The sequence below is a fragment of the Paenibacillus amylolyticus genome (genome assembly GCF_001570725.1).
Lineage (GTDB): Bacteria > Bacillota > Bacilli > Paenibacillales > Paenibacillaceae > Paenibacillus > Paenibacillus amylolyticus_A.
This window is the reverse complement of record NZ_BCNV01000001.1, coordinates 3574067-3804752: the sequence shown is the minus strand read 5'-3', so window position 1 is coordinate 3804752 and position 230686 is coordinate 3574067. Positions and strand designations below refer to the sequence as shown.

Here is a 230686-nt window from a genome sequence, read left to right as displayed (position 1 = left end):
GTGAAAATTGCGGTATATGATCGGTTCGGGTATGGATACAGCGATTATACGGATGAACCTCGTGATATCGACACCATCTCGGAAGAGATCCACCAATTGCTGCGAACATCCGGTCAACGTCCGCCTTACATTATGGTAGGTCACTCTATGGGTGCGCTGGAGACACTACGGTTCGCACAAAGGTATCCTGATGAGGTTGCTGGCATGGTCATGATCGATGGTGGAAGCCCAGAGTACTATAGCCGTGCGGAGATGGATATACCGGAATGGATGATGGATTGGTCCCGTTTTCTCGTGAAAACAGGCATCGCACGAACGTTGCTGCAATCGGATCGTATGATGGCATCTCTGGTCATTGACCCGAAACTGGTAACGGAACCGATGAAAAAGGCCGTCATGATATCCACGTTAAGACATGCGTACAATGACAATGTCATGGAAGAGGTTCGGAATTCCAGAACGAATGCAGCGTGTGTGCTTGAGAATAAAACGAAGTTCGATTTCCCCCTGACGATCCTGACAGCCGGTTCGGAGGATTCGGATGAGGACAGTGAGGCATGGCAGACCGATCAAGCGGATTTTGCTTCATGGTCAAGACATGGAACACAACTGACAGTTCCACATGCGAAACACAGTATTCACAAAAGTCAGCCGGATATTGTCGCTGCCGAGATCATGAAATTAGTGACACCGTCCAGTGACCTATGAGTTACATAATTCCACAAACACATGATGAACAGGATGAGGAGGAGGGAAGCGTGAAAAAGTTTAGAGTAATCACCCGATTCCTATCCATACTTGTAGCCAGTTGTCTATTATCTTTAAGTGTATTATCTGTATCCGTGATATGGGTCAAGAATAACGTTCATGCGGTGCCTGTGATCCAGTCGTTTGAACGTGATTAGCACATAAACGAAGAAGAAGGAGTGATAACGGATGGTGAAGAGAAGGAATTATGTAATAGTCTGTGCGGCACTGGCGATGATGGTGGCCTTGAGTGCTTGCAGCAGTGCGGCAGACGAACCGACAGGTGATACGGAGAAGGTGGACACTGAAGTTTCCTCCGGAACTGTTGAACAAGCGACTAATGAAGGTACAAGCGAAGCAGCAACAAGTGGAGTGACCGAAACGGAAGGTACGACTGCGCCAGCCGACTCGGATTCAGATCGTGGTGAGGAAGCCATTGCTGGAACCAATGAGTTGCCAGAGAACTTGCCAAGTGACTTCCCACTACCGGAAGATGCAACGATTCGTTTAGCCAATTCCGGTGAGAATGAAGGAAAGCAATCAGCCATGGTGATTTTCTCGACTGAACAAGATATGAAAACCGTATCCCAGCTGTATAAAGATTACTTCAACGCCAAAAAGTTAACGGATGCGGGTCAGACGATCGATGACAAAAATATTATCATTCAGGGAACCGATCCGGAGACGCAGGATGTCTGGTCCTTAATTGGAGGAACATTGGCGGGACAGGAAGGCGTCATTGAACTGACGTTGACCTGGACAGAATCATAAGCAGAAGATAAGGGCTATTGTTCTTTCCTGGTTTTTTCTTCCTAAAATAACGAGTGAACGCCATAATACCTTGCATACGGAGCCGCATTATTGCTGCACCGCTGCAAGGTATTTTTATTTCGAACTGGAAACCTGACAGGTTACATGGTATGTTATATCATTAGAATAGAGTAATAGACAACTATAGAAGAAGACAGGAGAGGATTGAACATGATTAGAGTGGGTATTGTTGGTTACGGTAACTTGGGTAAAGGTGTAGAGAAAGCCATTTCCCAGAACGAGGATCTGGAACTGATTGCTGTGTTTACACGTCGTAATCCGGAGCAGATGGTCGCTGAAAGCACAGAAGTACGTTTTGAGCATATCTCTGCAGCGGAGCAATACATAGGCAAGATTGATGTTATGATCCTCTGTGGTGGTTCTGCAACCGACCTTCCAGAGCAGACACCAGCCATCGCCAAGTTGTTCAATACGGTAGACAGCTTCGATACACATGCGAAGATTCCTGAATTCTACAAAGAAGTGAATGCTGCGGCAGAGCAAGGCGGTCACGTAAGTGTCATTTCCACAGGTTGGGACCCAGGCTTGTTCTCCATGAACCGTCTTCTTGCACAGTCCATCCTGCCAGAAGGAAAAGAGTACACGTTCTGGGGCAAAGGTGTGAGCCAAGGCCACTCGGATGCGATTCGTCGTGTTCCAGGCGTTAAGGCAGGTGTACAATATACTGTACCTGTTGAAGAGGTGATCAACCGCATTCGTACAGGGGAGACACCAGAGCTGTCTACACGCGAGAAACATCTGCGTCAATGTTATGTGGTAGCAGAAGATGGTGCTAATCAGGATGAGATCCGTGAGACGATTGTGTCGATGCCTAACTACTTTGCAGATTACGATACAACGGTAACGTTCATTACCGAAGAAGAATTGAAATCCGAGCATGAAGGTATGCCTCATGGTGGATTTGTAATTCGCAGTGGGGTTACAGGTAACGGTCAAAAGCAAATTATTGAATTTGGTCTGAAACTCGACAGCAATCCTGAATTTACAGCGAGCGTACTTGTGGCGTATGCCAGAGCCGCACAACGCTTGAGCGTGGAAGGACATAAGGGAGCGAAGACGGTATTTGATATTCCGCTCGGTCACTTGTCTCCGAAATCGGCTGAAGATCTTCGCCGCGACTTGTTATAATTCCGCTTCATTCCTGTAGTTTCAATAACAAACAGCTCGTCCTTGGATGTTTAGGACGAGCTGTTTTTTTGCTGTTGCTGTATTCGATTCATATATCTTATGAATGAATTAGCAAGGTACATTCCGGTTTGTATTCCTGCTCTTGCTCTTGCCGAGACGGCACCCTACATCCAGTGTGAGGGGATGTTTAAATGATCTGGCAACTTGGTATTCAGATTACCTTTGGCTGCATTAATCTGCGATTGCGTCAGGAAGATGCCACCTCTCAGGTCTGCATCGCCCAGATCCGTATCCCGCAAGTCTGCGCCAATCCAATCCGCATTTCGTGTATCTGCATTTCGGAGGTCGGCCGCGATCATTAATGCTCCCCGGAAGCTTGCGCCCCGCAGGTCAGCTCCCTTTAAGTTGGCACCAAAAAAGTCACTTCCCGTACGTTTTTTAGATTTCTTCGACTTCCCTTGTCCATGAGCGCTGGGTGGCACATTGGCACGTACCATTTCACTTGCCTGAACCAGGAGTTGATTCACAGTGGACCGATAGTCGGCGATGTCCAGACGGAGAAGGGACGCAGGCTCCAGATTGCTCAAGCGCTCGATCTCCTCGTATAGCTCACCGAATGCCGAGTGAAGTGATGACGTTTCCGGTCTCATCATCATTTCCTTCATATAACTGAGCAACTCGTGAAGTTGTCGCAAGGCAGGCAGACAATCGAACATCTCGTTTGCAGACTCCGGATGATCCCGCCAATCTTTGCCCGCGTAGGTCACTTGGGACAGCTTCTGTCCAGCTCCGAAACAGTCGTATACCGTACAGCCTTTGAACCCTTTCTGCCGAAGCTGGGTATGGATACCACAGCGATTGTCCGTGCGCAGATTGGGGCAGGGTGTGCCGCTGGCTTTTTCAAAAGCAAAGTCGGATGACTTGCCATAGGGCAAGGCAACACAGCACAGGCCAAAACATTGCTCGCAGTCTGCGCTCAGATGAGGACTCACAGTGCTGGCAAATGGTTGGTTAGACAATGTAAACACTTCCTTATAATAGTACAAAATAATAGTACAAATAGATGAAATTACGTCAGTACCACTTTACCATTGCCCTGGGATTAGATCAATTGATAACAAGGAAAAAAGGGCGTTCCCCAAGTTAATAGGAACGCCCTTTGATCGTGGAGAAACCTACCGTTATTCAGGTATCTCTCCATATTATTCTGTATTTAACTTAAACTACACCTTGAGCGATCATGGAATCCGCTACCTTGAGGAAACCGGCGATATTCGCTCCCGCTACGAGGTTGCCTTCACAGCCATACTCTTCAGCAGCTTCTACACAGCTGGTGTAGATGTTCTTCATGATGTCATGCAGCTTCGCGTCTACTTCTTCAAATGACCAGGACAACCGCATGCTGTTCTGTGACATTTCAAGAGCAGACACGGCTACACCGCCGGCATTAGCCGCTTTGGCTGGACCGAACAGCACGCCTGCGCCGTGGAAGACGTCAATGGCAGCCAGAGTGGAAGGCATATTAGCGCCTTCGCCAATGGCCTTCACGCCACCTTTGACCAGAAGGGCCGCAGCTTCTTCATCGATCTCGTTTTGCGTCGCACATGGAAGAGCGATATCACAAGGAATAGACCAGATACCTTCACAGCCTTCAGTATATGTAGCATGCGGGTGTTCTTTGATGTATTCGCTGATGCGCAGACGATCAACCTCTTTCAGACGTTTCACGGTATCCAGGTTGATGCCTTGTGGATCGTATATGTAGCCACCTGAGTCACTACACGCCACGACTGTAGCTCCAAGCTCCTGTGCCTTCTGAATGGCATAGATGGATACATTACCAGAGCCAGAGACAACGACTGTGCTGTCCTTGAAGCTGAGCCCTTTGGATTGCAGCATCTCCTTCACGAAGTACACACAGCCGAAGCCAGTCGCTTCCTTACGTGCCAAGCTTCCTCCGTACAGCAGCCCTTTACCTGTCAATACGCCTGCCTCATGCCCGCCATGGATACGTTTGTATTGGCCGAACATGTAACCGATTTCCCTTGCGCCTACACCAATGTCACCTGCCGGTACATCCGTATCGGAGCCGATATATTTGTACAGTTCTGTCATGAAGCTTTGCGTGAAACGCATCACTTCCAGATCTGATTTTCCTTTGGGATCGAAGTCAGAACCACCTTTACCACCGCCAATAGGCAGTCCGGTCAAAGCATTTTTGAAGATCTGTTCGAAGCCGAGGAACTTGATAATGCCCGAGTATACGGAAGGGTGGAAGCGAAGTCCGCCTTTGTAAGGACCAATGGCACTGTTGAACTGTACCCGGAATCCACGGTTAACCTGAACTTTGCCCTGATCATCTACCCATGGAACACGGAATGTGATTACACGTTCAGGTTCGACAAGCTGTTCCAGCAAACTATGGTTCTTGTATTTGGGATGTGCTTCAATGACAGGAATAAGGGAATCCAGGATTTCTTTGACAGCCTGATGGAACTCATCTTCGTGCGGATTTCTGGCGACAACCGACTCGTAAACGGAATGAACATATTCTGCGGCAGTAACTTGAGCTGACTCTGTAGTTTCTTTTGTTATCGTGGACACTTTTTCAATGCACTCCTTTATTGTGTTAAAGTCTGTAGATGCTCATTTGTATAAATTGCATAAAAGTTTGTAGTTAAATATACAGGAAAGCAAATAAAAATACGAGATAGAAATCCATAAAATGTTTTTTATACAGTAATTAAAATGTTCTATGGATCTACCATCTGATGTAAAGAATTCAATTATAAAATGGAAGATATGACCACTAATAATAATAAAACAGCAAGTTAGCCGAATATACTGGATTAATATATTAGTTTTGGTAAGATGGTAAGAAGGTCTCGTATTCAGGGGGCTTTTAACAATAAAAAGGAGGAAAACAAGATGATGAAGAGAAACATGCCAATCAACATGGAGAACAAGGCTTGTATAGGGGGTGAAATCTATTATGAACCATAGGACTTCCCGCCAAAATTGCAGAGAGAAGCTGGTGAGCCAGCTATTTACATTGGGTGAAGAGAAAAGAACATTTCTCGACGCCTATTTTGACGTGCGTGATCCGGAGCGAATACAGTTGGAAAAACAGTTGCTGGCGTATACGCAGTATGTGGAAAAACTGCTCCTCGGTCCTGATGAAGATCTGGACTCGGCTGTATTGATCGGCAGTCATATTGATTTTGAATATATCGATTTTCATACGTCAGATTCGTTCATGATTGTCATGCCAGATGATACGGATCCGGATGAGGGACGTATTTCCTTCCTCTCCCCTGTAGGGAGTCAATTACTGCTTGGCAGTAAAGGGGAAGTGCGGTCTGTTCATACGCCATCAGGCTCGATGCGGATACGCATCACGGGAATTGAGCTGAAGAGCGAAACCATGAACGGGTTGGCCTTAGGGGGTGCAGATCATGCACTTTAAAGAGACGGACTTACCAGGGATTGGACGTAAATACTGGCTGCATACCCGTAGTGGTGAGCACTTGGTTATTGTGATTCATAACGACGAGCGACGTGACCTGTTCCATATGGAATCAGGGGATACGCCTGAGGAACTGGGTGATATGGTATCTCTTGTGACCTTGGACGATGATGAAGCCCGTGCGGTAGCCGCTATCGTCGGTGGTATGACCTACAAACCTCAATTTCAGAATGAACGTGAAGTGATGCTTGAAGGGTTGTTGATTGAATGGCTTCGAATCGAGCCTCACGCGGCAAGCATAGGCATGACAATTGGTGAACTGGATATTCGGCAGTCTACAGGGGCCGTTATTCTGGCTGTTGTAACCAAGGACAGGGAAAAGCAATTTAATCCCGGTCCGGATTACGTTTTTACCTCTGGAGCTACAATTGTGGTTGCCGGTGAACGGGATCAGATCAAACAGCTCAAACAATTGTTGACTGATGGACGGACTTAGCCTATGGATATGCTCATATTCGAAGTGGGAATTGCCGTTGCGCTGATTACACTTACGGGGCTGATATCTTCACGATTACGTTTTTCGGTCATTCCTTTCTATATCCTGATTGGTATGGCTGTAGGACCACATGCACCACAGATCGGTATTGTGGATTTACGTTTTATCGAAAGTTCGACCTTTATTGAATTTATGGGCAGGCTTGGCATTTTGTTTTTGTTATTTTATCTGGGTCTGGAATTCTCGGTCTCCCGTTTATTAAAGTCTGGCAAAGCCATTCTGACCGGGGGTATGTTCTATGTAGGCCTTAATTTTGTCTCAGGACTGCTACTGGGCTGGTTCATGAATCTGCCTCTCCAGGAGACACTCGTTGTCTGTGGCATCATGACCAGTTCTTCTACAGCCATCGTGGCTAAAGTGCTCGTTGATCTGAAACGCACGGCGAACCCGGAGACAGAGATCATCATGGGCATGATCATGTTTGATGATTTGTTCATCGCGATTCATATCTCGATTCTGACCGGACTTGTGCTCAGCGGGGCAACTTCATTCTTAAGTGTCCTGCTGGTGTCCCTATCTGCGTTGCTGTTCATTGTGCTGTTCCTGATCATCGGCAGAAAGTGCATCAAATATATTGATAAGGCATTGAACATTAAGTCTTCGGAGTTGTTTCTGTTAACTGTTATGACACTGCTCTTCCTGGTGGCAGGTTTCTCGGAAACACTTCATGTAGCCGAAGCAATCGGGGCTTTGATGATGGGACTGGTGCTGGGCGAATCAAGACATGTCAGCCGGATTGAGCATCAGATCATGCCTTTCAAAGATTTTTTTGGTGCGATTTTCTTCTTCAGCTTTGGCCTGACCATTGAGCCGTCATCACTTGGCGGAGCTGTGGGCATGACGATTATTGCCGTTATTCTGACGATCGCGAGTAACTATGGTGCAGGCATGATCGCTGGCAGATTGGCTGGAATGAGTCCAAAGGCCTCGTTGAACGTGGGCTTTACCTTGGTCTCCCGAGGCGAATTCTCCATTATCATGGCGAACATCGGCAAGGCCGGAGGACTGATGGCGTCCATCCAATCGTTTGCCGTATTATATGTGTTAATTCTGGCTGTGCTGGGGCCGATCCTGACGAAAGAATCTCCGCGGATCTATGCTCAGTATGAGCGTCTAAGGAAGCGGATGAAACGAAGGGAAACGGGTTAGTCGAACGCTGGCTGTCCTTAGACAGATCGGGAATTCTGACCGTAGTGTTTAATAGGACGTCACACCTTTTGGAGAGAGAAATCACTCCAGGGTGTGGCGTTTTTTTTATTACTGGGAACCCATCCAATACAGCCTTGTTATTATACCTATTTCACCAAATTATGGTATGTATCCATATCTTGTGCGTGGTCGTGAATGTTTAAGTCCACGGGCAGGACTATAGATGTAATTTAGTAGAGAGGGATTGAAAATAAGAAGTTATTATGTAAAATAATGTTATATTTAAATCTAGTAGTTGAACAGAGATTTTACACGAGAACGTAGAGGACAGAAGAGACCTGAAGAAGCGGAGCTAAAAGCTTTCTGGAAGAAAGCTACTTCGTAAGCATGTACTTCGCCTTTATCAACAGATTTTCACCTTTGCAAAATTGATCAAAAAATCTGGGGATAACAGTGATCGGAAGGTTATTCTGTCATCGGAGTGGCAAGTGTAAATATTCTTTTGTTCAACTTATGTTTCAGTGTAACAGAAGGTAGAATGACGAGGAGGAATAGTTGATGAACAAGAAAAGTAGATTTCAACGGTTAAAATGGGCCGGTACAGGGTTGTTGCTCAGTCTCGTATTATTTGCTCTACCTGCATCTGCTGCATGGAATGATACATATCAGGGTTACGCGACGTATACGGGCTCAGGCTACTCGGGAGGTGCGGTGTTGCTTGATCCCATCCCGGCAGACATGAAGATTACTGCACTTAATCCATTCCAGCTCAATTATAACGGTGTCAAAGCCGCTTTGGCGGGAGCCTATCTCGAAGTCCAGGGCCCTAAAGGCAAAACAACCGTCTATGTAACAGACCTCTATCCAGAGGGCGCCAGTGGAGCGCTGGATCTTTCGCCGAATGCCTTTAACCTGATCGGTGACCCCAAGGCAGGCAAAATCAATATCAGCTGGAAAGTGGTCAAAGCGCCAATCCAAGGTAATGTCTCCTATCGGATCAAGGAAGGCAGCAGTCAGTGGTGGGCAGCTATTCAGGTTCGTAATCACAAATATCCGGTGCTGAAGTTCGAAGTGAAACAGAAGGATGGTACGTGGCTCAATCTTGAAAAGCAAGACTATAATCATTTCCTAGGAACCGGACTGGGCAAAGAAAAACTGAACATTCGTATTACCGATATTCGCGGTCAGGTGTTGAATGATACGATCCCGGCTCTGCCTAATGATGGATCGGGTGGTGCATATATCGTACCGGGCAATGTACAATTTCCCGATTGACAGATATATGAAGGTGTTATACAAAGAAGTATGATCATAGACGGTTTATAACGAAAAGTCGTACATTGTACGGCTTTTTTTTGTATACGAAAAGAGGAGAATGTACCGCATGACAAAAAGTTTGCCCTCCTATCAGACAACACATCCCTATTGGAAGCAGTATCAGGTCTTTTTCCCGGAAGAAGTCAGGCTGGACGATATTACAGCGCCTGAAGAAGAATGGTGGGAATCGAATGGGGTTCATCTACATATTGATCGATTACCTGCACCGGAGTCTTCAATCAAAATTCTGTTCATTCATGGTGCGGGAGGCAATGGCAGGTTGCTCGCTCCGTATGCCCGCATGTTACAGCGAAATGGATACGAGGTGGTATCGCCAGATCTTCCACCTTATGGGCTAAGTTACGCACAGCCTGGCACACGTATTAACTATGAACTATGGATTGACCTACTTGTTTCACTCATTGATCGGGAATATAAGAGAGACGGCAAGCCAATCGTCGTATTGGGAAGTAGCATCGGAGGGATGCTTGCCTATCACACCAGTGCTCGCAGCAAGCACGTTAGGGGTTTGATCGCAACTACATTTGTAGACACCAGTAATCCGAAAATGCGCGATCAGCTAGCACCGAATCGTATGGTGAGCCGTGTGGGAAAACGGATGATGGATCTGTTTCCTGGTCTGCTGGATCATGTACATATTTCGGTCAAGCAGGTATCCCGCATGCAACTGATTACGAATAACCAGGACTTAACCCGGCTTATTATGAATGATCCACAAGCGGCAGCCACACGAATTCCGTTGGAACTGTTAAGAACATTCCTTAATAAGGAGCCTGAGGTAAGCCCGGAACAGTTCGGCCGGTGTCCGGTCCTGTTGGTTCACCCTGAACTGGACCCCATGACACCGATCCGGTTCAGCCAATCTTTTTTTGATCGACTGGTGGTGGAAAAGGAATGTGTGATCTTGGAGGGTGCAGGCCATTTCCCTATAGAGCAACCAGGACTTAAGCAGCTGGAGGCGGCGGTGCTACGATTTTTACAGCAGATTCAATGAAGACCAACAGCCTTGAAATTCCTTCGTATAGATCGTTATCATAGCCTGCGTACTTTACGTACCCTCCGTATCCTAAGTACGTAAAACACCTCCCACTAAGGGAGGTGTATTTGAATGTTTTCGATATGAACGGCGCTACCCCCGACCTGAATCTGTGTGATGTCATTAGAGCTGCCCAGCGTTAATCTGGCTCGGATCTCGGAGGGACGGTTCATGGTATACCCTTGTCTGATCGTATACGTATGTTGATGAGGATCTGCGAGTTGGTTGTATTGATATAAATAACAGAGCATTGCACCATTGGATGTGCCCGTTGCACTCTCTTCCGGTATATCATAAAGCGGTGCAAAATTGCGGCATTCTGCCAGAACGTCTGTAGCATCTGATTCGAGTGTGAACACATGATAACCTACGGCATGATGAGCCTTGCATATTTCAGTGATACGCTGGAAGTCAGGGTCGATTTTGGTCAGAACATCAACATCTCTAACGGCTATCAAGATATCGGGTAGACCGGTAGATACGATCTGTACAGGTAGTTCGGAATGCAAATCCTCCATAGAAATACGTAACGAATCGGCAATCTGCTGTCGATCCACGATCTTCCCAAACTCCGGCAACGTCTGAGACAGATAGACTTCTCCATTGACTTCGATAACGACTTTAAGAATTCCCGCCAGTGTCTCCAACGTGTATGTACCAACATCAACGAGCTGCTGTGTCTTCATTAGATAAAATAAAGCAATTGTTGCATGTCCACATAGATCCACTTCATCACTTGGTGTGAAGTAACGCACTTTGAAATCAGCCTGATCCGATGGCATAACAAATGCTGTCTCTGAAAAACCGACTTGTCTGGCAATCTCCTGCATCTGGGATTCAGATAAATGAGTTTCTTGTAGAACAACGCCTGCGGGGTTTCCGCCAAGAACCTTGTCCGAAAATGAATGTAACGTACTTACCTCTACTTCCATCGTGTTACCTCGCTTGTCCAGTTATTGGGTAAAGGTTAAACCTAATCGATAATCGACATTATATCACGGTTCCTGGTCTAAATTGCGTTCTCAACCTGTAGTGATTTCTTGAATGGATAGGTCAAGTGATCGCCGGGAAAGGGTAATGAAGGGAGAGCATAACGATAATCCAATGGAAAGGCTGGGATCTCTAATGAAAGCAATTGTGATTGAGGAATTTGGTGGAGCTGAACAATTGAAAGAACAGGAAGTAGCCAAGCCAGCATGTGGAGTGAATCAGGTGCTAATTCGAACGCATGCCACGTCAGTGAATCCGGTGGACTTCAAAATCAGACAAGGCGATATGAAAGAAGCAGCGGAGAACTTTCCGTTGATTCTGGGCGGTGATGTTGCGGGGACGGTGGCTGAAGCTGGCTCGAATGTCACGCGTTTCAGAGAAGGTGATCGGGTGTTTGCGCGTCCTCGTCAATTCGGAACCTATGCAGAATATGTTGCTGTCGATGCGGACATTATTGCCCGTATACCGGAGAAACTGAGTTTCGAGGAAGCGGCAGCGATCCCGCTGGCGGCGATGACGGCCTGGCAGGCCCTTGTAGATCATGGACGGTTAGCCAAAGGACAGAAGGTACTCATTCATGCTGGCGCAGGTGGAGTGGGAACATATGCCATTCAGATTGCCAAGTCCCTCGGTGCTGAAGTGGCGTCCACGGCGAGTGAATCGAATGAAGCATTGCTTCGCTCGTTGGGCGTGGATCATTTTATCAATTATAAAAAAGAAGATTTCTCGGAGATTCTCTCCGGTTATGATGTTGTACTCGATACGATGGGCGGCGATATTCAGCGCGACAGCTTCAAGGTGCTGAAGTCTGGTGGCCATCTGGTATCCCTGGTGGAACAACCGGATGAGAAGCTTGCCAAGGAGGCCGGAGTAACGGCCAACGTCTTCATGATGGAGCCCAAAGGGGATCAACTGGATCAGCTGGCTGAACTGGCTGCGGAAGGCAAGCTCAAATCGATTATTGATGGAACATACCCGCTAACTCAACAGGGAGTAAGGGAAGCACATGAGAAGAGTGAAACCCATCATACCCGCGGGAAACTCGTTATTCAGGTGCAATAGAATTCATTAGCTCGTAGAAGTATTTTGGCTCAAGGGTCTGATACAGATGGTACCAGGCCTGTAATGTTTCTGGTGCAAAGACATTCAGCCTCTTCAATACATGCATCGTAAATTCTAACGGAGCTATGCCTGATGCAGTAACTACATTTCCATCGGTTACTGCTGGCTCCGTTTTATAATATGTTTCTCCAGTATAATCTGGGCATATCATCTTCAGGTATTCTAAATCATTGCTTGTATGCTGTCTGAAGTCCAGTAAGCCTATTTTTGCAAGTCCAACAGTGGCACCGCAAATCGCCGCAATAACCGTACCTTCTTCTATAGAGACAGCAACTTTTTTTAATAGAGGATCATGGATGGTGTCCATCCAGGTATTCCCTCCTGGAAGAATGATGACATCGTTACTTTTCAATGTACATTCATCAATAGAAATATGAGGAAGGATGTTCAATCCGCCCATGGTAGTTACCGGATGTTTATCTACGCCTACGGTTATGATCTGTAAAGGCTCGACCTCTTTCCTGAAATACCTTCCCGAGTTCAATTCAGCAGTTAAATAACCTACCTCCCAGTCTGACATCGTATCGAATACATATAAATATACGTTCCTCGTTTGCATCATACACTCTCCTTTTGTTATTCATGATTGATTGGATTACTCTCGTATTATAAAAAAACTTCACTGACAACTACGGTCAGTAAAGTTTATAAATTTGATTTTTAACAGATAGGGACTGCTCCCCAATTGTGGTGGAATAAGATATAATAGGAGAAATTTATTCCATTCTGTGCATGAGGTGATTAGGATGTCCAACGAACTCATTCAATTCAATTGTTAAAAGAAAAGAAGTGGGTGGATCTGACCCATACATTTGGACCGGAATCTCCACATTTTTCAGCATTTGATGCTGCACAATTCGATACCCTGTTTGATCACGATCAAGGTTTCTTTGCCCAGAGCTTCAAGTTCCCGGGTCAATACGGGACACATCTTGATGCGCCGATCCATTTTGTTCGGGATACCCGGTATCTGGATGAACTAGGTTTAAAGGAGCTTGTGCTACCGCTTGTGGTCATTGACCAGTCCGCTGAGGTGCAGAATAATCCGGATTTCACACTGGATGTGGAGCATATTATTGAATTCGAAAGAGAGCATGGCGTCATTGAAGCTGGGAGCTTCGTAGCCTTACGTACAGATTGGAGCAAACGCTGGCCTAACCATGAAGCATTTGATAATAAGGATGATGAGGGCAACAGTCATGCACCTGGATGGTCCGTTAGTGCGCTGATGTTTTTATTTGAGGAGAGAAAAGTACAAGCTATTGGGCATGAAACCTTTGACACGGATTCAGCCGTGGATTATCAGAAGAATGGGGCACTTCTCGCAGAATATTATGTACTTGCTCAGGATACATATCAGGTTGAGTTGTTAACAAACCTGGATCAGGTGCCAGCTAAAGGCGCGGTAATCTTCAACATTGTACCGAAGGCGGAGAAAGCATCTGGCTTTCCAGTCCGATCGTTTGCCATTTTGCCGTAAAACGGAGTGGATCAAAAGCTATAAGATAAATCAGGCACAGAACTCAGAATGATACTCAAGTAGACAGCCGGCTAAATAGTCGGCTGTCTTTCAGTTAAACTAACGGGCAGTTTAGTTTAACCAGGTACTTAGATTGAACTGGGCGGTTTTATACAGTGTGAAGAAGTGATTAGCTAATGGAGTTGGCAATGAGCTCAAGCTCGGTTACAACTTCATCAAGCGGCTTCCTGGTATCGATCTCAACAGTAGCTCCAGCACGTAAGAGAGGCTCAACACTAGCGACGTATTGTATAATTTCTTCACGTTGTTCAACCGTTTTTCCATATTCATTCGTCTTACGGGAAGTTATACGTTCAAGGATTACTTCGAGGGGGGCGCTTAACAACACTACTGCATCAAACCTCGGGTAAAACTTCCCCTGATTTGATACACAACCCGAAATGAATAAAGCACCTTCGCTATGTTCAGTGAGCAGCTCATCAATTCGATTCTCGTGCCATAACCACCCAGAACCATCCACATTCTCACTCCAACCATCATAATCGGTGTCGATAATTCTATGCCCCCTATGAGCAAGTTCGCCTAGAACTGTTGATTTGCCTGTACCTGACATTCCTGTCACCAGAATTATCGTCTTCTTTTTTGATATTGAGCCCGAAGTATTTGTCATATTTTCACTCCCTTTATAAGAAAGTCCCTTGGACTACATTAACACAAAAAGGCAATAAACTGGCAACAGGTAAGTTAGCTTATCAGGAACCAAGTCCAGCTAGGATTAGACCTATGGGAAGCATAAATGTGTGCTTTGGTAAACTTATGGGTTAAGTCACAAAACTAACAAATTCTAAATAATTCAAATATGTAAATAGCAAGGGAGGCGTATTCCGCCTCCTTTTTATGATGTTACTTTTGATCCGAGTAGGGATCTTGATTAAATCTTTGGGAGATTTTTTTCTCTGTTTTCTTACGCCGTATCCAGCGCTTGAGTATGCCTTCTTCTTTGCGTTCTTGCAGTGTTTCCTTCAAACCTTGAATCATGAATTCCGATCTTCGTCTGTCATCCCGACTAATCTCGCGTAATTCCTTAATAAATTTGTCGTCCATATCTGCCTCTCGCTTGTTCAGGATAATCCCATTATACCGAACGTACGTTCTTTTATCAAGTTTTACCAGACGATTGATTTTTGAGACCAAAATAGTGAAAAGAAGCACAGGAACAATGCACGGCATGTGTGAGAATGGTACTAGAGGGTTTGATAATAATTCGCCTATGAATGACTGTATGAGGTTGAGAAACGAGAGAAAGGAAGGAGCAATTCATGATGAAGCAGCGTATAGGCAGATCGTGGTTACTCATTTTGATGCATGGAATTCTAGGGCTTGGGGCGATTGTTGGAGGCGTCATTTTAATCATGGACCCATCCGGAAGTATGGTGAATTTGCCCGAATCCTTGTTGGAACGTTCTCCGTTTGCCAATTTTTTGTTCCCTGGGATCATCCTATTGCTGATTCTTGGCGTGATGCCTATAGTGATTGCTATCTCGCTCTTCCGCTACGTTCATTGTGGGCTGGGTGAGAGACTGAATCTTTATTCTGACCGCTACTGGGCTTGGACGTTTTCCTTGTACACGGGTTTTGCTCTCATCATCTGGATTATGGTGCAGGTGTACTGGATTCAGGATGTCTCCCTCATTCACTTGGTCTATTTTGCATGGGGAGTGGGTATTCAGGTTGCGACCTTATTACCTGACATACAGGGGAAATACTCGAAATAAATAGCGCTCTAATGATATAAAAGTAGCTGTCTTCAGGATCAAATACATGATCTTGGAGGCAGCTATTTACTATTGGCACTGAGATAATGCGTTTTTTAATAATACTGCCCACTTTTTTCTTGCAGTTAAAAGGACTCGGACAAATCATATTGACAAAAAAGGTTCATCCTCGCATACTTATGATATAAACTTTATAAAGTATATTTATTAACTACCGTAGAAGCGGCCAACTGCAAAATCATGATTCGCAGGAAACAGGGAGGTGAGCATGGATGGTCTACGTTATTATGGCAGTTATAATTTGGGTGGGTACCTATGCATGTATGGCCTTGTCAAAGCAGCCGATAGAAGTGAAACCTGTGAAGTCGATGGATGATTTGTTTGAGTAAACCAGAGTAGCTCTGACAATTTCGATTCTTGGCCCGCACGAAGGAACTCATAGGTTCGAGTAAGGTATTATGTTGTGCTATGATATGGTGTGAAATGACATGCATACCATTGCTTTGGCTCGATTGAACCAGAGTAGAAACGAGAGGGTTATGAAAAAAGCCAATGCTACAATGATGAAATACATCAATATGAATAATGTGCGTGAAGTTATGCAGCAGATCGAGACGGCGACCAAACCGCAATTAGCTTCACTAACCAATCTTAGTGTTGTTACCATTAATGCACTGATCCAGGAATTATGTGATGGCGGAGAGTTGTTCCAGGATAAAGTGGTTCCCTCTAACGGCGGTCGTCCTGCTCAGGCATATCGATATAATTATAATTTCAAGCTTGCTTTGGTTCTTTACATCAAAGAGATGAAAGGTCAGGAATTGATTTCGGCAACGGTCATGAATTTGGAGAATAAGGTTGTGTTGAAGGAAGAGAGCGTCTTGCCTGCTTTCGATAAACAACATGTGCTGCAACTTATATCGCGTTTCATTGCGGAGTATCCCTCCATTAATATGATCGGCATCGGTATTCCGGGGCAAGCCGTGGATGGGGACATCACGGTGAGCAGTCATGAAGAGCTTATTCATTCACATCTGATACGGGAGATCGAGAGTGAGTTCCAACTGAACGTTCTTGTGGAAAATGATGTTAATGCAGCGATTAGCGGATACTGTGCACAGCATGCTGATATGAAGGAACAGAGTGTAGCCGGCATTTATTTTCCGAACCGATATCCACCGGGTATGGGCATGATGTTGAATGGACAGATGATCCGCGGGAATAAAGGGATGTTTGGTGAGATTAAGTATCTTCCGTATTCACCTGATTGGAAAAGTGACATGAGCAACGATGATTTTGTAGTGCAGGTATGTCATATTCTGCAAACGATTAATGCTGTCGTTGCTCCGCACCAGATTGTCATTTATCAGGAGCGTGTGGAGAGAGAAGAGTTGGATTTGGCGTGGAAACAGTACGGGAAGCATCATCCCATGCCATCATTGCCGGAGATTGTACATCAGGACTCGTTTCAACATGATTTTGATGCTGGGTTACGAGGAATGGTGCTTCAGGCGTTGAAGTCAGGCATTCTATCAGAAGCCTTATAACCCACAGGCCATGTCTGTGGCTTTTATTTTATAAGCTAACTCTTGTAGAGGAGGATTTATGATGCGTGAAGAAGAGAGAATCATGCAGGGCAGGTTGTTTAGTCCAAGTGATCCGGAATTAAAGATCATCAAAAGGCGGGCCCATAATCTCAGTCAGCGTTACAGTCAGACTTTTGAAGAACAGACTGAGGAAAGAAATGAGATATTGCAACAGCTACTGGGGCAAATCGGTGAAGGTGGATTTATGCAAGGTCCCATCTTCTTTCATTATGGTGTGCATACCCGAATAGGCGATCACTTCTTTGGTAATTACAATCTGACGATACAAGACGACGCGCAAGTGACAATTGGGGACTATACCAGTTTTGGACCCAACGTTACGATTGTTACCCCCGTTCACCCCATGATTGCCAGCGAGCGGAGACAGATGGTGGACCAGAACGGTGATGTGAAGTCGCTATGTTATGCCAAACCGGTCACGATTGGTAACGATGTATGGATCTCGGCAAACGTCACAGTGTGCGGGGGCGTAACGATTGGAGACGGATGTGTCATCGGAGCAGGTAGTGTGGTAACGCGTGATATTCCACCGCATTCTTTTGCGGCAGGCGTACCGTGCCGCGTTATTCGCAAAATTACGGAAGCGGACAGCATGCGGAATTTCCCCGATGTTTTGGCAGATTGCCGTGTGCTTGAAGAATAAAAAAGGCTGTCATCAGGATCAAATACATGATCTTGATGGCAGCCTTTTGTTGTTATACGTTTACTTGGACGCGTTATAGTTGCTCAAGAATTCTTTTACTTTTGCAGGATCAGCTTTCAATTCATTCCCAGTCTGAACGAGCGGGCTTACTGTAGAGTATGCTTTGAGTTTGTTGTTCTTGTAGAAACTCAAAATCTCATCTTGATTAATGGAGTACAACACGGCTTTTCTCAGGTCACTGCTCTTGGCAACTTCACGATTGGCCGTGTTGAACAACAGATAAGAGACAGCGTTACTTGGAAGACTTTGCAATTTCAGCTTGCTGTCATTTTCGATGATATCATACTTGGTTTCAGGTACACCGTAGTATAAGTGAATTTCACTGCTGCGAAGAGCAGAGAGGGCGCTGTCTGCATCCGCGATGAACCGGACATTGACCTGAGCAATTTTTGGTGCATATTCAGTGCCTTTGCGATATCCCGGATTTTGCAAGAATACTGCTTCATAGTCATTTTTGTAAGACAAAATGTAAGGTCCGCTAGTATAAAGGGTGTTATTGTATGCTGCGCCTTCAGTCACCGTGTTCTGGTCACCGTAAGGAATATCTTTGTTCACGTCAAAGGAAGCTACATCATATGTGTTGATGCTCTCCACCTGTTTTTTGGACACGATACCCGCAGATTGGTGAGCCAGGTAGTTCAATACTTGTGGGAAAGGTTCAGTTGTTGTCAGTTTAACGACCTGATATTTACCTGCACTATTATCTGCTTTGGTTTTGTCAGTCACGAGTTCCGTAATTTTGCTGCCCAATCCTTGTTCCAATGCTTCGAGGATTGTGCCGTTGCCACTGGATTGTTTAATGGATTGCAATGCACTCAGATCCGTGACAACCTCAGCTTCTTTGATGTGTTCATGCAAACTGTACGTCCGGTGATCCGGAACGGAATCTTTGTTTTTAGCACGATCCAGGGAGAAGATCACATCATCTGCACCAACACGTTCTCCTGTATCTACAGCTTTTTTGTTATCAATCTTCGCAAAGTTGATATCGTCTCTGAGAATGAAGTAGTAGTCTGAATTTCCTTCAGCAATACTGAAATTATGGGACAGTGATCCTTCAGCTGTCAGCTGATCGTCATCTGTCAGGTTAACGAGACGTACATACATATTGGTGTTCAGCTGGTTAATGGAACCGTCGTTTCCTTTGATCGGATCAAGGGAAGTCAGTACGGATGCACTTTGCGTCAGAATCAATGGATCTTTGGCATTTTTGGAGCTGTCGTTGAACTCAATCGGTTCCCAAGCCATGGCGCGGGATTTGGAGAGACGAACGGTGTCGACATTCAGAATGTCTTTGTTCACTGCCTGACTTTTCAGGGAAATGTACAAAGGCGCGATGTACGCCTGATCCGTTACCAAACGATCTTCCAATTGTTTGTACGTGTCTTTGTATTCGTCAGGTGTTTGGGTAGCGGCCTGATCGATAAGTTTATCAATCTCCCCATCGGCGAGGATACTGTAATCGCCACCTGTTTTGAAAAGGGAACGCACCGCATAATCGGGATTTCCCGTTACTGTTGTCCAGCTGGACAAGGCAAGATCATAATTCCCTGCATCCTGCTGGGATTTGAAGCTGCCATAATCCGGTTGCAGGTTCAGCTTCACATTGAAGCCATTTTTAGTCAGCTGGTCGCGGACAATGTTTACATCATTTTCGGAAGAACTCATGGCGAGCAGTTCAATGTCTGCCGGTTTTTGCGCAGTTTCTGTTGTGTCCGCTGGTGCGGTCTCCGCCTGGGATTCGGTTTTCGTTTTTACACTGCAGCCGGAAATCACAATGACGAGAATTAATAGCAATGAGATGAGTGTACGTTTTTTCATGGGATTACCCTCCATATCTTGAATGTGTGATGTGTGAATTCTTTTTTCTTTATCATTCATTTCAACGAATCATTTAGGCCTTTTCCAGCTTGGGATCAAGCGCATCACGCAGACCGTCACCGAGAAAGTTAAACGAAAGAACCAGCAGAATAATAGCCAAGCCTGGATAAATCGCCAGATAAGAGTGGGTCTCCAGGTATGTACTGCCGAGCTTCAGAATGTTACCCCATTCCGGAATATGCGGCTCCACGCCGAGTCCTAGATAACTCAAACTGCTGGTAGCAATAACGGCTCCACCAATCGTGAGTGTGGACTTGATAATCATGGGCGCAAGGGAGTTGGGAATAATGTGTTTGAAAATAATCGTACGATTGTTGTACCCCAGTGCACGTGCAGCTTCCACGAATTCAAAAGTAGATACATAGAGTACACTGGCTCTCATGGTACGGGCATACGTTGGAATTGAACCCAGACTCAGCGCCAGAATGAGATTGACCGTATTGGCTCCGAACGCTGCAATAATTGCAATGGCGAGCAGAATACCTGGAATCGCATAGAGAATATCGAGCAGCCGCATGATGATGTTATCCGTATGTCTTCCGTAGAAGCCGGAGAATGCTCCGAGGACTCCACCGATCAACACAGGAATGATGGTCGACATGCAACCTACAATCAAGGAGATCCGGGCACCGAATACAATCCGGGAAAATAAACATCGTCCGAAGTCATCCGTTCCCAAGGGATACGCAAGGGAAGGCGGTTGAAGCAGAGCCGAGTAGTTATTTTCCACAGCCATGCTGTAGTCAAAGGTGAAGAAACTGCAGATCGATATCGAGAACAGAAAAATGATAAAAAACAAACCGGACATGGCAGTCATATTCGGAGCAAGGCGCTCCCACAGATCGTTCCAGAAGTTTGATTTTTGTTTCCCCTGTCTGCGAATGCGTCCAATAATGGAAATGCCGAGTAATAGTGCAAATACATTACCTGTGATCGAGGTCAGAATCAGTACTACACTGACACCGATCATCCAGCGAGGGAGGATAGAGGTCGCGTGATATCGGGATACGATAAGCAGTACGACCAGGTCGATCACCAGAATAAATATCAGCACCGCCATGGCTGGCAGAAAGTTGTCCGCCACATAAGGTTTGAAGATATTTAACGCCGATACACCGATCACGAACAGCTGGGTTAACAGCATGTACACCGCAAAGGTATACTCCACGTTCCTGGATTTTCGAATCAGATGAAAGGCTGCCGTTACGATAAATATATTGCCTGAAATGATAGCAAGTAGCTGAACCCAGGCTAACCTGCGAGTCAGAGCAGAGACCGTACCGTTACGGATCAAGTCTTTTCGAATCCGAAAGGTGATAACACTTTGGACCAGTGTGAAGAATAAGTAGATCCCAAGTATCGTTAGCAGAAATGGTTTGAACGTCTGCCCGCTCCAGTCGTAACTGTTGAACAGCAACAATGCAGTCAAGAGAAGGGACGTGACCCAGGCGAAGCTGGCCTGACTGTATTCGCGAGAAGACTTAAGCCGGAAACGCATTTCTTGTGTAAAGGAACCTGATTTTGTCATAGTACACCTGCTTTAATATTGTTTCATCTTGGAACGCACTCTTGGATCAATAAAAGCGTACAGCAGATCAACCGCTACATTAATAATGGAGATCGTAATCGCTGTGTAGATTACTCCGCCCATGATACTCGGAATATCGGGGATAAATTGCTTATCTACAATGTAACTACCGAGACCGCTGATATTAAACACTTTCTCCGTTACCGCTGCCCCACCCAGCATGGCTCCGAATTGAAGTCCAACCACAGTTACGATGGGAATCAATGCATTGCGTACAGCGTGTTTCAGCATGACCTGACGTTCGCTTAACCCCTTGGCACGGGCGGTCATGACATAATCCTCATGAATGACTTCCAGTGTAGAAGACCGAGTCATCCGAGCCACCGCAGCTGTGAGTCCCGTACCCAGAACAATGGTTGGCATAATAATCGACAGCCAGTTCTGCGGGTTGAATGTGGCGGGAAGCCACTGCATTTTGATCGAAAAGTTCAGAATGAAAATAAGTCCTTGCCAGAAATTCGGAATCGATAATCCAATCAGAGCAATAAACATGAAGGTGTAGTCGAACCACGAATTAGGCTTAATTGCAGAGATGATACCAATGGGTAATGCAATGACGAGTGCCAGTAGCAAGGAGATGACCGCCAGCGTCAATGTAATTGGAAACTTCCTTGCGATCGTTGCCGTGACATCTTCATTTCCTGCAAAAGACTTGCCAAGATCGAAGAAGGCAACTCCCTTGATATTGTTCCAAAGCTGTGTAAGATAAGGCTGATCCAAGCCATACACCTGATTGAATGCTGCAATCTGTTCCTGCGTCGCTGTCTCTCCGAGAATGTTAGCTGCCGGGTTAAACGGAGACAGATACAAAATCGTAAATACGAGTGTTGCTACGCCCAGAATGACGAATACCGTCATCAGTATTCTTTCAAATATGTACTTTAGATAAGGATTGCCATACAAAAACAGAATGCTATACATCAGACAGCCTGGAATAATGGATATCGCGAAAAACCATGGTTTGTCGATAAGGGTGTGGAACGTATCGGCCATTGTAAGTCGTTGATGTCCTTGTTCCTGAAGTATGCGGGACGTCCGCTCCTTCAACTCTGTCTGAACACTTTCTTCCAACCATTCCTCGGTCTGACGTGTGAATTCTCCCTCACTGACCTGCTGCTGGAAAAAACGATGTTTGCGACGCAGCTGTTCTTCGACTTCCAACTTAAGCTTGTTCCTGTAGGAAGAAGCGAGCAGTTCTTGCTCAGCCGCCTGCCTGGCAGCTACCCAGCCGTCATTTTTTCGATTCGAACGCCATATTAGAAACACGACCAAATTGATCGGTAATCCAAGAATGAACAGAACATATCGGTAGGAAGGATGAAGCAGCATTTTGCCATAAATAAAACTTATATTGTGTACCAACCGCGAGAGTCTGCTGCTTTCTGCAAGATTCAAACCAAGCATACCTCCTTTCATTCAGGTTTAAATTGCATTATTCCGATTGATATAGTATATATTATTTAGGGTCTAAACAATTGTCAAGGTAATAATTGTATACATATGTGTATGTGAAAAATGGATGAGAGCTGGTGATGGCATGGAACCTTTACTGAAAGTTAATGATCTATCTGTCTCGTTTCACTCTGGAGAGAGTGAGTTTCAGGCAGTGCGAGAAGTGAGTTTTGAAATACGAAAAGGCGAGACGTTGGGCATTGTAGGAGAATCGGGCAGCGGAAAAAGTGTAACAGCACGTTCTATAATGAGGCTGCTTGCATCGCCGCCCTCACAGATGAAAAAAGGAGAGATTCTATTTAAAGGAGTCGACCTGGCCAATAAAACGCAGAAAGAGATGGAGAGCATTCGTGGACGTGATATTGGCATGATCTTTCAGGATCCGATGAGTTCTCTTAATCCGACCATTAAAGTGGGTAAACAGATCTCCGAGAGTCTGATCAAACACCAGAAGGTGTCCAAAAGGGAAGCCAAGAAGCAGGCGATTGCCATGATGGAGCGGGTGGGGATAACTCGCAGCGAAATACGCTACAACCAATATCCGCACGAATTCTCCGGAGGCATGCGTCAGCGGGTCATGATCGGTATTGCACTCGCTTGTCGTCCTGAATTGCTCATTGCTGATGAGCCGACAACCGCACTTGACGTTACGATTCAGGCCCAGATTCTTAATTTGATGAAAGATATGCAGGACCAACTGGGCACATCGATTATCCTGATCACGCATGATTTGGGCGTAGTGGCAGGCATGTGCGATCGGGTTGTGGTTATGAAAGAAGGACAGATTGTGGAAACCGGGACAACAACAGAGATTTTTGCTAACCCCAAACACCCATATACGATCAGACTTCTGAATGCATTACCACGTCTGGACCAGAAGAAAAAGCCCAAACCGGTATCATTAGTCCCGAGAGATCTGGAAGACGATCAGCCGTTGCTTGAGGTGAAATCGCTCAGACAACATTTTAATCTGGGTAAAGGTAACACCTTAAAGGCCGTTAATGATATCAGTTTCCATATTCGTCAAGGAGAGACACTCGGCGTTGTAGGGGAATCCGGCAGCGGAAAATCAACCACGGGGCGTGCCATTCTGCGATTGCATGAGCCAACAGGTGGAGATGTGCTGTTTAAGGGAGTCCCGCTCAATCGCTTGTCCGCTTCGGAGATGAAGACAATGCGCAGACATATGCAGATTATTTTCCAGGACCCCTATGCATCTCTGAATCCCAAAATGAGAATTATGGATATCATTGGAGAAGCCCTTGATATTCATCAGCTTGCAGGTACTGCCGCTCAGCGGGAGAAGCGGGTGGAGGAATTGCTGGAGATGGTGGGTCTCGATCCCACCCATGCACAGCGTTATCCACATGAATTCTCAGGTGGACAGAGACAGCGGATCGGTATTGCGCGAGCTCTGGCTGTGGAACCTGAATTCATCGTATGTGATGAGCCGTTGTCTGCACTGGATGTGTCGATACAGGCACAGATCGTACAATTGCTTGAAGAGTTGCAGCAGCGACTCGGCTTGACGTATCTCTTCATTGCGCATGACTTGTCCATGGTGAAACATATCAGTGATCGCGTGGCTGTCATGTATAATGGGAAAATTGTGGAGCTTGCAGAGAGCGAAGAACTGTATTCCAACCCGCAACATGCCTACACCAAGGCATTGCTGTCTGCTATTCCTGTGCCTGATCCGGAGGTAGAAGCGAAGAAAAAGAGACATGTTGTCAAAGAAACCGCTAGAGAAAATGTTGAAGTAGAGGACCGTTATAATCTGGAACATTCCAGATGGGTAGAAGTCAAGGATGGACATTGGGTCGCAATATCTAGTTAGTAAATGCAACATATAGTCTTTTTCAAATACAAAAGAACCCCGACGATGATCTCCACAGATCGTTATCGGGGTTGAATTTTAAAGTGATTATTTGAATTGAACCGATTTTTTGATGTTATCAATCTCGGATTTGGTCTCATCATCCATGTAAGTGAAGATGAAATTGAAAGCATACCCTTCAATAATCGTGCTGTAGTAGTCCTGAGTAATCGTTGAACCGTCACCTGCATCCATCGTGATTTGCATCAGATCCATCTCTTTACCACCGATGGTTTCAGTCGTCATTTCTTTGTAATCGTAAGGGAACTGGCTATCTACCATGAATTTTTTGGTTGCTTCCAGGTAGTCTTTACCTGTACGAATACCCTGCAACAAGCTTACTTTCTCAGCAATAGCCATAGCGGAAGGGCCAACTTGACCTCCATCCAATGGGTACTGTGAAGCCATAAGCAGATTCAATGTTTTGGTCTGAGACAGTTCAATTTGTTTTTTCTTCGTTTCATCATCACCAGCAATCGCTTCGGATGAGGCACTTGTCAGTTCATTCATGCCTGCAGCATCCTGGAACTCCCAAGCTTCCGGGAACTTCAGAGATACGCCAAAGTAGTCATTGGTGTAAGAGCCTTTTTCCGTAGTCCCCAGCTCAACGTCTTGGGAATTATCGGTTTCCTTGGACTCTTCGCTTGCTGGTTCTGTGTTCTCTGTTTCTTCTGTATTCGCTGTATCAGAATCAGTTCCCGTCGTTGTTTCTGTCGGGGTAGGCTCTTCTGTTGCGGCTGTGTTATCTGCTTTGTCACCGCAAGCGGATGCAACCAGCATAATCATAATGAGCATGGCGAATAAAGAAGCTTTTTTTGGAATTGTCATATTACCCTCCTGAAATGTGTGTGTTTTCTCTCTCTACATCTTGCTTGTTCTCTAAATTGTAGCACAAACGTTCTCATTTAATACCTATAGGAATCTATAGGGGTCCTCTATAAATAAGACAATCGGCTGGCAATTGAAACAGCTTCTGTGCTGGATTGCACACCTAATTTGTTGAAAATCACTTTTTTGTGATGATTCACGGTACATTCCTTGATCTTCAATTTCAAAGCAATGGCTTTTACGGTCAGGCCTTCCGCAATCATCTCCAGAATGGTTAACTGACGCTCCGTGAACTCAACCGCTGATTTCTCAGAAAGTTCAGCAGCTTGTTGACTCTGGTAACTGTTCTGCATATAAGCAGGAATCAGCTTGGCAATGGCAATCAGTTCGCCCTGCATATCCGCGTTAATGGTGGACACATCCAAATAACCGAAATGCTGCGACCCCATGGTCAGAGGTGAGGCGTAGCAATGCCAACTTTGAAAATATGGACTTTCATGCTGCTCGGGTAGCAGACATACAGGTTCGTTGCTGTTCATCGTTACAGATATGGCGTTTACTCCACAGCTCTGTGCGGTGAAGATCATGCCTGGACGAATGGGAGAATGTTCGACTACAGCTTCAAGATCTGAACTGTAATCCATGGAAAGTAACACACCGTCCGTATCTGTGAGTAGAAAAAGATAGGTGCCTGTTAAATTTTCTTTGATATCCGATATGCTGTTCTGGAATGCATGAATCAGAAAATGATTGATTTTGCGTAGCCTGTCCAGACTGGATTTTGGTAAATAGTCGAACGGAGCCGTTCCTGCTGCATGCGAGCGAGTTGCGGACTCCTTGTGCCGTGAGGCAAATGTAATGGCAGGCATGTTGTTCCTCCTTGCTGCACAGTCGTTAAGCGAAAACGTAGTTCTTTTATTGCATCTGAGAGTGGTCTTAGCCAATCGTTTTAATGACGTGTCCTTCCTGGTCCTTAATCTCTGTTTTAACAATCTGAACGAGGAGACGATCCAAAGAAATAATCTCGAATGTCCCTTCAACCGGATGGAGATTCTGTGCCAACTCTTCAACAATCTGCTTGTTCACGGTTAGTGTAATTTGTCTATCTGATTCCAATAGAGCAGGCTGTTCTCCGGCTTTGAACAGAATATTTACATCCGGTCCGATCAACGACAGAGATTCACCTTTTGACATTCGGCTGCGAAGAATGTTACCAATTAAAACGGCTTGTTTGGCTCCAAGCTGGAGTTTGGCCGGAACCGTTTTTTGCAGCATTTTTTTGCGCGGGGACTCCCAGCTCAGTTGTTGTATGAATAAAAACGCAGTGCTTGACCCGTCCTGTTCGATTCCAAGTTGGACTGCCTGTATAACAGAAGGGATATCTGCATACGAATTTCTCATCAGATCCGTCACATATTTGGGCATGAAACTGGAGCAGGCAGACAGGAAGCCGCGAGCGTTCCAGGTTTGAATCATATCGAGTTCACGACCTGTAATGCCCACCATCTGAACAAATTGCACTGAACCATTAGGTGTTGATATCTCGGGCAGGTCAGGGTCCTCAATAAAAGCGAGCGCTGTCAGCAGGGTATCAGACGCCAAGCAGATGGGGCCATTGGCATCCATGTAATCGCCTGCGCGGAAGACATTTCCACTATTGAAGACGTATCGTCCCATATTTTGTAATAAATTTAGTGCCCAGGCTGGCGGTTCAGTCTCATTTTCGCTGCGGGTAAGTCGAAATGTGAGTTCAAAACCATACCCGCTTTTGGATGCATCCTGCATCTCTTTTTCATATAATTCAGAGAAACCATAGGTGACAAAATGCCAATGAGGCATGGGTGTGTTCGCCTTATACACGCTGATGCCGTCGAGCGGGTCCGGACCTCCAAGCATATAAGGAATGGATGTGCCATAATGATGTGGCTCCTGTTCTCCGTACAGTTCTCCGATCGCTTGATCAATCGCGTCCCAACCGGATGTGTTTTCTTCATGTGTCATTTCTAAATCCTCCTAGAATAGTCTTTCCCCCGAAAAAACATTTAAAATTAAGTCTACCTGTTCCAAGGGTGGTTTCAAGCGGCTTTAGGATGAATTGTAAGAGATAGGACTTTCGGGGTCACCAACTGCAAGGCGAGGAGTGAATTTACATGAGTATGAAAGGTATTTATCTGGCGGAGTTTGATTAGGAAAGGATAAAATCCCGGATTTGGAGGACCAAAGTCCTGCCAATGAACTCGACTAATCGTGAAGTTGATTTTGCAAAATAGATATGTTACGCTTACATTACAAGAGCAAACACAACAGAATATGCAATAACATCTTTTGATGGATTGTAACTGTGAAGACAGGCAAAACCTAAACTGATGGTGAAATGAAGGCCCCTTTTTTTGGTGCTATTTTACCTTGAGTTTAGGTTTTTCTTGTTTTCTGCTCTGAATTACAGTTTTTTACCTGGAAAAACCAAAATAAATTTCGAAAAGAGGTTGTTGTTCATGACCACGGCAAAAAAAGGATTCCCCGAAAACTTCCTATGGGGCGGCGCTACAGCTGCCAATCAATTGGAGGGTGCATTCGATAAGGACGGTAAAGGCCTCTCCACAGCGGATATGATCGCTCATGTTCCTAAAGAGAAGCGTACAGGCGGACATGCCATGGAAATTTCCTCTTCCCGAATTGAAGAGATCCTCTCCGGCAAAATCGAAGAACGTTTCCCGAAACGTTTTGGTATCGATTTCTACCATCACTTTAGAGAAGATATTGCATTGTTTGCTGAAATGGGCTTCAAAGTATTCCGTTTGTCCATTCACTGGGCACGTATTTTCCCGAACGGTTATGATCAAGAGCCGAATGAAGCAGGCTTGAAATTCTATGATGAAGTATTCGACGAATTGTTAAAATATGGCATCGAGCCGCTCGTTACATTGTCTCACTATGAGACACCGCTTGGCTTGACGCAAAAATACAACGGCTGGGCTGGCCGTGAAGTAATCCAGCACTATGTTCGATATGCAGAAACGGTGTTCAACCGTTATAAAAATAAAGTAAAATACTGGCTGACGTTTAATGAAATTAACGTCATGCTGTTCAGCCCGTACACTGGCGGCGGCATTCTGATCGATAAAGTGGACAACAAGCTGCAAACCACTTATCAAGCGCTGCATCACCAATTTGTAGCAAGTGCATTGGTAACGAAGCTTGCACACGAGATTATGCCTGGTTCCCAAGTAGGTTGTATGCTTGCTCGTATGGAAACTTATGCAGCAACTTGTAATCCGGTAGATGTTCGTCTGGCTCAACACGAGAATCAGATTAACCTCTTCTTCACGGACATGCATGCTCGTGGTAAATACCCGAACTACATGGCTCGTTATTTTGAAGAAAATAACATCGTGATCCAAAAAGAAGCAGGCGATGATGAGATCTTGCTGAACAATACCGTTGATTTCATCTCCTTCAGCTACTACATGTCCGTAACCAAATCTGCATCCGCAGACAAGGAAGAAACAGCAGGTAACCTGACTGGCGGCGTGAAAAACCCTTATCTGGAAGCGTCCGACTGGGGCTGGGAGATCGATCCGATCGGTCTGCGCGTAACCCTGAACAACTTCTGGGATCGTTACCAGAAACCATTGTTCATCGTAGAAAATGGTCTGGGTGCATATGACCGTGTTGAAGAAGACGGTTCGATCCATGACTCCTATCGTGTGGATTACCTGAAAAAACACATTGAACAAATGAAAGAAGCGATCAAAGACGGTGTGGATCTGATTGGATTCACAGCATGGGGCCCGATTGACCTAGTGAGCATGTCCACTTCCGAAATGTCCAAACGTTATGGTTTCATCTACGTGGATCTGGATGACGAAGGTAACGGAACACTCAAACGTTCCAAAAAAGATTCATTCGACTGGTACAAAAACGTAATCTCCAGCAATGGTGAGCAACTGTAGTTCTCTCGTTTCCAGGATTGTAACCGCATGTAAAGCGGGCAAAACCTAACGCGAAAGTTGGCATGGAAGGAATCTAATTTTCCTGATGGCCCTTTTAGTTGGAGATTGTCCGCTTTTTCCTGTCGACAAAGGATAGAGTAATGCATTTAGACAAAGAATGAAAATACCGTTATTAGAGAGGAATGATTGACATGACAACACCATTTCCGAAGGATTTCCTATGGGGCGGCGCTGTAGCAGCCAACCAACTTGAAGGAGCTTATAATACAGATGGCAAAGGCCTGTCTGTTCAGGACGTAATGCCACACGGGATTACAACGCCTAGAACGGAAGCACCTACTGAAGATAACCTAAAACTGATCGGTATCGATTTCTACAACCGTTACAAAGAGGATGTTAAATTGTTTGCCGAAATGGGCTTCAAAGTATTCCGTACATCCATCGCTTGGTCCCGTATCTTCCCTAAAGGCGATGAACTGGAGCCAAACGAGAAAGGTCTGCAATTCTATGATGACCTGTTCGATGAGTGCCACAAATACGGTATTGAACCACTCGTAACGATCTCGCACTATGAGACACCGCTGCATCTGTCCAAAACGTATGATGGCTGGGTTAACCGTAAAATGATCGAATTTTACGAGCGCTATGTAACAGTGCTGTTTAACCGTTTCAAAGGCAAAGTAAAATACTGGCTGACGTTCAACGAAATCAACTCCATTCTGGAAGAGCCATTCATGAGCGGCGGAATCTACACGCCAAAAGCAGAATTGTCCAAGCAGGATCTGTACCAAGCGATCCATCATGAATTGGTAGCCAGTGCCTTGGCTGTTAAATTGGGTCATGAAATTATGCCTGAAGCCAAAATCGGCTGTATGGTACTGAGCATGCCTACGTATCCGTTGACTCCGAATCCGGATGATGTGGTTGCAGCAATGCATGCGGAACAGCGAAATGATATCTTTGCTGATATCCATGCACGTGGTTACTATCCGAAATACATTAATCGTTATTTCAAAGCAAATAATATCAATATTAAGTTTGAAGACGGCGATGCTGAAATTCTGAAGCATACCGTAGACTTTATCTCCTTCAGTTATTATGTAAGTATCTGTGAGACAGGTGATCCCGAGAAACGTATCGAAGGTAAAGGAAACCTGTTCGCAGGTGTACAAAACCCTTACCTCAAAGCGAGTGAGTGGGGTTGGCAGATCGATCCGCAAGGACTACGCGTAACCTTGAACAAATACTGGGATCGTTATCAAAAACCATTGTTTATTGTCGAAAATGGTCTGGGTGCAGTCGATGAGCTGATTACCGACGAAAATGGCAATAAAACGGTGAACGATGATTACCGTATTCAATATTTGAATGACCACCTGGTACAAGTGGGAGAAGCTCTTGAGGATGGCGTAGAAGTGATGGGGTATACGTCATGGGGCTGTATTGACCTGGTAAGTGCTTCAACAGCAGAGATGAAGAAACGTTATGGCTTCATCTATGTAGACCGCAATAATGATGGTTCAGGAACACTGGATCGTTACAAGAAAAAATCATTCCACTGGTACAAAGAAGTTATAGGTACGAATGGCGCAAGTCTTAAGAACAACAATGAGTAAATACTAGTTCTTCAAGCATAGTTGTAAAGCATCTTCTTATGTCACATTAACGCACATTAACCGCTTTCACAAAAACATTGTCATATGGATAATTATATGGTAAGATGGGCCTAAGGCTAATGAATACTGGATTGTTACTGTTCAATCAGGCAAAACCAGAAGCAGGGCATATTTCGTGACCTGCTTTGGTTTTGCCTTTTACTACTTTGACGGTGCAAGGTGATGTGAAGAAATGAAAATTGAGAAGGTGCTTAACAACAACGTAGTTACCGTAATTGATCCGGGAGGAAACGAACTGGTCGTTATGGGACGTGGAATTGCCTTCAAAAAGCATACTGGTGAATTGATAGACGAGAGTCTCGTCGAAAAAATATTCTCGCTTGAAAGTAAGGAAGTATCACAGAAACTCAAAACGCTTCTGTCTGATATCCCGGTTGAATATGTCGAGTGCTCGGATGAGATTATCCGTTATGCCGAGACGGTGTTAGGTGAGAAGCTGCATGAAAGCATCTACATTTCACTGACGGATCATATTCATTTTGCCATTGATCGACATCGTCAAGGATTGCAGATCCGTAACGCACTGTTTTGGGAGATCAAGCGCATGTACCGGAAGGAATATGCCATTGGACTCAAGGCGCTACAGATTATTGAGGAAACATTAGGTGTCCTGCTTCCCGAAGACGAATGCGCATTCATTGCGATGCATCTGGTTAATGCCCAGATGAACGGTGAGATGAGGGAAACGATCAGCATTACGAATATCGTTAAGGACATACTTAACATCGTAAGACGTAGCTTTGTAATTGAGCTTGATGAAGATTCATTGAGTTATTATCGATTTTTAACTCATCTGAAGTTCTTTGCCCAACGTGTGTTGCAAGGAATGGCGATTGAAGATAAAGAAGAAGATAATCCGCTTCATGACTTGGTGAGTAAGCAGTATCCGGAAGCACATGCATGTGCAGTAAGGATTAGTGATTATACTCGTAAGATCTATAATCGCGTGTTGTCCAAGGAAGAAATACTGTATCTGACCATTCATATTGAACGAGTTGTCAGAAATGAACAAACAATCGAATAAAATTGGGATTGTTACTGCTAAAAAGGCAAAACCTAAACGTTGAATAATGATAAGCTGATCTGCTTTGTCATTATTCAGTGTTTAGGTTTTTTTTTAACCTTCATTACACATAAAAGGAGCAAAACACAATGGATAAACAACAATTGTCCAAGGATATTTTGAAGCTTGTTGGTGGCGAAGAGAATATCGATCAAGTCACACACTGTATGACAAGACTCAGATTTAACCTGAATGACAACCAAAAAGCGGACAAAGCGACGCTGAAAAATACACCAGGCGTTATGGGCGTGATGGAGAACGGTGGACAGTTCCAGGTTATCATCGGTAACGATGTACCTGTAGTGTATAACGCACTTGTTGGCAACATGTCCAAATCACCAACCGCAGATAATGCATCATCAGGTGCTTCAACTGGGGAGAAGAAAAAGAGAAATCCAATAAGTGCGCTGTTCGACTTCATCTCAGGTATGTTTACACCAATTCTGCCTGCGATTACGGGTGCAGGTATGATCAAAGGGATCGTGGCCATCCTTGTCGCAGTTGGATGGTTGTCCGATACCAGCTCGACCTACATCATTTTGTCTGCAATCGGTGACGGTGCATTTTACTTCCTGCCAATCATTCTGGCAATTAGTGCTGCACGTAAGCTGGGTAGTAATATGTATATTGCTGCGGCGCTTGCTGCGGGTATTATGCACCCGACCATTACAGCATTGCTGGCCGATGGTCAGAACTCATCCTTTATGGGGATTACAGTCATAGCGGCAACGTATTCTTCTACCGTTATTCCGATTGTTCTGGCCGTTTGGATTGCTTCATATGTAGAGAAAGCTGTTGATCGTGTTATACATGCTTCACTTAAGTTACTCATTGTTCCAACAGTTACCCTGTTAATTATGGTTCCACTGACGTTGATGACCGTTGGACCACTCGGTACTGTTCTTGGTAATGGTTTGTCTGGTGGTATCTCATGGTTGTTCGACAACATGTCCATCTTCGCAAGCATTCTGATTGGTGGTACGATGTCACTGCTGATCATTACAGGTATGCACTATGCGTTGTTGCCAATCGTTGTAGGTTCAATGACAACACTGGGTTACGACTTTATTATTCCACTGATGTTTGCAGCTAACTTGGCACAAGGTGGTGCAGCATTTGGTGTGGGTCTCAGATCGAAAAATGCTAAAACCAAATCGCTTGCGTACTCCACAGGTCTTACTGCTATAATGGGGATCACGGAACCAGCGATGTATGGTATCAACATGAAGTTCAAAAAACCATTTATCGCAGCTCTCAGCGGGGGTGCAATTGCTGGTGCATTTATGGGGATCTTCAATGTTAAATCGTATGTTATTACAGGACTTGCGGGTCTGCCGAGTATTGCGGCATTTGTCAGTCCAGCAATTAGCACATTGATTTATGCTCTGGTTGGTGGTTTGATTGCCATCGTAGCAGCAGCGATCATTACGTATTTCTTGGGCTTCCAAGAAGAAAATGCATCGGAGCCAGTAGCTGCACCAGTAGCTGAGCCTGCAACACCAGCTGCAACAACTTCTGCTCCTGCTGTAACTGAAGAAGCAAAAGCACAAGATGAGCAAGTATTCAGCCCGATTACTGGTGAAGTTAAACCGCTGAGCGAAGTGCCAGACCCTGCATTCTCCGAAGAGATTATGGGTAAAGGATTCGCGATTCAACCATCTGAAGGCCGCGTGGTTTCTCCGATTAACGGAACGGTGTTCTCGTTATCGAAGAGTGGACATGCCATTGGTCTGGTAAGTGATACAGGCGCAGAAATGTTGATTCATATCGGTATTGATACCGTGAAGCTGAAAGGTCAATTCTTCTCACCTAAAGTTCAAGCAGGTGCGAAGGTTGCCGTGGGTGATGTACTCATGGAGTTCGACCGGGAACAGATCGAAAAAGCCGGTTATACAACGATTACACCAGTCATAATTACGAACATGCATCAATATGAGTCCATTGAGTCTGCTGGTCGCACGACGATCAAAGAAAAAGACTTGTTGTTCACAGCTAAAGCTTAACCATAAGTATAAAAAAGCAGCTTCACCGGAATGTGATCCGGTAAAGCTGCTTTTTTTGTTTATAGCTTTTTAGACCACGGGAAGCATCCCCTGTACCAATTGTACAAAGTGTTGTGCAGGCTTGGAGAGATAGCGGTTCTGCAGCCAGACCAGCGCCGAGCCAACCGTGGAATGCTGATCCTGAATGCGATATACGTGGAAAGGATGCTCTTGGTATAGCTGCAGTACCGTATGTGGTACGATGGAACTGGCGAAGCCGAGTCGGACCAGCTCCAGCAACATATTAATGTCCGAGCATTCGCCCATGATGGAGGGGGTAACCTGGTGTTCCCGGAACTTGTCCAAAATCAGCTCGAACATACCGAGTCCTTCTGTACTTGGAAGCAGGAGAGGGATACCTGTAAGCTGCTCAAAATAAGTTCCCATCTCTGCTCCTACGCCCATCTCTGTCGGGCTATCCAGCGGTGTTGAAGAAATATAGAAAAGGGGCTCCTGTGGCAGGTGCAGCACCTCATAGCGTTCGGTCTGGACAGGCATGCGTACACAGGCAAGTTCAACTTTGCCATCTTCCAGTAATCGGCATAATTGCGCAGATTCATTTTGCTGAATTTTATAGGTAACCTGTGGGTGGGTGGTGCGGAACTGCTGCAGTGCTTGCGGGATCAGGCGATCCGATATGGTATTGATGCCGATGGCGAGTTTGCCCCGTATGCCGTGACGGAAACTTTGCATCTCCATTACAGCTTCCTCCATATATTTGGTCAAGGTAACCGCATAATCATAAAAGCTGCGACCCGCCTGCGTTAGCTCCATCATGCGCCCTTTGCGTTCAAATAGAATCACACCAAGCTCTTCCTCCATTAACTTAAGCTGCTGACTTAAAGGTGGCTGAGCCATATGCAGTCTTCGGGCTGCTGCTGTAATCTGTTTCTCCTCGGCAATGGCAATGAAATAGCGACATTGTTTGATATCCAAGTGGTTGTCTCCTTTGCCTGCAATGTATATGTAATTCGTATAGAAAGCCAACAAAACATGTATTTTTAATATACTACGATCTTATGTTACTATACATTAGATTTGCATACCTGACTAACAGGGCTTGGTTTCTATATGAATGTTACTGCATGAGAAAGACCTTGAATTGGAGGATGAAGCAACTTGGTTAGAACAATACATGATGCTGCTTACGCAGGGCATACCGATGAGGTCATTCGATTTATCGCACAGGGTAGCCGGTTGAATGAACAGGATGCATTGGGGAGAACAGCTCTGATGGCTGCGGTACACGGTAACAAGATAGATACGGCAAGGATGCTGGTTGACGCCGGTGCGGACATTAACCTACAGGATGCACGATTGGATAACACGCTGTTATACGCGAGTGCCGAGGGTATGTATGACATGGTGGAATTAGCGATTACAGCAGGTGCAGATACAAGCTTAACCAATCGTTTCGGCGGTACAGCCCTTATTCCTGCAGCGGATCGTGGCCATGTGAACATTGTGGAGCTGCTGTTGACACGCAGCGATGTGGATGTGAACCATATCAACAACCTGGGGTGGACAGCCTTGCTGGAAGCGGTCATTTTGGGAGATGGTGGAGTACGTCATCAGGAAATTGTCACTTTGCTTTTGCGATATGGTGCAGATCCAAAGATCGCGGATCGGGACGGGATTACACCACTTGCACATGCGCGCAAGCATCAATACACCGAAATGGAACGACTATTAACACAAGTCTGAAGCGACTTATACATTTATGATACAGAACAGTGAAAGGATATTCCTAACGAATGAACAGACATCTAGAGCAGTTTTCACAAAAGAATATGAAGGACGTATCTTCACTGATTTTGGCGGGCATACAGTGGTTTTTCTTCCTGTTTACCAATACCGTTGTTGTTCCGTTATCGATTGGACATAATTTTCAGCTGTCCCCGGATGCGATCGCTGCCTCCATGCAGCACGCATTTATACTTACCGGAGCGGTGTGTATTCTTCAAGCTGTATTCGGTCATCGATATGCGGTCATGGATGGTCCATCAGGATTGTGGTGGGGTCTGACGTTAAGCTTGACGGTATCTGCTTCATCAGCGGGTATGAGTCTGGAGCGTATTGGTGGTGGGCTGGCTGCAGGTTTTTTGTTAGCGGGACTAACGATGATGATTCTGGGCTGGCTGGGGGCAGCGCAAGTGCTGCAAAAGCTGTTCACACCTATGGTGAAGAGTGCCATGCTATTTCTGATGACGATTCAACTGACCATGAACTTTTTCAAAGGCATGATTGGATATACAGAGTTTGGCCGTTTCGATCTGCCTGTTGCGGCATTGTCCGTCGTCATTGCATTTCTGGTGGCATGGATTCAATTGAAGGGCAGGGGAAAACTGGGGAACTATGCGATCTTGATTGGGATTGTGGCAGGCTGGATCGCGTATAGTCTATTGTTCCCTGGACAGCATAGTGGACAGCCCAATCAGACAACAACAGGCCTCACGCTGTTTCCATGGGGAGCACCCAGATGGGAACCGGGCATTGTCATTACTGCTTTCTTCGTAGGGCTGGTGAATATGACGAATTCAATCACCACCTTAAGCACAGTCGAGAAGCTGTATCGGGCAGAGACAACAAGCCGTCAATATCAACGCTCCTATGCACTAACGGGTCTGTTCACGATGTTGTCATCCTGTGTGGGTGTGCTGCCCTTTGGTTTATTTGCATCTTCAATCGGGTTCCTAGAGAGTACTCGCATTCTGCGCCGGGCTGCCTTTATTATTGGAGCGGGCTTGTTATGTATGATGGGTCTTACACCTTCGGTTACGGCCTTTTTTGCACAAATACCACCAAGCGTCGGCAGTGCTGTTCTGTTCGTGGCCTATCTGCAGATGTTCGGCACGGCATTAAGAACGCTTGAAGGTACGACGTTTAATTCGAAAACGATCTATCGTGTAGCGTTGCCGGTACTTACTGGCGTTGCTGTAATGAACATTCCTGCAGAAGCCTTTCAAACGTTGCCCATGTATCTCATTCCCATTATAAGCAATGGTCTCGTGATGGGAGTGTTGGTATCATTACTACTTGAAAAAACAGTGAACTGGTCCAAAATGGAGCAACCAGCGACAGTCAGTAAAGCGGCATGAAGAGTCCAAATAATGCAACAGTCCAATTCGCTTGGGCTGTTTTTTTGTTTTTTTATCAGGCTATATGGCTATTTCACTATTTCACTATAATTTTTCCTTGCCCTGCAAGCATTCGCATCTCTCGGGAGAGACGATCCTGGTTCCCATCCTGCATTTCGAGTTGAACACCATAGTGCCATGAGGTGTTTTTTTCTTGACCCCAGCGGAGAGTACCTTCCATATATAGAGGGTCTTCAAAGAGCAACATATTCATTCCAATTCGAATATCGTTGTTCTCTACAGGAAGGGACAGCGGAAATGACAGCTGACAGCCGGATCGACTGATATCACACAGCTCGGCCTGAATGGGCTTGGGTGGTGCATTGACTCCGTTGATACTGAGAATATAGATCTCAAAGCTGATCGGTTCCTTCAATGTGTAGCGAAAGGGTTCTTTTCTATTGTTAATTGACATGGCTTGGCTTCCTCCATCAGGTTCAAAAAAGTCAGTTATGCTTATATCGACCGTTTGGAGCGATAAATGAAGAGTTGTGAAAGCAGAGATGGTTCAGGGGTTCCTTTTACACGTGTACCAGGCTTGATATAATGATGGAATATATTTCTGATCTCAGACCTGAATCAGACAGAAGGGACGGTTGGATATGCGAGGGAAATTTCAAATGGTTACAGATACGGCAACAATGTGCCTGTATGATCTGGCTGCGTTAAAGCATCGTGCCCAGGATACTTCGGACTGGTGGTCCATTCCGGCGGACGAGCTGGCTGAAGTGAATGCAGGCCATTGTCTATTCCTGAATCTGGGTGCGGATGGAGTGTATGAGGTGGAATGGAGCCTGGAGGATGTAGAGGTAGATCCAGAACGTGTAGCAGAACGTGGAAAAGTGTATCATTTGCAAGTTCCGTCGGGCAATGTCTATCTAGGAGCAGCAGATGATGTCAGTGGCGGTGATTTGGAGCCGGATGAATCGTGTGAAGGGGTCCTGTTTCAGTTAAAGCCCGGAAACTATGCGTGTATCATATCCAGAGAAGCCAGCCGGATAGCGATTGTCATGACACCAAGTATTCAGGGAAATAACACGCTGGATGAATTAATCCGGATGTAGTGTACATATGTGAACAGGAGGAATTTGATATGCAGGATTGGAACGACACAACCATGATGAATGCAGTTACCCTGCGTAAACGGATGAGAATACTTGCCGTACTGGATATCATCTTTTCGGAGGAAGAATGGTTACGTGTTCATCATTATGAAGCTGAGCTTCAGCCAGGTGTAGCGTGGGGAAGTATTAATAACGGTGCAGGTGATCATCTGCATGTATTGTTTACGGATTCGGGCACGTTGATCAAAGGATTCGATCATGAGTCACCTTTGAGCCCGCATGCTCGTGAGGATGGTGAGATATACCCAGGCATGTACGATGAAGTGCCAGAAGCATTAATGGCTGTTTTGCGAGATCAGGAGGAAACATTAGATCTGGAGGATGTGACCTTTTGCCTATGGCAGGAAGGGGACGACTTGCAGTGGAAGGTTGGTAACTGGATTCAGCTGGCGATGACCGAGGAAGACGAAGCGGACGCCAGAGGTGGTGCAGAATTTTTACTTGGATATATAGAGAAGAACTCGGAAGATTACGTTGATTGGGCAGAAGGGTACTATGACTTGCAGGACCTGCCGTTGGAAGCCGTAGCTGAAGTATATGAAGAAAAACCGGTGACTGCCAGTCTGATTAAGCAGTTGTGCCCTGAGCGAGATGTGGCAGCCGCTCTGGATGAGTTGCAGCAACGCGGTTACGCCGTGGAACAAACGTAATGGAGTAGCAAAGGAGGAAAGAAGGCCATGTACAATGTACAACTGGAACGGATGCGTGAAAAGTTGATCACTCTCCGAAGTATGGACCCGAATCTGGACCTGTTCGGTGCAGAAAACCATGAATATGAAATGGAGCCTGTGTGGACGCAGGAGGATATCACGCAATTTGAACAGAACTGGCGAATTAAGTTGCCGGAGGAATATAAGGTATGGCTTCTTCATATGGGAACGGGTGGTGTAGGACCTTATTATGGTCTGGAAAACCCGAATGACGGTGTATACGCTGTACTTGGTTATGATGATGAGCTGAATGCGATCTCAGACCCTTTTCAATTCGCGGAAGCATGGAACTGGAACTATGATTGGTTTGATGACAGCAAGAAAGAAGAGGAATGGGATGTGCTGGAACATGAATATCTTGATCCAAAATGGTCAGCAGGCATGCTGCGTATTAGTGATTTTGGTTGTGCTATTTCCCTGAATCTGATCGTTAAGGGAGCCTCCTACGGAGAAATATGGGTTGATGACCGAGCCAACCGCAATGGAATTTATCCTGATCAGTATTGGGGCAATACGAATCGACTACATTTTCTGGACTGGTATGAGTTGTGGTTGGATCGTTCAATCCATCAAATGCATGAACAGAAGCAACAATCTGGAGCGAACGAAGTCTGAAGGAGGTTGTGCATATGGGCTGGGAATATGGGATTAGAGCAACGGAGCCTGCGATTTTACCAGAAGTCGTGAAGCGTTTGGCAAGTGTATTAACGTTTACCAACATGTACAGCTTAGAACACCATGCCAACGGCTTTGTATTGAACCGTGAGGATCCTTCCTGGCCTAGAGCCCTTGAAGTGTGGATCGAAGAGGCTTCAGGCGTGGAAGAGATTGCGGACGGAGCGTTGTATATCTACTGTTTGTTTCATATCTGGGGTGAAGAGGCGCGGGGCTGGATGCAGCAGATGGAGCAGGAAACCAGGCAGGTCGAAGGTGGTTTAATCTGGTTTGAACTCTGATCAGTAAGAGATTTGCCTGAAATAGGAGGATTCTATATGGCTAAAAAATCAAAAAGGACTATTCCTACGCTGATATATCAGTATCAAGGTCCGCAGCGGAATGTGGGTTTTGTGTTATCCCCTTTATACATAGAAGAATCGGTTGAAGTAGAGATGGAAGACATGCTGTTCATATATAATGAAGACTTTGACTACATTCGTTCTGCATTAGATCGCGCATTTCCCTTAACCGACCCGCGAACTGGAGAAGAGATGAAGGTACTTGATCCCTGCTGGGAGAATCCGATTACGAAGGAAGTGTGGGTGAGGATTTTATCAGAGTTGGATCAAAAGGTGGTTGCAGAGCCTGAATTACGGATGTTTTTGAATCAGTTTACCACTTGGGTGAGAAACCATTTGCAATTGGCTGACGGGATCGAAGTCACCGGCAACCTGTAAGTCAGTTGATCTTGGATTCTTCATGCGTGTGCGTAATTCAGTATATCGGCGGCCGAAGCTTATGTAATCAAGCTCCCTCATGATGATGGCGGAGCTTTTTTTGATGAACAAATATTAAAAACCGTTTGCTTCACTCACCCGTCTTATACCACAGAAAGAGAGAGAAGGAGGGATGCGGGGTGGAAACAAAAGCAGAGATGAACCAGAGGATATATGTACAGACCGAAGATGAGACGGAATTTGTGCAATCCATTATGGAACATCAAGATACGCTCATGTCCATTGCCTATAGCTACCTGCGTAACCAGCAAGATGCGCTGGAAGCGGTACAGGAGATGACGTGCCGGGCTTGGATCAAGCGTCGGACGCTGAACAATGAGAAGGCGTTCAAGTCGTGGATCATTCGGATTCTGATCTATATCTGCATCGATGAACAGAGGCGCCGCAAGCGGGCGACACCTCTGGCGAAGGAAGATCTGGAGGACAGCATTCCGGCATCTTGGATGATTAGCGTTGATGATAATCGAATCGCTATGGAATCTCTTTTGCAAAAGGTGAAACCGAAATATCGCCATGTATTATTGCTGAAATATTATAACGACATGACACTGACGGATATTGCTTCGATCCTTGGCAAACCGGAAGGTACGATCAAGACTTGGCAGCACAAGGGACTCCAGCAGTTGCGCAAGTTGATGAAGAACAGGAGGGATTGGCATGACCACTAACCCGGAGGAAAAAGCACTTCTTGCAGATGCATATCAGGTGAAAAGAGAGAAACAGCACTGGAATCCGGCAGACACGACTGTGGCAATTCAACGTGGTCTCGCGAAGGCCAGAACAAGACGATCAGGTAGGATCGTTCGTGTCAAATGGATCACGGCAGTGCTGGTCACAGCTCTGGCTACGGGTTGGTTTCTTATGGGCCCGTTTGGAAACTATGGGCAACAACCGGCAACATATACTGAGCCTTTAGCCCATTGGGGGGGACTTGAGCCCTTCCGTGGTCTGATAACTTCGGATATGGAACGTGCCACGATTACTTCAACGCTCAATCATGGTTATGTGCAACTTGTGGATCGGACGGTTACATCGGGCATATATCAGTTTACCGTGAATGCGGTTATGGCAGATGAGAATAGGATAACCGTATTGTACACTGCCAGTACGGATGCTTCGCAGGAGATATATTCGATCGTCAATACCAAGATGACGGATGCAAGAACAGGTTATGTCCTTGATAATGGAAATATAGGAGGTATGCATTTCTCGAATGATAAATACACTATTTATGGTCGAAGTACACTTGAACGAAATCGAAACAAACCGTTGCCTGAGCAAGTGAATCTTCAATTCCAGCTTTCTTCCGTTGTTCCAGATGTGGTGGAATATTCAGAAAATGGAGAGAAGGAACGGAAATATCAATTTTCCAAAAAAATGAATCTTTCTTTTGCGCTGGATCCCAAATTCTCTATCCCCAAAACGGAAATCTTGAACGTTAATCGTACTTTTACCGTTGGGGGTTATGAAGTTATGTTGTCAGAAGTGGAATTATCACCGCTTGTTACTCGGGTTAGATTTGTTTTTGAGCCGGAGCAAGAGATCGATTACAAAACGAAGTTGTTGATCAGTGAAGTCGTTCAGCCTCTTGAGATTGTAACTACCACTAAAAACGGGAAACAGACCAAGTTATCCATGGTAGGCGGGAGCGGAACGGAAGACGGAATGATGTATTCTTTCAGTAGCAATCTGTTGGACCATCCGAAGTCCATGGTATTAAAACTTCGTGGCAAACCAGATAAGGTCTATGATGATTTGCAGGAAGCCAAGAATGATGAACTGGGGATCAAAATCAAATAAGATGAACTAACTGGAATAACTCTTATTCGAATTGGGTGGTTTATAAGCCGAGGTTTTTAGTCAGGTTTCCATGCCAAAACGATCAAAGTACTTTCGGTACCTTGATCGTTTTTTTGCTGTTTAGTAACTAGGGAAATAAATATGAAGATAAAAAATATCTTCGTCGGTGTGAAACGTTAAAGTTCCGTTGTATTGTTCCGTAATATGACGCATGCTCTTAATACCAAAGCCATGACGATCTGTGTTTTTCTTATTCGTTTGTATCACATCATCTCTAATAATCAGGTCACTATTAAAGTAGTTGGTGATATGAATAGATATGATACCGCTTTCATTTCCGATTGCAATAGAGATCGTTCGCTTCTTATCATGGGTTACGGATTGGACAGCCTCCAGTGCATTTTCTATTCCATTGCTTAAGAGAGAGTATAGATGAGTGGGTGAAATAAAAGATAAACATCGGCCATCAGCCATGCAACTCATTCGAATCTGATTTTTTTCACAGTAAAGCTGCTTTTTATAGAGAATTACGTCAAGAATATCACTACCCGTTTTCAACGATGTATCATAGACTTCAATAGCAGCATTCAATGACTCGAGTTCTTGATGTGTCAGTTTATAACTGATATTTGACAATTGTTGACGGAGATCGTGACATTTCATATTAATCAGTTCTATTTCACTTCGCATATTATCAAACTGTTTTTTCTCCACATAGAGTAGTTCATCCATGATTAATAAATCCTGTTTTAGTTTGCTGGTTTCTAATATTCTTGTGCGAAATAATAACGTAAGTAAAGCATACAGAATTGAAAAAATTCGAATGATGAAATCCAAGATACTATTTTCACCCTCGAAGGAACGACTTAACGAGTTGATGATTACAGTGACGAAAATAAAGATCAATGAAAAAATAACAATTAAAACCTTGTTACTTCTATCGTGTTCATAGACTTTGTTTCGACGAAAAAGTAAAGCGAGTGAAATACTAAAAATACAATGTATCAAGGAGTACACTAACCAATCCCGTAACGGAACCATTTCTTTAAAGGGGGAGAGTGTTTCATACGGATTTTGTTTGAATACAATAATGAATATTTCATACAACCGACCTACAATCATCTGGATCGCAATTCCACCACAGAGACAAAACAATAGTTCTGAAAAATTTTCCTTGTACAGCAAGCATAAAGCACTCAAAACGAAAAGATAGACAATAGTACTTATGACTCCAGGAAATAGATAGGGATAATGATAATTCATATAAGATACCAACAATAGAAGTGGAATCGCCAAGTTAGCCATGATACATAGTTTTAACCAAAACCCTTTTGATTTTTGATAAGGCAGAGTCAAAATGAAAATACAAAACACAAATTCAATCAAACTAGCTGATCGAATGATAATCTGTTTGGAGTAGACAACCAAAAAATCAGAAATCATGCTATTCATCTTTTTCTCTCACATATTCCATTAGTTTATTAACAAAGGCTTTTTTTCTGGGCTGACTGATCCGCAGCTCAACGCCTCCATCTAATGTAACAGTGTATCCATGTACTCTTTGCACATACGCCAGATTGACCAAGTAACAATTATTGCATCTGAAGAAATCATACCCGTGCATTTTTTTTTCGATAGATGAGATAGTTGCATACTGCCGGAAGCTATTTTCTACCGAGTGATAAATGACATGATGCCCTTCCGTTTCAACATAGCGGATGCTTTTGGGAGAAACTTTGAGCATTCCTTTGTCCGAAGGGATAAGTATTTCATCTTTGGGATTATCGTTAAGCCTTTGCATGGCCCGTGACATTTTCAAGGCAAAATCAAAGTACTCCACCGGCTTTAACATATAATCAAGCGCTTCCACTTCATATCCTTGAATAGCATACTGGGTAAGATTGGTGATGAAAATAAGAATTGCTTTTTTATCAAGTAATCTGATACTACGCGCAGCATCCATTCCGTTCATATACGGTAATTGAATATCCATAAAGATGATATCAAAATTGGACTCGTAATTCTCTAATAGTGCAACAGCTTGAGAGAAATGCACAATATTGAAGGAAAGTCCTTTTTCAGCACTATAGTTCGTCAGATGACTTTCTAACAAACGCGCTTGATTGATATCATCCTCTACAATAGCGATTTTGATAATCATCATTCACCCCTCAGTTTTATCTCTAATGTATGTTCACTATAGAAAGCAAGCATCTCTTTGTCAATAATACAACCCAAAACTCAGCGCAAACTAAAAAAAAACCTCATAAACTAAAAAACCAATCGTAAATTTCCGTTAATTCTTTGAGTTTATGCCAAATACCACAAACAACCGGCGTTACCCCATACAATAAATATGCGCTTGAGAAAGCGTATACAAATACTTGATTAAAAGGGGATAGCAACATGGGGAAAAGAACAGCAAAAACAGCCTTCACAGCAATTTTTATGGTTATGATGTTGGTCGCATTAACAGCTTGTGGAAGTGGAACAGATGGAGAGAAGTCGGGTGCATCCAATAACCCTACAGGGTATTATGCGTCTACGACTAATGTTGCATTCACAAGTGCTTACCCGGAACATACGTTCAAAAGAGCCACTTTCGGCGTTCAATCCATTGAGACATTTGCAGATAATACGTACATCTTAACATCCACAGGTACTTCTTTTTCGGGAGCTTTGTTATTTGAAGATAGCGGTGAATACGATGTTGTACCTAGAGGAGCGGACATCACTAAATATTATGGGACAGTAACTGTAAAAGACGAAGATGGGCTACGTACACTTGAATTATCCCAACCCACATCAGTGATCGTGAATAGTTCATACTCGGCAGGTGCAAACCCAATTGGCTATTTGAATACACTCGCATGGACGGATGAAATGGGGCAAGCAGCTGGTGGAGAAGGAGCAGCCTTAACAGCAGAGCAGTACCTTGAATCTGTATCATTCCCGGCAACTTCTATCATTGTCGACCCTGCAAGAGCAAGCTTCGATTATACGGTACTTAAAGAGAGCGAAGAAGCAACACATTAAGTTAAATAAATGGACTCTGTAGGAGGTAGCTGCATTGAAAAGCAAAAAAAAATTATGGCGCGGATTGACCGCGCTTTCAGCATTCCTTTTAGCCTTTAGTTTATTCATGACGGAGTTGCTAATGAGTTGGAGTGGTCAAGTGAATGTTTTTCTTAAAATCACTCCGCCTGTGATCCAAGCTGATGAGAGCTCCATGTATTATAAAAGCAAATATGAGTTATCTGATCAGGGTCTAGCAGAGATGTTAGTTGATTCAGATAAACATGACGTACAAACGATGGAAGAAGGAACGGTTCTCTTAAAAAATAACCAAACCTCTCTGCCGTTACGTGCTGAAGAACGTAGTGTAACTTTGTTTGGTCGGGCGACGGCAGATCCTGTATATAGCGGGAATTCTGGTGGACCCGGTATGGATGAGAAACGTCAGGTTAATTTATACAACGCTTTGAAGGAAGCAGGATTCACCATTAATGACAAGTTGTTTGATGCTTACAAGAACAGTGATGTGGCTAGAGCAAAAGCATCTCCGGATTGGTTCATTGGAGAAGTCGACAAAAACTTCTATACCAGTGACCTTCAAGCAACATACCAAGATAATTTCAATGATGTGGCTATTGTCATGTTGTCCCGTGATGGTGGGGAAGGTAAAGACTTAGCGACAACCGACAGAGACGGTATGTCTTACTTGGCACTTCATAACACAGAAAAAGATCTATTGAAAATGATCAAGGATAGCGGGAAATTTTCCAAGATTGTTGTTCTCATCAATAGTGCATATGCGATGGAACTAGGTTGGCTTGAAGAACAGGAGTACGGAGTCGACGCTGCCCTGTGGATCGGAAATCCGGGTCTTAAAGGCTTTACAGGTGTAGCTAATGTATTAGTAGGTGCGGCTGATCCTTCAGGTAGACTCGTGGATACCTTTGCAGCAGATTCCTTGTCTGCACCAGCGGTAAGAAATGCAGGCGATTTTCAATATTCAAATGATAATGGTCATTATATCATCCAGGCAGAGGGAATCTATCAAGGATACAAGTACTACGAAACAAGATATCACGATGCTGTCTTGGGCTTGAATAATGCGGACAGCAGCGCAGGTGCTTTTGTTAATCAAGAACGCTGGAGCTATGCTGACGAAATGGTATATCCATTTGGTTATGGAACTAGCTATGCTAATTTCACTCAGCAGTTAACTTCGGTTGAATGGGACAGAAATGCCAAAACAGTAACGGCTCAGGTTAAGGTGACGAATGAGGGCTATCCTCAGGAATCAGCTTATACAGGAAAGTCCAAATCAGTCGTACAGGTCTATGCTCAACTTCCATATGAAGAAGGACAAGCAGAAAAATCAGCAATTCAGTTAGTTGGATTCGGGAAAACGAGTGAACTGGCTGCAGGTGAATCTGAAGATGTCACGGTTACCATTGATGACTATTTATTTGCAACCTATGACGAGAATGCAGAAAATGGGGCTGATCCTAGCAAGAAAGGTAGTTATGTCTTTGATCCAGGCGACTACTATTTTGCAATAGGTAATGATAGTCATGACGCTCTCAATAATGTGATGGCGAATAAGCAAGGTGCAGCCGTAGCCGGCAAGCTATTGCTGGCTGATGGTTCAGTGGTAGATGGAGATGCAAATAAAGCAGTCTCTGTACCGCTAGAAACGTTAGACAATGTGACCTATGCCAAATCTCAACAAACCGATGAAGTGGTTTCCAATCAATATGAAGATATTGATTATAATTACTTCGCTGAAAATGTCGTTACGTATTTAACACGTAACGACTGGGGTACGTACCCTAAAGCATACACCGATGTTGAGGCTACTGATAAATTAAAAGAAGTATTGTATAACGAAAAATATCAAAAACCTAGTGATGCTCCAGCATATGATAGTTTTGCTCAAGGCGTAGATGCAGGGCTGAAACTGGTTGATATGAAGGACGTTCCGTTTGATGACGATGAGAAATGGAATACGTTCTTGAGTCAATTAACGATTGCTGAGTTGAGTGCAACGATCGGGGAGAATTTTGGACAACCAGCTGTGAAGTCCATTAATAAACCTGCCAACAAAAATACAGATGGACCTTCAGGCGCTCAATCCAATTATTTATTTAATAATGGTCAACCGTCTACGGCACATGTTAGCCAAATTGTAGCAGCATCCACATGGAACCAACAGCTATTAGCAGAACGTGGTGATTTTATCGCAGAGGATGCCTTGTTCAGTGGAACGACACAGCTGTGGTCACCAGGAGCCAATTTACACCGGACTCCATTTAGTGGACGTAACTTTGAATATTATTCTGAAGATAGCATTTTGAGTTATATCATGGGTGCAGTTCAGACTGAAGCTATGCAAGCGAAGGGATTAACCGCTGCCATTAAACACTTTGTTGCCAACGATCAAGAGACGAATCGTAGTGAATTGGCTACATTTGCGACGGAACAATCCTATCGTCAAGGTCCTTTGAAAGCATTTGAGGGTGCCTTCACCAAAGGAGAAGCGCTTGGTACGATGATGTCATTCTCTCGAATTGGTGCTCGTTTGGCCTATGCAGATCATGCAACGCTAACACAAGTGCTTCGAAATGAATGGGGCTTCAAAGGGGTTACGATTACAGATTCAGTTAAAGGTAATCCAAACATCCCAACGGTGGAATCACTTGTTGCTGGAACAGATACGTTTAACGCGGATACTGCCCGTGCGAGTGAGATTCACAAATATCTTGCAAGTAACAAGGATGGTTACGTATTGCAAGAGTTAAGAAGAGCGAATAAAGGCTTCTATTATTCCTTAGCTAAATCTAATTTAATTAATGGTCTATCCGCCGAAACCGAAGTGGAAGATTTTGTACCATGGTGGCAAACGTTTTTGAGAGTTACAAATTATGCACTTGGTGCATTCACGCTGTTGAGTTTAATCCTATTCATTAGAACAGGATATGCTAGAAGGATAAAGGGGGTTTAACCTACATGGTCTTATTTAAAGACAGAACACTTGGATTTTGGATCGGATTTATGGCTGCGAGTTTGATGCTGGTGGCTAACATTGTGTTTATCATTGTGAATCATGGTGATCGTACCTTTTCCTTCATCACCTTTGGTTTGATTATCACTGGCGTATTAGGAGAATTGCTGGTTTTGCTTAAAAACTACTTCTTTGCACCGTTGCTACCAGCCGTTTCTTTTGGAGTGGCATTATCCATGCATTTCTATTTAGGGTTCCCGACATTATCAGATGTTGTGAACGGAGTTAACTTTATTGGAGGAAATCCTCAAGCGGTTGTAATCTTTGGTATTGCCTTTGCTGTTGGGACGATTGCAGCACTGATCTCTTGTTTTATGAAGCAATCCAAGTCCGAAGGGGTAACCAATCCTGTTCATATTTCAAAATGAAAGCGGAGAAATATAAATGAGAAAAATTAGTATCTGTGATGGATGGAGTTTTGTAGAGAATATTACTGATGAATTTTTCAACTTTACAGGGGAGGGGACAGCCGTAAGGCTGCCCCATACTTGTAAAGAAGTCCCTGTACACTACATGGAAGAGAGCGCTTGTCAGATGATCTGTGGTTATAGACGTCATCTGGTGGTTCCGGATTCACTGAAAGGTCAGCGTTTGTTTCTTCAGTTTGACGGGGCCGCTCACGTGGCAGAAGTATTTGTCAATGGCGAGCAGCTAACAACTCACAATGGCGGATACACTGCTTTTCGAGTAGAAGTAACGGATAAACTGGTGTACGGAGTCGAGAACAGAATTGTCGTTCGTCTGAATACACGAGAAGATGCAAATGTACCGCCATTTGGTCATGTCATTGACTACATGACTTACGGTGGACTCTATCGTGAAGCATGGTTGTTAGTTGCTAATGAAAGCTATGTAGAAGATGTTTTTGTTCGAACACCGGAGAAAAACCAAGCACTTATCGACGTTACAATTAGTCATCCTGATTCAACACATGTTGTGGAATTAAGCTTGTTAGATCAACAGCAAACGATAGTTGCTCATACAACCCTGAATGTAACAGGGGCAGAACTTAAAGAATGCAGGATTAATGTTCCTGATAGCAACGTGTGGAGCCCGGAGACTCCTTATCTTTACTCGTTGACAGCAACACTTAAAAAGCATAATGGAGAAATAATAGACGAATATAATGTGTTTTTCGGATTCCGCCAAATTGATTTTCGTTATGATGGATTCTATTTGAATGGTGAGAAATATAAGATTCGAGGGCTGAATCGCCACCAGAGTTATCCCTATGTAGGTTATGCCATGCCTGCGTCAATGCAAGTGGAGGATGCACGAATATTAAAGGAAGAACTACATGTTAACGCAGTTCGCACCTCGCACTACCCTCAGTCCAAATATTTTTTGGATGCCTGTGATCGTTTAGGCTTGCTCGTGTTTACCGAGACACCAGGTTGGCAACATATCAAAGACGATGATGATTGGAAACAAATTGTTTGTGAAAACGTGGAAGAAATGATTCTGCAGTATCGCAATCACCCTTCAATTATTCTGTGGGGGGTTCGATTGAATGAATCGCAAGATGATGACGTTCTATATACAAAGACTAATGAAATCGCTCGCCGTTTGGATCACAGCAGACAGACCAGTGGGGTTCGCTTCCTGTGGAGAAGTAGTCTATTAGAAGATGTCTATGGGTTTAATGATTTTTCTCATACGGGAAAGAACGGTGCGCTACTACCAAGGTGGTTGATTTCTCCGAGTAAAAGCAAAGCGTATTTGATCTCCGAATTTAATGGTCATATGTTCCCAACAAAAGCAACAGATGAGCCTTCTCGCCGGCTTTCTCATGCTATGCGTTACGCGAATGTCTTGAATGAAGTGTATAAAAGAGAAGACATTGCAGGCTCTTTTGGCTGGTGTATGTTTGATTATCAAACCCATGGTGATTTTGGATCTGGGGATCGCATTTGCTACCATGGTGTGCTGGACATGTTTCGTAATCCGAAGCTTGCTGCCAGAGTCTACGCCAGTTTCTCAGAAAATGCTCCTGTTCTGGAAGTGGGTTCAGATATGCATATCGGAGATTACCCTGGTGGCGCTGTTGGTGAAAACTACATCTTCACGAATGCGGATCAAGTCCGGCTGTATAAGAATGACATCATGATCCGGGAGTTCGAACCGGTTAACCAAAAGTATCGTTATTTACCACATCCACCGATCGAATTCTATGACACCGTAGGAAACGTAATTGAAGAAGGAGAGAAGTATTCTCGTAAGAAAGCAGATGCCATCAAAGAGAGCCTATTAGCGATCCAACGCTTTGGAACTGCATTACCTGTAAAGTATATTTTTAAAGCCGTATGGGTCATGTGTCGTCACCTTGTATCACCGATCACCTTCTATCGTTTGTTTTTCAAGTACATCGAGAATTGGGGAGCTTCAGCACCCGTCTATCGTTTTGAAGCTGTGAAAAAAGGAAAGGTTGTCGCAGAGGTTGTGAAATCATCTAACGCGAGTATTCATGTGGAAACCACCGTTAGTGCTGCGGAATTAGTCGAAGCTGACACGTATGATATGGCGTCAGTTCGTATTCGAGTAGTAGATGCCAATAACAATAATGCAACCTACTCTCATTTACCTTTATTTCTAAAAGCGGAAGGATCGATAGAAATCGTAGGACCAGACTGTGTCGTCGCAGAGGGCGGTATGTGTGGTACGTATATCAAGACACACGGAACAGCTGGCGAGGGAACATTGACCATCATCTCTAATCAGACTGAACCCATCCAATTAAGCTTTAACGTGAAATTAGAAGGAAGTGATCGGTATGCAAGCAATCAGGTTGCACTGGAACAACTATCGAGATAAGCATCCCAAGTTGGCAGAATTTTTAATGTTTTTGATTTTGAGTAATGGCATCACCGTTTTTCAAATGGTTCTTATGCCTGTGTTAAAAGCCATATTTAACGGAAGCAGTATGGAAGCCTATACTTTTCAGCTTTTTCCGCTAGGTCATAATTTTGACGGATCGGTGTACTATATTTTCAATTATCCAGCGGGTTCAATTGCGTCAGGTGGAGGCGGAGGTCTGGCTTACTTCATGGCTGTCCAATTAACCCTGGCTATTGCTCAGGTCATTAATTTCTTTGCACAACGAAATATCACCTTCCGATCCAAAGGGAACATTTATAAAGCGGCGTTTTGGTATCTTGTAGCTTATATTTTGATTACCATTTGTGCAGGAGCTCTTCAGGGGTGGTATAAGGAACCGATCTACAGCTTCTTTATCGAACGATTTGGAAAATCTGGTGAGACAACTGCGGATCTAATCACCATGATTATTAATGCTGCCATTTCATTCTGGGTATATTTCCCGATATTGAAAATCATATTTAAAGAGAAGAAAAACAAGATAACAATAGGATAAATACAAGTTACTAAGAAGAGGTTTGTTATGAAACTATTATCTTTCGTAATACCGTGTTTTAACTCGCAGGATTACATGGATCGGTGTATAGATAGCTTGCTAATTGACGATGAAGAACTTGAGGTCATTATTGTTAACGATGGATCTAGCGATAGCACCCAACGGATTGCAGATCAGTATGAGGCGAAGTATCCATCCATTGTAAGAGTCGTACACCAAGAAAATTTAGGCCACGGTGGAGCGGTCAATACAGGTATTAGTTTTGCGAATGGATTATTCTTAAAGGTTGTTGACAGTGATGATTGGATTGATCCTAGTGCCTTCAAAGAAATACTTGTAACACTAAAAACGTTGGTAGCGGAAGATAAAACAGTCGACATGGTTGTAAGTAATTTTGTCTATGAGAAAACAGGGAAAAAGTACAAAAAAGTGATGGAGTACGGAAAAAACTTTCCTGAAGGATGCATTTTCTCATGGGACGATATTAAACCCTTTCGCAAAGGTCAGTATATCTTGATGCATTCGATTATTTATCGCACGAGTCTATTAAAAGAATGCAAATTGAAACTTCCAGAGCATACGTTTTATGTGGATAATCTGTTTGTGTTTAAACCGCTGGAAAAAGTGGAGCGCATTTATTATGTAAATGTCGATTTCTACCGCTATTTCATTGGGAGAGAAGATCAATCTGTCAACGAAAAAGTGATGATTGAGCGAATTGACCAACAGCTGAAAGTTAATAAACTCATGATCGACCAGATCAATATGGAAGAAATTAAAAGTCTGAAACTTCGTCAATATATGCTGAACCATCTCGAAATAATAACCGTGATATCTACCATATTATTGATTCGTTCAGGAAAGAAGGAAAATCTAAAAACGAAAAAAGAACTGTGGAAGTACATGAAGGATAAAGATATTGAATTATACAATAGTATCCGGTATGGAGCCATGGGGAGATTGATGAATATGCCGGGTCATTTGGGTCGTACCATGTCAGTAGCTGCCTATAAATTATCACAGATGATTGTAGGATTTAATTAAAAGTATAATACAACGTTTATCATCTTCAAACCTGTGGATACGTATAGAATCCACAGGTTATTTCATACCAATTGCTTTCTCATATACGAATGAAAGGTAAGGTGAGTGTACATGCAGCACGATTATTTAGTCATAGGTTCCGGATTATTCGGTAGTACATTTGCTTATGAAGCAGCCAAACGGGGGAAGCGAGTAAAGGTTATCGAAAAACGAGACCACGTTGGCGGTAATATCTATACGGAACCGATCGAGGACATACATGTTCATAAATATGGGGCACATATTTTCCACACCAATAATAAGGAAATCTGGGACTACATCAATCAATTTGCGGAGTTCAATCGATATACGAACAGCCCCGTCGCCAATTATAAAGGTGCAATATATAATTTACCTTTTAATATGAATACGTTTAATCAGCTATGGGGCACGATTACCCCTGATGAAGCCAAGTTGAAGATTGCTGAACAGATAAAGGCAACACAGATTAAAGATCCGAAAAATCTCGAAGAACAAGCCATCTCATTAATTGGAACGGATATTTATGACAAACTGGTGAAGGGTTATACAGAAAAACAGTGGGGGCGTAAAGCAACAGAGTTGCCTCCCTTTATTATTAAACGTGTGCCTGTCCGATTCACGTATGATAATAATTATTTTAATGACCGATACCAGGGGATTCCTGTAGGTGGGTATACCCAAATCATCGAAAGAATGTTGTCGAGTGAACGGATCGAGGTAGAACTAAATCAGGACTTTTTTTCCAACAAAGAATTCTATTTAAAAAGCTCCCCAAAAATTGTGTATACAGGAATGATCGATCAATTGTTTGATTATACATTCGGTAAGTTAGAGTATCGAAGTTTACGATTCGAATCCACGACTATAGATCAGCAAAACTTTCAAGGCAATGCAGTTGTAAATTATACCGATTCTGAAACACCATACACCCGAATTATCGAGCATAAACACTTTGAATTCGGCAAGCAGTCCAAGACAATCATAACGAAAGAGTATCCCCAACCTTGGGGCAAAGACGACGAACCCTATTACCCTCTGAATGATGAAAGTAATAATGGAAAATATAGAAAATATCAAAAACTTGCACAGCAATCACCACATATTATATTGGGTGGACGTTTAGGAATGTATCAATATTATGATATGCACCAAGTTATTGCTGCTGCCTTGAATACAGTTAGGGCGGAATTCGGGGAGTCGCATTAAAGTCGCTACTAAGCGATTTTTTTGTTTACAGATCAATATAACAAGGGTCTTCCGTAATACCACTTTGTGCTATATTATCTCTACATACAAGAAAAAATGAAAGCGTATTCCTATGCTAGGGAAATAGAGATTAGATAGGAATCGGAGTAGCTGAGCGTTGAGAAATACAAATAATACGGTTAATCAATCTGTACATTGTGAGGTGACACATGAATCGGGACATATTGAAGCATGCATTTTTAAATCCGGATCATTCCTTTCGTTCGGTTCCATTCTGGGCTTGGAACGACAAGTTGGAGCAGGAGGAACTGAATCGCCAGATTGATGGATTCAAGGAACAGGGCATGGGTGGTTTTATGATGCATGTGCGTGAAGGCTTGGAAACACCCTATCTGAGCCAAGAGTTTATGCATCGGATCAAGGACAGTGTTGCTAAGGCGAAGGAGTCAGGCATCTCTGCCTGGTTGTACGATGAAGATCGATATTCCTCAGGGATGGGTGGTGGAATGGTCGCGAGTAAAGGCGGCGATAAGGTGCGTGCGAAGGCACTGACGTTAGATATGAGCCGCACCTTTGAACGAGAAGATACATCCATTGTTGCCATATACCATGCCATCATAACAGGGGGAAGTATCACGAAGCTGAGGCAACTGGCAGAGAATGAGATCGAAGTGGATCTTGATGCGGAAGATGAGATCTATCTCCTCTTCCGTGTCAGAATCGCTGATAAAAACGATTGGTGTCATGGGGACACCTACACGGATCTCATGAATCCTGAGACGGTAAAGTTATTTATTGAGACAAACTATGAACCTTACAGAGAAGTAGTTGGAGAAGAATTCGGAAAAACGGTTCCGGGGATATTTACCGATGAGCCGACGATCCAAGGTTTTGCCGAACGTATGAATGAACCAGAATTGACTTGGATTGCATGGAGTGAAGTATTTGCACACGAGTTTGAAGTCAGAAGAGGATATTCCATATGGACGTTGCTTCCATACTTCTTTTTTCAAGGTACTCTTTCTCCACAAATACGTTATGACTACTGGTTGACCGTGACCGAAACGTTCAGCGAATCGTATACAAAACAAATCGGGGAGTGGTGCCAAGAGCATGGCATTCAGTTCACCGGACATTTTCACTCCGAAGGTAGCATCGTTGGACAGACTCGTCATTGCGGTTCAGTAATGTCGCATTATCGATATTTGCACATACCAGGTATTGACACACTGGGAGAGCAAACTAAAGAACATTTAACGATTAAACAGGTGTCCAGTGTTGCAAATCAGTTCGGTAAGAAACAAGTAATCACCGAAACTTACGGTGTGACAGGCTGGGACTTAACTTTTGAGAGTCGAAGATGGATTGGGGATTGGCAATTTGCTTTAGGCATTAATCTATTGACTCATCACTTATCCTGGTATTCACTCAGAGGATGTCGTAAACGGGATTACCCGCCATCTTTCAATTATCATACGAACTGGTGGAATCATAATCGGTGCATGGAGGATTATTATGCAAGACTTGGCTCGGTCTTAAGTGAGGGGAAATTAACTCGGAATGTGCTCGTGATTCATCCAGCCTCATCGGTGTGGTCACATTTAGGACAAAATGTAAACATATTCTCATGGAAGAATTCCGCAGGTAATGAATCCATGCTGACAGACTACGATAAGTCGTTCAACGAATTCATTAACCGTATGGTTGAATGGCATGTCGATTATGATCTGGGTGATGAGCTTATCATGAAAGAGTTCGCCAGAACTGAGAAAGGTCAGCTATACGTGGGTGAAGCACAATATTCACTCGTTGTTCTACCTTCTCTACACAATGTCATGTCCTCAACACTTGAGGTGTTGCTTTCATTTATGCACAGTGGAGGTATTGTTGCTGCATTTGGGGAAGTGCCGTACTTAGTAGATGGCAGGTCGGAGAGTCTGCAACGTTTGGATGACCTATATAAGCATTTTCAATATATTCAATTCAAAGATTCTGCTGAACTGATAACGCTGTTGGACGAGAAAACATCACGTGCCGTAAGCATTCAGGATCAGGATGGCAATGAAGCGAAGCATTTTCTGCACATGCACCGGCAAGTACAACATGGCTCGACTGTTTTTATTGTAAACAATGATCGGAATAACACCCATCAAGTAGAAATCTGTATCTCAGAAGGGCAACACCTGGAAGAATGGAATGCTTGGTCGGGAGAAATCATTCCACGTCCAGTTTATAAGAAAGATGGCAAGATACGCTTCAGCGATACATTCGGACCAGCACAGTCCAGGCTGTATATTGTGTCATCTATTTCAACCCATCAAGAGACAAATGCAACCGTTATCAATGATGAAATGCCTGACGGGAATCAACGTTCCGATCAAGATCAAACCATGTTTAAGATAAGCAATGAGTACATTTCAGAGCTACAGCCTGTCTCGTTTAAAAGAACTGAGCCTAATGTGCTGATTCTTGATCAATGCCAGTTTCGCCTGGGGAATGAGGCATGGTCCAAGCAAATGGAGGTGTGGAGGGCTCAACGTATGATTCGTGAACGACTGGGTATGCGTCAGGTATTCCACAACGGAAACCTGCAGAGGTACTTTTGGATTCATGAGGATCATCCGGGCAATGGAACCCCGCTGGAACTCAGGTTTACATTTGTGGTTGCCGATGTGCCAGCGAATGATGCATTTGTAGTATTTGAAGATGCATATCGTTTCGATTTTGAGCTTAATGGCACCCGCTTAAATAAAGAGCCAGAAGGATATTATTTGGATCGAAGTATGCAAAAAATTAAATTGTCGGGATTGCGCGAGGGCATCAATACATTAACTGTTCTGATCTCGTATTGTAACGATATGGAATTGGAGAACGCATATATTATCGGAGATTTTGCTGTCGACCCTAATCGTAAAATAGTGAGTGAGCCTGAAAATCTAACTTATGGCGACTGGCGTAAACAAGGCTATCCCTACTATTGTGGCAGTATGAACTATGATTTTGAGATTGAAAAGGGTATCGAATCAGTTAACGGATACAGACTGGAGTTTGGTAAATATGCGGCTGTTCTTCTTGATATCAAGTTGGACGGAACAACAGGTAAGACCATTCCGTGGAAATGCGAGGCATGGTTTGATATAGAATCTGCCCTCCTGACGGAGCAAAAGAATAAAGTCGTGGTTGAAGTCGTTGGAAGTCCAAGGAATCTGTTCGGTCCACTTCATCAAAAGGAGATCCATCCAAGCTGGATTGACTGGTGGTCATTCCACCCCGAAGATGAAGATTATACATTAGAATACCAAGGCACTCCCTACGGTTTATTAGAACCCATCAAACTTCTATGTAGTAACAAGAAGGTTCGAGAATAGTGCGAGAAGGGATGTACCACAAGGTCGTAAGCCTTGTGAGACATCCCTTCTAAAATAAGAAAAGCTGCTGATCTTATACAGTTAGAATGTCTACTCCCAGAGCTGGAAGCGTCAACTTCTGATTCAATCTCTCGCTAGTCAACAAGCTGCGATAAGGAACGTCCAACGTAATCTCTCGTTGCTCATTCGTCAGGTTGATCAGGAACAGGAAGTTTTGCTCCCCCTTCGTTCGGATCGACAGCTCGACACCTTCCGGCAACTGGATTTTGGGCGCCAATTCCTTTTCCTTCAATATGTCTTCAAACAACTGATAGAAATACGATGGCTCCGGCCAAGTGCCGACATAATACACTTCACCTTCACCAAGCTTATTGACAGTAATCGCCGGTACACCCTCGTAAAAGTCGTTGTCATACCAGGCGATCGGCTCTGCACCTCTCAGTTCCAGTAGATCACACCATTGCTTTGTAGCGAAAGTCTTGCCCTCCGCGTTCCGTATCCGATGTTCACTGTTGCCGATGGCATCATATTCACTTACGACAACACCCGCCGCTTCTACCAGTAGCCCCGGCAGAGGAAGCATCTCACATACATTCCTCATGTTCTTCACGCCAGTCCGATTGGTGAGGACAACCGTACCACCCTTGGCTGCGAATTGCTCCAGCCGCTGTGCTACTTCTTCACTTAACAGGAAGAGGGAAGGGACAATGACCAGCTTGTACCCGTCGAGCTCCTCAGTCCAGTTGATAACGTCTGTACCGACGCCCATTTTCAGAAATGCATTATGCATAGAGGACAAGTTGTCTATATAGTGCATTCCCCCTTCCGCCTGCGGCTGAAGGGAAAGCGCCGTATGCTGATCATGCGAATGCAGAATCGCAACCTGGGTAACAATGGTTGAGTCGGCCAGCAGTTCTCCTAATTGGTTCACCTCGCTAGTAAGCTCCGCGAATTCCCTGAATCTGCGTCCAGGAACATTGCTATGGTCGATCAGCCCGTGCCAGAACTGTTCCGCTCCGACGGTAGCACTCCGCCAGCGGAAATGGACGACCATATCCGCACCGCGAGCGATTGTCTGCCAAGAGCGAGCTCGGATCAGTCCAGGATAGGGGGTACGCTGAATCGGCATCCAGGCACCCTGTGCTCCGCTGAGCTGTTCCATTACCCAGAAATTCCGGCGCTTGATACCGCGAACCAAGTCCAGCGTAAGCGCTCCGTTCCTCGGAAACCGATCGCCATAATCGCGATACAGCTCATTCGGATAATAATCAACAGAGACGAAGTCCAATTCGTTGTGCATATCATAGTAGTCCAGGCTATTCGGATATTGCCACATGTTATGCGTCACGAATTGATCTGGACAGTTACGGCGTAAAATCTCAAGCTGCCATCCCAGCAGATAGCCTACGCTGTCGGAACAAAACCGTTTGTACTCCAGAAGATAAGAAGGATTCATTGGTTTGCTGGTACCGAGCGGCGTTGTTACCTCAGCCCAGCTGCTGTACTCACCGCTCCAGACGACCGTACCCCATTCCCGGTTCAACTCCTCCAGATTGGAATAACGCTTTTGCAGCCAAGCGACAAATGCACGATTGCATGTATCACAATGGCACTCCTGGTAGTGCATCTCGTTATCGATTTGCCAGCCGATAACAGCGGGATGCTTACCATAGCGCTGTGATATCGCTTCCACAAATTTGGAACCCAGCATTCTCAAGGAAGGGCTGTTGTTGCAACGATGTCCACGCACACCTGGCCGAATGATGTGGCGTTGCTCATCCATGGGCAGCACATCCGGATAACGGGTTGTCATCCAGTTTGGCGGAGTATTGGTTGGGGTGCATAACACAATTTCCATGCCGCGCGAAGCGAATACTTCTATAGCTGCATCCAGCCATTCAAACTGATAATTCCCCTCAGTCGGTTCCATTCGGCTCCAGGCGAACTCTGCCATTCGCACAATAGCAACCCCTGTCTCTTGCATAAGTGCGGCATCTTTCTCCCATAATTCCGGGGCCCATTGCTCTGGATAATAATCAATTCCGATCTTAATTGTCATCCTGTGATCTCCTTTATTTATCAATATATTGCGATTATATGCTATATTAATTGGAGTGAATATCTTAAAAAATTAATATAATATAACAATATTAAGATAACAGGAGAGTTAGTCCTATGCCTCTTCCCAATCGCAATTTCCCGGTATTATCTGCCCGAGACAAGCTGCTCCCTTTTTATTTGCTTGGCATCGGTCTGCATCATGAACAGGAGCATATACGCCGAGAGCAAGGCATTCAGGATTATCAGTGGATACAATGTCGCAGCGGTGTGGGCAAGCTTAAGCTAAGTGAAACGGAACATATTGTCAAGCCGGGTATGGGCATACTGTTGTTCCCTGGTCAGAAGCACGAATACTATGCCCTATCCGAGAACTGGGAAGTCGACTGGATCATTTTTGATGGCAGCGGGTCAGCGAGCTTGTTTGAAACCGTGGGCATTGTCGACACATGCGTATACACGCTGGCATCGCCTGAATACCTTCTAGCCCGAATGCGGGAGCTGCTGCAAGCAGCCTTAACACCACAAGAGCAGACATTAAGCAATTACGCCTGCTCAGCTATCCTCTATACCTTATTGACCGAGATTATTCAACGCGTATCTGTGGAGGGCAGCGATACCGTCGGGCAGCAGTATGAGCGATTAAAGCCGGTTCTGGATTATATTGAACAGCATTATGCTGAAGAGATTACTTTGCCAACGCTGGCTGGACTGATTCATGTCACACCGGAATATTTCTGTCATTTGTTCAAGAAGACGACAGGCATTCGTCCCATCAGCTATGTTAATCAGGTAAGGGTCAACAAGAGCAAGGAACTTCTGCTCGACAATGTGCAGCGTGGGATGGAGGATATTGCTCGTCAAGTCGGCTTCGAATCGACCAGCTATTATGGAGCCATCTTCAAGAAGCTGGAACGACTCACACCTGGCGCCTTCCGCCGCAGCTATCAGAAGTCGTGACATATTATTATGTGTAAGCGAATGGTTTTTCGTCAGTGAGCAAATTGTAACGAACCGAACTCGTTTATAGAGCCGCTAATTTGCGGCTCTATTTTGTGTGCAAGAAAGGCCTGGCATTACGTTTATTCACGATATCTGATCTACTGTTGCATAAAAGTGATAATTGTTGTCTTTTTGCAATCTTTGTATTGTCACAGCCAAGGTTACACGATATAATCGAGTTGTCTTCGAGGATAATATTATAAAGGATGGTGAAATTTTGAATAAATTTTCGATGCTTTTACTCGCGGTGACGCTATTGTTGTTAACGATCTCAACGGCTCCATCTACATATGGTGCGGCCAGTTATCCAAACACAGGTACGAACGGGCTGACCGGTTTTGCAGGCAGTGCCAAGAATGAGAGTGGTGTATCCAAGGCAGCCACAACAGGTGGCAAGAACGGTCAGGTGGTTTACGTTAGTAATCTCAATGACCTGAGAACACATATGGCAGGCTCTACAGCCAAAATTGTCGTTGTTGAACAGAATATTTCTTCTTCCTCTCTGCAAAAGGTTGAATTTGGAGCGAACAAAACACTGGTAGGTTCCTTTGACAAACATACATTAACGAATATTCATTTCAGATCTACAAGCAGTTCAAGCAATGTGATTTTTCAGAATCTGACCTTTCAACATTCAGCGAATATCAACGGCAATGATGATATCCAGGTATACATCACATCTGGCTCCAATTACTGGATCGATCATGTGACGTTCGCTGGCCACAGCTATAGCTCTGGCGGAAGTGATCTGGACAAGCTTCTGTATATCGGTGATCGCGCTGACTACATTACGATTAGCAATTCCAAATTTGCGAACCATAAGTATGGCGTCATCCTCGGTCATCCGAATGATGGAAACAGCAGTTACAATGGCGTACCTCATGTGACGATGTCCAATAATTACTTCGAAAATTTATATGTGCGTGGTCCTGGACTTTTAAGATATGGCTACTTCCATCTCAAAAACAACTATGCCAATAACTTTAATCAGGCCATCACAATTGGTGAAAAAGCACGGATTTATTCCGAAAACAACTATTTTGGTGCTGGCGCTGAAAAGGGCGGCATCCTGGATGACAAAGGAAAAGGTGAGTTTACGGATACGGGCAGTACGCCAGCCCTGAATAGTCCGACTTCTCCTAAAACGAACTGGAGACCAAGCACCAATTACAGTTATCAAGTAGAGAGCGCCAGCTATGCGCGTGAGTTCGTCACCAAGTATGCAGGCTCCTCCAATACGACGCTTGTGTTCGGAAAGTAAGCGTTACTGCACATCCATATCACAACCAAAAGGCCTGTCTTGTACGCCATAACGTATAAGACAGACCTTTTTTTGTTTGTAAAATGATATGCAGGCATATCATTTTACATTTCATATTCATTTTAAATGTTGAATACCGATATACATAAAGTAGCGCTGATTTCATACTTATGAAGTTAATATGTACTATGCTAAGACGCTGCGTATTTGCGATTTGCGCATAAGCAGGACCAAAGACTAGTAGATGTAGTACAAAAAGGCCCTACAACTTACATTTAACCTACATAAAAGGACGGGGTATGCATGGATCGTATGGACGAAATTATTTGGAAAAGGAACAAATTAATCGGTATCATTTTGTGGATTATTATTGCCATTGGTATGGGTCTGGCCTTTACGATGCCCAAGTTACTTGTGTCCAATGGAGTAGCTCTGATCTTTGTAGTTTGGATTACATACGCTAATGCGAAAAAGAAACATATTCATCTCATTCCATGGCTGATTACTGTGTTACTGACAATATGTGGAGTCTATGTCGGTTGGGGAACGGTCAATTTTGCATTAAGTTTGGTTATAACTGCGGTTCTATTGTTATTTCCTAACAAGAAATTTTTTGTGGTTGGATTTTCGGTCTTACTAGTCAACAGTGTTCTTCAGTTATTTGTTATGAATACCGTTGATTCTGTTGAGCTAATAGGGAATATCGTCAATGTGGGACTATTTGCTCTCACGGGAGCCATTCTTATGCTGGTCTCGCAGCTGAATCAAAGACTCTTCCATGAAAGTGAAGTACGCCAGAATGAGGTCGAGTACTCTAAACAAAGAGTCGAAACCATGCTGGAACGTGTGAAGGAATCCGTCGAAGGCTTATCTCGTTATACGGATCAGTTGAAGCAAAAGGTGGATGCGACTGGTTCCATCACCAATGAGGTGACGCTTGGTTTCAGTGAAGTTGCCAAAGGCGTTGAGTTTCAGGCGACCAGTGTTGCCGAGATTTCGGAATCCTTGTCTGTGTCGGATCAGCATATCAAGGACGTTGCATTATACTCCCAGCAGATGAAAGAATTGTCCTCAAGTATGGCAACGAGCACGCAAACAGGAAGCACACAGATGGACCAACTGAACATTCAGATGCAAGAGCTATATGAGACGATCAATACAACTGCTAGTGACATGCGAAAGTTCAACGAGGAAAGTGAATCCATGACGCTTATGCTGAACAGCATAGCGGATATTGCGAATCAGACCAACCTGCTCGCGCTCAACGCAGCCATTGAAGCGGCTCGTGCGGGCGAGCATGGACGCGGGTTTGCCGTTGTATCAGAGGAAGTTCGTAAGCTGGCCGAGAACTCGGGTCAATCAGCGAGTGATATTGCAACCATACTGTCACGGTTGAAAGGACAGACGCAGGCATTGACAGATCGATTCGAACGAATTCGTCTTTCGTTACAACAAGGAAGAGACAGTGTGCAAACGGCAGATGAAGTGTTCCGTACGATCAACAGCAATTCACAACACGTATTGAATCAAGCGACAGATATTGAGATTAGTTCGGCTACGATGAAGGAATCTTCGACCAGAGTTGTGAATGAGGTTTCCGAGATTTCGAGTGTAACGGAGCAATCCAGTGCAGCGACAGAAGAGATTCTGGCGAGCATGGAAGAACAACGCAACCTGACACAGAAGATGGTGGAGAGCTTCGGAGAACTGGAGCAACTGATTGTGGACCTGAATGAGTTAGTCTCTGATCATCAGGCTGCTTCTGTTGAAAATAAACTTTAATAATAAATAATTGAGGGCCTGTCGGTGCGTATTTTGCGTACTGGACGGGCTTTTTTCATCTGGAGTACAGCTTGATGCCGGCATTTTTTTCCTATACAGTGTTGTGTAGAGTATGAAGAGGGTGGAGGAAAACGAACTATGAATTGGGTGGAGATTAGCAAATCCAAAGATGTGGAACAAGCCAGAGCAGCCGTCGGTGTATTGGATATCAACGAACAGGATGATCGTGGGCGTACACCGCTGATGCTCTATTTGACAAATCGTATGCCGACTGAAGCGATCCGGTGTCTTCTGGAATCTGGTCCGGACCTGGAAGTAGAGGACAAGCTTGGGGATACCGCGCTGAAAAAAGCCGTGAAGTTCAAGCAGATTGAAGCCATTCAGTTATTGATTGAACATGGAGTCAAACTGGACGCTCCCCTTGGAATTCAGGCCAGTGCCTGGAATGCAGCTAGACGTAATCCGGACATAGCGGATATGTTACTGGACACCAAAGGTGCGGTCAGACTCAAGCTGACCCAGGTGGAGCAAAGCGTTGTAGATGAAATTTTGTACGAGGAGTCTTCAGAAAAGGCGGTTGCCCAAATTCGTGTACTGGATTCAGCTGTACTTCTGCATGCCATCGTGAACGGATACAACTGGGACGACAGTCCTGAGCCGATGATTGCAGCATGTGAACATCCTGAATGTGCAGAGATTACGCGGCTGGATATGGCAGAACTGCTGGATGCGGACTACTGGCTGGAGATGGATGAAGATGAGGTCAGCGAGAGAGAAGACGGACCGGCTTATCGTCAGCTTGCAGAGCAATTATCCCGGATAGAATAGGCAAGGGCACTGGGCCTGGAATGGGGAGTTAAAGAGAAGATGTTACCTCATGGGGGAGTAAAAGGTTGAAGAATGAAGGAATGAAAGACAGCTCGGCCTATGATGACCGTACATATGAAGTTAGGAATGATAACCGCGCTGAACGCGTGCGTCTTTATGATCAGCATTCGATCAAAGGAATGGACTGGCCCGATACAGAGGACGGCAGATATGCCAGAGCTTATCTGGAACCTATGATGCTGGACGGGACCCAAAGCTTTATGTCTAACGTGGAAACGACATTGTTGCTCGCCCGGATCGATAATATCGTTATTCCGCTGACGGTGAATGATACGGAGTATGATAATGCTTATGTCTGCTCGCCATATACGCATTATGTGAGTTACGCCAAGCAGGAATTGAACATGTTGCAGAAGCCTATGTTGGAAAAAGGTCTTTCTGTGCTGCTCAGTCTAATAGGTTGGGGAATGAAGAAATCGCAGATCAACAAAGTCGTGCATGTGAACAACTGGCTGTTGTCCACCAATCTGTATCCAGCCATGTCCGGTGAGCAGGCGGCTTGTTTGCTTGCAGCGGTACAAGAGCGATACCCTAAGCATGTCATTGTATTTCGCTCCTTGTGTCCGGGACTTCATCCCGATCTGACAGCGAGGCTGACAGAAGCAGGGTGTCGAATGATTCCGAGCCGACAAATATACCTATACCGAGCGCATGATCCGAATTTTGGCAACTCGAAGTCACGCTGGCTGCTGAAGCGGGATTACGAATTATTGGCCAAGCATGAATACGAACTCGTATCGGCAGCAGATATGGCCGATACAGATATTCCGCGAATCCTGGAGTTGTACAAGCTGTTATACCTTGAAAAATACTCCTATCACAATCCGCAATTCACGGAGCAGTTCATTGCTGCTGCGATGGCATCAGGGACACTCAGGCTCTATGGATTGCGGAAGGAAGGGCGCCTGGACGCGGTGATGGGTTATTTCTGCCGAAATGGAATCATGACAACGCCGCTCTTCGGTTACGACACAGCGGTGCCCCAATCCGTCGGACTATACCGCATGTTATCGGCCTGTCTGATCGGGCAGGCTCGTGAGAACGGTCATCTGTTGCATGAGAGCGCCGGGGCTGCGCAGTTCAAACGCAATCGTGGTGCTGTGGCTGATTTCGAGTATTCCGCAGTCTATGAGCGCCATCTTCCGTGGGACAGGCGCTGGTGCTGGTTGTTGCTTGATCGGTTGTTGAATCGCGTAGGTGTGCCGCTGATGCGCCGCATGAAGCTGTAAACAGACACAAAGACGTGCTTAAGCTGCTCGATGCAGGCGTGGGATTGCAGCTGGTTTGACTGTACACATGCACACCCCACGGGGTAATCCGGATACGTACACTTAGTGCTTAGTTACACTCGCCTAATTAGGCATGTTCTGCGAGTTGTACCTCGAAGCCGTCTGGATCTGTAATGTAAATAAACCGCAGATGCGGATTGGGCTGGATAGGGCCGCGTAAAATAGGGATATTCAGTTCTGCCAATCGTTCCATGGCTTCCTCCAACGAGTTCACCTCATAGCCAATCGACACGCCGGCCTCTGGTTTAACAATGGATTCACTGCCTTCAATCAGTTCCAGTTTGACTTCATTTTCCATGCCCAGCATGGCAATCTGTCGTCCACGGCTTTCGAATCTACGCTGAATGGGAAGTCCGAGCATGTCGTGGTAGAACCCGAGCGAAGCTTCCAAATTACGGACCCTCAGTGTGATCCAGTTTAATTTGATCAACATAGGTGGATATCTCCTTTTTTCTTGCATGATATGTATTTTTGTTACGTTTATTATACGATAGGCATTAGCAGGAACCTACCCCATATCAGCAAACAATAAAATAGCTGCCGAAATATTCGGCAGCCAAATGGTGCAATTTCCTGTGGTTCCAGTAGTTCTAACGTATTATTGAATCAGATCCACAGCCGTCTGTGGAACAAAGGCTTCTACACCGTTGTAAACAATGACACCTTCCAAGGCTGTCTTTTTGCCGTTCACCAGTGCAATATTTTTGTAGATTTGCAGTTCCAGCTTGGTGTTACCTTTTGTAACGAGGATCTTCGGATTTTTGGCGTCGGTCAGGTCCAGCTTGTACGTCGCGCCTTTGGCTGTAAATGCCTGTTTGGCAGGTACAAACAATTGTTTGCTCACGCTGTCGAGATCCAGATCCAGTACACGAGCCATATATTTAGCGACATCCGTGTTGTCAATCACACCGAATGGACGGTCATTGTTCGGAGCATACGTGTACAACACGACATCTCCACCTGTATGACCACCGGTTGTCCAGCCGATCCCTGCGCGTTTGCTGATCATTGGACCAATTGCATAGTTAAGACTGCCTGGCTCGGCCGCTTTGATGGTGGCAATTTCTTCGGAAGTCAGGTCCGTAATGCCATAGTATTGTTTCATCACTGCTTTGATGTTCGTACGCTTCGCATTCAGCTTCGCTTCAACGCCCTCGCCTGTCAGCTTGGCCTTTTTCAAAGGTCCGATAAATGTGGACAACGGCTCTTTATCGTACGTGCCGCTAGTTGCGTTGTTACCAATGGTGAGTCCACCATTACCATGGTCCGTAACAGCCACAACGGCAGTCTCTCCATCCGCTTTGGCAAAATCCATGGCTACTTTTACGGCATCATCAAATGCCAACACATCACTGATAATACCAATCGGATCATTGGCATGAGCTGCCCAGTCCACTTTGCTGCCTTCGACCATCAGGAAGAAGCCGTCTTCGTCTTTGGACAGAACTTCAATGGCTTTGGATGTCATCTCGGCAAGGCTCGGCTGCTTGGCAGGATCACGGTCCATATTGTAAGCCATGCCTGCGGGTGCGAACATGCCCCATAATTTATTTGAATCGGATGCTTTCATCGCCTCCGGTGTAGTGACGTAATCGTAACCCAGTGCCTTAATGGAAGACACCAGATTTTCGCCGTCTTTACGTCCGGCTGGCTCAAGATATTTGCTACCTCCACCTAACACAACATCCATGCCATTGTAGACTTGTTGTTTGCTGAGAGCATCATAGTTTTTGCGATCCGGATAGTGCGCAGAGAAGTCCGCTGGTGTGGCGTGCATAATCTCGGATGTGGCTATAATTCCGGTTGCTTTACCGGCGAGTTTGGAAGCTTCCAGCACGGAAGCAACAGGTTTTCTTGCATCTCCAGGCGCAATTGCTTTCTGTCCAGGCATCGTAGCCTTGTCCGGCAGTACGCCAACAAATCCGGTATGTGATTTATAACCTGTGGCAAAAGCTGTTCCGGCAGGAGCCGAGTCCGCAATCGGCGCATCAGCGGAGTGTGTACGAACCATGCCGCTTGCCATGGAGTCCAGCGTCAGGGACGAGCCCTTATACCAACGAGCCAGAGCAGTGGCATCGTTAGCCATGCCGTCAGGAATGAGAATAATGACATTTTTAATCGGCGATGCAGATGTCGTTGAGGTGGTGTCTTCCACAGCCCACGCTGCAGTGCTTCCTCCGAGTGTAGCCGTAACAATCGTTGTCACCGCGAGCATCATTTTGGCTGCACGGACATTAAACCGGTTTAACATGAATGCATCCTCCTAGAATATATGTATAGTTTGTTTTGTATCCAGAACCCAGTGTATACAACAAATGCTAAACCAATGTATGAAATGGGTTAACTATATGTAAAATTTACGATTAATGAAAATGATAGACTTCAGGCAAACTGACAGGAATAGGGACCAATTCATTCAATAAGTGTGGACTTTGCTAAGTCATTTGATAAGCAGTGCAGGTCATAGGTGAATCCACCCATGGCCTGTTTTGTTATATTGGCGGTTCTGTATATAATTAAAGCTTATAACCCACGGAACATTCGGAGCGATATGATATATGTTGAAATGTGGAGTGAGAGAAGGAGGGGTGTGCATGTATCGTATCGGAATTGTAGGGCCGAAGCCTTCCATTGAGCGAACCATGCGTGCGTTGCAAGGACACAATCTGGGGGCGAGCTACGAGCTATATGCCTATGAGCATGCAAGAGAAACGGGAGCCATCATTAGACGAAATCGGGAGAATGTACACGGGTGGGTATTTACCGGGCCGATTCCTTATCTGAGTGCCCAAGCTGAACTTTCTGAAAAAGAACATGCGATATATTGCCCTCCTACTGGGGCCAGTTTGTATAAGGCGATGCTTCAGGCCATCTATACCTTGGACAGTCCGGTGAAAGATATCTCCATTGATATGACGGACAACGAGAGTTGGGGGCTGATGGACAGTTTGGAAGAGCTGAATTTCTCACAGGAGCAATTACGGAAATACGTGTTTTCCATCGATTATGATGTGGAAGAAATGATCGGGTTCCATGTGCAGCATTGGCAGGAGGGGATTACCAAAGCAGCGATTACATGTCTGTATGCGGTGTATCAAGGTTTGTTGGAACGCGGGGTACCCGTCTTCAAGATTGATTCGACTAAGCAGGAAACGGTACAAGCCGTACGCATGCTGATTGAACAGATTCGCAGTTCCGCGTTCAAGGACAGTCAGATTGGTGTACTTATGATTGAGATCGATCGATTGCATGAAGCGGGAGAGCTGTCGACCGAGCGTTACCAGTTGCAGTATATGGAGCTGAAGATCAAGGGTGTGCTGCTGCGACATTGTGAACTAATTGATGGATCACTTCATCAGGATGGCACCGGAAGGTACCTAATGTATGGTTCGAGAGGTGTGATGGCCCGTAATATGGATTCCCTTCATTCGACCATGCATCAGCTGGAGCTGGATACAGACTTGCCTTCCTTTGCCGGGATTGGGTTCGGAGAGACGGCGTTTGATGCCGAACGTCATGCACGTAAAGCTATTCAGTATGCCAAGGATGATGAGGCTGGACGGATCATTATCTATGAGACGGATGGAACCATTGTGGAGGCGGCAGGAGAAGACCACGAATTATCCTACGAAACCTACTCAAGTGATATCGAATTGCTGGAACAATTGAACAAAGCAGGCGTAAGTATTCGTACATTCCAGAAAATAAAGGCATACATACGCCGAATGGGCAAAGAAGAATTTACAGCTGGAGAGTTGGCTTCCGGACTGTCCATGACCATCAGGCACGTACAACGTATTATGGGTAGCCTCACTGCTTTTGCACTGGCCGAAGTTGCTGGCAATGAGCTGAATACAAGGCGGGGAAGGCCGAGTAACCGTTATCGTCTCTTGCGTTAGGTTAGCGAACATAGAACGAAGTAATCAAACCGATGATGCAACCTTATGTCTCATGTCCGTGTGGAGAGGACAAGATGACAAGGATAGCTCAGCGGTTTTTTTATTTCCAGTGTTAAAATACATAACACAGGTATTGAATTTTGTGCGGTGATAATTATATAATGTCCTAAAATTACGACATTTTCGTTAAATGTACGTTAATGATCTGCTAACGGGGACAAGACCTTCATCAGACTTGTTCAGTCTATCCAGAGGCAGTTCCATCACAGTCAGGGGGTAGTTTGCATGGTCAAAGCGGACAGACAGGAGAACACAGGACTTTTTGGTTGGGTAGAGAAAGTAGGGAACAAGCTTCCCAATCCGTTTTTATTGTTTATCTATCTCATTGTCGCCCTGATGGTTGCCACACTGGTGTTATCGCTCTTTAATGCGACGGCACATAACCCGATTGACGGGGAGCAGGTCCATGTCAAGAACTTGCTGAGCAGAGAGGGGATTCAGTGGCTATTGCCCAATGTGGTCAAGAACTTTGCCGATTTCAAACCACTGGCTTCCATCCTCGCTCTGGTACTAGGCATTGGTCTGGCGGAGAAGGTGGGTCTTCTCGAAGCGGTCATGCGTAAAATGGCTGTTCGGGTACCTGCGCGTTACGCCAGTTATCTCGTCATTTTCATCGCGTTCTTCAGCCATGTGTCCTCGGACGCAGCGCTTGTGATCATGCCTCCGCTTGGAGCGCTGATCTTTCTTGCCGTAGGCAGACATCCGGTTGCCGGATTGATTGCTGCCATTGCGGGGGTTGGAGCGGGTTTTACAGCCAATATGCTCATTGTGACCACCGATGTATTGCTGTCAGGCATCAGTACCGAGATTGCGGCCTCTGTAGATCCCAATGTGGGTGTTACGGTTCTGGATAACTGGTACTTTATGTCCGCCTCCGTTATTGTACTGACTCTCGTTGCCGGATTCATGACTGACAAATTCCTGGAACCACGTCTGGGCCGTTACGAAGGGGAGCGGGTGTACAAGCTCGAAGCGCCAACACCTGAAGAGAACCGGGCACTGCGTGCGTCGGGGATCGCTGCATTGCTTTTTATCGCCGTGATTGCATTCATGGTTGTGCCTTCCAATGGCGTGCTACGTAACCCGGAAACGGGAAGTGTCATGGGTTCGCCTTTTCTGGCCGGGATTGTTCCTGTCATTTTACTGTTCTTCTTTACCGTGGCACTGACTTACGGCATTAAACTGAAAGTGATCCAAAACCAGAACGATCTGCCGAAACTGCTTATTGAACCGATCAAAACGATGGCTGGATTTATCGTGATGGTATTCCCGTTGTCCCAATTCGTGGCGATGTTCAACTGGAGCAACATGGGCAAATTTCTGGCACTGACGATTACGGATTTGCTGGAAAAGACGGGCATTAACGGCATTCCCGTGGTGATCGGCCTGATCTTCCTGTCTGCATTGCTGACGATGTTTATCGCAAGTGGCTCGGCGATCTGGTCGATTCTAGCCCCGGTATTTATTCCAATGATGATGTTGCTTGGATTCCATCCGGCATTCACTCAGGTTATTTTCCGGGTATCGGATTCGGTCGTTATTCCATTGGCTCCAGTGTCGCCTTTTGTACCGCTGTTCGTAGGATTTCTGCAGGAGTACCGTAAAGATGCGAAGCTGGGAACGTATTATTCACTGATTTTGCCGTATTCGATTGCGTTCTTCTCGGTGTGGGTGGTTATGGTCATTCTATGGTACGCCTTCAACCTGCCGCTTGGTCCGGGAGTAAACGCAAGATTGTAGAAGATCAGTAGGAGCAGGCTTAGTGACTTATAACGTTGAATGAGTATGGTAGAACTGTACGTACGATGAAATAGAAAGAGTTGGAGAGAGGGGAATGACACATGATGGATATTATCGCGCTTCGCCGGGATCTGCACGCACATCCTGAACTGGGTTTTACGGAATTTCGTACTGCGACCAAAGTGGTGCAGATACTGACGGAGCTAGGGTATAGCGTCACTTATGGAAAAGATGCGATTGACGACACATCACGGCGGGGTCTGCCCAAGCCTGAAGTGTTGGAAGATGCATATCAGCGTGCCCTCCGGGAAGGTGCAGATCCGGTGATCGTGGAGCAGATGCGAGGGGGATTCACCGCCGTTGTCGCTGAGATTCAAGGGGAGCAGGAGGGGCCAACAACGGCGTTCCGCTTCGATATGGATGCATTGCCGATCCGTGAGAGCAAGTTGGAACAACATGCGCCGCAAGCGGCACAATTTCGTTCCAGTCATGAGGGCATTATGCACGCTTGTGCACACGATGGACATACAACAATTGGACTAGCACTTGCAGAACGGTTGAGTAACCGGAAGTTTGCCGGCAAGATTCGGCTGCTGTTCCAGCCTGCTGAAGAAGGTGTGCGCGGAGCATATGCCATGGTCGAAAAAGGAATGCTGGAACAGGTAGATCGCCTGTTCTGTATGCACTTGGGTACCGGTGTGCCATCCGGTCATATGAGAGGTGCGTCTGCCGGATTCCTGGCAACGACCAAGCTGGAAGCACACTTCACCGGGGTATCTTCCCATGCAGGGGCTTCACCGGAGGAAGGACGGAACGCGCTGCTAGGCGCAGCGACCGCCATGCTCAATATTCATGCACTTCCCCGGTTCAGCTCGGCAGATACGCGGATCAATGTAGGTATTTTGGAAGGTGGAACAGGGGCCAATATTATAGCTGAGCATGCCCGTATGGTTATTGAGACACGTTCGACCAGTGAGGAAACGAATCGAGAGCTGGAGCGCCGCGTGCGGCACATCATTGAGCATAGCGCAGCCATGCACGAACTGACCTCTACAGTTGAGGTCGTCGGAAGTGCCATTCCGATTCGGTGTGATATGGAACTTGCAGCGCTTGCGGTTCAGCAAGCGGAAGGTATCGCTGGGTTCACTCAAGCGGAGGCCATTTCGGATAGTGCTGCACTTGGCAGCGAGGATGCCAGTTATATGATCCGGCGAGTACAGGAGCAAGGTGGCAAAGCCACGTATATGATTGTTGGCAGCGAGTTGCCTGCGCCGCACCATCATCCTGAATTTGATATTGATGAAGCGGTATTGGCCCCTGCGGTAGAACTGCTGGAGAAGTTGGCACGCACACTGTAAACGACGGATTTATAGGACGGCAGATGCAGATATCGATGGATGGAGAGTTAGCGATCCAGATAAATCATGATATAAGCTAAGTTCAGACCCGCATGAGAATGCGGGTTTTTAGTGTTACCCCTGTCAGAGATCATATCAAGATGATTAAAAAAGATATTGCGAACGCTTTCATTTCGTGCTAACATCACCATAACAACAGGATTGTAACCGCGTTTAGGGCAATACCTGTGTCAGTTCATTCGTTGGTTCTTTCATCATCAAACGATTGATTGCGTTTACATTATCATATGGAATGAGCCTCATTCCTCAGGGTTGTTACTGATTGCAGGCAAAACCTGAATTGAGGGCAGTAGACTACGCTAAAGCGATGTCTGTTTGCCTTCGGTTCAGGTTTTTTTATATAAAAAAATGCCTGATGGCATGTCCGCAAGCGCCGTAGCAGAAATTTTGAGCAGAAAGGAGCGCAGCAGATATAAGTTTTCCTAAATAGAGATATAGACTCATCCAGACATTGGAATACTGATTCTCAGATACGCATCTCACATGATCATTTCCAATGAAATTATCCCATCACACACTATTTGACAGCGAGGAGATTTATGACATGAAAACCATTAAACGTTCGATTGCCGTAGCAACAATTCTGGGGTTATGTGTATCCGCTCTACCAGCTTATGCAGCAGGCAATACAGCATCCTCTTCTTCAGCAGCGATGGACAAGCTGATCCAATCTGAGCTTATTCGCGGTAGCGGTCAAGGCGTTAATGCGGCTTATCTGAACAAAAAGGCTACACGCATTCAGGCCGCAGTACTGTACTTGCGTTTGTCCGGATTGGAGAGAGAAGCACTCGCCTATCAGGGATCGGAAACGTATGACGATGCGGCTCAGGCAGGCAAAGTATTGCAACCAGTCGTTGGCTACTTGAAGCAGCATCCGTATGTAGCTGAGATCGTAACAGGAACGGAGAAGTTTGAACCTAATGCACCACTTACAGCGGAAGGTTACGCTGGAATGCTGCTGAAGGTGCTTGGATATGAAGTGGGTACGGATTATGAGCAAGGAGCAGCTTCCACCTATGCGGCTGGTAAAGGAATTAAGGCGCTTCAAGGGAAGGGCGCGAGTCAACTTACCAATCGCCTGATGGCAGAGGCAACCGCACAGGCATTGCAGACGCAGCTCAAGAATGGCAGTGGAACCTTGGAGCAGAGCTGGTTGAAACATAAAGAAGCTAGGGCGTTCCAACCTCAAACAGTGCAACAGACCAAATATGGTGCGATTGATGGTAAAACCTATGAGCAATATGGCACGCTCGGCTGGCTTGGTGTTCCTTACGCGGCACCTCCGGTAGGTGAACTGCGATGGAAAGCTCCACAAGAACCGGAAGCATGGACAGGAACGAGATCGGCTAAGGAATTTGCGTCGAACAGCTTACAGATCTCCGGTAAAAATACTGTAGGCAGCGAGGATTCGTTGTATCTTAATATCTGGCGTCCCGACACAACCAGTTCGAAACTTCCAGTGATGGTGTTCCTGCACGGCGGCGGGAATATGACCGGATCAGGTAAAGATTTTCAGGGTGAACAGCTTGCACGGAGCACCAACAGCATCATTATCTCGGTGAATTACCGTTTGGGAGCCCTCGGATTCTTCGAGAATGCAGCCCTGAAAACAGGCAATGCCCTGGATGACTCCGGTAACTACGGTCTGCTCGATGCATTCCGTGCACTAGAGTGGGTACAGGATAATATCGAAGGTTTTGGCGGAGATACAGACAATGTTACATTAGCCGGACAATCTGCGGGTGCACGTGATGTGCTGGCAACTCTGATCTCTCCACTTGGCAAAGGACTGTATCAAAAAGCGGTTGCTTTCAGCGGAGGATTGACGACAGCATCACCGGAAGAAGGCGAGCAAAAATCCGAGGATGTACTCGTGAAGCTGCTCGTGCAAGAGGGGAAAGCGGCTAATGCAGAAGAAGCAACAGCATGGATTGGCAAGCAATCTCAGGCGCAGCTGGAGAGCTACCTGCGTGCACTGCCTGCGGACAAGCTGGTCACAGCGTTTGGCGCAACCGCAATCCGTATGGAACCATTCCCGCATCTGTTCCGGGATGGTACCGTGATTCCAAAAGAAGGATTTGACGCTATCAATAACGGCAATTACACGAAAGTTCCTGTATTACTCGGTAGCCTGGAAACGGAGTTCTCTGGCTTTGCCTTCGGTGATCCGAACTTCGCGCCATCCATTGCGGATGGAACTCTGTTTACTGATAAAACCAAAGCGGAGCAATATGCTGCTGCTCTGAAATACGGTAGCGAAGCTTATGCAGGCTTTAATGCAGAGCGTGTAGCGGAGCAATTGACAAATGAAGCAGGTCAGCCACCGGTATATGCGTATCGTTTTGCATGGGGTACACAACCTGGGGTCATCTCTGAGCGTTTGCTCACATTACTGGGCGCACCACATGGTGCGGATATGGACTTCTATACAGGGCACGCAGACGGAATTGCTGCCTATTTCCCTGAGGGGTACTTTAGCGATACGAACAAACCAGGACGTGATCAGTTGTCCGCCGCGATGGCAGCATACCTGAAGCAGTTCCTGTACACAGGCAATCCAAGTACGGGGGGGTCCCCTGATCTGGCGGCATGGACACCTTGGGCGAAAGATGCCCAAGCCCCAATTATGCGTCTGGATGCAAGCAATACAACGGCAGAGATTGGCATGTCCACAGAATATAATCAAGACAAAGAAGCCGTTATGGCGAAGATGAAAAAAGAATTGCCTGAAGAAACATACAAACTGTTGACGGAAAAAGTGTTCGCAGGTCGTTTCTTCTGGGAATAAGGATCATCGGATAGGAAGGTATATATAGATATAATGAAAGCCAAGGGGTATGTTCTCTTGGCTTTTTATACTGTTCGTTATGCTTAAATATGGTATTGTTGTAAATATAAATTAATAAAATATAGGAAAGGAGAAAACGTACATTATGGATGGAGCTAGTAATTTTGCTATTGCTGGGATTACAACGCTATTAATTTTCTTTATCATGATTGGTCTTGTATTATATCTGGTTTTCTATCTTGTGATGAAGCGGTCTGGCGTCAAAGAGGAAGTATCCGCATTAAGGATGGAAGTACGCGTATTACAAGAGGAAGTAGAGCGGAACAGGCGGGAATTGGAAAATATGAAGCGTTGATAATCGTTTGTACTACTATATGTGGATACGTGGAATAGCATGTAAAACAGCATGAGAGGATAGGGGCTTTTCGCCCCCTCCTGCTCAATACAACGTGAAACCATTCATTTCAGCCTTTGCTTACCAAGGGCGCTCGATCTATTTCTTGGCAAAAAAACTAAGTGTTCCCGTGCTTTCATCAGCACTTACAAACAGGCTACGTCCATTTACCCGATGGATTCCCTCTGGCGACTCTCCGGCTGTAGGGATCAGACCCAGATAGTCCGGATAAACCGGATCAGCAAGATCGAAGAACAAAATGGCATCTGCCCGTTCGGAAGCTACCGCGGCATATGTTGTGCCGTCTACAGTAGCAACGGTCAGATTCTCCACTTCGCTACCTTTGTTGGGGCTACGATCATCGGGGTACAAGCCAACCATGGCGGTTGCCTCGTCAATGAGGTTTTGGCTATCGTACATCCGTTGGCCTTGCAGATTCCAGACAGCAATATTACGTCCGCCTGCTTTTACACCATCCTCAAATTCATTCTTGCCCAAGTCTCCTTCATTGGCTGTCAGCAGGTATTTACCATCTGCCGAGAAAGCAATCCCATCCGGTTCATAACGAGCAGTCAACGTCTCTTTAAACTGAACGATACCGTCATCTTTCAGATCGGCTTGATGTGAAGTGGTACCAAGTGCGAAGATGGAACTGATCTTTTTGGTCTCCAAATCTACGATGGCCACGACATTGTTCTCCTGTAACGTGATGGCTGCTGTCTTGCTATCCGGACTAATGGCAACATACTCCGGTTGTGGATCATGCGGATAGATGGCGCCTTCTACATTGTCCAGCGATACCGGCAAGTTGGTGATTTCACCCTCCAATACGTTCCCGCCAGCAAAAGATACAACCATAATGCTACCCGGACGTTTGGTGTTGGCATAGTCAATTTCATCGGTAGCCTTATTCAGCTCTTCATCTTCTATCGCGATCACCGCATGCAGACCGTCAGGTGACAGTGCAATCGAGTCAGGACCAATACCGAGTTCATACGTTTTGACGGTTTTGTAGGTTGTCAGATCCACAATGGCAAGCAATCCTTTGTTTGCCTCACTGTCCGTATCACCAGTGCGAATAACTGCAAGACCATATTTTCCATCTTTGGACACGGTTACGCTTGTGACTTCAGCTTTGGCGGAGAGGTCATGGAAGCTGACCGTCTTCAATACATTGATGTTTTTTAGGTCAGCGATATCCAGTATGGTGATGCTGCCATTGTCCGCTTCGGTTACGAGCAGGCGCTGTCCATCTGGCGTAGAGGCTGATATTTCTGCTTTGCCACCAGGCATCTGGAAGGAGGCGGTCCGTTCAAAACCGGATTTATTTTGATTCAGGATCAATTGATCCGTGATTAATTGAAGTGTTTGGGAGGATACATACGTTGTCCCGTTGGTGATATAGCTTTTACTATCCAGAGGAATTTTCACACCGTTGATGGTGGCTGAGGACGTTCCTACAGGAAGTTGTACTTTGGTATCTGCGATCTGGATATCAACACTGCGACTGCTTCTGTTCCATGTAACCGTACCCTGCATATTCTGTATGGCTGTACGCAATACGACATGATCATTGGTGGTTTTACTCGCGTCAGCAGCATGAATCATGGATGTGTAGCTTGTTGCTCCTGCGGTTAGAATGGCAGTCATCGACAGAACGGCAAGCCATTGATTTCTCTTTTTCAATGTTCCAGATCCCCTTTATCGTTTCGTGTGTGATGAGTTGTACAATTGTTTAAGTATAGGGAGCTTATGTTAAGGAGAGGTAAGAGAAGTCTGCAATTTGTGTAAAAAATGATGTTTTCCAGATATGAATGCAAACAAAAAGCCTATCGGCAGAATGATTTCTGTCCAATAGGCTTTACTTTACGTTAGTGTGGGGCAGAGCCCTGGAGATTTATACCTTTTGATAGGTTAGAACCAGCGGCTCAAGTCCGGATAACCGGTAGTCGCCCAAGCACCATCCACGATCAGACTGGAACCCGATACATAACCCGCATCCTCACTCGCGAGGAACAAGGCAGGTCCTGTCATTTCTTCCGGCTGTGCAGCCCGTTTCATAGGAATGCGCTCCATATAAGCTTCTTTAATATCTGCATTGGAGAGCAGTTCAGCAGTTAGCGGTGTATCGATCAGGCCAGGAAGAATGGCATTCACACGAATACCGTTGCGAGCCATTTCAAGCGCTCCGTTCTTAGTGAGCATTTCGACGCCAGCTTTGGCAGAAGCATAGGCCGATCCGGCATACATAGGTACCTGGGAGTTGAGAGAAGCTACGTTCACAATGGCTCCGCCACCATGTTTGGCCATCTCAATCGCTTCGTGTTTCATGCTCAGGAAGACTCCCTTCATACATAGATCCACGGTAAAGTCCCAGTCCTTCTCGGAGAGTTCAGTGATTACGCCTGCTCGGGATGCACCAGCCACATTAAAAGCCAGATCCAGCTTTCCAAATCGTTTAACAGCAGATTGAACCATTTCCTCCACATCTGTTTCAACGGTCACATTGGCTTTAACCCCGACAAAACGTTCCCCAAGTTCGCCTTGGATCGCTTCCAAACGTTCAGTATTCAAATCAGCGGCAAGTACAGAAGCCCCTTCTTGGACAAGTCGTCTTGCAATGGCATAACCGATACCGGATGCTCCTCCTGTAACAATGGCTACTTTACCTGCAAAACGGTTCTCATACGTATTCATATATAGCGCTCCTTTGTCTAGTGAGATAACATGATTTCGCTTACATTTACCTTCAGTTCAAAGTATACTTAATTTTATGATTCATGTATATTTAACAAAAATGTAGTTAACTTAAATAAAATTAATGATAGAAGGATAGAGGTTGTCTATGAATTTGGAACAAATGCAATATGTACTTGAAGTGGAAAAAACAAAATCAATTACGCTGGCTGCTTCGGCCCTGTCAGTAACGCAATCTACCATCAGTCAGGCCATAACACGTCTGGAGAATGAGCTTGGCATGCCCTTGTTCAGTCGTTCCCGTAATGGTGCGGTTGTGCTGGAGCAGGCCAAGCCGATTTTGGATAAAATGAAATCCATCGTGGACATGGTACAAACGATCAAAGAGGATGCCCAATATATTGGAGAGTCCATCCGTGGAGAACTGCGATTGTCAGCCATACCCGGTGGTGTACCCGGTATTATACCTACGATCGCGAGTATGAAGAAGCGGTACCCTGATCTGAAATTTGAACTTTCCGAGAGTGCTGCACGCAATATTATCAAAGATGTCCGTAACAAACAGGTGGATCTCGGCCTGATTGCCCTTTACCAAGATGATATGGAGCAGCACCTGGCAGGACTACACTTTGTACCGATTGATGAAGGCGTCATGCGCGCGTGCGTGAATCTTACGAACCGGTTGGCAGATCAAAAGTCAATCTCCTTGCACGAGTTGAAGAATGAGACGCTTGTGTTATTTAATGACGAGCTGGTGGATGATTTCATAGGGGAACTTTCACAAAGGGTAGGCGAGGTGGATGTACTATTTCGAACCAACAATTCTGAAGTGGTCAATGCCGCGCTTGCTCAATTAAATGCTGTAACGATTGGGCATGAATACTCCTTCACACATGACAGAAGTGTATTGCATTATGACTTTACCACCCTTGAGATTGAGGGCATACAACGTGTTATTTCAATTGGCTGGGTCATGCGGGAGAGCAAGTCCTCGAACCTTATTATTCAACGTTTTCTGGATCGGTTTCAGTCTAAAGGGTAACGATCTTGTTTTGGGTCTGGTCGAACGGGAGAAAATACGCTAGAATTAATTGAGAATCATTATCAATTAATTCAGGCTTTCTTAACTGACGAGTCTGATCAAGTTATAGGCGAGGTGAATACCGATGCGCACGGATGATGCATTAGGCGTAGTATATCAGCATTACCTGACCCAGGAACCTTATAGTCAACAGGATGAATATACGTATCTGCTCTCTCCCAAGGCGGGCAGTGGCAATATTAAAAGAGTAACGACATACAGTGGCATTGAGATTTTATATTCCCAGGTTGAATATCATCAGCCGTATCCAACGTATTTTGCTTCCGAGACGCCTATTGTGGAGCTGCAATTTGCCTTGTCGGGTCAACGGCATGTTGATATTTCCGGCATGGATTATTCGTTATCCATTGGGCAGGGGGCCCTCATTTTCATGCATGATTTTGAAGCCTGGTTTCATCCTCCAGCCGGGGAGCCGTATACTTCTTTTTCTCTGGGGATTCCGGTTTCTCTGTTCAATTATGCAGCGGCCCAACTGGGCAGTTTCAAGTCGATTGCGTTTAATCAGGTGTTGGGGCGAAAGGTGTTCAAGCCGATTGTCTTTCAACTGGATAGCCGGATACGAATGATGATCGACAGTTTGATCGTGGAATTAAAAAACAGTTATCGATCATCCTTAATGATGGAAGCGACAGCCTTGGAGATCTTGAATCGATTCATGATCCAACTGTTTGATCTGGCGCCGATTCCTGCGGGATTCTCTAGAGAGGACATCCGGAAGTTACATACGGCACGGGAGATTATGGAGGCTTGCATGGTAGATCCACCATCTTTGCTAGCATTGTCCAGACAAGTGGGGCTTAACGATTTTAAATTAAAAAAAGGATTCAAGGCACTTTTCGGAAGTACGGTCTTCGAATATTTGCGTCAGGTTCGTCTCGACAGCGCCATGAAGTTGCTGCGCAATCAAGATAACAACGTCACCGAGGCCGCCATTGCGGTCGGTTACAGCAATGTCAGTGCCTTTTCGCAGCAATTTTATCGTAAATTCGGCGTGAAGCCTTCTGAGATGAAAAAGATTTATTAATAAATCCGCCTTGCAGTGAATTGTTCCGTATAGAGGCAGTAAGCATTCTCTCGGCCTTGTATACTCCAGGTACAGTGGATACTGTACTGAAATATAGAGGAGTGTATAAGCATGAACCGAATCAGAGGAAGTGTTTTTTTTAGCGTATTTGCAGCCATGTTGGGTCTGATGCTGATTGCACCTATTATGCCGCCGCTTATTCGCGAGTTGGACATGAAAGAAAGTCATTCCGGTCTTATTATTTCGCTTGGGTCCATTATGATGGCGGTTATGGCTCCGGTATGGGGCAGATTCAGTGATCTGAAGGGTAGAAAACCCATCATTTTGATTGGGTTCATAGGGATGTCTGTTAGCTGTGCGTTATTCGCCCTGGCATTGTATGGGGGATTGAATGCATGGATTGGAGGAGGTGTGTTGCTTACCCTTCTGATTGTGACGCGCAGTCTGATCGGCATGTTTATTCCGGCCGTACTCTCTTCTGCTCAAGCCTATATGGGTGATGTGACAGAAGGGGAGGAGCGGGGAAGCGGGATGGCGATTATCAGCGCTGCCAATGGACTCGGCCTTGTATTTGGACCCGCCATTGCAGGAGCATTTACGATCATCGGTCTGCTGTGGCCGCTTTATTTTGGCATTTTTATAGCGATTGCTGCGTTTATTATCGCTTTGTTGTTAATTCCAGCAGCCAAACCGGTCATTCAGGCAAAGACGCCAAAAGTCAACCCATTCCAAAGCGGTCTACGAATGTACCTTGCGGCCGGCTTGGTTACGATGATTGGCATCATGACATTGCAGGTTGTCGGGGGATTTTATTTTCAGGATCAACTGGCTCTATCTCCAGCGGCGACGGCCCGAATGGTTTCGTTTGGACTCATGTTCTCTGGAGCAGCCATGTTGATCATGCAAGTCATTCAGATGAAGTGGTTGAAATGGCAGCCGCGTCCGATGATTTTGCTCGGGTCCCTTTTCCTGATCGCAAGCATGATCCTGTTTCTTGTATTCACCCAGTTGCCCATGTACTATTTCTCATTCTTCCTGTTCGGTATGGGTTCGGGTCTGATGATGCCGGGGTTCATGGCAGGTGCTTCGCTCGCGGTTAGCAAAGAACAGCAGGGAGGAGCAGCGGGATTGGTAGCAGCGATTCAGGGGATATCCGCCGTCATTACTCCAATACTTACAACGACACTCTATCAGGTGGACAAACATATTCCATTTACGCTCGTGGCTGTTCTGGTTGTTTTCATGGCAATCATGATGCTGGGAATGAGAAAGAACCAGCCCCAATCGGTAGCCGGATCTCATTAGTTAGCTGCGTGATTTAAGCTACAATGCACCATAGAGACAAGCTGCTGCGAAGCCGGATACGGCGACCTGTTTAACGCGTAGCAGCAGCGGCTGCCTGCATTAGTGCATAGATCTTACGTGTGGTATTCACATTTCTAACCGTCATATAGGCATAGACTTTGGACCCCACAAGCTTGTTCATGCCACTTTTCGACGCATCTTCTCTGCTGACCGAATATAAAATGGCTCCGGGTACATAGATCAGCGTGCCTATTTCCGGTTTGATGGGCAGCTTGTCCAGCACGGAGGGCTCATTGATCTCATCCCAGAGGAACATCACATCACTTTTGGCGGTGTCATCATTAGCCCATTCTTCTGGCAGCGCCTGAATAACGCTATGGATTTCATCCATATTCCGCACCATCACCCTGATCTGTAAGCCAAAATCGGCGGCGATGGCCTGTTCTAACAAAAGCGATATCTCCGCATTCCCATCGGCACGTTCCTGATGATCGGCAAAAATAATATTGCCAGAATTGATATAGGTCACGACATCCAGCATGCCTGCTTGTTCAAACGTTTCTTTCAGCTGCTTCATATTAATTTTATTGTTCCCGCCTACATTAATACCTCGTAGCAAAGCCACATAGATCATATGGGCGACCCTCCAATTCCTTCAATTTACTGTTTTAACAAAAGGAAAGATACTCGAAAAGATGAGCGGTATACTCTTCTCCCAACAGATCTTGCAATAAAGGTTCCACATGCTCCAGATACTCGGGCTTGGTTTCATAGGTTTCTTCATCTTTCACTTCCCCGGCATAGCTCCGTGCCGCTTCGATCAGGATAGCGAGTGCACTGAAAAAATCAGACAGCGAATCAGCGACACGATTGGGTTCTCCGCCTGTAAAAGCGGCATATACGGGAGAGTTGGGTCCTTCCACATCTACAATGATCGGATCATCGTTCACATTTGCGATGACGACGTGATTTTTTGGCCAAGTGGAGGATTCTTCATAGGGTTCATTCATGCCAATCCAGCGGTAACCTCGTTGCTGACGATGCAGATGTTCAGGTGCAACAAAGGAGATCAGCGCTGCATCACCGATCTCGACGGCGGCATTTTTCATTTTGAGTGTACCTTCCGCATCCGCATCCATCATTTCATAATGACTGTACAGATACTGAAGCTCTGGAGAAAGAGGTATTCGTGTGTCCACTTCCGGTTGGTGAAGTTGTTCGCGAGGACGCAGATCATGATTTTGGAAAAGTCCATAAGCTTCATTATATAAATCCTGCTGTTCCACAAAACGGCTCAAGGCCGCATCCAGTTGCTGCATGGTGTCTAATTCCTCCTGGAAAATTGGTTTAGTTCTACGCCGATCCAGTTGATTCTTGGCTATATGCATTATACTATATCAAAGATAAATTCGAAAAAAACGTTTGAATACGTTTACATTCATTTGTGAACATGATATAATTTCATTCAAATAAGGATTGTTACTGCTTCGGGCAGGCAAAACCTGAACACACTATGCGTGGACTTTGTGCCATTCATATTGTTGTTCGGGTTTTTTTGCATTCTACGGTCCATATTAAGGATAGAAAAACAGAGGACGTACTTATCCCGACACTAACATCACGCTGTACACAAGAAAGGGGTGCATTATGAACAAGAGAAAATGGTTAAACGGTTTTGCCGCAGGTTGTCTCAGTATCATTCTGGTGATTAGTGGATGCGCATCCAAAGCACCGCAAACCGCGAGTGACACACCGAATCAGGCAACAGAGCAGACGGAAAATGAAACCCAGGAACCTGCAAACAACCAAGCTGCCAAAGGCAGAACGGTGATTACAACCGACGGTGAAGTGGATGATATGAACTCGGTCATTCGTTTCCTCCTGTATTCGAATGAGATGGATCTCGCCGGCATTGTCCTGACCAGCTCCGTGTATCATTATGCTGGAGACGAGGAAGCGGGGATCAAACCATTCCGCTGGACAGGCACACAGTGGGTGTACGACATGATCGATGCCTATGGCGAGATCTATCCGAACTTGTCCAAACATGCGGAGGGCTATCCGGAGCCGGAACAGCTTCGAGCGATGACCAAGATCGGTAATATTTCCGATAAAGGGGAGATGGAGAAGGAAACCGAAGGTTCCGAATTCCTCGAAACTCTTTTCCTCGACGATGATTCCCGAGATCTGATTGTTCAGACATGGGGTGGTACCAATACCACAGCCCGAGCGCTGAAATCGATTGAGGAACAGTATAAAGACACGGCGGAGTGGGATACGATTCGCAAAAAAGTCAGCGACAAACTGGTCCTCTACATCATTCTCGATCAGGATGATAGCTACAACGAATACATTGCGAAGAATTGGCCGGATATCCGCATTCTCAATGACCAATCGAACTTCTGGCATTTTGCCTATGCATGGAAGATGCATGCCGAAGAAGTGAACAGTAAGCTTCATGGCGACTGGATGGTCAAGAACATTCTGGACGGACATGGCAAGCTGATGGATATGTATGCGTCGATGGGTGACGGCAAGATGATCGAAGGCGAACTGGCCGAAGAACAGCGCGGAAGTGCTGAATATCTCAAGAACAATCCGCAATATGACAAGTACGATTTTATATCTGAGGGAGATTCTCCATCCTTCTTCTATCTGATCGATAATGGGCTGCGCAGTATGGAAGACCCTTCCTACGGCGGTTGGGGTGGACGCTTTGGCGTCGTGAACGACAAGCTGTTTAGAAACAATGTGCTTGATTACGATCCCTACACCAAACGCTATGAAGCCGAATACTCTCTGATGAGATGGTTTGACGATGTGCAGGATGATTTTGCAGCACGTGCAGACTGGGCAGTTGCAGACACTTACGAAGGTGCCAACCATAATCCGTCATTAACGATTAAGGAAGGGCTGGATCTGAGTGTTAGTCCTGGGGAGGAAGTTACTCTTCACGCGGAGGGCACTGACCCGGATGGAGATCAACTGACGTATACGTGGTGGAGATATTTCGAAGCGGACACTTATGAGGATTCCAAAGTAACACCTAACAAAGTTCAGCCTGAAATGGCGGGTGATCTGCAACTTGGATTACATCGTGAACTTGCCAAGGATGAGCAGGTGGATACGATAAAATTGCAGGGCAGTGACACCGAAGCGGTGACATTCACCGTTCCTGACGATGCCAAATCAGGTGATACCATTCATATCGTTGCCGAAGTACAAGATGATGGAGAGCATCAGTTGAAGCATTATCAACGTGTGATCATAACCGTGAAATAAAGAAATAGAGGGGCTGTCCCAAAAGTCATCAACATGACTGATGGGGCGCCCCTCCTATTTGTATAGTCTCATTGTAATCAATGATTCGTTAGCGCTGGATGCCTGACCAGAAGACATTCCAGGTGATCGCCAAAGCTTGTTCATAGGATTGCCGTGTCTCATACACGAGCTGTACATCCAATCCATCCATCACGGTGACAAAGGCTACGGTGGCTTCTTCCGGACTCAGGCGTATATCGGAATTTCTGGTAAATACGGCTGCCAGCTCTTCCTTCAGTGTCCCGAGGTACGTTCGATACTGGGCCAGCACAAAATCATGCACTTCCAGCGGTGTGATAAAGGACAGGATATACATAAAAGCAACGTTCGGGTGAGTCAGAAAGCGATTTTTGTGTTCATGCAAAAAGGCATATAGCTGCTGATCCAGAGTTTGGGTAGCAGACTCGCTGAAGAATTGGCGTACAAACTGTTGTTCCTCCTGAACAACTTCCTCATATAACTCCAGCAATAACGCTTTTTTGGATGAATAATGATAAGCCAGAGATTGCTTGCGAATGCCTGCCTCTTCGGCAATCTGCGCCATCTTGGTCCCCTCGTAACCCAGACGATTAAAATGTTGAATGGCAATTTCTTTGATTCGTTTTTTACTCAATGTCTACCTCCAGTTGGCGAGCTGTATACCTCTGCTGTTTTTGGGAGTATACCAAATATAACAAGATATATACCACAAAAATGCCTATAGAGATAGCATACACCACCGTATAGGAAAATGCAGAAGCTACCACACCCAAGATCAACGAGCCACCACCAATCCCGAGGTCAAAAAAATTAAAGAAGGAAGCCATCGCATTTTCATGCTCATGTTCTTCTACAAGATTCACACACCAGGTCTGAATAGCCGGGAATATGGCACCAAAACCAAAGCCGTATAACGCACCAGCGATCAGGAATTGCAGCTCATTCTGGGCGATCGTCAGAACCAGTAGTCCTGCAATTGCAAACACCGCAGAAGGTAATAACACGGAGCCTGGTCCCAATCGATCAAACATTTTTCCGGAAAAGAGTCGGACGGCGAAGCTGGCGATAGCGACGATAAAGAAAAACCAGGCGACATTGTTGAATCCTCTCTCGGCAGCAAATAAAGCCACAAAGGACATGATCGACCCGGCTGCAATGCCAACCAGCATAATGAGCAACGAAGGGAACAGTACTTTCTTTTCGATCAACTTGACGGTCGCAGCAGGAAGTTCAGAGCTTACGCTACCAGATAACGGTCTAGGCTTTCTGGAAACAAACACGGCCATCAGGAGAGCCAACAGCAAAATGCACATACCTCCCATAAACAAACTCTGATAGTCGTACTTAAACAGCAGGCTTGTTCCGATCAGTGGACCGATGGATATGGCGACGGTTTCCCCTACCCCGAAATAACCCATGCCTTCTCCTCGGCGATCTCTGGGTATATTTTCCGTAGCCATCGTTGCAAAAAATGTCGTCGCTAAACCAAATCCAAATCCATGGATTACCCGGAACACGAGAATCATCCAAATACCTGACGACAGGTAGTATGCGCCAGTCATTACTGCACAGATGGTTATACCGATAATCAACAGATATTTTTTATCTATTCGAGCTGCTAATACAGATGTGAAGGGACGAATCAAGATGGCAGAAAACATAAATATGCCGGTAACAAGCCCAATCTGGGAAGCTTCTCCACCCAAACTTGAGACGAATAGGGGCAGGGTGGGAAGCAGCATTTCAAAGGCCATAAACAATAATGCGTTGGCTAACATGATAAATAGGAATGATCTTCCCCATAGATGCTGAGGTGAATGGCTGTGTGTTGAAGTACTCATGATTTTCCTCCGTAATATTGATCTCTGTCGCGCGACATGTTGAATTGATTTTACCTGACGATCGTCAGAATGTAAAGCGCGTATTCAGAGCGTTGATTAACGAATTTTTTTGTGGATGAAAGAAGTGATTAAACATTTTTAATCCATATCCCAACATTTTCCGATATAATAATCAGATAGATTGACTCAAGTGAGTACTACCTCAGAGAGGTGATATGAAATGACGATAGATGTGCTTGTAAGAAATAATGTTAAAGTGCTTGGCTCAGGTAGCCAAACGATTGTATTTGCACATGGTTTTGGATGCGATCAGGATATGTGGCGTTACATTGTTCCAAGTTTTACGGAGAACTACCGTGTAATTTTGTTTGATTATGTTGGATCTGGTGAATCTCAAATTAACTATTATGATGCTGGCAAATATAGCAACCTCCAAGGATACGCCCAAGATGTGCTGGAAATTATGGAAGTACTTGAACTACAGGACACCATATTTGTCGGGCATTCCGTCAGCAGCATGATTGGCATGCTGGCATCGATTCAGAACCCCAAATATTTCAAACAAATCGTCATGTTGGGGCCGTCCCCACGTTACGTGAATGATCTTCCGAATTATTATGGAGGTTTTGATCGGAATGATATCGATGAATTGCTTGAGATGATGCAGATGAATTTTATTGGGTGGGCGAGTTATCTGGCACCCATTGTGATGAACTATCCGGAAAGGAAAGATCTGACGGAAGAGTTGGAGAAAAGCTTCTGCTCCAGAGATCCGCATATTGCGAGACAATTTGCTGAAGTGACGTTTTTATCTGACTGCCGTATTGATCTGGACCAGGCAACAGTGCCAACGTTGATTCTTCAGTGTTCCGAAGACAGCATTGCTCCGGTTGAAGTAGGGGATTACTTGCACGCTCATCTCAAGAACAGCAGGTTGCAACAGATGACGGCCAAGGGACATTATCCGCATCTAAGTCAACCGGAAGAAACGATCCGTATGATTAAGGATTATTTGACGAGCGCATAAAACTCGGTAGAAAGGCGTTATTCCATGGATATACAATTAGATCTGGCTCCCTGTGGATATTTCTCTATCTCGGATTCGGGCATCGTACAATCGATTAATCAAACTTTGCTTACGATGCTTGGATATGAGCGCGATGAGCTTGTGGGGCAACACATTGAGTCCACCATGTCGGTGAGCAATAAGGTGTTTTTCCATACGTATTTCTATCCCTACATCCAGTTATATGGACATGTGGACGAGATGTACTTCACGTTTCGTACTCGTGATCAGCAGCCTGTTCCCGTGCTGCTTAACGGTGTTCGACAGACCCGTAACGGGGAAAGCGTGGTCGATTGTGTTGTTGTAGTCATGCGTAAGCGAATCGAACATGAGAAGGATATTTTGCATACCAAAACGAAGCTACAGGAGCTGTATCAGGCGACCCAAGAAGCGAACAAGGAGCTTGAACGATTACACGAGGAATATAAGATCAAAGAGCAGGCCCTTATCAAAGTGAATGATCAGTTGGAAACGCTGGCCTCCACAGACTTGCTGACAGGACTGAAAAACCGCAGATTTTTCCAGGAAAAAATGGTTGAAAGCTTGCTGTTGTTCCAGGAGAAACAACGTTATTTCTCTCTTCTGGTTGTGGATATTGATCATTTCAAAAGCATTAATGATACGTACGGACATCCGATCGGAGATCTGGTGCTCGGCAATCTGGCGGGACTTCTGCAGTCGGTCTCTCGTAGTACGGATGTGGTGGCGCGTTACGGCGGAGAGGAATTTGTTATCATTCTTGCAGATTGTGAAGAGGAGCAGGCGATCGGTATTGCAGAACGATATCGTTCACAGGTTGCTTCAGCCGATTGGGGCGAATATAACATTACCGTGAGTATCGGTGCGGCCACTGTGGTCGAGGAAGATACGGAAAATTCCTTGTTCCAAAAAGCGGACAACGCCCTGTATGCCTCCAAAACCGGAGGACGTAACCGGGTAACACATGCAGCCCAGATGGTAAGAAGTTAAGAGTTGGATTAGATCAAAAAAACGAGAAGGAGCCTGTGCATGATGAGGGAGATGATCCCACATAGCACAGGCTCCTTTTATTTGTGTGAAACAGAATGAACCAGGGCGTGTCTGAAAATTCCGAAAGTGCACTTCAGCGAGTCTTGAGACACCTCTAATCAAACATGGGTTCCTCAGGGTTATTTTACCGTGGGGCAAGGTAACCATACGCCTTCGCCGGAGAATTCGCCTGGAGACGGAAATCTTCGTTGGACTCATCCGTAAATGCCGGGTTCACATATAGAGAGTGTGCATCGTTGCCAGATCCCTTAATGTAGGCGGCGATGCCGGAGTAGGCTTTATTTTTCCAAACCCACAGGGCATCTTCCTGCTCTCCTGGTGAGTAATAGACATTATGGTCAAACACATTGTCGGTATTGCTAGTATATTCATTGTATATCAGTACTTCCGAGCTGCCCGATACGAGAATGTTATGCATGAACGTATTGTTCTTCGTCCGTGATTGCATGAATAACTGTCCATTGCCTGCATTCAGCGTATCATTCCCGACCAGCGTATTGTACATAATCTTGCTATCCTCGGTAGCTCCCCGTTCTTCGTCATATCCACCCATGGCAATGCCAGTCAGTCGGTTGGAATAAATCAGGTTATCCCGCACGGTAATGTTGCTTGTCGAACGTCCAGCATGCTCCGAGGCAATCTCAATTCCGATATCGCTCCGATACACCCGGTTTTGGTCAATGATATGATCTTTCCCGCCATCTACATAGATGCCGCCCGCCGAGTTGGTATCATTGGGCAGGTCTGTACCGTAGGACGGGTTGTTATTGGATGTAATATCGTATACTTCGTTGCCTCGTACAACGCCGTTCCGAGCCTGATCGTACGTGTCGTCCTCAGACGTACCTTCGTACCCGATCAGATCAATACCAATGTTGTCGGTATCATGGATGATATTGTTCTGTATGGCAAACGTATCAACATTGCCGTTGACTGCAAGTGATTCGCTTGAACCAAGTGTCAGATCATACAATTCATTATCCTTGATGATGATATCGCGTAATGCTTGAGGGTGCTCTGTGCCATAAATGGCAATGCCGTGGGCATCCCTGCCCCGCAAATCGGGACTTTCAGGAGATGCGTAACTAGCGATGGCGTGTATGGTGTTGCCTAATAGCTGAATGTGCTCACCTGCTCCGTGGACATAGATCCCGCTTGGGACTTGGCCCCCTAGTGTGGTTGTGAAGTTACGAATTTCGAGATTCTGAATCGTAATATAACTGGCATTTTCAATTTCAATTAACCCTTCAATCCCCCGAACGGACAGATCTTTACCATCAAGGATAACCTTCTCCTGAGGATAACTGGAAAATAGGGTCGGATTACCGGAGGAATGACCGCTCCTGGTGATTTTGACTTTCTGATGATACACACCTTCCCGCAAATAGATCGTGCTTCCTGGTGAAGCATGGTCGGCAGCGTGCTGCAATGTTTTCCATGGAGATTGAATGGTTCCTTTATTCGAGTCGTTTCCTTGAGGGGATATGTAATGGATGACCTGAGGATCAGACTTTTGAACAGAAACTGGTGCCTTCATGGACTGGCTATGATCCTGACAACCGGATACGAACAGCATCAGAATTGGAATCATAAGTAAAACTAAGCGAGTCAAATCGTTTCCCCCTTGTATTTAGCTTTGAAGCTAGATTATAGCAGATTTGAACGGGTTAATAACCCATGATATGCTCTTATAAAATCAGCGAGGAGACTGCTCATGAATACATTAACGATAGCTGAATTAGTAGATCGGGAGAACCACGCTTGGGAAGAACTCAAGGAACTCTTGGATAGCGGTGAAAATACATATGAGTATGTTCCAGCAAAGCAGGAGGCTGGAGGAGATACGCTCTATCGTCTGCAAATAAGCACCAAATCCTATCTGGGGGCTGTTGCTTATGAGACAGAAGGCATTGTAGTGGACCAGGGCTGGATCACGCTGCTGGGTGCGGGTGGTGACAGTACATCTGGGAGTCTCACAAGTTGGAATGGTGTGAGTGAGCAACCTTGGGTAGACGTACTGGAAGGCATGATGGTCGTCGCATATGATGCGGCAGGCGGTTTCTTCGGACTGGATACAGGCAAGTATGGACGCACGGGACAGGTCTATTATTTTGCACCGGATACACTCGAATGGGAATCAACAGAACTGACATACTCAGGTTTCATCAACTGGCTGGCGAATGGCGATCTGGAGCAGTTCTACCAGACCTTTCGCTGGAAAGGCTGGCAAGAGGATATGTCTCAGCTCCAAACAGGACAAGTGTTTGCGTATTATCCACCACTTTGGACGCAAGAAGGTGGCGGCGAGATCAGCAGCAAAGCACCTATTAGCATCATGGAGGCCTGGAAGTCCGCCCTGGACGGGAAATAGTTGGGATGTTGCTTTTGGATGAGATAAGGAAAGTAACCGGTAAGTTCATTGAGTGATCTACTTTTGAGAAAAAAACAGAAATTATGTTCCAAACTACAAAAGGCTCGCGCTTGTTGGCGCGGCCTTTTTGTGAAATTAATGATCAACTGTCCAATGTAACAGGTTTAATGCCTGAGCGTGAAGCTCTGCTGTGCCATACGGTCAATCCGAGTGAAACAACGCAGACGAACAACAGACATGCATACACCACATGATAAGCTTCCTCTACCGATACCCCCGGAATGCTGTGTAGCAGCAGCCCGCACAAGGCTACAGAGACTGAACCACCGAAGAATTGAATCAGTTGTAACATACCCATACCGGAACCGATTTGGGCTTTGGGCAGCACGCGTGACGCTTCATTATTCAATGATGCCATGGAGGCTGAGAGTGCCGGTGAGAAAAAGAGATAACCACTGGTAATGATCAGGGCAGACTGATCGAGTCCGAGCATGAATAAGGCAAGGACAGCTGCCAGCAGAATGTGTCCGATGATCATAAATCGCATATTGCCATAACGGTCGATCCAGCGTCCGACGAAACGGGTGCAAAATGCTGCAACAATAGCTCCAGGAGCAATCAGCAAACCAATGGCGAGCGAAGAGCGCCCATATAGATCAGCGAGCACAAGTGGCATCAAAAACAGATTGCCCAGATTCACAACCAGCACACAGAATCCGATCAGGATTAACCGGGTGTATCCTGGCGTTCGGAACACTTGTGGATTCACAAACGGAAGATTCGCTTTTTGAATATACAAGAGGTGTGCAATAAGCGAGATAACGCCGATGGCAAACCAGAACCAGGATTGCTGGGTGATTGCGACAAGAAGTGTAGTGGCGTTAATGACGGTTAATATGGCGCCAATAACATCGAACGGCTGATCTGTTTTGACCGTTTCCCGTGGGAGGAAATAGAGCAATACGGGCAGGGCGAGCAGGACAAGCACCGTTATGGCAAAAAGTCCGTTCCAGCCCCAGTACTCGCTAATGAGTCCGCCGACAATGGGGCCAAGTCCAAAAGCCATGGCGCTGCCTGACGAGATGAGTGCAATAGCAGCTCCGCGCCGTTCCACTGGGATGTAACGACTCGCAATGACGAGGCCCAGACCCGCCATGACCCCTGCACCCGCAGATTGCAGAATACGTGTCAGTAACAGGATCGCGAAGCTATGCGCGAACAATCCGAGCAACGAAGATAACCCCAGGATCAGAAGCCCGACCGTTAACAGTTTGCGTACCGGGATACGGTCTGACAATCGGCTGTAGATCACCGTCGACAAGGCGTAACCAATCGAATAACTTGAGATGACCCATGACCCCAGGTCCGAGGTAATCTGTAGATCTTGAATAATGACTGGCAAAGAAACATTGAACATGGTGGTGTTCATCACAACGATGAACAGGCAACATGTCCAGAGTGGCATGACAATTTTATCTTTCACGGTACCATTCCTGTCTTGGGTATGAATATGAATTCGGATTGAGCCTTGATGAAAATGTGATGAAAAGCAATATATCATTTTACACTCCATTTCTTCATATGGCAATAATGTCATACTGATTCGTTCGGAAGTGATGAGCATAGAAAGATATTAGTAATAAACAATAGACGAATTTCCTGTATTTAACTAAAATGATCATTGAACATACATAACAGCATTAGAAACAGCAACACATAATAGCATACTGAAAATGAAGGGGGTTATACCGATGACTCATGCATTATTAATGTCCCACAGCGTATTTCCGACGCTGGATATGAAGAGAACCGCACAGTTTTATGAAGAGAAGATGGGCTTTCGGGTGGTCGAATATCTTGATACCGCGGAACCTCATATTTGCCTGTATCGTGATCTTACCGAGATTATTTTAACCCAAAGCAATGGACAGAAGGTCATTCCCAACAGAGAATTATATGGCTATGGATATGATGCATATTTTATTACGAAGAACCAGGAAGAGCTTCAGCAACAATTGATCAACGCCGATGTGAAAATCGTACGTGACCTCAATCATACAGACTATAATAACAAGGAGTTTGTAATCGAGGATGTTGATGGACGATGGATTGCTTTTGGCATCAAACAGGGATAATTATACAAAGAAACAGGCGCTCCGATCACGGGCGCCTGTTTGTGCATGGTGTATCTGCAGAACTTATGCCGCAGTCACTTGTTTCCCTCGATTGCGAATCCACTTGATGACATCCATCAGAATGACGGCAGCAAGAGCGAGTCCGCCTGCAATCAGGAACTCATTCCAGCCAAATGTATCCGGGATGGCGAAGACGCCGCGCACACCTGGAATCAGTGTGATTGCATAGAGACAGAGACACACCAGGATGGAACCGAGCACGAGTTTGTTAGTCGTGAAGCCCACCTGGAAGATGGTCTGTGTGTTGGAACGTGCTGCAAATGTTTGCAGACTGCGTGCCAGAATAAGGGTTGTGAAGGCCATAGCCACACTGATTTCCTCCGATATGCCTAGTCCGATATATTGGGACACGATAACAGCCGCACCAATCAGGACACCACGGGTAATCACAGCCTGCAGGGTTCCACCTGCGAAGATGCCTTCGTTAATATCACGCGGTTTGCGTCGCATGACATCTGGCTCGGGCTTTTCGGTACCTAAGGCAATGGCAGGCAGGGAGTCGTTCACCAGATTGATGAATAGCAGCTGAAGGGCCGTAAATGGGTTAACCCAGCCGACGATCAAGGCAAACAAAATGGCGATAATGGCGCCGAGGTTACCGGCGAACAGATATGCGATGGCTTTTTTGATATTATCAAATACCATCCGCCCAACACTGACCGCATTCACGATGGAGACAAAGTTGTCATCCGTCAGAATCATGGCAGCCGCATCCTTGGCGACATCTGTTCCGCTACCCATCGCTACGCCGATATCGGCTTGTTTCAGCGCTGGTGCGTCATTAACGCCATCTCCGGTCATGGCTGCAACTTTGCCTTTGCGCTGCCATGCACGCACGATGCGGATCTTGTTCTCAGGTGATACTCTGGCGTATACCGAGATATGTTCAAGTTGTTGATCCAATTCCTCATCGGACATTTTGTCCAGTTCGGCTCCGGTAATGGCGAGATCATCCGGTTCGGCAAGGCCGATATCCACACCGATGGCCTGAGCCGTCGTTTTGTGATCTCCGGTGATCATGATGGTGCGAATACCCGCTTTTTTGGACTCTTCAATAGAGCCGTATACCGCTTCACGCGGTGGGTCAATCATTGCTGTCAGGCCAACCAGTGTCAGATCATGCTCGTCATCAATGGTGACCTGGTTTTTGTCATCGAATTTTTTGTACGCATAGGCCAGCACACGGAAGGCACGTTTGGAGAAGGCCTCATTTTTTTCTTCAAATTGTGTGCGAATCTCGGGTGTGAGGGGCTGAACCTCACCGTTGATAAACACGTGGCTACAACGGCTGAACAGCACATCCGGTCCACCTTTGGTCAGCAAAGCCGTCTGTCCCTCGAAGGTATGCACCGTACTCATGAGCTTTCGATCCGAGTCAAAAGGAAGCTCAGCTTCACGCGGGAACTGGTCACGGATTTCATTGTAATCCTTGTTCACCCGGTTGCTGAAGGCAATGAGGGCCACTTCGGTGGGGTCACCCAGTTCCTTGCCTTCCTGGTTAATATTCGAATCATTGCAGAGCACTGCAATATGTAACAAACGGCGTTCCTCTTCCGACCACTGATCGGGATCATCCGGGAATTCGTCCTTGGTGCCATGGGGAATGTAATAATCCACGACAGTCATTTTATTCTGAGTTAGCGTTCCTGTTTTGTCCGTACAGATAATGCTGGCAGAACCGAGAGCTTCCACGGCTGGCAGTCTGCGAATGATCGCATGCTGTTTGGCCATCTTGTTCGTTCCGAGTGACAATACAATAGTCACAATGGAGGATAAGGCCTCAGGAATGGCAGCTACTGCAACAGCTACGGCAAACATCAGTGCATTCACGATGGATGGTCCGATATTCTCCGTACCTTCGGTCAACCACACACGACCCGCTTCAATGGCAAAGATGAGAATCGATAAGCCAAGGATGAAAAAGCCCAGTTTTTTGCTGAATGATTCCAACTTGCGTTGTAGTGGCGTGTTCTTGGCTTCGGCATTTTCAATCAGTTCGGCAATTTTGCCGATTTCGGTTTTGAGTGCCGTACCCGTAATGACGAGCATGCCACGTCCATATACAACCAGTGAGCCACTGAAGGCCATATTGCGCCGATCTCCAATTGGAGCTTCATCCGGGATGGCATCCGCGTGTTTTTCCGCAGCTTCCGATTCTCCGGTCAGCATACCTTCGTTAATTTTCAGACTGCCTGATTCCAGTATACGCCCGTCAGCCGGGACATAATCGCCTGCGTCCAGCATAACAATATCACCGGGAACGAGTTCCCTCGCTGGAATGGTCTTTTTCTGGCCGTCACGAATGACCTTGGCTTCGGGAGCAGACATTTGTTTCAGCGCGTCGAGCGAGCTCTCGGCTTTTTTGGTCTGCACAACACTGATTACCGCGTTGAGCAATATAACCAGGAATATGATCAACGATTCAATCAGATGTCCAAGTACAACCTGTACCGCGGCTGCAATCAGCAGCACGATGACCATCGGATCTTTGAAATTTTCGAGGAACAGTTTCCAGACAGGCGTTGCATCTTTGCCTTTTAACTCGTTATATCCTTCGGTTTCAAGTCTCTTCGCAGCTTCGGAGGTCGTGAGTCCCTTGGAGGAACTTTGCACATCCTGAAGGGTTTCCTCTGCACTGTGTCTGTAATGTTGCAATTGACCAGCTCCTTGAATATTAGATTTCTCTCTGTGTATTACCCTTACGGGTAAAATCTAGAATCGTTTCATTTCCATATTTTTTATGTACACAGTATTTTTCAGAATGAGCCGAGATATGCTTCTTTTCCAATGTTATTATTTCCAGTGATGCACAGACATAACAGACATCACTGGAATGGAACTTAGAACTGGTTATAACAATCGGGAAAGTTTAGATCAGACGATAGCCTGGAGGCAGGTTTCCCGTACGCTGGATTCGGCGAACCTGAGCTGCTGTTAACCGCTGATTTGTAGCGATTAATGACTCCACGTCACCTCTTCTGAGGATATCATCCAGTTCGCGAATGCTGCGATTTCCCCGCAATATATAGAAATTATCACGAAAGCGTGACCGATCAAACAGCACAAGCGTGGCGTTCGGATTGGTTGAGAAGAATCGCAGACTCTCAATCCCGGTTAGGACAGCGTCAACATCGGCAATACCCAAGTTACCACGGTATACTCTTCGTAATCCTCTGAAATTCTCTTGACTATACACGGCCAGACGTGGATACGTCCGCGAGATCGAAACAGGTTTATTCAAAGAACATTCCCCCTCTGCATTTAGACAACCTGGCTGATAAGAAAGATTGGTCTATTGGATAGCATATGTTGGGAGGAAGGGTATGGATTGGATGATAGTCTCAGAGAACGATATATAGATGTTGGATCAGAAACTGTGTGCACCATCACACTCGCTCCTATCGGGGTCTGTTAGGCTATTTTATAACGAAGCGTGTTAAATCTATGTTTGGAGGGGAATCCATATGTTTTGTTATCAATGCGAACAGACGCCGAGTGGCGGGTGTACCGTCGTTGGGGTATGCGGTAAAAATGAAACGATCGCAAGTTTGCAGGATACGATGATCTTTGCGTTAAAAGGCATCGCTGCTTATGCGACACACGCACGCCAGTTGGGATATTCTGATCCTGAGGTGGATCGGATTACACATGAGGCATTATATATGACATTGACGAACTCGAATTTTAATGTACAAGAACATCTGGAGATGGCAATGAAGGTTGGTAATGCAGCAATCCGCATTATGGACGTGCTGGATCGTGCGCATACGGACCGTTTTGGTGTACCGCAACCGATTACGGTTAGCCAGAACCAGATCGAAGGACAGTGCATCGTGGTGACAGGGCATAATCTGTATGCATTGGAGGAGTTACTGCGTCAAACGGAAGGAAAAGGAATTAACATCTATACTCACTCGGAAATGTTGCCTGCGCATGGTTATCCTGCGCTGAAGAAATATGCCCATCTCAAGGGCAATATCGGTAAAGCATGGTACGATCAGCGTAGACTGTTCGAACAATTCCCGGGTGCTATTCTCGCAACGACGAACTGTGTTATGCCGATCAAAGGCACCTATGCAGACCGCTTTTTCTCATACGAAGTGGCGGGTCTGGAGGGCGTTGCCAAAATTACAGAGGATGACTTCTCACCTCTGATTGAACGTGCATTGTCACTGCCTGCGGCTAATGTACAGTCTGAGCAAGTCTTAACGACAGGATATCATCATGAGACCGTGATTGGACTTGCGCCTGAGATTATTCAGGCGGTGAAAGATGGTCATATCCGTCGATTCTTCGTTATTGCAGGTTGTGACGCGCCAGGTAAAGGCGGCAACTACTATCGTGAACTCGCTACATCGTTGCCAAATGACACGGTTATTCTGACAACATCCTGTGGCAAGTTCCGCTTCAATGATGTGGACTATGGTACGGTTGGAGACACGGGTATACCGCGTTATATCGACTTAGGTCAATGCAATAATTCCGGTTCTACGGTGAAAATTGCTATGGCTTTGGCGGATGCTTTTGGCTGTACCGTGAACGAGTTGCCTGTCAGCATCGTCCTGTCTTGGTTTGAACAAAAAGCAGTTGCGATCCTGCTCGGCTTGTTCAGCCTAGGCATTCAGGACATTCGGATTGGACCGAAACCACCTGAGTTCATATCGGAAGGTGTCTTGGATGTGCTCGTGGATATGTTTGGTCTGAAGTTAATTACAACAGCAGAAGAAGATATGAACGCGATGTTGGCACTGTCATAAGGGGAAAAGGATACAGTAAAGTATATAGGGGAGTCGTGCGTAGCACGACTTCTTTGCTATGAGGATACAACATGGAGCGTATTATTGCATATGATGAGGTCTTCAGTTAGGATGGGATCAACAGTAGCATACATAATCATTACAGTGTAAAACGAAATTTATCCCTCCGTAAGGCAGGTCATTCCAGATGAATAAACAGGACAAGCGCAGAAATCGATACATGTTGGAGAAGGGACCACTGGCATCCAGAGGTTATGATTGGTGGTGGCACTCTTTTACAGGCAAGAATGAACAGACAGGGGAAGAAAAATCATTTTTTATTGAGTATTTTATTATTAACCCTGCGTTGGGTGGAGAACACCCCGTATTTGGACAGCTGCCGGGCACAACGAACAAGCCTTCGTATGTCATGATCAAGGCAGGACATTGGGGCGAAAATGCGAAACAAATCCACCGCTTCTATGGTATCGATCATATGAAGATGCGTTCGGAGCAGCTTGATTTGGTTGTAGGAGATTGTACGTTATCCGAAACAAGCATGAAGGGCTCGGTAGCCCTATCGAAGGAAGAATGTGAGAAGCACCCGGAGTATATGAGCGATAGTGGGCAGATGAGCTGGGATCTTAAGATCGACAAACAGGTTGCATTCCATGTTGGATATGGTGCCGCGAGTATGTTTCGAGCGATGAATGCCTTTGAGATGTTCTGGCACGCCGAAGGAATGAAGACGGAATATGAGGGAACCGTCATACTGGATGGTGTGATCTATACTATTTCCCCTAAAACTTCATATGGATATGCGGATAAAAACTGGGGTGGGGATTTTACAAGCCCTTGGGTCTGGCTCAGCAGCTGTAATCTGATCAGCAAGATCAGTGGCAGACGGCTGGAAAACTCCGTTTTTGATGTAGGAGGAGGTAAACCCAAAGTGTTTGGCGTTCCATTGGATCGCAAGCTGTTGATTGATTTTTATTATGAGGGTCAGAGCTATGAATTCAATTTCTCCAAATTCTGGACGTTTACCCGCACGAAGTTCGACTGCCATGAAACCGATGATGAGATTGTCTGGAACGTGTCCTCGCAAAATAGCGGATACGCCATTGAGATTGAAATTTCATGTCCGAAGAACGAGATGTTGCTGGTGAATTACGAAGCTCCGAACGGGAAGAAACTTCACAATCGGCTGTGGAATGGTGGAACCGGGCGGGGAGAGATCAAATTGTATAAAAAGCAGCAGGGTAGCGTGATACTTATCGATCATCTGATGACTGCGAATGTCGGTTGTGAATACGGCGAGTATGACTTATAAATAAAGATGGAAAGAGCCTACATACGAGTAGGCTTTTTTGCTTTTTCAACCTTAGTAGGTCAATGTACCTTGTATAAATGAACATGAAATGAAAGGAAAATTAGTTTTATTATCCTATTGAAGTTTTTTGGTGGAAATGTCTATATAGATAGAGGCTATTAGAATGTATCACATCACAAAACACGGGTTTACCGTAACATAAGGAGATTGTACATAATGCATGACACACAGATTAAAGATTGGTTGAAGCTCGCAGGTGGCAAGGAGAACATCAAACTTGTAGATCACAATAAGGGTACAACGACGTTGCTACTGAAGGACAGTACCCAATTGAACATGTCGGTTCTTGTCTCAACAGAGTTTGTGGCAGATATTCGGGTAACAGGTGAGCAGTGTCATCTGGTAATAAGAGATGAATCTTCCCTGATCTACAATACGTTACTGGGTATGGACGCTTGGGATTCAACAGGGAAAGCGTTGCAGGAAGCGGCACACACGAAGAAGAACAGATTCTCGATCTTACATTTTGTATCCGATGTATTCAGGCCCTTGATGCCTGCGTTTCTCGGAGCCGCCGTTATTAAGATTTTACTTGCTATATTTACGTTAATGGATACGTACGGTTCAGCGGATTCTTCTGCACTGATGGACAGCCAGACCTTTACGATATTCAGGATTATTGGAGATAGTGTGATTTATCTACTGCCTGTATTGGTAGCAATCAGCACAGCGTATCGGTTGAAGAGCAATATCTATGTTGCTGCATCTATTGGTGGATTGATGTTCCATCCGGAGATGACCATGATGATGTCAGGTGAACAAGACGTCCATTTCCTGGGCTTGCCACTTGTGTCCCAGCCGGCTTTTTACACTACTGCCATCTGGGTCATTCTAACGATCTGTGCAGCCTCCTATCTGGAAAAAGCCGTTCAACGAATAAGTCCAAAATTCTCCAAAGGGATGGTTGCACCATTCCTGACGTTATTGATTCTTGTCCCATTGGTCTTAATGATCCTCGGTCCAGTCGGCACCTGGGTCGATGAATATCTGCCAGAGGCATTGGATTCACTGTTAGCTAACGCTCCAGTGGTGACGGTAATGTTATTGGGAGCGGTCTTCTCGCTGATGTTAGTTATGGGATTACACTATTGGGTACTTGCCATCATCATTAATGAAATGGTTATGGATGGTGGTTCCATGGTGATTGCTGCTATGATGGTGGCGATTGTTGGACAAGCAGGGGCCTCGCTTGCAATCGGACTGCGCTCGAAAGAGCCAGCATCCAGAAGACTGGCTTTCTGGGCTACTGGAACAGCACTGTTGGGAGTCGTAGAGCCTGCATTGTACGCGGTCAACATGAGAAAGAGATCTTCTTTCTACGCGGCATTGCTTGGTGGAGCCGCGGGTGGACTGTATTTCGGGTTGTTATCTGTGAAGGCATTTGCTATCGTTGGCAATCCGAGCTTGATCAGCCTGCCGCTCTTCATCGAAGAGAGTAGCTTGAATCTGTTACACACCTGCATTGGTGTGGTTATTGCTTTTGTGGTCTCAGGTGGACTGACGTATTGGATGGCAGGAAAAGGTCAGACATTGGGACAGACATCACCGAAAGCTAGCATGGAGTAATACGTAAAACGTACTATTGCAAAGTACTTATTAAAATTTATAAGAAAGAGCCTGTGCCTGATGGTACAGGCTTTTTGTTGTTTTTGTATCTGAGTAATACAAGTATGAAATGCTCAGTAGCTGCCCACCATTTTATTCAAGCCATAGCTTGTTGGTTATGGAGTTGTCATGTATTTTGATATAGTGGAACGTATAGATCGGGATGATGAATCTCTTTGAAAGGATAACGATATGTCTGACAACATGGAATGGATCGCTCAGTGGAAGTCGACGAAGGCATTAACCAATGCATGGATAACGAAAGGCGAGCTGCACCACTTTTTCAGTCACACCTTGATATTTATTATTGATGGAAAAGCGGTCTGGAATATAAATGGACACCGGGTTCACGTCTCCTTTGGAGAATTAATTGCGCTCGAAGAGAACTCCGTAATGGAGGTCATTGAAGGTGGCAATCTGGATCTGGCAGGCTGGCATGTTCAGTTCGATACATATTCGGTGCTGCATGAGCGACGGGAAGCTGAGAAGTTCGAATGGCGTTTACCGTCAGGAGAAGCGTATCAAAAGGTGCAACTGTCTGGTGGAAGTCTGGCAAGCATCATTCAGCATTGGAGTGAAGAGGATACACAGGATCAGAGTGCAGGATGGGTTGGAAATCAGCATTTGTTATATGAATTGTTAAGAAATCTGTACCGGAAACAGCCGGATAACGAGTTGAAGCCAGAACACGGCATACTTCGCTCCATTGACTACATGCAGCAGCATTATGATCAGGTGATTACTCGTACGCAGTTAGCTCAGATTGCTGGTATTAGTCCATGGCATTATTCCCGCAAATTTAGTGAACGATATGGTAAGCCACCTCTGGATTATCTGGCCCACTACAGGATCTATCGCGCGCAGGAAGAACTGTTATTAACTACAGCAACCTCTCAGGATATTGCCAAGAAGTCTGGATTTGAGGATGCTCATTATTTTAGCCGGCGCTTCAAACAGCTAACTGGCGTATCACCTAAGCAATATAGACAGACGATGACGCAGCGAAAGATCGTATCACTGTCTCCCATCTGCGGCGAAATGATGATTCATCTCGGAGTTATCCCCCATGCCGTAGTGGTCACTCCAATCCTGCTGTCCCCACATCATCGGGAACAATTTTTAGCGCATGGAGTGCAGATGCTGGAGGTTACACAGTATGAGGTGGAGATAGAACTTGTTCGACAAGTTCAACCGGAGATGTTGATAGGTAACGTATTGACGGAAGAGGTCAAAAGGGAGCTGCGCACAATTGCACCGATTCTTACCGGACTTCATCAAGATGTGGAACCAATGCTCAATCAATTGGCAGCCTGGTTTCTCAAAGAAGAAGAAGCTCATAGACTGCATGAGCAGATGAAACATGAGGTCAGTGTAGCGAAGCAACAGTTACAATCCATCATTCAATCCACATCCACAGTCATGCTGCTGAGGGTAGAAGCGTTTGGTTACCGATATCTGGGTGGGCGTTCACACGGGGTATCACAATTGTTATATGAACAGCTTGGATTAGCACTGCCGCAAGTACTGCAACCAGGTGCAGCCTGGTTTAACCCTTGTTCGCTTGACCTGCTGGCACAAGCCAATCCTGATTATCTTTTTGTGGAGAAGCGGATCATGCAGCACTTCAGTGCTGAAGAGAATATGAGGAAACTATGGGAGAGTCCGCAATGGAACGAGCTGAGGGCTGTGAAAAATAATCGGGTGTTTTACGTAGATACCCATATGTGGGTAGACGGTCATGGAATTACGGGACATACCCTGATTCTGAATCAGATCATTCGCAATCTTACGAAATCTCTTCATGAGAGAGCACAATAATCCAACTGATTACGCACGATATGCTATGGATGCAATACTTCTTATTTGATACTATTTGATAATAATTATCATTATCAATATATATAAGGGGCGAAGTATATCATGTTACGAAGATTTAAAGGTTTGGGCATTATGCTGTTGGCGATCAGTATTATGCTGGCGGCGTGTTCCAGTGGAACTAATGAAGAGAATACTGCAGCTGGAACATCAAGTACCCAGACTGAAGGAGAAGCAAGCACAACCGAAGAAGCAGCGAATGAAAGTGCGACTAAGGTGGTGCAGGATCAGTTTGGAGAAGTAACGATTCCGACCCATCCTCAAAATCTGGTTGTGTTCGATTCGATCTATGCCGAGTATCTGATCGAGATGGGTGTCACACCCCAAATCGTTTTGTTAACTCCGGAAGTTGAAGCGGAATACCGCCCTGATTATTTGAAAGAACACGGCGTTCAGATCATTGAAGTTGAGCAATATCAATATAACTATGAGCAGTTGCTGGCGTTGTCACCGGATATGATCCTTACCGCTGGCGAAGGTATGGAGCAGGGCGTATATGATGAGTTATCCAAAATCGCTCCAACGGTGGCACTGGATGCCAACAGTGAAATGAAGCGTGCTATGCCGAAGCTGGGTGCCATATTCGACAAGACCGAACAATCTGCCAAAGTACTGGCTGAATTCGACGAGAAAGCTTCACAAGCGAAAGAGAAAATTGCGGAAGCCCTGGGAGACAAGACTGTATTGGTTCTCCGGGTTGAGCACAATCGTTACCGTTTCATGGGTCCCAAAGGAGGAAGCAGCAGTGTTTTCTTCTATGATATCCTGGGCCTGAATAGCCCTGAAGCGATCAAAGACTCTACAGATTGGTTTAGCCAGTTCTCCCTGGAATTTTTGCCTGAGATGAATCCGGATTATATTTTCCTGGAAGACAGAACCCTCGTAGGTTATGACACGAAGAAATCGATGGAAGATCTGAAAGCTAGCCAGGTGTGGGCGAATCTGGAGGCTGTGAAGAATGATCATGTCTTCCCATTGAAGACAAGCCAATTCGTATCCGGTGTGGGTCCAATTGGTTCTGTAAAATTGATGGACTACGTTGTTGAAAAGTTGGTGCCGTAAATGACGACGGAGACACAATTGGATATCTACGATATTACCATCGTTGGTGGTGGGCCTGCTGGCATGTATGCCTCATTCTATAGTGGTATGAGAGCGATGCGTACCAAGATCATCGAAGCCAAACAGGAACTGGGCGGATTCATGCGTACGTACCCGGAGAAGCTGATCTGGGATGTGGGCGGGATTGATCCGATTCGCTGCGAGAAACTGATCGAGTCGCTGGAGAGACAGGCGAGAACGTTCGATCCGACGATTGTGTTTGGGCAAGAAATAGCCGAGCTTGAACGACGTGAGGATGGTGTATTTGTACTCATTTCCAAAACAGGCGAGCGTCACTACACACGTACCATCCTGTTATGTGCGGGTAGAGGCATGACTCAGGTGCAAAAACTGGATGTCGAGGGTGCCAATCGGTATGAGCTGACGAATCTGCACTATACCGTAACTGATTTATCTCGATTTGCCGGAAAGCGTGTTCTGATCTCGGGCGGCGGCGATTCCGCAGTTGACTGGGCGAATGAAATGGGCAAAATCGCAAGTGAAGTTACGGTGGCACACAGACGTCATGAATTTACCGGACATGAGTCGCCGGTTGCCCAGATGAAAGCTCAAGCGAACGTCATGACGCCATTTAGCATCTCACGTTTATACGGTACAGGTGACCAAATAGATCGTGTCGAGCTGGCCCATGTGGAAACCGGTGAGATCACACTTGTTGAAGTGGATGAAGTTGTCGTAAGCCATGGGTATGACCGTGATTTCGGCAATCTCGTGCAATGGGGACTGGCGCGGGAAGATTACGGCGTGTCCGTTGATCAGCGCATGCGTACCAACATTCCAGGCATATTCGGAGCAGGTGACTTTATCACTTATGGAAGCAAAGTCAGGCTGATCGCAGGTGCTTTTAACGATGCGGTGCTCGCAGTCAACAGTGCCAAGACGTATCTGGAACCTGCTGCTTCAGATATGGCGGGTGTATCCTCTCACAACGCTCGGTTCTATGAGAAAAACAAAGCTCTCTCCAATACGTAGATAGGTTTGTATGGATGGAATGCAATCTGAAGAAGCCCGAACAACGTCGAGATTTTCTCGAACTTGCGTCGGGCTTCCGCGTATCCTTATTGACGACAGCGACATATTCAAACCCCAAAAAACAGCGCCACCTGAATCGTTCTGGTGGGCGCTGTTTGTGTAATCTTTTTTGAGCTAGATAAAAAGTCTTGAATCCCAGACTGCCGATCTTGGCGAGTGGATAGATGATTTTCTAAGGAACATCAGACACCTTATCTATCAAAATCTCCAAATAAAAACACTGAAAACGGCTGTTTATTCCGATATAGGGTGTCTCAGGTTCCTTAGATTTTTGCAGGCGCCTCAAATCCTTGAATAAGACGTCTCAGGTTCGTTAGCGCTCGCTCTCACTTGAAGGGCACGTTCTTACACACTCAGGATTCAGTGTGCTTGTCTACGCTGAACACGTTCAGGTTCGGTTTCGGGTCTCATTAGATTTGAAGACTCGCTCTAATTCAGCTCAGTCTGTCCACTTGCGAGTCGATCTGCGATCTCTTCGGCTTGCAGAATGGAGGTGTAGGGATCAGCGGTGAAATATTTATGGATATCCAGTTTGAAGATATGGTTGTTCTGCACCGCAGGCAGATTGTCCCAGACGTTAGGCAACAGGGAGTGATCCTTCGTGCCCTCTGTAACCATCATCAGCAGGTAATCACCTACGTACTCTCCGAATACCTCCGCGCTAGCTTCCAGGTTTTCTTTGCCTTGGTCCAGAAGATCTGACTTCACCTTGGGTGCCGGAGTCAGTCCTAGCAATTCATAGGCTGCTCTTCCACCACGATTAGCACTGTTGCCGATAATGGCTGGATTTTTCAAAAAGTTGAAATCGGCAACGGTAAAGGTGGCACCGTCCGGAATCACATCTTTGATTTTGGCCTGAGCAGCTGCGATCCGTTGTTTAAATGATTCGTTCCACGCTATGGCCTCTTCAGGTCGATTCAGAATCTCGCCCATGGCGATCACTTCGGCTTCCATGGAATCATACTGATCTGGTACGAATACGACAGTCGGAGCGATTTTGGAATAGGTCTGAAATTTCTCCTGGTCCCATGTGATAATCAGGTCCGGTTCCAGCTCTACCATTTTCTCAAGCGAAACCTCACTGTGGTTACCCAAATCTGCGCTATCCGTAAGCTTGTCACGCAGGAACATTCCGTAATCCAGCAGGCTACCCGGCACACCAACGGGTGTTACTCCGACAGCCAGAACATGTCCTATATTCCAGTCAACGACAACCCTCTCAGGGTTGAGGGGTACGGTGACGTCTCCCATCATCGTAGAGAGTGTTCTTGTCTGTGGTGCGGCGTTTTCTGTTTCTGTCGCGACGGGTTCCGCCGTCTCTTTTTGGGTACAACCACTAATGAATATGGCCATGATCAGCAAAACCGGCAGGGCCATACGATACCAAGCTTTCTTAAACAACATGACGAACCCTCTTTCTAATTGATAATGATTTTCATTTATATAACTCTAGAGGGAAACCCGCAATTGCACAATAACCGATTCGGAAGCGAAAGCATAACCATTTCAGAACAGACGTACAGGTTGAACTGAGAATGATTATCATATATGATGAGGCGAAGCTTTGGATGTAGTAACGAGGAAACACAAAGAAAGGTCCATGACGATGAACATAGAAGAATACGGGGCATTATGGGAGCATATAACAATCCGATTACTGGATATTCGAATCATGACGGTTAACACCAGTGAAGATCCTAATACGTGGATGCTTCCCTCGAATGCTTTTTTATTAATAACGAATGGCAAGGGGAAGATCTGGCTCGGTCAGGGGATACACTCTATTAAAGGAACTTATATTCTGCACGCCTCCAAAGGAATGCGTCTGGATTGTCTGGCTAAGAAGCGAATGGAATTACATGTGTTGTCGTATTCGTCACCAGAGTCAGAGAAGCCAAATGCTGAAGAATCCCAAACATATACTGGGGCGGAGTCGCTGCAAGTCAGTTTTGGTTTTGAACCAACGTACCCTTTGCCATTAATTGAAATTATGCAATTGATATACAGACAGTGGAATGAACTACAGTCAGCAGGCCGGATTCAAACCAAGGCGTTGTTCTACCAATGGCTCGCCGAGATGCTGAAACAAATGCAAGAGCAGCGGAAGAACCGTACGAAGCTGGACCGTGTAGATCAGGCAGTCCGTTATCTGAAACGTCACTACGCGGAATCACTCAAGATGGAACAGGTTGCTGAAATGCTGGATTGCAGTCCGAGGTATCTGAACCAATTGTTTCAGCTGCAATTGAATATTAGTCCCAGTCGTGTGCTTTCACAGATTCGGATGGAACAGGCACTGAAACTACTGGTGAGTACGAAAGGGACCTTACAGGAAATCGCGGAAAGAGTAGGCTATGAGAATGGCTATACACTAAGTCGTTATTTCAAAAAACATTATGGGGTTTCTCCGGAGTTCTACAGAAAGCGTCGAGAGAGCAGTATTCCAGATGTAGCCCCGAAAACTTTCCAACCACACGCCGCTTTGGAAAGTCACTATTTGGGATGGAGCGGACGAACAGTATCCATAGGTGATGCTGACCAGCCCCAGCCAGAACAGGAGACTATAGATTTGAAAGGAGTCCAAGTGTGGAAATCCTCGGCGGCCGCGTTGCCAAGAGCCAGAACTCGGATGCTTGCCACAAGCATGGGCGAGATTACGATACCCAACAAGCCTAACCGAGTTGTCGTCGACTGGAATTTGGGAGAAGTGCTAGCATTGGGGGTAACACCTCTTGGAGCGCCACATTCACTCATTGAAAGCAACCAAATGCTGGAGCCTTATATCTATGACCAAGTACAGGATATCGGGAATCATAATTTTATCTCCATTGAAAAAGTACTTGAACTGGAGCCAGATCTGATCATCACCTGGAATCCTGCTGCCTACGCTTCCTATGCCCGAATTGCACCTACAGTGGTCTATGGAGGGAGTGGTAATGGCTCTGTCGCGGAGGAGATTCGAGAGATGGGACGTATTCTGAATCGCCGGACAGAAGCCGAAACATGGATTAAGGAATACGTGCGGAGAGTACATACTTTGCAGCAAACGATCACGGGCAAGGTCTCCGCAGAGAAGACATTTACTGTTATTGATCCGAATTGGGGAGAACATATTACCCTTGTGGGAAATACGGGAACTCGTGGGGGGAAGGCAGCCTATGGCTTACTGAACTTGAGGCCAGCAGGCAAGGTTCGCCAGGAACTATTGGAGCCGGGCCTGGAATACCTGGATATTGCGCGGAGTGCGGTAGGTGGGTATGTGGAGGACTACCTGTTGGTGTTGGATAATGGTCCAAGACATGGTCTTGACCAAGCTTCAGGCAAACCATGGCAGAAATCCATCGAGACAGATCACTGCCAGATTATTAACCTTGATTGGAATAGATATTTTCTCTCTGACCCTTTGTCTGCGGTGCTGCAGGCCGAGGAAATGGCTGATCGGATTATGGCACGTTGAGATGGAATTACAGTATGAGAAGAGAAAACAACAGATGGGTTTAGATTTGTGGATTAACTTTGACATAACAGACAAAAGGAGGCACACACTATCGGTTATCCCACAAAAGCCTGTCTATTTGCTGATTGAAAGAGCTTTCATTTCATCCGTATACTAAAGGTGTTAGCAGGTTGGGTGTCATCATGAGGCACTCATCGCAAAATGAAAGGATGATATGAAATGGGTAGATTAACTGGAAAAGTTGCAATTATAACCGGTGCCGCAAGTGGCATGGGATTGGCAGGTATTCAATTATTTGCAAAAGAAGGAGCCAAGGTAGTGGCTACCGATGTGGCAGTCGAAGCTTTGGAGGAACAGGTTAAACAGATCGTAGCTGATGGCGGAGAAGCCATTGCGCTGAAGCTGGATGTGTCCAGCCCAGAGTCTTGGAACGCTGTTGTGGAAGAAACCGTATCGAAATACGGCAAAATAGATATTCTGGTCAACAATGCTGGAATCCATATGGCCAAAGGCATTTTGGAAGCTGAGTTAGAGGATTGGGACAAGGTTATGTCCATTAATGGAACAGGTGTATGGCTCGGCATGAAGGCAGTCATTCCTTATATGCAGAAGAATGGACAAGGTTCCATCGTTAATACCTCTTCCATTGCAGCAATCATTGGTGGAATCGCAGATGCCCAGGGCGCGGCTTATAGTGCTTCCAAGGGATCTGTACGTTCATTGACCAAACATGGGGCACAATGGTTCGCCAAAGATAATATCCGTGTGAACTCCGTACACCCGGGTGCTGTGTTTACGGGTATGGTGGAGAAAGCAGGCATCAAATCCCAGGTGGAGATGGGGGAGCATTACAAAAATCTTGCACCACTGCCTCCACATGCTGGTGAATCTATGGATATTGCTTACGCCTACCTGTTTTTGGCATCTGATGAATCCAAATTCATTACAGGTGTTGAGTTGCCTGTAGATGGTGGCTGGATCAGCAACTAACTACAAAGAATGTTCCGAGATAATAAAGAGGTACTGTATTCTCAAGCTTCAGGGGAGACAGTACCTCTTTTTAAGAGCAGATACCACTACAGAGTTGTAGCGTAACTTTATTTTGATGGACTCGTTGAAGAATGGAGATTAGACCGATAAATCTCTTGGGAGCGGTTCATGCGTGTGAATTCCAACAGTTGTTCCGCCATATAGGAGGCACTGTATTTGAAGTTGCTTTGCACCCAACCCGTAACTAAACCGAGAACGGCATTAGCCTGATAACAGGCGAGAAGTTCCTTATCCAACCGTGGATCAGGCGACAGATCGGTTACATCCTCCAGATACAAGTTCTTAAGTGTTATATAAAGTGTATCCCTGAAATCCAACAGCACGTTAGAACGAACCAGTAATGTATAGAAGGAGGCATGAGCCAGTACATGGTCGAAAATTTGAATTGCTGAGGCGTTAAGGTCCTTCATATCGAAATCTCGGAAATGCTGATAGGGTGCTCGATAGGCTGATTTGAGATCGTCAAGCACGTCATTTAACAATTCATCAAACAGGTCTTCTTTGTATACATAATGCTTGTAAAATGTGCTGCGGTTCAGATCGGCGGATTTGACAATATCGGTGATGGTTATGCTGGCCAATGGTTTACGGGACATCCATTCCAGAAGGGCTGTCTTTAGAGCCAGTTTGGATTTGTGTACTCTTCGATCAGTGTCAGATACGGATGGAGACTTAAGCATATATACACAACCTCCCTTAATTATCAATGATACAGTGCACAAGCTGCAAATTACTCGTGCTGCAATACAAAAATGTGAATATATGGTGACTTTGGTGTCGTTAACTGTCCGTAACGCTGTGTTCTCCCTTATAATAAACCAAAACGGACGAGGAGATGGACTCCAGGTGAAAAAACAAATGTGGATCATTACAAGTGTTGCAGTTGTAATTGTGATCGGAACCTACCTGTTTGCAAGCAATGCGGGCAAGGATGAGCCGGGTACAGTCAGTGCATCCAACATCAGAAAATTGGTGGAAGATATCAGCACAGGTAAAGAAACACCGGAATCTGCCTCCATTAATGCCAAACAGTTAATTGTCACCGATCAAGATAAAAAGACCACTACATACGATTTGCCTGAAAATGAATTTTTCCTTTCCATTGCGCCCTATGTGGACCAGACCCATCCCTGCGCAATTCATAGCTTGACCGGTTGTCAGGGGGAAATGAGCAATAAGGAATTTAGCGTTACCATTCACGATTCTCAAGGCAACACTTTTATGAAAGATGATGTGATTAAGTCCGGTGCGAACGGATTTATGGATTTTTGGGTGCCTAGAGACAGAACCTATCTGATTCGTATTGTTCGAGATGGAAAGGTTGCAGAAACGCAATTGTCTACATACGAAAATGATAATACATGCATCACTACGATGCAGTTGAGTTAATGTAAACAGGCAAGCAATGGAAGGGAAGGATAGCATTTGAGCTATCCCTCTCCTTTTTTATTTCATAAAAGAATGGGAATAAGGTACTTTGCATTGACAAAAATCAATTCCTACGGCATAATCCAATAGTGATAATGATAATTGTTATCATATAAATACATACAAACAGGGGAGATACAGATATGAAAAAAGGGTTAAACGGACTGTTGATTATGCTGGCCTTTGTGCTGGTTTTGGCGGGTTGTGGTAAAACCACCACTACAACAGATACAAGTCAAGGTAGTGACTCGGGTAGTGCTCCGGCTGAAGAGACAGCAGGTCCTGTTACCGTGAAGCATAAACGTGGAGAGCTTAAGCTGGACAAGCCAGCAGAGCGTGTTGTTACACTTGAATGGACATATACGGAAGATGTCGTTGCCCTGGGTGTTCAACCAGTAGGTAACGCAGATAACGCTAACTATAAAGTGTGGGTAACATCCGAAGCAGCACTGGATGACAGTGTAACGGATATCGGAACACGCAGTGAACCGAATCTCGAAGCTATTGCTGCATTGAAGCCTGATCTCATCATTGCTAATGCAGACAATAACACGGCGGTATACGATCAGCTTAACGCGATTGCTCCAACGATTGAATATGATCCGTATGATGGTAATGGCTATGATTATGACAAGATGACAGAGATCTTTACTAACATTGCAACGGCTCTGGGTAAAGAAGACAAAGCAAAAGAAGTTCTTAGTGATCTCGATCAGCACTATGTAGAAGCCAAAGAAAAACTGGCTGCTGCGGGGAAAGAAAACTTCAATTTTGCATTGACACAAGCGTTCACATATCAAAATGCAGTCAGCCTGCGCATGTTTACCGATAACTCAGTTGTGATTGGTACATTGGATAAAATCGGACTGGTTAACGATTGGCAGCCAGACAAAGTTGAAAACTACGGCTTCTCCACAGTAGGCATTGAGTCTTTGACTGCTGTAAAGGACAGTAACTTCATTTACATTACCCAACCAGACGATGACGTTTTTGGCACAGCCATGAAAGATAACTCTGTATGGAATGGACTGAACTTTGTGAAGGACAAACGTACCTATCAACTGGATAGCACAACATGGACATTTGGTGGACCGATCTCCTCCAAAGTATTGGTTGATGGCGTAGTAGAGGCGATTACCAAATGAGTTCGGTTCAAGGATCCAAGCCAACGATGAATTGGCGCACAATAAGCATATATGGGGGCGGTCTAACCGCTCTCATCGTGCTTTTTTTTGTAAGTCTGTGTTATGGAGAGGCGTCCATTCCTTTGCATGTGGTTTGGGATGCACTTACAGGCAGACAGGATACATTAGAACACAATATGGTTTGGGATTTGCGCATGCCGCGTACAGTGATTGGTATTCTTGCAGGCGGCGCACTGGCTGTTGCGGGCGCTTTGCTGCAAACGATTACTCGTAATCCACTGGCTGCTTCAGATACACTGGGCATTAATGCAGGAGCGTACTTTGTGGTGGTACTGGGAGTTATTGCTTTTCCAGGTCTGTTAAGTCAGTCGCCTTTTCTCTTCGCAGCTCTTGGTGGTCTGCTGGCAGCATTTGCGGCTTATTTCATGGGCGGTGGACGAACATCAAGCCCGGTTCGGCTTGCATTGTCCGGTATGATTGTATCGATGGTGCTCGGTTCATTTACAAGCGCATTACATATTTTTTTCTCCATGGAGACGCAAGGGTTGTTTCTTTGGGGTTCCGGAACACTTGTCCAGAAGGACTGGAGTGGTGTGTCCTATGCTTGGCCTTGGGTAATTGGCATTACCCTTCTCGCGTTAATTTTGTCCAGACAGTGGGATATGCTGGAGCTGGATGAATCAACCGCTTCTTCATTGGGGCAAAAGGTTGGATTGGCTCGTGCGGGTGGTTTAATTCTCGCAGTATTGCTGGCTGCAGTCATCGTCAGTGTAATTGGGCCGATTGGCTTCGTGGGACTGGTTGCGCCACATCTGGTTCGATTGAGTGGGGTACGTTCCAACCGATTGCTGTTACCGGGTGTGTTCATATGGGGAGCTGCGCTTCTGGTTGGAGCAGATGTCCTCGCTAAGATGGTGCATAACTCCAGCATGGAACTACCAACGGGTGCCGTTATGGCGATCATTGGTGCACCGTGGCTCATCTGGCTTGTTCTTACACGCATGAAAGCCGCGAACGGATCAGGTATGTCTACTTCAATGAGTACAGGAGGAGCTGCGCGTCGTTTTGCATTTGGCCCGATGGCTGTATTATTCTCAGTCATTACCATCGCGCTTATCTTGCTCAGTACAATGTTTGGCGGCATGCGAATTCCATTGGCTGATCTGTTGCCGAGCCTATTCCAGTCGGATGGACTGTTCTCCGCGTTGGTTCAGCTTCGGATTCCGCGTACACTTGTTGCCGCAGGTGCGGGGGCAGCACTGGCAATTAGCGGTGTGCTTATTCAGATGGCGGTACGTAACCCGCTGGCGGATGCTTCAATTGTTGGTGTGTCCTCAGGTGCAGGGCTTGGAGCGATGATGGTCATCATCTTATGGCCGGGTCTTCCAATGTACTTGCTGCCGATTGCAGCCATCGTCGGTGCAGCCATTGCCGCAGTAATTGTGTTCTCCCTCGCTTGGAAGAAAGGGCTAAACCCTTCGGCGGTTGTATTGTTAGGGATCGCGATGTCTGCCATTGCTGGAGCAGGTATTCAGATTTTGATTGTCCGTGGTGCCGTCTACGGTAGCAGCGGGTATATCTGGCTGACAGGAAGCACCTATGCTCGTACTTGGGAACAGGTGAAGGTTATCGGATTATTTTTAGTTATTCTGGTGCCGGTGGCCTGGTGGCTGGCACGCAGATTCGAACTGCTGGTATTTGACGACAACAGTGCATCCGGGCTTGGTCTCGGAGTACGTCGTACACGATTATTAGCCATGACAGTGGGTGTATTACTTGCAGCAGGTGCGGTTGCTTGTGTAGGAACCGTTGGTTTTATCGGTCTGATTGCACCACATATGGTTCGGTTACTGACGGGAAATAAGTTAAGACGTTCGATGTTTTTATCCGCATTAGCGGGTGCAGTCATGCTGGTGCTCGCCGATACAATCGGCAGAACGGTCATGGCGCCGACAGAGATTCCATCAGGTATACTCATTGCGATCATCGGAACGCCGTACTTCCTGTATCTGATGTATCGTTCTAACTGGCGGAAGTCTGTATAAAAAATTGTTGAAACAAGAAGCCTGCTCCCCGAGCAGGCTTTTTGCTGTCATGTGGTACCATTCATCTCACGATCTTACGATCTTGTTTAGCAATATCACCTAATGGATGTCTAATCCTCGGCAAATGAAAAAAAATCCCCTCAGGTCTACAGGGAATAGAGGATCACGTTATCTAACGTAAAGCTCTTACTCCTGCGTGTACCTTGAGGGGATTCTGAATTGAACACATTCGAATCGTACTCCCGTTAGCTGGATTTCAAAATCCCGCTGTCATCGACTGACTGTACGGCTTGCTGTAATATTTCAATATCTTGAACGAGGGCGAATCGCACATAACCTTTACCTGAAGGGCCAAAGGCACTCCCTGGCGTTGCGATGACTCCTGCATGTGTAACCAGATCCATGGCGAACTGCTCCGAGCTGTCGTAGTTGGCCGGTATTCGGCTCCAGATGAACATGGTCGCTTCAGGTTTGGCAATAGGCCAACCGAGATTGCTGAAGCCCTCACAGAGGATGTCTCTGCGCTGTTCATAGATCGCTCTGACCCGTTCAACCTCGGACTGATCTCCGGTAATGGCAGCAATTGCTGCTTTTTGGATCGGTAGGAACATACCGTAATCCATATTAGATTTGAGCTTTTTCAGCATGGAGACCATGGTTGCATTGCCCACACAGAAGCCGATTCGGGCTCCGGCCAGGCCATAGGTTTTGGATAAGGAATTGAATTCCACACCCACGTCCATGGCGCCAGGAAACGCAAGAAAACTTCCACATGACTTGCCGTCAAATACGAGTTCACTGTACGCATTATCGTGGAGCACGATAATATCATACTTCTTGGCAAAGGCAATCAAGTCGAGATAGAACTGATCCGGTGCCATCGCTGTTGTCGGATTGTTGGGATAGGAGACCAGCATGAATTTCGCTCGATGAGCGATATCTTCCGGAATATCCTGAAGCTGAATAACATATCCGTTTTCTTCTTTTTGCGGCATATAATACAGCTCTGCTCCGGCCAATAAAGGTCCATCAGCGAAGACAGGATAACAGGGATCAGGTACCAGAACGAGATCTCCTTCGTCCACGATGGAGAGGGAGATATGCGCCAGTCCCTCCTGTGAACCGAGTAAGGAACATACCTGTGTCTTCGGGTCCAACTCGACTTGATAGCGCTGCTTGTACCACTCACTTGTGGCTTGCAGCAGCTCACTCTGGTCATTCACCGCGTATATATAGTTCAACGGATCAGCAGCAGCTTCACACAGTGCGGTGATGATATGCTGCGCAGGTGGAATATTGGGTGTACCTACACTGAGATCGATGACAGGTTGTCCATTCTCCAGGCGATTGCGTTTGATCTCCAGCAGCCGGGTGAAGATTCCTTCACCGAAGTGGTCCATACGTTTAGCAAAGTTCATGATGATGTGTTCCTCCAATCCTCTTCGTACACACATATCTATTTATAATAAATGGATCAGGCGCAAATGAGAAGAGGATGGAGACTCACTTGTACTATTCGACCTTGAACTGGCTTAATTCGTCTTGCAACTTATTGGATAATTGATTCAACTGCTTCGAAAGATCAGCCACCTGTTCAATGCTATCCAATTGTTCCTGCGTGCTTGCGCTAACTTCTTCCGTTGAAGCAGAGTTCTCTTCTGTAGTAGATGAGATAATCTCCAGCGCTTGGAAAATTTCATCTTTATGCTTATGAACATTGGTTGTATTGCCAGTGATCTGGACCATGCGCAATTTCAAATCTTCCAGGTCCTTGTTGATACTGAAGAAGACTTGTTTGGTGTCCTCTACGGATTTGGCATTTTCATCCGCAATGTTCATACCACGCACGGTATGTTCAACCGAGATGTTGGTTTTCTCTTCAATCACACGTACCTTCTTGTTGATTTCTTCTGTCGCCTGTGCAGTTTGTTCCGCAAGCTTACGCACTTCTTCGGCCACGACAGCAAAACCTCTGCCCTGTTCACCAGCACGAGCAGCTTCAATCGATGCATTGAGTGCCAGCAGGTTGGTTTGTGAAGCAATTTGTTTTACGGTGTCCACAAAACTGGATATTTCATTACGGCTCAGATCAATCTCCTGAATAATGGAGGACATTGCCTGTGTTGAATTGTGATTTTCCTCAGCCCATTTGGAGAGTTGTTCAACGACTAAGAGTCCTTGGCCGCTCTGATCAACAGATGTCTGCACCATCGTCTCGATCGCTTGAGCATCCGTCGCAATTTCATCGATTTGATTCGATAATGAACCTGTTTTGCGTAAAATATTTTCCGTCTCAATGGATTGATAATTGGTCGCATTGGCAATCTCATTGATGGCTGTAGACGTATCGTTCATGGTCCCTGCCGTTCTTGAAGATATGGCTTGCAGATCATTAGACGACTGATTCAAGACATGAGCCGAGCTACCAACCATCTGCAGCATGCCTTGAATCTTCTGCACCATGGAATTCAAGCCTTGAGCAATCTGACCGATCTCATTATTGGACTTTGCATCCAGCTGAACCGTCAGATCCCCTTGTTCAATCAGCTTGATCTTGGCAAGCAGTTGTGGAATTGCTCTGAGCAGATAACGAAGTGTAATGTAACTGATGATCACGAGCAGAATGGTCGCAACGGCAAATCCGCCAAGCGTAATCCATGTGAATGTTTTTAATTCCGCGAGAACTTCTTTCTCGGATATGGTCAGACCTACGGACCACCCTGTATCTTTACTGGTTGCGTAGCCAATATAACGACGTTCCCCGTTGTCATTAATTAGCTGCACTCCAGACTCTCCAGCGATCATCTTTTTGCCGATATCCCCAATATCGCCAGTCGTGTCCGTAATCTTTTCTTTCAACACTTTCTCCTGATCCGGATGGTAGAGAATATCTCCGGTCTTGGAAAGTAGAATGGAGTAACCCGTGCTTCCTAGTGAATAGCTCTCCATAATCGCCGGGATATCCTTAAATGCAATATCGGCTGCGGCAAATCCGAGGAGCTGACCACTGTCATCTTTGATTGGATAGAATATGCCCATGAGCACACTGCCTGTTGCAAGATCAATGTACGGATCGGAGAAATATAACCCGTCTGCGGCTACAGCCGGATTATAGTATGGGCGTGTTTGGATATCAAAATCCGGGGCGGAAGCCGCACCATCATTTTGCAGCCAGAAGCCTTTACCTCCCAAACCTGCGATCCAGGCATCAGCGAACGAAGGCTCTTCCTTCACGATGGCTGCGAGCGTTTCCTGCGTTTCCGCTGCGTATGTGGAACTGGCCGCGACCTCTGCCGATTCGGTCGTTTCTATGTATTGCCGAAACAACTTATTGGTAGACATTTGTTTGACCAGTGAACCTTTTTCTTTGAATAGTGCATCGAACTCACTTACAATCGCTTGTGTCTTGGTCTGAAGCATAGACTCTTGTTGTTTGACCAGAATGTTTTGTGTGCTTGAATACATGAACGTCCCCAGGACGGCAAAGACGACAACGATAATGACCAATAGCACAATGGATAATGTGTTCGCGATGCTGGAAGTTCGTGGTTTCTGTAGTCCCCGCTTCTTTAAAATGTTTGACATGTTCCATCTCCCCAGATGTGTATTAAGCTAAAAGCGCCTAATTATATGTCGGAATAATATATATATTTATGTAGATTTCCGTAGGCTAAACGAAAAATAATCAACAGAAATGGAATTAAGATCGGATCGAGAAAGTAGTGGAAGTGACATCATATTGGAGCAGAAGGATGCACAACTTTACATATAGCTAACAATTGAGACTACTATGCACCGATACTATAAGTATCACGTTGTGAAATATAGACCTATGGAGAACCGGAGGAGTATGTATGTCTAAGAAATCAGGGAGTAGTAAATCAGGGGGGAGAGGGATTCGACAGCTGAAGATAACGACAACCTTGATATTAATGATTGCCGTTAGTTTGATTGGACTCGTTGTACTATTTCTATTCGGCATATTTGGTATGAATGATGTAAGACTGGCACAGGGCGCGTTATATACAGATCGATTCTTGCATCAGACCAATATTTTGGAAATTAAGGCTGATTTCTATAATATGCGTGCCAACTATACCAAGCTTCTCGATAAGCAAGAATATACGGACAAGCAATATGAGCAAGTTCAGAAGAACAAGAAAAATGTGATGGGTGGAATGGACGAGTTTTCCGCAAGAACTCTTGATGCAACAGAACAAGAAATCTTCAATGATCTCAAGGCGAAGCTGGAAGTTTACGACCAGGACATTGAACAGATCATGAACGTCAAGAAAACAACGGGAACCTATGATGATGAGGAAAGAGATCGAATTAATAAAAGCAGTACAGCTATTGTAGAAACGGTTACGAAGTTAAGTACATATAATGAAGAAGAATCTGCAAAATTATATGCGCAAACCCAAGATACCATTCGAGATGCAGCGCTGTTTCTTGGTATAGTTCTCCTCACTTCACTGGCTGTTTTGGTCATTATGTCCTATCTGACGATTCGAAATATTCGTCGTCGGATGCGTGCAATCAATAGCTACTGTGAAGAGGTTACACAGGGCAACCTGGCAGCTACCATTGCTCCCCAGTTGCTTCAAGGTAAGAATGAAATTAGTGTCATTGCCCGTGCCATTCATAACATGACGGGTTCCACTTCAAATGTAATTACAAGTGTGGTGAATGAGTCTCAGCAGATCAATGAGATGAGTGACCTCACGAATCAAAATATGTCGGAACTCAATGAGCGCATACGTGAGGTGTCTGCAACGGTAGAAGAGTTATCGGCAACGATGGAAGAGACTTCTGCATATACTGAAAATATGAATCAATCCGTTAATGAGGTCCTTCGAGCGACGGAATACATCTCCGCCCGTACCAAGGAGAAGGCCGAGTCTGCTAATGTTACTAGCGGCAAAGCTGAGGTTCTGAAGCAGGAGGCTAGTGTGTCTAGTAAGGCAGCTCAGGATATGTATACAAGTGCAAGCGTGAAGATGAATGATGCGCTGGAGCGTGCACATGCAGTGGACCAGATCGGTGTTCTGTCCCAGTCCATTCTGGATATTACCTCGCAGACCAACTTGCTCGCATTGAATGCTTCCATTGAAGCGGCTCGTGCAGGTGAAGCAGGACGTGGTTTTGCCGTTGTAGCTGAGGAGATCCGCAAATTGGCAGATGGCTCCAGACAAGCTGCAGACGAGATTCGGCATGTTACAAGTGAAGTTACAGCGTCCGTCGCTCTTCTGTCTTCTAGCGCGAAGGAAATGCTTACCTTTATGTTCAATCAGGTGGGCAATGACTATAAGTTGTTGGAAGATACGGCAGATGAGTATTACACTCATGCAGTTGAACAAGCCAACACGGTGAATGATCTCCACACGACAGCACGACAGGTGAATGAAACTGTTGAGACGTTGGTGAGAGCGATTCATGAAATTGCGACAGCCAGTGAGCAATCCGCTGCATCAAGTCAGCATATTGCTGAACATATGGTGTCCTCTACTGAGCAATCACTGCAAGTAACGAGTCAATCAGATCAAGTGAAGGAAAGTGCGCTACGTCTTAACGACCTTGTCAAAGGGTTTAAAATATAAAGGTATTGACGGTTAAACTGCGAAAAAGCCCGCTCTCTTTTTAAGAGAGTCGGGCTTTTGGCGCACAGTTAAGTATAGGAATCTTCTTCTTATTCTAACTAGGTGTTCATATCCGTTAGTGCTGGCATGTTGATTTCTTTTACACAAGCTGCTTTGGACAAATTAACAATACAACGAACGATAGAAACCATATCCTGAAGCGGAATACGTGTCCCGTCAGACGTAGCAAGAGCTCGATCCGGTCCTTCTTCATAAGGGATCTCCGCTGCCAGTTCTCCGGGGTTAATACATGTAACGGCGATGCCGTCATGTCTGGTATGTTCTCTCAAAGCCTCAGTGATTCCGCGAATGGCAAACTTGGAGGCGACAAAAGATACTTGTGTACTATTGGCATTATTGAGACCCGCTGTTGAACCAATGAGAATGATTTTGCCCGCTGCAGATTGTCGTAGATGAGGCAATAATGCCTGAATACATACGATGGTTGAAGTGATATTAACATGGATCAGATGACTGATGTCCGCAGGCTCGTCTTTATCGAACGTATAGTGATCCTCGAAGCCTTCCTTCTCCCAAATGCCTACATTGTATATGAGTACATCCAAAGGTTCATTCTTCAACTGGTCCGTAACAATGGTGGCGGCATTCAGCTCAGAAAGATCTGCCTGTATCCATATCCGCTGTACACCATCAATCAAATCCAGGCTTTCCGGTCTGCTTCGAGAAACGACCCAGACTTTATCGCCCTGTTCGGGCACACCTCTGACGAAGGCATCTCCTAATCCTTTGCTTGCACCGAACACAAGATAACTTTTCATATGGAAATCCTCCTTGTGGAATTGCAGTATCTAGTTCATGGGTAAGTCCACATCATCTTACTATAGAAGTGATAGGGAGAGAATGAAGCTTGAATGAAGATATGTTGAATGTCGATAGTTCTATGAAGTCGGAAATCTTTCGTTTTGAACTGAACGATGTAGAAGTTAAAATGTTATTGTTGTAAATGATAATTGTTATCAATTATACTTCCATAGGAAAGGGGGAATTATTTTGAACGACGATGATTTAATGTTATGGGATTATACCAATATTCAACTCATGGATATTCGCTATAAGTTTCTAAATCCAGGTGAAGCGTTGAGCTCCTATCGTTTTCCTGCATCTGGATATCTATATATTGCTCGTGGTACCGCTTGTTTTCGGCTCGATGGTGTGAAGCATGATGTTGAACGTTTTTATATCATCCATAGTGGGAAGGGAGGTCATCTGGATATCGGTCCGGTTAGAGAGAGAATGGAATACTATCTGGTGTTATATAAAACTTCTCTCTCCAACACGGCTGTACCGTCTGTCCAAAGACAATTTGAAAGCAGTAGTCCATTTCAAAGGAAATATGCTTTTGCTCCCAATGATCCGGTGGAATTGCTGCTTCAACTTAAGCAAATGCTTCACATCTGGCTGAAGCCCAACTCACTGGAACGATTGCAGGTGAAATCGCAGCTGTATCAGTTTGCGTACGAAGTTGAGAGACAATGGAAGATACATACGGAAGCTAATGTTAAACCTGATCTAGTTGAGCAAGCCACTGCGTACATACGTGAACACTACAGGGAATCAATAACGTTATCCACGGTTGCTGAGCGGCTTAACTATAGTGCTCCATATGTAGCAAAACAGTTCAAAAATAAGACCGGAAACAGTCTCATTGATTATTTGATTCAAGTTCGAATGGAAATAGCCTGTGAATTGCTGGAACAAACAGAGGCTTCTTTACAAGAAGTGGCGTCGGGTGTGGGGTACACGGATGCATCTTACTTTATCCGCATTTTCAAGAAGACGGTGGGAGTAACACCCGGTAATTATAGGTCAGAAGCTCGTGATCAAACGAAAAGAATGGATCGTCCTATAACCAGGCTTAGATTGTCTAATGCAGAACGCAGAGGACAAGGTTATATTGGTAATGAATATGATAATCATTATCAACATATAGAGAGGGACGATTTATCGATGTACAGAAATACCAAAGTATCATTGGGGGCTGTCATGCTGTTATGCCTGACCATTATGGTCAGCGCTTGCGCACCTGCCGGGGGGAATGCAGGCACAACATCTACATCAACTGTAGAAACGCAAACGAGTCAACAGGCCAGCACAACGCCTTCCGGAAGGCTATACACGGACAATCAGGGACATGAAGTCAGTATACCGGAGAAGCCGCAACGTGTTGTGCTTCAGGGCAATTCCATTGGAGATCTGCTTGCGCTGGGTGTACAACCTGTCGGGATCGACCGTAGATTTATTGCCAATTCGGCATATGAGGATAAAGAGATCACGCCCGCAGAGGATATCGGTTTTCCCACGAGTTTTGAGAAAATTCTGTCCCTGGAACCTGATCTGACCATGCTGGGTTATGTACTGGATAAGCAGTATGATGAAATATCCAAAATATCACCGACCGTTGTCTTTGATCAGAATTTGCCATTGAACGAGCGTCTTCCGGTGATCGGGGAGATTGTAGGCAGACAGGATGAGGCCAAGCAATTGCTGGCTGATTACAATGTCAAGGCAGAGAAGATGTGGAGCGAGATACGGGCTCAAGGCCAAGTCGCTGAAGGCGAAACGGCTGTGGTGCTGATGTATTATTGGGATCGGACGATGTATCTGATGAAAACAGGCGGAGTGCCTGAACTGTTGTACCAGCCGCAAGGCTATAAGATGTCTGAGAAGGTGAAAGGCATTGAGCCGGCCGCAGGCTCCCCGTTCATTGAAATCTCACCTGAGCTGATGCACGAGATGCTGGTAGGTGACCATTTGTTCGTATTGTATCCTGAGAATGATGAAGCCGAATCGTCCTTCAAGGAACTGCTGGAAACACCACTGTGGAAAAAGCTCCCCGCTGTGCAAAGTGGAAAAGTTACTTTTATCGAGTCCAAATGGAATTATGAAGATATGCTGACGAGCGATATGCTGCTGGATGAGTTTCCCAAGATGATTGCTGAATAAAGTAAAGTATCGAAAAAGTTTGATCCGAGTATATTCGGGAAAGAGCCCGCGCCATATGGTGCGGGCTTTTTAAATTGTTCATGATCATGACGCTGACTACCTGGACGTACGGTTCTGACTTGATCGTCAAGAATCTGACATTTGAAGCGGTTGGGAGCATCGTATGGAACGATTCGGGCAGGTTACTCCTTTTTTTCGTTGCGGTGGTCTCGTGGAGCTGCTCCCATCACTTTTTTGAACATACGCGAGAACTGAAAGGGGTCTTTATACCCGACGCTGCATGCGATCTCATTCATCGAAAGGGAGGACTTCTGAATAAGCTCGCTGGCACGATTCATCCGGTATTGAATCACATACTGTTGAGGTGTGAACCCGGTGGTGTCTTTGAAGATTTTGGACAGATACTTGCGATTGATCTTCAAGCGTGAAGCCAGTTGTTCGACAGTCAGATCCGTTGCATAGTTGTGCTCGATGAATGTAATGGCCTGTTCCACATATTGACCTCTTGCCCCCGGTGAGGTAACGGGCATGGAGGCTGGGTCCAATATGACGGACAGGAAGGAATAGAGGGCGCCCAACAGCCGAAGTTCGTCTGTCAGGTTATGCTCGGTTGCTTTGAACATCTCCAAAAAGCAGGATTGAATATACTCGTCTCGATTGGACGAAAATACCGGCTGTTCGTTGGATAAAGAGGATCGCTTGAGATAGCGTTCCACCTGCATGCCATTGAATGCGATCCAGGAGTATGTCCATGGATCTTCATTATCGGCTTGGTAATGCGCTAGTTTCTCGGGACTGATCAGAAACCCTTGCCCTTTGCCCAGCGTGTACGTTCGGCCTCCCGTATGAAAACGCCCCTTACCGCTATGGATATAATGGATTTTGTAATAATCACGCACCATAGGGCCTACCTCATGTCCAGGCAAGCACTGCTCTGTACCGCAATAGTACAATTTCAGATCGACGTTATGGATTTTGGAAAAATTCGAGAATTGATATTGAACGATGTCCATTTCGATTCACCCACACTCTCTCCAGCACGACACGCATGGCGACATGATGTCATGAAATGGCGTTATTATGTCATTCGATAATAGCGTTTACAATTTTATAATAGGGATAGGTATGAACTCATTATATCAGGAGGTCGCCATCTCTGAGAATGGAATTGGCGTCAGCGAGGAGGCAGTATGTTGAACGATACTTTATTCCCGGACGGCGTGTGGCCAGTTATGCTCACTCCGTTTACGGAGGACAATGAGATTGACTATACGGCATTAGAAGAATTAATTGAGTGGTATTTAGATAAGGGTGTGCACGGTCTATTCGCGGTTTGTCTTTCTAGTGAAATGCTCCATCTATCGCTACAAGAGAGAGTAGACTTGGCCAAATTCGTGGTGGAGAAAACAAAAGGGAGAGTGCCGGTTGTTGCTTCCGGTCATAATTCGGATGATTTGCAGGAACAAATCACGGAGTTGACGGCAATTGCGCAGACAGGTGTCGATGCTGTCATTCTTGTGACAAGCCGTATAGCAGGTCCAGATGACGACGATGCGGTGTGGAAACGCAATCTGAGCACCATCATGGAACGGTTGCCAGATGTGAGGCTGGGGCTGTACGAATGTCCAATCCCGTACCATCGCTTGTTGTCTCCAGAACTGCTGAAGTGGTGCGCAGATAGCGGACGTTTTTTCTTTCTCAAGGAAACAAGCTGTGATCTGGAACAGATTCGTCAGAAGGTCGCAGCCGTTCAAGGGACACCGCTCAAAATTTATAATGCCAACGGCACTTCGTATCTGGGATCGCTGCAAGCAGGTGCGCACGGCTACAGTGGGATTCTGACCAACTTCCATCCGGACTTGTACGTATGGATCGTTGAAAATTGGCAGCAGGATCAAGCAAGAGCCGAACGATTACAGACCTTGATTGGCCCACTTCACTTGTTCGAGGGGCGTCATTATCCGGTCAACGCGAAGTACTTGCTGCAACAAGAAGGGCTGAAGCTTACGCTTCATTCCAGAGCCAGAAGCAGCGAAGAGCTCAGACCGGTTCACCGTTTGGAGGTAGATCAGTTCCTGGAGCTGAGCCAGCTATTCCGGCAATCTTTGATTACAAAGGATGAGTCTTTTAGATAGGAAATGGAGCTCGCGCACTCGCGGGCTTTTTTTATTGGTAATACTACTTGAACTTCTTCATTAGTTTATCAATAAACACTCTACCTGCTTGACCCAAGAATTTGTCAGAACGATACACGATACCAATATCTCGTTCGGGTGTAGGATCAACCAGATTGATGACGTGATAGAAGCGATCATCCCACGTTTGCAAGAGTGGTTTGGGCAAAATGGTAGCCCCAATATTACTTTTCACCAATCTCATTAATGAAATCATGGCAGACGTTTCGATAATGGGCCTTACATGGAAGCCTTGATCCACACAATTGGCATTGACCAACTGGCGGCAGGGGTGATGATCAGGAAACAATACAAGATTCAAATCTTGGAGTTCCTTCACACTTATTTGTGAACGTGCTGATAATTCGCTGCTTTTTGATACGGCTACTGAAAATGCTTCTGTATATAAAGGCAAATGAACAAGCTTACTGTCTTCCATAACTGGAACGGTAGTGATACCGACATCAATGTTTCCCTCCAACACCTCTTCGACAATTCGATCGGAATCCCGAATCAAAATCTTGATATTCGGAAACTCTTGATGGAACTCAATGATGGCTGGTGTCAGAAGTTCATCAATATCACACGGCAGCACACCCAAAATTAATTTTCCTCGTTGCATGGTACGCAAGTCATTAATTGCATCATAAGCATAGTCCAGGTTTCGGAAAATACGGTTGCACTGTTCATAAAGAATCTGTCCTGCTTCTGTTACCGCAATGCGCTTACCCAAGCGATCAAATAGAGGTGTCCCGATCTCATCCTCTAGCACTTTGATTTGCTGACTTAAAGTAGGTTGTGCGATGTTGAGAAGTTCTGCTGCTTTTGTAAAATGTAACTGTTCGCATACCGTCTTGAAAGCCTCCAAATGCCTCAAATCCATTGTGTCTCTCCCCAATCATTCAAAATCACAATGATTATAATCCAAACTATCAATTTTCGCAATGGAACAAAGTTTGATATACTTCGAGCATGGAACGGCCGCTCCTATATAAAAAAAAGTAGTAATCCTGGAGGTCCATGATGAGAATTGAACAGAATAATCCGTTTGCAAGATTGCCGGAAGTAGCAAGTTTTAATGTGACTAGTTCGGATATTCGTGAAAATAGTGTATTATCAGCTCCACAGCTTTCCGGAAAATTTGGAGTAGAAGGTGGACAAGATATTTCCCCTGAATTGAAATGGTCTGGAGCCCCGGAAGGGACAAAAAGCTATGCTGTTACCGTATATGATCCAGACGCACCAACGGGATCAGGATTTTGGCATTGGTCTGTTTTTAATATACCTGCTGATGTGACAGAGCTGGCGACAGGTGCAGGTAGCGAAGGGGGGGCTTATTTGCCGCCAGGTGCCACTCAATTGAACAACGACGCCTCGTTTGCAGGATTCATCGGTGCCGCGCCACCCATTGGAGACGGACCGCACCGCTATTATTTTGTTGTCCATGCTCTGGATGTTGATGACATCCATATTCCTGCCGATTCAACACCCGCTTTTTTAGGTTTTAATATGCTTACTCATACTTTAGGCAGAGCCGTAATTGTAGTAACCTTCGAAAGATAATAAGTATATGAGAGTTAATCCAACTGCATCGGAAAGGATTTTCTAATCGTAAGTCATAACTGCATCAGTAATTAAAAAACTTCTTAAGCGACGGCCGTTTCCCTGTAATCTGATGGGGGACGGTCGTTTAGTTTTTTCGGGAATCGGTCCTGGTATACATATTCCAGTCTTTGTATAGCTAAAGCCCTGGACGTAGACGGTTGTTGTTTGTTGAAAATGGTGGATTGACCCCTGTTTTTTGTCCACACCGTTGGTAGAGAGATTGAATATTACTATCAAGTGAGCTTATGCCAAATACTGCTAGAGTATGAGGTTCATAAAAAGGTGGGATGGGGAAAATGGCTATTTTATCAACTGGGCCGATAGAAAACAATCCGGTTTCCGGGGTTAGACCAACACAACAGGTAACGATTAGATTGGTAAGTCGGGCTGCTGTGAACTCGGTAACCGTATCCGTTCAGGGTTATGTGCTAAGTACAACTAGAACGCTGTATGTGAGTGAAGTGATCAGTATTGCACCTAACGAGGCAGTGACCAGAAATTATTTTGCAGATTTAGATGCTTTTGAGTTTGTTTTTGGAACAGATGTGGAAGGTGTAGAGGAAGTAGGGATTTCAGTGTGGGGCAAACAAGCTTCGGGACAATTGGTTGATGCACACCGAGTGGTAGCCCACGAAAAAACAGTTAAGGACATCTAACAGATAAGATATACCCAAAAGAGGAGATGTAGCGATGAGCTTTTTATCAACGGGGCCGATTGAAAATAATGCTGTTAGCGGTGTAAGACCGACTCAGACACTTACTGTCAGAATCGATAACCGCAGCGATGTGGCAACCTCAACCATACAAATACAAGGGTATTACCTGGATGGTGGAATAAGGGTTCTGTATGTCAGTGAGTCTATTGACATCACACCCAATCAAGTAATTACCAACAATTATTATGCCAATTTTGATGCCTTCGAGTTTACTTTTACAACATCAGCGACGGTTAATGATCCTGTTCAAGTATCCGTATGGGGTAAGAGCAGCACAGGCGCTTTGGTAACAGCCCATCGGTTGGTTTCTTCCGAACTGCTGGGTGAAATCCCAAGCGTCACCGGAGCCACAGGCGCAACCGGAGCTACGGGAGCGACAGGCACGCCGGGTACTGCGGGAGTAACAGGAGCGACAGGGACACCAGGTACAACGGGAGTGACTGGGGCGACAGGGACACCAGGTACAACAGGAGTGACTGGGGCGACAGGAACACCAGGAACAACGGGTGTAACAGGAGCGACAGGGACACCAGGTACAACGGGAGTGACTGGGGCGACAGGGACACCAGGTACAACGGGAGTGACTGGGGCGACAGGGACACCAGGTACAACAGGAGTGACTGGGGCGACAGGAACACCAGGAACAACGGGTGTAACAGGAGCGACAGGGACACCAGGTACGGCGGGAGTGACAGGAGCCACAGGCGCACAAGGTACAGCAGGAGTAACTGGGGCGACGGGAACACCAGGTACAACGGGTGTAACAGGGGCTACAGGCACGCCAGGTACAGCGGGTGTAACAGGAGCGACAGGGACACCAGGAACAACGGGAGTGACAGGAGCAACAGGCACAGCAGGTTCAACCGGAGCTACAGGTGCATCAGGTTCTGGAGCAATCATTCCTTATGCATCAGGACTTCCAGTGGTTTTGACTACAGTTTTGGGTGGACTTTTGAATACTTCCAGTTTAGTTGGTTTTGGCAACAGTGCTACCGGAGTAAGTGTGAACGGAGGAATTATTGATCTCACAGGCGCTGCGGGCACGTTGCTTAACTTTGCTTTCTCCGCATCGCGTGCAGGAACGATTACTTCACTGGCCGGTTATTTCAGCACGACAGCTGGACTTAGCTTGGTTGGATCTACAGTAACTATAACTGCACAATTATTCCGTTCCACTGCACCTAATAACTCCTTTACAGCTGTACCGGGTGCATTGGTAACCTTGGCTCCTCCACTGACCGGCGTTTTGGCGCTGGGCACAATATCCAGTGGTTTGACTACAGGACTGAGTATTCCGGTATCCGCCGGTGATCGCCTGCTTATGGTCTTCTCAGCATCCGTAACAGCCGGAATTGATGTGGCTACAACCGTAGCCGGATATGCAAGCGGCGGCCTTACCATCACTTAACGGAAATTAACTATATAACAAGTTCATAGACAGGGACCCCTTACGACCATGGTGAGAGGTCCCTGTTTATTTGTGTGCTTTTGTTTTCAAACTCTCTTCAAATGAAAGATAAGAAATATACAAAAACATAAAAAGACGAGGATTGCTCCTCGCCTCGTACATAACGTGGTTTACTGAATTTCACTCTGTTATGGTTAGGCTGTCTACGACAAATTTAAGTTGGGCTTCCAACGAAATCGGGTCGCTAAACACGAAGCCACGGCTGTTCTCGCGATAAACGTGATTATTCTGGACAGCAGGGAGGTTATCCCAGATCGGACCTTCAAAAACGGAATCCCCACTCTCATCACCTGTCCATCCACTAATAAAGATATAGTCTCCTGCGTATTGTGGTAACAATTCAAGTGATAACTTGGCCCATCCTTTGCCGCTATCAATGGCTTCCTTCTGAATAATCGGCGGTGCCTTCAGACCGAACTCGCCATAAATAATGTCTCCACCTCTACCAAAGCTCCCGTAGGCATAAAATTCTTTGGCACTTCCCGTATCAAAAATCGAAACAGTGCGATCACCTACCGCTTGTTCCACGAGTGGTTTGTACTCAGTGATTTTAGCGTCCCACTCTGTGATCCAGGCCTTCGCTTGCTCTTCTCTACCAGTCATCTTGCCGAAATCCATCAATTGCTCCCGCAGAGGTACTCCATATTCAACAGCGACGGTCGGCGCAATTTTGGACAGCTTTTCGATCGTTTCAGGGTCATTCCAAACGACAATTAAATCCGGCTGCAACTCCATGATTTTCTCGTAGGGTACATCGTTACCGATGTTGACAACGTCATCGAGCTTTCCTTCTGTATAACTATTAAAGGACTCATCACCCGTTCCAACAGGCTTAAGGCCCAGCGCTAGCAAATGACCGGTAAAGGCTCCTGCCACCATTACGACCCTTTGAGGTTTTTTTGGGATTTGTACTTCACCGTTAACCGCAGAATAGGTTACCATCTCCGAGCTGCCGGTTGTTGTGTTACTGATATTACTCTCTGCACCTACAGTTGGACTCTGCGTACTGCCAGTGCTTCCATTCGTGTTTGCTGGTCTGGAACATGCGCTAACCAATAGAGTTAGGCACAACAGCAGGGTAATTCCTACAGGTAGTTTGCTTCTATACATCCGTAGATCTCCTTTTTCGCTATGTTGATAATGATTATCATCTCTGATATCAATATAACGACGGAGTTTACGCGGAGCAATGGATGATCGAAGCCTAAGAATAGGACGATAAGATCCTCTCGCCACTTGTCCGGACTCATCCTTGAATTGCTTTGGTGTGACTCCCGTATGCTTTTTGAAGATTCTTATAAAATAGGATACATCACCATATCCGACGCTTGCAGCGACCTCTTGCAGAGATAGCTCGGTCTTTTGCAGCAGCGTTCCTGCTTTGTTCATCCTAATACCGATTAAGTAATCGATTATACTTGCGCCAGTTTCACGTCGGAAGTACTTGGACAGATAAGGGACGCTGTAATGGAAAGTATGCGCGAGTGTTTCCCGCGTCAGCGGCTGGGCGTAGTGCTCCTGCATATAGCGAATAAGCTGAGAAGCAAGGTTAGGTCTAACAATGCTGACCTGCTGTTGATCCATTTGCCTGAGCAATTCATATACAAATTGATAGAATAGTGTTTTGGTATGGAGCCGCTCCATGCGTCCCGGTCTATTCCATTCACCCAGCATACGCTCAGCGATTTCGTAGAGGATGGCAGGATGGTATGGAATAAAACCGTACTGGAGGTGGAAGGGCAATGGTTGATCCGGTTGTTGAAGTGTATGCTGCTTGCCAGGTAGCGGGAAGGAGGCTTTATAGAAAATTAGGTAATAATGAAAGGATTCGTCCGTTGGCATGATGTCCAGACGGGTGTTTTTGCCCCCATGAAGCATATAAAATGGTTTGGTAGCATGCTCATTTCCGTCCAAAATCACAGTTGCACTGCCATGCGTTACGTACAGAAAGGCGCTGGCAGGGAACAGGTAAGGACGTACGCACTCGTCGGCTTGTATGACAATATGTCGTACATCCATGATTTTGAGCGATGCACAATTCCAGATGAGGATGTGCTCTTGTATATTCAAGGTTGCTTTCAATAGAGAGTTGTCTTCCTTCCATGAGCTGTTGAAGCCAGCCTTATATGTGGTGAGGCTATTATATAATAATATTAGTGGCTTTTTGTCACTTTCCAAAACGTTTCCACGTTAGTACCGAATTCTTCTTATAACTGTCGAGTATAAAGACGAAAAATGTTTGATGTCTTGACCTCTCAATGATCTAAAGAAAATCGCCGAATTCTCCATGTGCAAAGTAGAGGACTGTCCGGTATTCTATTCTAAGTGATATTGATTCTCATTACTGAATACTGCAAAGCGAGGAGATTTATTTAATGAAACGAAGAGGTACGTATAGTATCATGTCTGCGGCAATGATATTGGTGTTGATTTTTATTATGGCGGGATGTGGCACGCAGACCGATAGCGGTTCGTCCACCGGAAGCCAGACAGCTTCATCATCAACGGACGCAGGAACTGCGAGTCAGGAAGAGACGGCATCCGCCAACGCTTCACCAACGAAATCTTTCACGGATCCTACCGGAACAAAAGAGATCCCCGTGAACCCGCAGCGCATTTTTTCCATCAGTGCAACAACGCAACTGTTGGCTCTGGGTATTACGCCAGTAGGCGGACTTCAATATGAAATCGATCAGGATTATTATTTGAAAAATGCAGCCAGCGAAGTTGAAATCGCCGGAGACTACCCACCGAATATGGAAGCAGTGACCACACTTCAGCCTGATCTGATCATCGCATCCTCCTTTGTTGAATCGGATGTGATCGAACAATTGGAGAAAATCGCTCCAACGGTGATCTATCCATGGGAAGACAATTTATACGATCAACTAAGATATATTGGCGATATCGTGGGCAAAAAAGCGGAAGCAGAAGAATGGATAACGAAACACGAGGCCAAAGTAGCGGAACGCAAAGCCGAGATGAGTAACCTTGTTGGAGCAGACCGGACGGTGGCGGCTGTTGAAATCTTCAAGGATTCATTCCAAGTCGCAGGTACCCGAAACATGGGGTTCGTATTGCACGATCTGCTTGGATTAAAGCGTATGCCATGGGTTCAGGAAGAGGTTGATAAAAGCGATGGATTCGTCGTGTACACGGAGCCGCAGTCACTGGAGAAATTGCCGGAGCTTACCGCGGATTATTTGATCATTAAGGTCAATGATACCCAACCGGGTTCGACGGAATTTTATGAGAAAATGCAGGAATCAAGCCTGTGGAAAAACCTCCCTGCGGTCAAAAACGGCAACGTCTTCATTGTGCCACATGACAAATGGTGGTCGTACACGTTATTCTCCACGGATGCTTTGCTGGATGAAGCGGTGGAATTGTTCAAACAACATAAGCAATAATGAAGAACTGGTGTAAAAGCTCCCTGGATCAAGGGGGCTTTTCTGCATATCTGAATTGTCGTACAATAAGTTGTAGATGAGAATTGTTTTCATTTAGGAAAAGGTGACATACGGTGGAGTGGCAGAACTTCGATTTGCCCATGGATAATGTGCGTTTACGTTGGATTGGGCTTGATGTATATACGTTTTATTCGGGTATAGAACGCACGATGTTTGCACCCGACAATTATGCAATGTGGGTTATTGATGAGGGAGAAGGCGTTGCCGTTGTGGACGGACAACGCCTTCCGATTGTTCCAAGCAGCAGTATTCTGGTTCTCCCCGGAACGATCTTGGAGTGGGAACATCAGCCTGGACATATTGTGCATGCGCATAAGCTGGAGTTTGATGCAGACTGGGAAGGAGAACCAGAGGAACATCCACTGGCAATGATCGGAAACCGAGTGGTTGCAATTCAGCCTTTGGCCAATCTGATGGAACTACTGGATCAAATTGCTGAGCTACGGACGACCGATATGGGAATGAGCCGCTTTAGGCGGGGAATTCTGCTGCAGGAAGCGATCTTTCAATTTGCGGTCAAGGCTTGTGTGAATCAGCCAGCGAATACCAAGGAGGCTGTGCTGCGGACGATCACTCATATGGAGGAAAATTACCAGCACAATTGGAAGGTGGGGGAGTTGGCTGCTATCGCCTGCGTAGGCACGAGGCAGTATAGCCATATTTTCAGGCAGGTAACAGGAACAAGCCCAATGGATTATTTGCATCGCGTGCGAGTGGATCATGCCAAACGTTTGCTGCGATCATCAAGCCGGGACATACACTCTATTGCCACACAGGTTGGATTCAAGGACGAGTTTTATTTCAGTCGCAGGTTCAAACAGCAAGAAGGCGTGTCTCCCAGCGTTTATGTCAAGAAACATGAGCCGCGTGTTATCGGTCTGCTGTTTACCTCCCATTTGCTTGCACTTGGCATGACGCCGATCGGAGCACCGGATTATCATTTATTCCGCAACGAGTACGTTCGTCCGTATTTGCCTGAGATGAAACCGTTTGTATGGGCACCATACGATCTTGAGGCGATTCGCGAAATGGAGCCAGATCTTATTTTGGGATATGAGCATATGACGACAGGGGAATACGAACAATTTTCCACGATCGCCGAGGTGGTACGCATTCCCTGGCAATCTCAGGACGTATACCAACAGTTAGACAGTGTATCTGCCGTTGTTAACAAACGTAAGAGAAGCAGAGAGTGGATGGAACAACATCAGCTTAAGGTTGCCCAGACAAAGGAGCGACTCTGTTCCACTATCGGACTGCAAGATACGTATGCGGCACTGGTGATCGATGATACGGGCTTTCGCGTGGCAGGTGACCGGAACATGGGGCATGTGCTGTACCGCTCTCTTCAATTGAGGCCTCATCCGCTCGTGCAGCAATTCATTAATGACTATAATGGTCATAATGCGTTCTCGGAAAAGCTTCCATTCGAAGAACTTCACCATTATGACGCGGATCGATTGTTTATCATGGTCAATGGGCAAAACCCGTATGCCGAAGCCGCCTTTCGCAAGCTGTGTCGTTCGGAAGTATGGAGGAACTTAAATGTTGTTCGTAATAAAAACGTACATAAGGTATCCTACGACAAATGGTGGATGTACACACCGCTCGCGGTCGATGGGCAATTGGACGAGATGATCAAGTTAGTGGAGAATGTCTAATCAACGAAATAGGAGCAAACCCTTCCGAACTTTGGAAAATCGATTCCTTGGGGTGATAGGGTAACAAGGGAGAGTTAGTTTTGAATAAACAAAAAATTGTGATTGTTGGTGCAGGGATTGTTGGGGCGTGTATGGCCTATCATCTATCCAAACGAAATCAAGATGTCACTGTTATTGAACGACACCCCGCCGCGGCGCGTGAAGTCACGGAAAAATCATTTGCCTGGATACATACGACGCATAGAGTGGCTCCTGAATACTGGCATTTGTACGATGCAGCTGTGGAAGAATACCACACACTTCAGCAAGAGCTGTCCGAACTGAAAATTCATTGGCATGGAGCGCTAACTTGGGACACTCCGCCTCTAAGGGAGCAACATCGCTCTCAAAAATTAAACCGGGAGCAGCTTGAGGCATTGGAACCGAATCTGAAGGAATATCCGGATGAAGCGGTTTTTGTGAGCGAAGAAGGTGCGCTGGACCCTATAGCGGTAACGGAGCTGTTGTTGAGCAAAGCGCAAGCGTTCGGAGCAAAAGTTCAGTTCGAAACCAACGTTACACAGCTGCAGCAGGAGGGTTCCCGCCTGATTGGCGTTCATACGTCCAAGGGTTTTGTGGAGTCGGATGTCGTGGTATTGGCCGCTGGAACAGGTACACCCGAACTTTGTAACCCGTTAGGTTGTCACGTGCCGGTAACGTCGTCACCTTCCATTCTGATTCGGATGAAAACTGCAAATAAACTGATACACACATTAATCTCCAATACGCAATTTGAAGCGCGTCAACTGACGGATTATACGCTGCTGGCTGCAGAAGATTATATCGACGAGTCGGAGGAAAACGGACCGCAGGCGGTCGGTAAGCGAGCGTTCGACACATTGCGTCGTAGTCTAAAACATGGAAATCAACTGGAACTGGAAAGCATAAAGGTTGGATGGAGACCCATGCCTGAAGACGGTTATCCGATCGTGGGCTTCCAAGATCATAGTAATGGACTTTATCTGACGGTGATGCATTCTGCAATTACGCTGGCACCGCTGATTGCGCATCTGGCTGCAAGTGAAATTATTGATGGCACAAGAAATGAATTAGAACCTTGCCGACTCTCCCGGTTTTTAAGATCACTCCACACTTGAAAAGCACCTAATTCGGAAAGGAGACTTCTTTCTATGAACTATTATTTTCTGGAATCTCAATATCCACTTAGAGGGTTTATTAGTGGCGGAACGACCTTCACTCCCCAATTAGATATGAATTATTTGGCGTTAGAGAATCTGTTGCCAGAGGGGACAACGGCAGAGGTTGAGTTGCTGTCTACGGTGCGCAACCTGAACGTGGATTATTTTGAGACGATTACAGGAACGAGACACGTATCAGATCGTTTTAAAACGCTGTTGGAGGAAACGAAGACAAACACCCAGTTTATTCCGACAACGGTGTGTTACCACGACGGTCGTTCAGTTGAAAAAAACTATTGGACTGTACATCAGCTTGATCGTTTGGATGTTTTCGATTATGAACGTTCGGAATATGGACGCAAAGCGGTCATTGCTGCATCTGTACAACAGCCTCCACGTAAGATCGTCAAAGTTGTATCTCAAATCTGCCTTCATGAAGAGCGAATTGGCGAGCATGAATTTTTTATGCTGGATTATATAAATATCTTCAAACCCATTGTTTCAAAAGATTTTTACGATGTATGCCGAAAACATGGGCTGAATATGAACGTGACAGAGGTCGGAAATGTAAGCATCTAAAATGCTACATGGATATAATGAAAGCACAAAGAAGCCCACGCAAAACGTGGGCTCTTTAGTCTTTATTTTTCCCCGATAGCCACTGGATTCTCCTGATAATTAATTCAATTTCTCCAACTTCCGGAATACAGCTTCACATTTGAGAATCCCGCTTTTTCCAGTGCAATCACATGTGGACAGGTGATTATGCCTGAACGGAGCGCAGTCGTATTCCTAAGGCGGGATCAGATACATGAAATACATACATAATTTCCCTGTAACTTAATTTCGTTTGTTCAAATTTCTGAAGGAGAATCCTCAAGTTTACTAAATATATTTAAATTTTATATGCCTTATATATGATAAGTATATTGACATAAAATTTATATTTATATATTTTTCTTGATATATAGCTTTATAATGTTGTTTTTATTAACAAAAAAACATTGTTGTATATATATTTATATGATAGTGTGTATTTAAGTGTTAGGTAATATTACATAAGTAGTGGGGGGATGTAATGTTTATTAACCGAACCATTAGGAAATTTGGGGTTTCAGTAGGGATTATAGGTATGCTTACATGTGCTTTACCTTCAGTGGGCTTCAGTATGCCGCTGCAACCAACTACCATCGATAAGGTAGAAGGTGATCATTATGTAACGTCTGCGATTGAGAACATTCGCTGGGGATCACTGCCTAATCGAGACAGCTCTCCGATTCTTACTGTACCATCCGGAAGTGCTGTAACATTTGATACGGTATCGCATGAGGGACTGATGGAGGATCAAGGGAGAAATCCCGTGGAGTACTTCGGCAAATTCGGTATCTCACCCGATGGAGTGTTGGATGATGCGAAGGTGATTGCGGCTTCTGCGATTAAGCATGATTATGTAGAAGACGGACCTCATATTATCACTGGGCCAGTAGCGGTTGAGGGAGCGGAGCCAGGAGATGTTCTTAAAGTAGAAGTCCTTTCTTTGCAGACTCGAGTTCCATATGGTGTCATTTCTAACCGCCATGGTAAAGGTGCCCTTCCTAACGAATTTCCAGAAAATACAGGCCCACAAGAGGGAGCTAGCGCAACAAAACCGGAATTATATAATAATGTGTCTATATTTACGCCTATTGAAGAAATCAACGGCAATTGGTATGGTGTATTACCAACAAAAGCTGGCAAAAATGTTCGTTTTCCAATTAACCCGTTTCTAGGTGTTATGGGGGTTGCACCAAATACCAGCGAAGTTGTGAGTTCTATCCCACCTATTGAAACAGGAGGGAATATGGATATTAACGAGTTGGGTGTTGGTGCAACTATCTATTATCCGATTCAAGTTAAAGGTGGGCTATTCTATACTGGAGATCCACACTTTGCTCAAGGAGATGGGGAAGTAGCGTTAACTGCATTGGAAGCTTCCTTAAGGGGGACAGTTCGGTTAACGGTGTTAAAGAAAGGTGATCCATCACTACCACATCGTGGAGAATTCACGCAACCCTTTGCTGAAACAGAGGATTATTGGATTCCAATTGGACTGGACCCTGATTTGGATGAAGCAATGAAAGAATCCGTACGTGAATCGATTCAATTCTTATCCGATAAGCTTGATATGGATAGAAGTGTAGCTTATGCGTATCTATCGGCCGCAACGGATTACGAAGTATCTCAGGTCGTGGACCGAACGAAAGGCGTTCATGGTCTCATTCGAAAGACCGATTTCCTTGAATATGTTGACGTTGCCATGAATGTAGGTGGTATGACAATCGAACCGGTTGTTCATAACGATGAGTTCTACGTACCGATTCGAATCATTTCCGAGCTATTGGGCGGTACAGTGGTGTGGGATAATAAGACGCGTACAACGCAAATCAAATTAGGCGCGAAAAATATAAGTGCTCAAATTGGTTCAGATGTGTATTCAATTAACGATAAACTAGTGTTCAATCGTAACGTACCAAAGCTTTTAAAAGGCGAAACCGTAGTTCCGGTTTCTATTATTAATGAAATACTAGGTGCTTATGTAAACTGGACGACGATCGACAAGACGTTAACAGCAAATGTATCGTTAAGTACAAAGTAATAATAGATTTCATTATTCAACCGTGGTGGACAGATGTCCATCACGGTTTTTTTGTTATCATGAATCAAAACATAGAAAAATACATCGCCGGGGCAGATAAGCCACCTGGCGATGTATTCAACATCGATATACTGCTATACTTCTCTGTCCGCTTCCGTATTACCTGTAGCCACGGGGTTCCCCTCATAGCTAATCCAGTCGCTCCAACTTCCGGAATACAACTTCACATTCGAGTATCCCGCTTCTTCCAGCGCAATCACATTCGGGCAGGCCGAGACGCCAGAACCGCAATACACGATGATCGCACCATCCTTGTCCAGCTTACTGAAACGCTCTTCTAACACCTCTGTATCTGTCCAACGTCCGTCCCAATCCAACACATCTTTCCAAAAGTAGTTCAACGCACCCGGAATATGTCCGGCCTTGGCATCAATCGGTTCCTCTAATCCAGCGTAGCGGCGGGCATCGCGAGAATCGATCAGCACAGCATTGCCACTTGCCGAAGCTTGTTGCACATCCTCAACACTTGCCAGCATCTGCGGCTGCACGTTCACATCAAAGGAAGACGGGATCTGAACGGGCACATCCTGAGTCACCGGGAACTTGGCATTTTGCCAAGCGGAGAAGCCTTCGTCCATGATATACACCTGCTCATGACCCATGTAGCGAAGCAGCCACCACAATCGTGAGGCGTTCATGCCGCACTGATCGTCATAAGCAACAATACGACTATTGGAGCCGATGCCAGCTTTGGAGAGACGACTTGCGAGAACAGCCGGATCAGGAAGCGGGTGACGTCCTCCGTGCGCAAATCCCATGGGTTACAAGTTCCCTTCCCAGCGGTCAAACGAAGGGGTATTGGAGGAATCGATCATCAGAACACCCATGCCTGCACCAAAGTTGGCCATATACAGGAAAAAACTTTTCCCTGCCAGCAATAATTTATATTGAATTTGGAAAGTGAAATCGGAATCGATAGGGAATGATTGTGTTATATGTAAATACAATTTACAATAATGACTGTAGAAAAATACATATTTTAAGGAGAGTTAGATGAGGAAAAAGTATATAATAGCGTTGTTAAGTGTGATTATGTTGTTTGGAGTAGTACCTGCATATGGGACGGGAGCTTCTGAAGATTCTCTAGTTTGGGATAGTGAAAATGAGTTTAGCAGATTCTTTGGAATTAACGTTACGACATTCACAGATAACAAAAGCACAACAAAGTCTATTTATCCTAAGTATGTTCGAGATTCACAAATGGCTGGAGAGTGGATATATTTCTTGGTATCGGACGGGACAGATGAGTGGTTTTTTCAGATCGCTAAAATTAAAAAAGATGGTTCAGCGTTTACTTATATAAGCCAAGATCCAGATTTTTCAAGTATTGATGTTGTAGGAGATACGATTTACTTTTTGAAAAGGAGAAAAGGTGACGAGGATTTTCAAACCCCTTTGTCTTTTGGCTCAATGAGAACAGATGGCACAAAGGAAAAGATTGTTATGTCTAAACCTCCTTTTAACGATGTGGGAATTGATAAATTTATCACGATTAATAAAGGGTATATATACTATAAAAACTATGATAATGACAAATTGTATCGTATGAAGAAAGATGGTACAGGAGCTAAGGTCATATCCTCAAAAGGTGTTTCGGCATACGAATTTTATGGCGATGTTTTGTTTTTTTCTGAGGTGGTGGAAGGACGTTATAATGACAGTTATATAGGTGTCTTTGTAGATCCGAACGGAACTAGAAAGACAACATTTGTCTCGAAGGAGTATACTCTTGACCCTGTAGCATATGTCGATAATAAGTTCTATTATACAACTTTTAAGGCCGTAGACGACGTAGGCAATTTTAAGACAGATATACATGTTTATAGTCGCTATACTGGTAAAACGAACAAGTTGCTTTCTTTGGATACTAATGATCAGTTTTTGGGGAAAGTAGAGGGGGGTTTTGCAGTCCTATCTTCTAAGAAAGATACCGTGTATAAGGTTGGATTTGATGGGAAAGTGAAAAAATAATAATTAGCCCTGATCCATGAAAAAACAGATAGACTATTGAAGAAGAGATTTTAGACATTAGTGAAAGCCCACGGTGAGCGTGGGCTTTTTGTACTTTCCTACACTTATTTTATTTTTCCCCTGTAGCCACCGGATTCTCCTCATAACTAATCCAGTCGCTCCAACTTCCGGAGTACAGCTTCACATTGGAGAATCCCGCTTCTTCCAGCGCAATCACGTTCGGGCAAGCGGATACGCCGGAGCCGCAATACACGATAATCGCACCATCCTTGTCCAGCTTACTGAAACGCTCTTCTAACACCTCAGTACCTGTCCAACGTCCATCCCAATCCAACACATCTTTCCAAAAGTAGTTCAACGCACCCGGAATATGTCCGGCCTTGGCATCAATCGGTTCCTCTAGACCCGCATAGCGGCGGGCATCGCGGGAGTCAATCAGCACGGCGCTACCGCTTGCCGAAGCATGCTGTACATCTTCGACACTTGCCAGCATCTGCGGCTGTACGTTCACGTCAAATGAAGACGGGATCTGCACGGGCACATCCTGAGTCACCGGGAACTTGGCATTTTGCCAAGCGGAGAAGCCTTCATCCATGATATACACCTGCTCATGACCCATGTAGCGAAGCAGCCACCACAATCGTGAGGCGTTCATGCCGCCTTGATCGTCATAAGCAACAATACGACTATTGGAGCCGATGCCAGCTTTGGAGAGACGACTTGCGAGAACAGCCGGATCAGGAAGCGGGTGACGTCCTCCGTGCGCAGACACAGGAGAGGACAGATCTTTTTCCAGATCAAGATAGACAGCTCCTGGAATATGTCCAGCTTCATAGGCTTGTCTTCCAGCCTCCGGCTGACCGAGCAAGAATCGGCAATCTGCAATGACGACATCCGGTTCGTACATTCTGGCGAGCAGCCAGCGCATGGATACAATATTTTTCATGAAAATACACCGCCTTATATGTAGTGGGATGGATTCAACCGGAATCTGCGTGGTGCAGGTCCCAGTTGTTTTTTACAAAAATCCTAATACAAACGCAAGTTACACCACTGTAGGTTCAACAGGCCCTTTGCCAGCGATAGGAGCATCAGCAGGAATGGGTTGAGGTTTGGTTTTGCCATATCGAATGAAAATCCATACTCCGAATATAATGACGACCCCGGCAGACATCTGTAATGCACTGAGGGACTCGCCGAGCAGCATCCAGGCTAGTAATGAAGAGAATACGGGTTCTCCAAGTACGCCCATGGATACCGTCGTGGCATTCATATATTGAAGCAGCCAGTTGAAAAGGTAGTGTCCAAAGATCGTTGGCACAATGGCGAGCAGCAGGAAGATTCCCCACTCTGACGCAGCATAGCCCCCGAACGGATGGCCCATGATCAGATTATATACCGCCAGCGTGCAAGCGGCGACAAAGAATACCCAGAAGTTATACGAAAATGCACTAAGTCCCGCTCGCAAAAATTGACCTAGCAGCATATGGACGGCGACTGCGATTGTGCCAAGTAAAGACAGGACATCACCTTGCAGTGCAGTACCTGCTAACTGGAAATCTCCTGCGCCAATGACGATTGAGCCGAGCAGGGCGATGCCCATGCCGATGATCATCATGCGGTTAATTTTGGCTTTGAACAGCCATACCGAACCGGCAAGAATCAGTATAGGCTCCAGCGCGAGAATAACTGTGGAACTGGCAACACTGGTGAGCCGCAGCGAACCCATCCAGAGCAGAAAATGAAGGGCCAGCATCACACCGGATGCAAGCAGCAAGCCCCATTGCCGTAAGCTCAGGCGTATCATCTCGTGTCTGTATTTCCAGACAAAAGGCAGCATCAGCAGATTGGTCAGAAATAGACGGTACATGGCAATGACCGCAACATCTGCGGTAGACCAGCGTACAAAGATCGAAGAAAAAGAAATGGCGATAATGCCGACAAAGAATAGCAGATAGATGGATCTGCCGGCACGGTTCAAGCTTGTCATGGGTGTAGCTCCTTCTTGAAGTCTGATGGCGTAAATCACTTCATTATACAGGAGAAGGTAACCGCAGGAAAGATAAAGAGAACGAAGAGATAAGTAGATTGTAACCGGGCTTGTAACTATTCTGTCATTCTCCCGATCCATTTTTCTATTAATCTTCTATATAGAGACATGAAACGAGATAATATACCAATAATCGGGAAAAAATGAAAGTAAGGAAGTGGCATGACAGTGAGAGTCCAACAAGAGAGAGCGGGAGAACGTGGCAGTATTCCGCCTAGCACAAGTCGCACGAAAACACATAAACGAAGAAAAATCCGGTATGGAAGGATTAGCATAGCTCTAATGCTCCTGGTACTGTTCGTTACCGGTATTACATATGTATTCCTTGGCATGACACATTGGATCAAAAGCGTTGTGGCGCCGCCTCCGATTACTGTAATAGAACAGCCCGCCAAGCTCGGCATGATACAAGTTACTCCGGATGCGAAGGAGGAGCCGGCACGGTTTCAGGGCCAGGTTCGCAAATTGGCATACATAACGTTCGATGATGGGCCAACTGAATATACAGAACAACTGCTGGATATATTGAAGCAACATGAGGCGAAAGCTACCTTTTTCATGATCGGACGTCAGTTGAATCAGCATCCTGATGCAGTGAAACGGCTGTTGAAGGAAGGTAGTTATCCTGGACTCCACAGCATGACGCATAACTATAAAAAGCTGTATAAGAGCGGCAGTTCCGCAAACTTTGTGAAAGAGTTTAAGAAGGAGCAGAAGATGGTGCAGGACCTGATCGGTGTTACACCTCATCTTATTCGTGCACCTTATGGCAGCAGCCCACAGATCGGTGAAAAGTTCAGAGGTGACATTGCGGCGGCCGGGTTCAAAATGTGGGACTGGACGACAGATTCACTCGATTGGAATCTTCCAGGTCAGCCGGATAAAATTGTGGCTCGTGTGAGCAAAAGTGTACATCGGGATAAGGAAGTGATTCTGATGCATGAGCGGGAGCAGACGGTTCAGGCTTTGCCACGGATTCTGAAACTGCTGGAAGACCGGGGCTACGAGTTCGAAGTATACGATCCGGATGCACATTGGGTAGCCAATTTTAGCGGAGATAGCCGCTTGTAATATAACAACAAGATGATGCAAGAGAGGAAGGGCTTGGGTGCTAACGAGTAAAAAAATGGCGCTTGCGGCAGTTAGCGTATTGCTAATTCTGCTGGCAAGTGGTTGTGGAGAGCCGCAGGAGCCTGCGGCAAATCAGGTGAATCAATTGGTGCTCAGCGGTCAGGTGATCGATCAGAGCTTGAAGGCCTTGGCTGGTCATGAGCAGGAAGACATGAAATTATACAAGACTATTTTAGATAAAGGCAAGAATAAAAACAGTGATCTCGAAGCACTTCTGGATCAGGCAGCAGAGCATATTCATGAACGAAGAACGTTGTTGAAGCAGGCGGAAGAGGCCATGAAAGAAACCAACGAGAAGACGGTGGCCCTGCGCAGCTCCCTTAAGGAACTATCGTTTGAAAATGAAGAAACGTTGGCCCAGGCTGAGAAGGTGTTGGATCAATTTGAAGCAAGAGCACGTGCATTTGAAAATTTCGTGGCTTCGTATCAGCAGAGTCTGAATGCAGATGAGCAGTTATATGGCCTGATGAGTGAAAGTGTGGAACCTAATCTGGTTAAGATCAAGCGAGCCATCCGGGTACGGAATAGCGAATATGCGCAGCTTGCTGAATTCCGAAAGCAATTTAATCTTCAGACCAAAGCATTTAACGGAGCCAATGCGAAACTGGTACAGATGGATCAGGCCAGCTAAGCAGAGGATCTGAGCAACCATTCAGACATTTTGCATGATTGAGCCGCCTGTCTCCCGTGTAAGTACTAGTATACAGCCAAGCCAATGGATGAGAAGCGACATGGACAAGCATCATTGCGTATAAGCTAACGGAGGTGTTCATATGCGAAAAGGAAATACAATGAAAGTCAGTGCATCACTACTGGTTCTACTTATGGGATTCTCGCTTGTGGCCTGTGGGAACAGCAATCCTGCTACACAGCCACCAGTGAATAATACGGAAGAACAGTCACCCGCACCGGAGCAACAGCCGAATGAAAGTGCTGCAATCGAAGCCGAAGGCATTCTGACTGGATGGGCTGATCCGCACACCGTCGAGATTCGAGTGAATGAAGAACCGATGGCATTCCAGGTGGGCGAAAATCTGCAGAAGTCACTGGATGATATCGATGACGAAGATTCCGTTCGTTTCAAATATGTAGAGAAAACCATTGATGCAACAACGAAACAGCTGGTCCTCACTGAGATTGCAAAAATCGAATCAAGTGATGACAATAACGGTTCCAATGCAGGCGGTACTGTAACGTCCGATCGTCCGAAGACGTCAGAGCTGGAAATAACGGTAGAAGGAATGACCGAGAAGCGCCCAGTGACACTGGCACAAGCGAAAGGGTATTCACTTTATGTGTTTGAACCGATGGCTTTTGACGCGGAAGACCAGGAATTATCGATGAAGATTGATCCGGATTATGAGGTAGAGATTGAGAAGCTGCCGGCGGATTACAATCTGGATGCGCTGAGGATGGATGCCAAGGAAGAGTTGTCCGAAACAGGGGAAGTGAAGCAATTAACGGCTGAACAACTCAGCAATGGTCCGATGAAGGATGCACAACTATACATGATGTCCCAGAATGATAAGAAAACAGAGTACTTTATTGTTAAGGAACTGGATGGCAATGGTTTTGTTTTCCACATCCATGCACCGATTGGTGAACCGTCCGAAGGTTTCCTGCCCATGGCATATGCGTCCCTTAATTCAATCATGAATGAGTAGAAAATGGATGAGCTACACGCCTAAGCCAAACGATAAAGTAAGTTAAAACGATACCATTAAACAGCGTGTTTCCTTGAGAGAGGAGATACGCTGTTTTTATTGACGGGGTTACTACATTACAGAGTGTACCGTGCTGTGCAAAGACAAAGAGCCGGAAGGAACAATGCTGATGCATAGGTTCTTCCCGGCTTCTTGGCCATGCTTCTATTCAGTTTGCGGGATCGAACCAGTAACCCTAATAGATCATATCAGGTTAGTATAGTCGATTCCTTGCGCCCTCTCAGTTCTTGATAGCGGGCGATGACATTCTGATGAACGGGATGTTCGTCGGGAATTCCCATGCGTTCACGGATGAAGGTGGAGACACCCTCTTCGCGAATCATGTATTGGAGCTTCATGGCTTCCTCGTCGCGTTCGTCATTGAACAGCATTGCGGCCGCCATAGCAGAAGTTAAATGAGGAATTTCAATTCCGAATTCACTGGCCTGCATCGCTGGGCGAACAAGCCGATCATGAGGCGAAAGCTTGCGAAGGGGGGAACGTCCGACCCGGGTAACCTGATCCGTCAGGTTGGGATTGGCGAAGCGTTCCAGTATGGTGTCGATATATTTGTTATGCTTCTGAGCGTTGAATCCGTGCTTCTGGATGAGCATTTGACCGGTCTCTTCCATAACATGGCGCACCTTGGCCCGCAGGGTGGAATTACTCATCACCTGGCGGATCGTCTTGAATCCTTCGAGATAGCCGAAGTATGCGGCGACACAGTGGCCTGTATTTACCGTGAACATTTTACGCTCAATATAAGGTTCAAGCGAATCCACATAGTGGACGCCATCTATTTTCTTAAAACCATCTAGAAGTGCTGGACGATGAACGACCCATTCGTAAAAAGGTTCAACAGTGACCTGCAGCGGGTCCTTGTGGTTTTGAGCCGGAACAATTCGGTCCACAGCTGCATTGGGGAAAGAAACATAACGTTCGGCTTTATTACGGGTTGATTCATCCAGGAATGGATAGATGCGTTTTTTCAGTCGGGTGCTGCCACCGATGGCGTTCTCGCAAGCGATAATATGCAGCGGAGCCTGATTATTGTTTTTCATGCGAAGTTGAATGCCTTTGGCGATCGGCTCAGCGATATCTCCGAGTGCAGATACACCCACGGCGGTTGTGATCAGATCGGCTGAAGCGATCTCTTCCGCAACACGATCCACTTCACTCACATTGATGGCAGTCACGTTGTTGACAATCGTTGTATCCTGATCCCTATTTGCCAGGGTAATCGGATATTCCTGTCTCTGTTGAAGCATGGAGATTTTCTTCGGGTTACGTGCGACAAAGCAGACTTCGTAGTCGGAAGCGGACAACATATGACCGATAAAACCGCGGCCTATATTGCCCGCACCAAAATGTACAGCTTTCATGTGTGAACTCCCCCTTTAAGGATTAAATCGCGAAATTCGTGCAGACCTTAGACGGTAGTGACGAGTGGCTTCGAAATCAAATCGTTAAATGCGAGGTCGGTCAAGCAAGACAGCCGTTGGTGAGGCATATCGAATTCCAATGTTCCTGTGATGGTATTCGAGATGACTACGCAGTGCATACCAGCCGCAGCAGCTGCACGCGCGCCGTTAGGTGAATCCTCAATCGCTACGGCTTCGTCTGCAGTTACTCCAAGGGCTTCAAGTGCTTGATTGTAAAGTTCTGGGTCAGGCTTAACATTCGCAACATCATCTGCCGTACGGATGACTTCAAAATAATCTTTCAGTTTCAGTTGTTCCAGATGCTGTTCGACCCACTCTCTTTTGGAGCTAGAGGCCACAGCCAGTTTTAGTCCTGCTTCACGTGCTTGATCAAGATATTCTTGAATGCCCGGACGAACCACCTCTTTGTTCATCAATGCAGCGTGCTGTAGCTGAACAGACTCCCTGAACGCTTCCCGATCGATCGGAAGATTCAAATCTGTGATGAGGTACTCATATGGATTAAATGTTTTCAGACTGGTACCGATGCATTGTGAATACATCTCCAGGGTTAAATCCACGCCGTGTTCCTTGTAAGCATCACGAAAAGCAATATACCATGCTGTCTCTGTATCAATAATCGTTCCGTCGAAATCAAACACCAGTGCCTTAATCATAAATTTGTTCCTCCTGTTTCAGAATTAGTTTGGGGATAAAACAAAGTGAAAGTTTTCTGCAAATTCATTCCCGTATATTCATTAACCTGCGGGATGTTAGTTGACGCAGTAGATCGAAAATGAATATTAATTTGGGAAAAAATATGCGTTGAAGCTAATAAAACCGTAACATAGGACAAACTGAAGGGTCAAGCGCGTCATGATTGTTTACATTGAAAATTTTCACATGAATGACTTGTTTTCAGAAAATGATAAACGTTGCAAACCGTTAAGCCCTTTACATGTAAGCGGTGTACTGAATAAACCGTTTTTTCAGTACAAAAAAATAAAACTTTTTTTATGAAAATGGGATAAACTGACCGTTCAACAGCTTTCGACACTTTTATAATAGAAGAAATGGAACTCGAATTATTGAATTTATTAGCTTTACGCCGGATGAAGTCATATGGGAAAATGAAAGAAAGATTCTGAAAGTATATGGAGTAAGGGAGGAACACAAAGATGCTGCAAAAGGACCGTTTCAATGGCTGCCTCATCGGGCTTGCAGTGGGTGATGCGCTCGGAACTACGGTTGAATTCAGTCCTCCGGGTACGTTCGAACCCGTTACCGATATTGTGGGAGGCGGCGTATTCGGGCTTGAGGCCGGGCAGTGGACAGATGATACATCCATGGCTTTATGTCTGGCAGAAAGTCTGGTACGTAAGGCAGATTTTGATCCTGCGGATCAGATGCGCAGATATACCAATTGGTACAAGGTTGGGTATATGAGCAGCACAGGCGACTGCTTTGACATCGGCGGGGCCACACGAAGTGCCTTGGAGAGGTTTGAATTAACTGGAGAAGCCTACAGCGGATCAGCCGACCCGATGACAGCGGGCAATGGATCTATTATGAGACTTGCGCCTGTCGCGATGGCTTACGCCAATCGTCCGAAGGAGGCGGTTCATTATGCAGGGCTGAGTTCCCGTACAACACATGCTGCAACGGAAAGTGTGGAGGCATGTGAGGTATTGGCTACGATACTTGTTGCTGGCCTGCGCGGAGCGGACAAGAACGTCATGCTGATGCCGGAGACATGCCGACAGTGGAGGGAAGAGCGTACTTTTTCACCCGCAATTGAAGAGGTTGTCATGGGTTCGTATCAGAGCAAAGAACCGCCAGAAATTAAGGGCAGTGGCTACGTGGTTCGTTCACTTGAAGCAGCGTTATGGGCGTTCCATAAATCCTCAAGCTTTGAGGAAGGCGCGTTGCTAGCTGTTAATCTGGGTGATGATGCGGATACCACGGGTGCGGTGTACGGACAAATCGCAGGTGCTTATTACGGGCTAAGCGGCATTCCGGCACACTGGCGGGACAAACTGGCTATGCGTGAAACGTTTGATCAATTAACAGATGCCTTGTGGTTGAAGGCGACAGAAAATCGTTGATTAAGAGACAGGAGAAGAGAACATCTATGAGCACCACAGGACACACAACAGAACCACAGGCTTCACAGTCCGGTAAACGAGGGGCGTTTCCATTATCCCTGTTTTGCCTGACGATTGGCGCATTTGCAATTGGTATGACTGAATTTATTATTATGGGCTTACTGCCCAATGTAGCGACAGACCTGAATGTAAGTATTCCGCAGGCAGGACAACTCATTACGGGATATGCGCTTGGTGTAGCGGTGGGTGCGCCAATATTGACCGTGTTTACACACAAGATTCCGCAGAAAAAACTGCTGGTGCTGCTGATGTGCATTTTCATTATCGGTAACGCCTTGTCTGTCATTGCTCCCACCTACGGGTTATTAATTTCAGCACGGATATTAACAGCATTTGCCCATGGTACGTTCCTCGGTGTAGGTTCAATCATGGCAACGCGGCTCGTTGCACCTGAGAGAAGGGCAGGAGCTGTATCCGTTGTTCTTGCAGGGCTTACGATCGCCAACATCATTGGTGTTCCGTTTGGTACATTTATCGGACAACAGCTCGGATGGCGGTCATCTTTCGGGGCGATTACGATTCTGGGCATCATTTCTTTAATTGGTATCATTCGTTTCATTCCCGTCCTACCTCAAGGCGCACCTGCAAACCTCGGACAGCAGTTCCGGAATCTGGTGCGTCCACAAGTATTATTGATCCTGCTCGTTGGCGCGATGGGGTGTGGAAGTCTCTTCACAGTTTTCACGTACATCACCCCGATGCTTGTAGACATTAGTGGTTTTGCCGAGCAGAATGTGACTTGGATTCTGGTACTGTTCGGCTTCGGCGTTACGTTGGGTAACATGGTTGGTGGACGTCTGGCGGACTGGAAGCTGATGCCTTCCCTGATCGTCAACTTTGGGATCTTGGCTGTATTGCTAGCTGCACTTACGATTACGCTGGACAATCCTTATCTCGCGGTAATTACGATATTCTTCTGGGGTGTTGCGGCCTTTGGTATTATGCCAGGATTGCAGATTCGAATTATGAATATGACCCGTGAAGCGCCGCTTTTGGCGACAACCTCAAGTCACTCCGCATTTAACCTGGGAAATGCCGGCGGTGCCTATCTTGGCGGATATGCAATTACCCATACGGGACTTATATCCGTACCTTTGTATGCAGCAGCTATTGCCGGGTTAGGCTTGCTAGGGTTGTTCATCAGTTTGGCGATGGAGCGCAAACAGCGCTTGCCGGAATTCCCGGATGCTGTGGAGCCAGCTCCGGTGAATTAAAAATTGGAATGTGAGGCCTTTGCTCCTGCATTAACATGTGGGAGTGGAGGTTTTTTTCTAAATATCGATTAGTGGGAGAGGGGTATTATGTTCTACTACAAAGGTGCGTTTCGAGAAACCGATAATTTCATTTATTTCAAAAGCGATGTTCCATTAGTCGAGAATGATGTCGTCCTATTTGGTGAGAAAACATATTTTATTCAAAGTGTCGAGAAAGAATTTCTCCTTCTTCAGAAGGTCGGCTCGATTGTTACCGTGAGTGTATGAAATCTTCAGAAGGTCGGCTCGATTGTTACCGTGAGTGTATGAAATCTTCGCAAGATCATCCTCTTTTTCAAGTGTACGTGCACTTCTGGGCCCCTGCCTACATACAATAGATCGACCCTGTTCCCCCACGTGCTCAGGCCAGATCGTTGTAAAACTGCAGGAGGTGTCATCTGTGCCCGGATTGTTTACCGCAATTGCTCTATTCATTAAAGAGTTAACGTTACTCGTCTCGTATGTCAAAAATAATGCGTTCCCCCAGCCACTGGCTGAGGATGATGAAGCCAAACATTTACGCCTTATGGCTGAAGGCAATGCCCACTCCCGCAATTTGCTCATTGAACACAATCTGCGCCTCGTCGCGCATATCGTCAAGAAGTTCGACAATACGGGCGAAGATCAGGAAGATTTGATTTCCATCGGAACCATCGGTTTGATCAAGGCGATCGAAAGCTTTCAACAAGGCAAAGGAACCAAACTCGCTACGTTTGCAGCAAGATGTATTGAAAACGAGATACTTATGCACCTTCGTTCCCTAAAGAAAACACGTAAAGACGTATCCCTGCATGACCCCATTGGTACGGACAAAGAAGGAAACGAAATTACGCTAATCGATATCCTCGGAACAGAAGCCGACGACGTTGTAGATAAAGTGCAGCTCAAGATTGAAAAAAGCAAAATTTATCGCAATCTCGACATCCTGGATGATCGGGAAAAAGAAGTCGTGATTGGTCGATTCGGCTTGGAAGCAGGCGGGGAAGAACGAACTCAACGCGAAATTGCGAAGGAACTGGGCATCTCACGTTCATATGTATCGCGGATTGAGAAGCGGGCGTTAATGAAGCTGTATCATGAATTTTACAAGCAAAAATAGTTGTTGGTTAAATAGCGCTCGTTAAAAAGATGGTGCTTTCTGAACCTTCCGTATTTGTAGCGAGATGCATTATGATCGAAAATTTGATACACCGCGCTCTCTGAAATTGGTGCAGACAAAGAGGGCAATGAAATTACATTGATTGATATCCTCAGAACAGATTGGAAAAGCAAAAGGAATAGATTAACAGACTAGAGGGCGCCTTAATTGGGAGCCCTTTTTACTGTGAAGATACTTAAAATTGGGTCTAAATAATATTAATTATTTGGGATTATAACCTAAATAAAGGAATTTTCATTTCTGTTGAAGAATATCTTGTACACTGACCAATTTAATATATAAGGAGTACATCATAATGAAGCAGCTTTTTCTGAAAATTCCACTTTGGTATTGGTTCATCTGGATCGTAGGATGTATGATGATCGTGTTCAACTCATTTTATTTGTATTCGAGTGTTATTAATTTGATTGCACTAGTGATGATTAGTGTTGCTAATGCGATTCGAGTTTGGAAAACCGAACGTTCATTAACCATTGCCTTTTTAGTCATTGCCGCTCTAAGCTTGGTTTATATTTTAATATATTTCATTAGGTATGTATGATCAGCATGATATGAGATAACGGGGGGTCGTACATATGTACAAAACCAGAGGGCACCTTGCACAAAGAGGCCTTCTTTGCTGTGCAAAAAAATATATAAATGAGGGATATGTATTCTGAGCAGATTATTATATGATGAGTAATAATATTTTACATCGTAGAGAGCATTTGCGGAAAGAGAGTGGTGGTTTATCATGCAGGAAGAAACGTTAACAAGGGGATTAAAAAACAGGCATGTGCAGCTGATGGCAATTGGAGGGGCGATTGGTACAGGTTTGTTTCTCGGAGCAGGCAAAACGATCCAACTAACAGGGCCATCCATTTTGCTGGCCTACATTATAACGGGTGTTGTATTGTTCCTGATCATGCGTGCATTGGGGGAGCTGCTGCTTAGCAACTTGAAGTATCATTCCTTTGTCGATTTTGTGCGTGATTACCTGGGAAATATGGCTGCATTTATTACAGGGTGGACCTACTGGTTCTGTTGGATTTCCATTGCCATGGCCGATATTACGGCTGTTGGATTGTATACGCAGTTTTGGTTTCCAAATGTACCTCAGTGGATGCCGGGGTTAATTGCATTGGTCATTTTGCTAATCATGAACTTGGCGACAGTCAAGCTGTTTGGTGAGATGGAATTTTGGTTTGCCTTGATTAAAGTCGTGGCCATTCTGGCACTTATTGTTGTAGGTTTATATATGATTTTCAAAGGTTTTACCACGGATCAAGGTCCAGCAAGTTTCACCAATCTGTGGAGTCATGGGGGATGGTTCCCGAATGGATTGCATGGATTCATCATATCGTTCCAGATGGTGGTGTTCGCCTTTGTAGGCATGGAACTGGTGGGGCTGACAGCGGGGGAGACGGAGAACCCGGAGAAGGTTATTCCGAGAGCGATTAACCAGATTCCGATTCGGGTCTTACTCTTCTATGTTGGCGCATTGCTGATTATTATGAGCATCTATCCGTGGAACGCTATAGTGCCTACTGAAAGTCCATTTGTACAGGTGTTTGCCGCTGTGGGTATTGCAGCTGCCGCCGGCATTGTGAATTTCGTGGTACTGACGTCCGCGGCGTCAGCGTGTAACAGTGCCATTTTCAGTACAAGCCGTATGGTGTTCTCCATGGCAAAAGATCACAACGCGCCTGAGTCGTTTGCACGACTGAATAAAAGGAAAGTACCTTCTAACGCGTTATTTTTCTCCACGATTGTTATTTTGATCGCGATTGTGTTGAACTATATCATGCCAGAGGGCGTGTTTACGCTGATCACGAGTGTATCGACGGTATGCTTCATCTTTGTCTGGGGCATCATGGTGATCTGTCATCTCATATATCGTCGTACTCAGCCGGAACTGGCGAGTCGCAGTCGCTTCAAGCTGCCACTATATCCGTTCTCGAACTATTTGATTTTGGCTTTTCTCGCGTTTGTACTGGTGGTATTGGCATTGGCTGAAGACACGCGAGTGGCGTTATTTGTCACGCCGGTGTGGTTTATCCTGGTTGCGGGGATCTATCTTCTCAAAAAGAGAAACCTGAGCGCTAACAGACAGTAGGTCTTACTTTTGTTGCAGAATAAAGCCGCCCAATGATATTGGGCGGTTATTTGTATTTACATTCTTGCTATCTGTCTAACCATTCTAAGATGATATCGACAGCTTCCATATACCGTTGGCCTACCAGTAACCCCGTATGTGTTGTATCCGAGAGTCCGGCATATTCAGCATGCAGCTGCTTGGCAGTTAATTGGCCTCTCTGATCTTCGTCTTCACAGGAAACAGCCTTGATCACCAAGCTGGGGCAATAGATCTGATCGCCATTAATGGATACTCCATCGGCTCCACACAGAACTGAAAAGGTAGCAAATGCCTTGGCAGACTCCGTTTGCAGATATTTCCGCTGAAAAGCAATGTCTTCTGCCGTCTCATCTATACTGGTCAGTTCATCACGGACAGGTGCAGGCATGATGATCCCAGGTGTGATACGATTGCTTTCCGGGTAGGGGATTAACCCATGAACTTCCTTGCTTATACTGGAGTCAATTACAACTAGGCCTGCCAGAGTAGCGGCTTCTGCAATCTTTTGACTGAGAATCCCACCCATGCTAAAGCCAATAAGAACGGGAGGTTCGCTGAACTCGGCTAACACTTCACGAATATCCTCCAAATAATCGTCAAACGTAATCTTTGTCATGTCCATGACCCGACTCTTGTAATGACTTCTCAGGTTCATGACATGACAGGTCCATCCATGCTGGACAAAGTGGGGGATGTATTTGCTCCACATCCAGCTGCCTGTGTATGCACCGTGAACGAACAGGAGTGGTGACTTCTTGATCGTTGTTTCTTCGTCATGAGGCGGGGTTCCTTGGAATATTTCCAAGTGTAAATCATGTTCTCCGATCTTCTTTACCTCATGTTCCGGTAAACAATGAGTGTAGTCCGTCATACCAAAAACCTCCTCTAAACTATTAGTTTGATATCAAACTATTTCTCCAAAAAAAATTAGAAGTTGCCATGAATTTTCATTAAAATTCGCAGCAGTTCTTTTTTCTCCGCTTCCGTAACGTCCGCATAGAACACGTCCAGCATGCGCTGCGATATCTCTTCAAAGACCGGCTTTAATTCTTCGCCTTTTGCAGTCAAAGCCACATGAACAACTCGTGAATCTGTTGCATCACGCTCCTTAAGGACGTATCCTGTCCGCACCAATTTGTCCACAAGTGCAGTCACCGTAGATTTATCCTTGCCAATTTTTTTAGCAATCTCTGCCATGGTCAGCCTGTGATTGTTGTACAGAGCATAGATAATATCCCCATGGGAAGTAGCGAGATCCTGGATTCCCTGCTCAGCCATCTCGGCCAGGATGAAGCGGTTGACCTTCTCTTTAATTTTGGATATGAGTGAAATAGCATCTCTTGTTTTCATATGTGTAATATAGTTTGTTATCAAACTAATGTCAAGCTTTGATCCATAATTTATTGCATGCGCAGTATAGCAAAGGAGCAGTGAGAATTTCTTCTCCTGCTCCTTTGCTTTTATTTCATGTTAATACTCACTGTAATATGACATTACAAGCCAACATCCGGCGATTACTTAATCGGATTAGCTTTCATTTCTTGTCCCATCTTCTCAACGCCATCCAGAATTTGATATCCATAACCCCAGAACTGACTGAAATCTGTGACATAGATTTGTTTGTTCTTGATCGCGTTCATGCTTTGCAGGGCAGGATTGGCATACAGGTTCTCAATTAGCTTATCGATATCCGGTGAACCGGCATAAGCGGACAAGAGCAGGTAGTCTGGGTTCGCTGTAATCAGCTGTTCCACACTAACTTCACCTTGCACTCCATCAAACGTATTTATCAGCTTCAACAGGCCGAGTGCATCAAGTTGAAACGTATCGTTTTGCATGCTGCTTACGGTAATCGTGTCTTCCGTAGCGGGTACGATATAGGCAAAACTGTGCTCAGGCTGATCAGCTACACTTGCTTTGATCGCTTCAGCACGTGCTTTCAGGCTTTCCGTGAATGTTGCGGCATTTTCCTGAACATCGAAGATCTGCCCAAGTTGCGCAATATCACTATACAGGCTATCTAGTGTGCCTTTGTGATTGGTTGTTTGCAGGAATGTACGGATATTCATGTCATTCAATCCATCCACGGTACCCACGCCCCAGTCTGCATCTGCGAACAGGTCGCCTCGTCCGAGTACCAGATCCGGGCTTGCGCCTACAACCAGCTCTTTACCGACATAATCCTTGGACAATACCGGGATTTTGGCGAAATCATCCGCCACATCCGGTGTAACGGAACCGTATAGAGCAGCAACGCCGACCATTTTATCAGTCAGACCCAACTTGATGAGCATCTCAGCCGCAGATTGGGTATTCGCGACAACACGTTCAGGCGCTTTATCGAATACTTGCGCTTTCGGTTTCCACTCGCCGCCCTCACCGGAGATCGTGAAATTCTCAATGGTGAGCGGGTACGTCGTTTTATTGGTATTCTCAGCAGGAGCTGAAGTTTCTGTCGCGTTAGTTGTTGAAGTTGTTTCTTCGGCAGGGGAAGTAGTTGAAGCATTCGAACAGGCTGCAAGCAGCAGTAACAGGAGACTTAGAGCAGCGAAGCCAATGGTTCTGGATGTGAATTTCATTAAACGATGAACCCCTTTTCTATATGTTTTAAATTGACAAAGATAATCATTCTCAATTATAATCCGAGAAAATACTTTGTAAATAGCTAATTTTAATTTGTTCTACATTTTACGCGAATTGATGGGGGAAGAGATGGCACAGACGGTTCAGGTTCAGACACAGCGCAAGGGAAAAAGAGAGTCTTTGATTCATAGTAAATCCGGGTTTGCTTTACTGATTGCAGTGTTAATCATTATTACGCTTATTTCTGTAGGGATTGCGGTTTCCATTGGACAGGTTCGTATTCCGCTGGCGGAGTCATATCGTATTCTTTTATACAAACTAACGGGATTTCAGTGGGGGGCAACACCTATTGAAGCGGGCTCCTTTACAGATATCATTTGGCAGATTCGTTTTCCACGTGTGCTGATGGCGATGTTTATCGGTGCAGGTTTGGCCTTGTGCGGTGCTGTTATGCAGGCTGCTGTACAGAATCCGCTAGCTGATCCTTACATACTGGGTATATCCTCAGGCGCTTCACTTGGAGCAACTTTTGCGATTCTTATTGGATTCGGTGCGATTGGCTGGCTGGGTCAGACGGGGGTGGCTTTCTGGGCATTTGCCGGAGCGATGGGGGCTTCTCTGCTGGTGCTAACCCTCGCGGGAATTCGAGGTAAAATGACGTCAGTCAAGCTGGTGCTTGCCGGAATGGTGATTAACGCGTTGTGCAGCGCCTTCTCCAATTTTATTATTTATTTTGCCAACAATGCCGAAGGCATCAAAACAGTGACGTTCTGGACCATGGGCAGCCTGGCGGCTTCTGGATGGAACAAGCTTCCGCTGGTCGGTATCGTTGTGCTGGTAGCGATTCTGTTTTTCCTGTTGCAGTCCAGAGTTCTCAATACGATGTTATTGGGGGATGAAGCAGCGGTTACGCTAGGCATTAATCTGAGTGTATATCGCAGACTTTACATGTTGTTAACGGCTTTGGTGACAGGCGTGATGGTGGCAAGCTGTGGCATGATTGGTTTTGTCGGACTGATCATTCCGCATATTGTGAGAGGTATGGTGGGTTCTGACCATCGTAAAGTGATGCCTGTATCCGTACTGTTTGGAGCCATTTTCCTCATCTGGACGGACGTGATCGCACGATCCCTCATATCCAGTGTGGAGTTGCCGATCGGTATTATTACGGCGATGATTGGTGCGCCGATGTTTATGTATATGCTGGTCAAAAAAGGCTACGGTTTTGGAGGAAATTAAACATGAAACTGAACGTAGAAAATGTATCCATCTCTGTGCTGAACACGGACATCATCAAGGACATTTCATTACAAGTGAACGGCAAGCAGTTCGTCGGACTCATCGGACCGAATGGTTGTGGCAAGTCAACGCTGCTCAAGAGCATCTATAAAGTGATCAAACCGCAGCAAGGCAAGGTTTTTCTGGATCATACAGATATCCTCAAATCCAGCCCAAAGCTTGTTTCCAGGCATATGGGCGTTGTTGGCCAGTTTAATGAGTTGAGTTTTGATTTTACGGTGCGCGAGATGGTCATGATGGGCCGTACCCCACACAAAAAAATGCTGGAGACGGACAATGAACGGGATCACGAAATCGTGGAGCAGGCTCTGGAAAAAGTACATCTGACTGGACATGCAGACCGCAATTACGTGTCTCTGTCCGGTGGAGAGAAACAGCGTGTGGTCTTGGCACGTGTGCTGGCACAGCAACCTGAATTCCTGATCCTGGACGAGCCGACGAACCATCTGGACATCAAATACCAGCTACAAATTCTAAATATTGTCCGTGGACTCGGCATTGGCATATTGGCAGCGCTCCATGATCTCGAACTAGCAGCAGAATATTGCGATTATCTCTATGTGGTGAAAAAGGGGCAGATTGTGGTCCATGGCAAACCGGCTGATATTCTGACTCGCGAGATGATTGGTGAGGTATTCGATGTAGACTGTGAAATCTATGAGAACCCGGTTACGGGTGGCTTGGGTATTGCTTACCTAAGCACACGTTGATTACGACTATATCTTGGGTTGGATGACGTGGAGTAATCTTGTAAATAATCAATTGAAGTGAAAATAGACCGTACCTGTTGGAGCGATGTTGTTGCGTGCTCGCAGGGCCGGTCTATTGTTTTTTTGGAGAGGTTAGATAGCATCTATTGAAGCTTCGGGTCGACGGGCTGAGCATGAGCACCTTTGCTGACTTCTTGGAAAATATCTGTGGAGTTATCGCTAGGCGTTGAAGATTTGCTGCTGTTGTGTTGTTGCGGCTGATCTCCCGTTGCTGGACTGTTACCTGTAATCGTATAGTTTCGTAGTATCTCTTCCAGATCTCCAATCGTCACGGGACGAGCATGTCGTTTCAGCACGTAACCAAGTTGACCATTGGGCTCTACGGTTGCCGTCTCCAGATCGTCTACACTTGTAATTCCGTTCTGTCGCATATGCATTTCAAGTTGATCCATCGTATATCGCATACGTTTCAGATTCGGAATAATGACTTCCCCGTCCTCTACCACCATTTTGGAATTACCACTCATCAGACGTTCAAAAACATTAAATTTCAATTGCAATTGTTCCACCACAAGCAATGTCAGAATGAATACTGATGCCGATCCAATCGCTTTGCCAAGCTCATGATTCGCGATGGGCTGTACAATCGTTGTTCCGATGGAGATCATGATGACTGTTGTGGCGACACTCATCTGCGAGATTGACTTGCGTCCTGCAATCCGCAGCAGAATCATGCCGATGAGTACAAGTAAAACGGATTTCCATATCCAGTCCATTGGTGTTGTTCCTTTCTAGATCCACATATTCTCTGTGATTAGGCTGTTCTGGAGTTGGAGGAATTATGCAATTGAAAGGAAGAAAGGGGAGTAAGTGAAATAGTCCCATAATAAAGGGACTATTATCCTACATCCTAAAATAAGGAAATTACCGATGTTATTTAAGTAGTCCTTTCTTATAACAAAAGAGGAGTGATATTACGTACGATGTATACGAACATAATACAAGAAATGCTTTCTAAAGGAGATATGGAAGGTGCTATCCAACAAGTAGCATGTATTGGTGAGAAAAGGGATACATCTCAATTAACCTTTCTGATTGAAATTTTAAAATCTACAGAAAACAATGTATTACGAAATGAAATTGCCATCGCTTTATCTGATATTGGAGATAATCGAGCAGTCGAGCCATTATTGGAAGTCATAACAGACCCCAAGTCTTTGGGCAGCAGAGGCACATTGTTATACGCTCTTGAACACCTGGATTACATACTACATATAGAGAACATCATCCCATTTATCGGGGATTCCAGTCTGGAAGTGAGTGCACAGTCATTCATGTTATTGGAGCAAGCGATGGATAGGCTATCGGATTCACAAATACTTAGGTATCAACACATCATTGAGTTACAAATGCAAAACAATCAAAGCAAGCTTTTGGAAGTAGCTTTAGAGATGTTGAGGACATGGGGTGATCCTCCAAACATAGGAGAGTTTTCATAACCTTCTTTCTTTAAAAGAACAAACCACTGCTTTCATTCCGACCTCCCAATCGTTTACAATAAGGTATTGAATGTAGCAAATGAAGGAGCGGGTCACAGTGGCGAAACAGAAATACTATGTTGTCTGGGAAGGTAAGAAGCCAGGCGTATATAACACATGGGCGGATTGCAAAGCGCAAACGGATCATTTTACCGGAGCAAAATATAAATCGTATGAATCCAAAGCGGCTGCAGAAGAAGCGTATCGCGCCGGATGGAAAGGGAACTGGGGCTCAAGCGCAGGCGGAGCATCGAAGACGAAGTCAGCCAGTAGCGGAAGAAGTGCAGGCATGGAAACGTCGGAGGAAGTGGATTATGACAGCATCTCTGTTGATGTGGGGACACGCGGGAACCCCGGACCAGTAGAGTACAAAGGGGTAGACACCCGCACAGGTGAGATTATTTTCTCCGTCGGACCGATCTCCAAAGGCACGAACAATCTGGGCGAATTTTTGGCCATTGTACATGCTCTAGCACATCTGAAGAAAGAAGGTAGTACCAAAACGGTGTATACCGACTCGGTCAATGCCATGAAATGGCTGAAGCAGAAAAAAGTAGCCACGACGTTAGCGCGGGACAACTCCACGGAAGAGATCTGGCTGATGATTGACCGTGCGGAGCAGTGGCTCCAGACCAATACGTACAGCAATAAAGTGCTAAAATGGCAGACCAAGCAGTGGGGCGAAATCAAGGCGGATTACGGCCGAAAATAAGTATATTTTTTTTAGATGAGCCCTTTATTTCTGGTCTATTAGAATCGTTATTTACAATTTCCAGTTTCCGCTCTATAATCATCTGAATATGATTAGTTAAACATATGGAGGAGCCTGTCATCTGCAGGCCCTCTTTATCTTTTTGGTCCATTGATTAGCAAGTCCATTCACTAGAATGGGTTATTTGAGTATATTTTGCAGGAGGCAGACATGAGTTCCATTTACAGAAGTGAAGAAGGCAAGAGTAGCATTCTTGAAGAGTATGAGATTTATTTGAATGAGTTAGGTGAGGGATTTACACGGGAGTATGTGGAGACACGTTTTGGGAAGACGCATGTGTTATTAACAGGTCCTCAAGATGGCAAGCCGTTATTTATTCTTCAGGGCGGTAATTGTGTGAATCCGATGACGTTGTCATGGTTCTCTTCCTTATTTAAAGAATACCGGATTATTGCTCCTGATACGATTGGTCATCCCGGCTATAGTGAGGAAGCCAGCATCTCGACACGGTTTGATAGTTTGGCATTATGGGTGTCGGATCTGCTGGAACACTATGATATCGAAAAGAGTGCATTTATCGGTCCATCGTTTGGAGGAGGCATTATCCTCAGATTGGCCACCTATATTCCGGAACGCATTTCGTGCTCCGTATTGGTTGCTCCTGCGGGTCTTGCTGTCAATTCCAAAATCAAAACAGCTCAGGATATCACGCTACCGCTCGTCAAGTACCGCATGACGTCTTCACCATCTTCTTTGCAAAAAATTACGGACACCATGTCGTGCAACTGCATGAAAGAAATGGACAAAAACATTATCGGCAAACTTTTTAAATACGTCAGTATAGATCAGGATCTGCCCAAGCTCACGGAGCAAGAAGAACTGGTGAACTATACGTCTCCAACCCTGTTATTGGTGGGGGAGAAGGATGTATTTTTCCCAGCGGATAAGTGTATTGAACGGGCTCAAAGAATTATTCCGAATGTTCAAGCCATCAAGTATGATACAGGACATTTTCCTTCACAAGATGTATTGGTTCAAATGAACGAGGAAATCGGGCAGTTTTTACAAAAGAATTATTAAAAAAGCTGTAATAGTTGAATGGAGAAATGTATTTTTCCAGTTTAATAAAGTAATTCATCCCAAATGTCGATACTCTATATAAGAGAACCCGTTTCTTCTATATAATAGTATGAATAGGGATTAGTAGTAGATCGTAGAAAGCTTGATATCATTAATATTTAAATATTTCGCGTAGGGGTGTTTCAAATTGCATCATTTGGTTTATATAGATGGTTGGCGATGAATTGCTTACTGGCTGGACCAAATGATGCATTTACGCGGAAAGTCTTCCGATCGACAAGGTTGAAAAGAGGTCTGTTATGAGAAAAGATAATTGCAAAATGGCATTGCAACGCAATGTGATTATAAATGATACATATCAGGTAAGACAGGTATTGGCCAGCAGCGAGTTGGCTATTGTATATGCAGGGCGAGATCGTAATACAGGTGCCAAGGTAGCCATTAAGGAATTCTTCCCACTGCGACTGGCTGAACGTCAGGCAGACAAGCGGGGAGTCTTCTGCTCATCGCGCGGATATAGTGGGCAATATCAGGAGTTGCTAGCAGCATTTCTGCTCGAAGGCCAACTGTTATCGACATTGGATCATGCTCATATTGTTTCGTATTTGGATCATTTTGAAGCGAATGATACGGGGTATCTGGTTATGGAATACTGCACAGGGATTACGTTGACCGAGTATCTGAATGAACACAATCATGCGCTCGATGCTGCATTCATAACGGAGACACTGCTCCCACTGGTGGATACATTGGATTATATACATAAGCAAGGCATTCTTCACCGGGATGTGAAACCTTCCAACATTATGGTGATGGAGGACGGTACGCCCAAACTTCTGGACTTCGGCTCAGCGACCCGTTGGCCTATGCAATCTGGAGAGAAACAGGCGATATTTACATCGGCAGGCTATTCTCCGCTGGAGTTTTATTCGGAAAAATCCAGTCAAGGACCTATGTCGGACATCTATAGCCTTGCGGCTCTGCTCCATTATTGGACATGCGGGCAGCCGCCTATGGACGTGAAGCAACGGTTGTTCCAGGATGAACTGCCATCTGTTCGTTCACATAATGAATATGTGAATCCTTGGCTTGCACGTGTTATTCATTGGGGGCTGTCGGTGCGTTCTGAGAAACGCTGTGCTTCTCTGGCTTGGGTCAGAAGCTCGCTTCGAGTTCAAGCCTGGGTGTGGAAAGTGCGTAAACCTGGAACGGTGGAATGGTCTTTGGCTGAAAATGAACATACGCAAGTCTATGAAGTGGAGCCGAAAAAGCAACATGAGACGGCGTAAGCAGGCGTGACCTGAGTTCATAAAGTGGATGCACTTAAATGAGAGCATAGCATTTATATGTATGAACAACATAAACAAGCCAGTTCGTCCCCTTGAAGGGATGAACTGGCTTGTTTTCTTTTATATTTTTAGAGAGAACTCGCATCAGCGTGCTTCATTTCCACTTCGTTAAGACGTAGTTTACTGTGGATCTCTCTTTTGTCCTACATAGATATTGGTACTTGGTTTGATGGCTTTGTAACGAATTTCGATCTCCGTAACACCATCCTCAAACGTAATATACAACTTTTCATTGTACTCCATGGCTTCCGTGTGTCGGCGCTTCACTGACGTTCGGCCTCGGACAACCGTACAATTCGTATCGTGCCGTACCAATAACGTTTCTTTCTTACCCGCTTCCAGCCAGATTCGTCCCGCTTCCGGTACTTTGACCCCGATGTCCATGCGATCAAACAGTTCACTGAGACTTACTTTTCGGCGTTCCAATGAAGTGAGAGGCCAATTGGTCACTGGTATATCCTCGCCGTTCGCTGTAGCTAGAAAGTATCCTTCCAGTCTTCCGCGGAATATGGGTTTTGGCTTCAATACGAACCAGTACAGTGCGAAAATAGCACCAGCAAGCAGCAGGCCCAATCCTGTATAGAGCAGTACCTTTTCACGTAAAGAATGAATTTGCAACGAAATGTCTGTAGTTATACTTGCTCCCTCAGAATCCGTTGCTGTCACCTTGATCGTTGAACTTCCAGTGTGAAGAGAAGACCATCGCAACAGGTTGCCTTCAATGACGGCATCCCCGAGTTTGCGCTCACTTCCACCGTCTGCAAGGACATACGTTAATGGATCATTATTGGCATCCCTAAAGTAGTTGTTCAGGTCGATATCTGTATTGCTGTCGTCTTTGGATAACACCATGGATTCACCGGTGGCTACGGGTGCTTGATTCGTAATGTCTACTTCAACCGGAGTAATTTCCCGATAAAAGTCTGGACCATCGATCCGCAGTCCCCATGTGTACAGATCCGACTTGGGAAAAGTGTATTTACCCGTAAATCCGCTACCTGTATTGGTTAAAGGGATACGTTCTGTTTTCCCATCAGATGGAGTTACAATGAGTTCCGCTTCCAGTCCCTTGTACACATCCAAGTCCTTAATGGGTTTAGGGTCCACAGCCTGATCGTAGAGTGATGCCTCAAATGTGATGCTCTTCCCCTTGACTGGCTGCTCCGTTGCCATATTTGCGACCGCAGAGACGTTGTAGTTCCCTAATAGGTTAATCTTCACCAGATCACCGCTACGGCCTTTGAATTTCAGTTTGAACTGTCCTTTGACCGGACGAATGATCTTCATCAGAGCATATTTATCAGACCGAATGAAGCTGACATTGCTCGACTGATAATAGAGCTGAGCTTCCGAGACAGCATGATCAGAGAGCATGATAATGTTGGCATCCGCCATGCTGGAGTTAGGAATATCCACGGTTACTTCCTGCATTGCTCCGGTTGCAGTCACAGCCGCTACAGATACAAGAACAGATTGAATCTGATCTGCAAAAATACGATTGAAGATTTCAGGCAGATCGTCCGCACTTCCGGTGATAAAGGAAGACCCGCCTGTTTCTTTGGCGATACGCTCCAGTTCTGCCGGGTTAACGGTACCGTCGCGGTTTAGTCCCACAGTATAGATGGGATAACCAGCTTGTTGTGCCATCTCAATAACTTTCTCCACATCTTTGGAGGAGTCAGCAGGTGTTCTGCTCGTCGATCCTCGCAAATCCGTTTCTCCGTCAGAGAGCAAAATCATAAATGGTTTACGTTTGTCCGTCTGCGATTGTTCGAGCAGGCTAGACCCTCGGCGTAAGCCAAGTCCGAGATCTGTATATCCGGAACGTTTTAAGCCATCCACACGGCTACGAAGATTATTGCGAGCACCAGAGGATGAAATATCCATCAGTGGTACGGATGAAGTGATCTTATCATTATAAGCTACAAACCCTAATCGGGTCTTAGGTCCACTACTCATATCCATAAACATATGTATAACTTCTTCGGCAATGCGATCTTTGTCGGTCTCATTCATAGAGTAGCTAACATCCAGGACAAACATGGCATCTAGGCCTTCATACGTCTGGGTCTTGACAGATGATTCAGCGTATATGCTCCCCATGTCCCATGCTGGAATTAAAAAGCTGACCAACAAGAGAGTGAAAATTGTTTTTTTGAATTTTATTAATATCATATGATGCTTTGAATCTCCTTTCTGTTTTGGGTACTGCAAATGTTTTTTTGATATCAAACTAATTTTTGTTGAAAAATTTTGTTTCTACACGATAAAACTCCGTTATGCGTAGTTTTGATAAGAGAAGAATATTGCAACACCGCATACGTTAAGGTGCTTTCCTCTTGATTAGGGGGAAAACTCCACTAGTTTTAAATCATTGAACATCATCCAGATTATAGGATATTCTTTATCATCGGCATGATCCGCAGGGAAGTGAAGCGAAAATGGGAAATTAGTTCTATAGGTATATCGAAGTCACATAAATGAGCTTTTAGGCCTATATAGGGGAATATTGACAAAACATATCGCTGATGATTAAGATGAATTCCATAAATCTCCAAAGCAAACGGCATAATCTGGTACATAAGTTCCAGTCGTATGTTGACAGCTCGTTCTATTGGACTTGTGATCGCCTGAGAGAATGATTCTCTTAGATCATGACTAAAGGCTGATAGAGTGTGCGGAGTGTCAAAAATTGATGGAGGGGGGGAAGCATTCGCCCGAATGAACCATCATTTGGGGGATGTTGCCTGAATGGATATTATTAATCAAACGAACCGAACGATGCTTTTCGAAGAGATCAATCCGGAGAAAATGGATTTGATTACGATTGTCGGTGACGTAAAAGGGATCGACAGTTTGAATGATGACAAGATCAAGGAGATCAACGAACACTTGCTTGTACGAAACTTCGATGAGTTTTTGGACAAGTTTTCTCCCAGTGTGTATTCCTTTTTCAATGCAGTGAATCAGAAAGTCATGTATACGCTCAAAAAGCCGGAAGGGATTCCGGATGAAGCAATCTCTGAGATCAAAATTGATCATAGCAATGACTTCCTGAGAATGCTCTTTACCCTGATCGATACCAAACGTAGTCAGGGGATTACGAATGTAGATTTCAAGTTTGAAAATTTGCTCGATATGATCTCACCGAAAAAGGTTATGGATGACATTCGGCAGGTACGGAAAGAAATTCATTACATGTACGGCCAGCATGAGAAGCTGGATGACGGGGACCCGAAGAAGTTGGATATCGGGGATAAACTTAATGTCATGTTTGAAGATGCCAGCCGGAACTATAACAATGTTATGGCGATGCTGCCACTGGCTATCGAAGATATCAAAACCCGCTTGTTGCTGGGCCGTGCTCAAGAAGAAACTTCTTCCGAAGCGATTCAGGTAGGACAACTCACGATTGGTGAGAGCGGAGAATTGAAAATTATCGAAGCTCCAAAGAGTGATAACAACGAGTTGATGCTCCTGGATGAATCGACAAGCACAGATTTGACTCAGGTGTTTGCCGAAGATTATGATTCACTCTCTGAGGCACCTTCACCGTATGTACAGGATCTGGTCGTTCGTACATTCTGCCCACTGCCCGCGGTTCAGACGGATGTGGATACGGCAGTTGAAGTACAGAATTACAATACATACCTGGAATTTTACAAGAACGCCAAGGATGACTTTGTGAAAACCGTAAAACCGCTGGTAGAGAAAATTTTGGGTGTCAAAATGTTCTTTGATCAATATGCGACCAAAAACAAAGGCATGCTGCCTTCCATGCTGATTGCCAATGCCAAGCTGGATATGCTTGTTAAGAGCAGTAACATTCCGCGGCTGGAGACCTATCTCAACACAGTCAATGCGAAGAATGATTTTACCGACACCATTTGGTTCGGAATTGTTCCTTCCGTTGAACTGGAGAATACGGGACAAGTTCAAGTCAGTCGTGCCCGTTTCCGTGGTAATGAGAAAGTGGTTAAACAAGACGGAAACAGTATGGAATCCTTGTCGATGCTTCTGCAAGTCGTTAAAGACTACAAAGTACAAGTATTCTTCAGCTTTGAATCTGGAGAAGAGACTACATTCAGCAGCATGGCTACCGCAGGCATCGATAAATATATTGATAAATGCGCGGTATTAACTCGCAAGGACTACAGCGAATTCGCCATTCCAAGTGCTCCGAATTTCACCATCATTCCGAAAGAGAAATCGGGTGTCGTGATCGACAGTCGTATGCTCCAGACGGAGAATGGTGTGGAGCTTTCCAAGGAGAAAGAAGACATTCTGAAGCTGTGGATTGAAGGTGTTTATGTGGGTGCGTCTTATGTATCTGCCGGAATTGTGGCTGCATATCAGTGCCCTGAGTATCTACGAGGTGCATTCAAAACCGTGAACCGGGATTATCCAGGTGTGCGTTTTGATATTGAAGCAGGCGATAACAGTCTGCGTGTAGTGACTACGATGACCAAAGAAATCTCCGGATTCACGAACACCATCAAGGATTCGATTAACCGGAAAAACTTTGGATTTATTTTCTCATCGGAAAATGCCCAAATCCAGGATAGCGACATCAAGCGAATCACGGTATACAAAGCGAGAAGCATGGCGATGTCCGAAGATGGCTTTGATTCCTTGTATAAAACACTCGTAAGTACTTACATTGAGCGCTTGCTCCGTTTCCAGACGGGTGATTTCAAGCATGAAAATATCGTCAAATTCTTCAGCAACAATCCGAGCAGTCAGAAGAGCCGGTGGCTGGGAACCCGAGGGTCGATCAATTCGATCATTCAGGAAGGTGACGACATGAGCTTTATCATCGATGAGAAGAGCAATATGTGCCACATTGACCTGGTATTCAACGGCAACGTGAAGAACCTGGAGGTCATGATTACCAAAGGCACCAGTGCGATGAAAGTGTAAGAGGCTGGAGTAGTCACAAGTTTTGGATTCTGAATATAATTCTTCAAACAACGAATTATAGACATTTATTTTGGTGTTAGAGGCAGCCTTTATTGGCTGACCTTATACATATATTCCGGCACCTCTCCCAGATGGAGAGCATGCCGGGCACATTGTTTTCTAATCTTAAGGAGGTTTTTATTAATGGGTTTTGTATTGAAAGTAGAAGGCGCAGAAACAATCGAATTGGGAATGGATAATATCCGCACAGTAGTGTATGACACAGATACGCCAGATGATTCCAACGCTAGATCCACAGATGTAGGTGCAACACTTCGCATCAGTGGCAAAATTATTACAGCAACAGACGGTGACAATGCAGATGACACGATGAAACTTGCTCTGTGGTCCCTCGTTCCAGCTGAAAAAGCAGATTGCTACCGTAAAGTAACTCTGGAAGTGGTTGCAGCGGATCAAGTGGTACGCAAAATTTACATGCCTAATGCGTTCGTTGTGGATTACACAGAGCGTTTCGGAGATACCGAAGGCGTGGGTGAATTCAGCCTGTTCATCAAACAGAAAAAAGACAAAACTGAATTCACTAAAATCGAAGGCGGCTTCCCGGTATAAAAGGGGGCAACTAATGTTCCGGGTCAGTTATGACTGGCCCAGAATAACGCTGTCATGTTAAGGGGCCCTTGTGCCCCTTAATCTTTATTTACGCCCGAATACGGCAGGGAGGCAGGAACGAATACCATGAAAGATTATTATGCCGTGCTTGGTGTGGAACGTGAAGCTTCTCCGGAGCAGATCAAGAAGGCTTATCGTCAATTGGCGAAGAAATTTCACCCGGATGTTAATGGGGGGGATCCGCAGGCAGAGGTGCGTTTCAAACAAGTACATGAGGCCTACAGCACACTCGGAAATCCCGAGTTACGGGCAGCATACAATCAACAACCTCGATCTACAGGGAAACCAGGAGCGGCAAAAGGAGCAACATCCAGTACGAATACCGAGAAGGTATGGTCTGATCCATCACGAATGCAGGAACAGTTTGAACAATTTTTTGGCTATAGCCCCAAAGGCAAGGAAAGCTCAAACAGTGGCAAAGCCGATCCCAATAAAGGAATGGATATGTCCGCCATGTTTGACCGATATTTCGGAGTTCGAAAAAAGTAAGCCGGTGGCCTGTAATGGATCGTGCCGGTTCAGGCGGAGGTTATGGAAGTGAGACGAGGAAGGTCGGTAATGACGATAGGGCTTGACGCATGCGTCGCCATGATTTCGTTAGCCGTGCTGTATTACATATTCATCATTAACCGGGACATGAGTGCCCAATGGATAACTGGAATTATTGTAGTCCTCTCCGGGGGAGCATACCTATTTTTTAAATACATACCTGCCACCAAGGGGGAAAAGAAGAAGTTGTCTTCACGTGTTGTGAAACTCGTGCTGTTGGACGACGACGGTACAAGTGTGAAGGAATGGTACATTCAGGGTGAGACGAGTGTATTGATCGGAAAAAGTTCGAAGAACAGTGAGGCGGACATTGATCTGTCCGATACTCCATATGCCTCCCTCATCAGTCCGCAACATGCTGTGCTGAACAAAGCCTCGGGCCAATGGTTTATCGAGGATATTGACTCGGCTAACGGCGTAGGTGTTCGTAAGGGAAATCAAAGCAGATCATCCAAATTGGAAATCGAAGAACCCAGCCTGATTGAGGCAGGGGACTTAATTTATATTGCCAATACCCGAATTTTGGTGAAATAACGTTGGCGTACCATTATACAAGCTTACGGGGGAATGAAAAGAAATGAGTCTGACAAGATGTGGAAACGGACATATGTTCAGTACGAGACGGCACGGAAACACGTGTCCATATTGCAATCTGGCCGTCGAGTCACCCGCCTCCGGCAATAGTGAAGCAGCGGGAGCAGTCCCACGCGCGCCTCGCACAGCAGAGGATGACAGAACGATGCCATACCTGGGAGAAACGACAGGAATTGAACCGGTAACGGGATGGATGGTGTGTATCGAAGGTCCGCAGATGGGCCAGGATTATCGGATTATGGCTGAAAAGAACTTTATTGGACGTTCGGAAGAGATGCATGTTCGAATCCTTGGGGATAACACGATTTCAAGGCGTAATCATGCGGTGATTGTATATGATCCCAAAAAACGGAATTTCTATCTGCTGCCCGGCGATGCTTCTGGCCTTGCTTATCACAACAATGAAGCGGTCTATTCTCCGGTGGAACTGGCTGCGTACGACGTCATTCAATTGGGACGGAGTAAATTCATTTTCATCCCATTATGTGGTGTGCATTTTGAATGGGAGCAACAGTGAATACCTTCATGATCTTGTGGAACGACAAGGAGCTAACGCCTTATTGGGTTCTGGCAGCAGGCTGTTTGTCGATTTGGTTGTTATTATTCGTCCGAAGCCGAGTTCCGGTAAGGCAACGTGATGATGGGCCAGTGGGTGTACAGATCGGGAATGGACAGACCATTGGTGCTCGCAGTGAGCAGGATGATTATTTTGCCTGTGCCGTGGAGCCATATGGTGTACTTGCGGTACTTGCCGATGGAATTAGCGGCTTATCTGGTGGGAAAGTAGCCAGTACAACTGCTGTAGAGACATTTATCCGTGAGTTTGAAGAGTTGGAGCGGTTTCCTGATCCGGAGGAGTTTTGGGATGCTTCTTCCCATGCGGCAAACCAGGCGATTCTTCGCAATTTACTTGGCGTTCCTGGAGGAACAACGTTGGTATCAGCCATGATCAAGGGCAGGGAGCTGTATTGGGGCGCAGTAGGGGACAGCATTTTGGCCGTGTTTCGCAAAGGTGAGCTACTTGCTATCAATCATAAACATACGCTGGAAACTCAACTCGAAGAACAGTATATGTCTGGAGAGATATCGGAGCAGGAGGCGTTGGATAATCCGCAGCGCAAAAGGCTGGTCAACTATTTGGGGTACGACCATTTTAAACAAATGGAAATCGCGGACGAGCCGTTTGCACTGCAACCGGCGGACAAGATTGTGTTATGCAGTGACGGGGTATACAACTCTCTTACTGAGATGGAACTGGAAACTATACTGGCGAAAGACATGTCGCCATTTGATGCAGCCCAGACCATCATTGATTTGATTGAAGAAAAACAGCTCGTGCATCAGGATAATGCCACGATTATCATTTTGGAGCAAGGATGGTAACGGATCAGGCAACGCACAGGGAAGGGAAATGGGGAGACGGATGAGGAAGGAGAACAGTGAATTCAAGACGGCTTTTGTCTCGGAAGCGGGATCTTTCCTGAAAAATCGGGATTTCTACGGCTGCGTTGAGCTGGAAGATTGGGCCTGTTATGTCATTGCAGATGGCCTGGATACGGATACGGAAGTGAATAGCGCACAGATCACAGTGCAGACCATTCTGGAATCCTTTTTGGAAAAGCCAACCATGTCCAAACGCAGACTAACAGAGTATATCAAGATTGCACATGAATGGCTTCAATATGAAAGTCGCCGAGTCAGGCTCAAAGCGGGATTCGTCATTGTTGTGACAGACTATACACGTATGGTGTGGGCATCTGCCGGACACAGCCGGTTGTATCATTTTCGTGGAAATCGACTTGCATTAAAAAGCAAGGATCACAGCGTTGCTGCTGAGCTGGCAGCCGAAGGCCAGATTGCAGAGGATCGTGTGGATCAGCATGATGAACGCGGTAATCTGAATGAATATGCGGGCAAACCTGGCATGATCAAGCCGTATGTATCGGATAAGATCAAGCTGGCCGATGGCGATGTGCTTGTGCTTTGCACCCCTGGATTATGGGAAGGGGTTCAGGATGCCGAGATGATCGATGCGGTTGAAGGTGCCAATGACCCGCAGACGCTGGCGGATACGCTTGAAGAAGTGATGCTTAGCAAGCAGCGTGCACGTATCGAGAATTATAGTGCGGCAGCCATATATGTGAACAAGATTTTTCATGAAGAGCCCAAGAACCGTAAGAAATGGATTAAGCGGATTGCCATCATGCTGGTTATGCTCCTGATTTTTGGTGGAGCCGGTATATTCTACGCGGTGAAAAGTGCAGCCAAAAAAGCTGAATTGGCCGTAGATATGCTGCAATATGAACAGACCGCAGACCAGTACGTCAAGGAACAAGAGTATGCCAAGGCAGTCTCAGACTACAGCTTGGCGCGCAATAATTCCATCAAAATCAAGGACCCGATACATAAAAAGCTGTTGACTGCGAAGATGGCTGCTGCTCAGACGCTGGTTGATGGGGAAGCTCACCTGAAAGAAGGCGACATTACCAAAGCAACCGCGAGTTACACCAAAGCTTTGGAATTGTCTGAATCCTATAGCATGTTCAACCGGGAAGTTATTCAGGAGCGCCTGGAGCAGATGACCACCTTCCAGCAAGTGCAAGACTGGATCACCGAAGGCGATCTGAAACTCCAGAACGGAGATTACAGTGGAGCGATCATTTTGTATAAAAGGGCCAGAACAGCCGCGACGGAGACAGCTTACAAGGATGCGCTGAAGGAAATTGCTACGCAACTGGAGACGGCCGAGACCAAACGTGCAGATATCAAGCGGCAATCCCGGCAGCTTCAAGCAGATACGCTGGAACAGAAGGGTGACCGCTTCAATGAAGCAGGAGACTATAGTGGAGCCATGGATGCCTATGCTTCGGCACAGGAAATTTATCAGGAGATCGATATGTTGGAACGCGTGCTGGCCATGGAGCGAAAAATTAACAAGCTGGATGAGAAATTGAACCCACCTGTACCGGCGGCTGATCTTACGCAGGATACGGCAGGATTAGATACAGCAAATACATTGGGTATGACCTCGGATATGACCGGGAGTACGGGAAGTATGAGCGCAGGCAATACAGTGGGGAATGGTTCTTCCACTGGTAATGTCACCTCAGCTGGAAGTGGCAGTGTGCATACTTCTGGCTCAGATGCTTCTGCTGGAAAAACGACAAGTAATGCCAGCAGTAATTCTGCCTCCAAGGCTGATGGAAGCACCGACACCACGGAGGCTGACGTGAATGAACAGGAGTTATCGGAAGGAGGAGATTCATGATGAAAGACATGATTCGTGACCGTCTTAACAAGATGGAGGATCTCGAACAACGCCGCATGCTCAAAGATCTCATGACAGGCGTTTTTCTTAATCTTGTGGAGTATCAGGAGACGCTGAATAAGCAAATTGAGCAACGTGTTTTTGATGAGGTGTTGCCGCAGGAGGAACGTCATGATGTATATGTTACATTATGCGCGCGGGAAGATCTGGACCCCATTCATGAATTTCTGTACCCGATCATTCCTGAGGATGCTGAACCACAGACCGTCTATTTGAGTGAGGCCTCAGAGGCACTGGCGCGTCAGGAAGAGATGAAATTGTTCACATTCTACATGGAATGCGGGCAACAGGAACTCCAATCTCTGCTGAAAAGTAATCGGACATTTCGCGGGGAGATTGTAACGAGTGAAGGCAGACATGCCATAACGGTTCGGTTGAAATCAAGTACAGCGTATATCTCCAAAGTGGATGAATTGTACCGGGTCTTTCGTAAAAATAGCCTACCATGGAAATCGATTAATGCACCTTATATTTTTAAATTCGTGGATTGTGTTCTAGTGGGTTCGGATGACGGAGAGGCATGGGACAAACAACATACGGTCAAGGAACTTTCCCTCCATCTGGAGGAATTTGAGTCTTATAAAAGAACCAATATGATTCCGCTGTGGAACATCCAGAAGCTTGATATGAAAACGGGTGGATTCCCTGTTCCGGCTTCGGACCGAATCAATTATGAACATGTGTTGCCACTCCGTAAAACCGGAACGGAACACGGATATCTGGTCGATGGAGACGAATCGCATATTCGGTATATCAAAAGATCGGAAGAAGATATCACGATCGTATCTCCGCTGGAAAAATCTGATTCATGGACGGTGCTGAAAATAGCTGGTCCTGTCGCAACCCGCATTGGCAGAATGGACTATCCGCTGTTTTCCAACAACAAACGGGAAGGGTTTGCTGGTAAATATGCGCGTCAGGAAGGGCGTTCTGTGCGGTCCAAAGGGGAGATTGCCCGCATGGTTCACGCTTTTCAGGCAGCAGAGGGTTTGGAACTGGAAGATGTACAAGTGGTGGCGCCAGGACCCGCTTTGGGAGTCACGTACCCACTTAATGCATTTGTTAGCGACCATGTCCGTGTTGAGACAGATAAACATCGAATGATTTTAAGGTTCAGCACACACGGGAAGCAGCCGGGACAGGCTATTTTTCTGGATGATCTGCTGAGCTTTCTGGTATCCGAAATCCAGCTGGCTTTCCCCGAATACTGCTGCGAAGGGGAATGGGTGTGAGTACAGCATGAATTACATCTGGGACCTGATTATACGAGCCAAACGTAATGGAACCGATCTGCGCGACGTAACCTTTGTGCCAGCACGTGTATATTCGCCTTATATGGAACTTAGTCAGACAAACCTGAATGCTTCAGGCGTGGAAGGCACGGTTGAAGTCAATCCGTATTATCGCTTCTTTGATATTTTCCGGGACCTCTTCAATATCAATAATGAAGAGCAGCTGGAGTTGCGGGAAGCACTCTTTGATCTGGTTATTCATTTTCTGGCAGATATGGATTTGATGCAGGGTATGAACAAGAGGGAGTATTATATTCGCTTCATTCTGAAGGATATGCATTCGGGTGTATACGGGGATCGGGTTCGGCGGCGACTGGAGCTGTTCGGGCAAGAGGAGCAGGAAGTGATCGCCTGCAATATGCTCCGTTTGTATGATACGGGAGAGGCGGTTCATCTGCTGAGGGATACCCTTGTTCGAATGTTCCCGCGTTCAACCCTATATGCCAATTGTGAGGAAAAGGATGAATTGCTTTTGTATATTGGTCAGGTAGAACGTACAGAAGCGAAGGAGAAGCTGGAACTGATTCTTGAGCTCTTTCTGCCGGTACGTTTCGACACAGAAATATACTGGGGGCATCATTTTGGCATTCTGGATGTGGACTATACGATGATACAGGACGGGATTGCCCTATATTAAGCAGCACCAGCAGTTGTAAGGAGGAAGTATAGATGAACGGCTATTCATACCGATTGTATCCTGACGCCACGAGCAGGGAACGTTCCAGAGGAACCATGCGTTATACGCGCGAAGAATTGATGGACATGACCACATTCCAATTACGGAACATTTGCTACAAGGAACGGTTAATTGAGGGATTGGGCCCTCGGACGGAACGGGAAGAACTGATTCGGATTATTTTAAAATTTCTGGGAGCGGACGATGTATTGTGGATCGACCAGTCTGTTGATGGCGGATTCGAGCGTATACAAAAGGCTATCTCTCGTCATATGACGGCTCCCATGAGCAGTGATGGAGGCATTAGTGTGCCTGCGCGACTGATTCTGTACGAAGGATTGAACGTGGACAAGCTGGATCAATATGTGGTCACGGCACCGGGGGGACTAACCGAATCCAACGTACTTTTAGTCAATGAGAGCATGGAGCTGTGTGGCATCTTCAACCTGGTTAAGGACGACTCCGTATCGGGAACCTTTTATTTGACGGCAGGAAGTGGGTCGACCTGGAAGAAATCGGGCAACAGACAGTACAGTCTCCTCTTTTTCCGTAAACGCGACTCGGAGTATCTATATCAGATCTATTATTCCAGCAGACCGCTTCCACCAGTTCATATTCAATATACTCAAATCCCACTGGCAGATCTGGACATCCGGGAGCTTGAACCGACAGAAGCCGTGCTTGCAATTGATTTTGGCACCTCCAATACGACGGCAGGCGCCTATTTGCATAACGGTTATATTCAGGCGCCAAGCAGCCAGGATTTGCTGAATGGACGAGTCCGTATGGATGCCATTAACTATGTTGCATTTCCCGATCCTACATACAAAGATACGGACTGGATCGAGGTCCTGCCTACGGCAATCGGTGTGGCGGAGTGCTCGGATCCAGCGAACATTCGTTACGAATTCGGCTATGAAGCGCTGCGAAGCATGCGTCGGGGAGGGTACAGCAGCCGGGCGAGTGTCTTCCGCAGCATGAAGCGCTGGGTGAACAATTACAACAAAATGGAAGAAATCGTCGATGTTCATGGCAATGCGGCCATGGTGTCTCGTATGGATCTGCTGCGTGCGTACATGAATTACATCATCCGAACGGCAGAGCATCAGTTCAAGTGCAAGTTTCGCCATGTACATTTTACGAGTCCCGTGAAGATGAAAATACAGTTTTTGCAGATGTTCGGAGAGATGCTTCCGGATTATCGGATTGAGCAGACGTATGCGCTAGATGAGGGAATGGCTGTGCTCTATAACACCCTTGCTGACGGGATGGAACGTGGTGCTTTCATGGAAGGGCAGACGTACCATGCGCTCGTGATTGATTGTGGCGGTGGAACGACGGATTTATCCTCCTGTGCCTTTACGATCGAGGATGGACATATGGCGTACAAGCTCGATATTCATACGACCTACGAAAATGGGGATACGAACTTCGGAGGTCACAACATTACCTATCGTATCATGCAATTCATGAAAATTGTATTCGCCGACTACTATAGCGGACGCCGTCAGGTGACGGATATTGATAGCCTGATTGAGGCACCTGGTGCGGATGTGTTCCGTCAGGTGGACGAAGAGGGTGTGAAGTCCGTTTATCAGAAGCTGGAGCAACGCTATGAGGAGGCAGAACACATCATCCCGACTGCGTTTGCGCGCAGAGAGAACCGTTCACGGGATGAGTATTTGCGGGTAAGAGGAAACTTCTACTTCCTGTGGGAAATCGCAGAAGAGATGAAGCAACAATTTTTCCGCAAAACCGGCATCTTGCGTAACCGATTCCACTCGGAGATGGAGGGCGACGGGGACAGTGATCTGCAGATCACCACCATGGAGCGTTGGTTCCTCTCGGTAGAACGGAATGGGGAGTTGAAGGATGAATATGAGTTCCCCGATGTGGTGTTCAATATCAAGGAAATTACCCAGCTGATTAAGGCCGATATCTATGAGGTGGTTCGCAAGTTTTTGGATGATTTCTATCGGCAAGGGCGGATGAACCAGTACTCGATTATCAAGTTGACAGGTCAGTCCTGCCGCATTGATGTATTTCGGGAAGCACTGAAAGAGTTCGTTCCAGGCAGAAGCATTGAGTTTCGGCAAAAACCTGCGGAAGGGCGTGTGCCTGATCTTAAACTTGCCTGCCTTCGAGGGGCGATTCGTTATCTGAGTGCCCGCAAAACAGGAAGCGTTCAAGCGGACATCACGCATGATGCCGCTGTAATTCCGTATACCGTAAGTGCCTACACGCATAATGGACGTGAAAAAATGCTGATCAGCAGTCTGGATCGGAGTGATGGCATTCCGGGTAGCATTTCCCGTCCATTCGAGACGGCAGAAGTGGAGTTGTATCTTAGCGGAAGCGATGGCCAGCTGAGACAGAAGTTCGTGTATGCCAACCGCCCGGACTTCTATAAAGAGGTACTTTGTGAAGACATTCGGGATCGATACGGAGATAAAATTCCGCAGGATGATACGGATTCCATTGTGAATGGAGAGACGAAGTTTTTTGTATTTCCGGATGATCGTCATTGGGGCTTCCATGTGTTGCCTGTAGCTCGTAGAAATGAACGGCTGTATCTGGGATCGCAGAAGCTGCTTCCATTTGAAACAGACTTGTCGGAACTGGACTTCTTTGACGGAATGAAGTGAGGACCACGAGCAGAAAGGAGGAACATCGCTCATGTTCACATATTCGTATCCGCATTTTAACAAGGGAAGAATTCTGAAAACATCCATGTTGGAGGGACTACGCGATTTTCCCAGAGACTACATCGAACTGTACTATCGCGGTCATGCAGATGGCATTCTTGCAGGTGCAGAGGTAGAAGTGTTCCCGGACAAGCTGGTTGTTGCTCCTGGGATGGTGCTGCATAAAGGAAGGCTTTATATGCTGACAGAACCTATGGAACTGGCATACCAAGCGACGGGCCGGGTCAATGTGCTGAAGCTTCGGTTTACCGCGGAGGAGACCGTGAGTGACATGACGATAAGCCATTCGGAACTGCTCTTGGATGAAGAGACAACGTGCACATCGAGAGAGTTGGAGCTGGCTCGATTCAAGCTGAAAGAAGGGGCGCGGCTGCGGCGGGACTATCAGACCTTTGCCGACTTGGCAACGGAGTTCAATACGCTGCATGTCATTCATGTTCCTTATGCAGCCGAAGGGGCGAGCACCTTATCCCCTGTTGTCTTGAAGGATTATGCCGAGAGGTTGCTTCGAACGGGGACCTCTGATCCCCAGGATCTGGTCTTCGCCATGATGTGTCTCAATGAAGGAACGGTTGCACGTAGCGTCATTTTGCATCACATTGCCAGTCGATTGGGACTGGAGTACAGAGAATACGATAATGCGCAGATTCATCGATATCTGGATCGCATACTGGCGAATGCAGGTCGGGGAACGGGACGTTCGGGTATGCCGGTGGGAGGACCACATCGTATGATTGTGGATTGAAATTTTCAAGAGAATGGGAGGATGGAATTCGTTTATGGAACATATGGATCGCAAAATCATCCCGATGTTATATGGCAAAACATTGAACGGTGAACCTCATCAGGGAACAGAGACCAGAGATGTTGAAGCCTCTGCTGAATCAAGGGAAGTTAAACCATTCGAGCCAATAACCATGATACACCTTGAACAGGAAACGATACATCTGAGAAGAACGGAGCTATACGAGGGAAAGGTTACAGTATCTCTTCCCCGCACATTTCGTTTGGTGACAGAAAGAGAAGCTCAGTTAAAATATCCGTCGTCCCATCGTCCTGAATGGATCTATACCAATGATTCGGGAACGATCAACTTTACGTTCAAGACATTGGATCATCGTCTTGCTCCGGAAGAGTTGAATTCCTTTACGGAATCGATGGCTGACGTGATTCGTGCAACTCAACCTGTACGAGAATGGAAAAAACACGGTGTTCGAGTGACGGATGCTGGTCTTTCCACGGGTTACTGCCAATTCGCTGTTCAGGGGTTGAATGATCAAATTTATAACCATATGGTGTTCACCATTTTAAATCAGAAAGTTCTTGTTTATGGCTTTAACTGTACGGACGATGAGAAGAAAAATTGGATGGAACCCGGTGGTACACTTCTGGATACACTCATTGTCGAAATGAATTAGAGAGGAGCTGAGTCCATGAGCCTGACGTATGAAAACCTGATTATTGAACCTTATGAACTAGTACATCTGCAAGAATTGACAATCCGCAAAAAGATGAATGAGCACACCCGCCTTGTTTTCAAAGGTATGGTATCCGAGGAATGGAAAGATCGTTATGTGGATGTTACGGATAAGAATACCCCGATTGAAGTGTGGCAAAAGGACGAGGAGGGGAACAAAAGTCCGCTATTCAAAGGCATTCCTTTATCTGTAGAAGTGCAGGTTGTGAGGGGCGTATATACGCTCCAAGTTGAAGCAATCTCACATACGTACCTGATGGATGTCAAAAAGCGAACACGTACGTTTCAAAACATCCAGATGACGCTCCCTGAATTGTTAAAGGAGCTGGATCAGGATTATCCGGGACTAGACGTGATCGATGAGGGGACCGGGGGAGCCAAGATTGGCAAGGTTGCCGTGCAATATCAGGAAACAGACTGGGCATTTCTCAGAAGGCTGGCTTCTAGATTTCATACGAGTCTGATGCCTGCGGCTCAATTCGACAGCCCCAAATTTTATTTCGGCGTATATGAGCATGGTAACTCGATCGAGCTGGATAATACACGTTATACCGTCCACAAAAATATGACTCCGTTCATGTACTTCACGGAGAACGAGACCGTTAATGTGAATGAAAGTGACTTCATTGTATACGAAGTGGAGACAGATCAAGTTATGGAACTGGGACACCATATCTCATTCCGAGGCAGAAGTCTGTATCTTACGGAAGCTTATACGGAACTTGCCGGAGGTATTTTAAAGCATAAATATGTGCTAAGTCTTCACAAAGGATTGCGACAGAAGACGTACTACAATCCACTGATTGCTGGAAGCTCATTAATGGGACGCATATTTGCGGTACATGGCGGACATGTCAGAGTACAACTGAATTGTGATAAAGAACAGGAAGCGGAGAATGGACTATGGCTACTGTATCAGTCTCCCTATATTTCTGAGGGGCGGACCGGATGGTACGTGATGCCAGAAATTGGTGATCCGGTGGCGGTGTATTTTCCAACTCAGCATGAAGAAGAGGCGTATGCTACGCCAGCGCCCAGACTAGATACACAGGTGACGGGAACGAACCAATTGAACAATCCGGATCACAAAATTTTTCGCACACCCCATGGCAAGGAGATTAGACTGACACCAGACTCCATTGTTATCACTGGAAAAGAAGGAGAAGTGTTCATCCGATTGAGTGGAGATGAGGGCATTCAAATCAAGGGCAACCAGCAAGTCACAATGTCTGCAGGGGGCAGCCTTTCCCTGAAAGCAGGAAAGAAAATGATATTGTCTGCCGGTTCTCAGTTACTTCTTGAAGGTGGAGGGGGGACATTCCGATTGGATGGGCAGGCACAGATGAGTGGTTCTGAGGTGAAATCCAACTAAACATATGTATTTGTAGTCGAGGGAGGGGGGAGAAAATGAATCGAAAGGATTCGTTGAAGCACTTTTATGCCGAGCAGGTGGAGCCAGAGCGAGTCAGGCTGATGGAGGATTTAAGGCGTACATTAGAGAGCAGATCAACCGAATTGACGGAAGAATATATGGAACATTTCAGAGAGTATATTAAAGAAGTTGCGCTTGCTCAAGAGGTTAGGACAAAAGAGAAAATCGCTTACATCCAGTACTCTATATTGCGAACGGAAGTACTGGGTGGGGCGATGAATGTGCTGGTTGAGGCTTGTGATTCGTCGTGGTTGCTGGACCGCAGGCCAGTTCGAGCGTTCTATTCTGCACAATGGGCCTATGAATGTGTAGAACGGATGATCGAAAGATTGAAACAGACTTTAGCTTCTTATCAAGGTGCCGTGACGGCTGTGGAACTGGAAGGTATTCGGTTGCAGCAGGTACCTTTGGTGAACCGGTATCTCGTCTATTTCATCCGACGATGCGGCTATTTGCTAGAAGACATGGAATTGCATTTGCAAATGAAACTTGAACAGAACTTCGAAGTGCGTGTTGGGGAGTATCTTGATGCGAGCGAATGCGTATTCCGATTGGATCAGAGAGAGCGAAGCATTGAAGAAATTGGCGAGGAACTGGAGGAAAGCAATGGTATTGCTGTTATGTATGCGCATTTTCAAAGACTGAGTATGGTGGAAATGGAGTGCAGCGACTTAGACTTTCGTTTTAGCAGATTTGAGAATATAGATTTGAAATTGACGGATTTTCAACGTTGCATGCTTGTGGGCACACGCTGGCGGAATTGCGAAATGGAAGGGGTGAACTTCTCAAATAGTCTTATTTATGGAGCGGATTTCAGTGGTTGCTCCCTACAAGGGGCTGTATTCAGAGGTGTAGTTGGAGATATAGGACACCCAGAGGGACTTGTACAGGGACCTGGGTATGATGCAGTTAACTTCAAGAATTCAAACCTGAAAGGAGCAGATTTTAGAGGGGCTGACCTTCGAGGTGCCAACTTCAGCGGAGCTAATCTGGTAGATACACTGTGGAATAATGCCAATATTGAAGGGGCGATTTTTGACAATGCCGAAGGGAGGACAGGGTTATCCAATACTTTCGCTTAATGGCAGATTCGAGATGGATTCATCGCGCTGAGACTGAGCCCGTAGGTGAACTTCAGCGAAGGGCATGGAGTCAGGCTTTTCAGAATTCCAACATCGATCTTACGGCGATCAGCTTGAATGTCCGCGGTGGAGTTCATGTGGATTATACGGATTATATGGAACATCCGATTCCGCTCGTATCAGATCGTTTACTTGAAGTGTTAACGCTATATCAGCCACGCCTGAAGCGCAGGGCGGCTGTTCTTACGGACAGGGAGCGTATGACCCAGGAAACATATTGGGCGATTCATCCGCCAGAACTTGCAAATGTGCTGTCACCTCATACAAAGCGGCGCATGGACGGCAGTTTGGAACAGCTCGTCCTTAGACGAGAAATGGCAGAGGTCCCTTTGTTCCAATTAGTGGACCTGCGCGAAACGGTCATGATCGTGAATCTTGCTTTGGCAGAGAGTATTCTCCGGCGGGATATCACAGGTGTACGACTGGTGAAGCTGGAGCAGGAGCTAACGGCTTAGAAGGGAGAGAATCGGATGGCGCAAAAACAAGAATTAGACACGCAGATTCAAAGTGCTGGAGATGCACCTAAAAGCTATGTCGTTGCAGGCGCAATTTTGAAATGCAACTGCGGCACACAACGAACACGTTTGAAAATTCCATTCAGTCATGGGGTTTACATTAAAGGTAAGGCACAAATGACGGTCGAGGATTACATTCCCGGCATACATATCGGTTCTTTCGGCAACTGCTCCAATCCACTGAATCCTGCTGTAGAGACCAGTACCATGGTCGATATTTATGGAGTCAAGAAAGCCCCGTGTATGCCCGTTTTGACCATGCCCTGGCTGCATGGAAAGGGAGATACCGAGGTAGAAGGGAAAGCAGCCCTGCTCAGTCAATGTACACATAAGTGTCTCCATGGTGGAGATATCTTGATTGAGGATGACGGGCAGCAATTGGACTTCTAGCCATGGACGAATTGACAAAGGTTCTACAAGATCGCATTGGATACGAACAACTTCGTCTGTATTGGCCATATAAGGCTCAATGGTTGGAAGAAGTACGCATTACACGCCAGGTGAACGAGCACGCGAAGTTGTACGTTAGTGGAGTCATTCCTGAAGAGGATGGCCCGGGTATCCTTCGAATTCAGGCTGAAGGGGAACCGATTGTGCTCAGGCAAGTTGATGAAGCAGGAAAGTCTGTAAGACGTCTCTTCCATGGTGTCATGACGTCTCTTAAGGTTCATCTGTCTGGAGGAATATATCGATTTGAGATCGAAGCGTTATCTAATACATATCAGATGGATATTCATATTGCAGAACGCGCGTTCCAAAACAGAGGTTGGACATTTGGAGAGCTTGTTCGATTCATCATGAAACCATACCGATATTCTGACGTCATAGATCAGGTAACGGGGAATACCCAATTAAGCGGACTTGTTTTACAATATAAAGAAACCGACTGGATGTTTCTGCGAAGGCTCGCATCCCGGTTTGGCACGTTCTTGGTTCCTGAAGTAACGGCTGCCTCACCCAAGATCTTTTTTGGTCTACCGACAGGAAGGTTATGGAAATGGCCGCAAGATCAATCCTATCGTGTCCGGAAAGAACTGGGAGAAGTGCGATGGTATGGCCCGGAGGTTGAGGAGAAATATGTGATCCGAAGTCCCAAGGGTAATCAGAGTATTCTACAGTACACGATGGACAGTGCCGAAACCTATGCGCTGGGTGACAAGGTTGAATTTCCTGACGGCAGGGAGCTAACGGTCGTTGAAGCTGTATCGCGTCTGGAATCAGGTCTTCTGATGACCTCCTACCGTATGATGTTGGAAGAGCAGATGCGTACACCGAGATGTGAGCTTTCAGATCTGATCGGTCTGTCCCTGTACGGAGAAGTTGTCCGGGTGATACAGGATCACGTACAAATCAAATTGTCTATGGACGATGGCCCAATGATTCAAGGTGCCTCATGCCCATATCCAGTAGCACCAATCTATGCAGCGGAAGGACATAGCGGGCTGTACATGATGCCAGAAATCGGGGATACCGTAGAACTGTATTTCCCCGAGAGTCTGGAATCCGGAGCGTATATTCGCCATTCCGTTCCGGAAGGCAAACGTTCTGTTGGAGGTGGCACGGAGCATAAGGTTATGGGTCATCCAGCTGGGCCTTCGGTCGGCATGTCGCCTGAGGAGGTGAAGGTGCAGGCCGGATCAGGTCTGACGATCACCCTTAACGATCAGGGCGTAGTATTGTCCAGTTCCGGTAACCTTTCGATTCAGGGAGGCAACATTGCGCTGGAAGCTGGACAGATTCAGGGTTCTTCGCCAGAAGCGATCTGGCTGATGGGCGGAGGGAGCAGCTTCATACTGGATGGACAGGCCGATGTACGCGCAGCCCAGATTCAGCAGGAGGGTAGCAACAAGGCACCTGTGCACGTCGCTGATTTACCTCCAGAGCCAGAGCCGCCACTGATCCCACTGGAGCAATACGAAGCGGCTCAGGCTGCGGCGCTGGCTGCCGAGACGGAAGCCGCTGTCCAGGCATCCACAACGAGTATGAAGGAAGCGTCCTTATTTGGTGCAGCGTTAGCCATTACCGCTATGATTCCCATCGTGGGTGCCCTTGGCGGAGCTGTGGGTGCGATAGCTCAAGGCGTAGGTATTGCTGCCGTAGCAGCGGGTGTGATCTCGGGGGTACCGAAAGTGGGTTCATTCAAGCCTTCGGCGCTTAGCTTGCTAGATCAATTGAAAGCCGGGTTCAAGCAATTCGTGCAAGATGAGCAGGATGCCAAGCGCAACTTGCTCGGCAAGGTGCTGACAGCAGCACGCGAATTGTCTACGGCGACGTCGTTTCCAGACTTTATTAAGAAACTGCATCAGCAACATCAGGAGATTAGTACATTCGTCCATCAGATTTCTGAACCGGTTAAGAAAAAATGGGTGTATCAACTGCAGCAGGCAAATCAGGAGCCCAAGGAAAAAGGCTACCGTATGGTGTATGATTCGTTCTGGCATATCTGGAGGCCTGTGGGCGAAAATGGGGTTAGCGACCAGGCGGCCATGCAAGCGTATGAGAAGGATAAAGGAATCCTGGATTATGCCACGCTCAGACAGGACCCACATCCCGTGGAACCTGTGCAGGATATATACCAACTGCAGCTCAAGGCTTTTGAGCTGGGGATTCACCCCTTTACAGGAGAGCCTGTTCCAGATTCCTATGCCAAGATGATGGTGACTACGCTCAAATGGAATCAAGTCATTATGGGCGTGCAAATGGTCGTGGACGGCATGTACAGCGCCAAGAGTATGTCTAAGAGCCCAGGAATGAACTCAGCAACCAGCCAGGTGATGAGAAATATCCAGAATGCAGAAGCGGCGAGTAAGAAGACAAGTGTAGGTAACGGCTTAGCCACGGCGAAGTCATTTATTCAGAAAAAATGGGAAGAGAGTCAGAGGGTTGGTATTGTCCCGGGGGGCTTCTTATCGAATCATGATTCGAAAAAACCAAGTTCAGGCACCTTATGGAAAACCAGCGCTGAAGATGGAGTCGGTTCCAATGCCGGGAAACCTCCCAAGACTGCGCCCGAAACTCCGGAGCCGACGGTAAAACCCGGTTCAACCGCCGTGCCTGAAAAACCAGCAGGCTCAAAACCAAGCTCTTCGAATACAGGAGTGAAACCTAAGGGCACAGACGGTTCAAGTGCGAAGCCGAAAGATGCAACACCGAAGCCAGAAAGTTCGAAATCGAATCCGGTTAACAATAAAACACCGAATGAAGTGAATACCTGGAAGCCATCTTCAACGAAGAAGAAGGATGAGGGCAGCCCTAGCGAACAAACGAAGAAACCAAATGATACAAAAGAACCAAATACTAATGACAATCTGAAAAAGAAAAAAGGAAAGAGTCAAAAGCAAATCCAACAAGAACTTGACGATCTGGATCAGAAAATTAAAATTAAGGAAAAAGCAGGGGCCAGTGAAGAAGAAATTAAGAAGTTAAAGCGAGAACGAAGTAAGCTGGCCAATCAACTAGATACTCCAGATGATATAAGTAGTAAATTTGATTTATCCAGTGTAGAAGGGTATGAGCGAAAAATCGATAATACAAAATATTATGATCATGATAAGGGTGATTTTGGCGAGGAAGTTGCGAAAAAAATCGCAATAAACAACAATCTGGGTAAGGATATTTCCGATCAATTTCAAGTTGGTAGGAACGGCATAGATGGAGCCTTTTTGTCCAAAGGTCCGCCTCCTAAATTAACCATGATCGAGGCTAAGACTTCCGAGTGGGGAAATTTCAATTATTCAACAGAGCAAAAACTGGGTGGTGCTAAATATTTTGAAGTGATGTCAAACCGTAAAAATAAAAGTTTTGCTGATTTTAAAGCAAAGTACAAGAAACTTTTAAAAGATAACCCAGGGTTGGAGTTTGAGTATATCAGAGTAGAGGTTGATATTTCGAAAACTTCGGTTGGTTTTGGAGTAGATGTTGTAAAAGTAAAAGATTGGAGTAAGGAGATAAAATAAAACTTAAGGAGAACACAATGGTTAATTCAAAAAAAATGCATTTGGCCTACAAAAGGTATGTCAAAAACTTTGTTGGTAGTAATGCCGTAAATGAATACGAAGAAGGTAAAAATGAGATTGTTGAAATCATCGATATTAATGATACAGAGAGAGATCACATTCTATTAATTGATATGGATAATATATCTTCTTTTTGGTTAGATGTGTGGAAAAATGACGTATTGATTAAAAACGGTCGAAATGTAAGTGCGCTAAAAAAAATCCAACAAATAAAATTTTATCAGTGCATGGGTAGGCATATTTATAGAGAGCGTTATCCGAGCATGAAATTGATTGATTATTCTTTCGAGTATAGCATCATCGCATTAATACACTTTAATTTATACGGATGGGTAAAAGAGGAAAAGATTTTTTTTGATTTTATAGTCAAATATCTTGGAGATAATTTAATGGAAGCGAATGATTGGAATCAACATATCTGGTTTTTACTAGAGTTATATCTCCAACATACCAAGCAAGAAATTGAGGGAACTAATGAATATGTTCACTTGGCTGTGAAATCTGCATTAACAAATCGGGAACAGCCATGTGGCTTGATTCCCGAAGAACTTGGAATCTACAGAGAAGTATTGGAACAATGGAATACACCTGATGTGGATGAAATTACGCATTTAATTGGAAGAATGTCCGAACATCATTCCACGCTTGCTTCAGAGTTAGGGAAATCGCTTGAGTTTGGAAATTATGATTACGCATTTTATCCTTATGAAATTTTGTATTTGCTTCATGTGAGAAAAAAACAAGGTCTGCCCAACCCAAGTCATTTTGATGATTTCCTGATGAACTTACCGGAGGCTAAAATGAACATTCAAGATCCTGAACCGTATCCAGAATGGGATCCCGTTTTACGAATGATTGATGACTTCTATCGCAAAAACTATCCAGAGTATATCCCAAACCACCATGGAGTTCTGTTTGAATAGGAGAGGAGGAAGACTGCATGGCAGATGAAGATTTGGTGCCGTTAATTTTCGATGATACAGAGGATATCGACATGATTTTGAATGATCCGGATGAATCACTGGCGTATTATAGTATGCTGAATCATGGCTTAGCGACCAAACGGTTTTTATTTCTGGACTACAAAGGAGAAGTGGATCAGGAAATCGTCAATTACATCTTAGACTATGAGTATGCCTATGATATCGAATTGGGAACTGCAGATCAGCTAGAAGAGTTGGGAGAGTTTGACTACAAATATCTCCCTGAGAAAATTAGGGAGGTAAACAAGCTGATTTCTCGAAAAGGATATGGTTTATTCTCCTATCCGACAGCAGGAGACTTCTATGCATTGTTCATCGCCGAACTTAAGCATGAGGGTGCGCTAACCGAAGTGGATTTACTAGAAGATGAAGATATTCCTGAAAAAGAGCGTCATATCCAGTTGTATATTTAGTTCAAAGATAAGTCAGACAGGCTCCAGTTATTTGACTGGGGCTTATTTGTTTTGAGGTTTTTTAGAAAGGGTTAATCTTGCGTAATAAAAGTCAAAACTTTGATCACCATATGATACACAAGGTCTTAAGAATTATATTCAGTGAAACGCAATAAGAAAAATGACTAAAGATTTGGATAAACAGAATGGAGTCCAGGTTGCACATCACTGCACATCGTATGATGCTAGAAGATCATCATATGCGAAAACCACGATCTATCTGCTCTTGATGCCAGAGCTTGGTGACACGGTAGAACTGTACATTCCCGGAAGTCGCGAGTCCAAGGCTTATATTCGTCATGCAGTACCCGAAAGCAAGCGTTCGGTTTCCGGTGGAACGCAACACAAACTGTGGGGCCATCCTGACGGACCATCTATTGGTATGTCATCGGATGAGGTGACCGTACAGGCTAGAGCTGGATTAGTCATCACACTGAATGACCAAGGTGTAATGATGCAGAGTGCAGGTAACATCTCGATTCAGGGTGGCAGTCTATCACTTAAAGCAGGTCAGATTAAAGCAACCGCCCCTGAAGCAATTTGGCTTCTTGGCGGAGGAAGCAGCTATATATTGGATGGACAAGCTGATGTTCGTGCTGGACTGCTCCAACAGGAAGGTAGCCATAAGGCACCGGTCGTGGTAGCTGATTTGCCGCCGGAGCCGGAGCCGCCCCTTATTCTGCTTGAACAATATGAGGCAGCTCAAGCAGCTGCTATGCAGCCTTCCGTGGTTAACATGAAGGAGGTCTCCCTGTTTGGTGCAGCGGTTGCCATGGCGGGCATGATCCCCGTTTTGGGTATGCTTGGAGGTGCACCAGCCATTACGGCACAGGCCGTTGTCGTTGGCGCTGCAGCAATCGGCTTGATCGGGAACATCCCAAGTGTAGGATCCTTTAAGCCTTCGTCCCTACAACTTCTGAATCATCTGAATGGTGATTTCGTGGGCAAGATGCAGCAAGAAGAGGCTTATAAGCACCAATTATTTGGTAAAGTTGTCTCAGTAGCTCGAGATTTAAGCACGGCTACTTCCTTTATGGATTTTGTGAAGAAACTGCATCAGCAGGAAAAGGAAATTAGCCAGATGTATTATCAGATTCCAGGCTATACGAGGGAGCATTGGGCTCATCAACAGGTTGACCAAGAGTTGAAGGAAGCACTCGTGTATTATGGGGATGTGAAGCAGAATGACATTAAATATGAACTCTTTTTCAACCCTTATCATAACGGTATTGCTCGAGATATCGGAAGAATTGACATCACCGCCGAGGAAATGGGTGACTATAATTACTGGCAGAAACAGAATCTGACGGTCGAACAGAAGAAGTATCTTGCCCGGCGAATTATGGCTCCCATGAGCGAAGAAGAATTATCTACTCTGATGGGTGAATTCGAGCAACACGAGATGACTATGAAAGGATTGGACGGGGAGTTCAATGGATTTACGGGCAGAGTAAGCACGAAAAAGGGTTCTTCAGGTGTACCTGAACCCTCAGACCATCCAGGAACAACAGGTTCTCCAAGTGCTGCTTCTAAAGGAACAACGACGACAGACAAACCGGCTACAAGTAAAACAAAGACATTTGTGAAAAAGTCAAAAGATGTGATTGTTAAAGCCGTCAGCGATTATTATAAAGAGAGCCAGGTCATCCGGTTTCAGTCTTGGGGCAACTTGGGAAAAAACAAGCCCAAAGAGTCGGGTAATGCCGGGGAAGTGGGTTCCGGAGGGAAAACAAGCTCGAACGCTGGGAATAAGTCAAGCGATGGGGCAGGAACAAGTTCCTCCAGCAATGGCAAGAAACCGAATCAGACCCCGAGCAGCAGTAAGAAGTCGCAATCGTCAGGTGAAACGGATGCAACTGCATCGAGTCCAGGTACAGGGAAGAAGCATGGCGACGGTGAAGGCACAAACTCACCAAGCAGTGGCAAGAAAATGGGTCAGACACCGAATACTAGTAAGAAGTCCAAATCATCGGGTGAAACGGATAGTACAGGTTCAAGTTCAGGTACAGGGAAGAAGCATGACAATGGTGAAGAAACAGGGCCATCAAGTAGTGGAAAGATAGAGGATCCGACTCCGAATACCAGTAAGAAGACCCAAACATCCGGAGAACAGGATACTGCAGGATCAAATACAGGTACAGGGAAAAAGTCGAGCGAGAGTGAAGGAACAAATTCATCAAGCACTAACAAGAAAGATAATCAGATTCCCAACAATCATAATCAGTGGAAACAAGATTCATCGAAGAAAAAGGATAAACGCAAAAAGGGAAAAGAAACCAAAACGAAGCCGAATGAATCGACGGAGCAGCAAGGGAAGGATAAGGACTTAGACACGTCGAAGAATAATTATAAACCAAACAATAAGGAAGAAGCGTCTGGAGCAGATAAAAGTAAACTAGAGCCTACAGAAAAAACTGATCAATCTAACTCATCAAAAGAGAGCGGAAATGTTATTCGTAATCAAGTTGTTATATCAAGAATTCCTGAAATTAAAATAATCTTTAAAAGAAATCCTAAACATGATAGTGCTGAGTTTAAAAGACAATTGAAAGATCAAGAAGAAGGGATAAATCAATTAACAATAGATGAGTTTTTGAAAAATAGAGATAGATATCTAAGAGATGGTAGAGCTTTAGAGGGGGATGCCGCTCAAAAACTTGCTCGTAAGAAAGCTTTACAAGATAAAATAGATGAACTACGTAATGAAGGATTCTCATTTGAAGAGGCTGAAAAGAAAGCAAATGAATGGATCAAGGGGAAAGCTGCCCTTCATAATCCAGATCAAATTGCGGGTGGATATCCTGACAATATAGGCGGTCTAGGAGATATAAGAATCAATTCTTCTCTTGGATCTCAATGGAAGAACAGGATAAAAGATTTGGATAGACAGATTAGAGAAATTACTAAGAATATGACAGAAGAAGAAAGAAAGAAAGACAACCTATTTAAATATTAAGTTACTGGAGTAAAGTGGGGGGGACACACGGTGAACATTTCAAATTTTGTTTTTAAAGAGGACATGCCTACAAACGTCATTGAGAAGTACCAATCTGTAATACCTATTCAACTAATTGAAGTATGGAAGGAATATGGACTGGGTAGTCTTTCCAATGGATATCTGAAAATTATTAATCCTGATCAGTATTTAGAATTATTACAGGATACCTACAGTCGAGCAAAATTAGCAATTCCTCTATTTACAACAGCAATGGGAGATATATTGATTTGGGAAGATGGATACTTAATGGCGCTTAACTTCAGAAAGCATGAAGTAAATGTTATAGGGAAAAATTTTAAGTACTTTTTTGGGGACATAAGTGATGAATATTTTTTGAATAAAGCTCTTGACTGGTCTCCCTATCTTGAAGCGTTTGAAAAATATGGAGAGCCTGCTTACGATGAATGTTTTGGCTATGTTCCTCTTTTAGGATTAGGTGGAGCAGAGAAAGTTGAGAATTTAAAAAAAGTTAAATTTATTGAGCATATATATATAATCAATCATTTTATGGGACCAATGGAATGAAAATAAAAAATGGGGATAATTTGGGAACGCACGGTTGGAGATATTAGTGAAGATATAATTAATAAGGTTGAAAAAAAATATGGTATACAATTTCCTGATGACTATAGAGAATGTGTTAAAAACTATAATGGTGGGCATCCTGTACCAAATATATTTTCCTATGATGATGGAGGAGAGGGAGTTTTTGACCATTTACTAAGCTTTACAAGTGAGCCTAATATTGTTGTAGTTTATGAATTTATAAGTGATTTCATGCCAAAAGGGATATTTCCATTTGGAACAGATCCTTTTGGCAATCAGCTTTGCTTTGATTACCGAAAAAGTGAAAATTCACCTTTAGTTGTATTTCTTAACAATGAAGAATTTGGTGAGGACTCCATTACTGAGGTATGTAACAGTTTTTCTGAGCTCTTAGAAACATTACATGAGGCCAGCGATGAATTTTATTGACTTTCTTAATAGGTGGGTAGATAAGTATGGATATAGATGAAAATATTATTAAAAGTTCATATCCTCCTGTAAGTCTTCAGGAGATTGAGATAGTCGAGAAGAAGTATAATATGATTTTCCCTGATGATTATAAGAAATTTTTAATGTTAAAGAATGGTGGAAAAACTGGTACTAGAAGGAGATTTACTACAAATGATGACCAAAAAGAAGGTGAAATAGAGTCTTCTATTTTGATGTTTTTTCCTTTGTCTAATAATTTAAATAATAATTCAGAACAAAAGTATCGTCTGTACACAGAAGCAAATATTTTATCGAGAATTTATTATCCAATAGGTGAGACACCGAGGAATAATTTAGTTTGTATTGTAGTACAAGGACCTAATAAAGGGAGTGTATATCATTTCGATATGGATTATGACAATTATATTGAAAAGAAACTTCCTCTAGAGGAAGAACATATCAGACTGATCACAGAAAGTTTCACTGACCTTTTGGATAGTTTATTTGTTTCTCAGACGTAGGAATAATCGTTAATAATTTCAAAAATTAGATGTTGCAAATTATAAGGCCTATTCCATCAGAATTATTAAGGTGGGATTGGTCTTTTTGTGAGAAAAGACTTCTAAATAAATTGTCAGTTCTTCGTGAAAGATCACGCACCTTTTACGAATGTCCGAAACAGTACTGGACAATTTGATTAATTTATGGATTTGTTCGGATTATTAAACAACTTACAATAAGATCGAACAATACAACAAACACCACCACAATGCGACCTAACCGCGTTTTGTAGTTCTTGATTATCCGCCACTATATGCTAAATAATACAAATGTAAGTGGTGGATCTCCATCAAAGATCCCACCCAATGACGAATGAACCCATCATTTAACCAATAACACATATAACCCATGTAAGACCCGTATAAAGATTTAGTCATTTCGGTTGTACGCACATCAAATGCTTAAATTTTATAACTTAAATAAGGAACACCATGATTGACTCGTTTTCTTCTTTTCTTCTGGAAATTTCTCAATTGTCAGTACGCTCTCTCTAAGGGAATAGTAATAGAAACATCTGACATGGTTGATTTACAAACCATTAGCGATGAGAAATTCGTAGAGATGATCTACGATTATGAAATGCAACGCGATTTAATAGAGAACGGAACGATGATCGATGGAAATCTAAGGGTAAGAACGCCAGACATTTAAGGGTATACTTGGCATGAACTTAATGATGGAAAAACCATACAATTGGTTCCGAGTAGTGTTAATTCTAAATTTGGACACCTTGGTGGTGTAAATGAAGTTAAATAAGAAAGGACGATACTCTAAAAATGAAAAAAGATGAGTTGTTTGGAGAAATTGTTTATGAAGATTTATGGATAGGGACGACAGAGATAACTATGTTTAGGAAAAACCAAAAAATACTTTTGAATATTTGTGGCGAAGAGAATGAGGAAATTACTCCGAATCAACGGGATGCTTTTTCGCAATTCAAAGCGAATATGCCTAGCATAGTAAAGGAAAGCGAATATAAGATTTTAGAGTATTATTTAGAAAATTATGAAGATTATCGAGCAATGCAAAGTGATTGTGAAGAAGTTGAAAAAATTGCTCCAAAGATTTCATCAATAGACAAGTTAGGGAGACTTGTTACGCCTATAGGTTTGCTAATAAGATATGATTTCGAAGATGGTATAAGAAGAGTAGGTATATTATGTGATTGCACTTGGGAACAAGAACATGGATTAGGTATTAGTGTTGAAAATGAAGAAGTAGTAGAAGTGGGTCTTCAAGATATTGTACTTTAACAGGTTCTGTCAAAGACTTAGTGTAAACTTGGTTTATAACCCCAGCAACAAGACCGTACAATGCCACAATGCGAGTTAGCCGCCCCTGTTTGGTCTTTTTCATTCTCTAATATAGATGGCGGCGGTTAATGAAGTAACCCTCACCCAGTGACGAATGAAGCCATCATTCAACTAATCTCATACTTAACCCATGTAGTATCTGTATAGAGATTTCTTCATTTTGTTTGTACGCAATCAACGCTTGAATTTTAAGTTAATTTAAGGCGAAGTATGTGAATATAACAATTGAATTATTCATAATGGGGGCATCCCTGTTATTCCAAAAAATTAGTGGAGGTATTTATGTGCACTGGGAATACGAGGAATTGTTTGACGCAGTAAATGAAACATACAATGAGTTTAAGTTAGAAAATATGAGTGGCACTAAAGCATTATCTAGAACACTTAGCGAATTTGAAACAACAATGAATCTCGGTATTTTGAAAAATCTATAATAGTTATAGCTTACGGTGAGATATTATTAACGCATGTAGAGGTGTTTCATAAATCTAAAGAGTATTTGTTAAAAGAATTGAAAGGTTTGAGTCTACATCAACTAAAGGATAAGTTGTCTTTAGAACAATTTAACGATCTTAATACACGAAGAAAGGTAATATTAGAGAATATTGAACAGAAGACTGTAACAACTATACTAGATTAGAATTGGTAGTAATGTTGTTGATTCATTTTATTTGTGATTGCACAGATATTCTTTACAGTGTACAAAGCCACAATGTGATAGTTCCTATAAAAGCTTTAAAGTTTCCTATTTTGGGGGGATGAAAAGCGTCAGTCCGAATAAGCGGGACAGCTAGTTAAAAGGCAAATCATCAAATGGAGTGCAAGCAAAGTTTATAGAACGAAGAAGAGATGGGTTCGTATAAAGTACCTAATGATTGGAAGAAGACCATATCTAGTTTAGGGAAAACATAGTATCACTTAGAAGTTGCAGCAGAATGGGATTTAATCCTTTTGTTATACATATTATCCCCTGTAAGACAAAGGTAGAAGAGCTTAAGATGGTTGGGTGCGTTCTTTGTCAAGTCGGCCTTTTTAGTTATGATGCATTAGCAGTGATAAAAAAAAGATTAATGGGAGAATTTATAAAATGAAGGATAATATTCTATATAAAATTATAATAAATGAGAAGTATGGTTTTATTAATAAACAAGGTGACATTATAATTGAGCCTTCTTATAAGGCTGTAAACAATTTTTGTGAAGGTTTAGCATATGTTTGGACGTTCGATGATAAGGAAGGATATATAAATACTGAAAACGAATGGGTCATTGAATTGAGTGCTGACTTTCTAGGGGACTTCGAACATGGCTTAGCATTGGTTTATTATAAAGGAAAGTATGGATGTATTAATAAGCAAGGAGAGTTTGTAATAGAACGGATCTTCGATAGGATACATGGAATAAATCCGGGGCTTTCAGTTATAGCGGAGAAAAATAAGAAGGTGGGTGTTTTTGGGGTATCTGGTGAAATTATTATAGATCTTATTTTTGATGTTATGGGTACATTTTCAAATGGATTGGCATTAGTAAAGCAAGGGACAAAATTTGGTTTTATAAATGATAGAGGTGAGCTGAAAATTGATTATCAATTTAATTCAGTATCCAATTTTTCAGAGGGATTAGCTGAAGCCTCAGTGGACGGTGAATTCTATGGCTTTATTAATCAACAAGGGGAGTTTCTTATACAACCTGAGTATTATCAAGTTTCAAGTTTTTCTGAAGGATTAGGGGGATTCAAATTAAAAGCAAATGGAAAATGGGGATTTATAGATCACTCGGGGAGTAGGGTTATCAAAGATAAATTTCAAAGTGTAGGTGAATTTCAAAATAATTTAGCACCAGTTGAAAGTAAGGATATGTATGGGTACATTAACAAAAATGGAAATTATATTATTAAAAATATATTTACAACAGCTGATTCTTTTTACAATAACCTTGGCTGTGTTACATTTAATGGAGAATGGGGCTATGTGGATGAAGGAGGAAAATGGGTATTCAAACCCAGAAATTTTAATCTTTGGTAAACGGAGGTTTTGTTCAAAGTGGAAAATAGAAAACAAGTACTAGAATTGGTGTTAGAACGATATCCATATTTTGAATTTATATGTAAATGTGTTTGATCAATGATAGTTTAATAGTAGAGTACTCGATAGATGGAGCAGGACAAAGAAAATTAAAATAGAGAATTAAATTGGAGGTTAGAGGAATAATGGAGCAACCGATGGATCCTCTTATCCCATGATAGCAGAGCATATTCTAAGTATGATTCCTAGTGGTAACTGGAATGAGATTTACTTGTACGCCGAAATACTAGATGGATCTAGAGAGGTATACTTTTATTTCAACACTTCTGAGAATGATGAGTTCATATACTCTCATGATATTCCTGAAAAATATAGACTGAGTGAAAAAAAATACGATAACTTATTATTAGAATTACAAACAAAATTTAAAGAATTAAGACAAATTTTTATAGACAATGATCAAGAGGCGTGGACAAATTTAACCTTAACATTAAAGCATCCAGGTAAGTTAAAAATTCATTATGATTATGAAGACGTAATAGCTTCAGAGTTAACCCCAACTCAAAGACAAATGATTTTTGAGTATAAATATTTAGGTTTGCTTCCTGAAAAAGAAAAGAATAAACAGTTCGTAAAAAATTATTTAAATAGTCATAATAAATAGCTGTAAAATTAACCTGATTTAAAGCAATTGCGTTACATATAAGTCGATTTTGGTTTTCTGAACCATAATTAACCTTGTAGTTATCTTCGTTTTCTTGTGTTCTTTTCAAAGTTAAATTATATCCCAGATTGTTAGAAAGTCTAATGCAACATTTTTTAATGGATTTATCCATTTTATTAAATATAATTTGAGTAAAAAAGATAATTAGTCAACAAGACAAGGGGTGATTTGAAGATGTTGGATTATAATCTTCTTTCTATAGAAGAGGTGTTGTTAGAAGGGATAGAATTTGAAGGAGAGGTTTGTTTTTCTGGAAAGTATGGGCAAGAAGTATTTGATAAACCTATAGAAGACGGTGGTCATCCAATATCAGGTCTTTTATATGAAAGATATAAAAATGGTAATATGGCTTATTACAGTTATTATAAAAATGGTTTGTCGGAGGGGAATTATGTAGAATTTTATGAAGACGGCAAAGCGGTAAGTTTCCAACAAATGATTAAGGGCGTTGTACATGGGAAATCTAATTGTTGGTATAAGGATGGCAATATAAAATCAGTTGCAGAATACAAATACGGATTCAAGCTAATATACAAAGAGTGGGATGCAAATGGACTGTTATTAACAGAAAAAACTGAGCCAAGTGATTTTGAAAAAGAAATGATAGATAAGTATGACGCATGGGTTGGACAAGATGGAAGATAATATAATAGATATATTCAAGAAAAAATAAAAAGGCATTTGCATTAGGTTGTATATGTTGATCCAATGAGGAAGTGACCCGATGGAATTTGAATATCATGTAACCATGAGTGATCTGAAGCAGAATGAGAAGGAAAATTTTATTAACATCTGTAATGAAGAGCACGTGAAACCCGTGTTAATCGTCTTGGACCAAGGTGAATATATTAATCAACCAATGATCACTGGCATTGTACATAGCTCGGATTATGAAGAAGTGAAGAATGTTATTGAAGAGGTTGCCGCGAAGTTTCGGGATAACGGATTCACAGTTGTTCGGACGAAGGTGGAAATTCCGGCTAAGGAAGAGACGTATTTTAATCAGCCGATGCTGGCGCAGTCCAAGCCTTATTTTGAATGGCACGGTAAAGTTTATGTTGATGATGTGGGCACGTTGAAGCAGTTATGCGCCGACTCAGGCGGACATATCTCACGGAACTCGCTGAATGCAGATGGGAAAGTGAGATTCGTAACCGTCCGGGAATATGAAAGTGCAGAACAGTTTTATCGTAGAGTGGGAGAAATACATGACATTTTGCAAATGAACAAGATCGAACTGTTAAAACAGCAATACGAACTGTGCATCTATGACAGCCGGGAAGAACTGGATCGTGGATGGATCTAATCAGAAGTTGAGTACGATGAATGGAGGAGGAGAACGATGTCCGGAAAAAGTGTACAATTACATACCTTGAATGAGGATGAGAGATTCATTGTTGTGTTGGAAGCGCTATTGAAGCGTGCCTCTCTGGTGAATAGTCCATTTGTATTAAAAGGAAGCTTATTGACAAGACAGTATTTGGAGAATCCCAATGTTCGTTATGTGGACGACATCGACTTTCTGTATACAGGTCGAATTGAGACTGAGGATCAGGCCAATGAAATATTTACAGACTGGATGATCCGAGTAACGGAGATGGATCTGAATGACGGTATCGTATTCCGAAGCTTTCGGGAGAATGCCTTCTGGCGCAGAATAGACTATGCGATGGCGGATGATTTCCCTACGGTGAACACGGAACTTGCCTTTTATATTGATAGTGAACCAAGGAGCGAAAATGTGTATGAAGATGACGATGAGCTGCATCTGGATATATCCTTTAACCTCGACTTGAATGAAAAGTCTGTTGCTCTATCGTACCAACCTCTAGTTGGAGAGGCTTTTGTCGTTCCTCATACCGTACCACTCTCCATCCAAATTGCATGGAAACTGCATCAAACGATAGTGAGGCCACGGTTCAAAGATCTGTACGATTTGCAGCATCTGTTGTCTAACCCGTCCTACGATCAGCAGGCGCTAAAAGAGACATTACAGACCCTGGTCAACGAGTGCAGTATGGACCCGGCCATCACAATGACGGATATGAAAAAGGTACTAGTTGACGATCTGCATGATGTGTATTCGAGGTTTAATTACGATTATGACCTGCAGTATTATGCCGGAAGCCGCAGTCCTGAAGTCTATTTTATGGAGTTTGTTTCGGAGCTGCGCCAAACGATGAACCACGCCGGGATTAACAATGACGCATATGAACAGTTACCAAACTGCTCTACGCATAAATAGAGATTTTAAGCGGAGCTAATAGCTTTCTGTCAGAAAGCTGATTCGGAAGCATTCACTTCGCCTTTTATGCACAAATGGATTTGAAAGGAACACCCTATGTCCGATACAATGTTCTCATAGAGTCTGAGAGATGGATTAAATACGGCTCAGAAATGGAGAAAACCAATATGACTGAATTTATCAACGCTGACGATATTAATGACGTAATTCTGGCTGCGGCGGCAAACGAGCTGGAGCAGATGGTGGACAAAATGTGTGAGCTGATTGGTACGCCTTTGGAACAGACGACAGAACTGGAGCGTCAGGTGATGGCTGCTTTTGGTTTTGGTGCGGTGTACGGCATCACGCATCGGGATCAGCTGGCGGAGCCGCAGGCGCATGCACTGAGTATCCGGATGCTGATTAAACCGTTTAACTACAGTGAACAGCAGGCGGTCGATTTTGCGGATGACCTGATTCGGGTGGCTTCCGACCGTGAAGTTCATCCAGTGATGAACACCATTATTCATCGCGGGATCGATGGACACCATCAATTCAATCAGGAAGATGATGAAGGGCTGGCCCGCAACATTCAGGAGATTTTAACAGCGGTTCAATCGCAGCAATAGACGAGTTTTATTGAGTTTTATTAGATTTGGGGAGTGATCGCATTGGATCTGATGAAATTAAGCAAGGAACTCTCATACGCTCTGCGACATGCCCCGTGGGAGTATGAGCTGGAGCTGGACGAAGAGGGTTGGGTGGGAATTTCGCAATTGCTGGTGGCTTTGCATGAAAGTCCGCAGTGGAAGGAAGTGACGGAAGACGATCTGGAGCAGATGATTCAAGCCTCGGAGAAAAAGAGACATGAGATCTCTTCAGGCCGCATCCGGGCCTTGTATGGACATTCGACGCCGCATAAGATATCCAAGATAGCTGCTGAGCCACCGGAAACCCTTTACCATGGGACCCCGGCACGCGCCGTGAATTCCATTATGGAACATGGCTTACAGCCGCGGCAAAGGCAATATGTACATCTATCCGCAGATATCGATACAGCCACTCAGGTGGGACGAAGACGTGATGAACAACCTGTCATTTTGAAAATCAATGCTGCTCAAGCGGCCCTAGATGGAACCCTCTTTTATCATGGAAACGAAAATATCTGGCTGGCCGATCATATTCCTGCACGTTATATTCTTGAAGCATGACCTATGAGCAATGAGCGATGAACTGTCGTGGAAATTAACAAACACCTATCGAATTGCAGTCGTAAATGAATGGGTTGAGTTTATAGTAGTTATCCATTCAACTTTTATATCGTTATATTGATCTTCAGCTATACCAAAAAAGGGACACATCCAACATTCGTTGGTGTGTCCCTTTTTTATATTCAAAACTTACTTGCCTACAATCGCTTTGATACCTTCGCTAAGTGGCTGAGCCGGACGGCCAAGCAATGTTTCCAATGTATTACTTTCTACAGCCAGTGCACCTTCACGAATGGCACTTTGCATATCAACGAGCATGGACACGACAAAGTCCGGTAGACCTGCACCTTTCATGATGTCAGCGTATGCGGCATCGTCCACGTTTTGCACATTGATTTCCTGTCCAAGCACTTCACCAACAATGGCAGCCAGTTCAGCTTGCGTACGCAGTTTGCCAGACAATTCATACACAGTATTTTCATGTCCTTCACCTGCAAGTACAGCTGCAGCGGCATGGGCATAATCACTGCGGGTAGCCCAGCCTACTTGGCTGTCGTTGGTGGCATGAACCCAAGGTGCGCCTTGCGTAGCTGCTTGTACGCTGCCTGCTTCATTTTCCAGGTACCAGTTATTGCGTAAGAGGGAATAAGGAATGCCAGACTCACGAATAGCCTGTTCTGTAGCGCGATGTACTTCAGCCAGGGACAGGGTGTTTTTCTCTGCATTCACAACGCTTGTATAAGCGATGAAGCCCACGCCTGCTTTCTTGGCAGCATCCACGGCTGTCTGATGTTGGCGAATACGCGTTTCATTGTCACCATCGGTGGAGATGAGCAACAGACGGTCTACACCGGCAAAAGCTTTCTCCAACGTCTCCGGTTGATCGAAATCACCGTGACGCACCTCAACGCCTTGAGCGCGGAGTGCTTCCGCTTTCTCCGGATTACGTACACTGACTGCCAAATCCTTCGCAGAATCCGTTTTTAACAATGCCTCTACGACCAGTGAACCCAAGTGACCTGTTGCGCCAGTAACCAAAATTTTCATCTTCTTTTCCTCCTAGGATATGTGTTTTGTTTGCATATGGTTGTAATCAAAAGTGTTATAACAGGTGTGATTACAACGAAAGGGTTAAAAAAAGCTCGCAATGAGCTTTTTTTATTCAGAGACATGAATTTGATCCATCATCTGCTGTATGGTTACACGGTTCAAGCGCTGTTCCATGGCTGTCTGAGCCTCAATGAGTTCGGCACGTAAGGTGTGTTCGATCATATTTCCCACCGGACATTTCGGGTTGGGATGTTTGTGAAAGTTAAACAACTCCCCATCCTCCACGACCTCAAGCGCTCGATATACATCGAGAAGGGTTATGTCTGCCGGATCTTTCAACAAGGAAGCACCGCCCACACCGGGTCTGACGTCGATCAGGCCAGCTTGTTTCAGCTTGGACATAATCCGCCGGATAATCACGGGATTCGTACTCACACTCTGAGCAATCACATCTCCGGTGCATTCATTCGGCATAACAGCGATCAGGGACAGGGTATGAACCGCAATGGAAAAGCGACTGCTGATTTGTCTCATGGATAATCACCACCGTTGTAACCATAATAGTTACAAAGTGAGTTGTTGTCAACTAGATCTTTTACCCCTTAACGGCTCCTGAAGTTAGTCCCCCTACAATATACTTTTGCCCAATGAGGAACACAATTAACACAGGCAAGGACGTTAGCACGATATCCGCGCTGACCAGATTCCACTGGGCACTGAATTGTCCGAAGAAGTTATATACAGCCAGCGTCATCGGCCACATTTCCACCGTGTTGAGCATATAGAGTGGAGCAGTGAATTCATTCCAGACACTCAGGAAATTCAGGACAAATACCGTCACTAGCACCGAGGTTAACAAAGGCACAATGATTCGCAGGAATAGCTTGATCCCATTACATCCGTCCATGATGGCGGCTTCATCCAGCTCTTTGGGGATGTTAGACACAAACGCATACGTAATGAACAGCGAGATCGGAATGCCCATGGCCGTGTAGAGCAGAATCATGCCGACATGTGAATTGATCATGCCCATCGACTTCATCACTTCCATCAGCGGAATGTAGTTGAGTGGAAGTGTGATACCAAGAATCAGGAAGAAGTACAGGAACTTGCTGAGCCTCGAATGGTTACGGGATAACGTGAAAGCCGAGAAAGCCACAACGAACACTAGTAGTAGGGAAGAGGCCCCGGAATGCAGCAGACTGTTGAAAAAGGAACCTCCCAAGTGTCCTTGTTCATAGACGATTTTGTAATTTTCGAAGATAAACTTCTCGGGCAGCGTCAGCTTCAGCACTTTGGCCTCGGCGTCCGACTTGAATGAATTCAGTACGATGACGACAAAAGGAATCAGGACCACCAGGCTAAGCAGCCAGGCGAGTGCATTTAACCCGATCGAAGCCAGTCTTTTTCTCAATCGCATATCAGTATTCCACCTTTCGATTCATCAAACGAATGATGAAGAAGGAGATGATCGCCATGATAACAAACAGGATGGTGGATAGTGCGCTCCCGAGTCCCCAATACCCTTTGGCAAAAGAGGAATAGACCGCCGTGTTAATGACATCCGTCGCGTTGCCGGGCCCGCCATTAGTGAGCACGTATACGGCATCAAATACTCTCAGCCCATACGTAATATTAAGTACCGTGGCGATCGTAATGGTAGGCATCAGCATCGGAATCGTAATTCGGAACAGCTTTTGCCCGAACCCGGCGCCGTCAATGGATGCTGCCTCGTAGTAATCGCGGGGGATGGCGAGCAGTCCGGCGATGAACAGCACCATAATGTACCCCATGCCTTTCCAAGTATCTACCGCCATAATGGATGGCATGGCCCAGGTCAGGGAGCCCAGCCAGTTCTGGGCAAGAACGTCTAGTCTCATGGAACGCAGAGTCACGTTAACGAACCCGTTGTTGGGGTCGAGCAGACTTTTGAACACGAGTCCAACAATCAGAAACGACAGCACCTGCGGGGAGAAAATAATCATCCGGTGCAGATTGGCGGCCTTTACACCGCTGACCAACAGTAGAGCCAGAAACAAGCCCAGAACGGTCTTGGCGATGGATGTAACCAGGGTGAACAGGACTGTATTTTTGATAAAAAGCAGATAGGTCGGATCACCCGCGAGAATAGTGCGAAAATGCTCCAGACCGATAAAGTTCTTCTCCGAACTATAGCTGTTCCAGTCAGTGAAAGAGTAATAGATGCCCAGCAGGGCGGGAGCGACAATGAATAGCAGATATAACACAATCGCTCCAGATGAGAAATACCAGGGATAGATTTTGTTCGCATTCATAATCCGTAACACCTTTCCTTCCTGCCAAAATACACAAGCGGGCAAATGCCCGCTGCATGTAACGCTGTTCAGCGTTTATGTTTATCTGAAAGATACGCTATTATTGCCACGCTTCATCCTTCAACACTTTGGCTTGTTCAGCCCGACGTTTATCAATATTTTGCAGAATCTGATCCGGTGTCATGGCTCCAGCGAACATCCCTGACAAGTCCTTGCCAATATCCATCCATTGTGGATCAATATATTTCACAGCGGCCTGCATGACCGTACCTTTTTCATGATTTTTCTCATAATCAATATAATCCTGTGTCAGCTTCGGTTCGATTTCCGGCCAGCAGATCGTCAGGTTACCTTCACCTTCATCGAACACACGTTGCAGATGATCATGCTCGGTAATCCAACGGAAGAATTTCAGCACTTCTTCGGGATGTTTACTGTTCTTGTTGCCGAACATCGCAGCCGATCCGCCCGGGTTCACTCCAATCGTCTGATTGTCACCCCATGGCATGACGAAGAATCCCATGTTGTCTTCCATTTCCGGATACGCTTCGGACACTTCCTTTTCCGTACCTGGCACCCGCAGCAGCATAGCCGCTTTCTCCTGACCAAACGCTTCAATTCCCGCTTCAACTGTATTGGACAAGAAGTCTTTGCCGAAATAACCGAGATCCGCAAATTCCTTTAACTGCTCAATGACCGTCTTAAGCTGTGTCATATCAGCTACTTTCATCTCATTATTGTTCAGCTTCTCATAGGTTCCAGCTGTCGTTTGTTCATAGTTAGGCCCCGTTTCGAACAAAGGCAGAACCTGATACCACCCGCTGGCAGGTGCTTGATAGAACGGAATGATGTCTTTATCTTTAATTTTCTGGCTGATTGTCTTGAATTCGGCATAGGATGTAGGAGGCTCAATGCCAAGCTCTGCGAAGATACGTTTGTTATAGTACACATACCAGATTTTCGTTGGTGCAAAAGAAACCCCGTACACCTTGTCATTGTGACTGACAGTTGGCAAAATCTCTTCGGACATCCGACCTGTGAATTCCTCATTGGTCAGGTCTATGGCATTTTCCTCCGGTCTTACATTGGCCGGCATGCTCAGTGGGTCCACATCGACATTGAAAATGTCAGGTGCTTCGCCAGAGGCCAGCTTTACCTTGATCAGGTCACGCCACTGTGCGTCAGGAACGACCTGAAAGTCAATTTTGACACCCGTCTCCTGCTCATATTCCTTGGCCATCGTCTGCATGATGCCTGTACGCGGAATACCCGATTGGCTTGTTCCAAACGTGAGTGTCACCTTACCCGAACCTTCCGCACTTTTACCTGAGTTGCACCCGGCAAGCAGCAGGGTGGAGAGCAAGAGCACACTTGCAAGCGAAAATAGAAATCGTTTTCTCATCATTGAACCTCCCGGAATATAAAGAAAATTGTCACTTGCCGAAACGCTTAATGTAAGCGTATTCTTATGTGGATAACTTTACTGCGAAGAACGAATGCGCTCAATAGACAAAAGCGTTCTGTTGGGTGGACATTTTCGATGGGTGTAACCAATATCATCATAGGACGAGGTGTGTGGGGATTGCGGTATCGATTTGGAACGCTTCAGCAAAGTCTGTTTGCCTATTACTCTGCGGTATTTATTATCTTTTCGCTGATTGTGGCGGGGCTTCTGTATGTTTTTCTCGCAAATGACATTCGTCATCGAAGTGAAGAACAGCAGAAACAACTGGGGGTATCGATTGTCGGCAATCTGGATCAGGAAGTAGTGAAAATGAACAACTTCTCCATGAATATCGTCTACTCCAATCTGGTAAAAGAACACTTCAGTCACTACTTGGCACCAGCAGAGGACAGTGAGAGGACACTGACGAGTGATCCGGCATTGTATAAGGACACAACCACATTGATTGATGTCATTCTGGCAATTATCAGCAGCTCCAATACAGCCAAGCAGGCCAATATCTATGATGTGAACGGTAAGATGCTGGGAGCGGGTGCATTCAACGGGCAACTGTCGGTGGATCTGACTCAGCGACCTTGGTACAAGGAAACCTGGGAGCGGAGTGGCTGGCGAGTGATCCGTCTGTTAGAGGGAGGAGCTTTGCCCATGCCAACAGGGGAGGGGAAATCAGATCAACCCTACATATCGCTTACCCGAGTATACAAAGATGGCAATTATGTCAGCCAGGGCGTCGTTGAGATTTTGCAGGATGCCGGAACCTTGTTCCAGCATTTGAATGATCTGCAGGCGAGTAACGATGAGCTTCGCATCTATGTGATGGATGAACAAAATACACGGTTATATCCGCTTTCGTCGGACGCCGATGCTTCCGAAGCAGGCCATTTCGATGATGTGGACTTGATTCAACATCGTACATTTCCCCCTGATACCATGCAAGAAGTAACCGATCCTCTCGATCATTCCAAGCAAATGATGACGTACATGACGTCACAGGAGACGGGATGGACCGTTGTTGTCATGCAGTCGAAGCAGTCCCTTTTCGCGAGTCTTAACCGGATGGCTGTGATGTTTATCGGTGCAACGTTAGCTACTCTCATGCTGATTCTGGTTCTCTCGTATCTGATCTCCAAACGGGTCACTTTACCGCTCCATCGCTTACAGCGCATTATTCAGAAGACGGGTGAGAACGATCTGATATCAGGTCAGGCTTCGGCGCATTTGTTCAAGCTGGATCATCCCGGTTCCATCCGGGAGATGGATGAGTTGAATGATACGTTTATCCGGTTGAATCAACAGCTTATGCAATCGTTTCAGGACAGGCTGGCGATGAAATCTCAGGAGACAGAAGCGAGATTACTGGCGTTACAATCCCAGATGAACCCGCATTTTCTCTACAACAACATCACGAATATTAGCATCATGGCGGAAGAAGGCATGAATGAGCAGATTGTCGCGTTTTGTGGTCATATTGCATCCATGCTCCGTTATATTTCTACTCCGGGTAAGAACGGGGTCCCACTGTCTCAGGAACTGGATTATTGCGAGCGATATCTGGAGTGTATGAAGATTCGGTTCGAGGATGATCTGCACTACGCGTTCCATATTCCGGATGAGATGCAACATATCCAGGTTCCGATGCTGATGGTACAACCACTACTCGAAAACACCATGAAATATGGACTGGGTGATACCCCTCCATGGAGACTGAACATTATTGGGGAAATGGATACGGTACAGGAGACTTGGCAGATCCACGTGGAAGACAACGGGCCTGGCATGGAACCCGAGGCACTTGCCAAGATCATGCATTACATTGAACAGTCACAGGAGTGGGATCGTATGCCTGACCTCGAAATTAACGGCATGGGACTCAAGAATATATGGGTCCGATTGAAATTATGGTATGGCACAGCAGCCCACATGCAGATTACGAACAAGCCTTCCGGCGGTGTCCAGATTACCATAGGTGGTTCCATTCGAAAGGAGCATGACTGAACCCATGACAATCAAATATAGAACGATTATTGTGGAAGATGAAGCCCTGATTCGCCGGAATGTCTCACGCAAATTCAAGGAACTGGGCACTCGGTTTGAGGTGATCGGTGAAGCGAGGAACGGTCAGGAAGCGTTACAACTGATCGAACAGTCCGTACCTGATCTGGTTGTAACCGATATTCAGATGCCGGTGATGAACGGATTGGAATTGGCCAAATATCTGTATTTTGCCTACCCGCATGTGAAGATTGTCATTCTGAGTGGTTATCATGAATTCGAGTATGCACGACAGGCGATCAGTTACAAGGTGGAGGATTATCTACTGAAACCATTGTCGGAAGAGCAGCTTCGTACACTGCTGGATGCGATGGAATTGAAGCTTGGGAGTGCAGTGGATTCGCTTGCCCATGTCAGTGCCGTACTGGATGAGCAGGTGAAGCCAGAGGACATTGCAGAGGCTGTTAAGCTGTATTTGAAGCAGAATTACATGCATGAGATTACACTCCAGGACATGGCGGGACAGATGCATTTTAGTGTGGACTATCTAGGGAAGTGCTTTAAGAAAGTAACAGGGGAGACTCCGCTGAAATATATGACAGGCCTGCGAATAAATGAAGCCAAGCGCATGCTCGTTACTCACGAGAATATGGATATCAAGACCATTGGCGGAGCGGTAGGCTATAGTGATTCCCACTATTTCAGCCGAATTTTCAAAAACAAAACCGGAATGTACCCTAGCGAGTATCGACTGCAATTGCAGGAACGAAAAAAAGCCCTGTCCATGGATGATGAGCACCATGTTGACTTGAGCTGATTACTGGGCCAGAGCTTCTTCGGTTATTTTGCGAATATCAAACGGGGAGCGAATACCTTCATCGATCATGTCGGGGAGAATCTGTTCCAGGAAATACTGCACACAGTGGAGGTCGATATTTTTGATTTTAACCAAGGCATAACGGTACATAACGATAAATTCTTTCTCCGTATTGCCACGTTGGAGCTCAGCAAAGGCTTCATATACTTGATCCATCTTGTCTGCGACTTCGAGAATCAGTCCTTCAACCGATTGGTCTTTGCCCTCACGCAGCTGTCTGCGGAAAATAGGCTGGAACTCTTCAGGAATATTTTCATTAATAAAATGTTCAACCATGCCTTCTTCCACCTTTTGCAGCATCGAACGCAGCTCCAGTGAATAATGTTTGACGGGTGTTTTGATATCACCGATGAAGATTTCGCCATAATCATGACTGCTGGTGATTTCGTATAACTTCTTCCAATCGATGGTGACACCATGTTGCTCTTCAATATCTGCAAGTGTTTTGGCGTACTGTACCACTTTCCAGGAATGGGCGGACACGCTGTGTTCTTCGAATTTGAATTTGCCAGGTGTACGAATAATACGTTCAAGATCGTTTAGTGACCTGAAGTATGTGTGAATTCCCATATAAGCGATCATCCTTTGCTGGTTGAGTATATGTGTGAGTATCCATCGACTATACGCCAGCTATGTCAACTGTGGATTAACGCGGATAGCGTCAAAGGTAAAATGGAATTTTAATTCTCTTTATAGAAGGACGAGAGAATGAAAGGGAGGTGTACGAGAGAGTAGCAGCTTATCGACAAACAATAAAAAGCCACGATGTGTGACTGAACGTGAGTTCGGCATCCATCGTGGCTTTAGTGTATAGATGTTGTGTTACCTACGCTACATATGTGCAATAAAATCAAAAATTAGGCTTTTTTACGCACCGGTGAAGTATACCAATACGCCATGCCGACAAAGAGGGCACCGCCGATGATATTACCAAGTGTCACCGGAATCATGTTGTGGAACCAGCCTGCCATCGTGATTGTATCCGGGTGGTTCGGCAGCAGCCAGGATAAAGACAGTAATGTCATATTGGCAACACTGTGCTCATAGCCACTTGCGATAAATGCGTACAGACACCACCAGATGAGAACAAGCTTGGCGATATCTTCTTTGGAACGTGCTGCCATCCAGATTGCGAGACAGACGAGCCAGTTACAGAGAATACCCCGGAAGAACAACTCCGATACGGGAGCGGCCATCTTTTTGGCAGAGACGACGAATAACAGATGTTCCGGTGTAGCCGTTTTGAACAGGCCACTACCGACAATGAGTAGACTTAATAGAATTGCGCCGAGCAGGTTACCAACAAAGACGAGTCCCCAGTTCTTCAGCGTGTCGTTAACTGTGGTTCGGCCTGCCAGCGTGCTCATGGTAAAGAACATATTGTTACCTGTAAACAGTTCCGATCCGGCAAAGATGACCAGCGTGAGCGCGAGTCCGAAGGACATGCCCATCAACATGGTTTGCAGTGGTGACTGCGCTGCGAGGAGCGGAGCACCAATACTGAAGATCAGAACGATGCCAAGCCCTACATAGGCACCAGCCATCAAGGCAGCAACCATGTAACGTGGCAGGCTTGCGTTCATTTGATCCCGTTTTTTAACCGCAGCTTCAATAATTCCCTCAACACTTGGTGTATACATCACGGTTTCCCCCATTATTTTGCATCAATCTGTGAACGTTTCAATGGAGCTATATTTCGATCCAGACCTGACCGTTTTCTACCTTCACCGGATACATCTGTACTTGACCGTTGTCTGGTGCTTGCACAAGTCCGGTCGTCAGGTCGATTTTCCAATCATACAGTGGGTCGTACAGATAATGCCCGGACACGATGCCTTCAGCCAGCGGCCCACCCTTAGGGTGGGGGTTGTGATTATCCGCAGCGAAGATGGTACCATCCGATGCAAGAAAGACAGCAAGCTGGTGATCCTGGATTTCAACTACTCTTCCGATTCGTGGCAGGAATTCTTCAACTACTCCGGCAGGGAAGTAGGTGCCTGATTGTTTTGTCGTCATCTTAAACCACTCCTTATCTATTTAACATTCCGCCAGTTTTAATCTTGCGTGCTTGTTTATGGACGAGCCGATACTTCGATACCATGGAACATTTTGCTTTGGCCTTCCTCATTGCGAATCGCTTTTTGCCAAGGCTCTTCAACATGTTCAAGTGCAAATTCAATCCGCTGCATCAACGCGTTACGTTCCTCAAGGTTATCCACGACCACCGAGCGAATATGCTCCAGACCCATGCGTTCCACCCACTCGGAAGTCCGTTCCAGATAGTTGCCTGTCTCGCGGTAATATTGCATGATGGCGCCGCACAGTTCGATCAACTCTTCATCCGTTTTCACTTTGCACAGGGAATCAGCCAGTCGTGCTTTGATACCGCCGTTACCGCCGATAAAGATCTCCCAGCCGCCGTCGTTACCTACGATACCGATATCTTTTGTACATGCTTCTGCACAGTTCCGCGGACAACCGTTCACGGCATATTTAAACTTGGCTGGCAGATCGAGACGTTCGAATTTACGTTCGATGCGAGCACCCATGGCCATGGAGTCCTGTGTACCGAAGCGGCAGAATTGAGAGCCTACACATGTTTTGACCGTACGCAGCGATTTGGCGTATGCATAACCTGAAGGCATATCCAGTTCAGCCCAGACTTTAGTCAGATCTTCTTTTTTGACACCAATCAAGTCGAGACGCTGACCACCGGTAACTTTGACAGCTTTCACATCATATTTGACGGAAACGTCAGCGATGCGTTTGAGGTCTGCTGGTGTAGTCACCCCGCCATACATCCGAGGTACAACCGTGTATGTTCCATCTTTTTGAATATTCGCGTTCATGCGTTCGTTAACAAAACGGGATTCCTTCTCATCTTCGTGTGTGTCCGGTGCAATCATGCCAAGGTAATAGTTGATCGCTGGACGACATTTGGAACAACCTTCAGGTTGAGTCCAACCCAGTACATTCATGACCTCTTTGGTTGTTTGTAATCCTTTTTCACGAATCTCGGCTACGATCTCATCTCGGCCCATGGAAGTACATCCGCATATTCCCTGTTTGGCTCCACTGCTGAAGCCGTCTCCCAGCACGTATTGCAGAATTTGTTCCACAACCGGTTTACATCCACCACAAGAGCGGGTTGCACCGGTACAGGCTTTGATTTCATCTACAGTGGTAAGGCCCTGGTTTGTAATTACATCGACAATAGTTCCTTTAGTGACCCCGTTACAACCGCAGACGATCTCGTCCTCGGGCATCGTTTCTACAGATGTTGCTTTCTTATGACCGCCGCAGCCTGTACCCATGAGTGAACCATACAGTTCTTCGGTCATTTCGGTTTGTTGTTTGATCAATTTCTGCAATTCGGCAGAATCCGTAATGTCACCGAAGAGAACTGCGCCGACCATTTTATTATCGCGAAGTAGAATTTTTTTGTAGGTCCGTTTCCAGTCATCTTTGTGTGAAATGACGGTGTGCTCAGGGCTGTCGATGAATTCACCGGTTGAAAAGACATCCACGCCCGAAATTTTCAATTTCGTGGATACAACAGAACCTTCATAAGGAGCCGTCTCGACACCGCAGATATGTTTCGCGAGAATCATGCCTTGCTCGAACAATGGGGCAACGAGGCCGTAACATACCCCGCGGTGCTCTGTACATTCCCCGACCGAGTACACATTCGCAAGTGAAGTCTGCATATAGTCATCCACGACAATCCCCCGGTTCACTTCCATACCGCTTTCGCGGGCAACAGTCGTATTGGGTTTAATGCCCACAGCCATGACCACAAAATCAACATTCAGTACGGAATCATCGGCAAAACGAATTCCTTCAACCCGTTCGCCCCCCAGTAGTTCGGACGTTTGCGCACCCATTTTGAAACGTATACCCTGACGCTCCAGTTCGGCCTTCAACATGGTTGAAGCTTGCGGATCAAGCTGACGCTCCATCAGATCCTGCATCAGATGTACTACGGTAACTTCCATGCCCAATTGTACCAGACCTTTGGCAGCTTCAAGACCCAGCAGTCCGCCCCCGATAACGGCCGCTCTTTTGTACTGTTTAGCAGCATCGAGCATGACATTACAATCGGCGATATCGCGGAAACCAACGACACCTTCTTTGTCATGTCCCGGTACCGGCAGAATGAAGGAGTTGGAACCAGTGGCAATGATAATTTTGTCATAAGGGAAGCGATTTCCATCTTCCGTAACGACCTCAAGCGTATCCGAATCAATTCGGGCTACAGTTGTTCCTGTATGGAGAGTAATCCCATAATCCTCATACCAGTGGAGATCATTCAGCACGATGTCATCCAATGTTTTGCTACCTTCCAATACGTAGGACAACATAATGCGGTTGTAGTTAGGGTAGGGCTCTGTGCCAAAAACGGTGATATCGAATCGCGAAGTTAATTTCAAAATTTGTTCAACCGTACTGATTCCTGCCATACCGTTACCAATGATAACGAGTTTCTCTTTTTTTCCGTTCATGTGTGTATGCCTCCTTGGATAGACGCTGTACATTACCAACAATTTTAGTGGTTTATATTTGAAATTATACAAGTAGTTGACGACAGTTTATGTGATTTAATTCACTAATAACGATAGAAGAGTCATAAATTTAATAGTGTGAGCCCGGTCACAGAAAGTTATATTTATTTTCATGCAAATAAGAAATGCGAACTATTGTTCTTATTTTGTTTTCGTTGTAAAATCGGAACTGGGCCGTATATGTTCCCTATTTCTTCGAAAGGAAGTTTTTGCATCATGATGGGAAGATCCCACCTGATTATCGGGACAGGCGTATCGCTATCTGTTCTGCAGTTAGCTGGTATGCCGGTGACAGCACCGGCAGTTACGGTTGCTCTGATTGGTTCGTTATTGCCTGACATCGATGAGCCGAATTCGCTGCTGGTATCGAGAGCGTTACCTAACAGCCTGATCAGGTTGTTACAGACGATTCTGTTGCCTACAGCTGTCTTCGTGTACTTTTATGTACATGCCAAACCTTGGAACCTGTTGCTTGCGATCCTCATTGCGCTCGTGTCATTCCTGCCTTCCCGTTCACTCCGCAAAGTGCTGATGTTTGCCATTGGACTCGGGCTGGTATTCTATGGTCACGCGTTCGCACCATGGAATCTGATTACAGGCAGCTTGTTAATGCTCTGTACCACGCTAACCCACAGGGGGTTGACACACACATTGTATGGAACCGCAATATGGGCTGGCTTGCTTTACAGCACGACTCAGCAGCAGGGACCGGAGATCTGGGTAGCGGGAGGTACGGCATATGCCATGCACTTGTTGGCTGATTCACTAACCAATCGGGGGATTCGCCCGTTACCACCACTCAAGTGGCGCATACGGGCCAATCTGATGAGTACAGGAACCAAGCGTGGAGCCGTTGTGGAGAATGTCTGCATAGTGCTTACCCTTATTTTGGCCTGGATTGCTTTCTCACCGTTATTTCTCTAGTCATCCAAAAACGCCAATCCACTAAACTGTGGACTGGCGTTTACAACAGGTATACAGTTCGTAGTGCAATGGATTGTAATATCCGTGCGACCATTTAGGATTGTGAAGGTGCATCAGTAAGATCGTCAATATCGGAAGAACCGAATACAAATAAAACAACGAGAATGACAATGATTAACAGCTCAGCGAACCCATTTCCGTCAAAGTCAGACATCACTTTAACCTCATTTCTTGGCGTTTAGGAATTGATTCTCTGTTGAAAAGCCCGTATAACGTCATTCAACGTCATATCGCCACCGATCTCATCAAGGAATTGCACCAGTTTATCTTGATTTGACGGGGTAACATTTTGGAGCGTTTTATATTGTCCGACCAATTCAACGACCAGTGTAGCTTCTCGAAACAACGTGACCGCATCCACTCTTAACTTCCCGCTTACCAGTAATGCTGCAACGATAAGTTCCAGATTTCTTCCTTTAAGGTTGCCATTGAGAAGGGTGTTTGCGGCATTTGTTTTTTTGGAACCCTTATTCGATTTTCCGTTCCTTCCCACTGCCATAACAGGTCCCCCGCTGCTTGGTGTTTAATTCATCTTCCGTTATTGTATCTTATGTGTAATTTCCTATAATGTTCGGCCTATTAATCTACGTACGTTGAACTAAAGAATATTTACACGTGCTACTCCGATGACAGAATAACCTTTCTGTATAAATGAGTTCAACTAACATAGTTGTGGATATAAAAAAGAGGCCTCCCGATATAGTTAGGAGGTCTCTTCTCAGCTGTTACGCGTTATTAATTATGGTATTCATTGTTGTCCGATCCAGACCCTTCACCAGCTTCACGATCAGTTCTTTGGCTGCATCGTAATCGTCTGTATGAATGATGGAAGAAGAGGTGTGAATATAACGGGCACAGATCCCAATCACCGTTGATGGTACACCAATTCCACTCAGGTGAACTTGACCTGCATCGGTGCCGCCTGGTGAGATGAAATACTGCATTTTGATCTGATTGGACGAAGCCGTGTCTTGCACGTACTCCACCATTCCGCGATGGGTGAACATACCTGGGTCAAAAATACGCAGTAATGCCCCTTGTCCAATATGTCCAAAGGACTGCTTGTCACCTGTCATATCATTCGCCGCGCTACAATCGAGTGCAAAGAAGATATCCGGCTGAATCAGATTGGCCGCCGTACGTGCACCACGAAGCCCCAGTTCTTCCTGTACTGTTGCACCAGCATAGAGTGTATTGGGTAGTTTTTCCTTGTGCAGTGCTTCAACCAGTTCAAGTGCAAGCCCTACGCCGTAACGATTATCCCACGCTTTAGCCATAATTTTCTTCGGATTGGCCATAGGTGTGAATTCACAGATCGGAACGATTTGCATACCTGGGTGGATGCCCCAAGATTCTGCTTCCGCACGGTTGTCGGCCCCAATATCAAGATACATGGTGTTCAGGTCAACAGGTTTGCTCCGTTGGGACTCGTCCAGCAAGTGTGTAGGTGTAGAGCCTACAACTCCTGTAATCCGGCGATCAGGTGTGATGATTTCCAGTCGTTGAGATAGTACAGCCTGACTCCACCATCCACCCAGTGGACGGAACTTAATCATGCCTGTTTCGGTAATGCCCGTAGTCATGAAACCTACTTCGTCAAAGTGTCCGGCTACCATAACTTTAGGGCCGGATTCCTCCCCGCGCAATACACCAAAAAGACTTCCCAGGCGATCCTGTACGAATTCCTCGGTATAAGCGGAAAGTTGCTCTTTCATCCATCCGCGAAGCTCACGTTCAAAACCGGATGCGGAAGGAAACTCCGTTAATGTACGGAACATATCCATCGTTTTTTCATTCATGTGTCAACAACTCCTCTGTTGGTATGTAGTTCAGGTCATAGTAGAACGGCTACCCGCCTGTTGTCCTTTAAGATGTAGTTCAAAAAGTCTTTTATCTTTTTTGAACATGCACTTTAATATGCTGAGGACTTGTTATTTAACCACTGGTCACATTACAGTATGAACCTTGCGTTAGTGATTGTCCATGTTTATGTCACGTATTTAAGGCATGTTTTGGGCTCGGATCATGTCCGAATTTCAAGATTCTATCCGCTGTAGTCGCAGTCCTGATGCCACTGCAATGAATATGAATATATGGAGAAGATGTCATCATTTTTTGAAGGTCTTCATGTTTAATATTCGCTTGTCTGCAACAGGAAGGAGCCAGAATATCAGATGAAGCCTCCAGAAGAGGGCACGGAAAAAGTACTGTTTATTGTTCTTTTTATCTTGCTCGTGATCGTTCTTCTTTATTTATAGAACTAACTAAATAAGTGTTCAGTCCGGCGTAATCCAATCCTGCTTCCACGGCATGTCCCTGTTGGAAACATATGCTGTCTGTCGCCGGATACATAACCTTCCGATCATTAACAAACAATGAATAGAGGATTACACCCATTGGCATTCAGCCGTAGCTTTGATCCATTTTCACATAGAGGAGGTCTTGTATCTTGCCAGCTCAATCTGCATCCGGAAGCGAAAAAAAAACATCGTCCCTGTCCATGGATGAAAAGGAGTACAAGAAAGTCGCCAAAAAACATGAGCCGCCTCGTCCAATCCTGAAGAACTGCCTCAAGGCATTTCTGGTTGGTGGAACCGTCTGCTTGATTGGACAGGCCATTCAAGAGGCTTTTATGGCCGGTTTCGACATGACATCGAAGGAGGCTTCCAGTCCTACAGTGGCGGTGATGATTCTCATATCGGTTATTCTAACTTGTCTCGGTGTTTACGATAAAATGGCTCAATGGGCAGGAGCAGGAACGGCTGTGCCGGTTACCGGATTTGCCAATTCCATGTGCTCTGCTGCATTGGAACATCGTGCTGAAGGACTTGTGCTTGGTGTGGGGGCCAACATGTTTAAACTTGCGGGTTCCGTGATCGTGTTCGGTGTCGTGGCAGCATTTGTTGTAGGCATCGTTTACGCCTTTCTGGGATTCGGAGGTGGACATCTATGAAGCGATTGGGTCGCCAAACGTGGCAGTTTGAGAATCGTCCACGAATTATCGGTAAAGCGGCAGTTGTAGGACCTGATGAGGGCAAGGGTCCCTTGTCATCTGATTTTGATTACGTCTATGACAATCTTGAGATCGGCGAGAAGACGTGGGAAAAGGGAGAACGCAAACTGCTGGAACAGGCCTCCCAGTTGGCTTTGGTTAATGCCAATATCACCAAGGAAGAGCTTCACTTTTTTGTCGGTGGAGATCTGATGAACCAGATTATTAGCAGTTCCTTCTCAGCGCGAAAATTGGGTGTACCTTACCTGGGTGTGTTTGGAGCCTGTTCTACTTCGATGGAAACGTTAGCGCTAGCGTCCATGATTGTTGACTCGGGAGCTGGCGATTATGTCCTTGCAGGAACAGTCAGCCATAACTGTACGGTCGAGAAACAATTTCGTTATCCGACCGAGTATGGCTCCCAGAAGCCGCCTTATGCGCAATATACCGTTACAGGTGCAGGGTGTGGTGTAGTTTCTCGTACCGGTGATGGTCCTGTAGTTACCAAAGCGACCATTGGACGCATTATGGATTTGGGCATCAAAGATCCCTTTAACATGGGTTCAGCGATGGCACCGGCAGCAGCCGACACCCTGATTTCCCATTTTAGGGATACTGGATTGGAGCCTAGTTATTATGATCTCATTGTTACCGGGGATCTGGCTTCCGTCGGTCTGCCAATTACCAAAGAGCTTTTGCAAAAAGAAGGCATTCCTATGGAACAAACGGTTTTTAATGACTGCGGCCTGATGATCTATGATCGGGAGAAACAGCCTTATGTTGTTGCCGGGGGAAGTGGATGCGGGTGCTCTGCCACGGTAACCTATGGTCACATTTTGAATCGAATGCAGAAGGGTGATCTTAAGCGAGTGCTCGTCGTTGCTACCGGGGCACTGCTGTCTCCAATTTCGTACCAGCAGGGTGAAAGTATTCCCTGTATTGCTCATGCGGTAGCCATAGAAAAGGAGGGATAAAGGTCATGCAGTTCTTGTGGGCATTTATCGTTGGCGGTTTGATCTGTGTTGTGGGGCAGCTTCTGATGGATGGTGTCAAATTGACTCCGGCACATACGATGAGCACACTTGTTGTGGCAGGTGCGCTTGCGGATGCATTTGGCCTGTACGACCCCTTGGTTAAATTTGCAGGTGCAGGTGCTTCAATCCCCATCACAAGTTTCGGTAATTCCTTGGTACACGGAGCATTGACGGAACTGGAGAAAGAGGGATGGCTTGGTGTCATTACGGGAATATTCGATCTGACCGCGGCAGGGATTTCGTCAGCGATCATCTTTTCATTTCTCGCCGCATTGGTGGTTAGGCCAAAAGGCTGACATAGAATGGAATATCTACTTGAACATAAGGCGATTCAGCAAAGGCTTCGGATAACTTGTATCCGGGCCTTTTTTGTCGTATTCATGCGTGAACTGCGGTGAATCTGACGGCTGGAAACAAATTGTGAGTTCCTTCGAGTGTACTCAGGCCCGTGGATCATGTACAATAAAAGGAAATCTGTATGCTTTTTTAGGAGGTTAGACCACATGCCTGTGCGCAAAGAGTCGATCCAAATCATATCCGCAGTTCGTTCGAATCTGGAATCCTGCATTATGGGGAAATCCTTTGAAATTCAACTTTTACTTACAGCTTTGCTTGCAGGCGGGCACGTTCTGATTGAAGACGTACCGGGAACTGGCAAAACGCAGTTGATTAAGGCATTATCGAAATCCATGCGCGGAGAGTACCGACGCATTCAATGTAATCCTGATATTTTACCAAGTGATATTACGGGCGTATCCGTGTTTCATCCGAAGGATGAGCGCTTTTATTTCCGTCCAGGTCCCGTGATGACCAACATTTTGCTCGCTGACGAGATTAACCGGGCAACAACGAAAACGCAGTCGGCTCTGCTCGAAGTCATGGAGGAGCGCAGCGTAACCGTTGATGGGGATACGTATGATCTGCCACATCCGTTCATGCTCTGTGCAACTCAGAATCCGATTGATTTTGAAGGTACGTATACATTGCCGGAAGCACAACTCGACCGGTTTATGTTGAAAATAAGTCTCGGTTATCCCGATAAGGAGATTGAGAAAACGCTGCTCAAGACACATCAGCTGGGTCAGCCTGTAGATCGTCTTGAATCGGTAACCCATATGGACCAAATCTCGGCAATCCAGCAGGAGATTAAGGAAGTCTTTATCGGTGATCCGGTCATGGACTATCTGCTGGACGTTGTTCGTCAAACCCGCTCCCACCCATCTGTTTTGCTGGGTGCCAGCCCACGGGCAGCCATATCCTTCATGATGGCCGTAAAAGCTTTTGCTTTCTTGCAGGAACGTGATTATGTGCTTCCGGATGATGTGAAGACGATGGCCCCTTATGTGATCTCTCATCGGATTGTGCTTCGTCCCGAATCGAGACTGGACAGTATGAGTTCCGAGGCCGTTTTGAATGCCGTACTCCAGCAGGTACGCGTGCCCGTCTCCATGGGGCAATAGTTTATGAAGCCGCTTTTGAGTACAGTCAATAGAGGGCTGCGCCACCCACGCGTATGGAGCATCGCAATGGTGTGGATGTGCTGTCTGGCTTATGTTTTGTTTCAGGGCGGGAAGACATCACTCATGTTGCTGTCGATGGTAACCCTGCTCTGTGTGTACCTTGCCATTGCTGGATTTAGCGGAGTAAGACGTGCTCAGGGAGTGCGCAAGCTATCCTCAGGTCCGGATCACGAAGAACTGCTGCATGCAGGTGACCAGGTTCAAGTACAGCTGAGTCTGACTATTCCGGGATTCCTCCCGCTTCCCTATGTGGTTGTACGTGAAATGCTGCACCGGCATAACGGAGAATCCTGGTCGTTCAAAGAAAGTTTGATTCCCAATATGCGAGGAAATGGCGAGCTGTCTTTCCAGACACCGCCACTTGAGCGGGGCAAGTATGTTTTTTCGGAAACAGAATGTGCCAGTGAGGACATATTTGGACTGATTGAACATCGCGGAAATTTTAAGGCCAAAGGCGAGTTTCGAGTACTGCCAAGAACGGTATTTATTCCATATTGGCAGCTCTACGACCGCAAATCACGGTTATCCGGTCCTCAGACGGCGCTAACTCGTTCAAGGAGAGAGACGACCCAGATCAATGGTGTACGTGACTATGTATACGGAGATCGACTTTCCCGTATTCACTGGAATGCAACGGCGAAGACGGGGAACTGGAAATCCAAGGAGTTCGAGCATGAGTCTGTACCGAAAACCATTCTGGTTCTCGATGCGCTGGCAGCAAGTTATGAACATGGGGAAGCATTCGAAATTGCCGTGTCCACGGCTGCTTCTCTGCTGGAGTATGGTGCCAGGGAACGGATGGGGATGGGATTATTGACTTTGTCTGAGGAGACATCCTTCATGGCCCCCAGTGAAAGTCTGCTGGAACGACAGAAGATGATGCATCATCTGGTGGATATTCAATATAACGGGCAGGATGCCCATCTGTTGCCTGGGGTGGAAAGAATAGCGCGTCAGCTGCCCCAGGGAGCTTATTTTGTTGTGATTTCTCCCCAGAAGGATGAAAAAATAATGGAACTGTTGCGCTGGGCCGATACGCGGGGCATGACTCCATGTCATATTCTGATCGATACCAGTGAATCCCGCCGGAGTGCGGAGTGGAATGCCATGTTGCGTGGAAGAGGCACGCGGTCATTCACAGTTTCTCACTTGCAGGAGCTTCCAACGGTGATGGGGGGAGGTTCTGTATGAGTACAAAAGGAAATCAAAGTGTTACAGGCAAACGATCCTGGTATCATGCAGCTTCATTGCTCTGGATTTTCCTGATTGGAATGCAGTGGATATCGTTTACGCAGGAATCGTGGTATACGGAGACAACTTCTCTGGTGTTATGGACACTTGCAGCAGTCAGTGTGCTGGAGGTCATTCTGCCCTTCAAAACGGTGTATCGGACGATCATCAAGGCGGTTGTCGTTGTTTACATTTTGCATAAAACGCTAATTGATTACACGGTATACATCCCTTATGGTTCTTTAACGGACCGGGCGGAGCAGTTTATATTGCACATGACGCCGTACATCTGGTTCTCCTTGTGTGCTTGGGTAATGCTTGAAGCTGCTCTGCGCCTCGTGACCACAACACGTCGAATTCTTGTTTTTCTGGGTGTTAACATCATTTCGATGGGGATTCTCGATTCGTTTACCCAGATTCCACTCTGGATCGAAATCGCTTGGGTGATGTTCGCGGGCATGGGATGGCTTGTATGTCAGCATTTCCGTAATTATCAGCTACAGTATCCACAAGGATGGAAACGAATTATCCGGTATCCTTATAAAATCCTGGCCAATATTGCCATTATCTTTTCTTTGATTATTGTAGCCAGTGTCAATATGCCGGAGATTCCACCCACCTTGACGGACCCATATACGGCTTGGCGTAACTTTACCGGAACGTCCACTAGTCAGGCTGGAAACGGTAACCTCGATATTCCGGCGGCTACTGAATCGGGATACAGCAGGGAAGACAATCAGCTTGGTGGAGGATTCAACTTCGACTATACCCCTGTCATGTCTGTCACGACCAATGAGCGCAGTTACTGGCGCGGTGAGACACGTGCGGAGTACACAGGCACAGGTTGGGACGACCGTGGACGCGGTGCGACAGAGAATGTTGAAGCAGGACAGCCTTTGGAGAATGATGAATCTGGTAACGTGAACACCAAACAAGTGACTCAGAACGTAACGATGCTGAATGACAATGTCTATCCGATTCTGTTTGGTGCTTATTCGATCTCGGAAGTGAGTTCAATTAACGGTGAGGACAGAACGGAACGTATGCTGTGGAATGCCGAACAGGCTGAACTGCATGTGGTGACAGACCGTCAGCAACCACAGTATCCCAAGACATACACCATCGTATCTGAAGCCCCTGTGATTGTGGAAGATGAACTTCGTACGAAGTCTTTTGAAGATCTGTATAACAGTAATCCGGCAGATGATATGTACTTGCAGTTACCATCCCGTTTCCCTGACCGGGTGTCGAATCTGGCAGCCGAGATAACGGCATCTGCGAATACCCCGTATGAAAAAGTGGCATTACTGCAAAACTATTTACAAACTAATTTTGAATACACGAACAATCCGGATTTATCTCGAAAAGTAAGCAGCGACTTTGTGGAAGGCTTCCTGTTCGATATTATGGAGGGCTACTGTGACTACTTCTCCACTGCGCTGGTGATGATGGCGCGCTCGGAGGGCATTCCTGCAAGGTGGGTTAAAGGTTATGCGCCTGGACAACTGTCCCTGAATTCGGACATGCAGGCTCCGCGTCAACCTGGCGCGGAGATTGAGACGACCTACACCGTTACCAATGCAGATGCACACTCTTGGGCAGAGGTTTACTTTGGTGAGTATGGATGGATTCCCGTTGAAGCAACGCCGGGCTTTGATATGCCGCTGCTCACGGAACAGCCTGATGTACAGCCTGTAGATGAGCCTGAAGAACAGCCAGAAGAGGAGCCGGTACAAGAGGAAGAGCAGACACCTGCACCTGAGCAGACAACGTCTGCCATCCCGACTTTTGTTATCTGGGCTGCAGGAGCCATCATCGTATTGTGGGTGGCATACATGTTCTGGCGTAATCGTTTCTCCATGCGATTCTTCCTGCTTCGTCTACGGACAGGTGGACCGCTCACCCCTGAACAGAAGGTAGTGGCAGAGACCGAGCGTTGGATTCAGTATGTGAAACGCAAAGGACTGACCCGGAGCGGAGACGAAACACTTCGTGAATCGGTAACTCGATGGAGCCAGGCCAAACCGGCTGCAGAAGCGACATTGCATGAGCTTCTTACGAAGTTTGAACAGACTCGCTACAGTCCGGCGTCCGTAACTGCCGACGACTGGAAGGGTGTCTATCAGACCGCCTTGAAGCTGCGGAAGGAACTGAAAGCGGAACGGGCATAGTTGTTGCCCGTCCCGTTTTTCCTTTTTTCCTATGCCATCAGGCGCTGTATGCATTTTCAGGAAAGACGGATTTGTGATATAGTGTGTCGTATGAAACTGAGGTGACTTCTTTGTTTAAAATGTTAATGCCCAAGCTGCGTGTAGACACGGTTTTTGACATTAATCTGGAAGAGCTGTACGCTCAAGGCTACCGTGGAATTATAACTGATCTGGATAACACACTCGTTGGAGCCAAAGCCCCTGATGCTACGCCCGAACTGATTGAATGGTTTGCACGTGTGAAAGAGGCAGGTTTCAAGCTAATGATTGTGTCCAATAACAATTTGAATCGTGTATCCCTGTTTGCGACCCCGCTGGATATCCAGTTTGTGCATAGTGCACGCAAACCATCGAATGTACCGTTTCGTAGAGCAATGAAAATGATGGAGTTATCTCCTGAAAAAACGATTGTAGTAGGCGATCAGATGCTTACGGACGTCTATGGAGGGAACCGAATGGGGCTATATACCGTTCTGGTACTGCCAATCTCCATAGGAGACGAAGGCTTTATGACCCGCTTCAATCGGCGCGTGGAACGGATTGCTCTAACGAGTTTACGCAGGAAAGGCTTATGGCTTGAGGAGGAAAAGAAGAAATGACAGAACCGCATAACGGCAATCTTGCCGTAAGGTGCAGCGGATGCGGCGTGCATCTGCAAACAGAAAATTCGGAATTACCAGGGTTTATTCCCGAGAAGGCACTGGATCGTGAACCGGTTATATGCCAGCGCTGTTTCCGTATCAAAAACTACAATGAGTCATCATCCGTTACGGTGGATCAGGACGAATTCCTGGCGCTGCTTAGCAAAATCGGGGATAAGGATGCACTTGTCATCCATATCGTTGATTTGTTTGACTTTGATGGCAGTATTATCTCCGGTCTGCAGCGTTTTGTAGGCAACAATCCAGTATTGCTTGCTGTGAACAAAACGGACTTGCTTCCGAAGGTAACCAACTGGAACAAGGTTCGAAACTGGGTACAAAAGCAAGCCAAGGAACAAGGTTTGCGCACAGTGGATGTAGTCTTGTGCAGTGCCAAGCAAAATCAGGGCTTCGACCGACTGCTTGAGCTCGTGGGAACGTATCGCGAAGATCGTGACGTGTACGTGGTTGGCGGTACCAATGTGGGTAAATCCACACTGATTAACCGTCTGATCCGTGATTACAGCGATCTGGAGCAGGAACTGACCACGTCCCGTTATCCGGGAACGACGCTGGATATGGTAAACATTCCGCTGGATGATGGAAAATATATCATTGATACGCCTGGAATCGTGTATCCATGGCGTTTCAGCGAGATTGTTTCACGTAAAGATCTCGCTGCCATCATGCCGGAAAAACCGCTTAAACCGGCTGTGTATCAGTTGAATTCCGGTCAGACGCTGTTCTTTGGCGGCATGGCTCGATTCGACTTTGTTGAAGGTGATCGTCAGTCGTTCACTTGTTTTATCAGCACTGCGCTTGATATTCACCGGACGAAGCTGGAGCGTGCAGATGATCTGTACCGCGACCACCTGGGAGAATTGTTGTCTCCGCCAACCCGTGAGGATGCAGCAGAGATGGCTGAATGGACCAGACATGAATTCCGCATCAAACGCGGCAGTCAATCGGATGTATTCATCTCGGGTCTGGGCTGGATTAAGGTAAATGGCGATATTGGCGCACTGGTTGCTGTTCATGCTCCAAAAGGCATTCGCGTACAGATCCGCCCATCCTTGATCTAGTATTATCAGAACCTCTACATCAGATGGATCGGAGGCGGACCTATGTCTGAGCAGAAAAATTTCAACTCTTCACTTCCCGTGTTGCTTGGTGTCATGGGTGATCCTATTGCTCACTCCAAGTCGCCGGCAATGCACAATGCGGCTCTGCAGGCTGCAGGAGTGAATGGAATGTATATGCCACTGCATGTTCATCCAGATCAACTGGAAGCGGCAGTTCGGGGAATTGTGGCACTGGGCTATCGTGGTGTCAATGTCACCATCCCGCACAAAGAGCAGGTAATGCAGTATCTGGATGTGATCGATGAAAGTGCTCGCCTCATTGGTGCGGTGAATACCATCGTCAATGAAGGTGGAACACTGACAGGGTACAATACGGATGGTATTGGTTATGTCCGATCTCTGAAGGAAGAGGCTGTGCCGGAGCTTGCGGGTAAACGTATTGCTGTCTTGGGCGCAGGTGGAGCAGCGAGAGGTGTCATATATGCACTTGCATTGGAGAAGCCTGAACGCATCCACATTCTGAACCGTACAGCGGACAGAGCTATTGTACTCGCTTCGGATTTACGTGCCCATGGCTTGGGAGAGATCTCGGGTAGTGGCATAGAAGACGCTGCAACGGTACTGGCTACGGCTGATATCGTTATTAACACAACGGCTGCAGGCATGCACCCACATGTTGATGAAGCACCGGTTGATCCCACACTGATCCGTGAAGGCGCAGCGGTGAGTGATCTGATCTACAATCCGCTGGAAACCCGTCTGCTCCGGGAGTCGCGGTTACGCGGGTGCACGGTACACGGTGGTCTGGGTATGTTTGTATACCAGGGTGCAGTGGCCTTTGAACATTGGCTCGGTATTCCGGCTCCAGTGGAGACGATGAGACGAGCTGTACTAAACAGTTTTGAAGTGTGAAAATAATAATTGAACGGTCAGGCCTGGACAGTCTTTGAACTGTCAATCAGGGCCTGCTCAACATAAGGAGTATGGAGTATTCATGTTAAACGGTAAACAAAAGCGCTTTTTGCGGTCACAGGCACATCACCTGACCCCTGTATTTCAGATTGGTAAAGGTGGAACGAATGAACACCTGTTCCGTCACATCGAAGATGCGATTGAGAAGCGCGAATTGATGAAAGTGCAAGTGTTGAACAACAATGACGAGGACAGAAAAGAGATGGCAGAAGAAGTTGCCCGTGAAACGGGAAGTGAGCTTGTACAACTCATCGGTAACACAATCATCCTGTACAAAGAATCGCGCGATAACAAACAAATCGAACTACCTAGATAAGGGAGCGTGACGCAGGTGAAGATCGGCATCATGGGTGGTACGTTTGATCCGATCCACATGGGGCACCTCCTGGCAGCAGAGGCGGCAAGGGATTCACATGCACTGGATGAAATCTGGTTCATGCCCTCCCATGTTCCACCTCACAAACGTGGCGCCGGAGCTTCGGGACAGCAACGTCTCGACATGACGGAAGCGGCAGTGAAGGGTGTACAGCAATATGAGGTGCTGGGCATCGAGATGGAACTGGGCGGAGTGTCTTATACAATCGATACGATGAAGGAACTGTGGCGTCGCCATCCTGAACATGAATTTTATTTCATTATCGGGGCGGATATGGTGAACTATCTTCCCAAATGGGAGCAGATTGAAGAACTTGCCGAACGCTTAACCTTTATTGGGGTTGGTCGGCCGGGCTTCCAGTTACATCTGGATGATCTACCAGACGAGTTACAGGATCGGGTCCTATTAGCCGAGATGCCCTTGGTGGATATTTCATCGACAGCCGTACGCAGACGTCTTGCCAAAGGACAGTCGGTACGCTTCATGATTCCTGATGAGGTGCACCAATACATTGTAAGGAGCGGTTTATATGGCACTAAGCCGTGAGGAACTGATTCAAGCCGTATCTGGTCAAATGCCGGAAAAACGCTGGAAGCATACACTGGGCGTGATGGAATCGTCTGTGATGTTGGCTAAAAAATATGGTGCTGATCCTGTGAAAGCAGATCTGGCAGCGATATTGCATGATGTGGCGAAGTACTGGCCCGTAGCGGAGATGGAAGCGGTCATCCGTGATAACGGATTAAACCAGGAACTTCTGCAGCATGACAAGCAGCTCTGGCATTCCGAAGTCGGTGCTTTTGTAGCCAAGCGTGATTACGGTGTAACGGATTCCGAAGTTATTCATGCCATCCGGTGGCATACCTCGGGTCGGGTAGGCATGAGCTTGCTGGACAAAGTGGTATGTCTTGCCGATTACATTGAACCGGGACGAGATTTCCCGGGAGTGGATCATATTCGCGAACAGGCTGAACGTAGTCTGGAGGAAGGTTTAATTGCCGGATTCGATTCGACGATCAGCTTGCTGATTTCGCAACGACGTGTCATTTATCCTTTGACTATGCTGTCGCGGAATGACTTAATTGCACAATTATAGATTATGGAGGTTGGTTCATGACAGTATCATCGAAAGAACTTATGAATATGGCGGTTGCTGCCGCTGACGACAAAAAGGCATCCAATATTGTAGCATTGGATCTGATTAATGTTTCCCTGGTGGCAGATTATTTTGTTATTTGTCACGGGAATTCCGATACACAGGTACAGGCCATAGCCACTGAAATTCGCAAACAGGCTCATGCAGCCGGAGCGACGATCAAAGGTATCGAAGGTATGGATTCCGCACGTTGGGTACTGATGGACATGGGCGATGTTGTTGTTCATATCTTCCACCGCGACGAGCGTGAATACTACAACATTGAACGTCTATGGTCTGACGCCAAAGTGGTGGAAACTGTATGAGTTTGATTGCTGGAACAGTCGTCTCTTTGCCGGTTTCACGTGAAGTGTCTCCGTTTGGTTTCTTTTTGACGACAGGATCGGAAGATGTACTGCTTCACTACACCGAGTTAACGCGGGATATTAAGATTGGTGAAACGCTTGAGGTATTTGTATTCTTTGATACCGAAGATCGTCTGGCCGTAACGATGAAAAAACCTTATCTCATGCTTGGCGAAATGGCACGACTGGTTGTGGCTGATGTTCACCCACGACTGGGCTGTTTCCTGGAAATGGGACTTGGACGGCAATTGCTGCTCCCTATTCGTGAATTGCCTGAATTGGAAGAATTGCGTCCTCAAGTGGGGGATGAAGTCTTTGTAATCATGGAACATGACAAGCAGGGACGTCTGCGTGCCAAATTGGCCGGGGAACGTGAGCTTTCACCCTTGGCTTTCCATGCGCCAACTTCATGGTTAAACGAGTGGGTTGAAGCGACGGTATATAAGCCACTGCAGATGGGTACTTTTGTACTTGTAGAGGGCGGTGTACTGGGCTTTGGCGCGATTGGGATGATTCATTCATCTGAACGTAGTCATATGCTGCGCCTTGGTGAGAAAGTGAAATGTCGGGTGACACTGGTACGTGAAGACGGACGTGTGAATCTGGCCATGACTCAACTCAAACAAGTTGGACGTAACGAAGATGCAGACAAGCTGCTCGCCTTTATGAAAGAGCGTCCTATGGGCGGCATGCCTTACTCGGATGCAACTCCGCCTGATATCATCAAGCAGCGCTTTGGCATCAGTAAGTCTGCTTTCAAGCGTGCCTTGGGCAAATTGATGAAAGACGGATTGGTGGTTCAAAAGGAAAGCTGGACGTATCTGTCCGAAACTGCTCCTGCGGATCAAAGTGAAAACAAGTAATTTTCTTGATTGAATATTTCGTAATATGAAACTCGGATAAGGCAGGGATAGGCTGGGTAAACACCGGATGCCCCTGCTTTTTCTTTTGTTAGCAGGATTGGAAAATGAAATTGAAAGTGCGGTGCCTGACATGTCTTACCGGAAATTTGCCTACGTCTATGATGAATTAATGGAAGATATGCCTTATCCGGACTGGATAAGGTTTGCAAGAACAGCATGGGAACAGCATGGAATGCCCAAAAGTGTCGCTGAACTTGGCTGTGGGACGGGCTCTATTACGATCCCGCTCGTAAACTCCGGTTTTGAAGTTACAGGCATTGACCTCTCATCAGATATGCTGTCGGTTGCGCGCAGCAAGATGGAGGCTACGCCTCAGGGTCATCGCTTGTACCGCGAGGGCAGTGTCCGTTGGGTGCAGCAGGATATGCGGGAATGGCGAGTTCCGGAACCTGTGGATTCGGTGATATCTTTCTGTGATTGCGTCAATTATCTGCTTGAACAAGAAGATGTCATTCGAACATTCCAGCGGACATACGAGATGCTGAAGCCTGGTGGAACGTTCCTGTTTGATGTGCATCATCCCAATACCCTTATTCGTTATGATGAAGAGCAGCCTTTTGTACTGGATGAGCGCTCCGTATCTTATATTTGGACTTGTGATCTGGACCAGGATCGCTGTGAGATCGAGCATCATCTCAGTATCTTTTCGCGTGTGGAAGATGGTAGCAAGGATATGTACCAGCGCTTTGAAGAAGTTCATGTTCAGCGTGCGTATGACCCGGACTGGATGAAGCTGGAGTTGTCCAAGGCAGGCTTTAGAGACGTGAAGGTATATGCGGATTTTGAATGGAAAGAGGCCGAAGACAGCGCACAGCGCTTGTTTTACGTTGCTGTGAAGTAAGAGCGTATAATGAGAACTGTCCTTATGTATGGTGCATAAGGACAGTTTTTTTGTTTGATTTTCCATGGAGAATGAATAGCAATATTCTTAAATAGGGTAAAGGGATGCAAGAAAAGATTTATCGACGTGACAAAAAGTATTGCCAGTTAAAGTAAAGGAGGCGATAATAGTCGGATAGAAAGCGTTTTCTAAGAAAATAAATCAATTGTCAATGTGAGGTGTAGAAATGGAAAGTACATATAAAACAAGACTTACGTCAGAACAACTGAATGTCATAATAGAGCAGCATTTCTCTGCAAGTATACTGGACTATAAGGAAATGGTGGATGGCTGGGCCAATCATGCATATCTCATTACCCTAAGTGACGCACAGCGGGTGGTACTCAAAATTGCACCGTCGGCTTCGACAAATCTGATGCGCTGTGAACAGGATCTCATGATTGCCGAAGTTGAGGCACTACGCCTCATCACGGAGCTACAGGATGTTCCCGTACCCCAAGTGCTGGCTTATGATGATTCGTTAACTATGGCTTCAGCGCGTTATTTTATCATGGAGTATATGTCTGGAACACCCTATAATCAGGTTAAGGATCAATATTCTGCGGAAGAGCAGGAAGCCATTGAACACCAGCTGGGCCGGTACAATCGTCGAATTAATGAAATCAAGGGTGAGAAGTTTGGATATTTCTCGGAGCAAAAACAGCGATATTCCACATGGAAAGAAGCATTTATGAATTTGATGGATGACATTCTTACCGATGGTGAAGAAGCCGGAATTACATTTTCGATCGATTACCCTGAATTGAGACGTTTGATTGAAGAAAAATCGAATGTGCTGAACGATGTCAAAGAACCTGTGCTTGTCAGTTGGGATCTGTGGGATGGCAATGTTCTAGTAGACAAAGGTCGCATCACAGCGATGATTGATTTTGAACGTTCACTGTGGGCAGATCCTCTGATGGAGCATTATTTCAGTCATTTTAACTATACTCCCGGTTTTGTGAAAGGGTATGGGCATGCGATTACAACTGAAAGTGAGCTGAAAAGAAGAAGTCTGTATGACTTGTACTTTGATCTGGTGCTGCGCATAGAGTGCGCTTATCGCCAATATGATAATCAGGAACATGTGAATTGGACCATTCATAATCTGGAGGAAGGCATTGAGCGTTTTCGGTTATCCTGAACAGCAACCAGCGTTATGAACGGTACGAACCTTAGACTTCAAGATGGCAATTATAACGTGTAATATTGACTTTGGGCTTGCTTTTTTATATAATGTTCCCGATATTGTATACATATTTCGATGATAAGGATCAGTAGTAATTCCTGTACATAACAGAGAGCCGGCGGTTGGTGCAAGCCGGTTGACAGTGATTTGCGAACTCGCCTTGGAGAAATGCGGTGATTACACCATTCTGTTTAACCTGCTTGTATAAAGCTTGGGTTCAGGATGGAAATCCGCATCGGTTAACCGCCGTTACAGGTCCAAAGGGAGTGGATGACGAAGCACGTTCGTCCGCTAACTAGGGTGGTACCACGGGAATTCAACCTCTCGTCCCTAGCGCTGCAAACGCTACGGGATGCTGAGGTTTTTTTGTTGCAATTAAAGATAAAGCGAATAACCTGAAGGAGGAACAATAGATGAGTGAGAATAACCAGCCGAAACACGGCTATCAGCCACAAGTCATGGAAAAAAGTTGGCAGCAATACTGGGATGCAAACAAAACGTTTAAAACGGGTGAGGACCCAGTTAAGCCAAAATTTTATGCACTGGATATGTTCCCTTACCCATCCGGTTCAGGTCTGCACGTAGGCCACCCGGAAGGATATACGGCAACGGATATAATTTCTCGTTATAAACGTATGCGCGGTTACAATGTATTGCACCCAATGGGTTGGGACGCTTTCGGCCTGCCTGCTGAGCAGCATGCACTGGATACAGGTGAACATCCACGGCATATTACATTCCGCAATATTGACAATTTCCGTCGCCAGATCAAATCGCTCGGGTTCTCTTATGACTGGGATCGTGAGATCAGCACAACGGACCCTGGATACTATAAATGGACGCAATGGATCTTTATCCAACTGTACAATAAAGGCTTGGCTTATGTGGATGAAGTCGCAGTTAACTGGTGTGAAGCCCTTGGAACGGTACTGGCTAATGAAGAGGTTATTGATGGCAAAAGTGAACGCGGTGGACATCCGGTTGTACGTAAACCGATGCGCCAGTGGGTCCTGAAAATTACCGAGTATGCAGAGCGCCTGTTGGAAGACCTGGAAGAGCTGGATTGGTCTGAAAGCATCAAGGATATGCAGCGTAACTGGATTGGTAAATCCACAGGGGCAGAAGTTGTTTTTGCCATTGAGGGTCGCGAGGAAGTCATCAAGGTGTTCACTACCCGTGCGGACACACTGTTCGGTGCGAGCTTTGCAGTACTTGCTCCGGAACATGAGTTGGTAGAAGCGATTACAACCGATGACCAACGTGAAGCGATTCAGGCTTATCAGGAGCAGGCTTCTCGTAAGAGTGATCTGGAACGTACAGATTTGGCTAAAGACAAAAC

The 230686-nt window shown here is 45.6% G+C and carries 201 protein-coding genes, 2 pseudogenes and 1 other annotated feature (2 of these 204 cut by a window edge); of the genes and pseudogenes, 145 read left to right on the top strand and 58 right to left on the bottom strand.

Annotation, left to right across the window (positions count from 1 at the left end; genetic code table 11):
* The 4 genes from PAHA3_RS16840 to PAHA3_RS16830 form a co-directional block, all read left to right on the top strand.
* Window positions 1-708, top strand: partial view of an alpha/beta fold hydrolase gene (locus tag PAHA3_RS16840; RefSeq protein WP_062835728.1) — the 3' portion only. It extends 276 nt beyond the left edge of the window; the window shows 708 of its 984 coding nt (coding positions 277-984); the start codon falls outside the window, past its left edge; it ends in the stop codon at window positions 706-708.
* 50 nt (window positions 709-758) lie between these two features.
* Entirely contained in the window at window positions 759-905 is a 147-nt protein-coding gene (locus tag PAHA3_RS30500; RefSeq protein WP_165980244.1) for a hypothetical protein, read from the top strand.
* Window positions 906-936: 31 nt separating this feature from the next.
* Window positions 937-1518, top strand: coding sequence for a hypothetical protein (locus PAHA3_RS16835; RefSeq protein WP_062835727.1), 582 nt, complete (start codon window positions 937-939; stop codon window positions 1516-1518).
* Window positions 1519-1728: 210 nt separating this feature from the next.
* A complete protein-coding gene (locus tag PAHA3_RS16830) occupies window positions 1729-2706 on the top strand; it encodes a diaminopimelate dehydrogenase (protein WP_371327920.1) in 978 nt (325 codons plus the stop codon).
* 164 nt (window positions 2707-2870) lie between these two features.
* Here the strand turns inward: PAHA3_RS16830 and PAHA3_RS16825 are convergent, their stop codons facing one another.
* Together PAHA3_RS16825 and gdhA are read right to left on the bottom strand one after the other, a co-directional pair.
* The gene (locus PAHA3_RS16825) at window positions 2871-3725 is read right to left on the bottom strand and encodes a pentapeptide repeat-containing protein (RefSeq protein WP_062835725.1); all 855 of its coding nucleotides are present in this window, start codon (window positions 3723-3725) and stop codon (window positions 2871-2873) included.
* Between the two features lie 199 nt (window positions 3726-3924).
* Complete coding sequence (gdhA, locus tag PAHA3_RS16820) at window positions 3925-5310, bottom strand: NADP-specific glutamate dehydrogenase (protein WP_371327919.1); 1386 nt, start codon at window positions 5308-5310, stop codon at window positions 3925-3927.
* A 388-nt stretch (window positions 5311-5698) separates the two neighbouring features.
* Here gdhA and PAHA3_RS16815 point away from each other — a divergent pair, with 388 nt between their 5' ends.
* From PAHA3_RS16815 to PAHA3_RS16795, 5 genes are all read left to right on the top strand, one after another.
* Window positions 5699-6172, top strand: coding sequence for a GreA/GreB family elongation factor (locus tag PAHA3_RS16815; RefSeq protein ID WP_062835724.1), 474 nt, complete (start codon window positions 5699-5701; stop codon window positions 6170-6172).
* Complete coding sequence (locus PAHA3_RS16810) at window positions 6162-6668, top strand: cation:proton antiporter regulatory subunit (RefSeq protein ID WP_062835723.1); 507 nt, start codon at window positions 6162-6164, stop codon at window positions 6666-6668. Before PAHA3_RS16815 ends, PAHA3_RS16810 begins: the two co-directional genes overlap by 11 nt.
* A gap of 3 nt (window positions 6669-6671) precedes the next feature.
* Window positions 6672-7877 carry a cation:proton antiporter gene (locus PAHA3_RS16805; protein ID WP_062835722.1) on the top strand — a complete coding sequence of 402 codons (1206 nt, stop codon included), beginning with the start codon at window positions 6672-6674 and terminating at the stop codon, window positions 7875-7877.
* Between the two features lie 558 nt (window positions 7878-8435).
* Window positions 8436-9152 carry an expansin EXLX1 family cellulose-binding protein gene (locus PAHA3_RS16800; protein WP_062835721.1) on the top strand — a complete coding sequence of 239 codons (717 nt, stop codon included), beginning with the start codon at window positions 8436-8438 and terminating at the stop codon, window positions 9150-9152.
* 109 nt (window positions 9153-9261) lie between these two features.
* Complete coding sequence (locus tag PAHA3_RS16795) at window positions 9262-10209, top strand: alpha/beta hydrolase (protein WP_062835720.1); 948 nt, start codon at window positions 9262-9264, stop codon at window positions 10207-10209.
* 95 nt (window positions 10210-10304) lie between these two features.
* Here PAHA3_RS16795 and PAHA3_RS16790 read toward each other — a convergent pair whose 3' ends face one another.
* Window positions 10305-11183, bottom strand: coding sequence for a PhzF family phenazine biosynthesis protein (locus PAHA3_RS16790; RefSeq protein ID WP_062835719.1), 879 nt, complete (start codon window positions 11181-11183; stop codon window positions 10305-10307).
* A 193-nt stretch (window positions 11184-11376) separates the two neighbouring features.
* Here PAHA3_RS16790 and PAHA3_RS16785 point away from each other — a divergent pair, with 193 nt between their 5' ends.
* Window positions 11377-12303 carry an NADP-dependent oxidoreductase gene (locus PAHA3_RS16785; RefSeq protein WP_062836148.1) on the top strand — a complete coding sequence of 309 codons (927 nt, stop codon included), beginning with the start codon at window positions 11377-11379 and terminating at the stop codon, window positions 12301-12303.
* Here PAHA3_RS16785 and PAHA3_RS16780 read toward each other — a convergent pair.
* Window positions 12287-12922 (bottom strand): type 1 glutamine amidotransferase family protein, encoded by a 636-nt coding sequence (locus PAHA3_RS16780; RefSeq protein ID WP_062835718.1) that lies wholly within the window; start codon window positions 12920-12922, stop codon window positions 12287-12289. The two genes, PAHA3_RS16785 and PAHA3_RS16780, sit on opposite strands and share 17 nt — an antisense overlap.
* 213 nt (window positions 12923-13135) lie before the next feature.
* On the opposite strand from PAHA3_RS16780, the gene PAHA3_RS16775 reads away from it, so the two are divergent.
* Entirely contained in the window at window positions 13136-13843 is a 708-nt protein-coding gene (locus tag PAHA3_RS16775) for a cyclase family protein (RefSeq protein WP_235599455.1), read from the top strand.
* A gap of 169 nt (window positions 13844-14012) precedes the next feature.
* Here PAHA3_RS16775 and PAHA3_RS16770 read toward each other — a convergent pair whose 3' ends face one another.
* Both PAHA3_RS16770 and PAHA3_RS16765 read right to left on the bottom strand, forming a co-directional pair.
* A complete protein-coding gene (locus tag PAHA3_RS16770; RefSeq protein ID WP_201028082.1) occupies window positions 14013-14513 on the bottom strand; it encodes an AAA family ATPase in 501 nt (166 codons plus the stop codon).
* A gap of 233 nt (window positions 14514-14746) precedes the next feature.
* A complete protein-coding gene (locus PAHA3_RS16765) occupies window positions 14747-14947 on the bottom strand; it encodes a hypothetical protein (RefSeq protein WP_062835717.1) in 201 nt (66 codons plus the stop codon).
* A gap of 218 nt (window positions 14948-15165) precedes the next feature.
* On the opposite strand from PAHA3_RS16765, the gene PAHA3_RS16760 reads away from it, so the two are divergent.
* The 3 genes from PAHA3_RS16760 (at window position 15166) to PAHA3_RS16750 (ending at window position 17868) form a co-directional block, all read left to right on the top strand.
* On the top strand, window positions 15166-15618 hold the full coding sequence (locus PAHA3_RS16760) for a hypothetical protein (RefSeq protein ID WP_082762886.1): 453 nt from the start codon (window positions 15166-15168) through the stop codon (window positions 15616-15618).
* Between the two features lie 539 nt (window positions 15619-16157).
* The gene (locus PAHA3_RS16755; RefSeq protein WP_062835715.1) at window positions 16158-17165 is read left to right on the top strand and encodes an ROK family protein; all 1008 of its coding nucleotides are present in this window, start codon (window positions 16158-16160) and stop codon (window positions 17163-17165) included.
* Window positions 17166-17226: 61 nt separating this feature from the next.
* Window positions 17227-17868, top strand: a complete 642-nt coding sequence (locus PAHA3_RS16750) for a sugar O-acetyltransferase (protein WP_062835714.1) — start codon at window positions 17227-17229, stop codon at window positions 17866-17868.
* 60 nt (window positions 17869-17928) lie between these two features.
* Here PAHA3_RS16750 and PAHA3_RS16745 read toward each other — a convergent pair whose 3' ends face one another.
* The 3 genes from PAHA3_RS16745 to PAHA3_RS16735 all read right to left on the bottom strand — a co-directional run bounded on the left by PAHA3_RS16745 (window position 17929) and on the right by PAHA3_RS16735 (window position 22792).
* On the bottom strand, window positions 17929-19749 hold the full coding sequence (locus PAHA3_RS16745) for an ABC transporter substrate-binding protein (RefSeq protein WP_062835713.1): 1821 nt from the start codon (window positions 19747-19749) through the stop codon (window positions 17929-17931).
* A gap of 73 nt (window positions 19750-19822) precedes the next feature.
* Window positions 19823-21337, bottom strand: coding sequence for an ABC transporter permease (locus PAHA3_RS16740; protein WP_062835712.1), 1515 nt, complete (start codon window positions 21335-21337; stop codon window positions 19823-19825).
* A gap of 12 nt (window positions 21338-21349) precedes the next feature.
* A complete protein-coding gene (locus PAHA3_RS16735) occupies window positions 21350-22792 on the bottom strand; it encodes an ABC transporter permease (RefSeq protein ID WP_153028225.1) in 1443 nt (480 codons plus the stop codon).
* Between the two features lie 142 nt (window positions 22793-22934).
* On the opposite strand from PAHA3_RS16735, the gene PAHA3_RS31155 reads away from it, so the two are divergent.
* Window positions 22935-24686 (top strand): ABC transporter ATP-binding protein, encoded by a 1752-nt coding sequence (locus PAHA3_RS31155; protein ID WP_062836146.1) that lies wholly within the window; start codon window positions 22935-22937, stop codon window positions 24684-24686.
* An 87-nt stretch (window positions 24687-24773) separates the two neighbouring features.
* Here the strand turns inward: PAHA3_RS31155 and PAHA3_RS16725 are convergent, their stop codons facing one another.
* From PAHA3_RS16725 to PAHA3_RS16715, 3 genes are all read right to left on the bottom strand, one after another.
* Window positions 24774-25553 carry a hypothetical protein gene (locus tag PAHA3_RS16725; RefSeq protein WP_062835710.1) on the bottom strand — a complete coding sequence of 260 codons (780 nt, stop codon included), beginning with the start codon at window positions 25551-25553 and terminating at the stop codon, window positions 24774-24776.
* Between the two features lie 107 nt (window positions 25554-25660).
* Window positions 25661-26422 carry a LuxR C-terminal-related transcriptional regulator gene (locus PAHA3_RS16720; protein WP_062835709.1) on the bottom strand — a complete coding sequence of 254 codons (762 nt, stop codon included), beginning with the start codon at window positions 26420-26422 and terminating at the stop codon, window positions 25661-25663.
* 67 nt (window positions 26423-26489) lie between these two features.
* Entirely contained in the window at window positions 26490-27554 is a 1065-nt protein-coding gene (locus tag PAHA3_RS16715; protein WP_062835708.1) for a suppressor of fused domain protein, read from the bottom strand.
* Between the two features lie 494 nt (window positions 27555-28048).
* Between PAHA3_RS16715 and PAHA3_RS16710 the strand changes: the two genes are divergently transcribed.
* The 4 genes from PAHA3_RS16710 to PAHA3_RS16695 all read left to right on the top strand — a co-directional run bounded on the left by PAHA3_RS16710 (window position 28049) and on the right by PAHA3_RS16695 (window position 34248).
* Window positions 28049-29506: a glycoside hydrolase family 1 protein gene (locus PAHA3_RS16710; RefSeq protein ID WP_062835707.1), complete on the top strand. Its 1458-nt coding sequence runs from the start codon at window positions 28049-28051 to the stop codon at window positions 29504-29506.
* A gap of 191 nt (window positions 29507-29697) precedes the next feature.
* Entirely contained in the window at window positions 29698-31122 is a 1425-nt protein-coding gene (locus PAHA3_RS16705) for a glycoside hydrolase family 1 protein (protein ID WP_062835706.1), read from the top strand.
* Between the two features lie 232 nt (window positions 31123-31354).
* Window positions 31355-32206 (top strand): BglG family transcription antiterminator LicT, encoded by an 852-nt coding sequence (gene licT / locus PAHA3_RS16700; protein ID WP_062835705.1) that lies wholly within the window; start codon window positions 31355-31357, stop codon window positions 32204-32206.
* Window positions 32207-32334: 128 nt separating this feature from the next.
* Complete coding sequence (locus tag PAHA3_RS16695; protein ID WP_062835704.1) at window positions 32335-34248, top strand: beta-glucoside-specific PTS transporter subunit IIABC; 1914 nt, start codon at window positions 32335-32337, stop codon at window positions 34246-34248.
* Window positions 34249-34317: 69 nt separating this feature from the next.
* On the opposite strand, the gene PAHA3_RS16690 is transcribed toward PAHA3_RS16695, so the two are convergent.
* Window positions 34318-35223, bottom strand: a complete 906-nt coding sequence (locus PAHA3_RS16690; RefSeq protein ID WP_062835703.1) for a LysR family transcriptional regulator — start codon at window positions 35221-35223, stop codon at window positions 34318-34320.
* 183 nt (window positions 35224-35406) lie between these two features.
* Here PAHA3_RS16690 and PAHA3_RS16685 point away from each other — a divergent pair, with 183 nt between their 5' ends.
* Window positions 35407-35991 (top strand): ankyrin repeat domain-containing protein, encoded by a 585-nt coding sequence (locus tag PAHA3_RS16685; RefSeq protein WP_062835702.1) that lies wholly within the window; start codon window positions 35407-35409, stop codon window positions 35989-35991.
* An 86-nt stretch (window positions 35992-36077) separates the two neighbouring features.
* Window positions 36078-37385, top strand: a complete 1308-nt coding sequence (locus tag PAHA3_RS16680; RefSeq protein WP_062836145.1) for a uracil/xanthine transporter — start codon at window positions 36078-36080, stop codon at window positions 37383-37385.
* A gap of 76 nt (window positions 37386-37461) precedes the next feature.
* Here the strand turns inward: PAHA3_RS16680 and PAHA3_RS16675 are convergent, their stop codons facing one another.
* Window positions 37462-37839, bottom strand: coding sequence for a PilZ domain-containing protein (locus PAHA3_RS16675; protein ID WP_062835701.1), 378 nt, complete (start codon window positions 37837-37839; stop codon window positions 37462-37464).
* A gap of 187 nt (window positions 37840-38026) precedes the next feature.
* Here PAHA3_RS16675 and PAHA3_RS16670 point away from each other — a divergent pair, with 187 nt between their 5' ends.
* From PAHA3_RS16670 to PAHA3_RS16640, 7 genes are all read left to right on the top strand, one after another.
* On the top strand, window positions 38027-38488 hold the full coding sequence (locus tag PAHA3_RS16670) for a DUF6386 family protein (protein WP_062835700.1): 462 nt from the start codon (window positions 38027-38029) through the stop codon (window positions 38486-38488).
* 29 nt (window positions 38489-38517) lie between these two features.
* Window positions 38518-39198 carry a hypothetical protein gene (locus tag PAHA3_RS16665; protein ID WP_082762830.1) on the top strand — a complete coding sequence of 227 codons (681 nt, stop codon included), beginning with the start codon at window positions 38518-38520 and terminating at the stop codon, window positions 39196-39198.
* 27 nt (window positions 39199-39225) lie between these two features.
* Window positions 39226-39873 carry an SMI1/KNR4 family protein gene (locus PAHA3_RS16660; protein WP_062835699.1) on the top strand — a complete coding sequence of 216 codons (648 nt, stop codon included), beginning with the start codon at window positions 39226-39228 and terminating at the stop codon, window positions 39871-39873.
* A 14-nt stretch (window positions 39874-39887) separates the two neighbouring features.
* Window positions 39888-40214 (top strand): hypothetical protein, encoded by a 327-nt coding sequence (locus PAHA3_RS16655; RefSeq protein ID WP_062835698.1) that lies wholly within the window; start codon window positions 39888-39890, stop codon window positions 40212-40214.
* 36 nt (window positions 40215-40250) lie between these two features.
* Window positions 40251-40652, top strand: a complete 402-nt coding sequence (locus PAHA3_RS16650; protein ID WP_062835697.1) for a hypothetical protein — start codon at window positions 40251-40253, stop codon at window positions 40650-40652.
* A 197-nt stretch (window positions 40653-40849) separates the two neighbouring features.
* A complete protein-coding gene (locus PAHA3_RS16645) occupies window positions 40850-41380 on the top strand; it encodes a sigma-70 family RNA polymerase sigma factor (protein ID WP_062836143.1) in 531 nt (176 codons plus the stop codon).
* On the top strand, window positions 41370-42512 hold the full coding sequence (locus tag PAHA3_RS16640; RefSeq protein WP_062835696.1) for a DUF4179 domain-containing protein: 1143 nt from the start codon (window positions 41370-41372) through the stop codon (window positions 42510-42512). The genes PAHA3_RS16645 and PAHA3_RS16640 overlap by 11 nt, the downstream gene beginning before the upstream one ends.
* A 120-nt stretch (window positions 42513-42632) precedes the next feature.
* Here the strand turns inward: PAHA3_RS16640 and PAHA3_RS16635 are convergent, their stop codons facing one another.
* Window positions 42633-43964, bottom strand: coding sequence for an ATP-binding protein (locus PAHA3_RS16635; RefSeq protein WP_062835695.1), 1332 nt, complete (start codon window positions 43962-43964; stop codon window positions 42633-42635).
* Complete coding sequence (locus tag PAHA3_RS16630) at window positions 43957-44676, bottom strand: LytR/AlgR family response regulator transcription factor (RefSeq protein ID WP_082762829.1); 720 nt, start codon at window positions 44674-44676, stop codon at window positions 43957-43959. Before PAHA3_RS16630 ends, PAHA3_RS16635 begins: the two co-directional genes overlap by 8 nt.
* A gap of 242 nt (window positions 44677-44918) precedes the next feature.
* Here PAHA3_RS16630 and PAHA3_RS16625 point away from each other — a divergent pair, with 242 nt between their 5' ends.
* The 8 genes from PAHA3_RS16625 to PAHA3_RS16590 all read left to right on the top strand — a co-directional run bounded on the left by PAHA3_RS16625 (window position 44919) and on the right by PAHA3_RS16590 (window position 57591).
* Window positions 44919-45548, top strand: a complete 630-nt coding sequence (locus tag PAHA3_RS16625) for a hypothetical protein (RefSeq protein WP_062835693.1) — start codon at window positions 44919-44921, stop codon at window positions 45546-45548.
* A gap of 34 nt (window positions 45549-45582) precedes the next feature.
* Window positions 45583-48522, top strand: a complete 2940-nt coding sequence (locus PAHA3_RS16620; RefSeq protein ID WP_062835692.1) for a glycoside hydrolase family 3 protein — start codon at window positions 45583-45585, stop codon at window positions 48520-48522.
* Window positions 48523-48527: 5 nt separating this feature from the next.
* A complete protein-coding gene (locus PAHA3_RS16615) occupies window positions 48528-48950 on the top strand; it encodes a hypothetical protein (protein WP_062835691.1) in 423 nt (140 codons plus the stop codon).
* Window positions 48951-48966: 16 nt separating this feature from the next.
* Window positions 48967-51393: a glycoside hydrolase family 2 protein gene (locus PAHA3_RS16610; RefSeq protein ID WP_062835690.1), complete on the top strand. Its 2427-nt coding sequence runs from the start codon at window positions 48967-48969 to the stop codon at window positions 51391-51393.
* Window positions 51353-51952 carry a hypothetical protein gene (locus PAHA3_RS16605; RefSeq protein ID WP_062835689.1) on the top strand — a complete coding sequence of 200 codons (600 nt, stop codon included), beginning with the start codon at window positions 51353-51355 and terminating at the stop codon, window positions 51950-51952. Before PAHA3_RS16610 ends, PAHA3_RS16605 begins: the two co-directional genes overlap by 41 nt.
* 27 nt (window positions 51953-51979) lie before the next feature.
* Window positions 51980-52996, top strand: coding sequence for a glycosyltransferase family 2 protein (locus PAHA3_RS16600; RefSeq protein WP_062835688.1), 1017 nt, complete (start codon window positions 51980-51982; stop codon window positions 52994-52996).
* Window positions 52997-53107: 111 nt separating this feature from the next.
* Window positions 53108-54223 carry a UDP-galactopyranose mutase gene (glf, locus tag PAHA3_RS16595; protein WP_062835687.1) on the top strand — a complete coding sequence of 372 codons (1116 nt, stop codon included), beginning with the start codon at window positions 53108-53110 and terminating at the stop codon, window positions 54221-54223.
* 209 nt (window positions 54224-54432) lie between these two features.
* Window positions 54433-57591, top strand: coding sequence for a glycosyl hydrolase (locus tag PAHA3_RS16590; protein ID WP_062835686.1), 3159 nt, complete (start codon window positions 54433-54435; stop codon window positions 57589-57591).
* 73 nt (window positions 57592-57664) lie between these two features.
* Here the strand turns inward: PAHA3_RS16590 and PAHA3_RS16585 are convergent, their stop codons facing one another.
* A complete protein-coding gene (locus PAHA3_RS16585; RefSeq protein ID WP_082762828.1) occupies window positions 57665-59650 on the bottom strand; it encodes a beta-galactosidase in 1986 nt (661 codons plus the stop codon).
* Window positions 59651-59766: 116 nt separating this feature from the next.
* On the opposite strand from PAHA3_RS16585, the gene PAHA3_RS16580 reads away from it, so the two are divergent.
* The 5 genes from PAHA3_RS16580 to PAHA3_RS16560 all read left to right on the top strand — a co-directional run bounded on the left by PAHA3_RS16580 (window position 59767) and on the right by PAHA3_RS16560 (window position 65811).
* Entirely contained in the window at window positions 59767-60609 is an 843-nt protein-coding gene (locus PAHA3_RS16580) for an AraC family transcriptional regulator (RefSeq protein WP_062835685.1), read from the top strand.
* 259 nt (window positions 60610-60868) lie between these two features.
* Window positions 60869-61912 carry a pectate lyase family protein gene (locus tag PAHA3_RS16575; protein WP_062835684.1) on the top strand — a complete coding sequence of 348 codons (1044 nt, stop codon included), beginning with the start codon at window positions 60869-60871 and terminating at the stop codon, window positions 61910-61912.
* Window positions 61913-62215: 303 nt separating this feature from the next.
* Complete coding sequence (locus PAHA3_RS16570) at window positions 62216-63694, top strand: methyl-accepting chemotaxis protein (RefSeq protein ID WP_062835683.1); 1479 nt, start codon at window positions 62216-62218, stop codon at window positions 63692-63694.
* A gap of 138 nt (window positions 63695-63832) precedes the next feature.
* A complete protein-coding gene (locus PAHA3_RS16565) occupies window positions 63833-64522 on the top strand; it encodes a DUF4274 domain-containing protein (protein ID WP_062835682.1) in 690 nt (229 codons plus the stop codon).
* A 65-nt stretch (window positions 64523-64587) separates the two neighbouring features.
* The gene (locus PAHA3_RS16560) at window positions 64588-65811 is read left to right on the top strand and encodes a GNAT family N-acetyltransferase (protein ID WP_082762827.1); all 1224 of its coding nucleotides are present in this window, start codon (window positions 64588-64590) and stop codon (window positions 65809-65811) included.
* Between the two features lie 127 nt (window positions 65812-65938).
* Here PAHA3_RS16560 and PAHA3_RS16555 read toward each other — a convergent pair whose 3' ends face one another.
* Both PAHA3_RS16555 and PAHA3_RS16550 read right to left on the bottom strand, forming a co-directional pair.
* The gene (locus PAHA3_RS16555) at window positions 65939-66304 is read right to left on the bottom strand and encodes a VOC family protein (protein WP_062835681.1); all 366 of its coding nucleotides are present in this window, start codon (window positions 66302-66304) and stop codon (window positions 65939-65941) included.
* A gap of 165 nt (window positions 66305-66469) precedes the next feature.
* Window positions 66470-68089: an alkaline phosphatase gene (locus tag PAHA3_RS16550; RefSeq protein ID WP_153028251.1), complete on the bottom strand. Its 1620-nt coding sequence runs from the start codon at window positions 68087-68089 to the stop codon at window positions 66470-66472.
* A gap of 376 nt (window positions 68090-68465) precedes the next feature.
* Between PAHA3_RS16550 and PAHA3_RS16545 the strand changes: the two genes are divergently transcribed.
* From PAHA3_RS16545 to PAHA3_RS16525, 5 genes are all read left to right on the top strand, one after another.
* Window positions 68466-69770 (top strand): hypothetical protein, encoded by a 1305-nt coding sequence (locus tag PAHA3_RS16545; RefSeq protein ID WP_062835679.1) that lies wholly within the window; start codon window positions 68466-68468, stop codon window positions 69768-69770.
* Window positions 69771-70055: 285 nt separating this feature from the next.
* Complete coding sequence (locus PAHA3_RS16540) at window positions 70056-71570, top strand: AbgT family transporter (RefSeq protein WP_062835678.1); 1515 nt, start codon at window positions 70056-70058, stop codon at window positions 71568-71570.
* 101 nt (window positions 71571-71671) lie between these two features.
* Complete coding sequence (locus PAHA3_RS16535; protein WP_062835677.1) at window positions 71672-72928, top strand: amidohydrolase; 1257 nt, start codon at window positions 71672-71674, stop codon at window positions 72926-72928.
* 604 nt (window positions 72929-73532) lie between these two features.
* Window positions 73533-75776: a carboxylesterase/lipase family protein gene (locus PAHA3_RS16530; protein WP_062835676.1), complete on the top strand. Its 2244-nt coding sequence runs from the start codon at window positions 73533-73535 to the stop codon at window positions 75774-75776.
* A gap of 145 nt (window positions 75777-75921) precedes the next feature.
* Window positions 75922-76131 (top strand): hypothetical protein, encoded by a 210-nt coding sequence (locus tag PAHA3_RS16525; protein ID WP_062835675.1) that lies wholly within the window; start codon window positions 75922-75924, stop codon window positions 76129-76131.
* A 138-nt stretch (window positions 76132-76269) separates the two neighbouring features.
* Here the strand turns inward: PAHA3_RS16525 and PAHA3_RS16520 are convergent, their stop codons facing one another.
* On the bottom strand, window positions 76270-77856 hold the full coding sequence (locus PAHA3_RS16520) for a choice-of-anchor I domain-containing protein (RefSeq protein WP_062835674.1): 1587 nt from the start codon (window positions 77854-77856) through the stop codon (window positions 76270-76272).
* A gap of 228 nt (window positions 77857-78084) precedes the next feature.
* Entirely contained in the window at window positions 78085-78867 is a 783-nt protein-coding gene (locus PAHA3_RS16515) for an SDR family NAD(P)-dependent oxidoreductase (protein WP_062835673.1), read from the bottom strand.
* A gap of 148 nt (window positions 78868-79015) precedes the next feature.
* On the opposite strand from PAHA3_RS16515, the gene PAHA3_RS16510 reads away from it, so the two are divergent.
* From PAHA3_RS16510 to PAHA3_RS16500, 3 genes are all read left to right on the top strand, one after another.
* Entirely contained in the window at window positions 79016-79909 is an 894-nt protein-coding gene (locus PAHA3_RS16510; protein ID WP_062835672.1) for a LysR family transcriptional regulator, read from the top strand.
* Window positions 79910-80033: 124 nt separating this feature from the next.
* Window positions 80034-80993, top strand: a complete 960-nt coding sequence (locus tag PAHA3_RS16505; RefSeq protein WP_062835671.1) for a helix-turn-helix transcriptional regulator — start codon at window positions 80034-80036, stop codon at window positions 80991-80993.
* 111 nt (window positions 80994-81104) lie between these two features.
* The gene (locus PAHA3_RS16500) at window positions 81105-82298 is read left to right on the top strand and encodes an MFS transporter (protein WP_062835670.1); all 1194 of its coding nucleotides are present in this window, start codon (window positions 81105-81107) and stop codon (window positions 82296-82298) included.
* A 70-nt stretch (window positions 82299-82368) separates the two neighbouring features.
* Here the strand turns inward: PAHA3_RS16500 and PAHA3_RS16495 are convergent, their stop codons facing one another.
* Window positions 82369-82932, bottom strand: coding sequence for a DUF1697 domain-containing protein (locus PAHA3_RS16495; RefSeq protein WP_062835669.1), 564 nt, complete (start codon window positions 82930-82932; stop codon window positions 82369-82371).
* A 34-nt stretch (window positions 82933-82966) separates the two neighbouring features.
* Window positions 82967-83617 (bottom strand): hypothetical protein, encoded by a 651-nt coding sequence (locus PAHA3_RS16490; RefSeq protein ID WP_062835668.1) that lies wholly within the window; start codon window positions 83615-83617, stop codon window positions 82967-82969.
* A 328-nt stretch (window positions 83618-83945) separates the two neighbouring features.
* Here PAHA3_RS16490 and PAHA3_RS16485 point away from each other — a divergent pair, with 328 nt between their 5' ends.
* Entirely contained in the window at window positions 83946-85580 is a 1635-nt protein-coding gene (locus PAHA3_RS16485) for a nucleoside hydrolase-like domain-containing protein (protein ID WP_062835667.1), read from the top strand.
* Between the two features lie 88 nt (window positions 85581-85668).
* Here the strand turns inward: PAHA3_RS16485 and PAHA3_RS16480 are convergent, their stop codons facing one another.
* Window positions 85669-86232: a TetR/AcrR family transcriptional regulator gene (locus tag PAHA3_RS16480; RefSeq protein WP_062835666.1), complete on the bottom strand. Its 564-nt coding sequence runs from the start codon at window positions 86230-86232 to the stop codon at window positions 85669-85671.
* Complete coding sequence (locus PAHA3_RS16475; protein WP_062835665.1) at window positions 86225-87439, bottom strand: MFS transporter; 1215 nt, start codon at window positions 87437-87439, stop codon at window positions 86225-86227. Before PAHA3_RS16475 ends, PAHA3_RS16480 begins: the two co-directional genes overlap by 8 nt.
* Window positions 87440-87659: 220 nt before the next feature.
* Here PAHA3_RS16475 and PAHA3_RS16470 point away from each other — a divergent pair, with 220 nt between their 5' ends.
* Together PAHA3_RS16470 and PAHA3_RS16465 are read left to right on the top strand one after the other, a co-directional pair.
* On the top strand, window positions 87660-88466 hold the full coding sequence (locus PAHA3_RS16470) for an alpha/beta fold hydrolase (protein WP_062835664.1): 807 nt from the start codon (window positions 87660-87662) through the stop codon (window positions 88464-88466).
* A gap of 24 nt (window positions 88467-88490) precedes the next feature.
* Entirely contained in the window at window positions 88491-89474 is a 984-nt protein-coding gene (locus PAHA3_RS16465; RefSeq protein WP_062835663.1) for a sensor domain-containing diguanylate cyclase, read from the top strand.
* A 184-nt stretch (window positions 89475-89658) separates the two neighbouring features.
* On the opposite strand, the gene PAHA3_RS16460 is transcribed toward PAHA3_RS16465, so the two are convergent.
* Window positions 89659-91125, bottom strand: coding sequence for a DUF1565 domain-containing protein (locus tag PAHA3_RS16460; protein ID WP_235599453.1), 1467 nt, complete (start codon window positions 91123-91125; stop codon window positions 89659-89661).
* A gap of 123 nt (window positions 91126-91248) precedes the next feature.
* Here PAHA3_RS16460 and PAHA3_RS16455 point away from each other — a divergent pair, with 123 nt between their 5' ends.
* Entirely contained in the window at window positions 91249-91905 is a 657-nt protein-coding gene (locus PAHA3_RS16455; protein ID WP_062835661.1) for a DUF2625 family protein, read from the top strand.
* A 142-nt stretch (window positions 91906-92047) separates the two neighbouring features.
* Here PAHA3_RS16455 and PAHA3_RS16450 read toward each other — a convergent pair whose 3' ends face one another.
* Window positions 92048-93388 (bottom strand): MFS transporter, encoded by a 1341-nt coding sequence (locus PAHA3_RS16450; RefSeq protein ID WP_062835660.1) that lies wholly within the window; start codon window positions 93386-93388, stop codon window positions 92048-92050.
* 268 nt (window positions 93389-93656) lie between these two features.
* Between PAHA3_RS16450 and PAHA3_RS16445 the strand changes: the two genes are divergently transcribed.
* A complete protein-coding gene (locus tag PAHA3_RS16445) occupies window positions 93657-94040 on the top strand; it encodes a VOC family protein (RefSeq protein WP_062835659.1) in 384 nt (127 codons plus the stop codon).
* 63 nt (window positions 94041-94103) lie between these two features.
* On the opposite strand, the gene PAHA3_RS16440 is transcribed toward PAHA3_RS16445, so the two are convergent.
* Entirely contained in the window at window positions 94104-96755 is a 2652-nt protein-coding gene (locus PAHA3_RS16440; RefSeq protein ID WP_062835658.1) for a cation-translocating P-type ATPase, read from the bottom strand.
* A 214-nt stretch (window positions 96756-96969) separates the two neighbouring features.
* Window positions 96970-97341: a hypothetical protein gene (locus PAHA3_RS16435; RefSeq protein WP_062835657.1), complete on the bottom strand. Its 372-nt coding sequence runs from the start codon at window positions 97339-97341 to the stop codon at window positions 96970-96972.
* Between the two features lie 223 nt (window positions 97342-97564).
* Here PAHA3_RS16435 and hcp point away from each other — a divergent pair, with 223 nt between their 5' ends.
* From hcp to PAHA3_RS16405, 6 genes are all read left to right on the top strand, one after another.
* The gene (gene hcp, locus PAHA3_RS16430) at window positions 97565-98857 is read left to right on the top strand and encodes a hydroxylamine reductase (RefSeq protein WP_062835656.1); all 1293 of its coding nucleotides are present in this window, start codon (window positions 97565-97567) and stop codon (window positions 98855-98857) included.
* Window positions 98858-99044: 187 nt separating this feature from the next.
* A complete protein-coding gene (locus tag PAHA3_RS16425) occupies window positions 99045-100166 on the top strand; it encodes a tocopherol cyclase family protein (protein ID WP_062835655.1) in 1122 nt (373 codons plus the stop codon).
* A 216-nt stretch (window positions 100167-100382) separates the two neighbouring features.
* The gene (locus PAHA3_RS16420) at window positions 100383-101792 is read left to right on the top strand and encodes a PTS transporter subunit EIIC (protein WP_062835654.1); all 1410 of its coding nucleotides are present in this window, start codon (window positions 100383-100385) and stop codon (window positions 101790-101792) included.
* A gap of 231 nt (window positions 101793-102023) precedes the next feature.
* Entirely contained in the window at window positions 102024-103649 is a 1626-nt protein-coding gene (locus tag PAHA3_RS16415) for a helix-turn-helix domain-containing protein (protein ID WP_062835653.1), read from the top strand.
* 102 nt (window positions 103650-103751) lie between these two features.
* The gene (locus tag PAHA3_RS16410) at window positions 103752-104768 is read left to right on the top strand and encodes an ABC transporter substrate-binding protein (RefSeq protein WP_062835652.1); all 1017 of its coding nucleotides are present in this window, start codon (window positions 103752-103754) and stop codon (window positions 104766-104768) included.
* Window positions 104769-105800 carry an NAD(P)/FAD-dependent oxidoreductase gene (locus PAHA3_RS16405; RefSeq protein ID WP_062835651.1) on the top strand — a complete coding sequence of 344 codons (1032 nt, stop codon included), beginning with the start codon at window positions 104769-104771 and terminating at the stop codon, window positions 105798-105800.
* 489 nt (window positions 105801-106289) lie between these two features.
* On the opposite strand, the gene PAHA3_RS16400 is transcribed toward PAHA3_RS16405, so the two are convergent.
* The gene (locus PAHA3_RS16400) at window positions 106290-107264 is read right to left on the bottom strand and encodes an ABC transporter substrate-binding protein (protein WP_062835650.1); all 975 of its coding nucleotides are present in this window, start codon (window positions 107262-107264) and stop codon (window positions 106290-106292) included.
* 196 nt (window positions 107265-107460) lie between these two features.
* Here PAHA3_RS16400 and PAHA3_RS16395 point away from each other — a divergent pair, with 196 nt between their 5' ends.
* The gene (locus tag PAHA3_RS16395) at window positions 107461-109317 is read left to right on the top strand and encodes an AraC family transcriptional regulator (RefSeq protein ID WP_153028224.1); all 1857 of its coding nucleotides are present in this window, start codon (window positions 107461-107463) and stop codon (window positions 109315-109317) included.
* A 219-nt stretch (window positions 109318-109536) separates the two neighbouring features.
* Window positions 109537-110307 (top strand): SDR family NAD(P)-dependent oxidoreductase, encoded by a 771-nt coding sequence (locus PAHA3_RS16390; protein WP_062835648.1) that lies wholly within the window; start codon window positions 109537-109539, stop codon window positions 110305-110307.
* Between the two features lie 107 nt (window positions 110308-110414).
* Here PAHA3_RS16390 and PAHA3_RS16385 read toward each other — a convergent pair whose 3' ends face one another.
* Window positions 110415-111047: a TetR/AcrR family transcriptional regulator gene (locus PAHA3_RS16385; protein ID WP_062835647.1), complete on the bottom strand. Its 633-nt coding sequence runs from the start codon at window positions 111045-111047 to the stop codon at window positions 110415-110417.
* Window positions 111048-111213: 166 nt separating this feature from the next.
* On the opposite strand from PAHA3_RS16385, the gene PAHA3_RS16380 reads away from it, so the two are divergent.
* The 3 genes from PAHA3_RS16380 (at window position 111214) to PAHA3_RS16370 (ending at window position 114985) form a co-directional block, all read left to right on the top strand.
* Window positions 111214-111756 (top strand): CueP family metal-binding protein, encoded by a 543-nt coding sequence (locus PAHA3_RS16380; protein WP_235599452.1) that lies wholly within the window; start codon window positions 111214-111216, stop codon window positions 111754-111756.
* A gap of 182 nt (window positions 111757-111938) precedes the next feature.
* Window positions 111939-112940, top strand: coding sequence for an ABC transporter substrate-binding protein (locus PAHA3_RS16375; protein ID WP_062835646.1), 1002 nt, complete (start codon window positions 111939-111941; stop codon window positions 112938-112940).
* Entirely contained in the window at window positions 112937-114985 is a 2049-nt protein-coding gene (locus tag PAHA3_RS16370) for an iron ABC transporter permease (protein ID WP_062835645.1), read from the top strand. Before PAHA3_RS16375 ends, PAHA3_RS16370 begins: the two co-directional genes overlap by 4 nt.
* 245 nt (window positions 114986-115230) lie before the next feature.
* On the opposite strand, the gene PAHA3_RS16365 is transcribed toward PAHA3_RS16370, so the two are convergent.
* Together PAHA3_RS16365 and PAHA3_RS16360 are read right to left on the bottom strand one after the other, a co-directional pair.
* Window positions 115231-116403 carry an aminotransferase class I/II-fold pyridoxal phosphate-dependent enzyme gene (locus PAHA3_RS16365; RefSeq protein ID WP_062835644.1) on the bottom strand — a complete coding sequence of 391 codons (1173 nt, stop codon included), beginning with the start codon at window positions 116401-116403 and terminating at the stop codon, window positions 115231-115233.
* A gap of 94 nt (window positions 116404-116497) precedes the next feature.
* Complete coding sequence (locus tag PAHA3_RS16360; protein ID WP_062835643.1) at window positions 116498-118570, bottom strand: methyl-accepting chemotaxis protein; 2073 nt, start codon at window positions 118568-118570, stop codon at window positions 116498-116500.
* Window positions 118571-118839: 269 nt separating this feature from the next.
* Between PAHA3_RS16360 and PAHA3_RS16355 the strand changes: the two genes are divergently transcribed.
* Window positions 118840-120585 (top strand): methyl-accepting chemotaxis protein, encoded by a 1746-nt coding sequence (locus PAHA3_RS16355; protein ID WP_062835642.1) that lies wholly within the window; start codon window positions 118840-118842, stop codon window positions 120583-120585.
* A gap of 98 nt (window positions 120586-120683) precedes the next feature.
* Here PAHA3_RS16355 and PAHA3_RS16350 read toward each other — a convergent pair whose 3' ends face one another.
* Window positions 120684-121403, bottom strand: coding sequence for an SDR family NAD(P)-dependent oxidoreductase (locus tag PAHA3_RS16350; RefSeq protein ID WP_062835641.1), 720 nt, complete (start codon window positions 121401-121403; stop codon window positions 120684-120686).
* A 232-nt stretch (window positions 121404-121635) separates the two neighbouring features.
* On the opposite strand from PAHA3_RS16350, the gene PAHA3_RS16345 reads away from it, so the two are divergent.
* A complete protein-coding gene (locus PAHA3_RS16345; protein ID WP_062835640.1) occupies window positions 121636-123588 on the top strand; it encodes an AraC family transcriptional regulator in 1953 nt (650 codons plus the stop codon).
* Window positions 123589-123770: 182 nt separating this feature from the next.
* On the opposite strand, the gene PAHA3_RS16340 is transcribed toward PAHA3_RS16345, so the two are convergent.
* Window positions 123771-124601, bottom strand: a complete 831-nt coding sequence (locus PAHA3_RS16340) for an AraC family transcriptional regulator (protein ID WP_062835639.1) — start codon at window positions 124599-124601, stop codon at window positions 123771-123773.
* Window positions 124602-124781: 180 nt separating this feature from the next.
* Between PAHA3_RS16340 and PAHA3_RS16335 the strand changes: the two genes are divergently transcribed.
* Entirely contained in the window at window positions 124782-125723 is a 942-nt protein-coding gene (locus PAHA3_RS16335; protein ID WP_371327918.1) for a dihydrodipicolinate synthase family protein, read from the top strand.
* A 43-nt stretch (window positions 125724-125766) separates the two neighbouring features.
* Here PAHA3_RS16335 and PAHA3_RS16330 read toward each other — a convergent pair whose 3' ends face one another.
* A complete protein-coding gene (locus PAHA3_RS16330; protein ID WP_062835637.1) occupies window positions 125767-126645 on the bottom strand; it encodes a LysR family transcriptional regulator in 879 nt (292 codons plus the stop codon).
* A gap of 140 nt (window positions 126646-126785) precedes the next feature.
* Here PAHA3_RS16330 and PAHA3_RS16325 point away from each other — a divergent pair, with 140 nt between their 5' ends.
* The 3 genes from PAHA3_RS16325 to PAHA3_RS16315 all read left to right on the top strand — a co-directional run bounded on the left by PAHA3_RS16325 (window position 126786) and on the right by PAHA3_RS16315 (window position 129491).
* Window positions 126786-127325, top strand: coding sequence for a YbhB/YbcL family Raf kinase inhibitor-like protein (locus PAHA3_RS16325; protein ID WP_062835636.1), 540 nt, complete (start codon window positions 126786-126788; stop codon window positions 127323-127325).
* 338 nt (window positions 127326-127663) lie between these two features.
* Window positions 127664-128023: a hypothetical protein gene (locus tag PAHA3_RS16320; RefSeq protein ID WP_062835635.1), complete on the top strand. Its 360-nt coding sequence runs from the start codon at window positions 127664-127666 to the stop codon at window positions 128021-128023.
* Window positions 128024-128057: 34 nt separating this feature from the next.
* A complete protein-coding gene (locus tag PAHA3_RS16315; protein ID WP_062835634.1) occupies window positions 128058-129491 on the top strand; it encodes an exosporium glycoprotein BclB-related protein in 1434 nt (477 codons plus the stop codon).
* Between the two features lie 180 nt (window positions 129492-129671).
* Here the strand turns inward: PAHA3_RS16315 and PAHA3_RS16310 are convergent, their stop codons facing one another.
* Entirely contained in the window at window positions 129672-131570 is a 1899-nt protein-coding gene (locus PAHA3_RS16310; protein ID WP_153028223.1) for an AraC family transcriptional regulator, read from the bottom strand.
* A gap of 356 nt (window positions 131571-131926) precedes the next feature.
* Here PAHA3_RS16310 and PAHA3_RS16305 point away from each other — a divergent pair, with 356 nt between their 5' ends.
* The 5 genes from PAHA3_RS16305 to PAHA3_RS16285 all read left to right on the top strand — a co-directional run bounded on the left by PAHA3_RS16305 (window position 131927) and on the right by PAHA3_RS16285 (window position 138495).
* Complete coding sequence (locus PAHA3_RS16305) at window positions 131927-132961, top strand: ABC transporter substrate-binding protein (RefSeq protein WP_062835632.1); 1035 nt, start codon at window positions 131927-131929, stop codon at window positions 132959-132961.
* A 113-nt stretch (window positions 132962-133074) separates the two neighbouring features.
* Window positions 133075-134682 carry a helix-turn-helix domain-containing protein gene (locus PAHA3_RS16300; protein WP_062835631.1) on the top strand — a complete coding sequence of 536 codons (1608 nt, stop codon included), beginning with the start codon at window positions 133075-133077 and terminating at the stop codon, window positions 134680-134682.
* Between the two features lie 80 nt (window positions 134683-134762).
* Window positions 134763-135818 carry an NAD(P)/FAD-dependent oxidoreductase gene (locus PAHA3_RS16295; RefSeq protein WP_062835630.1) on the top strand — a complete coding sequence of 352 codons (1056 nt, stop codon included), beginning with the start codon at window positions 134763-134765 and terminating at the stop codon, window positions 135816-135818.
* Between the two features lie 33 nt (window positions 135819-135851).
* On the top strand, window positions 135852-136439 hold the full coding sequence (locus PAHA3_RS16290) for an imm11 family protein (RefSeq protein ID WP_062835629.1): 588 nt from the start codon (window positions 135852-135854) through the stop codon (window positions 136437-136439).
* 499 nt (window positions 136440-136938) lie between these two features.
* Complete coding sequence (locus tag PAHA3_RS16285) at window positions 136939-138495, top strand: acetamidase/formamidase family protein (RefSeq protein WP_082762825.1); 1557 nt, start codon at window positions 136939-136941, stop codon at window positions 138493-138495.
* Between the two features lie 134 nt (window positions 138496-138629).
* On the opposite strand, the gene PAHA3_RS16280 is transcribed toward PAHA3_RS16285, so the two are convergent.
* Window positions 138630-139313 (bottom strand): sulfurtransferase, encoded by a 684-nt coding sequence (locus tag PAHA3_RS16280; RefSeq protein WP_371327917.1) that lies wholly within the window; start codon window positions 139311-139313, stop codon window positions 138630-138632.
* Window positions 139314-139548: 235 nt separating this feature from the next.
* Between PAHA3_RS16280 and PAHA3_RS16275 the strand changes: the two genes are divergently transcribed.
* A complete protein-coding gene (locus PAHA3_RS16275) occupies window positions 139549-140526 on the top strand; it encodes a DUF5050 domain-containing protein (protein WP_062835628.1) in 978 nt (325 codons plus the stop codon).
* A 109-nt stretch (window positions 140527-140635) separates the two neighbouring features.
* On the opposite strand, the gene PAHA3_RS16270 is transcribed toward PAHA3_RS16275, so the two are convergent.
* A complete protein-coding gene (locus PAHA3_RS16270; protein WP_062835627.1) occupies window positions 140636-141472 on the bottom strand; it encodes a sulfurtransferase in 837 nt (278 codons plus the stop codon).
* 99 nt (window positions 141473-141571) lie between these two features.
* Window positions 141572-142516: a DMT family transporter gene (locus tag PAHA3_RS16265; RefSeq protein WP_062835626.1), complete on the bottom strand. Its 945-nt coding sequence runs from the start codon at window positions 142514-142516 to the stop codon at window positions 141572-141574.
* A 222-nt stretch (window positions 142517-142738) separates the two neighbouring features.
* On the opposite strand from PAHA3_RS16265, the gene PAHA3_RS16260 reads away from it, so the two are divergent.
* From PAHA3_RS16260 to PAHA3_RS16250, 3 genes are all read left to right on the top strand, one after another.
* The gene (locus tag PAHA3_RS16260; RefSeq protein WP_062835625.1) at window positions 142739-143647 is read left to right on the top strand and encodes a polysaccharide deacetylase family protein; all 909 of its coding nucleotides are present in this window, start codon (window positions 142739-142741) and stop codon (window positions 143645-143647) included.
* Between the two features lie 37 nt (window positions 143648-143684).
* On the top strand, window positions 143685-144338 hold the full coding sequence (locus PAHA3_RS16255; protein ID WP_062835624.1) for a YkyA family protein: 654 nt from the start codon (window positions 143685-143687) through the stop codon (window positions 144336-144338).
* Window positions 144339-144480: 142 nt separating this feature from the next.
* On the top strand, window positions 144481-145371 hold the full coding sequence (locus PAHA3_RS16250) for a hypothetical protein (RefSeq protein WP_062835623.1): 891 nt from the start codon (window positions 144481-144483) through the stop codon (window positions 145369-145371).
* A gap of 248 nt (window positions 145372-145619) precedes the next feature.
* Here PAHA3_RS16250 and PAHA3_RS16245 read toward each other — a convergent pair whose 3' ends face one another.
* Complete coding sequence (locus tag PAHA3_RS16245; protein ID WP_062835622.1) at window positions 145620-146792, bottom strand: mannitol-1-phosphate 5-dehydrogenase; 1173 nt, start codon at window positions 146790-146792, stop codon at window positions 145620-145622.
* Between the two features lie 47 nt (window positions 146793-146839).
* Window positions 146840-147508 (bottom strand): HAD family hydrolase, encoded by a 669-nt coding sequence (locus PAHA3_RS16240; RefSeq protein WP_062835621.1) that lies wholly within the window; start codon window positions 147506-147508, stop codon window positions 146840-146842.
* 501 nt (window positions 147509-148009) lie between these two features.
* Between PAHA3_RS16240 and PAHA3_RS16235 the strand changes: the two genes are divergently transcribed.
* The 5 genes from PAHA3_RS16235 (at window position 148010) to PAHA3_RS16210 (ending at window position 153503) form a co-directional block, all read left to right on the top strand.
* The gene (locus tag PAHA3_RS16235) at window positions 148010-148936 is read left to right on the top strand and encodes an ADP-ribosylglycohydrolase family protein (protein WP_062835620.1); all 927 of its coding nucleotides are present in this window, start codon (window positions 148010-148012) and stop codon (window positions 148934-148936) included.
* 26 nt (window positions 148937-148962) lie between these two features.
* The gene (locus PAHA3_RS16230; protein WP_062835619.1) at window positions 148963-150210 is read left to right on the top strand and encodes an MFS transporter; all 1248 of its coding nucleotides are present in this window, start codon (window positions 148963-148965) and stop codon (window positions 150208-150210) included.
* A gap of 87 nt (window positions 150211-150297) precedes the next feature.
* Entirely contained in the window at window positions 150298-150477 is a 180-nt protein-coding gene (locus tag PAHA3_RS16225; RefSeq protein WP_062835618.1) for a hypothetical protein, read from the top strand.
* Between the two features lie 172 nt (window positions 150478-150649).
* On the top strand, window positions 150650-151348 hold the full coding sequence (gene sigK, locus PAHA3_RS16220; protein ID WP_062329827.1) for an RNA polymerase sporulation sigma factor SigK: 699 nt from the start codon (window positions 150650-150652) through the stop codon (window positions 151346-151348).
* Window positions 151349-152141: 793 nt separating this feature from the next.
* On the top strand, window positions 152142-153503 hold the full coding sequence (locus PAHA3_RS16210) for an amino acid permease (RefSeq protein ID WP_062835616.1): 1362 nt from the start codon (window positions 152142-152144) through the stop codon (window positions 153501-153503).
* A 67-nt stretch (window positions 153504-153570) separates the two neighbouring features.
* Here PAHA3_RS16210 and PAHA3_RS16205 read toward each other — a convergent pair whose 3' ends face one another.
* The 3 genes from PAHA3_RS16205 to PAHA3_RS16195 form a co-directional block, all read right to left on the bottom strand.
* Window positions 153571-154395 (bottom strand): alpha/beta hydrolase, encoded by an 825-nt coding sequence (locus tag PAHA3_RS16205; RefSeq protein WP_062835615.1) that lies wholly within the window; start codon window positions 154393-154395, stop codon window positions 153571-153573.
* Between the two features lie 56 nt (window positions 154396-154451).
* Window positions 154452-154874 carry a MarR family winged helix-turn-helix transcriptional regulator gene (locus PAHA3_RS16200; RefSeq protein ID WP_062836138.1) on the bottom strand — a complete coding sequence of 141 codons (423 nt, stop codon included), beginning with the start codon at window positions 154872-154874 and terminating at the stop codon, window positions 154452-154454.
* Between the two features lie 164 nt (window positions 154875-155038).
* Window positions 155039-156103 (bottom strand): ABC transporter substrate-binding protein, encoded by a 1065-nt coding sequence (locus PAHA3_RS16195; protein WP_062835614.1) that lies wholly within the window; start codon window positions 156101-156103, stop codon window positions 155039-155041.
* Between the two features lie 133 nt (window positions 156104-156236).
* Here PAHA3_RS16195 and PAHA3_RS16190 point away from each other — a divergent pair, with 133 nt between their 5' ends.
* Both PAHA3_RS16190 and PAHA3_RS16185 read left to right on the top strand, forming a co-directional pair.
* Window positions 156237-157346, top strand: a complete 1110-nt coding sequence (locus tag PAHA3_RS16190) for a FecCD family ABC transporter permease (protein WP_062835613.1) — start codon at window positions 156237-156239, stop codon at window positions 157344-157346.
* A 2-nt stretch (window positions 157347-157348) separates the two neighbouring features.
* Entirely contained in the window at window positions 157349-158116 is a 768-nt protein-coding gene (locus tag PAHA3_RS16185) for an ABC transporter ATP-binding protein (protein ID WP_062835612.1), read from the top strand.
* A gap of 143 nt (window positions 158117-158259) precedes the next feature.
* Here PAHA3_RS16185 and PAHA3_RS16180 read toward each other — a convergent pair whose 3' ends face one another.
* Complete coding sequence (locus PAHA3_RS16180; protein ID WP_062835611.1) at window positions 158260-158892, bottom strand: DUF421 domain-containing protein; 633 nt, start codon at window positions 158890-158892, stop codon at window positions 158260-158262.
* A 207-nt stretch (window positions 158893-159099) separates the two neighbouring features.
* Between PAHA3_RS16180 and PAHA3_RS16175 the strand changes: the two genes are divergently transcribed.
* The 4 genes from PAHA3_RS16175 to PAHA3_RS16160 all read left to right on the top strand — a co-directional run bounded on the left by PAHA3_RS16175 (window position 159100) and on the right by PAHA3_RS16160 (window position 162735).
* Window positions 159100-159615 (top strand): HEAT repeat domain-containing protein, encoded by a 516-nt coding sequence (locus PAHA3_RS16175; RefSeq protein ID WP_062835610.1) that lies wholly within the window; start codon window positions 159100-159102, stop codon window positions 159613-159615.
* A gap of 97 nt (window positions 159616-159712) precedes the next feature.
* Window positions 159713-160366, top strand: a complete 654-nt coding sequence (rnhA, locus tag PAHA3_RS16170) for a ribonuclease H (RefSeq protein ID WP_062835609.1) — start codon at window positions 159713-159715, stop codon at window positions 160364-160366.
* 210 nt (window positions 160367-160576) lie between these two features.
* A complete protein-coding gene (locus PAHA3_RS16165) occupies window positions 160577-161446 on the top strand; it encodes an alpha/beta fold hydrolase (RefSeq protein WP_062835608.1) in 870 nt (289 codons plus the stop codon).
* 299 nt (window positions 161447-161745) lie between these two features.
* Window positions 161746-162735, top strand: a complete 990-nt coding sequence (locus PAHA3_RS16160) for a serine/threonine protein kinase (protein WP_082762823.1) — start codon at window positions 161746-161748, stop codon at window positions 162733-162735.
* A 180-nt stretch (window positions 162736-162915) separates the two neighbouring features.
* Here the strand turns inward: PAHA3_RS16160 and PAHA3_RS16155 are convergent, their stop codons facing one another.
* A complete protein-coding gene (locus PAHA3_RS16155; RefSeq protein ID WP_062836137.1) occupies window positions 162916-164898 on the bottom strand; it encodes a vWA domain-containing protein in 1983 nt (660 codons plus the stop codon).
* Between the two features lie 648 nt (window positions 164899-165546).
* On the opposite strand from PAHA3_RS16155, the gene PAHA3_RS16150 reads away from it, so the two are divergent.
* From PAHA3_RS16150 to PAHA3_RS15995, 34 genes and pseudogenes are all read left to right on the top strand, one after another.
* Window positions 165547-167715, top strand: a complete 2169-nt coding sequence (locus PAHA3_RS16150) for a hypothetical protein (RefSeq protein ID WP_062835607.1) — start codon at window positions 165547-165549, stop codon at window positions 167713-167715.
* A 183-nt stretch (window positions 167716-167898) separates the two neighbouring features.
* A complete protein-coding gene (locus PAHA3_RS16145; protein ID WP_056695746.1) occupies window positions 167899-168324 on the top strand; it encodes a hypothetical protein in 426 nt (141 codons plus the stop codon).
* A gap of 126 nt (window positions 168325-168450) precedes the next feature.
* The gene (locus tag PAHA3_RS16140) at window positions 168451-168873 is read left to right on the top strand and encodes a J domain-containing protein (protein WP_062835606.1); all 423 of its coding nucleotides are present in this window, start codon (window positions 168451-168453) and stop codon (window positions 168871-168873) included.
* Between the two features lie 69 nt (window positions 168874-168942).
* Window positions 168943-169467, top strand: coding sequence for an FHA domain-containing protein (locus PAHA3_RS16135; RefSeq protein ID WP_235599451.1), 525 nt, complete (start codon window positions 168943-168945; stop codon window positions 169465-169467).
* A gap of 43 nt (window positions 169468-169510) precedes the next feature.
* Window positions 169511-170044, top strand: a complete 534-nt coding sequence (locus tag PAHA3_RS16130; RefSeq protein WP_062835604.1) for an FHA domain-containing protein — start codon at window positions 169511-169513, stop codon at window positions 170042-170044.
* The gene (locus PAHA3_RS16125; protein WP_235599450.1) at window positions 170029-170910 is read left to right on the top strand and encodes a PP2C family protein-serine/threonine phosphatase; all 882 of its coding nucleotides are present in this window, start codon (window positions 170029-170031) and stop codon (window positions 170908-170910) included. Before PAHA3_RS16130 ends, PAHA3_RS16125 begins: the two co-directional genes overlap by 16 nt.
* A 40-nt stretch (window positions 170911-170950) precedes the next feature.
* Window positions 170951-172795 carry a SpoIIE family protein phosphatase gene (locus PAHA3_RS16120; RefSeq protein WP_062835603.1) on the top strand — a complete coding sequence of 615 codons (1845 nt, stop codon included), beginning with the start codon at window positions 170951-170953 and terminating at the stop codon, window positions 172793-172795.
* A complete protein-coding gene (locus PAHA3_RS16115) occupies window positions 172795-174087 on the top strand; it encodes a hypothetical protein (protein WP_062836135.1) in 1293 nt (430 codons plus the stop codon). Before PAHA3_RS16120 ends, PAHA3_RS16115 begins: the two co-directional genes overlap by 1 nt.
* 7 nt (window positions 174088-174094) lie before the next feature.
* Window positions 174095-174784 carry a hypothetical protein gene (locus PAHA3_RS16110; protein WP_062835602.1) on the top strand — a complete coding sequence of 230 codons (690 nt, stop codon included), beginning with the start codon at window positions 174095-174097 and terminating at the stop codon, window positions 174782-174784.
* 32 nt (window positions 174785-174816) lie between these two features.
* The gene (locus tag PAHA3_RS16105) at window positions 174817-177468 is read left to right on the top strand and encodes a hypothetical protein (RefSeq protein WP_062835601.1); all 2652 of its coding nucleotides are present in this window, start codon (window positions 174817-174819) and stop codon (window positions 177466-177468) included.
* Between the two features lie 31 nt (window positions 177469-177499).
* A complete protein-coding gene (locus tag PAHA3_RS16100) occupies window positions 177500-178273 on the top strand; it encodes a hypothetical protein (protein ID WP_062835600.1) in 774 nt (257 codons plus the stop codon).
* 34 nt (window positions 178274-178307) lie between these two features.
* Window positions 178308-178946, top strand: a complete 639-nt coding sequence (locus PAHA3_RS16095; protein ID WP_153028221.1) for a hypothetical protein — start codon at window positions 178308-178310, stop codon at window positions 178944-178946.
* A gap of 15 nt (window positions 178947-178961) precedes the next feature.
* Window positions 178962-180377: a phage baseplate assembly protein V gene (locus PAHA3_RS16090; RefSeq protein ID WP_062835598.1), complete on the top strand. Its 1416-nt coding sequence runs from the start codon at window positions 178962-178964 to the stop codon at window positions 180375-180377.
* 35 nt (window positions 180378-180412) lie between these two features.
* Entirely contained in the window at window positions 180413-181519 is a 1107-nt protein-coding gene (locus tag PAHA3_RS16085) for a pentapeptide repeat-containing protein (protein ID WP_062835597.1), read from the top strand.
* A complete protein-coding gene (locus PAHA3_RS16080; RefSeq protein ID WP_062835596.1) occupies window positions 181519-182034 on the top strand; it encodes a hypothetical protein in 516 nt (171 codons plus the stop codon). The genes PAHA3_RS16085 and PAHA3_RS16080 overlap by 1 nt, the downstream gene beginning before the upstream one ends.
* Before the next feature lie 15 nt (window positions 182035-182049).
* Window positions 182050-182484 carry a DUF4280 domain-containing protein gene (locus PAHA3_RS16075; protein WP_062835595.1) on the top strand — a complete coding sequence of 145 codons (435 nt, stop codon included), beginning with the start codon at window positions 182050-182052 and terminating at the stop codon, window positions 182482-182484.
* Window positions 182485-182486: 2 nt separating this feature from the next.
* A complete protein-coding gene (locus tag PAHA3_RS30900) occupies window positions 182487-186050 on the top strand; it encodes a hypothetical protein (RefSeq protein WP_062835594.1) in 3564 nt (1187 codons plus the stop codon).
* Window positions 186051-186067: 17 nt separating this feature from the next.
* The gene (locus tag PAHA3_RS16065) at window positions 186068-187033 is read left to right on the top strand and encodes a hypothetical protein (RefSeq protein WP_062835593.1); all 966 of its coding nucleotides are present in this window, start codon (window positions 186068-186070) and stop codon (window positions 187031-187033) included.
* 17 nt (window positions 187034-187050) lie between these two features.
* Window positions 187051-187506 carry a DUF6630 family protein gene (locus PAHA3_RS16060; RefSeq protein ID WP_062835592.1) on the top strand — a complete coding sequence of 152 codons (456 nt, stop codon included), beginning with the start codon at window positions 187051-187053 and terminating at the stop codon, window positions 187504-187506.
* A 268-nt stretch (window positions 187507-187774) separates the two neighbouring features.
* Entirely contained in the window at window positions 187775-190501 is a 2727-nt protein-coding gene (locus PAHA3_RS30895) for a polymorphic toxin type 15 domain-containing protein (RefSeq protein WP_235599494.1), read from the top strand.
* A 30-nt stretch (window positions 190502-190531) separates the two neighbouring features.
* Entirely contained in the window at window positions 190532-191068 is a 537-nt protein-coding gene (locus PAHA3_RS16050) for a T6SS immunity protein Tdi1 domain-containing protein (RefSeq protein WP_268801807.1), read from the top strand.
* A 9-nt stretch (window positions 191069-191077) separates the two neighbouring features.
* Window positions 191078-191518 (top strand): SMI1/KNR4 family protein, encoded by a 441-nt coding sequence (locus tag PAHA3_RS16045; RefSeq protein ID WP_062835591.1) that lies wholly within the window; start codon window positions 191078-191080, stop codon window positions 191516-191518.
* 26 nt (window positions 191519-191544) lie between these two features.
* Window positions 191545-192039, top strand: a complete 495-nt coding sequence (locus tag PAHA3_RS16040; protein WP_062835590.1) for an SMI1/KNR4 family protein — start codon at window positions 191545-191547, stop codon at window positions 192037-192039.
* 559 nt (window positions 192040-192598) lie between these two features.
* The gene (locus PAHA3_RS31105; RefSeq protein ID WP_268801806.1) at window positions 192599-192730 is read left to right on the top strand and encodes a hypothetical protein; all 132 of its coding nucleotides are present in this window, start codon (window positions 192599-192601) and stop codon (window positions 192728-192730) included.
* Between the two features lie 6 nt (window positions 192731-192736).
* A pseudogene (locus PAHA3_RS29900) lies at window positions 192737-192835 on the top strand (HNH endonuclease); the annotation flags it as partial.
* Between the two features lie 20 nt (window positions 192836-192855).
* Window positions 192856-193332 carry a DUF6985 domain-containing protein gene (locus tag PAHA3_RS16030; RefSeq protein WP_062835588.1) on the top strand — a complete coding sequence of 159 codons (477 nt, stop codon included), beginning with the start codon at window positions 192856-192858 and terminating at the stop codon, window positions 193330-193332.
* A gap of 299 nt (window positions 193333-193631) precedes the next feature.
* A pseudogene (locus PAHA3_RS31225) lies at window positions 193632-194032 on the top strand (Imm3 family immunity protein).
* Between the two features lie 447 nt (window positions 194033-194479).
* On the top strand, window positions 194480-195415 hold the full coding sequence (locus PAHA3_RS16025; protein ID WP_062835587.1) for a WG repeat-containing protein: 936 nt from the start codon (window positions 194480-194482) through the stop codon (window positions 195413-195415).
* 214 nt (window positions 195416-195629) lie between these two features.
* Window positions 195630-196079 (top strand): antitoxin YezG family protein, encoded by a 450-nt coding sequence (locus PAHA3_RS16020; protein ID WP_062835586.1) that lies wholly within the window; start codon window positions 195630-195632, stop codon window positions 196077-196079.
* Between the two features lie 234 nt (window positions 196080-196313).
* Window positions 196314-196784: a toxin-antitoxin system YwqK family antitoxin gene (locus tag PAHA3_RS16015; RefSeq protein ID WP_062835585.1), complete on the top strand. Its 471-nt coding sequence runs from the start codon at window positions 196314-196316 to the stop codon at window positions 196782-196784.
* Window positions 196785-196863: 79 nt separating this feature from the next.
* Window positions 196864-197445 (top strand): hypothetical protein, encoded by a 582-nt coding sequence (locus PAHA3_RS16010; RefSeq protein ID WP_062835584.1) that lies wholly within the window; start codon window positions 196864-196866, stop codon window positions 197443-197445.
* A 36-nt stretch (window positions 197446-197481) separates the two neighbouring features.
* Entirely contained in the window at window positions 197482-198384 is a 903-nt protein-coding gene (locus PAHA3_RS16005) for a nucleotidyl transferase AbiEii/AbiGii toxin family protein (RefSeq protein ID WP_062835583.1), read from the top strand.
* Window positions 198385-198551: 167 nt separating this feature from the next.
* Window positions 198552-198992 carry an Imm48 family immunity protein gene (gene imm48, locus PAHA3_RS16000; RefSeq protein ID WP_062835582.1) on the top strand — a complete coding sequence of 147 codons (441 nt, stop codon included), beginning with the start codon at window positions 198552-198554 and terminating at the stop codon, window positions 198990-198992.
* A 42-nt stretch (window positions 198993-199034) separates the two neighbouring features.
* On the top strand, window positions 199035-199574 hold the full coding sequence (locus tag PAHA3_RS15995) for an RNA 2'-phosphotransferase (protein ID WP_062835581.1): 540 nt from the start codon (window positions 199035-199037) through the stop codon (window positions 199572-199574).
* 189 nt (window positions 199575-199763) lie between these two features.
* On the opposite strand, the gene PAHA3_RS15990 is transcribed toward PAHA3_RS15995, so the two are convergent.
* The 5 genes from PAHA3_RS15990 to PAHA3_RS15970 form a co-directional block, all read right to left on the bottom strand.
* The gene (locus PAHA3_RS15990) at window positions 199764-200621 is read right to left on the bottom strand and encodes an SDR family oxidoreductase (protein ID WP_062835580.1); all 858 of its coding nucleotides are present in this window, start codon (window positions 200619-200621) and stop codon (window positions 199764-199766) included.
* 111 nt (window positions 200622-200732) lie between these two features.
* Window positions 200733-201158, bottom strand: a complete 426-nt coding sequence (locus PAHA3_RS15985) for an Rrf2 family transcriptional regulator (protein ID WP_062835579.1) — start codon at window positions 201156-201158, stop codon at window positions 200733-200735.
* 61 nt (window positions 201159-201219) lie between these two features.
* Complete coding sequence (locus PAHA3_RS15980; RefSeq protein WP_036668529.1) at window positions 201220-202044, bottom strand: carbohydrate ABC transporter permease; 825 nt, start codon at window positions 202042-202044, stop codon at window positions 201220-201222.
* A gap of 1 nt (window position 202045) precedes the next feature.
* Complete coding sequence (locus tag PAHA3_RS15975; protein WP_062835578.1) at window positions 202046-202918, bottom strand: carbohydrate ABC transporter permease; 873 nt, start codon at window positions 202916-202918, stop codon at window positions 202046-202048.
* A gap of 100 nt (window positions 202919-203018) precedes the next feature.
* On the bottom strand, window positions 203019-204320 hold the full coding sequence (locus tag PAHA3_RS15970) for an ABC transporter substrate-binding protein (protein WP_062835577.1): 1302 nt from the start codon (window positions 204318-204320) through the stop codon (window positions 203019-203021).
* A 138-nt stretch (window positions 204321-204458) separates the two neighbouring features.
* Here PAHA3_RS15970 and PAHA3_RS15965 point away from each other — a divergent pair, with 138 nt between their 5' ends.
* Both PAHA3_RS15965 and PAHA3_RS15960 read left to right on the top strand, forming a co-directional pair.
* Complete coding sequence (locus PAHA3_RS15965; protein ID WP_235599449.1) at window positions 204459-206378, top strand: cache domain-containing sensor histidine kinase; 1920 nt, start codon at window positions 204459-204461, stop codon at window positions 206376-206378.
* Between the two features lie 4 nt (window positions 206379-206382).
* On the top strand, window positions 206383-207192 hold the full coding sequence (locus tag PAHA3_RS15960) for a response regulator transcription factor (protein WP_062835576.1): 810 nt from the start codon (window positions 206383-206385) through the stop codon (window positions 207190-207192).
* Here the strand turns inward: PAHA3_RS15960 and PAHA3_RS15955 are convergent, their stop codons facing one another.
* The 4 genes from PAHA3_RS15955 to nirB all read right to left on the bottom strand — a co-directional run bounded on the left by PAHA3_RS15955 (window position 207193) and on the right by nirB (window position 211754).
* Window positions 207193-207822 carry a YfbR-like 5'-deoxynucleotidase gene (locus tag PAHA3_RS15955; RefSeq protein WP_062835575.1) on the bottom strand — a complete coding sequence of 210 codons (630 nt, stop codon included), beginning with the start codon at window positions 207820-207822 and terminating at the stop codon, window positions 207193-207195.
* Between the two features lie 287 nt (window positions 207823-208109).
* Complete coding sequence (locus PAHA3_RS15950; RefSeq protein WP_062835574.1) at window positions 208110-208892, bottom strand: formate/nitrite transporter family protein; 783 nt, start codon at window positions 208890-208892, stop codon at window positions 208110-208112.
* A gap of 49 nt (window positions 208893-208941) precedes the next feature.
* Window positions 208942-209268 carry a nitrite reductase small subunit NirD gene (gene nirD, locus PAHA3_RS15945; RefSeq protein WP_017687170.1) on the bottom strand — a complete coding sequence of 109 codons (327 nt, stop codon included), beginning with the start codon at window positions 209266-209268 and terminating at the stop codon, window positions 208942-208944.
* Between the two features lie 56 nt (window positions 209269-209324).
* Window positions 209325-211754, bottom strand: a complete 2430-nt coding sequence (nirB, locus tag PAHA3_RS15940; protein ID WP_062835573.1) for a nitrite reductase large subunit NirB — start codon at window positions 211752-211754, stop codon at window positions 209325-209327.
* A 276-nt stretch (window positions 211755-212030) separates the two neighbouring features.
* Between nirB and PAHA3_RS15935 the strand changes: the two genes are divergently transcribed.
* Window positions 212031-212738 carry a metal-dependent hydrolase gene (locus tag PAHA3_RS15935; protein WP_062835572.1) on the top strand — a complete coding sequence of 236 codons (708 nt, stop codon included), beginning with the start codon at window positions 212031-212033 and terminating at the stop codon, window positions 212736-212738.
* 238 nt (window positions 212739-212976) lie between these two features.
* On the opposite strand, the gene PAHA3_RS15930 is transcribed toward PAHA3_RS15935, so the two are convergent.
* Window positions 212977-213297, bottom strand: coding sequence for a hypothetical protein (locus PAHA3_RS15930; protein ID WP_062835571.1), 321 nt, complete (start codon window positions 213295-213297; stop codon window positions 212977-212979).
* Between the two features lie 226 nt (window positions 213298-213523).
* A complete protein-coding gene (locus PAHA3_RS15925; RefSeq protein WP_062835570.1) occupies window positions 213524-214597 on the bottom strand; it encodes a M42 family metallopeptidase in 1074 nt (357 codons plus the stop codon).
* A 650-nt stretch (window positions 214598-215247) separates the two neighbouring features.
* Here PAHA3_RS15925 and spoVAC point away from each other — a divergent pair.
* From spoVAC to leuS, 17 genes are all read left to right on the top strand, one after another.
* Complete coding sequence (spoVAC, locus tag PAHA3_RS15920) at window positions 215248-215751, top strand: stage V sporulation protein AC (protein ID WP_371327916.1); 504 nt, start codon at window positions 215248-215250, stop codon at window positions 215749-215751.
* Complete coding sequence (gene spoVAD / locus PAHA3_RS15915) at window positions 215748-216764, top strand: stage V sporulation protein AD (protein ID WP_062835569.1); 1017 nt, start codon at window positions 215748-215750, stop codon at window positions 216762-216764. The genes spoVAC and spoVAD overlap by 4 nt, the downstream gene beginning before the upstream one ends.
* 5 nt (window positions 216765-216769) lie before the next feature.
* Window positions 216770-217120 (top strand): stage V sporulation protein AE, encoded by a 351-nt coding sequence (spoVAE, locus tag PAHA3_RS15910; protein WP_062835568.1) that lies wholly within the window; start codon window positions 216770-216772, stop codon window positions 217118-217120.
* A 207-nt stretch (window positions 217121-217327) separates the two neighbouring features.
* A complete protein-coding gene (locus PAHA3_RS15905) occupies window positions 217328-218284 on the top strand; it encodes an AAA family ATPase (RefSeq protein ID WP_062835567.1) in 957 nt (318 codons plus the stop codon).
* 3 nt (window positions 218285-218287) lie between these two features.
* On the top strand, window positions 218288-219535 hold the full coding sequence (locus PAHA3_RS15900) for a DUF58 domain-containing protein (protein ID WP_153028219.1): 1248 nt from the start codon (window positions 218288-218290) through the stop codon (window positions 219533-219535).
* Window positions 219532-221745 (top strand): DUF4129 domain-containing transglutaminase family protein, encoded by a 2214-nt coding sequence (locus tag PAHA3_RS15895; protein ID WP_062835566.1) that lies wholly within the window; start codon window positions 219532-219534, stop codon window positions 221743-221745. The genes PAHA3_RS15900 and PAHA3_RS15895 overlap by 4 nt, the downstream gene beginning before the upstream one ends.
* A 110-nt stretch (window positions 221746-221855) precedes the next feature.
* The gene (locus PAHA3_RS15890; RefSeq protein ID WP_062835565.1) at window positions 221856-222383 is read left to right on the top strand and encodes a YqeG family HAD IIIA-type phosphatase; all 528 of its coding nucleotides are present in this window, start codon (window positions 221856-221858) and stop codon (window positions 222381-222383) included.
* Window positions 222380-223507 carry a ribosome biogenesis GTPase YqeH gene (yqeH, locus tag PAHA3_RS15885; RefSeq protein ID WP_017687184.1) on the top strand — a complete coding sequence of 376 codons (1128 nt, stop codon included), beginning with the start codon at window positions 222380-222382 and terminating at the stop codon, window positions 223505-223507. The genes PAHA3_RS15890 and yqeH overlap by 4 nt, the downstream gene beginning before the upstream one ends.
* Before the next feature lie 42 nt (window positions 223508-223549).
* Window positions 223550-224419 (top strand): shikimate dehydrogenase, encoded by an 870-nt coding sequence (aroE, locus tag PAHA3_RS15880; protein WP_062835564.1) that lies wholly within the window; start codon window positions 223550-223552, stop codon window positions 224417-224419.
* 82 nt (window positions 224420-224501) lie between these two features.
* Window positions 224502-224795 carry a ribosome assembly RNA-binding protein YhbY gene (yhbY, locus tag PAHA3_RS15875; protein ID WP_017687186.1) on the top strand — a complete coding sequence of 98 codons (294 nt, stop codon included), beginning with the start codon at window positions 224502-224504 and terminating at the stop codon, window positions 224793-224795.
* A gap of 15 nt (window positions 224796-224810) precedes the next feature.
* On the top strand, window positions 224811-225401 hold the full coding sequence (locus PAHA3_RS15870; protein ID WP_062835563.1) for a nicotinate-nucleotide adenylyltransferase: 591 nt from the start codon (window positions 224811-224813) through the stop codon (window positions 225399-225401).
* On the top strand, window positions 225385-225951 hold the full coding sequence (gene yqeK / locus PAHA3_RS15865) for a bis(5'-nucleosyl)-tetraphosphatase (symmetrical) YqeK (protein ID WP_062835562.1): 567 nt from the start codon (window positions 225385-225387) through the stop codon (window positions 225949-225951). Before PAHA3_RS15870 ends, yqeK begins: the two co-directional genes overlap by 17 nt.
* 17 nt (window positions 225952-225968) lie before the next feature.
* Window positions 225969-226316 carry a ribosome silencing factor gene (gene rsfS / locus PAHA3_RS15860; protein WP_036615136.1) on the top strand — a complete coding sequence of 116 codons (348 nt, stop codon included), beginning with the start codon at window positions 225969-225971 and terminating at the stop codon, window positions 226314-226316.
* The gene (locus PAHA3_RS15855) at window positions 226313-227218 is read left to right on the top strand and encodes a CvfB family protein (protein WP_062835561.1); all 906 of its coding nucleotides are present in this window, start codon (window positions 226313-226315) and stop codon (window positions 227216-227218) included. Before rsfS ends, PAHA3_RS15855 begins: the two co-directional genes overlap by 4 nt.
* Window positions 227219-227348: 130 nt before the next feature.
* A complete protein-coding gene (locus PAHA3_RS15850) occupies window positions 227349-228119 on the top strand; it encodes a class I SAM-dependent DNA methyltransferase (protein WP_062836131.1) in 771 nt (256 codons plus the stop codon).
* Window positions 228120-228345: 226 nt separating this feature from the next.
* Window positions 228346-229302, top strand: a complete 957-nt coding sequence (locus tag PAHA3_RS15845) for a phosphotransferase family protein (RefSeq protein WP_062835560.1) — start codon at window positions 228346-228348, stop codon at window positions 229300-229302.
* 111 nt (window positions 229303-229413) lie between these two features.
* Window positions 229414-229682: a binding site (T-box leader), on the top strand.
* 78 nt (window positions 229683-229760) lie between these two features.
* Window positions 229761-230686: the 5' end (the start) of a leucine--tRNA ligase gene (gene leuS / locus PAHA3_RS15840; protein ID WP_062835559.1), read on the top strand. Its footprint extends 1519 nt past the window's final position; only the first 926 of its 2445 coding nucleotides appear in the window; it begins with the start codon at window positions 229761-229763; its stop codon lies off the right edge, out of view.

What these genes read in the sequence shown, in the direction of transcription:
- PAHA3_RS16835 (WP_062835727.1), top strand. Translation starts at nt 937, where the DNA reads ATGGTGAAGAGAAGGAATTATGTAATAGTCTGTGCGGCACTGGCGATG.
- PAHA3_RS16830 (WP_371327920.1), top strand. Translation starts at nt 1,729, where the DNA reads ATGATTAGAGTGGGTATTGTTGGTTACGGTAACTTGGGTAAAGGTGTA.
- PAHA3_RS16815 (WP_062835724.1), top strand. Translation starts at nt 5,699, where the DNA reads ATGAACCATAGGACTTCCCGCCAAAATTGCAGAGAGAAGCTGGTGAGC.
- PAHA3_RS16810 (WP_062835723.1), top strand. Translation starts at nt 6,162, where the DNA reads ATGCACTTTAAAGAGACGGACTTACCAGGGATTGGACGTAAATACTGG.
- PAHA3_RS16805 (WP_062835722.1), top strand. Translation starts at nt 6,672, where the DNA reads ATGGATATGCTCATATTCGAAGTGGGAATTGCCGTTGCGCTGATTACA.
- PAHA3_RS16800 (WP_062835721.1), top strand. Translation starts at nt 8,436, where the DNA reads ATGAACAAGAAAAGTAGATTTCAACGGTTAAAATGGGCCGGTACAGGG.
- PAHA3_RS16795 (WP_062835720.1), top strand. Translation starts at nt 9,262, where the DNA reads ATGACAAAAAGTTTGCCCTCCTATCAGACAACACATCCCTATTGGAAG.
- PAHA3_RS16790 (WP_062835719.1), bottom strand. Translation starts at nt 11,183, where the DNA reads ATGGAAGTAGAGGTAAGTACGTTACATTCATTTTCGGACAAGGTTCTT.
- PAHA3_RS16785 (WP_062836148.1), top strand. Translation starts at nt 11,377, where the DNA reads ATGAAAGCAATTGTGATTGAGGAATTTGGTGGAGCTGAACAATTGAAA.
- PAHA3_RS16780 (WP_062835718.1), bottom strand. Translation starts at nt 12,922, where the DNA reads ATGCAAACGAGGAACGTATATTTATATGTATTCGATACGATGTCAGAC.
- PAHA3_RS16770 (WP_201028082.1), bottom strand. Translation starts at nt 14,513, where the DNA reads ATGACAAATACTTCGGGCTCAATATCAAAAAAGAAGACGATAATTCTG.
- PAHA3_RS16765 (WP_062835717.1), bottom strand. Translation starts at nt 14,947, where the DNA reads ATGGACGACAAATTTATTAAGGAATTACGCGAGATTAGTCGGGATGAC.
- PAHA3_RS16760 (WP_082762886.1), top strand. Translation starts at nt 15,166, where the DNA reads ATGAAGCAGCGTATAGGCAGATCGTGGTTACTCATTTTGATGCATGGA.
- PAHA3_RS16755 (WP_062835715.1), top strand. Translation starts at nt 16,158, where the DNA reads ATGAAAAAAGCCAATGCTACAATGATGAAATACATCAATATGAATAAT.
- PAHA3_RS16750 (WP_062835714.1), top strand. Translation starts at nt 17,227, where the DNA reads ATGCGTGAAGAAGAGAGAATCATGCAGGGCAGGTTGTTTAGTCCAAGT.
- PAHA3_RS16745 (WP_062835713.1), bottom strand. Translation starts at nt 19,749, where the DNA reads ATGAAAAAACGTACACTCATCTCATTGCTATTAATTCTCGTCATTGTG.
- PAHA3_RS16740 (WP_062835712.1), bottom strand. Translation starts at nt 21,337, where the DNA reads ATGACAAAATCAGGTTCCTTTACACAAGAAATGCGTTTCCGGCTTAAG.
- PAHA3_RS31155 (WP_062836146.1), top strand. Translation starts at nt 22,935, where the DNA reads ATGGAACCTTTACTGAAAGTTAATGATCTATCTGTCTCGTTTCACTCT.
- PAHA3_RS16725 (WP_062835710.1), bottom strand. Translation starts at nt 25,553, where the DNA reads ATGACAATTCCAAAAAAAGCTTCTTTATTCGCCATGCTCATTATGATT.
- PAHA3_RS16720 (WP_062835709.1), bottom strand. Translation starts at nt 26,422, where the DNA reads ATGCCTGCCATTACATTTGCCTCACGGCACAAGGAGTCCGCAACTCGC.
- PAHA3_RS16715 (WP_062835708.1), bottom strand. Translation starts at nt 27,554, where the DNA reads ATGACACATGAAGAAAACACATCCGGTTGGGACGCGATTGATCAAGCG.
- PAHA3_RS16710 (WP_062835707.1), top strand. Translation starts at nt 28,049, where the DNA reads ATGACCACGGCAAAAAAAGGATTCCCCGAAAACTTCCTATGGGGCGGC.
- PAHA3_RS16705 (WP_062835706.1), top strand. Translation starts at nt 29,698, where the DNA reads ATGACAACACCATTTCCGAAGGATTTCCTATGGGGCGGCGCTGTAGCA.
- licT (WP_062835705.1), top strand. Translation starts at nt 31,355, where the DNA reads ATGAAAATTGAGAAGGTGCTTAACAACAACGTAGTTACCGTAATTGAT.
- PAHA3_RS16695 (WP_062835704.1), top strand. Translation starts at nt 32,335, where the DNA reads ATGGATAAACAACAATTGTCCAAGGATATTTTGAAGCTTGTTGGTGGC.
- PAHA3_RS16680 (WP_062836145.1), top strand. Translation starts at nt 36,078, where the DNA reads ATGAAGGACGTATCTTCACTGATTTTGGCGGGCATACAGTGGTTTTTC.
- PAHA3_RS16675 (WP_062835701.1), bottom strand. Translation starts at nt 37,839, where the DNA reads ATGTCAATTAACAATAGAAAAGAACCCTTTCGCTACACATTGAAGGAA.
- PAHA3_RS16670 (WP_062835700.1), top strand. Translation starts at nt 38,027, where the DNA reads ATGCGAGGGAAATTTCAAATGGTTACAGATACGGCAACAATGTGCCTG.
- PAHA3_RS16665 (WP_082762830.1), top strand. Translation starts at nt 38,518, where the DNA reads ATGCAGGATTGGAACGACACAACCATGATGAATGCAGTTACCCTGCGT.
- PAHA3_RS16660 (WP_062835699.1), top strand. Translation starts at nt 39,226, where the DNA reads ATGTACAATGTACAACTGGAACGGATGCGTGAAAAGTTGATCACTCTC.
- PAHA3_RS16655 (WP_062835698.1), top strand. Translation starts at nt 39,888, where the DNA reads ATGGGCTGGGAATATGGGATTAGAGCAACGGAGCCTGCGATTTTACCA.
- PAHA3_RS16650 (WP_062835697.1), top strand. Translation starts at nt 40,251, where the DNA reads ATGGCTAAAAAATCAAAAAGGACTATTCCTACGCTGATATATCAGTAT.
- PAHA3_RS16645 (WP_062836143.1), top strand. Translation starts at nt 40,850, where the DNA reads ATGAACCAGAGGATATATGTACAGACCGAAGATGAGACGGAATTTGTG.
- PAHA3_RS16640 (WP_062835696.1), top strand. Translation starts at nt 41,370, where the DNA reads ATGACCACTAACCCGGAGGAAAAAGCACTTCTTGCAGATGCATATCAG.
- PAHA3_RS16635 (WP_062835695.1), bottom strand. Translation starts at nt 43,964, where the DNA reads ATGAATAGCATGATTTCTGATTTTTTGGTTGTCTACTCCAAACAGATT.
- PAHA3_RS16630 (WP_082762829.1), bottom strand. Translation starts at nt 44,676, where the DNA reads ATGATGATTATCAAAATCGCTATTGTAGAGGATGATATCAATCAAGCG.
- PAHA3_RS16625 (WP_062835693.1), top strand. Translation starts at nt 44,919, where the DNA reads ATGGGGAAAAGAACAGCAAAAACAGCCTTCACAGCAATTTTTATGGTT.
- PAHA3_RS16615 (WP_062835691.1), top strand. Translation starts at nt 48,528, where the DNA reads ATGGTCTTATTTAAAGACAGAACACTTGGATTTTGGATCGGATTTATG.
- PAHA3_RS16610 (WP_062835690.1), top strand. Translation starts at nt 48,967, where the DNA reads ATGAGAAAAATTAGTATCTGTGATGGATGGAGTTTTGTAGAGAATATT.
- PAHA3_RS16605 (WP_062835689.1), top strand. Translation starts at nt 51,353, where the DNA reads ATGCAAGCAATCAGGTTGCACTGGAACAACTATCGAGATAAGCATCCC.
- PAHA3_RS16600 (WP_062835688.1), top strand. Translation starts at nt 51,980, where the DNA reads ATGAAACTATTATCTTTCGTAATACCGTGTTTTAACTCGCAGGATTAC.
- glf (WP_062835687.1), top strand. Translation starts at nt 53,108, where the DNA reads ATGCAGCACGATTATTTAGTCATAGGTTCCGGATTATTCGGTAGTACA.
- PAHA3_RS16590 (WP_062835686.1), top strand. Translation starts at nt 54,433, where the DNA reads ATGAATCGGGACATATTGAAGCATGCATTTTTAAATCCGGATCATTCC.
- PAHA3_RS16585 (WP_082762828.1), bottom strand. Translation starts at nt 59,650, where the DNA reads ATGACAATTAAGATCGGAATTGATTATTATCCAGAGCAATGGGCCCCG.
- PAHA3_RS16580 (WP_062835685.1), top strand. Translation starts at nt 59,767, where the DNA reads ATGCCTCTTCCCAATCGCAATTTCCCGGTATTATCTGCCCGAGACAAG.
- PAHA3_RS16570 (WP_062835683.1), top strand. Translation starts at nt 62,216, where the DNA reads ATGGATCGTATGGACGAAATTATTTGGAAAAGGAACAAATTAATCGGT.
- PAHA3_RS16565 (WP_062835682.1), top strand. Translation starts at nt 63,833, where the DNA reads ATGAATTGGGTGGAGATTAGCAAATCCAAAGATGTGGAACAAGCCAGA.
- PAHA3_RS16555 (WP_062835681.1), bottom strand. Translation starts at nt 66,304, where the DNA reads ATGTTGATCAAATTAAACTGGATCACACTGAGGGTCCGTAATTTGGAA.
- PAHA3_RS16550 (WP_153028251.1), bottom strand. Translation starts at nt 68,089, where the DNA reads ATGATGCTCGCGGTGACAACGATTGTTACGGCTACACTCGGAGGAAGC.
- PAHA3_RS16545 (WP_062835679.1), top strand. Translation starts at nt 68,466, where the DNA reads ATGTATCGTATCGGAATTGTAGGGCCGAAGCCTTCCATTGAGCGAACC.
- PAHA3_RS16540 (WP_062835678.1), top strand. Translation starts at nt 70,056, where the DNA reads ATGGTCAAAGCGGACAGACAGGAGAACACAGGACTTTTTGGTTGGGTA.
- PAHA3_RS16535 (WP_062835677.1), top strand. Translation starts at nt 71,672, where the DNA reads ATGATGGATATTATCGCGCTTCGCCGGGATCTGCACGCACATCCTGAA.
- PAHA3_RS16530 (WP_062835676.1), top strand. Translation starts at nt 73,533, where the DNA reads ATGAAAACCATTAAACGTTCGATTGCCGTAGCAACAATTCTGGGGTTA.
- PAHA3_RS16525 (WP_062835675.1), top strand. Translation starts at nt 75,922, where the DNA reads ATGGATGGAGCTAGTAATTTTGCTATTGCTGGGATTACAACGCTATTA.
- PAHA3_RS16515 (WP_062835673.1), bottom strand. Translation starts at nt 78,867, where the DNA reads ATGAATACGTATGAGAACCGTTTTGCAGGTAAAGTAGCCATTGTTACA.
- PAHA3_RS16510 (WP_062835672.1), top strand. Translation starts at nt 79,016, where the DNA reads ATGAATTTGGAACAAATGCAATATGTACTTGAAGTGGAAAAAACAAAA.
- PAHA3_RS16505 (WP_062835671.1), top strand. Translation starts at nt 80,034, where the DNA reads ATGCGCACGGATGATGCATTAGGCGTAGTATATCAGCATTACCTGACC.
- PAHA3_RS16500 (WP_062835670.1), top strand. Translation starts at nt 81,105, where the DNA reads ATGAACCGAATCAGAGGAAGTGTTTTTTTTAGCGTATTTGCAGCCATG.
- PAHA3_RS16495 (WP_062835669.1), bottom strand. Translation starts at nt 82,932, where the DNA reads ATGATCTATGTGGCTTTGCTACGAGGTATTAATGTAGGCGGGAACAAT.
- PAHA3_RS16490 (WP_062835668.1), bottom strand. Translation starts at nt 83,617, where the DNA reads ATGCAGCAACTGGATGCGGCCTTGAGCCGTTTTGTGGAACAGCAGGAT.
- PAHA3_RS16485 (WP_062835667.1), top strand. Translation starts at nt 83,946, where the DNA reads ATGAACAAGAGAAAATGGTTAAACGGTTTTGCCGCAGGTTGTCTCAGT.
- PAHA3_RS16475 (WP_062835665.1), bottom strand. Translation starts at nt 87,439, where the DNA reads ATGAGTACTTCAACACACAGCCATTCACCTCAGCATCTATGGGGAAGA.
- PAHA3_RS16470 (WP_062835664.1), top strand. Translation starts at nt 87,660, where the DNA reads ATGACGATAGATGTGCTTGTAAGAAATAATGTTAAAGTGCTTGGCTCA.
- PAHA3_RS16465 (WP_062835663.1), top strand. Translation starts at nt 88,491, where the DNA reads ATGGATATACAATTAGATCTGGCTCCCTGTGGATATTTCTCTATCTCG.
- PAHA3_RS16460 (WP_235599453.1), bottom strand. Translation starts at nt 91,125, where the DNA reads ATGATTCCAATTCTGATGCTGTTCGTATCCGGTTGTCAGGATCATAGC.
- PAHA3_RS16455 (WP_062835661.1), top strand. Translation starts at nt 91,249, where the DNA reads ATGAATACATTAACGATAGCTGAATTAGTAGATCGGGAGAACCACGCT.
- PAHA3_RS16445 (WP_062835659.1), top strand. Translation starts at nt 93,657, where the DNA reads ATGACTCATGCATTATTAATGTCCCACAGCGTATTTCCGACGCTGGAT.
- hcp (WP_062835656.1), top strand. Translation starts at nt 97,565, where the DNA reads ATGTTTTGTTATCAATGCGAACAGACGCCGAGTGGCGGGTGTACCGTC.
- PAHA3_RS16425 (WP_062835655.1), top strand. Translation starts at nt 99,045, where the DNA reads ATGAATAAACAGGACAAGCGCAGAAATCGATACATGTTGGAGAAGGGA.
- PAHA3_RS16420 (WP_062835654.1), top strand. Translation starts at nt 100,383, where the DNA reads ATGCATGACACACAGATTAAAGATTGGTTGAAGCTCGCAGGTGGCAAG.
- PAHA3_RS16415 (WP_062835653.1), top strand. Translation starts at nt 102,024, where the DNA reads ATGTCTGACAACATGGAATGGATCGCTCAGTGGAAGTCGACGAAGGCA.
- PAHA3_RS16410 (WP_062835652.1), top strand. Translation starts at nt 103,752, where the DNA reads ATGTTACGAAGATTTAAAGGTTTGGGCATTATGCTGTTGGCGATCAGT.
- PAHA3_RS16405 (WP_062835651.1), top strand. Translation starts at nt 104,769, where the DNA reads ATGACGACGGAGACACAATTGGATATCTACGATATTACCATCGTTGGT.
- PAHA3_RS16400 (WP_062835650.1), bottom strand. Translation starts at nt 107,264, where the DNA reads ATGTTGTTTAAGAAAGCTTGGTATCGTATGGCCCTGCCGGTTTTGCTG.
- PAHA3_RS16395 (WP_153028224.1), top strand. Translation starts at nt 107,461, where the DNA reads ATGACGATGAACATAGAAGAATACGGGGCATTATGGGAGCATATAACA.
- PAHA3_RS16390 (WP_062835648.1), top strand. Translation starts at nt 109,537, where the DNA reads ATGGGTAGATTAACTGGAAAAGTTGCAATTATAACCGGTGCCGCAAGT.
- PAHA3_RS16385 (WP_062835647.1), bottom strand. Translation starts at nt 111,047, where the DNA reads ATGCTTAAGTCTCCATCCGTATCTGACACTGATCGAAGAGTACACAAA.
- PAHA3_RS16375 (WP_062835646.1), top strand. Translation starts at nt 111,939, where the DNA reads ATGAAAAAAGGGTTAAACGGACTGTTGATTATGCTGGCCTTTGTGCTG.
- PAHA3_RS16370 (WP_062835645.1), top strand. Translation starts at nt 112,937, where the DNA reads ATGAGTTCGGTTCAAGGATCCAAGCCAACGATGAATTGGCGCACAATA.
- PAHA3_RS16365 (WP_062835644.1), bottom strand. Translation starts at nt 116,403, where the DNA reads ATGAACTTTGCTAAACGTATGGACCACTTCGGTGAAGGAATCTTCACC.
- PAHA3_RS16360 (WP_062835643.1), bottom strand. Translation starts at nt 118,570, where the DNA reads ATGTCAAACATTTTAAAGAAGCGGGGACTACAGAAACCACGAACTTCC.
- PAHA3_RS16355 (WP_062835642.1), top strand. Translation starts at nt 118,840, where the DNA reads ATGTCTAAGAAATCAGGGAGTAGTAAATCAGGGGGGAGAGGGATTCGA.
- PAHA3_RS16350 (WP_062835641.1), bottom strand. Translation starts at nt 121,403, where the DNA reads ATGAAAAGTTATCTTGTGTTCGGTGCAAGCAAAGGATTAGGAGATGCC.
- PAHA3_RS16340 (WP_062835639.1), bottom strand. Translation starts at nt 124,601, where the DNA reads ATGGACATCGTTCAATATCAATTCTCGAATTTTTCCAAAATCCATAAC.
- PAHA3_RS16330 (WP_062835637.1), bottom strand. Translation starts at nt 126,645, where the DNA reads ATGGATTTGAGGCATTTGGAGGCTTTCAAGACGGTATGCGAACAGTTA.
- PAHA3_RS16325 (WP_062835636.1), top strand. Translation starts at nt 126,786, where the DNA reads ATGAGAATTGAACAGAATAATCCGTTTGCAAGATTGCCGGAAGTAGCA.
- PAHA3_RS16320 (WP_062835635.1), top strand. Translation starts at nt 127,664, where the DNA reads ATGGCTATTTTATCAACTGGGCCGATAGAAAACAATCCGGTTTCCGGG.
- PAHA3_RS16315 (WP_062835634.1), top strand. Translation starts at nt 128,058, where the DNA reads ATGAGCTTTTTATCAACGGGGCCGATTGAAAATAATGCTGTTAGCGGT.
- PAHA3_RS16310 (WP_153028223.1), bottom strand. Translation starts at nt 131,570, where the DNA reads ATGGATGTACGACATATTGTCATACAAGCCGACGAGTGCGTACGTCCT.
- PAHA3_RS16305 (WP_062835632.1), top strand. Translation starts at nt 131,927, where the DNA reads ATGAAACGAAGAGGTACGTATAGTATCATGTCTGCGGCAATGATATTG.
- PAHA3_RS16290 (WP_062835629.1), top strand. Translation starts at nt 135,852, where the DNA reads ATGAACTATTATTTTCTGGAATCTCAATATCCACTTAGAGGGTTTATT.
- PAHA3_RS16285 (WP_082762825.1), top strand. Translation starts at nt 136,939, where the DNA reads ATGTTTATTAACCGAACCATTAGGAAATTTGGGGTTTCAGTAGGGATT.
- PAHA3_RS16280 (WP_371327917.1), bottom strand. Translation starts at nt 139,313, where the DNA reads ATGGGATTTGCGCACGGAGGACGTCACCCGCTTCCTGATCCGGCTGTT.
- PAHA3_RS16275 (WP_062835628.1), top strand. Translation starts at nt 139,549, where the DNA reads ATGAGGAAAAAGTATATAATAGCGTTGTTAAGTGTGATTATGTTGTTT.
- PAHA3_RS16270 (WP_062835627.1), bottom strand. Translation starts at nt 141,472, where the DNA reads ATGAAAAATATTGTATCCATGCGCTGGCTGCTCGCCAGAATGTACGAA.
- PAHA3_RS16265 (WP_062835626.1), bottom strand. Translation starts at nt 142,516, where the DNA reads ATGACAAGCTTGAACCGTGCCGGCAGATCCATCTATCTGCTATTCTTT.
- PAHA3_RS16260 (WP_062835625.1), top strand. Translation starts at nt 142,739, where the DNA reads ATGACAGTGAGAGTCCAACAAGAGAGAGCGGGAGAACGTGGCAGTATT.
- PAHA3_RS16250 (WP_062835623.1), top strand. Translation starts at nt 144,481, where the DNA reads ATGCGAAAAGGAAATACAATGAAAGTCAGTGCATCACTACTGGTTCTA.
- PAHA3_RS16245 (WP_062835622.1), bottom strand. Translation starts at nt 146,792, where the DNA reads ATGAAAGCTGTACATTTTGGTGCGGGCAATATAGGCCGCGGTTTTATC.
- PAHA3_RS16240 (WP_062835621.1), bottom strand. Translation starts at nt 147,508, where the DNA reads ATGATTAAGGCACTGGTGTTTGATTTCGACGGAACGATTATTGATACA.
- PAHA3_RS16235 (WP_062835620.1), top strand. Translation starts at nt 148,010, where the DNA reads ATGCTGCAAAAGGACCGTTTCAATGGCTGCCTCATCGGGCTTGCAGTG.
- PAHA3_RS16230 (WP_062835619.1), top strand. Translation starts at nt 148,963, where the DNA reads ATGAGCACCACAGGACACACAACAGAACCACAGGCTTCACAGTCCGGT.
- PAHA3_RS16225 (WP_062835618.1), top strand. Translation starts at nt 150,298, where the DNA reads ATGTTCTACTACAAAGGTGCGTTTCGAGAAACCGATAATTTCATTTAT.
- PAHA3_RS16210 (WP_062835616.1), top strand. Translation starts at nt 152,142, where the DNA reads ATGCAGGAAGAAACGTTAACAAGGGGATTAAAAAACAGGCATGTGCAG.
- PAHA3_RS16205 (WP_062835615.1), bottom strand. Translation starts at nt 154,395, where the DNA reads ATGACGGACTACACTCATTGTTTACCGGAACATGAGGTAAAGAAGATC.
- PAHA3_RS16200 (WP_062836138.1), bottom strand. Translation starts at nt 154,874, where the DNA reads ATGAAAACAAGAGATGCTATTTCACTCATATCCAAAATTAAAGAGAAG.
- PAHA3_RS16195 (WP_062835614.1), bottom strand. Translation starts at nt 156,103, where the DNA reads ATGAAATTCACATCCAGAACCATTGGCTTCGCTGCTCTAAGTCTCCTG.
- PAHA3_RS16190 (WP_062835613.1), top strand. Translation starts at nt 156,237, where the DNA reads ATGGCACAGACGGTTCAGGTTCAGACACAGCGCAAGGGAAAAAGAGAG.
- PAHA3_RS16185 (WP_062835612.1), top strand. Translation starts at nt 157,349, where the DNA reads ATGAAACTGAACGTAGAAAATGTATCCATCTCTGTGCTGAACACGGAC.
- PAHA3_RS16180 (WP_062835611.1), bottom strand. Translation starts at nt 158,892, where the DNA reads ATGGACTGGATATGGAAATCCGTTTTACTTGTACTCATCGGCATGATT.
- PAHA3_RS16175 (WP_062835610.1), top strand. Translation starts at nt 159,100, where the DNA reads ATGTATACGAACATAATACAAGAAATGCTTTCTAAAGGAGATATGGAA.
- PAHA3_RS16165 (WP_062835608.1), top strand. Translation starts at nt 160,577, where the DNA reads ATGAGTTCCATTTACAGAAGTGAAGAAGGCAAGAGTAGCATTCTTGAA.
- PAHA3_RS16160 (WP_082762823.1), top strand. Translation starts at nt 161,746, where the DNA reads ATGAGAAAAGATAATTGCAAAATGGCATTGCAACGCAATGTGATTATA.
- PAHA3_RS16155 (WP_062836137.1), bottom strand. Translation starts at nt 164,898, where the DNA reads ATGGGGAGCATATACGCTGAATCATCTGTCAAGACCCAGACGTATGAA.
- PAHA3_RS16150 (WP_062835607.1), top strand. Translation starts at nt 165,547, where the DNA reads ATGGATATTATTAATCAAACGAACCGAACGATGCTTTTCGAAGAGATC.
- PAHA3_RS16145 (WP_056695746.1), top strand. Translation starts at nt 167,899, where the DNA reads ATGGGTTTTGTATTGAAAGTAGAAGGCGCAGAAACAATCGAATTGGGA.
- PAHA3_RS16140 (WP_062835606.1), top strand. Translation starts at nt 168,451, where the DNA reads ATGAAAGATTATTATGCCGTGCTTGGTGTGGAACGTGAAGCTTCTCCG.
- PAHA3_RS16135 (WP_235599451.1), top strand. Translation starts at nt 168,943, where the DNA reads ATGACGATAGGGCTTGACGCATGCGTCGCCATGATTTCGTTAGCCGTG.
- PAHA3_RS16130 (WP_062835604.1), top strand. Translation starts at nt 169,511, where the DNA reads ATGAGTCTGACAAGATGTGGAAACGGACATATGTTCAGTACGAGACGG.
- PAHA3_RS16125 (WP_235599450.1), top strand. Translation starts at nt 170,029, where the DNA reads ATGGGAGCAACAGTGAATACCTTCATGATCTTGTGGAACGACAAGGAG.
- PAHA3_RS16120 (WP_062835603.1), top strand. Translation starts at nt 170,951, where the DNA reads ATGAGGAAGGAGAACAGTGAATTCAAGACGGCTTTTGTCTCGGAAGCG.
- PAHA3_RS16115 (WP_062836135.1), top strand. Translation starts at nt 172,795, where the DNA reads ATGAAAGACATGATTCGTGACCGTCTTAACAAGATGGAGGATCTCGAA.
- PAHA3_RS16110 (WP_062835602.1), top strand. Translation starts at nt 174,095, where the DNA reads ATGAATTACATCTGGGACCTGATTATACGAGCCAAACGTAATGGAACC.
- PAHA3_RS16105 (WP_062835601.1), top strand. Translation starts at nt 174,817, where the DNA reads ATGAACGGCTATTCATACCGATTGTATCCTGACGCCACGAGCAGGGAA.
- PAHA3_RS16100 (WP_062835600.1), top strand. Translation starts at nt 177,500, where the DNA reads ATGTTCACATATTCGTATCCGCATTTTAACAAGGGAAGAATTCTGAAA.
- PAHA3_RS16095 (WP_153028221.1), top strand. Translation starts at nt 178,308, where the DNA reads ATGGAACATATGGATCGCAAAATCATCCCGATGTTATATGGCAAAACA.
- PAHA3_RS16090 (WP_062835598.1), top strand. Translation starts at nt 178,962, where the DNA reads ATGAGCCTGACGTATGAAAACCTGATTATTGAACCTTATGAACTAGTA.
- PAHA3_RS16085 (WP_062835597.1), top strand. Translation starts at nt 180,413, where the DNA reads ATGAATCGAAAGGATTCGTTGAAGCACTTTTATGCCGAGCAGGTGGAG.
- PAHA3_RS16080 (WP_062835596.1), top strand. Translation starts at nt 181,519, where the DNA reads ATGGCAGATTCGAGATGGATTCATCGCGCTGAGACTGAGCCCGTAGGT.
- PAHA3_RS16075 (WP_062835595.1), top strand. Translation starts at nt 182,050, where the DNA reads ATGGCGCAAAAACAAGAATTAGACACGCAGATTCAAAGTGCTGGAGAT.
- PAHA3_RS30900 (WP_062835594.1), top strand. Translation starts at nt 182,487, where the DNA reads ATGGACGAATTGACAAAGGTTCTACAAGATCGCATTGGATACGAACAA.
- PAHA3_RS16065 (WP_062835593.1), top strand. Translation starts at nt 186,068, where the DNA reads ATGGTTAATTCAAAAAAAATGCATTTGGCCTACAAAAGGTATGTCAAA.
- PAHA3_RS16060 (WP_062835592.1), top strand. Translation starts at nt 187,051, where the DNA reads ATGGCAGATGAAGATTTGGTGCCGTTAATTTTCGATGATACAGAGGAT.
- PAHA3_RS30895 (WP_235599494.1), top strand. Translation starts at nt 187,775, where the DNA reads ATGCCAGAGCTTGGTGACACGGTAGAACTGTACATTCCCGGAAGTCGC.
- PAHA3_RS16045 (WP_062835591.1), top strand. Translation starts at nt 191,078, where the DNA reads ATGGGGATAATTTGGGAACGCACGGTTGGAGATATTAGTGAAGATATA.
- PAHA3_RS16040 (WP_062835590.1), top strand. Translation starts at nt 191,545, where the DNA reads ATGGATATAGATGAAAATATTATTAAAAGTTCATATCCTCCTGTAAGT.
- PAHA3_RS31105 (WP_268801806.1), top strand. Translation starts at nt 192,599, where the DNA reads ATGGTTGATTTACAAACCATTAGCGATGAGAAATTCGTAGAGATGATC.
- PAHA3_RS16030 (WP_062835588.1), top strand. Translation starts at nt 192,856, where the DNA reads ATGAAAAAAGATGAGTTGTTTGGAGAAATTGTTTATGAAGATTTATGG.
- PAHA3_RS16025 (WP_062835587.1), top strand. Translation starts at nt 194,480, where the DNA reads ATGAAGGATAATATTCTATATAAAATTATAATAAATGAGAAGTATGGT.
- PAHA3_RS16020 (WP_062835586.1), top strand. Translation starts at nt 195,630, where the DNA reads ATGATAGCAGAGCATATTCTAAGTATGATTCCTAGTGGTAACTGGAAT.
- PAHA3_RS16015 (WP_062835585.1), top strand. Translation starts at nt 196,314, where the DNA reads ATGTTGGATTATAATCTTCTTTCTATAGAAGAGGTGTTGTTAGAAGGG.
- PAHA3_RS16010 (WP_062835584.1), top strand. Translation starts at nt 196,864, where the DNA reads ATGGAATTTGAATATCATGTAACCATGAGTGATCTGAAGCAGAATGAG.
- PAHA3_RS16005 (WP_062835583.1), top strand. Translation starts at nt 197,482, where the DNA reads ATGTCCGGAAAAAGTGTACAATTACATACCTTGAATGAGGATGAGAGA.
- imm48 (WP_062835582.1), top strand. Translation starts at nt 198,552, where the DNA reads ATGACTGAATTTATCAACGCTGACGATATTAATGACGTAATTCTGGCT.
- PAHA3_RS15990 (WP_062835580.1), bottom strand. Translation starts at nt 200,621, where the DNA reads ATGAAAATTTTGGTTACTGGCGCAACAGGTCACTTGGGTTCACTGGTC.
- PAHA3_RS15985 (WP_062835579.1), bottom strand. Translation starts at nt 201,158, where the DNA reads ATGAGACAAATCAGCAGTCGCTTTTCCATTGCGGTTCATACCCTGTCC.
- PAHA3_RS15980 (WP_036668529.1), bottom strand. Translation starts at nt 202,044, where the DNA reads ATGCGATTGAGAAAAAGACTGGCTTCGATCGGGTTAAATGCACTCGCC.
- PAHA3_RS15975 (WP_062835578.1), bottom strand. Translation starts at nt 202,918, where the DNA reads ATGAATGCGAACAAAATCTATCCCTGGTATTTCTCATCTGGAGCGATT.
- PAHA3_RS15970 (WP_062835577.1), bottom strand. Translation starts at nt 204,320, where the DNA reads ATGAGAAAACGATTTCTATTTTCGCTTGCAAGTGTGCTCTTGCTCTCC.
- PAHA3_RS15965 (WP_235599449.1), top strand. Translation starts at nt 204,459, where the DNA reads ATGGGTGTAACCAATATCATCATAGGACGAGGTGTGTGGGGATTGCGG.
- PAHA3_RS15960 (WP_062835576.1), top strand. Translation starts at nt 206,383, where the DNA reads ATGACAATCAAATATAGAACGATTATTGTGGAAGATGAAGCCCTGATT.
- PAHA3_RS15955 (WP_062835575.1), bottom strand. Translation starts at nt 207,822, where the DNA reads ATGGGAATTCACACATACTTCAGGTCACTAAACGATCTTGAACGTATT.
- PAHA3_RS15950 (WP_062835574.1), bottom strand. Translation starts at nt 208,892, where the DNA reads ATGTATACACCAAGTGTTGAGGGAATTATTGAAGCTGCGGTTAAAAAA.
- nirD (WP_017687170.1), bottom strand. Translation starts at nt 209,268, where the DNA reads ATGACGACAAAACAATCAGGCACCTACTTCCCTGCCGGAGTAGTTGAA.
- nirB (WP_062835573.1), bottom strand. Translation starts at nt 211,754, where the DNA reads ATGAACGGAAAAAAAGAGAAACTCGTTATCATTGGTAACGGTATGGCA.
- PAHA3_RS15935 (WP_062835572.1), top strand. Translation starts at nt 212,031, where the DNA reads ATGATGGGAAGATCCCACCTGATTATCGGGACAGGCGTATCGCTATCT.
- PAHA3_RS15930 (WP_062835571.1), bottom strand. Translation starts at nt 213,297, where the DNA reads ATGGCAGTGGGAAGGAACGGAAAATCGAATAAGGGTTCCAAAAAAACA.
- PAHA3_RS15925 (WP_062835570.1), bottom strand. Translation starts at nt 214,597, where the DNA reads ATGAATGAAAAAACGATGGATATGTTCCGTACATTAACGGAGTTTCCT.
- spoVAD (WP_062835569.1), top strand. Translation starts at nt 215,748, where the DNA reads ATGAAGCGATTGGGTCGCCAAACGTGGCAGTTTGAGAATCGTCCACGA.
- spoVAE (WP_062835568.1), top strand. Translation starts at nt 216,770, where the DNA reads ATGCAGTTCTTGTGGGCATTTATCGTTGGCGGTTTGATCTGTGTTGTG.
- PAHA3_RS15905 (WP_062835567.1), top strand. Translation starts at nt 217,328, where the DNA reads ATGCCTGTGCGCAAAGAGTCGATCCAAATCATATCCGCAGTTCGTTCG.
- PAHA3_RS15900 (WP_153028219.1), top strand. Translation starts at nt 218,288, where the DNA reads ATGAAGCCGCTTTTGAGTACAGTCAATAGAGGGCTGCGCCACCCACGC.
- PAHA3_RS15895 (WP_062835566.1), top strand. Translation starts at nt 219,532, where the DNA reads ATGAGTACAAAAGGAAATCAAAGTGTTACAGGCAAACGATCCTGGTAT.
- yqeH (WP_017687184.1), top strand. Translation starts at nt 222,380, where the DNA reads ATGACAGAACCGCATAACGGCAATCTTGCCGTAAGGTGCAGCGGATGC.
- aroE (WP_062835564.1), top strand. Translation starts at nt 223,550, where the DNA reads ATGTCTGAGCAGAAAAATTTCAACTCTTCACTTCCCGTGTTGCTTGGT.
- yhbY (WP_017687186.1), top strand. Translation starts at nt 224,502, where the DNA reads ATGTTAAACGGTAAACAAAAGCGCTTTTTGCGGTCACAGGCACATCAC.
- yqeK (WP_062835562.1), top strand. Translation starts at nt 225,385, where the DNA reads ATGGCACTAAGCCGTGAGGAACTGATTCAAGCCGTATCTGGTCAAATG.
- rsfS (WP_036615136.1), top strand. Translation starts at nt 225,969, where the DNA reads ATGACAGTATCATCGAAAGAACTTATGAATATGGCGGTTGCTGCCGCT.
- PAHA3_RS15855 (WP_062835561.1), top strand. Translation starts at nt 226,313, where the DNA reads ATGAGTTTGATTGCTGGAACAGTCGTCTCTTTGCCGGTTTCACGTGAA.
- PAHA3_RS15850 (WP_062836131.1), top strand. Translation starts at nt 227,349, where the DNA reads ATGTCTTACCGGAAATTTGCCTACGTCTATGATGAATTAATGGAAGAT.
- PAHA3_RS15845 (WP_062835560.1), top strand. Translation starts at nt 228,346, where the DNA reads ATGGAAAGTACATATAAAACAAGACTTACGTCAGAACAACTGAATGTC.